Below are 226,039 nucleotides of genomic sequence, written 5' to 3' on the forward strand. Positions count from 1 at the left end.
CGCCCACGCCCCAAAACCGCAGCATCTCGCCTTCTATGGCTTCATGTATCTTGGCCGGGCCACTGGGTTCGCCCAGATTGACGCAGAACTGGTGCACCCCCTCTCGGTACTTGCGCTCCACCTGCACCTGCCGCGACCACAGCATCAGCCAGCGGTCTGCCCAATCGTACTGGCGCAGATTGAAATTGCCGTTATTGAGCGTCGCCAGCATCTGTATGCGTATGAACTCGTCAGTACAGGATGTCGTCTGGCTCTCCTGCTCGGAATAGAGCCGGAAGGAATGGCTGTCCACCCCGCTGAGTTCCGCCAGCCTGTACAGTTGGTTGGCTGCCGCCCACAGGGTCGCGGGTGGGCTCTGGAAGCGGAAGTAGTGCCACTTCACCTGTATGCCCACATAGTGCAGCGCACGCGCCAGCATCAGGCCGCTGGCCTGCAGGAAGCCGGCCTCCTCTTCGGGGCTGGGCTCTTCCAGCCGCACAAAGGGGTGGTAGGCTGCCAGCATCGCCCGGGCAAACCCCACAACCTCATTCCAGAGCTTTTCCTCTACGGCCTTGCCAGCGCGGGGATTCTGGATGTACTGCTGCTTTACCTGGTCAAAGGTGGGCTGGATTTTCTCGTCTATCACGAACAACGATTGCAGGGTGTGGAGCGATATGCCCTCGCGCCCCTCGATCCGCCCTATCATTTCCCGCACAGCCAGCAACTGGCCAGCGATATCCTGCTGGCGGATATCCTTCATCCAGTTCGTTGCGGTACGCGGATCCCCCAAGGGATCCGACTCCCGCTTGACCATACCGCTAAGGGATTCAAATAAGCGACGCATCAGCCAGGTACCGGCGTATTTTCCAGCAGCCAGGCCTCAGCCTGCCGCCCGTTTTCAAACACCTGTACTTCGCTCTCTACAAACAGACGCGCAAGCCAGGTGGCCCAAGTAGTCCATTGATCGGTAGTGACGATGGCAATACACCCAAAGTCTGTCGCATGCTCGCGGGTAAAGCGTATTTCCTCCCACACCACATCCAGGGTGTAGCCCAGCATTTCCGTCAGGTCGAGCAGCAGGTTGGGTTTGCCGTGAAACCGCAGCTCATACAGCACGTTTTCTTCAAATTCGCGATAATCCGCCAGGGTGAATTCCCCGGCTACCGTAGCCAGCACGCAGTGAGCTTTGTGTTCAATGGCGATCATCCCGGTTTCCTTGATAGGCGTCCGTACAGTTAGGCCGCACTGCCGTGGTGGCAATGCATGCCACAATGGTAACCCCATTATGACTTTGTTATAGCCATCGGGTTCAGCTAACTTCCAGTACCACGAAGGCCACTACCGACCCACGCTCGTCGCTGAGCGACAAATGGGCGCGACCTATGCCCCGCTGTTGCAGCAGGCCAGCAATTGCCTCATCGAAACCCAGTCCAGGCCGCCCTGCCGCATCATGGGTAATCCAGATGCCTGCCAGGGTAACCGGCGGCCGTATACCCGTGCCCAAAGCCTTGGCAAAGGCCTCCTTGGCCGCCCAGCGCTTGGCCAGGAAGCGTGCCTTGTCCGTCGCCAGTGCCAGTTCCTGCTGTTCCGGCAACGACAATAGACGATCGGCAAAGCGCTGCCTATGCCTGTCGTAGGCCACCCCTATGCGGGCTATGTCGATAAGGTCGGTGCCTATGCCATAAATCATCAGAGTTTGTGCAGGTCGCGCAGTATCTTGCGGGTATGTAGTGGTGCCTCACCCAGCAGCTCCGCCAGCAGTACCCGCATCAAATGCTTGGCCTGCTGCGCAGCCTGGGGCTCGTTGTAATCGCCACTGGCCATGGCCGCAAGGCTGCGGCCAGACAGCGGCACACCCATGCCCGAGGGCAAATTGAAGGCCGGCACGATGCCCCGCCCTGTCATGAAACGATACTCCGCCTCCTTGCTGATGGATTGGCCCGCAGCGTCCTTGTCCAGCGCAAAGCCGTAGCCCATTTCGGTCAGCAAGGTCATCTCAAAGCGGCGTAGTATGGGCTCGACCTCCTGCGGACATTGCGCTAATGCACGCACTGCCCTGCCATAGGCATCAAACAAGCCAGGGTGGGCATCTTCACGCGGCAGCAGCTTGAGCAGCAATTCATTGAGGTAGAAACCGCAGATCAGCGGTAAGCCCGCCAGTTGCGGCACCCCGCCTTGCCATTCCGCAGCATGCAGGGTTTTCAGGTCGCCCGTGCCAAACCACGATGCCTCCAGCGGCTGGAATGCCAGCAGGCTACCGCGCAAGCCCGAGGTAGGCCGGCGTGCACCGCGCGCCACCAGCGCCACCCGACCCTGCTGCCTGCTCAACACCTCGATGATCAGGCTGGTTTCCTTGTAGGGATAGCTGTGCAGCAGCCAGCAAGGGGCTGCCTCCACACGCTGCTTGCTGCGGGCAAAACTCATCGTGCCGCCATCCGAACAGGTTTACTCGTAACCGAACTGGCGCACCAGGCGGGTATCGTCGGCCCACCCACTCTTCACTTTGACAAAGACTTCCAGATAGACCTTGCAGTCGAACATCTTTTCCATGTCCGTCCGGGCCTGGGTGGAGATTTCCTTGAGCTTCTCGCCCCCGGCGCCAATCACGATGGCCTTCTGTGCATCGCGATCCACCAGGATAGCCGCATGGATGCGGCATAGATTGCCCTCTTCCTGATACTGCTCAATCTCCACCGTGGTGGAGTACGGCAGTTCATCACCTACCAGGCGGAAGATCTTCTCGCGTATCAGTTCAGAGGCCAGGAAGCGCTGACTCCTATCCGTCACCTGGTCTTCTTCATACATGGGCGCGCCTTCAGGCAAAAGCGGCTTGATGGCATCAATCAGGACGTCCACCTTCATGATCTTCTTGGCCGAGATCGGCACAATCGCATGGAAGGCGAACTGGCTGGACATGCGTTGGATAAACGGCAGTAACTGCCCCTTGTCCTTCAGCAGATCGGCTTTGTTGAGCACCAGGATGACGGGGCGATGCTTGGGTAGCAACTTCATCACCTCGATATCACGTGCATCGAACTTGCTGGCCTCGATCACGAACAACACCACATCCACGTCGGACAGGGTAGTGGTGACACCACGATTCATGGCGTCGTTCAGGGCGCTTTTGTACTTGGTCTGGAAACCTGGGGTGTCCACGAACACGAACTGGGCATCGGCATCAGTACGTATGCCGGTGATACGGTGGCGGGTAGTCTGCGCCTTGCGCGAGACGATGCTGATCTTCTGGCCTATCAGCCGGTTCAGCAGGGTGGACTTGCCCACGTTGGGACGGCCAACAATGGCGATAAAGCCGGTATGAAACGGTGTTGCTTCGGTCATGACTTGTGCGCTTTCCTGACATTAGGCAGGGTGGATAGCGCGCGGGTTGCGGCCTCCTGCTCGGCGGCCCGACGGCTGGCGCCTTCGCCGTTGCTGGCGAGATCGAGATCGGCAATACGGCACTCCACAACGAAATGCTGATCATGCGCCTCGCCGCGCTGGCTGACTATACGATATTGCGGCAAGGCCATACGGCGGGCTTGCAACCACTCCTGCAACTTGGTCTTGCTATCCTTGCCATGCGTTTCCGGATCAATGGCAGCGATCTTAGGGCCGATCAAAGCAGTAATCGTCTCTCGTGCAGCTTCGAAGCCTGCATCCAGGCAGACGGCAGCAAAGATGGCTTCCAGCGTGTCGGCCAAGATCGACGGACGCTGATAGCCCCCGCTACGTGCCTCGCCATCACCCAGGCGCAGGTATTCGGACAGCAGCAGATCCTGCGCCAACTCCGCCAAGGTTTCCTTCTTGACCATGCTGGCACGCAGCCGGGATAACTCCCCCTCGCTACGCTCAGGAAATGCATCGAACAGCAACCTAGCCACGACGGCATTGAGTATGCTATCGCCCAGAAACTCCAGCCGTTCGTTGTGCGGCACCCCATAGCTACGATGGGTCAGGGCTTGCTGCAGCAGACGGGCATCGGCAAACCGATGCGACAGTGCCAGCTCAAGCCGGGTGAAATCAGCACTCACTCGCCGCCACCGCTACCGCCATGGCGCTCCTCGACACTGAAATCGAACAGCAGGCTCGCATTGCCCACCAGGGGTACGACACGCTGGTAAGTCACCGAAATCACGGTGCCGGCCTGATCCTGAACGATATCCAGATCCGCCGCTTGCACAGACTTGATATCTTCGATCGTTGCCCGCTTGTCAAACGACTCACGTATCTCGCCGATCGGCGCCCCCGACATATCCTTGGCCAATGCCTTCAAGGCGGTCTTGATACCCATGTACTCCGAATAGACAGGGATCAATTTCAAGCCGAGAACCAAGCAGGCCCCCAGAATAATGCCCCATGCCAGCAGATTGATCAGGCTCAAGCCCTTTTGTTTACGCATGCTTTCATTCTCCGATATACGCGAATCGCGCTTGTCTGGCGCCATTCTAGAGCCTGCCATGAACTATTTCACCATTGCCGTGGCATAAAGTTCGCACCCGACAAGATGCAAATCGCTTGCCATGTCGATCATGGCAAGCGATGTCTTTATCCAGCGGGCGCTACACACCATCACGCCCTATGGCAAACAGTGCGCGTCTGCTCACGATACTATTGGATACGGGTGCCAATCCGACTGAACTGGCCGAAATTCATCCAGACCATAAAGGCACGACCCGCCAGATGATCATCCGGCACAAAGCCCCAGTAACGACCGTCATTACTATTGTCGCGATTGTCGCCCAGCATCATGTACTGTCCCTGGGGTACCGTGCAGCTGAATCCCGTCTCGTCATGCTGACATTGCTGCTCGCGCATGGGGAAATCATGCACCGACATGGGTATCAGGCTAGGTGTACCCGGCACATTCAGAGTCTCATACTTGTGTTGGTTCAACTTCTCGGCCATGCGTACGGCCTGTACCGAATCCTGGCCGGCATCCTTGTACTCGTAGTTCCCCACCGGCACGCTATCCACACGCACACCATTGATGGTCAGCTGCTTGTTGCGGTACTCCACCTTGTCGCCAGGCACACCGATGACACGCTTGATGTAGTTGATCTTGGTATCCTCAGGGAAACGGAACACCACAACATCGCCACGCTCCGGCTTGCCCACCGGGATCACCGGCACATTCAGGAAGGGTACGCGTACGCCATAAGCTGACTTGTTGATCAGGATGAAATCCCCCACGATCAAGCCTGGACGCATGGAGCTGGAGGGGATCTGCATCGGTTCGATCACAAAGGTCTTGCCTATGCCGATGGCCGCCAGCACCAGCGCATTGGAGAAGCCGAAAGCTGCCCAATCTGGCAAGGCCTTTTCATTGCCCTTGGCCTTATAGCCCATCAGCTTGGCAATCAGCGCCATCACAGCCGCCACCAGCATCACGACAAAGAACAGGTCGCTGGGGTTGGCGAACATGGACAGCACGCCCCAGCCGCCGACCAGTATGAAGAAATATCCCCACAGCGCACTTTCAGCCATCTGCTCGGCATCAAACACCGGCTGGGCAGATCTGCGCGAATACCAGATCAGGGCGGGGCCAGCAAGCAAGGCAACAAAGGCAAGCAAGGTCCAGTTCATGCGGGCTTTCTTGGCGTGTTAGGGGTTGTATGGGCATGACAATAGCGCTTGCAAGCACTTGTCACACCCAGATTGAGACAGAGCACCGATCAGGCAGTACGAACTGCCTGATACGGCATCGTGTTACTTGTCACTGACCTGCAGAATCGCCAGGAAGGCCTCTTGCGGGATTTCCACATTACCCACCTGCTTCATCCGCTTCTTACCGGCCTTCTGCTTCTCCAGCAGTTTCTTCTTGCGGCTGATATCACCGCCATAGCACTTGGCCAACACATCCTTGCGCATGGCCTTGACGGTTTCACGGGCAATGATATGGGCGCCGATGGCCGCCTGAATGGCAATGTCGAACATCTGCCGCGGTATCAATTCGCGCATCTTGCTGACCAGTTCGCGGCCACGGTAAACGCTGGTGGCGCGATGCACAATCAGACTTAACGCATCGACCTTCTCACCGTTGACCAGCACATCGAGCTTGACCAGATCGTCGGAGCGGAATTCCTTGAAGTCATAGTCCAGCGAGGCATAACCACGCGACACCGACTTGAGCTTGTCAAAGAAATCCATCACCACCTCGGCCATGGGCAGTTCATAGGTCAGCATCACCTGACGGCCAAGATACTGCATATTGCGCTGGGCACCGCGCTTCTGATTACACAGCGTCATCACCGCGCCCACATAGTCTTGCGGCACCAGAATGGTCGAGGTAATGATGGGCTCGCGTATCTCTTCGATCTTGCCCAGTTCAGGCAAGCGCGACGGATTCTCAATCTCTATCAGTTCGCCATCCTTGAGCAGCACCTGATACACCACGGTCGGAGCCGTGGTAATCAGATCCATGTCGAACTCGCGCTCCAGCCGCTCCTGCACGATCTCCAAGTGCAGCAAGCCCAGGAAGCCACAACGGAAGCCAAAGCCCAAGGCCTGCGACACTTCTGGCTCAAAATGCAGCGAAGCGTCGTTCAGCTTCAGCTTTTCCAGGCTGTCACGCAGCGAATCGTAATCATGCGACTCCACCGGATAGAGGCCGGCGAACACCTGCGACTTCACTTCCTTGAAGCCAGGCAAGGCCTCGGTCGCTGCCGGCTTGACCAGGGTGATGGTATCGCCAACCTTGGCAGACGCCAGCTCCTTGATACCCGCGATGATAAAACCGACTTCACCCGCCTTGAGCGAATCGCGCTGCACCGACTTGGGCGTAAACACACCAACCTGTTCGCACAGATGCTGTGCCTTGGTCGACATGAACAGCAGCTTGTCCTTGGGTTTGATCTCCCCGTCGACCACCCGCACCAGCATCACAACGCCGACGTAGTTGTCGAACCAGGAGTCGATAATCAATGCCTTGACCGGTCCCTCCGGGTTGCCCTTGGGGGCAGGCACCTTGGCGACCACGGCCTCGAGTATGTCTTCGATACCAATGCCATTCTTGGCGCTGGCGCGAACCGCATCCGTCGCTTCGATACCGACGATATCCTCGATCTCATCGATGACCCGCTCGGGCTCGGCCGCAGGCAGGTCGATCTTGTTCAGCACGGCCACCACCTCGACACCCTGCTCAATGGCGGTGTAGCAGTTGGCTACCGTCTGTGCTTCCACGCCCTGGGAGGCATCAACCACCAGCAAGGCCCCTTCACAGGCGGCCAGCGAGCGGCTGACTTCATAGCTGAAGTCAACGTGGCCCGGGGTATCGATCAGGTTCAGGTTGTAGACCTGTCCATCACGCGCCTTGTAGTGCAAGGCAGCGGTCTGGGCCTTGATGGTGATGCCGCGTTCCTTCTCGATATCCATGGAATCGAGCACCTGCTCACTCATCTCCCGCAGCTCCAGGCCGCCGCAGAATTGGATAAAGCGGTCAGCCAGGGTGGATTTACCGTGGTCGATGTGGGCGATGATGGAGAAATTGCGAATATGGTTCATAAACTTCTGGGAGACACGACCGGAAAACTGCATGAAAAATGGGCACGTTGCGACGTGCCCACGTTGATTTTTCGCGATTTTACCGGATTCAGCGTAGCTTGGGTGGATAGTGACACACACCACCGTTGCCGTCAGGCAGTCCGCAGGCGCCCCAGGTAGGCATCCAGCTTGTAGCGATCGAGGTGATAGAAGCAAATCACCTCGTCACCATTGCCCGCCAGCACCGGCACCATATCGTTGTACTTGGCCTCAGCGGCGTCATCGTCGTCAATATCGAACCAGATCACATCCAACTGTAGATCCGGCGCCAGCAGACGCAATTCCTCGCGCATCTGCTGGCACAGGCTGCAATATTCCCGGCCATACAGCGTCAGCAGTGCCCGCTCAATCATCGCCCTTGTCGCCCTTTTCCGGCATCTTCAAGGTCACAAACAGCGAAGCCTCACCACGGCGCAAGCGCAGCGGTATGCTGCCGCCGGGTTTCACCGCTGTCAGGGCATTGTCCAGTTGGCTCAGCGAGGCCAGCTCATCGCCGCCTATGCCTACGATAAAGTCACCAGGCTGTATGCCAGCACGACCGGCCGAACCACGCACCTCAACCACCTGCATGGCGAACTTCACACCCAACTGCTTGAGCGTGCGGGCATCCACCTCGCGTATGGTCAAGCCAGACTTGCTGACGCCTGCCTCGGTCTTGGGCTCGGATTTACGCTCGCGCTGGGCCGAACGGCCATCAGCCGGCGTTTCCAGCTCTGCCACGGCGATCGTGACGGTCTTGCCAGCCTTGTCACGCCAGATCTCCATCGGCACGCTGCTACCCGGCTTGGTCCCGCCCACGATACGCGGCAAGTCAGATGATTCATCCACCGCCACACCGTTGAACTTGAGGATAACGTCACCCGCCTTCAGTCCAGCCTTGGCTGCAGGGGAGTCCGACTCCACATTAGTGACCAGGGCGCCCTGCTTGGCCTTGAGGCCGAAGCTCTCGGCCAGCTCATCGCTCATGCCCTGTATGCCGACACCTATGCGCCCACGGGTAACCTTGCCCTGACGCTTGAGTTGCTCGGATATCTGCACAGCCGTATCGATAGGGATGGCAAAAGACAGCCCCATATAACCGCCAGAGCGGCTAAATATCTGGGAATTGATCCCCACCACCTCGCCGCGCACATTGAACAGCGGGCCACCCGAGTTGCCTGGGTTCACCGCCGCATCGGTCTGGATGAAAGGCACGAAATTCTCATCCGGCAGATTGCGCCCCTTGGCGCTGACTATGCCGGCGGTCACGCTGTTATCAAGACCGAAGGGCGAACCGATGGCAATGACCCATTCACCAACACGCAGCTTTTCGCTGGAACCCAAATCCACCGTCGGCAGACCCGTGGCTTCAATCTTGAGCAAGGCCACATCGGTACGGGCATCCGAACCCACCACCTTGGCCTTGAATTCTCGCCGGTCTATCAGTTTGACGGTAATTTCATCCGCATCAGCCACCACATGGGCATTGGTCAGCACATAGCCATCGGCTTCAATGATAAAACCAGAGCCAAACGACTGGGCGCGCTCTTCCCGTGGCCGTGGAGATTGCTGCGGCACCGGGAAGCCAAAGCGCCTGAAGAACTCCAGGGTTTCGTTATCCATACCCTGAGCCGGGTTGCGATTGGCCCGCACAATCTGGGTGGTGCTGATATTCACCACGGCACGGCCCTCACGCTCAACCAAGGCGCTGAAATCAGGCAATCCTGCCACCAGGGGCGCAGCCGTTGCTGCCACGGTAGGCGCAACGGCAACAGGCTTGGCAGCGGGTTGAGCAGTGGCTGCTTCAGTGCAGGCAGTAAGACCGCAAGTGAACAACAAGGCGGTCAACAGGCTGTGTTTCATACCGATCTATCCTTTTTCTCGTTGACTGACTAGAAGGTGTGGACAAGGTGATTGCTGCTCAGCAGAATTTCAAGTGACCCGCTGAAACAGGCAAATCTATGACGAGAGCTAGGAGCCCGGCCTTGCCGGCCAAGTTCCCGATTGCTGTCGGCTTGCGACAAGCCCCCTGAAAACCGCGACGAACTGCATCATGGCTCAGCGGACGGAAAAGGCCTGGGTAAAAAGCTGCACCGTGCGCAATGGCACTTCACCCAGTGCGGTGACACGCCAGCCGTCGGCTTGGCGCGAATAGAAATTCACGGTCTTGTTACTGCGCGACAAAGGCAAGGCAACAGGATTGCTGCTGGCGGGCTCGACAAAGACCGATACTGTCGCCATGCCATCGCTATAGAGGAAGTGCTGTACAGGGTCGGCCTTGCCCGGGAGCTTGCTGAGAGCCTCCTTGACCAGACGGAAGCCACTGGGCAAATTCGCCATCACGAACTGCGAAGCGCCCCCCAGCGGGGCGGGTAAGGCCTTGGGCAAAGGCTGGGGCTCCAGCGGCAGAGCCTTGCTGGCCAGCACCGATTTCAGTGCCCGCTTGTCTATGGGCCCACCAATATCCAGCTGTGTAAAAACAAAATGTTCCAGCAAATCGCCACGCTCAGGCGCAAACATGGTGCTCTTGAGCAGCAAGCCCGTATTGGTTTCCAGGCATAGCTGATGCGGATTGCGCAGCTTGTCCTTAGGTTCCAGCAGGACGGACTGGCACTCATACCCCGCCACCCGCTCCACACCCAGGCGCTTAAAGCTGTAATTATTCAGCACATCCAATATCTGATCCGGTATGACGCCGGGAAAGAACTTGTTCGCCGCACGCCTATCGAGCATGAAGGGACGGACATTGGGGAGATAACAGGTAATCTGGTCGTTATTGCGGACAAACTCACGCGGGATACCGTCCAGCGACTCACGCCGTTCCTGCTCACCGCCTGCATCGTAGGCATGTACCAGACGGAAGGTCTCCATCACATCGGTATGGTGATAGAGATAAACGCCGCTGTAATTGAGTATTCGCGCCGATACCGCCATTCTTTTGAGCAAGCCGGCGGATTCGGAAGAGGTAAGCAATTCTGCAGCTTGTACCGACGAGGCGAGCAGCAACAGGCTGCACAAGCCCATACGCAGTTTCATGGCAGGCTTAGCGTCACGCAAGATATTAGGGGTATCCGTTGGGATTACGCGGCGCGCCCGGCGCGCCGCTTGTATGGCGTATCAATGCGGGTCAATGATGACCCGCTGCCCGTTCCGCCTCAGCACCCGTCAAGATAACAGGCTTGTGGCTGAAACCGGGGTTGCCCGACATGGCCTGGTGAGCAAACAGATAGGGATTAACCTCCTCCACTACCTGCGGCGCGACCTTGATCGGCTGATTGGCCGCCAGCAACTCATTACCCGCTGGCGTACCCGGCACGGTCAAGCCGCGTGCGCTGCTGACATACCACGCGGTTGCACTGACCAGTACCACCGACGCCGCCATCGACAGCGCAACCCATCGCTTGTGTGGAACAACCATGCGCCGCCGCATGGCATTGGGTGCCAATATTGCAGGCTCCTGCTCCAGCCGCGTCGAAAAATTCGCCATGAAGTCGCCGGACAATACCGAGCGCTGATTCATCGCATCACCAATCAGGTGATAATCCCGCCAAACGTCGGCGCCCTCTTCCTGCGAGATAGAGGCCATCAGCGCATCAAGCTCGTGGTCATCCCACTCGCCATCTACCATGGCCGAAAGTTTTTCCTGCATTTTCTGCACCCGTCTACCCTGTAGGTTGTTACCAACGCCGATCTTTGCCGACTGATTCAATCATGGGCCGCAGCTTGGTTGCAATCGCTTCGCGAGCCCGGAAGATGCGCGAACGCACCGTGCCGATAGGGCAATTCATTACAGCTGCAATATCTTCGTAGGACAAGCCCTCCATTTCGCGCAAGGTAATCGCGGTGCGCAACTCCTCAGGCAGGGCTTCTACCGCTTGGTTCACCGTCGCCACGATCTGACGGTTCATCATTTCGGTTTCGGGTGTATTCATATCCGGCAACTGCGATGCCGTATCCAGGGTATCGCCGTCCTCATCCTCATACTCGGTAGAGAGCACAGGGCGACGCCCCAACGATGCCAAATAATTCTTGGCCGTATTGATGGCGATGCGGTACAGCCAGGTATAAAAGGCACTTTCACCACGGAACGCGGGCAAAGCACGGTAAGCCTTGATGAAGGCTTCCTGGGTAACATCTTCAATCTCGGCCTGATCGCGTATCATGCGGCTGAGCAGCCGGCCGATCTTGCGATGGTACTTGTTGACAAGCAGCTCGAAGGCTTTCTTGTCACCGCGCTGAACGCGCAGTACCAGTTCATGGTCGATATCCCGCTCACTCGACATGGTGCGTGTTTTCTCCTGGCTGACGGCGGCCGCCTGCGGCTTCACCGTCTCAACTGGGAGAACATGCGAGCTTTCCCGTGCTTTTTCAAGCTTGGGCGTGACCTTGCGTTCAGTGTTGGACGTAATGCCCAGACTGTCCAGCAAGTTTGCGGGCTGTAGTGTAATGGTATCCATCTTGAGTGGGCCTTTCCGCTCTCCTCCCTCGCGGGCACCTAGCAGTGACACTAGGCATCGCAGAAAAGTTCCGACAATTTTCGCCAAGATGGCAAAGACCGCGCAAATGCCATGGTTTTGTCGCCGCCAGCAGGGCGCAACGCTTTGGTATAGTGGCGGTTAACTCCTCTGAAGCCTGACCATGCAAGAATACGATGTACTGATACTGGGCAGTGGCCTGGCCGGCATGACGCTGGCCCTGCAATTGGCTGATACCCACAAGATCGCCATGGTAACCAAACGTAGCCTGACCGATGGCGCCAGCCAATGGGCTCAAGGTGGTATCGCTGCCGTACTCGACCAGACCGACAGCATAGACGAGCATGTGGACGACACGCTGGTCGCAGGCGCAGGCCTGTGCGACGAGGCCGCCACCCGTTTCATCCTGGAACATGCCCGCAGTGCCATAGAGTGGCTGATCGAACTGGGCGTTCCCTTTACACCAGACGCCGCCCACGAAACCGGCTTTCACCTTACCCGTGAAGGCGGGCACTCGCATCGCCGCATCATCCATGCCGCAGATGCCACGGGCGCCGCCGTGATTGCCACCCTGGCCGACAAGGTCAGGCAACACCCCAACATCACCCTGCTGGAGCAGCATATCGGCCTGGACCTGATTACCGGCAAGAAGCTGGGGCGGGAAGAGGCGGGCTGCCTGGGTGCGTATGTATTCGACAAGCAAGCCGACCGCGTCATTACCTTGCTGGCCAAGCACACCGTGCTGGCCACTGGCGGCGCCGGCAAGGTCTACCTCTATACCACCAACCCGGATACGGCCACTGGCGACGGTATTGCCATGGGCTGGCGGGCAGGCTGCCGGGTGGCCAATATGGAATTCATCCAGTTCCACCCCACCTGCCTGTACCACCCACACGCCATGAGCTTCCTGATTTCCGAGGCGGTACGCGGCGAAGGTGGCTTGCTCAAGTTGCCCGATGGCAGCCGATTCATGCCTGCCCACGATGAACGCCACGAACTGGCCCCACGTGACATTACCGCCCGGGCCATCGACTTCGAAATGAAGAAATATGGCCTGGATTGCGTCTATCTGGATATCAGCCACCAGCCGCCGGAGTTCGTGAAGGAACACTTCCCCACCATCTACCAGCGCTGTCTGGAGTTGGGCATAGACATCACCAGGCAGCCCATACCCGTGGTGCCGGCAGCCCACTATACCTGTGGCGGCCTGGTAACCGATCTGGCGGGGCGCACTGATGTAGCCCACCTTTATGCCATCGGTGAAACCGCCTGCACCGGCCTGCACGGCGCCAATCGCCTGGCCAGCAACTCCCTGCTGGAGGCACTGGTACTGGGGCGTGAGGCTGCAGAGCATATCGCCGCAGCAGAGCCCGCCCCGCAACTGGCCGTCCCGGCCTGGGATGAAAGCCAGGTCAGCGATGCCGACGAGGAAGTGGTGATCGCCCACAACTGGGATGAATTGCGGCGCTTTATGTGGGACTACGTGGGCATAGTACGGACCGACAAACGACTGGAACGTGCCGCCCACCGCATCGCCCTGCTCAAGCGCGAGATCGACGAGTTCTACCGCCACTTCAGGGTCAGCAACGACCTGATAGAACTGCGCAATCTGGTCGACACCGCCGACCTGATAGTCCGTTCCGCGCAAGTACGGCACGAGAGCCGCGGCCTGCACTACAGCAGGGACTATCCCGCAACCTTGCCGCAGGCCACTCCCACCATCCTGCCGGGACGCTGACCGGGCGTGCCGGCTTGCCTATTCAATGGCTTCCGGCACTGCAGCGCAAATGCGCCCAATAAAACCAGCGTAGCCGCTCTAAGCACCCCACCGCAGCCACGCCCGCAAACGGCGTAGTGCGTGGGCATCACTGCTATCCGGCCACAGCAAGACCCGCAGCGTTCGGCCGTCCGCCTGCCTAAAGGGCAAGACCAGCAAGAAGGCGTGGGCGTGGGCCCCCGGCAGCAATGTGGCCTCCACCTCGGCCCCATTGCAGCGCAAGCTCCAGCTGCCATCGGCCAGCAAACGCATGCCCACCAGTTGCTGCTGCCGCCCACGGCGATACCACGCAACGCCAGACAACAACACCATCAACGTTGCCAGCAACTGCCACGGCCATGCCATGGCGGCCAGCCAGGGCATGGGCAAGGCCAGCAGATGCAGCAGCAGCACCGCCCGTGGCGCCAGGCGCGATGGCTGCAGTACCAGTTGTAGCGGTGGATTGGTTTTCATGCGGTCCATGCGACAAGGGAGCAGCCTATGCCACTCCCTCGACTTGCTTGCGGTTGGCGCAGACTTACTGGACTTCCACGCTACCGGACACGCCTACCACAACCTCGCTGTCGCCACCCTCCATGGGCGGCGGCGCCACATCAGCGACGGCCATGGTACGCATGGCGCCAGCCTTGTACATGGGCTGCGGGTAGGAGCTGCTGGTATTCAGGTTGAGGTTGACCAGCTTGTAGCTCTTGCCACCCACACTCTTCTTCACCACTTCGGCACGGCTGCGGAATGCCTGGATGGCCTCATCCATCAATTCAGTCTCTACCCGCTCACGCGTCGCTGGCGCCACCGTAAACTGGATACCACCCAGTTGCATATTGGCCTGCAGCTTGCCAACCAATTCACCGATGGCCTTGAAGTCGGTCGACTCCAGCCTGATCTCGGCACGGCCACGCCAGCCATCCAGCCTGTTCTTGCTGCTGTAGATAGGATAGACACTGTTGCCATTGGCGGCGGCCTTGACGCTGGCGTAAGCCTTGGCTGTCTTGAGCGCCTCGGCAGCCGAACGATTGAGCTTGTCGGACAGCGCGCCCGCGTTGGCGTCGTTGTACTCCACATACAGGCTCGCACTGGCCAGATCATTGGTCACGGCACGGCGTGCCTCAGCCTGCAGGCTGACCAGGTTGTACTGTGGCACCATCTCAGCGGCAAACACACTGCCGGTCAACAGGGCCAGGGTAACGATACGGGCTAACTTGTTCATGCTTTTCCTCTCTCGGGTAGGGCTGTCTGGTCATCCACAACCAGACATCACGGCCAGTCTCGCATTGCTGGCCTGAATTCCGCCTGAATCAATGCAGGCCGTGGTCAGCCGTGGGGCTGTTGTGGATATCCTCATCCACGCTGTCCATCAACACGGTATGTATCTCCACCTCGAACCAGTCCCAGAACACCTTCAGGTTGCGGCTCTTGGGCCACAGCTTGCTGTCCTGCGCCCAGGACGCCAGTTCCATCTCGAACACCTTGTCCGCCATGTCATCGATATAGGCGATACCGTCTTCCTGCTCATTGACCTCCGGTATCATCAATACCGTGCAATCACTGCGTATATCGTCGAGGCTGAGCGTAACTTCGTTTTCTGGCAAGGCGTTGAGCCAGTCCAGAAAGGGCTTCTTGGGCTTGATGACAGCGATCGATCGATCAACAAAGTACATGTGGGGTTTCTCCAGGAAAGACACTAAGCGGCCGGCATGATTCGTTCCGTCTGCGCGAAATTCGCCATGTCCAGCCCCAAGCAGCATAGCATGGCTGGAAACCCCACCTCAGCATCGCTTAGAATCAATCGATAGACTCACGACAAGGGCATGGCATGTTTGATCAACGCACCTCGGGTAGACGACTGGTACGCTGGAAAGCCGCCGTCATCCCCCTCAACCAGCCCGACCGCATCATACAAAGCCATGCCACCGAAGTGGCACAGAAAGGGATATCCCTGTTCTGTACCGAGCAGTTGTTTCCTCATATCACCTACCGAGTCATCCTGCAGATACCGGATGCGATGCATATCAGCGTGTCCTACGTCGAAGTGGAAGGCAAACCCATCTACTCTTCGTTGGTGGGCTCCATGGGCGAATTCCGTACCGGCCTCAAGCTGACCGATGTCAGCAACGAGTACCGCACCAAGCTGGACCAGTTGCTGCGCGGCATGGGCTAGCATCCGGGGTCGCGGTCAGGCCGCCACCCATTCCGCCATCCGTACCAGACACGCCTCCCCGGCAGTCAGCAGGCGTGCATACGCGGCGGTATCCGCCCCGCCCTGCTTGGCAGCCTGCTCCAAGGCCTGCGAAGCCGCCACCCCTTCGCTGGACGCCAGCGCACCAAAGCTACCCTTGAGGGTATGCGCCAGTTTGGCCACAGCCGTCAGGTCACCCGCCTCCCAGGCAACTTGCAAGGCCATCCTGCGGGACGGCCACTCTGCGCTGAACAAGCTCGTCAACTCACGCACCAGGCCTGCATTGCCGCCACAGGTCTCCAGCGCCGCCTGGGGGTCGAAAACGGTATCAACCATCAAGGGGACCGGCACCGCCTCCTCCGCTGCTAACCGTGCCGGCTCAAGGCCTTCTGGCCTGATCTGCGCCAGCACCTGGCGCAGCTTGCCCACCGATATCGGCTTGGTCAGAAAGTCATCCATGCCGGCAGCCAGGCAACGCTCCCTATCCTCAGGCATCGCGTTGGCCGTCATCGCCACAATGGGTAGATGTCCATCCTCCTCCAGCGCCCGGATGGCGCGCGTGGCTGCCAGACCGTCCATCTCGGGCATCTGCATATCCATCAGGATCAGGTCGAAGGGCTGGCTCATGAAATGGTCCAAGACCTCGCCACCATGATGGGCTACCGTCACCTGGTGACCATCCTGCTCCAGCAAGGCACAGGCCAGTTGCTGGTTCATGGGATTGTCCTCGGCCAACAGGATGCGCAAGGGCGCCGCAGCAGGCAACGCCGTTGCAACGACCTCCGGCTCAGGCGCATCGCACAGTCGCAAGGGCAGGCAGAAACTGAATTCGCTACCCTGCCCAGGCACGCTTTGCACCTGCAACTCCCCACCCATGGCCCGTATCAGCCTGCGCGATATGGTCAGCCCCAACCCGCTACCACCATACCGCCGAGTAATGCTGTCATCCGCCTGCGAAAAGGCCTCAAAGATGCTGTCCAGTTTATCGGCCGGAATACCAATGCCAGTATCGCTTACCGATATCCGCACTACGGCCGAATCTGCCTCTATCTCGAGCGCCTCCAGATGCAGGTTTACCCTGCCCCGCTCAGTAAACTTGATGGCATTGCCCAGCAGGTTCACCAACACCTGGCGCAAACGTCCTTCATCGGCATCTACCCAGCGCGGCACGGTCACCCCCATGCTCATCGCCAGGCTCAAGCCCTTCTGTTCGGCGGTAAAACGCAAAAGCTCACTGGTGCGCGCGGCCAGGGCGCGCAAATCGAACACCCTGGCCTCAAGGCTGAGCTTGCCCGCCTCAATACGCGAGAAATCCAGTATGTCACCCACCAGCGCAACCAGGCCCTCGGACGAGAATCGCACTATCTCCAGGCGCTGCCGCTGGGTTTCGGTCACCTCCCCTGCCAGCAGCATGCCTGTCATGCCGACGATGGCATTGAGTGGCGTGCGTATTTCATGACTCATATTGGCCAGGAACTGGCTCTTGGCCCGGTTGGCCGCCTCAGCCTCCTCCTTGGCTTCCAGCATGCGACGTTCGATCAGCTTGCGAAAGGACAGGTCATACCAGACCGCCAGCAGCAATTGCCGCTCGCCAACCGTCACTGGTGACACGGTAATCTCCACCAGCAACTCACTGCCGTCCGAGCGCAGGAACTGCCACTCGTAGCGATGCCAGCCCAGTTTGAGCGCCCGCTCGGCATAGTCGACCGCCAACTGGCGCGAATCGCCGCCATCAGGTTGCCGGGGGGGGTAGAAACGGGCTGGATCGGTATCGATGAACTGCTTGCGGCTGGCCAGCCGCAGGGCCTGGGATGCCGCCCGGTTGCAGTCCACCACCCGACCACTCTTGGGATCGTACAGCGCCATGGGATTGGCAGACTGTTCAAACAAGACCCGAAACTTCTGCTCTGACTGCACCCGTTCTGATACATCCTGGGCCGTCAGCAACATAGCCATGCCGCCATCCACCGGGTCCAGCACGCGATGCAGGCTATAGCCATACCAACGTGGCTTGGGCCGGGCGCTGAACTGCCGCTCGCCCTGGTCCACACCGTACGCGACCGCAGCCTGCCAGATGCGCTCGGCCTCCCCCCGGCTGGGCAACAGGCTGTAGAAGCCGCCCTCATCGGTCAGCGCCAATTGCGAGAACGCGCGCAGGGCCGCAGGGTTTTGCATCAACACCTGCCCCCGCATGTCAAACATCACCACAGCCAGCGAAAAATGGAGCACCGCTTCCACACCGCGCAAAGCCGCCGGATCAATGACATTCGGCCCGCTGCGCTGTGCCTGGAAACACAGACCCTCACCGCCCTCCGGCAGGGTGACGGCCACCGCGGTCAGAGCAACCTGGGTGGGCTGGCCGCGCGGATAGAGCGTCCAGTTGGCCTGCCCCGTGCCCTTGCTGGCAACGGCCTGCTGCAGGGCACGCAGGCGGGTCTCCGCCGCCGCCGACAGGTCGGACAGGTCGCGCGACAGCAGTTCGGCCTGGCTATCCGCCAACCATAAGCTTTCCGCAGCCGCATTGGCCCAGCGTATGCGCTGCCGTGCCAGGTCATAGACCCAGACCGGCACCTGCAGCCACTCATATTGCTTCAAGCTGTCCCAGGCTAGCGGCTGCATGCAGCATCCTCAGCTTTTCGGCTTGCTGCGGGTCTTGCTCGCAACCGGTGCGCTGGCCGCCGCTTTGGCCTTGGGGGCAGGCGTGGCCTGGGCGGTAGATTTGGGTTTAGCCGCAACGGCCGCCTTGGCGGGTTTTGCGGCAGGCTTGGCCTTGCCGGTAGATTTGCCAGCAGGCTTGTCCGCCACCGTAGCGGCGGGCACGGCACCCTCCAAGGCCTTGGCCGCCGGTTTACGCGGGCGTTTAGCAGGCGCAGGCGTCGCTTCCGGCAAGGTTTGGCCGGGCTTGGGCAGGAACAAGGCGGCTACCTGGGCAGGTCGCTTGGGCATCAGTGCGGGTGCCTGAACCGACGCCGTCTTGGCCTTGCTACCCTTTGCAGGCACGGGTGCCGCTGGCGATGCCGATTTAACCGCTGTCGAAGCAGGCTTGGCCTGGGTGGCAGTTTTTCTGGCCGGCTTGCCTGGGGTCGCGACAGCAGGTGTCTTTGCAACCTCCGCACCCGCTTTGCGCGTCGCCGGCTTCGCTGCCGGCTTGACCTCCACAGCCGGCGATGCGGCTGGCTTGCGAGCACGCTTGGCAGGCCTGGCCTCTTCAGTTTTTACCTCGGCCACCGGTGTGGCCGGGACCGGCCCCGCCTTACGACGAGGATGGCGTTTGCCAGCATCAGCCTGCTCAAGCTGCTGTTCCGGACGTTGCTCGATCAGCACGAAGTCTATCTTGCTGGTCTCCAGGTCTACCCGCGCCACCTTGATGGTGATCCTGTCCGTCAAGCCATAGGTCTTGCCGCTACGCTCTCCTCGCAGGGTATGGCTGGCTTCGTTGTACTGGAAGTAATCCGTACCCAGCTCGGAGATATGCAGCAGGCCCTCGACAAACAGGCCATCCAGGGTCACAAACAGGCCAAAGCTGGTGACAGCCGACACCACACCCTCAAATACCTCACCAATGCGATCCAGCATGTAGTAGCACTTGAGCCAGCTCTGTACATCGCGGGTCGCCTCATCAGCACGCCGCTCGGTCTGCGAGCAATGCGCCCCTATCTCCTCCCATTTACCCGGCTTATAAGCCGTTCCACACAGCACGGCCTTGATGGAACGATGCACCAGCAGATCGGGGTAGCGCCGTATCGGCGAGGTAAAGTGGGTATAGGCCTCATAAGCCAGGCCAAAATGCCCCGCCCGCTCCGGGCTGTAGACCGCCTGCTGCATGGAGCGCAACAGCATGGTCTGCAGCAGGCCCGCATCCGGCCGCTCCTTGACCTGCGCCATCAGGCCGGCATAGTCCTTGGCATGCGGTTCATCCCCCCCGCCCAGGCTTAGGCCGCGCTCGTTGAGGAAGCCCCGCAGATTCTCTAGCTTGCGCTCGGTCGGCCCCTCATGGATGCGATACAAGGCGGTATGGTCATGGCTGCCCAGGAAGTCAGCCGCGCAGACATTGGCCGCTAGCATGCATTCCTCGATCAGGCGATGCGCATCGTTACGGGTCACCGGCACGATACGGTCTATCTTGCCCGCCTCGTTGAATACCATCTGGGTCTCGAGCGTATCGAAATCAATGGCACCACGCTTGCCCCTGGCCTTGAGCAGGACATGGAACAGGTCATACAAGGTCTGCAGATCAGCCACCAGCCCCTTGCGCTTCTTGGCCGCCGGGCCTTTGGGATCCTGCAATATCTCCCATACCTCGTTGTAGGTATAGCGCGCCTTGGACAGCATCACAGCCGGGTAGAAGCGGTACTGCCTGACCTCCCCCTTGGCATCAACCTGCATATCGCAAACCATGCAACAGCGCTCTACCGCAGGGTTAAGCGAGCAGATACCGTTGGACAGCGCTTCCGGCAGCATGGGTATGACACGGCGGGGGAAGTACACCGAATTTCCGCGCTCGTAACCCGTCTGGTCCAGTGCATCCTTGGGTCGCACATAGTGGCTGACATCCGCGATCGCCACCACCAGCCGCCAACCTTTGCCACTGCGCTCGGCATACACGGCATCATCGAAGTCGCGCGCCGTCTCGCCATCAATGGTTACCAGCGGCATGTCGCGCAGATCCTCGCGTTTCAGCCCTTCCGGTGTCTTCCAGTCCTTCTTCCTGACTTCCTGCGGCGTCTTGCCAGCCTGCGCCTCGGCCTCAGCCGAGAAAACATGCGGCAGGTCGTGCTTGCGCAGGGCGATTTCGATCTCCATGCCAGGGTCAGCATAGTTGCCCAGTACTTCGACTATACGGCCGATGGCCTGACCATACTTGCTGGGTTGCGTCAGCAGTTCCACCGACACCACCTGGCCTGGCTCCGCGTCCAGCCCGCCCTCGGGGCTCACCAGTATCTCCTGGGCAATACGCTTTTCTTCCGGACGGATGAAGCGCACGCCACGCTCGGCAAACAAGCGTCCCACCAAGCGGGTATTGACGTGTTCCAGCACCTCGACAATCTTGCCCTCCCGCCGGCCACGGCGATCCACGCCAATTTCGCGCACCATTACCCGATCGCGATGTAATACCTTATGCATCTCCTTGGGTCCGATGAACAGGTCAGGGCTGCCGTCGTCGGGCACCACAAAACCAAAGCCATCGGCATGGCCATGCACCCGGCCCTTGATCAGATCCAGCTTGTCGGCGATGCAGATGGCCCCCTTGCGGTTGATCATCACCTCGCCCTCGCGCACCATCGCATTGATGCGCCGGCTGAAGAAATCTGCCTCATAGGGCTGGATGGAAAACAGCGCCACCAGCTCCTCGGGGAACATAGGTGCCCCTTTTTCAGTCAGAATCTGCAGCAAGTAGGCGCGACTGGGCAGAGGGTGCTCATAGCGCTCAACCTCTTGTTTGTAATAAGGATCCGCCTGCCTCAGCTTGAGTACGGCACGGGGGAGTTTGGCGATTTTTTCAGTTTTCTTTGTTTTCATCGTTGACACAGGAAATTGTCTCTCTATAATGCGCATCTCTCTGGACGCGCTGCTGCAAACGCAGCGATGTTCAAAGCCCAGGTGGCGGAATTGGTAGACGCACTAGGTTCAGGTCCTAGCGGTGGCAACACCGTGGAAGTTCGAGTCTTCTCTTGGGCACCAACACTCAATAAAGCCGATGCGCAAGCGTCGGCTTTATTGTTTTCCGCATTTGCCTTGACTTCAAGGTTGATTTTCTGGGCAGACTGCCCAGCAGCAACATGCCCCCCCGCTATCCCAGCAACAGCATGACCAGGGCGCGACATCGGCCCAGTCACTTTTTGCACAGACGGGGTTGACAGATTTTCTCTTGCGGCTACAATGCCGACCTCTCGACGCATTACTGCAAACGCAACGATGCTCGAAGCCCAGGTGGCGGAATTGGTAGACGCACTAGGTTCAGGTCCTAGCGGTGGCAACACCGTGGAAGTTCGAGTCTTCTCTTGGGCACCAATACTCAACAAAGCCGACGCGCAAGCGTCGGCTTTGTTGTTTTCAGCCCTGGCCTCGCACGCCATACCACCACACCATGGGCCCGCCACTACTGGGCGGCCCCCATTCATCGATAGCGACATGCCTACAGCCTTGGGCAAGCGTTCAGCTCCTGGCAGCCGCGATCACGGCCAGGTAGTTGCGCACGGTAGGCGCCAGCCCGTCGTACAAGGCCTCACCAATCAGCGCATGGCCAATGGAAACCTCGTCCACCTGCGGTACAGCGCGCAGGAAAGGCCCCAGATTGACCTGATTGAGGTCGTGCCCCGCATTCACCCCCAGACCGGCCGCCTGCGCCCTGCCAGCAGCCTTGGCGCAGTCTTCCAGCGCCTGCTGCCAGTCTCCCAGCGCAAAGGCCTCGGCAAACGGGCCTGTGTAGATTTCTATGCGATCCGCACCCAGCTCCGCCACCCGCTCGATATCATCAGAATCGGCATCCATGAACAGGCTGACCCGGCAGCCCATGGCCTTGAGCTCCCGCACCAAGGGCTTGAGGCGTGCGCCATCGCGCTTCAGGTCAAAACCATGGTCCGAGGTGATCTGCCCGTCACCATCCGGCACCAACGTAGCCTGCGCCGGACTGGTCTCTGCGCACAGGCGCAACAGCCCCGGGTATTCACCACGGGCATCAGCGAAGGGATTCCCCTCTATATTGAACTCCGCCTGCGTACCTGCCAGCAATCCCCCCAGGGCGCGGACATCCTCCGGCCGGATATGCCGCAAGTCCGGTCGCGGATGCACGGTAATGCCGCCACACCCCGCCGCCAGACAGGCCTCTGCCGCCTGCATCACGCTAGGCATGTCGCCGCCGCGCGAATTACGCAGTACGGCAATCTTGTTGATGTTCACGGATAAAACAGTCATGCGTCCTACTCGATAATCAGTCGTGGAAAGCGGCCCGGTCCAATCCTGGCGGCCGGGCCACCGGCCATCAGGGTATCAGCACGGGTGCAGAAATGAAAACGCCCGGTAGAACCGGGCGTCTGTCACTTAGTGCGTGAATGGGTGCCGTTGCACGATGGTCTCTTCGCGGTCTGGACCGGTAGAGATGATATCGATGGGCGCCCCCGTCACTTCCTCAATGCGCTTGAGGTAGTTACGGGCATTCAACGGCAAGTCCTCATAGCGCTTCACACCAAAGGTGGATTCGCTCCAGCCAGGCAGCTCTTCATAGATAGGCGAGCAGCCCGACAGCTCTTCGGCGCCGACCGGCAGAATGTCTACCACCTCGCCATTGATGCGATAGCCGGTACACAGCTTGATCACGTCTATGCCGTCCATGACGTCCATCTTGGTCACACACAGGCCCGAGACGCCATTGATCTGGATGGAACGTTTGAGCGCGGCCGCATCAAACCAGCCGCAACGGCGCGGGCGGCCGGTCACCGAACCGAACTCATTGCCTCGCTTGGCCAGGCCCTCGCCCACTTCATCAAACAGCTCGGTGGGGAAAGGACCGGAACCGACGCGGGTGGTATAGGCCTTCACGATACCCAGCACATACTGCAGCATCTGTGGCGCCACACCCGCGCCTGGTGCAGCTGCACCAGCCACGCAGTTGCTGGAGGTCACATAGGGATAGGTGCCGTGGTCGATATCCAGCAGGGTGCCCTGCGCACCCTCGAACAACAGCGGCTTGCCGGCCTTGTTCAGGTCGTGCAGGGTGCGCGACACATCGCCCACCATGGGCTTGATGCGCTCGGCCAGGCGCAAGGTGTCTTCCAGGGTTTTCTGGAAGTCGACCTGCTCCACCTTGAAATATTCCTTCAGCAGGAAGTTGTAATAGGCCAGGTTCTCACCCAGCTTGGCAGCAAGGCGGTCCGGGAAGAACAAGTCCTGGATACGGATGGCACGGCGCGCCACCTTATCCTCATAGGCCGGGCCGATACCACGGCCGGTCGTGCCTATCTTCTTGTCGCCCTTAGCTGCTTCGCGAGCCTGATCCAGCGCAATATGGTAAGGCAGGATCAAGGGGCAGGCTTCCGAGATGGTCAGGCGGCTTTCCACATCCACGCCCGCAGCCTTCAGCTCGTCGATTTCCTTGAGCAGAGCCTCGGGCGAGATCACCACGCCATTGCCGATAAAGCAGGCCTTGCCAGCATGCATGATGCCCGAGGGAATCAGGCGCAGCACCGTCTTCTTGCCACCGATAACCAGCGTATGGCCCGCATTATGGCCACCCTGGAAACGCACCACGCCCTCGGCATGGTCCATCAGCCAATCGACGATCTTACCCTTGCCTTCGTCACCCCACTGGGTGCCTATCACCACGACGTTACGGCTCATGGAATTTCCTTCATTACAGATTGCTTGGTCGCCGCGTTTCCGCGACGGGATAGAAACAGAATAGACTGTGCCGCGCTTATTTCAGAGTGGCTGAACCTGCCACTGACCATTGAGCTCGATCAGTTCGCGGTCAGCATGCAATTCTTCGACATCCACGATCTCACCCAGCCGCACCACCACGGTCTCGCCGGCAGCGCGCAGGGCTCGAATGGCGTCCGCCAACCGTGCATCGAACGCATCGGGCGCCAGGATGGCACTACGTGCCGGTGTCGCAGGCAGACGCCAGGCCAACTCCTTCAGGTCCAGGCTGAACCCGGTTGCCGGACGACGGCGGCCAAACTGCTCGCCGACATGGTCATAGCGGCCGCCACGGGCAATGGCATTGGGCCACCCCTCGGCGTAGGCCGCAAACACCAGCCCGGTGTGGTAGTAACCCGAGCGCAGCTCCGCCAGGTCAAAATTTGGAACAATGCCGCGCGCCGCCAGCGCGGTTGTCAGGCCACGCAAGGCAGCCAGCGCCTCGATCACCCCAGGCAGGCGCGGCAGGCTTTGCTCGGCCCGATCCAGCACCGTGGCATCACCATACAAGCCCGGCAGCGCCACCAAACCGGCACTCAGGCTGGCATCGAGCCCGGCCACCAAGCCCATCAAGGTCGGCACGTCCTTTTGCTGGATAGCGTGGAACACTGCTTCGCGGGCCTCGCCCACTAGGCCTGCAGCATCAGCCAAGGCCAGGAACAAGCCGATATGGCCGATATCCAGGTGCACATGGTCTATGCCGGCCAGCTTGAGGCACTCCCCCATCAGCTCGACGATTTCCACGTCGGCAGCAACGCCGGCATAGCCGTAAATCTCGGCCCCCAGCTGTAAGGGCTCACGTGCAGCCATGATCCCATCTGGCTGGGTGTGTACGACCGGCCCGGCATAGCACAGCCGGGCTACCCCCTGGCGGTTCAGCAGATGGGCATCAATGCGGGCCACCTGGGGGGTCATATCGGCACGCAGGCCCAGCTGCCTTCCACTGAGCTGATCGGTCAGCTTGAAGGTCTTCAGGTCCAGCGCAGCATCCTGGCGGGTCAGCAGCGAATCGACGTATTCGATCAGCGGCGCCTGCACCAGTTCGTAGCCAAAGCTGGCAATCAAGTCCAGCGAGCGGCGTCGCAATGTCTCCACCCGGCGCGCCTCAGGCGGCAACAGGTCGGCAATGTTCTCGGGCAGTATCCAGTTATGCATAAGGTCAGGCCGGGGCACCAGGCACCGCAGCAGTAATGATCCAGTCAACAACCAGCTCCGCCCGGATATCGCACCAAGCTCAAGGCTGGCCGATGGGGCGGCGAAATACCGCACTCAAGCAAGGCTCAAGAACGGCAAGAGGCCCTCGGCGGGATGCTGTCGATGCGGCCCTAGCGGGCTGGGCACCATGGCATCCTGGCACGAGGGCCAAGCAAAACAAGGCATTATCCCACAGGCGCGCTGCCAACAGCGCGCCCGTCTGTTACTTTGCGCGTGGATCCTTCATGTACTTGAAGAAAGCCGAGCTGGGATCCAGCACCATCACATCAGACTTCGACTTGAAGGTCTGCTTATAGGCATCCAGGCTCTTGTAGAACGCATAGAACTCGGGATTCTGGCCATAAGCGGCGCCATAGATGGCAGCCGCACGACCATCTCCCTCACCCTTCAGTTGCTGCGCCTTGTTGTACGCATCGGCCAGGATGATTTCACGCTGACGGTCGGCATCGGCACGTATCTTCTCCGCCTCGGCCGAGCCTTCCGAACGTAGCTGGTTGGCCACGGTCTTACGCTCCGAGATCATGCGGTCATACACCGCATTGCTGATATCGTTGGGAAAGTCCACACGCTTGAGCCGCACGTCCACGATCTTCACGCCTATCTTGCCGGCATCGGCGTTGGCAACCACGCCCACCGATTCCATCACCTCTTCGCGCTTGCCCGAAATGACGTCCTGCACCGTGCGCTTACCAAACTCGGCCCGCAACACGTCATTGATGGTCTTGCGCAAACGGGCCGAGGCGGTACGCTCATTGCCACCCACCGTCTTGTAGTACTGCTCGACATTGACCACCTGCCACTTGACGTAGCTGTCCACCAGCACGTTCTTCTTCTCGATGGTGTTGAAGCGCTCAGGCGTCTCGGCATCCATGGTCAGGACGCGCCGATCAAAATACCGTACCGACTGCAGCAACGGCACCTTGAAGCGTATGCCAGGCTCATTGACGGTACGCACCACCTCGCCCAACTGGAACACCATGGCAGATTGGCGCTGATCCACGGTAAACACGCTCATGCTGAGCACCAGCAGTGCCAGCAACACCACGACTATGGCGGGAATTAAACGATTCATATCAACGACCCTCCCGCTCACCGCGGCCCTGGCTATCCTGCCTAGGAGCGCGCACTACGCCAGTCTCCACCGGAACCGTGGCCTGTTCTGTCGCCGCACCGGCAGGACCACTCATTTGCATCAGCTTGTCCAGCGGCAGGTAAAGCAGATTGCCGTTGCCGGACTTCTGATCCACCAGCACCTTGCTGCTGCTGCTCAAGATCTGCTGCATGGTATCGAGGTACATGCGATCACGGGTAACCTGGGGCGCCTTGGCATACTCGGCAGCCACCTGCGTGAAGCGAGAGGCATTACCTTCCGACTCCGCAATCACCCGAGCTTTGTAACCTTCGGCTTCCTGCAGCAAACGCGCGGCAAAACCTCGGGCCTTGGGTATCACGTCATTGGCGTAGGCCAGGCCCTCGTTGGTCTGCTTGACCTTGTCCTGCCCAGCCTTCACGGCATCGGCAAACGCTGCCTGCACCTCTTCCGGCGGCTGTACATCATTGATGTTGACGCGGCTCACCCGGATACCGGTGCCATAGTCATCCAGCAGGTTCTGTATCATCCGCGTGGCATCGGCAGCCACCTGGCCACGGCCTTCGTTCAACACGAAATCGACCTTGTTGCGGCCGACGATCTCACGGATGGAGGTTTCAGCGGCCTGCTTGACCAGGTCGTAACCGTCGCCATCACGCGAGGCATTGTTGAACACGAAATCACGCGAGTTCTTGACGTCGTACTGCACTTCCAACTGCATGTCGACGATGTTCTGGTCCTCAGTCAGCATCAGTGCCTCATCCGCCACCCGATTCTTGGTGCTGCCGGAAAAACCGACCTCCACCGAGCGGACTTCAGACAGCTTGACGATCTCATGCTGTTCTACCGGCCAGGGCATACGCCAGTGCAGACCGGGATCCGTGGTTTGCACATAGCGACCAAACCGCAGCACCACCGCTTCTTCCCGGGCATCCACCACGTAAAAGCCGCTGGCTATCCACAGCACGCCAACGATGCCGATGGCGACACCAATACCGCCAGCAACAGCTCGGCCGTCCGACGGAGTCGGCTCGGATGGGCGGCCAGGCGTACCACCGAAGAACTGCTTCAGCTTATTGGTGAACTGCCGGATGATCTCATCCAGATCAGGCGGGCCATCCTTGCCTCGGCGGCCCCATTGCGGGTCTTGCGACATATCGTCTCTATTCCGTGGTTGTAATGACTTGTACACACACTTGTTACACAGCAACCCTCAGGCGGCACCTTGCTACGGCTCGATCTCGCTCGCCGCCCGTCGAGCCCAGGCTGTGGCTTCCGGTCAACCCAGGACTCAAGCCTGAAGGCTTTCGTCCGACACCGCAGCGACGACCGGCATGGCTTCGACCAGCGCCTGCCGCAACAAATCCAGACCTACACCACTTTTTGCACTCATACGGACGGCGCGAATCCTACCATACTCATCCCGCTCGACCGCCGGCTCGCCGCCTTTGAGGTCTATCTTGTTCCAGACCACAATCTGGGGAATCTCGTCAGCATCGATTTCCTTGAGCACATAGTTCACCGCCTCGATCTGGGCTTCGCGGGTATCGCTGGCGCTATCAACCACATGCAGCAACAGATCGGCCCGCACCGTTTCCTCCAGCGTGGCCCGAAATGCCTCCACCAAGCCATGAGGCAGATCGCGGATAAAACCCACAGTATCGGACACCACCACGGAGTGCTCCGGGTCGAGGAACAGCTTGCGGCTGGTAGTATCCAGCGTGGCGAACAACTGATCGGCCGCATACGCCTTGGCGTGGGTCAAGGCATTGAACAGCGTGGACTTGCCGGCATTGGTATAACCCACCAGCGAGACGGAGAACTGCTTGCTGCGCTCGCGCGCACGCCGCTGGGTATCACGCTGCCGCTGCAGATCCTTGAGCTTGTCGCGCAGCCGCTTCATCCGTTCGGTCAGCATGCGCTTGTCCATTTCCAGCTGGGTCTCACCGGGGCCGCCACGGGCGCCTATACCACCGCGCTGGCGTTCCAGGTGAGTCCAGCCCCGCACCAGCCGGGTGGACATATACTGCAACTGAGCCAGCTCAACCTGCAGCTTGCCCTCATTGGAGCGTGCACGCTGGCCAAAGATGTCGAGTATCAGCCTTACCCGGTCCGACACCCGGCATTCCAGCGCACGCTCCAGGTTGCGTTCCTGCGCCCCACCCAAGGCATGGTTGAACAGTACCGTCTGTGCCTCCGTGGCCAGCACGGCGGCGGCGATCTCTTCCACCTTGCCACTACCGGCAAACAGCTTGGGGTCGGGTCTTTGGCGCTTGCCCTGAATGATGGCCATAGCCTTGTAGCCATTGCCCTCAGCCAGCAACTTGAATTCTTCGATATTTTCCAGATAGTCCGGCTCACCGAAATCGAGACAGACTAGAACGGCCTTGTCGCCGCCCTGATGGCGTTCAAACACGCTTCATTTCCCTAACTGGGTGCCTTGTCAGGCCACCCTAACGGGGCGCTGGAGCTTGATCGGCGCACGATCATATCTGCTGGTATGTGGCTGCACCCAACGATATCTTCCCGCATCATCATGCAGATCGACATCGGGTGGCGCAAACCGCTCCCTGGCAGATAGCCGTGGCTCACAACCTAAGCTCTAGCAGGTATTCCTACAACAAAGGGGGCGCACATGGCGCCCCTTGCTCGACGCACCGCCCCTATCAGGCGTCTGCAGCCGGGGCACCTTCCGGCTTGTCATAGGGGATGCTGACCGGACGGGCAGGCACAACAGTGGAGATGGCATGCTTATAGACCATCTGGGTCACGGTGTTGCGCAGCAAAACCACGTACTGGTCAAACGACTCGATCTGGCCTTGCAGCTTGATACCGTTAACCAGGTATATGGATACAGGTACATGTTCCTTGCGCAGGATGTTCAGAAACGGGTCTTGTAGCATTTGCCCTTTTGCGCTCATTTTGTAGTTCTCCACTCTGTAATTTAAAAAACGACGAATATCCGTCCAGTAGTTCCTGCGCTTACGAAGATAGAATACCAGTAGTCACTTGTAGCAGCTTTTCTGTCAAGCACAAAGAATCAACCTGCTTTTTTCGCGGGCTTCCTGGCAGTGGTCTTGACCGGCTTCTTCTCACCTCGCATGGCGCCCTTGCGATCCGGCTTGAACTCGCCCGGCTTGGCATCGTAAGGGTTATCGCCCTTCTTGAACTGTACACGCAGGGGCGTGCCCTGCAATTTGAACATCTTCAGGAAGGAATGTTCCAGGTAACGCCAATAACTGTCCGGCACCCCCTCAAGGGCGGTACCGTGTATCACCACCACCGGCGGGTTCATGCCGCCCTGGTGGGCATATTTCATCTTGGGACGCACCAGACCCACGCGTGGCGGCTGCTGCTTCTCTACCGCGAGTTGCAATGCGCGCGTCAAACGCGGCGTCGGCAACTTGGCCATGGCCGCCTTGTATGCGGCGTTGATGCTGGCAAACAGATCACCCACGCCCTGCCCTTCCAGGGCAGAGATAAAGTGGAAGCGGGCGAAATCCAGAAAACCCAGCTTACGGGCGATATCCCGCTTGACCTGGTCACGCCGGTATTCGTCCAGGCCTTCCCATTTGTTCACGGCCACGACCATGGCCCGGCCTGCCTCCAGGGCAAAGCCGGCGATATGAGCATCCTGCTCGGCCACATCCTGGCGGGCATCCAGTACCAGCACAACCACGTTGGCGTCTTCGATCGCCTGCATGGTCTTCACCACCGAGAATTTCTCGATGGCCTCGTTCACCTTGCCGCGCTTGCGCACACCGGCGGTGTCGATAATCGTGTAGGCCTGTTCGTTACGCTCGAAGTCGATATGTATCGAGTCACGCGTGGTGCCTGGCTGGTCAAAGGCAATCACGCGCTCTTCACCCAGAATCGCGTTCACCAGTGTGGATTTACCAACATTGGGGCGACCGATGATGGCGAACTTGGGGTGATCCTGAACCTGCTCCTCAGGCTCCACCTCAAAACCGGTCAGCACATCGTCGACCAAACCACGCACGCCTTCACCGTGGCTAGCCGAGATAGGCCAAGGCTCACCCAGGGCCAGTTCGAAGAACTCGGCCGTCACCACACTGGCCGACATACCTTCGGCCTTGTTCACGGCAAGACGTACCGGCCGATCCAGCTGGCGCAGGCGGTTGGCAATCAGCTTGTCTTGCGGGGTGAGGCCCACGCGGGCATCGACGATAAAGATGACCGCGTCGGCCTCATCGATGGCCTGCAGGGTCTGCCTGGCCATCTCGTGCAATATGCCGTCATCGGCAACCGGCTCAAAGCCACCGGTATCCACACACAGATAAGGCTTGCCACCGATCTTGCCATGACCGTAATGGCGGTCGCGGGTCAGGCCGGGCATATCGGCGACCAGCGCGTCACGGCTCTTGGTCAGCCGATTGAACAGCGTGGATTTACCGACATTGGGACGGCCGACGAGGGCGATGGTGGGTTTCATTGTTTTCCTTGCTTACTTCACGGCCAGTGCGTGCAGGCCACCGCTCTCGGTCTGCACAATCAACTTGCCGCTGATTACCCGCGGTGCAACCAGCACGCGGCTCTTGTCCGTACTCATGCGGGCGACAAAGCTACCATCCGCCTGCGACAGCAGATGGACATAACCCTCGAAATCGCCCACTGCCACCTTGCCGTCTATCACGGCTGGGCCGCTGATACGACGGCCATACAGTGCTGCCTGCTTCCACAGGCTGCGACCACCCGAGCGCTCGAACGCCTGGATGTTGCCGACTTCATCGCTCACATAAACCTTGTCAGCATCCATGGCCAGGCCCACATAGCTGGAGATATCGCGGGACCACAGCATGGAGCCGTTGCTCACGGCAAAACACGCCACCTTGCCCTGGAAAGCCACGGCACAGACCATGCCCTTGTCCACCACCGGTGCCGAGGTCACATCACTGATGCGCTCCAGCTCGGTAGCGCCCTTGGGCTGAGCCACCTGCGACTCCCACAGCACGCGGCCATCGACCAGCGAAAGCGACGCCAGACGACCCGATGCCAAGCCAATATAGACCGCACCGTCCGCAATCGTGGCGGGCGCGTAGTTGCGCAGGACCAGCGAGGGCTGGCTACGCACGAACTGCCAGCGCTGCTTGCCATCCTTGGCTTCCAGGCCTGTTACCCGGCCATCCACGGTACGCACCACCACCACGCCTTCGGCGATTACCGGCGGCGACACCATTTCGCTGCTGACCTTGGTCTGCCAGCGCAACTGGCCCGTCGCGGCCTCCCAGCCATAAACCTCGCCCTTCAGCGTGCCCGCCACGACCAAGCCCGAAGCCGCACCGACCCCGCCTGCCAGCGGCTGGGCACTGCGAACTTCAAAGCGCTTGGCACCATCAGGCATGGCAAACCCGGCAATACCGCTCACCCCGGCCATATACACAGCATCACCCGTCGCATCGGGCGCAAACCGGTACAGCTTGCCGTCAGAGTACGAAGTACGCCAAGCCGAATTCAGCTCTGCGCTGGCCTTGATATCGCTCAACGGCGTGGGTTGCGGACTGTTATCCGTACCGGCACAGGCGGCGAGCAGGGTAACTGCGCCCAGCACAGCAAACTTGCCTGTCAGGCCTTGTGGCATGCGGTGCATGTTCATCAGGCCCCCAGTGCCGACAGCTTGGTTTCAACCAGCTCGCGATTGGGTGCTTCCTTTTCCAGCTTGGTCAAGGCGAACTGGTAGGCCGATTTGGCTCCTGCCGCGTCTCCCTTGAGCGCCAGCGCATCGCCGCGCACTTCGGCAAACAGGCCGGCAAAACTATCTGCCTTGGCGGTGTCCACCATCTTGGCAGCCGCATCAAACTGTTTTTGGTCCATCAGCACAGCAGCCAGACGCAGGCGTGCCAGATCGATCACAGCGTCTTCCTTGGCATTGGCGGCCACCCACTCCAGCGCACTCTTGGCATCATCCAGCTTATTGGCCTCGAATGCCGCCTTGGCAGCCTGCAGCATGGCACGTGCCGTCAGGGCATGGCCGCTATGGGTCTTCACCATGGCATCGGCAGCTGCGCGCAGCTTGACCGGATCCTTGGCCAATTCTGCCGCTTCCACCGCCATATAAGCCTGCGCCACCGCAGTGCCCTGCGATTTCTGCCAGGCACGGTAGCCCATATTGCCAAAGTAGCCCACCAGGGCAGCCACCACCGCGATGATTACCGCGACGCCCCACTTCGCCCACCAGGCCTTCAGTTCGGCGATCTGTTCCTGTTCCTGCAAATCAAAAGCAGCCATCTGCGAGTTTCCGTTAGCGAGTTACTTGTTATGCCGTGCCGCTTGCAGGGCACGGATACGTTTGAAAATATCGACCATGAACCAGCTCATCAGCACCAGGCCAATCAGCAGGCAAGCCCAGGCCAGCTCTTTCTGAGCCAGCACCGGGTGTATCTGAGCACCTTCGCCCTGCAAGCCGACGACGCCAAACGCAGCCAGCACCGAGCCGAACACATTCAGGACGAACAGCTTGAACGAGACCTTGAGCTTGGGCGCAGGTTCCATCATCAACCCTTGAGTGCAGCAAGCACATCGGCCTGCGCCACCGTACGCTGCTCACCGCCGTCGCGCAGGGGCTTGATCACCACCGTCGCGTCAGCCGCCTCATTGTCGCCGATGATCAGGGCAAAACGCGCGCCCGAACCATCCGCCTTCTTCATCTGCGACTTGAAGCTACCGCCGCCGGCATGCACCGTCACTGCCAGCCCGGCATTGCGCAGTTGCTCTGCCAGGCGCGGCGCAACCCGCCCCGCTGCCTCGCCCGCATTGACAAGGTATACATCGGGGCCGTCCTGGGCGGTCACACCGTACTCCTGCATCAGCAGGAATACTCGCTCCATACCCATGCCAAAACCACAGGCCGGCGTCGGCTTGCCGCCTAGCGTCTCCACCAGGCTGTCGTAGCGGCCACCGCCCGCGATGGTACCCTGTGCGCCCAGTTTGGTGGTTACCCACTCGAACACCGTGCGGTTGTAGTAATCCAGCCCACGCACCAGGCGCGTGTTGAGGGTATAAGCCACGCCTGCCTCATCCAGCAGTCGGCACAGTCCCTGATAATGCTGGCGGCTATCGTCGCCCAGCACATCGAACAGCTTGGGCGCAGCGTTGATCATGTCCTGCATGCGCGGGTTCTTGCTATCCAGTATGCGCAGCGGGTTGGCGTGCAGACGACGCTTGGCATCCTCATCCAGCAGGTCGGCATGCGCCTCAAAATAGGCGATCAAGGACTGCCGGTAGGCTGCCCGCTCAGCGACATCGCCTATGGTATTGATCTGCAATTCCACATCGGCAATACCCAGCTCACGCCAGAGGCGGGCCAGCATCACCATCTGCTCGGCATCGACATCGGGGCCGTCATAGCCAAAGGCCTCGGCACCCACCTGGTGGAACTGCCGCTGGCGCCCCTTCTGCACATTCTCATGGCGGAACATGGGGCCCATATACCACAGGCGCTGCGGACCGTTGTAGGTCAGGCTGTGCTCGACGACGGCACGTACGCAACCCGCCGTCCCCTCGGGGCGCAGTGCCAGCTTGTCGCCGTTCAGCGCATCCGTCCAGGCATACATCTCTTTCTCGACGATATCGGTATGCTCACCTACGCCGCGCACAAACAAGCCGGTAGGCTCGACTATGGGCAAGCGGATATTGCGGTAGCCGTACTGCGCCAGCACGCGCCGGGCGGTATCTTCCAGCTTCTGCCACAGCGCCGTGTTGTCGGGCAGGATGTCGTAGAAGCCCTTGATGCTTTGAAACTTGTCAGCCATCGGATTACAGCACTTTCACGGGAATGATCTTGGGTGCAGCCGCCGTCGCCTGGCTGCGGCGCAACTTGCCGCCTTCGGCATAGTGTTCGCGGACATAGCCATCGACGATGGCCTGGAAGGCCTCGGCAATACCGTCGCCCTTGAGGGTCACGGTCTTGACGCCATCAACGAATACCGGCGCCACCGGCACCTCGCCCGTACCAGGCAGGCTGATGCCGATATTGGCCAGCTTGGATTCGCCCGGGCCATTGACCACGCAGCCCATCACCGCCACATTGAGGGTTTCCACCCCCGGGAATTCGGCACGCCATACCGGCATTTGCTCGCGCAGGTAGCGCTGTATGTTCTGCGCCAGCTCCTGGAAGAAGGTCGAGGTGGTCCGGCCACAGCCGGGGCAAGCCGTCACCAGCGGGGTGAACGAGCGTATCCCCATGGTCTGCAGTATCTCCTGCGCCACGACGACTTCCTTGGTCCGCGATTCACCCGGTTCCGGCGTCAGCGAAACCCGTATGGTGTCGCCTATGCCTTCCTGCAACAGCACCGACAGCGCCGCCGTGGAAGCGACAATGCCCTTGGAGCCCATGCCGGCCTCGGTCAGGCCCAGGTGCAGCGGATAATCGCAGCGAGCGCCCAGGTCACGGTAGACCTTGATCAGATCCTGTACCGCACTGACCTTGCAGGAGATGATGATGCGATCCGCCGGCAGCCCCAGCGCCTCAGCCTGCGCAGCACTTTCCAGCGCCGACTGTATCAAGGCTTCGCGCATCAGGGCATCGGCGCTGAGCGGCTGCGCCAGCTTGGCGTTCTCGTCCATCATGCGCGCCATCTTGGCCTGGTCCAGGCTGCCCCAGTTCACGCCTATGCGCACCGGTTTGCCATACTCGATGGCGGCTTCAATCATGGCGCCAAACTGCTCATCCCGCTTGCTGCCCTTGCCGACATTGCCAGGATTGATGCGGTACTTGGCCAGAGCCCGCGCGCAATCGGGATACTGGGCCAGCAATTTATGGCCATTGAAATGGAAATCCCCCACCAAGGGGACATTGCAGCCCATATCATCCAGCCGGCGACGTATCTCGCCTACCTGGGCTGCCGCCTCGGGCGAGTTGACGGTAATGCGCACCACCTCCGAACCTGCCTGCCATAGCTCGAATACCTGCTGAGCGGTACCCGCCGCATCGGCAGTATCGGTATTGGTCATGGATTGGACGACGACAGGCACATCGCCACCGACCGGCACATGGCCGACCATGACACGGCGGGTGGCGCGACGGGGAAGCAGACTCATGGCTTGGCTTTAGTTGAGTTCCAGATTGGCAACATCGACCCGGATATAAGGCGTCAGGTCGGTAGGCTTGCCTTTGTAGAAGAGCTGGGTCTGATGACCATTACCGATACGGATACGGTAAGGCGGCTTGCCGGCAACGCTGCGCGATTGTCCGGCAGGCACCAGTTCATTGACCAGGCGTTTGCCGGTGGCATCGGTAATCTGCACCCAGCTCTCCTGCCGTGCAACCACGCGCACATCACCCGTTGACGGCTCGGGCACAGCAGCAGGCACGGCTACAGGTGCAGGCTGCGGCACTGGCGCGGTCGCAGGCAACGCAGGCGAGAGCGGCGCAGGAGTCGCCCCCACCGCCAGGGCGGGGTTCGCACCCGGCACAGCCGGTGGATTACCCGGCAGGTTGGCCGGCGGCGGCACAACCTGCACTTCACCGGCAGGCTGCGTAGCAGGCACGGTCGCATCAACAGGTACGCTGGCCTGGGGCACAACGACAACAGGCTCCAGTGGCGGCATGTCGACACTGGGGGTATTGACGGTCAGCTGGGGTTCAAAGCGGGTGCTCTTGTCATAGAGCCAGTAAGCCCCCGCAATCAGACCCACGATTCCCAGGCCCGCCACAATGGCCAAGCCAAACGACAGGCCGGCACGCCCGCCATCTGGCCGCAGCACTGGCAGCACCTCGTCGCGCAGGCGTGGCAGTGCCGCCTGGCTGGGCTCCTTGGGCAGGTGGTTGTCCAGGTAATGCACCAGCGGCTGGGGGTCTATCTCCAGCAAACGCGCATAGTTGCGGACAAAACCGCGCACAAAGGTATTGCCGGGGAGTGCCTGATAGTTGTCAGACTCCAGCGCCTCAATCTGGCGCCGGGACAGCTTGAGCTTGGCCGACACATCATTGACCGACAAGCCTGCCTGTTCGCGGTGCAACGCCAATATGGCGCCAGGCGAGGAAGGTGGGCTGGCGGGGGACTGCAGCAAATCAGACTGGGTAGTATCTTGGCTCATCTCGGGCATCATGCCGGGTGGCTCGCTTCAGGGGTTGCAGTGCATGACAAGGGCGTGATCCTGGGGCGGGTGGCGCTCAATCGTAGCGGCCTGCCGCCAGGCTGCGGGCTTCCTCGCTATCGGGGAAGCGGGTCTTCAGTTCCTTGGCAAAGCCGTTTTCGGCCTCGCCACCGGGGTTGAGCTTGTGCTCGATGCGCACGTTCAGCCACAGTGCTTCGGCCACCGGCGTACCTACGCGCGCCTGCCTGGCCAGCAGCGTGCGTGCAGCATCGATATCACCACTGCGATAGGCCACCTGTGCCAGTCCCAACAGCGTCTGGGCATTGTCCGGTTGAGCCCGGTCAGACTGGCGCAAGAAGTCTTCGGCATACTTCAAGTCGCCTGCCTTCAGTGCGCACAAGCCGGCCATCTGCATGGATTTCTGCGGGTTGGCATACAAGGGGCTGCGGATGGCATTGCCAAAATAGCGCAGCGAATCTGCGTACTTTTCGCGCTTGTTACAGAGGAACCAACCGTAATTGTGATTGATGTCGGGGTTGCCCGAGGCCAGGCTCAGGGCACGCTGGAAGCTTTTGTCAGCAGTATCGAATTCACGCAGGTCGGAGTAAACCAGCCCTTCCACATTGTGCGCCAGCGCGTAATCAGCTTTCGCCCTCAGTGCGCTCTTCACTTCTTCCAGCGCCACACCATATTGACCGCGGGCATAGTAGGCAGCAGCCAGTTCGGTTCGCAACCTGGCCACCTCGTCGCGATTTACCTGCTCGTCAGCCTGCACTGCGGGGATGATCCACGCGAACAGCAAAGCAGCAATCACGGCTTTTTTCATGCCTTACTCCCTGGTCAATTGAATGATGTTGGTGGTCTTGCCCTCTGCGGCCAGCCGCAGAGTACGCTTGGTCTTGTCTTTTACCTGGCCTGCCAACTGGCCGCAGGCGGCATCGATATCATCGCCGCGCGTCTTGCGCACCGTCACGATGTAACCCGCCTGTATCAGATGATCTCTAAAGCGGCGTATCGCATCCGGCTTGGAGCGATCGTAACCGGAATTCGGGAAGGGATTGAACGGTATCAGGTTGAACTTGCATGGCACATCCTTGACCAGTGCCACCAGTTGCCTGGCATGCTCCATGGTGTCATTCACACCATCGAGCATGACGTATTCGAACGTGATGAAGTCCCGCGGCGCCTTTTCCAGATAACGTTGGCAGGCAGCCATCAGTTCCTTCAGCGGATACTTCTTGTTGATGGGCACGATTTCATCGCGCAAGGCATCGTTGGGCGCATGCAGCGACACTGCCAGTGCCACTGGGCAAGCCTCACGCAGCCTATCCATCTGCGGCACCAGTCCGGAGGTGGACAGGGTTACGCGGCGACGACTGAGACCATAGGCATGGTCATCCAGCATCAAGCGCATGGCAGCGACAACATTGTCGAAATTGGCCAGCGGCTCGCCCATGCCCATCATCACCACATTGGAGACGATGCGATCCCCCTTGGGGTCGCGTCCCAGCGCCTTGTTGGCCCACCAAAGCTGGCCAATAATCTCGGCCGTGCTGAGATTACGGTTGAAGCCCTGCCGGCCGGTGGAGCAGAAAGTACACTCCAGCGCGCAGCCAACCTGGCTGGAAACACACAGGGTTCCACGGTCATCCTCGGGGATGAATACCGCCTCGACACCGTTACCGGTACCGACGTCCAGCAGCCACTTGCGTGTGCCATCCTCGCTGGCCTGTTCCAGCATCAGGCTGGGAGGGGTGATCACCGCCTCCGCAGCCAGTTTTTCCCGCGTGACCTTGGCGATGTCCGTCATTGCCGCGAAATCAGACACACCAAAATGGTGTATCCAGCGCATCAACTGCTTGGCGCGAAACGGCTTCTCGCCACGCTCCTCAAGGAAGGTGGCAAAACGCTGGGCATCAAAATCGAGCAGGTTGACGGTCATGGCCAGATCAGGTCTTAGCGACCGTAGACTTCGGAAGCAGCGAAGAAGTAGGCGATTTCAATCGCGGCATTCTCAGCGCTGTCCGAGCCGTGCACGGCGTTGGCATCGATGGAATCAGCGAAGTCAGCGCGGATGGTGCCCTTCTCTGCCTTCTTCGGGTCGGTAGCGCCCATCAGGTCGCGGTTCTTGGCGATAGCGCCTTCGCCTTCCAGTGCCTGGATGATCACCGGGCCGGAAACCATGAAGTCAACCAGATCCTTGAAGAAAGGACGTTCCTTGTGCACGGCGTAGAAGCCTTCGGCCTCAGCGCGCGACAGGTGCTTCATCTTGGCAGCGATAACCTTCAGGCCGGCGCCTTCGAAACGGGTGTAGATCTGACCGATCACGTTCTTGGCAACGGCATCGGGCTTGATGATGGACAGGGTGCGTTCAACAGCCATGTTTTCTAACTCCAGAAAATCACAAAAAGACAAAGTGGGAAGGAAAAAGTTTAAGTCGCAAGCTGGGTTCGCACAGCGGGCACGCAGCTTGTCGACGTTAAAAATGACCGAATATTCTAACAGCTTTGCCGCAAAGACGGGTTTACAGTTGCTGACTAACCGCAAAACCCCGGTCCCGCCAGCCAAAATCACGGCTGCCACAGCGATTCCAGCGGCATACCGCGCTGGAATTTGGTACAAATCAAGGCATACCAAGATTGCACAGGGAGTGCCGCATTGCGGCGGATACACAAGTGAGCGCAATACGCCCCAGCCCCAACCGGCAGCCCAGCCCACCGTCGCAGGACGAAATCGACGAGCAGGCCGAGATCCGGCAACGCCTAATGCAGCGCCTGGCCATCGCCATCTGCCTCATCATCGGCGTCGCCATTGCCATCACCCTGCTGAATCGCCTGGAAACACCCCCCAATATCGAGTTGGATGGCCCGAGCATCAATCCGCTACAGGCAGAACCCGGCGTGCAGCCAGCCGCGGCCGAACCCACACCCGCGCCAGCACCAGCACCAGCCGAGGTTGCACCAGCACCCGCCAGCGAACCCCCGACCCCACCCGCGCCGGCAGAGGCCACACCAGAGGTGCCGCCGGCCAACGCCCCTCAGACCCCTTCTCCCAATGCCCCCAACGCCACCGCACCGGTCAGCGGCAGCACGCCCGCAGGCAGCCTGGCCAGCAAACCACAGACACCCCCGCCCGACGCTCAGCCCGATGCCGACATGGTAGCCAGCAATCCCACGCGCAAACCCGCCACGCAGCCACAGGCCATGCCTGCAACCATCGCGACCGCACCTGCCACCATCCCGACGTCGCCCGCCGCCGCCAGCAAGCCGGCCGCAAGCCACAACAAGCCCAGCGCGCCCACGCCTACGCCTGTATCTGTCGCCCCCACCGCCAAGCCCGCACCCGTTGTACTGGCGCCAGCACCACGCACCCCCGCCCCACCTACGCCGGAGCAGACCATCGTTGCCCTGGCGGCCGGCGTCATGCCCACTGGCAGCCGTGGCTTCACCGTACAGGCAGGGGTATTCCAGAGCGGCGAGAATGCCGACAAGCTGCTGTCTCGACTTAGCGCAGCAGGCATACCCGCCAGACTGGAGACACGCATACAGGTAGGCCCATTCAAGAACAAGGATGAGGCCGAACTGATGATGCGCCGGCTGCGTGAACTGGGCGTGACGCCCATACTGCAGACCCCCACACCCTGAGCACCAGCCTGTCGCCCAACAAAAAACCGCTGCACCAGGCAGCGGTTTTTCATTTGTCGCCAAGCAGATCAGGCCAATCCAGCGGCCGCCAATCGGGCCAGGCACCTTCACCTTCACTCTGGCAATCGGCAGCCACCGCAATACCCGCCACCGCCACCAGCTTGCCACCCTGCCACAACATGGGCCAACGCCGCCGCAACCAGGGCGGCACACCTGCCTCCTGCAAAAGCAACTTGACCGGCCGATTGGGGCCACCACGACGTGGGCGTACCATCTCCCCCCCCTGCCTGGGCCGCACCTCCAAGCCCACGCAGCAGGCCTCACTCAGCCCCCGCAGCGCCCGCGACCAATGCAGCTCACCACACCAATCCGGCAACTGCACCAGGCCCTCAGCCGGCACAGCACGGGGAGTCAACACCTCCACCCAACGCGCGACACATATCTCCGCGCGATAGCGATGCACTTCCAGACCCGCCAGGCGCAGGCAGGGATTGGCATCCTCCTTGGCCGTCAGCATTTGCTCCAGCACCAACAGCAATTGCCGCTCGTCCGGGCGCAAACCGTGGCGCGCCAGAAACCAGCGCAGCAGATTACGCTGCCGCGGCCCACTCAAGGCCAGCAACCGCCCCACCGGCAAACGCTGGACCACACCGCCAGCATCCTCTTCGGCCAGTGCATCCAACAGACTGGCCGCTTCGGCAAAATGCCGCGCCGCCCGCGCCATGGCAGCCGGAGCGCTCGGAAAACGTCCAAGCAATACCGGCATCACCTCCCGCCGCAGATAATTACGGTCGTAATCGCTGACCGCGTTGCTCTCGTCTTCCACCCAGGCCAAGCCCACGGTGCGCGCATAGGCCAGCAGCACGCTACGCGGCTCGTCCAGCAGAGGCCGCCAGATACGCCCAGCCTCACCCAGGGGCCGCATGACCGGCATACCTGCCGCCCCATGCACACCCGCCCCCCGCGCAAGACGGTACAGCACTGTCTCCGCCTGATCATCACGGTGGTGCGCCAACAGCACCATATCCACACCAAGGCCCGCATAGGCCGCATAACGGGCCGCACGTGCACGCGCCTCCAGGCTGTCGCCGACAGCCTGTTTCAGATCAACACGGATGTGGGAAAAATCGACCGCCAGCGCAGCACAGCGCTGATCACAATGCTGCATCCAATCGTCGGCATTGGGGCTGATGCCATGGTGCACATGGAGCGCCTGCAGGGTCAGCGGCGCCGGCAGGCGTGCATCATCACGCAGCCGCGCCAGCAAGTGCAGCAGCACCGCCGAATCCAGTCCGCCCGAATAACCCAGCGCCAAGCGCATGCCCTCAGGCCGCTTCGCCGCCGGTAGCGCCAGATAACGCTGCTGCAGACGCTCGTAGAGCGCCTCCGCCTCAGCCTGCGGCGACTTCCTTGAATTTGCCATAGCTCATCAGCCGCTCGAAACGGTTCTCCAGCAACTTGTCTACCGGCTTGTCCTGCAGCGACTTCAAGGCATCCTGCAGCGCCTTGCGCAAGGTCAGCATCATGGCCTGCGGGTCGCGATGCGCACCACCCAGGGGCTCGGCCACCACCTTATCGATCAGGCCCAATGTCTTGAGCCGGTTAGCGGTAATACCCAGCGTCTCGGCCGCCTCGCTGGCTTTCTCGGCACTCTTCCACAGGATGGACGCACAGCCCTCTGGCGAGATCACCGAGTAAGTGGCGTACTGCAGCATCTGCACCACATCACCCACAGCAATGGCCAGCGCACCGCCCGAGCCCCCCTCGCCGATCACCGTGACGATCACCGGCACGCGCAGCTTGCTCATCTCGAACAGATTGCGGCCTATGGCCTCGGACTGCCCGCGCTCCTCAGCGCCTATGCCCGGATAAGCACCCGGGGTGTCGACAAAGGTAATCACCGGCAGGCCAAACTTCTCAGCCAAGCGCATCAGGCGCAGGGCCTTGCGATACCCCTCGGGCCGGGGCATGCCGAAGTTGCGCAGTATCTTTTCCTTGGTGTCGCGGCCCTTCTGCTGGCCGATCACCATCACCGACTGGCCATTCAGCCGTGCCAGGCCGCCCACAATGGCAGCATCGTCCGCATAGGCACGATCACCATGCAGCTCTTCGAAATCGGTAAAGATTTCGCGGAGGTAATCCAGCGTATAGGGACGCTGCGGATGGCGGGAAACCTGAGATATCTGCCAGGGCGAAAGCTTGGCGTAGATATTCTTGGTGAGCTCTTGGCTCTTCTTCTGCAGATGGTCAATCTCAACCGAGATATCCACCGCAGAATCATCCTGCACAAAGCGCAGCTCTTCGATCTTGCTTTCGAGTTCGGCGATAGGCTGTTCGAAATCGAGGAAAGTGGTTTTCATGCCTGGGGTCTGTTCACGTCGCGCTGGGCGAGCATGCTCCGCTAGGGCCGACTAAGTTCGGCGAAATCGCGCCATTATGGCGAAACGCGGCAACCCCGCAAGATTGACATGCAACTGATTCGAGCAACCATCCGGCAAACACCACTACCCGCAACGGTTGCTAACGTCCGCGAAAACACCGTAAAACCAGGCCTACTCGTTGGTAAACACGATCTCAGCGCGTACGCCACTCTTCTGCACAGCCAATCTGGAGGCCACATTGAGCACGATGGGCGACTGCGTATTGGCTTTTATTTCACCCACCTCACCGTCACGGCTCAGCGTCAGGAGCAACACCAACTCATCGGCCGGCGCCGATTTGCCTGCGTGTTGTATCAGCGCCCGCTCTTCATCCGTCAGCGTCAACTGGTAGTGAAACCCCAGCAGGCTGGCATCCATCACGCTGAACACCACCTCAGCATCATCCAGGCACTGCAGCCACATCACCTTGGGCTCTGGCACGTCCTCATGCAGCAACTTGAAGCGTTTACACCCCTCAAAGCCAGGCAGGCCCTGTGGAAAGGTGATCAAGGTGTCCTCATCAATTTCGATGGCACCGAAGCGCGGGGTAATTATTTGCATTCGTCGGCTCCCAAGCCTTCAGATTGCTAGGAATCTAGCCGAAATAACACTTAGCCGCCATGTTCTGAAAAATTTGTTCATAATCCCGCTAAAGTTTCTCAAAGACCTGCCGATAAGCGCATTAACCACAGACAGGACTTGGCCAAAGTAGCCAACGAGAGGAATACCATGAAGATCGACAACTCGGGCAAGCCGCTAGGCTCCGTGCTATCGCGCTCAGAAGCGCGTACCAGCACCAAGGCCGAGAGCGGAGAAAGTGCCGGCGCCGAGCCTGGCCGCGATAGCGTTGAGATCAACGCCTTCAGCGCACGCCTGGCCTCGCTGGAGTCCAACCTTGCCACCCAGCCCGTCATCGACGAGAGCAAGGTGGCCGAGATACGCCAAGCCATTGCCGAAGGCCGGTTCACCGTGCACGCCGATGCCATTGCCGACAAGCTGATGGCCAGTGTCAAGGAACTGCTGGGCAAGAACTGACGCAGGCAGCACAACACGGCATACTAGCTAGCGCCAGCTAACGGGCAACCGGTGGCTGGCGCTAATGCTTTTAACGGCCACGGAAACCGCCCATGTCCACATCGCCCCTGTTGAGTGCCATGCAAGCCGAGTTGAGCGAGCTGCAGCGGTTTGTCGCCCTGCTTGAACGCGAACAGCACGCACTCATACACAACACCCTGGCCGACCTCGAAGATATCGCCAAGCAAAAGGCTGGTCACGCCCAGGCACTGGAAGGCCAGGCCAAGGAACGCAAGCGCCTGTTCCAGGTCAACGGAGTCGAGCTCTCCCCCGATCCGCCTCACCCGCTGGTGCGTGCGGCCTACCTGCCAGCCGAACACCTGCCCCATCTGGCCGAATGCTGGTTGCAGCTGATACAAGCCGCCCGCCACGCCAGCGCGCTCAACCAGACCAATGGCAAGCTGATTGATACCCGCCAGCAGCAGAACCAGCAGTTGATGGCCCTGCTGCAAAGCAGCCAGGATTCCACCCTGTCTTACGATGCTTATGGTCAACCCCGGCTGTCCCGGCCTGGCGGCTCGCTGGGCAAGGCCTGATGCCATATCGGGAAATATAATCCCATTCAGATTCATGCACTTGAGATAATATCCGGGCTCGCCAGCATGGCGTCAGCGCTTCATCGCAGCCCCAGGGACGACCCTGGCGGCCTCTAGCCAACCGGGGACGGCCCCAATCCATAGGGAGCCGCCATCATGGCCTGGATTCTTCTTATCATCGCCGGCCTGCTGGAAATTGGTTGGGCCATAGGGCTCAAATACACCGAAGGCTTTACCCGGCTGTGGCCCAGTGTCGCCACCCTGGGCGCCATGACGGCCAGCATCGCCCTGCTGGGGCTTGCCGTCCGCACACTTCCCCTGGGTACCGCCTACGCAGTCTGGACCGGTATCGGTGCCGTCGGCACCGTTCTGCTGGGCATCGTGCTGTTTGGCGAAGCAGCCAGCGCCGCCCGGCTGGCCTGTGTTGCCATGATCGTGGCCGGCATTGTCGGACTCAAGCTCTTCAGCCCCGCCTGAGCGGCACCCGAACCAGCATAGGGTGGGTCGATCACCCGCACATCCAGCGTTTTATATTCTTGTCTCCGCAGCGGCTATGCTGAAAAGCGCTCACGGTAAAACGAGACCTTACATGCCAGACCTCCGCCTACCATTACTCGCCCTGCTGTCGCTCCCGCTATACGCGGCAGACCCGCTGCTGGTAGTGCGTGGCGAGGGCAACTACCCGCCCTATGAGATGGTGGTGAATGGCAAGCTCACTGGGGCACATATCGAGCTGATCGAAGCCGCCGCACACACAGCCGGTTATCAACTCACCATACAGAGCGTTGCCTGGGCGCGGGCACTGGAAATGACCAAGCGCGGGCTAGCTTCCGCCGTCAGTTTTGCCTCCAAAACACCCGAGCGGGAGAGCTGGCTGCTGTTCGACGAAGGCAATGTACTTTCCACCCTGCGCTATGGCTTCTTCAGCCTGAAGCAGCCGAACAGCCCGACCTGGAACGGTTCGTTCACATCATTGCATTCATACAAGATCGGTGTAGCCAGGGCTTATGCCTATCCCGCCGAGTTCAGCAACCAGCCTGGCCTGCAAAAATACGAGCAGGATGGCGGCTACGAGGCGCTGCTGCGGACTTTGCACAACAAGCGTGTCGACCTGATCGTGGGCGGTGTACTGGAAATCAATACCAGCGCCAGGCAGCTAGGCTACGCCGACTCCATCCAGCTGTTGAGCCCCACCTTTGGCGCAACCGCCTCCTATTTGGCATTCGGCCGCCAGGGCAGCAACCCCCGGCATGCCGAGCGTATGGCCGCGGCCTTCAGCAAGCTCAAGCTCGATGGCAACTACCAGCGCATCCTGGCCAAATACGGCTTGTGAGGGTCTGTTATGGGTTCAAGTCCAGGGTGGGGAGATGATGGATTGAGCAGACGCCAAAACCTGCAGGTGCGCCCTGATTGACCCCACTCTCGCCGCAGCTCGCCATGATTTTCAATGCGCTTCTGCTTTCTGCGGTTGAAGCACACAACAGCTAACAACAAAACGGCCGGGTTTCCCCGGCCGTTTCAGCTACTACCCAGTTTGCGAAAGCCTTACTTGGCGGTCTTGAACTGGTTGAAGGCCTTGGTCAGCGCCATGGTGGTGGGCTGATCCAGCGAGGCCGCCGCCTGCAGAGTCTTCAGCGAAGCGTCGGGCAGATAGATCTTGGCATCGCCGGTCAGCTTCTTGTTCACCAGCGCAGTGGCCTTGGTGTTGGGGTTAGCGTAGTTCACGGTATTCGAGATACCTGCCACCACCTTGGGATCCAGCATATTGTTGATCCACTTGTAGGCGTTTTCCACGTTCTTGCTGTCCTTGGGGATAGCCATCACGTCCACCCACAGCACGGTGCCCTTGGCCGGCACCACGTATTCGATAGGCTGCGGCTTCTTGGCCTCGATGGCGCGATCCTTGGCAATGTAGACATCACCGTTGAAGCCCATGGCTACGCAAACGTCGCCATTGGCCAGCAGGTCGATAGGCGAGTCATTGAACACGCGCACATCCTTGCGCACCGCCTTCAGGGTAGTCAGCGCCGTCGCCAGGTTAGCCTTGGAGAAATCATTGGCATTCTTGCCATTGAAGATATTGACCATGCCAAACAGGTACTTGGGCTGGCTCACGAACGAGATACCGCAGCCCTTGAGCTTGCTGGTGTACTTGGGATCGAACACCAGCTGCCACATATCGGCCGGCATAGGTTCGGCACCCAGGGCCTTTTTCACCTTCTCGGCATTGATGCCGAAGGCGATGGTACCCCACATATAAGGCACCACAAACTTGTTGCCGGGGTCAACCGACTCCACCTTCTTCAGGAACTCGGGGTTCAGGTTGCCCAGGTTAGGCAGCTTGCTCTTGTCCAGCGGCAGGTAGACACCAGCCTGTATCTGCTTGGCTGCGAAGTCAGCAGAAGGGTAGACCACGTCATAGCCCGACTTGCCGGTCAGCAGCTTGGCCTGCAGGGTCTCGTTGCTGTCGTACATGTCGTACTTCACCTTCACGCCGGCCGCCTTCTCGAAGTTGGCAACCGTGTCTTCGGCGATATAGTCGTTCCAGTTGTACACGTTCACCGTGCCGGCAGCCTGGGCGGCAATGGCGGTAGCGGCAAAGGCAGCGCCGATCAGGGTCGGCTTGAGGCGGAATTGGGCCATGAGTTTCAGTACTCCAGGGGAGGAATGGTTCAAAACGATCACGAACAGGATCACGCAACGGCGGCACACCCGCCACCCCCGCAAAGCTTGCCACAGCGGGGTTTAACGGCGCGTATTAGACCATGCACAACCGATGCTAAGCGAATAATTTTCGGTGTTTCCACCCCATGCTGCGGCCCCCGCCACAAGCCGGCCAAACCGACCACCGCCCGGCACCCGGGCAGCGCAAACCGGCGATGACTTGGTAAGATGTCGGCCTTGTTTTCAGGAAGCCCCCATGCGCACGTATCTCAACCTGCTCCAGCACGTACTCGACCACGGCACCGTCAAGACCGACCGCACCGGTACCGGCACCCTGTCCGTCTTTGGCCACCAGATGCGTTTCGACCTCAGCCAGGGCTTCCCCTTAGTCACCACCAAGAAGGTCCACCTCAAGTCCATCATTCACGAACTGCTGTGGTTCCTGAAGGGCGATGCCAATATCGCCTACCTCAAGGAGAACGGCGTCTCGATCTGGGATGAGTGGGCCGATGAGAACGGCAACCTGGGTCCGGTGTATGGCGTGCAATGGCGCAGCTGGCCCACAGCAGATGGCGGCCATATCGACCAGATCAGCCAGTTGATACAACAGATCAAGACCACACCTGATTCCCGCCGGCTGATCGTCTCGGCCTGGAATGTGGGCGAAATCCATAACATGGCATTACCACCCTGCCATGCCTTCTTCCAGTTCTATGTCGCCGACGGCAAGCTCAGCTGCCAGCTGTATCAGCGCTCGGCCGACCTGTTCCTGGGCGTACCGTTCAATATCGCCTCCTATGCCTTGCTGGTACTCATGGTGGCGCAGGTCTGCGGGCTGGAACCGGGCGACTTTATCTGGACCGGCGGCGACTGCCATATCTACGCCAACCATATGGAACAGGTAAAGCTGCAACTGAGCCGCGAACCGCTGCCCTTGCCGCGCATGAAGCTCAACCCCGAGGTCACCGACCTGTTCGCCTTCAAGTATGAGGATTTCACCCTGGAAGGTTACGAATCCCATGCTGCCATCAAGGCGCCGGTGGCCGTCTAAGCCCCCGGCGAAGCACCACGACTAGACTGCGGCAACCTGCTGGTTGCCGCTTGGCTTTACTACCACCCGACCAGACGGCCACCCCATGCTCTCGCTTATCGCCGCCCTCGCACAAAACCGCACCGTAGGCATCAACAACACCCTGCCCTGGCATTTGCCCGACGACCTCAAGTACTTCAAGGCCACCACAAGCGGCCACCCCATCATCATGGGCCGCAAGACATACGACTCTATCGGCCGGCCACTGCCCAATCGCCACAATATCGTGGTGACGCGCGATCCGATCTGGCGGGCCGATGGGGTGACGGTGGTACACAGCATGGAGGACGCCATGAAAGCGGCAGGCGACGCGAACGAGGTGTTCCTGATCGGTGGCGCCACCCTGTATGCGCTGGCCCTGCCCTATGCTGACCGGCTGTACCTGACGGAAATTGAAGCCGAGATCAAGGGTGATGCCTTCTTCCCGGAGTGGCCGCGCAACAAGTTCACAGAAATCTCTCGCGAGTCCAAACAAGGGCCGGATTTTGCCTATAGTTTCGTGGTCTACCAGCGCAACGCAACCTGAGCGCCAGCGCCCCGCCAGGGGTACGCCCGCCACGGTCTGCTTGCCTTTACCGGCGCAAGGCTAGTTTCAGGCACACCTGCCGTCGCGGTGTGACTGTAAACACCCCCAGCGCCGGCCATAGCGGAACCGATGACCAGCGACACGCCCTCTCTGCTTGCCGATATGGCCCGCTACTCGCCCCAGCCCATGCTTGCGGTGGAGGCTGACAGCGGCAATATCGTGGAACTCAATCAACTGGCCCGCGACACCCTGGGTCTGGGTAGCGATGCGCCTGCCCTGCGTGACCTGTTCGACAACCCCAGCCTGGCCCGCCAGTTCCTGCTGATTGCCCGCAACAACGGCTTTATCCGTCAGTTCGAGGCCCGCATGCGGCTGTCGGGCGGGCAGCGTGTCTGGATGCTACTGGCCGCCAGACTGATGGAGCTGGCTGGCCGTAACGTCCTGATCGTCAGCCTCACCGATATCCACGAACGCCGGTTGGTTGAAGAAGCCCTGCGCGAAAGCGAAACCCGCCATCGGCGAGTGCTGGAGACCGCCAACGAAGGCTATGCCCTGTTCGACGCCCGCACCGGTGAGCTGCTGGACGTCAACCCAGCCCTGTGCGAGCTGCTGCTCTACCCACGAGACGAGTTGCTGCGCATGCAGCCCGAGGATGTAGTGACCGAAGACAGCATGGTCACCCTGCAGTCTCAGCGCGAGCGCTGGAGCGGCTCGCCCAACCGCAAGATAGAGCTGGGCATGCGCCGTGCCAGCGGCGAACGGATTACGGTAGAAGTCAGCCTCGCCGCCATCTCGGACCAGGATGGCCGGGTAACGTCAGTCTTTGCCATGATCAGTGACATCACCGCCCGCAAGCTCAGCGAAGAGAGGGTGCTCTACCTGGCCTTTTACGACACCCTCACCGCCCTGCCCAACCGTTTCCTGTTTACTGAGCATGTGGAACAAGCCCTGCGCCAGCGCGCCCGCAACAAGCGGCAACTGGCACTGATGTTTATCGACCTGGATGATTTCAAGCAGGTCAACGACACCCTGGGCCATGATGCCGGTGACGAAATGCTCAAGATCGTGGCCAAACGACTGCTCAGCTGCGTGCGCAATACCGATACCGTCTCACGCCAGGGCGGCGACGAATTCATGGTACTGCTGGCCAATCTGGTAGATGCCCACGACGCCGTCACCGTGGCAGAGAAAATGCTGGCCACCCTGGCCGAGCCCATCGAACTGGAAGGCGGCAATCGCCTGATCCGGGCCAGCATAGGCATAGCCCTCTGCCCGGAACATGGCGAAACCCTGGCCAAACTGAGGCGCCACGCCGACATTGCCATGTACCAGGCCAAATTCGGTGGCAAGCACCGCTATGCCATCTACGACGCAGAATCCGCGTCGGCAAACTAGCCGAGGAGCGAACCTCGGCCCACAAGCCAAGGCATGGCCCGCAGCACTACCCAATATGGGCAGGCGATTTCCGCGCCCGTTCATAGCTCACCTGCACCAGGCCGGTATCAAAGGTCTGCACCGAGGTCAGCGTCAACCGCCGGCTCGATTCCGTGCTGGGGAACAAAGGAATGCCTCCACCCAGTATCAACGGGTGGATGGAGACAATGAACTCATCAATCAGGTCCCGTTCCAGGCAGGTTTTGATCAAGGCCGCACCGCCCACCAGCCATAGCTTGCCGCCCGCCTCCAGCTTGAGCCTGGTCACGTAGTCTCCCACCGGCTCGCTCACCGCCTCCACGCCCTCGCCCATCCACGACAAAGGCCTGCTGGAAAACACCCAGGCACGCTTGCCTGGGTAGGGATAGTCGCCGACGCTCAGCGCCTGGTCATAGGTACGCCTGCCCAGCAGAATGCCATCCACCGAATCATAGAAAGCCTGGTAGCCATAGTCCTGATCGGTAAACAGCCAATCCACCCCGCCATCCGGGCGGGCAATATAGCCATCCAGGCTGGAGGCAATGAACAACACGAGCTTGCGCATGGCAGCCTCCTGTTTTGTCGAAATCTGCATTGATTCTAGTTGTGGCCGCCGCCGCGAGTACGGACAATACGGCCCGCGCCGAAGAACAACGACAGGGTGCTGCCAGCAATCGTAGTCCACGGCCAATGCAGTCGTGAATACCAGATTGCTCGAGCGCACCCGCATAGCAACAGGGAGTTACGCAGCCATGCTGCTCGCGCTAAAGATAGAGGTAGACAGCCTTGCCGCCGCCCGGGACATCACCCCCCGGCTGGTAACGCTATTGCAGGGCCTGGACGCCAACGCCAGTTTCTTCTTCAACCTGGGGCCAGACCGCAGCGGTCAGGCAGACGGCCCACTGTTCCAGGTAGGCGAAACCCGCAAGCAGATACGCCGCAACCGCGCTTTGGGCGGCCCTCGCGGCGCCGGCAGGCTCTATGGCCGCTGGCTACCCGCGCCGCAACTGCACAAGGCCGTGGCCAGCGCCATACAGGTCATACAACAGGCCGGCTATGAAACCGGCCTGCGCGGCTGGGACAGGGTCAACTGGATCAAGCGCATCACCACGGCCGACGAAGCCTGGGTACGCAATGAACTGACCGCCGCCTTGCACGCCTACGAGCACCTGCTGGGCCAGCCAGCCCAAGCCATCGCCCTGCCAGGCTGGCGCACTGGCCGCCATGCCTTGCGTTTGGAGCAGCAGTTGGGCCTGCATTACGGCAGCGACTGCCGTGGTAGCAGCCCTTTTTTGCCGGTAGTGGATGGCGAACCGATCAGGGTGCCCCAGCTCCCCACCACTCTACCCACCCTGGCCGAGCTGACAGGCGCCAACGAAATGGACGACCTGGCGACGGTAGACCAGTTGCTGGCGCTGACGGCGAGCCCGACACCGGCAGGTCACGTGTTCACCCTCAATGCCGATGCCGATGGCGGCAAACGTTTGCCGCTCTTGCAACGGCTGCTTGCCGCCTGGCGCGAGCAAGGCCAGCAATTTGCCTCGCTGGCACAGCTGCACGCCACGCTGGACATCAACAAACTGCCCTGGCACAGCCTGGAACAAAGCAGTTGGCCTGGCTATAGCGGCATGCTGGCCGTGCAGGGGCCGGCTTTCCCACGCGGATAGCGCTTGCGCCAACGAGGTGTGGGGGCACAGGAGAGCCTGCCGGCTCGGCTTGCCCTGGCGCCAGCTAGGCCCGTCACCAGCGATGCATGCCTTGTGTCCACCCATACCCCATAAGGGTAGCTGGCATCGCACTTGCTTAGTCTCCGATACGCCTCAACGCCGGAGCAGCCAGCATGACTACCGCCCTCGCCTACCACGAGCCCCTCGCCCAACTTCTCACCCACGCTCCCCAGCAGCCGCAGCGCCGCCTGCCCGGCCCCCTGCCGCTGGGCTTCCCCGAGGTGTTCCGGAGGCGACTCCTGCAACTGGCCAGCGACCCCAGCATCTCCGACGCCGTATTCCAGCGCCTCTACTTCGACCTTATCCTCTGCCCCCAACTGCATGCCAGCCTGCGCCGCATGCACCCCCAGGGCGTAGGTGCCAGCGATCAGCCGGCCAGCGCAACCATCTTCCTGGAACCTGACTTCTCCTGGCAGCGTCACATAGACGACCGCCTGAGCCAACGCTGGCGCGAATGCCTGCTGCGCCATAGCGACGGCAGCGGGCTGGACGAATCACTGGCCCTACTGTCGAGCTTCCGGGTACTGGCCGAGCACCTGTACTGATAAGGCATGCCACCCCGGCAGCGCATACACACTCCCACACCCACGACAGTTTGTGTTAATCTGCGCGCCCGTCTCGCAACGAGGGCGCCCAGGCCATAGGCCAACAGCCGCTCGCGTCGCCCAGACACCCGGTTTCCGGGCCTGTAGCTCAGTTGGTTAGAGCAGAGGACTCATAATCCTTTGGTCCACGGTTCAAGTCCGTGCGGGCCCACCAGCAATAAACAAAGGCCTGTGTCGCAAGACACAGGCCTTTGTCATGCCTACTGCACCTCATCCGCAAACGCTGCATCAAACTGTCGCGGCAGCGCGCTCCTCCCTGATCGCAAGCCTGCCATCCGGCCCATGGCATTCAAAATGCAGCAAGTCATGCCAGACGCCATTCAGCAACATGCTGCGACGCGCCCGCCCGAACTCGGTAAAACCGTTGCGTTCCAGTACCTTGACGGAACCCAGATTATCCGGCCGCACAATCGCCTCTATGCGGTACAGCCCCAGCTGATGGAAGGCCTCCTCCAGCACCAGCGCAACCGCCTGCGAGGCATAGCCCCGGCCGCCGTGACCCTGCCCTATCCGGTAGCCTAGCGAGGCCTTGTTGTAATAGGGACGTGCCACGCCGGTAAGGTTAACCCGGCCAACCAGAGTATCCCCCACACGGATTAGATACTGATAGGCGCGATCCTGGCTGCGCTCCTGCGCCGCAGTCTCTATGGCGCGGCGAACCTGCTCAAGGTCATAGTAAGCTGGGTCGCGTGCGTTGATCTGTCCTTCAAAATAGGCGCGGTTGGCCAGTTCGAAGTCCAGCAGTGATTCAGCATCGGCCAATGTGGGTGGGGATAGGAGCAAGGTTGATGACATGGCGTATCCATCTCGACGGGGCAAAGCTGCGCTGCAAAATACCACCGCAGCCCAGCTACAGCCAGAGGGGCATCTGCATTGATATGCACGCCAGCTACATCTGTGCGGAGACGCTACCCGACCCGATACATGACAGAGACACGCGCCCCCAGTGCTACCAGCACATGAATGCCGGCACAGGCACTCAGCAGCCAAGCCAGCGGCAATCCCGCCACCAGGGTGCCCGAAAGCCATAGCGTCGCCGGCATCAGCAGCTTGAACAAAGAGCCTGTCAGGCCGGATATGCGACCGATGTATTGGCTATCTGTGCTTTCCTGGCGGTATCCCCAAACGCAGACATTGCCGATGACACCCACCAAGCTATTGACCACCAGGGCCATGGCCAGTATCGCCAGCGACTGCCCCCAGGCCAGTGCCAGCATGCAGCAGGCCTCCAGTGCGAAGGCAACCGCCAGCAAGCGGCCCAGCCCCAGGCGCTCGCGCAAGCGGCTGCTGATCAGGCCGCCTGCCACGCCCCCCACACCCGCCAGCCCATACAACAGGCCAAGCTCCGCCGGCCCAAGCTGCAACTCATCCCTGGCCCGGAACAGGAACAGCACATCCACCACACCGGTGCTGCAGTTGGCCACTACAACCAGCCAGGAAAGTTGCCAAAGTGGACGGTTGCCTCGCAACACCCGCCAGCCCGCCCACCATTCCTGCCAGAACCCGGCCGCATCGACGCGCCGCGCCGGAAGCACCATGTCACGTAGCAGCCACGCCGCCGCCAGCAAACCCAGCATGGGCAGCCAAAGCCCCAGGGCCAGGCTGATTGCCAGCAAGCCGCCAGCCAAAGCCGGCCCCAGCACGGCAAACACCTGTCCCAACACAGTCAACTGCCCGGTCGCCGGTAGCAGCAGCGATTCGGGCAACATCTCCTTGAGCATGCCCATGCGGCAGATGGCATACAGGTAGTTAAGCGTCATCAAGGCGAATGCCGCCGGGTAGAAAAACGGCAAGGCTACGCTGCCCAGCTCCAGCATCCAGGCCTGCGCACCCATCAGTATCACCATGCCCACCATGGCAATGCGCGCCCACCGCCCTCTATCAATGCGGTCCACCCAGACGCCGATGAACATCGCCAGCAATAGATTGGGGAGCAATTCCACCGCTCGCATGGCCGTCATCGCACTGGCCGAATGGGTAAGTTCGTACAGGATCAGCGGCATGGCCAGCTGATAAACCTGAATAGCGAAAGAGAAGCACAGTGTTGAGGCGTAGAGCCGACGAAACCCGGCGTGCTGCCAGAGCGGAGAAGCCATCACGATCAACCGGTGGAACGCAGAAGCCGGCAGTGTGAAATAAAAGCGGCAAGTAAAAAACGGGTAGACTCACCGAAAAATTTCCGCTTTTCTGCCATGCGTCTGCTCGATCAGTTTCACCGTCTCGCCGGCTTGGCGGAGTCAGGCCCCCATCATAGTCTCACTGAGGTTGCCACCTTGCTCTGTTGCAGCGAGCGTAATGCACGCCTGTTGCTACATCGCATGCAACAACAAGGGTGGCTGCAATGGGTGCCTGGTCGGGGCAGAGGGCATCGATCCCGCCTCACCCTACTGCAACAGCCGGATGCGCTCAAGCTATCGAGGCTGCACCAGTTGCTGGCGGAAGGTCGGCTGGAAGCTGCCTTCGATGGCTTACCGCAGGAAGGTCAGGCACGCTTGAAGCAAGCCCTGCCGGGCTTTCTTGGCCCCAACCAGGCCGGCGGGCTGCGTATTCCCTTTTATCGCCCACTCCATGCCCTGGACCCCATCCAGGTGCATAGACGTACCGAATCCCATATCGTCGCTCAGCTCTGCGCTGGCCTGACGGCGTACGAGCGCGAGCGTGAGGCGATCACACCTGCCCTTGCGCACCATTGGGAGTGTTTCGACAACGGCAGTATCTGGCACTTCTGGCTAAGACCCGACCTGCGCTTCCATGACGGTCGCCCCCTGCAGGCACATGATGCCGCCTGCAGCCTGATCCGGCTACGGGACACAGTAGGCCCGCATCAGCGGCTATTCAACCATCTTCAGGACATCACAGCAGAAGGTCTGCTGCTGTCGTTGCGGCTCAGCAAACCGGATCACCTCCTGCTGCATAGGTTGGCCCATACCGCCGCCGTCATCGTGCCGGCCCAGGATTGGCTCAGGGCTGATTTTTCGCAACTACCGGTCGGTGCCGGGCCATTCCGCCTGGTACGTAACAACAGCCATCGTGCCAGCCTGCAGGCTTTCGATAGCTACTATGGTGAACGCCCCCTGCTGAGCAACATCGATATATGGGTGGTGCCCGATGGCAGCCCCATACCAGATATGGACATCAACCTGGGACATGGGCTCCCCCTGCCGGCAGACTGGAGCCATCTGGGCCAGCTTGAGCAGGGATGTGATTTCGTCGTCCTTAACCCTGCACGGCCGGCCTTCGCCACCGCCAGCGGGCGGCTGGCCCTGGGTGCCTGGCTCCGCACCGCCTTGCCGACACTGGCCGGCAAGCAGGCCGCCAGCGCCTATCTACCGAACTGGCAGCACCTACCCGAGGTTGCACCCGCATTGCCCGACCTGCCGCGGCAGCTCTCGCTGGTAACCTATCAGCTCGACAGCCACATCAGCTTGTCCCAGCAAATCGCCGAGCTACTGCGACAGGCAGGCCACAAGGTCGAGCTAAGCATCCTCAGCTACCCCGAGTTTGCCACCTTTGCCTGGTGTGGCTGGGCAGACATCGCCGTTGCTGGCGAGGTCATGTCGGACGACTTAGCGTTCAGCCTGTATGGTGGACTGGCCGGAGAGTCGACGTTTCATCACTGGCTCGCCACTGCGGACCGGGCCTGGCTGGCAGGGGCAAGCGCCGCTATTGCCGCCGAGCCGGACGCCAGCCTCCGGGCGGCGCAGATAGAAACCTGCTATGCCCACATAGTGGCCGAGGGATGGCTGCTACCGCTGTTTCATACCATGCAAGCCCTCAGTCACTCGCCGCAATGCAATGGCGTCAAACTGGCTCGCTGTGGCTGGATGGATTTCCGCAAGCTATGGCTGCGCTCAAACCCATAGCGTTTTTCGGAGCCTGTTAAGTGCCCAAGGCCGAGTCCAAGCCGTTAATGGGCTGTGAGGCTCGAGCATGCTCCAGTAAGAAACTCAGCGCAGACGTCAGCGTAGCCTGATGGGCTTCCAACGATTCAAGACCATAACAAGCTATCAACTGCCCTGTATCTTCCTATCGGTTATAATACCGCGCTTGCATATCACCTTCCGTGAAAGTCCCCCATGCCCAACCTACCCGCTTGTCCGCTCTGCGCCCTGGAGAATACCTACCTGGATGGTGACAATTATGTCTGTGCCGATTGCGGTCACGAATGGGCCCAGCAGACAGCAGCCCAGGCAGACGATGGGGACGGCGCAGTCATCAAGGACGCCAATGGCAATGTGCTGCAGGATGGCGATGCTGTGGTGCTGATCAAGGACCTCAAGGTCAAGGGTTCCTCCATCACGCTCAAGCAGGGTAGCAAGGTCAAGAGCATCCGCCTGGTCAGCGGTGGCGATCACGAGGTGGATTGCCGCATGGATGCAGGCAACTTCATGCTCAAGGCCTGCTTCCTCAAGAAGGCCTGAGCCTGACCACCCTACGGCAAAGCCCGGCCCCACACTGCGGGCCCGGCTTTATCCTGAGCGATGCCCTGTACACGGGCATCGCGCTATAGCGAACTCAAACCGGCCAGGCGATGTCCTTGCCTGTCAGCGTCTTGGCCAGGCTGCTGGCATTGCGCGCCGCAAGGCCATAGATGGAGAGCTGCGGGTTGGCGCCGATGGACGTCGGGAACACCGAGCCATCCATCACATAGAGGTTGTCCAGGTTGAAGAAGCGCCCATAGCCGTCCACCACACCTTGCTCCGCCTTGCTGGCCATGGCGGCCCCACCCATGACATGTGCCGATACCACCTTGGCTCGCAGTACTTCCAGCGGCAGCGACTGAATGGCCGCCTTGGCCTCTGCCCAGCTGGAGTACCCGCCGCCCGGCACATCTTCGTGTATGGGCATGACGCGGGTTGCGCCAGCGGCAAATTGCAGTTCGGCCATAGTCAGGTACGAGTGCCGCATGCCACGCCAGACGTAGTCGCTGATGGGGTAGTCCAGCAACGGTGTGCCATCGGCCTTCAGGCTCACGCTACCGCCACGGCTATCTTCGTGGAAGCCATCGCGCATCAATGCCAGCACCACCTGCAGCCGGTCGAAATGCTGCATTAGCTGACGATGCTTTTCACCAAAGCCACTCATGGTGATGGCGGTCAGCACCGGGTGCAGCGGCGGAACCTCCAGCTTGTAGCCCATGGGGCCATCGGGCGGGAAAGCATCGATAAAGTGATCGGAGTAAATGCTTTGCGGCGCGCCCTGCCAGCCTTCTACCTTGAAGGGCATCAAGGCACCCGAGACATTGACCGGATGCAGAAAGGTACGCTTGCCGATAAGGCCATGCGGGTCAGACAAATAGGAACGCAGCATCAGCGCCGGCGTATTGATGGCGCCACCGGCCAGCAGCACCGTCTTGGCCTTGATGGTGACCTTGATGCCAACCGGTTCCAGGCCGCTATGGTTCATCGCCATGCCTTCCACGCCTACCGCCTTGCCTCCCTCCTGCAGTACTCGCTCGGCCCGCAGATGGGTCAGCAGCGTGGCGCCACGGTCCAGCGCTGTCGGCACGGTGGTAATCAGCATGCTCTGCTTGGCATTGGCTGGACAGCCCATTCCGCAATAGCCCAGGTTGAGGCAAGCCTTCACATTGCGGCGTATCTTGGACCAATGGATGCCGGCGCGGTCGGCTCCGCTCATCAGCACCTGGTTGTTGACGTTGGGTTCCACGTTCCAGTCGATCACGCTCAGCCGCTTTTCGGCTTTGCCAAACCAGCCGGCCATGTTCTCCACCGTCATGTCGTCTAGGCCATAATGATCACGCCAGAACGCCAGGGTGGTGGGCGGCGTGCGGAAGCTCGACGTCCAGTTCACCGTGGTAGAGCCACCCACAGTACGCCCTTGCAAGATGGTGATACCCTTGTCCTTGGTCTGCCTCCCGGCAGATTCCTGGTACAGCGTGGGGTAGGCTTCGGCTTCCTTCAGGTTGAAATGCTTGGAGGCATAGCGCAGCTCTCCTTCTTCCAGCATCACCACCTTAAGCCCGGCCAGGCTCAATATCTCGGCCGCCACCCCGCCGCCCGCCCCGGTGCCGACGATCACCACGTCGGCCTCCAGCGTCTGGTCGCGCATAAAGGTGGCCGCGTCGCGCACATCCCATTTACCGGATGCCAGTCCCTCGGCAATAACGTCTTTAGGCATTCCAGTAACCTTCCATGAATTTCGGGGGGCCGTCGTAACCTATGCCCACCCAGGCCTGCGGGTTGCCATACCACGCAGCAAATACGATCTGATGCAAGGCTTGGTAGCCACTGCGCAGCAGTAAGAACGAAGAAAAGCGCCAACGGTTGAGGAAATGGGCGATGTCCTCGTCGCTGGCCGTCTCCCACGATGCCCCTACACCCACCACCCAGCGGCGGGTCACCCGGCTGTTCAGCAAAGCCAGCAGCTCCTTGACCTCGGCCTGTACGCCCATCGGCAAGCCCGCGATGGCGGTATCGCAGCCCAGCACAGCTTGGTAGAGCGCGGTTTCGTATTCGGCCTCATCGCGCGGCAACGCCCCCTTGAGCATGACCCGTGCAATCGCGGCCAGCGCCGTACGGCTTTCTGCATCCAGCACCTTGAACCTGGCCTTCGCCGGTACGGCATAGAGGCTGTCCGGCGTGATCGGCCCGTAAGCCAGCCGGGCAAGGCCCAGCAGGGCTGCACCGGCGACACCGGTTTTCAGCAATTGGCGGCGGCTAAGCATGTTTCCCTCTTTTTGTTCTACCCATGGCCAGGCAGCGCCCGGCCCAGGCACGACTCCATCAACGCAGCATGAACTTCAGCAAGCGTTCCACTCTGGGCCCATAGGGCGGGCGCAAGAGCCAGGCACCGTTGAAACGGCTCTGCGCAAATATCGGCTTCATCTTGGAGAAGGTCTCGAATCCTTCGTGGCCGTGGTAGTGACCCATGCCAGAGGGGCCGACACCGCCAAACGGTAAATCGTCCTGGCCCACGTGCATCACGGTTTCATTGACACCCACCCCGCCCGAGATGGTGTTGCTGATCACCTGGCTGATACGCTGGTTGTCGTAATCGAAGTAATACAGCGCCAGCGGCCGGGGATGCGTGTTGACATAGTCTATGGCCTCGTCCAGCGTCTTGTAGGTCAGCACCGGCAGGATGGGGCCGAAGATCTCGTCCTGCAGCAGCGTCATCTGCTCGGTGGTATCGAAAACCAGGGTAGGCGCCACCTTGCCGGTAGCCGGGTCCACCTCGGCCAGCGGCACCACCCGTGCGCCTTTCTCGGCGGCATCTTTCAGGTAGCCCTGCAGGCGGTTCAGGTGGCGGCCGTTCACCACGGCGGTGTAGTCGGGATTGCGGCCGGCATCGGGATACCATTTGCTCACCACATCCCGTGCCGCAGCCAGGAATTCCTCCTGCTTGCCCTCGGGCAGCAGTACATAGTCCGGCGCCACGCAGGTCTGGCCGGCATTCAGGCATTTGCCATACATCACGCGCTCGGCAGCAGTCTGGATGGGGAACGACTCATGCACGATGGTCGGCGATTTACCGCCCAGTTCCAGCGTGACTGGCGTCAGGTTGTCGGCAGCGGCACGCATCACATGCTTGCCCACGCTGGTCGATCCGGTAAACAGCATATGGTCCCAGGCATAGCCCGAGAACACCTGCGCCACCTCGGCACCGCCATTGATGACAGCCACCTCGTTCTCGTCGAAGTACTGGCCTATCAAACGGCGGAAGGTCTCGCCCAGGCGAGGTGTGAATTCCGAAATCTTGACCACGGCGCGGTTGCCGGCAGCCAGGGCTGCGGTCAGTGGGCCTACGGCCAGGAACAAGGGGTAGTTCCACGGTACGATGATGCCCACAACGCCCAAGGGCTGGGGCACGACCCGATTGCTGGCCGGCTTGAACCAAATCGACACACCACGGCGTCGGGGCTTCATCCAGCGCCCTAGCTTGGCCAAGGCATGGTCCACGCCCCCCAGGCTGGGGAATATCTCCAGCAGACGGGTCTCATGGGCCGAGCGGTGGCCGAAATCAGCCGAGATGGCAGCGGCGATTTCGTCGCCGTGCGCCTGCAGCACATGGCGCAACCGGTTCAGTCGATCCCGCCGCAGCGCTTCTGGCGGATAAGGCATGGCGGCATAGGCCTCGCGCTGGGCTTGGTAGACCTGGCGCAGGTGGGCCAACTCGGCCTGGGTTTCATGGGGTTCGAATTGAGCTTGCATATTGTTGTCTCCTCATCGGAGGCCCGGAGTAATACGGAGCCCCCACTTCAGCGCTTTGCCCGGCAATACCGGACGCTAATTCTCTGCATCAAGTCCACGCTGTATCGCTGATACCCCCAGCCCTCGTCGCATCTAGCGCGCCGATGGGTGGCAGCTCTACCGTCAATGCCGGCCAGCAGACCAAGCGCCTTTGCTACGCTCGGCAGCAATTTTAGAGCAAACGCTTGATCAGCCGTTCCCCCTTCATCAGCAGGCGGGCGAAAAGCCGACAATAGGCACTGCAGCCCGCGCCAGTGCTCACCAGTGCCGTATCGCTACTGCAACAGCCACGACCCGCAGCCGGGCAGATTACGCAATTTTGCGTATTCAAGCCGCGCAGCCCCCTCCCTATAGTTCGTCCCATACCGCAGGCGCCATGGGTGCCGCGCACTCAACTCAATCAAGAGGACGAAATCATGCTGAGCGATCTCTGGCGCGTCATGGTGGCTTTATGCGATTACCGCGCCTGGTGGCGCAAACTCACCGGTCGCCCCCTGGTCGACGTGGTGTTCATCACCAATCTACGGGACGAAGCCGAGCGTGAACGGTTCTTCGGCCATCGTGTGCCCGTACTGGGCCACGCCAACGGCCCTCGCATCTACCAGAACGGCGTGGCGGGGCGCGTGCGCGGCATCTACAGCACTGCAGCCGAGATGCTGACCAAGGAAGGCCGCCGGTTAGCACGGGCACAATGTATCTCCGCCTGCGAGTGGGCAGAACACAATGGCGCCAAGGTAGTTTTGCTGGCGGCATCCACCAAACGTCTGTTTGGCCGGGATGGCGCGATACTGAAAGAGCGCTTCCCCAATCTGCTGTTTACCATCGGCGACAACGGCACAGCACAGATGCTGTGGGTGGATGTGGAGCGGGCCTTACGCAATGCCAAACTGGACCAGCGCAATGCCCGTATTCTGCTGATAGACCCTTACGGCCCCCAAGGCGCCTGCATGGCCCGACGGCTGCTGCAAGCCGGTTACCGCGTGGTGGCCTGGTGCAGCAACGACACCACGCTGGCCGATATTCATGCCGAGACCGGCATGGAAATCACCTCACGTATAGAAGATGCCGGGCAGGTAGACGCCGTGGTCAGCTGCACCCACAGTGTCTCGGCCAGACTGGGTGTCTATGGTATTACCCGCCTGCGCCACAGCCACCGCAAGTTGCTGGTCATCGATGCGGCGGAGCCCGCCAGCCTGGATATCGATGCCTATGCCATCTGCCTTGAAGAAGTGGTACGACAGGATGCCGGCAAGGCCTACTCCAGCCAATTGCACTATGTCCTGGGCGGCTGGTCCCGGCGCCTGCTGATGTTGAGCCGTGGCGTGGTGTTCGGCGGCTACGCCGAAGCCCTGGCCCTGTACCAAGCCATCCATCAACTGGGGCAACACGAGCTGGCACAGATGGATTGGTTCGAGGTGGATTGCCCCCGCATCATCCAGATAGGCACCGTGCTCACCTATGCCGGCTTCGCGCCGCCAACACCAGCTTGCTTCGGCAAGCGGGTGGACGATTTCGACCTGGCCTACGCCAACCGGCCCATGACCGCCTTCACACCCATGAGCGGCAACACCCTGCCCATGATGGCATCAGTAAGGAATTAGCACGCCAAATACACTACCCCGACCACGTACCGACCGTATGCTCAGCTGGTATCCCGACTGCTCACACAGGGCCTGCACGATATGCAGGCCCAAGCCGTGCCCCTGGCGTTCGGCCGCCAAGGTACCGGTCTGCTCAAACGGTGCTAGCAATTGCTTCTGCAAGCTGGTATCAAAACCCGGCCCTGTATCGAGCACCTGTATCTCCAGCCCCAGGGGGCGGCGGCGTACCCCAAGCAAGATCTCACCCCGCTCGGTGTAGCGCACGGCATTGCCGACCAGATTATCCAGTATGCGTGTCAGCACCAGGCCAGAACCGGCAATGGTGGCGCTGCTGGGGAAGTAGCGCAGGTACAGTCCCTTGCGCTCGGCCGCATGCTGGTGGCGGGTGTGCGCCTGCACCAGCAGGTCTTCCAGGTTCAATCCTTGCTGCCGGCTGGCGAAACCCGCCTTGGCTTCTGCCATCAGCGACTGCAGCAGCGATTCGGTGTAGTCGAGCGCCTTGTCGATATGCTGGGTAGCCGCCTCATTACCCGCCTGCGCGCGCAATGCTGCCAAGGCAAAGCGGATCGATGACAGCGGTTGCGAGAGATCATGCCCCGCCGCCGCCAGTTGCAGCTGCTGTTGCTGGGCAGCCTGTAGCGCCAGGTGCTTGTCGGCCTCGGCACGGGCCAGTTGCTCCGCCTCCTCCAGCCTGTGCCGCAGCGCAGCCTCATGCCTTTGGCTCAGGCTATGCAACTGCTGCCCCAGCGCCAGGGCAAACAGTACTGCCTCCAGCAGATAGCCCAATTTGGGGTAAACGAAGACGTTTACCCCCGGCCAACTCCATACCCCAGATACACCAAAGCTGAACAGGACGTTCATGAACACGGCCAAGCTGATGGCGCCAGCCAGGAAATGCCCCGCTGCCGGTAGTTGCCTGCGCCATACCTGCACGCCCACCCATACCGGCAAGGGCATGAACAGCAACGAGACCAGCAGCAGGGGCCACGCCAGGTCTGCCCCCAGGAAGGCGCCCAACCCCAAGAGCAGCAGCACCGCATAGGCCTGATAGCCACGGTACAGCGTGGGGAAGCTCAGGTTGAGCTTGAACAGGCTGGTGGTGAACAGGATATGCGTGAGATGTACCGCCACCACCAGCACGGCAGGTGCGTACTGATTCCATTGCCCAGCCCCAGGCCAGAGCAACGCAAAGTTGTAACCCTCGATCTGTAGCAGGAACAGCACCACAAACAGCAGCATCAGGGCGTAGTAGCGATACGCCTCCCGCCGCAAGGCACGGTACTGCAGCAATGCAAACCCCAGCAATGCCAGCAGCACGCCCACCAGCACACCATTGAAAAGATTGCCCAAGCCCAGAGTCTGGGCGAACTCGGCTGGCTCCTGCAATGCCAGTTGCAAGGGAGTATCGCCATGGATGCGATAATGCAGATACAGCGTTGCCGCTTCACCGGCCGCCAGGCTGACCGGCACCGCCAGCATGCGCGAGGGCACGCTGCGATCGGTAAAGCGACTATCAGGCCGCAAGCTGACCAGTTGCTCAGTCTGCGCTCGGCTGATCTGGTATGCCTCCAGCCGCTGGATGTCGGGCACACCCAGGTTCAGCAACCACCGGCTCGGCTGGCTGCTGTTATTGTGCAGTTCCAGCCGAAGCCAGCGTCCACCTGGGCTGAGATCGGGCTTGCGCTCGATCAGCGGACGAAACCGTGCTCCAGGCGACATGGCTTCCGCCAGCGTCGCCGCCGGTACCTCGCCCACGTAGAATACCGTATGCCGCCGCAATTGCTCGGCAGTGGGCAGTGGGTGCAAGGGCAAGGGCAAGGGTGTGGCACCCAGCGCCACCGGGCAGGTCATCAACAACAGCAGGCAGCAATAGAGGAGTCGGGGCATGAAGCATCACGCTAACGGGAACAAGACCAACCCAGGCCGGCAAGGAGACTGAGCAATGCGGCTTATTCTAGCGGACGACCATGTCATTTTCCGCGATGGCCTCAAGCTCCTGCTGTCACAGACTACCGATTTTCAGGTGGTGGCCGAAGCCGGCGAGGCCAGCGTACTCAACGAGCTGGTAAGGCAGCACCAGCCCGACCTTCTGGTGATGGACTATCACATGCCCGGCAATGATGCTGGTGCAGTCCTGGCCTATCTGAAACAGCGCTACCCCGCGCTCAGGATAGTCATGCTGACAGCCGCCCAATCAGGCACCTTGTACAAGCAACTGGTGGACGCCGGTGCCGATGGCGTACTGCTGAAGGAAGGCTCCGCAGAGGAGCTGCTCACCGCCCTGCGCCGCATCGCCCGGGGTGAGCAGGTGCTGGCTGCCTTGGTGCGCGAGAAAATGCAGGCCGCCGATGTCCAGCTGACGGCACGCGAGTTCCAGGTACTGGAGATGCTCTGCAGCGGCCACTCCAGCACCCGTATCGCCGAACGCTTCTCGCTTTCGTCCCGCACGGTCGACAAGCACCGCGAAAACATCATGCGCAAGCTGGAGGTCAACAGCACCACCCAGTTGCTTAACAAAGTGACGGAACTGAAATTGCTCTGACCCCCAGGTCAGTAAAGATGGCGCTCCTGCTCCATAGGCGCGAAAATACCGCGCTACCACTTGGCTTCACACATTCATGCTGATCGATTTCTTCTACCAACTGCGCGACGCCAAGCTACCCGTCTCGGTCAAGGAATTCCTGACCTTGCTCGAGGCGCTGGACGCCCGCGTGGTCAACGGCAGTCTGGATGACTTCTACTTTGTCTCCCGCGCCATCCTGATCAAGGACGAGAAGTATTTCGACCGCTATGACCAGGTATTCGGCCGCTACTTCCAGGGGGTGGAAACCCTGCTGGAAAAGCTGGAAACCGATATACCGGAAGACTGGCTCACCAAATTGCTGGAGAAACAGCTGAGCGAGGAGGAAAAGAACCAGCTCAAAGGCATGGGTTGGGACATGTTGATGGAAACACTGAAGCAGCGCCTGGCCGAGCAGAAAGAGCGCCATCAAGGCGGCAACAAGTGGATAGGCACGGGCGGCACCAGCCCCTTCGGCGCCTATGGCTACAACCCGGAAGGCATACGCATAGGCCAGGATGGCTCACGCCATCGGCGCGCAGTCAAGGTATGGGATGAGCGGGAATTCAAGGATTTTGACGACAGTCAGGAGTTGGGCACCCGCAATTTCAAGGTGGCCCTGCGTCGCCTGCGCCAGTTCGCCCGCGATGCCGAGGCCAATATATTGGACATAGACGCCACCGTACGCGCCACCTCCGACAACGCCGGTTGGCTCAAGCTGCAGTTCCGCCACGAGCGGCACAATGCCGTCAAGGTACTGCTGTTTCTGGATGTAGGCGGCTCCATGGACGACCACATCCAGGTATGCGAAACGCTCTTCTCGGCCGCCCGCGCCGAATTCAAGCACCTGGAGCAGGTTTACTTCCACAATTTCATCTATGAATCCGTCTGGCGTGACAACAAGCGCCGCCACAGCGAGCACCAAGCCACCTTCGATCTGCTGCACACCTATCCCGCCGACTACAAACTGATCTTCGTGGGCGATGCCACCATGAGCCCCTACGAGATCGAGTATCCAGGCGGCTCGGTGGAGCATATGAACGAAGAACCCGGCCGCGTCTGGCTGCAGCGCCTGCTGGATCGCTATCCTGCTGCCGTCTGGCTCAACCCGGTAGACGAGCGCTACTGGGAGTTCACCGAGAGCGTACGCATGACTCAAAAGCTGATGGGAGGGCGCATGTACCCGCTCACCCCCGCAGGGCTGGAGACAGCCATGCGCAAACTGCAGTCCGGCAGTTAAGTACCTGAGCAAAAGCCTTTCGTCGCAGCACTGCTGTCGGCCTCCCGCCGCCACTGCCCGGGCGGCATACCAAAGCGCTGGCTGAATCGGCGGGTAAATGCAGGCTGGTCTCCATAACCCAGGCGCTGGCCAATCTCCGCCAGCGGCAGTCCCTGCCGGGCAAGCAGGCCAATCGCCGCATCCAGCTTCAGCCGGTTATGGTACTGGTGCGGCGTATCGCCAAACGCTTCGCAGAACAGGTCGTGAAAACGCCGCACGCCCCAGCCAAAATGGGCCGCCAGTTCAGCCGTGGCAATCGGATGCTCCAATCGCCGACGCAGATAAGCATCGATCTGCGCTACCGGAAAGCCACAGCCCTCTCCGACATCCCCGCCCAGGCTCTGCGATACGGCACCAGCCAAGCCAACCGCCAATTGCCAGTCGTACTGACGCTTCCGTAGTGCGGGACCGTGCGGCAGCTTGTCCAGCCAGCGCCGCAAGGCCGGTGTGATGGCAAAGGCGCGGGGCCGCCTGAATAGCGCAGCAGGTACCGCCACCGAGGCCACGGGCATATCCACCACCAACTGGCAGTTATCGCCCTGTCCGGCAAACTCATGCCGGCAATCCGCTGGCACGATCACCCCATGCAGCACGCTGGCCTGAAACTGCCGTCCGTGCATTTCCAGCGCAGCGCTGCCACGCAGGCCCAGCAGCAACTGGCAGTAATCATGCCTATGCCCATCTGCCTCCTGGGCATAAACACGCCGCTCCACCAGCGGGTCGATTGCATTGGTTAGCAGCGGTTGCAAGTCCTTCATCCCCATGGTTGCACAGCAGCACGCCAGACCTGAGCGTACCAGCCTATCGCAGCAGTGTAAGTGGGTTCCCCAACCCTGGGTAGACCAAGGGTCGGGCGGTGAGCCGGCCCAGCGAATGTGCAGCCGGCCGACGGGTCAGGGTGACGACAGCAAGTGACTCAGGGCGCGCTCCAGTCCAGCATCGGTCGATGTACGCATGCTATCAGGGTGGAATGGGACTGCAATGTCGACCGGCACACCTTTACCTTCCAGCCACTCCCCATTGGGCATCAGGTAAAACTCATTGGACAGCGAAAAAAAGATGTCACTGGTCAGCCGCTTGCTGAGCGTGTTCGAAAAAGCACCGCCGCTGGCCTCGCCGATCAACGTGGTGTTAGGCCTATTGCGCAGGGTCATCGCCAGCACTTCGGCAGCACTGAAGGTACTGTTGCTAGTCAACACCACCACCGGCCCACCATACTGCTTCAGCCCACCCGGCTCGAGATACACCCGCTGCAGGTGCGTCCGCCCATCTCCCAGTCGCGCCTGTTTGGAATAGGCATGCCACCGCTCAAGGGCAAAGCGGCTAGCGATAACCAATGCGTTATCGTCATGGCCTCCCTGATTGAAACGCAGGTCAAGCACCACGCCGCGAGCCTGCAGGCTATCGGCAACAAACTCATCCATAGCAGCCTTCAGCACCTGCAAATCATCACCCAGTTCTTCGGTACCTCCGAAGCCGTAGGTGCTGCGTACCTGCAAATACGCAATATTGTTGGGGGCGGTAAACCACATCAGCTGATTATTGCCGCGCAACTTGATCTTCTCTGGCTGCACGGCATAGGCAAGGCTGGTGGCCATCATGTCGGCGGTGCCCTCTTCCACATAGGCAAGGGCGGCAGCCTGCTGTGCCTCATCCAGGGGGAGGGATAATCCCTGTTCGCGCAGATACTCATCCAGCAGCACTTCGGTAAACTGCGGCTTACGGGTGTGGGTAATGCTGCGCGCCCCCATGAAAAGACTGACATGCCCATCCTGCAGCGGCTCGATCAATTCTCCCAGCAACTCGAACAGTTGCTCGTCTGTGGTCTGCGCATGAACCTGCGCCCGCAAACGTAGGTACTGACCCACCCAGTCAACCCGGCTCAGCTTGAAATCGTGGTAGTACTCATTGAATGTATGCCAAGCCAGATCGAAGTCGCGTACCGGATCGCGCGTGTAACCCGGCTGCCCTGCCACCGGCCAGCGCAACTTGCCGCAGCTTTCCGGCAGCGCCGGTAAGCGCTGCCCAAGCAGGCCCGGGCTCTGTTGCTGATCAGTCTCAACGCGCTCCAGCGCCATGCCATCAGCCGACAAGCGATGCTGTTGCTGCAGATCGGCCAGCGTCGCTCCGTCTCGGGTTTGATTGATCAGGCAACCCTGGCTGGTCACGTCATACAGCGTCACCCGGTAACCATGGGCCTCGCGGGCAATCTGCTGAATATAGCCATAGCCTGGGTATTGCCATGTACCTTCGAGGCTGCGGGCAGGCTGGGGACGTTCGGTCGGCGAAGTGGCATTGTCATTGCAGGCAGACATACCCACCAGCAGAGCCAGGACGACAAGATTTCGGTGCAACATCGGTTCGCTCCATCAGTGCAGGACAGGGTGCAAATGATGGCGCTAGCTGAAGGTGCAGGTTTTGCGATGCTGTAAGCAGTTGTGAACGCGCTGTCACATCTGTAGGCGGTATCAGGGTTAGTATCCGCCCGAACATGAGATTCAGGAGTTCGACGGGATGGCCCGTATTCTTTATGTCGAAGACGACATCAAGCTGTCAGCCTTGATTCGCGACTACCTGTCGCTGCATGGCTTCGAGGTGTATTGCCTGCACCGTGGCGATCAAGTATTGCCCTGGCTAGCCCGGCAGCAGGCGGACTTGCTGCTGCTGGATCTCATGCTGCCAGGTCTGGATGGATTAGAGGTCTGCCGCCAATTGCGGGCACAGCAAACGCTGCCCATCCTGATGCTGACGGCGCGTGGCAACGACATCGACCATGTCCTCGGCCTGGAACTGGGTGCTGACGACTACATCATCAAGCCGGTCGAACCCAGAGTACTGGTGGCCCGGATCAAGGCAGTGCTGCGCCGTCAGGCTGGCGCTGGCAGCGAAGTGCTTCGCCTGGGACAGCTGAATCTGGATCGAGTCGCGCGCCGTGCCACGCTGGGTCAACTGGAGTTGGAACTGACCAGCAGCGAGTTTGAATTGCTGTATTTGCTGACCAGCAAGGCCGGTACTGTCCTGAGCCGTGATGACATCATCAACCACCTGCGCGGCATAGATTTCGACGGCCATGATCGATCGGCCGATGTACTGGTGTCGCGCCTGCGCAGAAAACTCGGTGACGATCCGCGTGAACCACGCTGCATCAAGACGGTGTGGAATCGTGGTTATCTCTTGCTGCCGCCGGAGGAACAGCGCTGATGTGGAAATTGTTCTTTCGCCAGCTATTGCTCATCCTGTTGCTGGTACCCGCAGCGTTGGCCGGCATGCATTGGATAGCCCTGAAGATGGTTTCAGAACGGGAGCAGAACTACGCCCAGGCCATCTACCTGGGGCCGATGCGCATGATGGAGGCCAACCTACTGGCGGGCGCTCACGATAAAGCAACCCTGCTCAGCAACCTGCGGCAGATGCAGACCCTCCTGGGCGAGGTCCAGCTGAGCCTGCATCCCTTGGCCGAGTTTGGTGTGGAGCAGCAGCACATATTGCGGCAAGGCCGCGTGATCTATCTGAGCGAATCCGGACGGGACAGGGTCTTTTACCGTCTGCAGGGGCGGGAGCAGGTATTGGTCATCCATATACCGCCAGAGCCGCAACTGGCCGACGCCATCCTTGCGGTCTACCTGGTAGTGGTGCTGGTCATGGCGCTGGCCTTATACCTGGTCCAGATCCGCCCCTTCTGGCGAGACCTGCAGCACTTGCGATCCGTGGCGGCCAAGCTGGGAACCGGAGACTTGCAGGCGCGTGCGGAGACACTGTCAGCCGCATCCGGCATGGGGCCGCTGGCAGTGCGGATCAATGAGATGGCCGATCGCATCGAGCAGTTGGTGGCGGCCCAACAGGATTTGCTGAACGCAGTAGCGCATGAATTACGAACCCCATTGGCCCGCGCCCATTTTGCGCTAAGCATGCTGACCATCGACACCGAGGAGCGACAACAGCGCCTGTACCGTGGCCTGCGCGATGATCTGGACGAGATGGGGCATTTGACCAGCGAACTGCTGGGCTATGGCCGGCTGGATGCCCGTAGTGGACCACTGGCACTGGAAAGCGTGACAGCGGACAGGCTGGTGGTACGGGCCAGCCAGTCGCGATTGCTGCGACATAAGGTAGTGCTTGAGCTGGAGCCCCTGCCGCTCAAGGTCGAGCCGGCCTTGATGGTGCACGCCTTGGGCAATCTACTGGACAATGCCGACCGCCATGCGCGCAGCCAGTTGCGCATCTCCACCCACAGCGCAGCAGGCGAAATCTGGATTGCTGTTGAGGATGATGGTGAAGGGATCGCCCAGGCGGACAGGCTGCGGATTTTCGAGCCTTTTGTAAGGATTGATGCCAGCCGTAACCGGGATACCGGGGGAGCAGGACTGGGTCTGGCCCTGGTCAAGCGCATCGCAGAGCGGCATGGCGGACGCGTATGGGTAGAAGCTGCTGCACCAGGCCCAGGCGCACGGTTCGTGTTGGCTTTACCGTCGGCAGGCCATTGATCCAGCCTACGGATTCGCAGCCTTGCTGGCGACGTGCGCGGCGAAAAGACTTTTCTTTGAACCTGTTCACGATCTTCTCGCCGAGGTGAAAAATTCGTGAACAGGCTTCTGGTGCTGCAAGCAAGCTGAGATTTTTGGTAGCGCCCCACGGTGTACATTTCTCTTGCAATTGTTAAATGATAACCATTATCATTCAATGCATGAACTCAAGCACCCTGACCCTAGGCAAGACCGCCAGCCAGACGCCCAGGCTACGCCTTGAACTGCGTAGCCTGATGCAAGGGCGGCAAGAGATAGAGATCAGCCATCAAGGCGAGGTCTATCGCCTTCGGCTGACCCGCAACGGCAAACTGATACTGACCAAGTAGCTATCGAAGTATAAGGCCGCATGCACCTTCCCAGGAGCAACCGCGTCAAGCCGGACCGAATACGCTTCACCCTCTCCATGACGATGTAGCCAGCCCGCCAGCTCACGCCGGCCAGCCAGCCAATTTCCCGCTCCCGCCGCTTGATGGCGGCGGGGCGATTTTTTGGATGCTGAACCTGATGACTGGCAAGACCCTCACACGCTTGACACCCCTTGCAGCCTTGCTGGCAGCCCTGCCGCTGACACCCGCGCTGGCCGATAACGCTGCAGATATTACCGCCGCCGATACCTTGCCGGCCGTTTCCGTCACCGCCACACGGCTCGCCAAGGACGCCGATAGCGTCGCCCCCAACACCGCCGTCCTGTCCACCCAGGGTGATGGCGCCGGTACTGCCCGTAACCTGCAAACCCTGCTCGGCGACGAACCTGGTGTCGATGTCAGCCGCGATCCTGTCCGACGGGGGCTGGGTTCTATCGCTATACGCGGCCTGGACGGTAACCGCATATTGCTACAGATCGATGGTATCTCCCTGCCCTCACTGTATGCAGGCGGCGGTGCTGCCATCTCTGGCCGCGACATGGTGGAGATCGACACCCTGAGTGCCGTCGAAGTCGTGAAAGGCCCCTACTCCGGCCTGTATGGCGCCGATGCCATTGCTGGCGTGGTGGCCTATCGCAGCCTGGCGGTGGAAGACCTGCTACAGGCAGGCGATACCGTAGGCGGCCAACTGCGTGCCGGATACTATGGCGCGGACAGCAGCAACAAGTTGGGGGCCTCGGCGGGCTTGCGCAGCGGGCAATTCAGCGCGCTGTTCAGCTATACCCGCCGGGCGGGTGAGAACACCGAAAGCATGGGTACGGATGGCAGCGCCTCCGACAGGCGCACTGTCGCCAACCCGCTGGATTGGGACAGCCAGGCCTTGCTGGCCAAGCTGGCGTGGTCACCCGCAGCCGGTCAAAGCCTGAGCCTGACCCACGATATCTTCCGGCGTGACCAGACTGGCGACTTTCTCAGCAATCGTAGCGCAGCCTTGCTGTCCCAGACCGCCAGCGATAAATCGCGCCGCGACCGCACCAGCCTTGCCTATGACTACAGCCGTAGCGGCAGCGGCCTGGTGGGCGCCCACTTCCAGCTCTACACCCAATCGGGCGAGAGCCGCGAAAACGGCCTGGAGCAGTTGCCAGGCAATATCAGGCGCTCCAACCAGTCCGGCTTCGAGCAGGAAGGCTGGGGCCTGAATGCCCAGCTCACCCACAGACTGGATCAAGGCAGCCTGCTGCACAGCGTGGTATGGGGCGCCGAGTACAACACCACCGAGACCAGCCGGCCACGCTACCGCCTGCAAACCAACGCCAACGGCTCCAGCACCACGGTAGTGGGGGGCGAGCAGTTCCCGCAGAAGACCTTCCCCGACAACAACAGCAAGCGCCTGGGCCTGTTTGCGCAGGACGAGATCACCTTTGCCAGCGGCATGACCCTGACCCCCTCGCTACGCTACGACCATTACACCCTCACCCCCAAGCCCGATGCCCTGTTCGCCGCCGCCAATCCACGCGGCCTGAACGTGGCCGAATACAAGGACAGCGCCATTTCGCCCCGCCTGGCGCTCAGCCTGCCGCTGGCAACGGGCTGGACCGGCTTTGCCCAGTTGGGCACCGGCTTTCGTACCCCCAACTTCGACGATGCCATGCTGGTATTCAGCAATGCCGCCCATGGCTACGAGGTCCTCCCCAACCCCGCCCTGAAGTCCGAGAAAAGCCGTAGCCTGGAACTGGGCAGCCGCTACCGCTCCAGCCAGCTGGAGTTGGCCGCAACCTACTTTCAGAGCCGTTACAGCGACTTCATCGAGAACGTGCTGGTATCGCCACGCGACACCAACGGCAATGGCATCAACCTGGAGTACCAGGCACGCAATATCACCCGGATGCGCATCCAGGGGGTGGAATTGAAAGCCTTGTGGCGCATGACAGATGCCTGGCATGTGCGCGGTGCACTGGCCTACGCCCGTGGCGACAAAACCAGCGAGGCCAAGCCTTACGACGGGGTGGAACCCTTGAACGGCCAATTGGCACTCCACTACCAAGGTAGCCGCTGGCAAACCGCACTGACACTGCGCGGTGCAGAAAGCAAGGACAGGCTCAGCAGCAACACCCTGTTCGCCGCACCCGGCTATGGTGTGCTGGACCTGAGCGCCAGTATGGAACTGGGGCCGGATGCCACCCTCAGCGCTGGCTTGTACAACCTGGCCGACAAAAAGTACTGGCTCTGGAGTGATGTCAGAGGCCTGGTCGTCAGTGGCCGAGGCAGTGTGGCAGCGGTACTGGACCGCTACACCCAGCCCGGCCGCAACGGCGCCATCAGCTTCGAATATCGTTTCTAAGAGCCTGTTCACGATTTTCTACCGTGTACCACGGCCAGGCCCGCCTCAGCGGCCACGCAGCGGGGCGCACCGTCCGGGAAGCCGGTGCGCCCCAAAGCGTCTTTCCATTGTCAGCAATACCGGAGAGTCACCATGAATGCATCCACCCTGTGGCAGAACTATCTGCACCTGAAAGCCGGTGAACCCAAGCTGCGCGCCCGAGATGCAGCCGCCCGGCTAGGCGTAACCGAGGCCGAACTGGTCGCAGCCGATCCACTGTCCATCACCCTGTTCCCCAAGTGGGCCGATATCCTGGGCGAGCTGGAAAGCCTGGGCGTGGTCATGACGCTGACCCGCAACGAGGCGGCGGTACACGAGAAAACCGGCATCTATGCCAATGTCAGTATCCAAGGCGAGATCGGCCTAGCGCTCAATCCGGAGATCGACCTGCGTTTCTTCCTGCAAAGCTGGCGTTACGGTTTTGCCCTGCGTGGTGAGCGACCCTCGCTACAGTTTTTTGATCGGCATGGCGATGCCGTGCATAAGGTGTTCCTGACAACAGAATCCAACCAGGCCGCCTATGACGAGCTGGTATCCCGCTATGCCAGTTGCCACGCCACGGTTGAGCCCGATCGCCGGCATGAGCCCGCAGCGGAACAACCTGACACAGCCGTGGATACCACGGCCTTCCGCCAGGGTTGGCTCAATCTGGCCGACACCCACGAATTCTTCCCGCTGATGCGGCGTTTCAACCTGACCCGCCCCCAAGCATTGCGCCTGGCACCGGTCGGCTATGTACGGGCGGTGTCGCTGGAATCCGTCTCATTATTGCTGCATGCCGCTGCGGAGCAAGACCTACCCATCATGGTCTTTGCCGGCAACCAGGGCTGCCTGCAGATACACACCGGGCCAGTGAAGAAGGTAGTCGCCATGGGCCCCTGGCTCAATGTGCTGGATCCAGGCTTCAATCTGCATCTGCGCATGGACCTGTTCGACACGGCCTTCGTGGTGCGCAAGCCTACCCGTGACGGCGAAGTCACCTCGCTGGAATGCTATGACAGCGATGGTCAATTGATCGTGCAGTACTTTGGCGAACGCAAGCCAGGGCGGCCCGAATTGCCCGGCTGGGCCAAGCTGGTGCACGGCCTGCCAGACAGGGAGGCGCGCCATGTTCACTAAGCGGACACTGACACGCGGCCTGCTACTAAGCAGCCTGCTGCTGGGCTGCACCGCCCAGGCGGCAGAGCGGCTGGTCATACTGACCAGTGATATCGCGGAGATCGTCGTGGCCCTGGGCCATGCGCCCGATGTGGTGGGCCGCGACCGTTCCTCCCGCCAAACGGCACTGGCCCACGCCACCGACATCGGCCTGTCACGCGGGGTGGCCGTGGAGTCGGTAGCCCGGCTCAAGCCCAGCCTGGTGCTGGGTAGCCCCATGGCCATGCCCGATGGCATCTGGCAGCAACTGAGTGGCCTGGGTATCAAGGCAGTCAAGCTCGGCACGCGCGAAGATGGTAGCGACTACGCCAACACCATACGGCGGGTAGGTGGCCTGATCGGTGCCGACGCCGCCGCCAGCAAGCTCGCCAGCGATTGGCAGCATGCCATGCGCCCAGCCCCCTCCATCGGCCGTCGCGTGTTGATCACCTATGAGGGCAAGACGGTTGCCGGCAGCGATACGCCGGCAGATGCGCTGATACGGGCAGCCGGTGGCATCAACGCTGCGGCTGGCGTCAGTGGCTACAAGCCGCTGGATCCGGAAGCCATCGCCAAGCTGGCACCAGAGTTGATCCTGGTGGCAGACCATAACCGGGCGGTCTATGGCGGGCTGGAGAGCTTCAAGCGGCGGCCCGATATCGCGGCGACACCTGCGGGCCAGCACGGCCGCGTCTATGAAGTGCCGGTACAGGATTTCTTTGTCGTCAACCTCAGCAGTCCTGCCGCTGTGCAGAAACTGCGCACCCTGCTCTAGGCCTCCCCATGCTTGATGCACTGGAACTCAAACCCTTCGTGCCCTCCAGGGATTTCGACCTCAGTTGCCGGTTCTATCGCGATCTTGGTTTTGAGGAACGGTTGGTTGGCGATGAACTCGCCGAGTTCAGCCTGGGTGCGCAGGCCTTTCTGCTGCAGGACTTCTATCGCAAGGACTGGGCACAGAACTGCGTGCGGCATCTGCTGGTGAGCGATGCCCGTGCATGGTGGCGCCATATCAAGCAACTGGAGCTGTTTGACCGCTACCCCGGTACACGTGGGACACCGCCAGAGGACAAGCCCTGGCACATTTGCCAGTTCTCCCTGGTCGATCCTTGTGGTGTCCTGTGGCACATCGCCCACCCAACGCGCTGACTATGCCCACCACCCGCGCCTATTGGTTACGCCGACCCGGCCGTCCGGCCCGATTACCTGCCACGGGCAAGTGGCACTACCTGGCCTGGCCCGTGCTGGCCACATGCCTGCTGTTCTTCGCCGTCGGCTATGCCGGCGACGGCTGGGCCTGGCCCGATATCAGCGATCCGCTGGTCAGCGGTCTGCGCTTGCCACGCATCGCCGCAGCCCTGATCGTGGGTGCCGCCATGGCAGCCAGCGGCGCCGCGCTGCAGGCGCTATTCCGTAACCCCCTGGCCGACCCCGGCCTCATCGGCACCGCCAGCGGGGCGGCCCTGGCCGCCGTTGCCGTCATGGCGCTGCACCTGACCATCCCACTGCCCATTGCCGCCTTTGGCGGCGCCCTGCTGGCCACCTGGCTGCTGCTGGTACTGGTCAAGCTGGTCGGCGGCGGCAATATCAGCCTGCTGCTGATGGGCCTGATGCTGGGTAGCTTTGCTGCTGCTGCCACCAGCCTGCTGCTGTTCCTGTCCGATGACCTGGCCCTGCGTAGTGCGCTGAGTTGGCTGTCCGGCCAGTTGGGCACTACCGTGGGCGCACCGCTGTTTTGGGCCAGCCCTGTGGCCCTGGCTGGCATCGTCCTGCTGCTGGCTTTGGGGCGTGATCTCGATTGCCTGTTGCTGGGCGATGAAGAAGCCACCAGCCTGGGTGTCAACGTGGAGCGGGTACGTCTGCTTACCGCCATCGGCGCCGCCATGGCTGCCGGAGCCGCAGTCTCCATCGCTGGCATCATCGGCTTCATCGGCATGATGATCCCCAATGCCTGCGCTCTCTGGCTGGGCGGAGGAAGGCGCCAGCTGATTTTGGTCTCAGCCCTCAGTGGCGCCGGCTTCCTGCTGCTGATGGATACCCTGGCGCGAGGTATCGCCTACCCCATCAATCTGCCGGTTGGCCTGCTCATCGGCTTTATCGGACCTGTGTGTTTCGTCTGGCTGCTCCGTCGCCGAACCGGGAGTCACGCATGAACGCCCCCCTGCCTGTCCAGTTCCGCCCCGCCGCCTTTGCCGATGGCCTGCTGCAGTTCAGCCAGGTGGGCTATCGCCAGGGCAATCAAAGCTTGCTACAGGATATAACCGGGCATATCCCGGCCGGTAGCTTCACCGCCCTGCTCGGCCCCAACGGTGCCGGCAAAAGCACCCTGCTGCGGCTGCTGGCCGGCCTGCTGCCTCCTACCCGGGGCGATGTACGGCTGGCCGGCCTGCCCTTGCACAAGATGGACACGCCGAGCCGCGCGCGCCAGCTAGGCTGGCTGGGGCAGTTCCCTACCCATGACCTGCCGCTGACCATAGAACAATATGTGCTGCTTGGCCGCCGCCCTGCCCTGGGCAGCTTTGGCAGTCCTAGCCCGGACGACCTGGGGCGGGTGGGTGCAGCCCTAGCAGCATATGACATCAGCCATCTGGCGCAACGACGCTGGGACGGCCTGTCTGGTGGCGAACGGCAACGTGCCGGCCTGGCCCGGCTACAGGCACAGGACGCGCCGATATGGCTGCTGGACGAACCGACCAACCACCTGGATCTCAAACATCAGGCGCAGCTATTCCGCCGCCTGCGGAACGAAGCTACCCACGGCCGCACCGTGATCGCCGTGCTGCATGATATTGCCCAGGCAGCCCGCTGGGCAGATCAGGTACTGCTGCTGGGCGGCGGCCGCCTGCTGGCGCAAGGGCAGCCAAGCGAAGCACTCTGCCCCAGCAATCTTCGCCTGGCCTACGACTGCCCCTTGCAGCTGTGGCAGAGCGCCAACGGCCATTGGCATGCCTCGGTAGAGGGCTGAACCCCGCCGAGCGGAGGAGCGCCACGCCAGGCTCGCCACTACGTCGGCCCCATCCGACCACTTATCCCAACGGTATGTGCAAGTAAGATCAAAGCGCATATAGTTGCAGCTTTATCCTGTACAGCCGCACCGTCGGAGATTCAAACTTGGCCCACTCGCCGATAGACTCGGTCCCCCCTACCGCAGCACCCGCACCAAACAAGCCCAGCCTGATGGGCAACCTGCTGATGAACATCATCATTCCAACCGTCATCATGACGCAGTTGAATGACGAGAATCGCCTAGGTCCTGTCTGGAGCATGCTGGTCGCCCTGATGTTTCCACTCGGTTACGGCATCCGTGAATACCTGACCAGCCGCAAGACCAACTTCATTTCCATCCTGGGCCTGATCTCCATCATGCTCACCGGTGGCATGGCATTGCTCAAGCTGCCGCCCGAATACATCGCCATCAAGGAAGCCGCCATCCCCACCCTGCTGGGCTTGTTGACGGTCATTTCCATCAAGACGCCTTATCCGCTGGTACGTACCTTCCTCTACAACGAGCAGGTTCTGCAGGTAGACAAGATTGCGGCAGCCCTCAAGCAATACGGCAATGAGCGCCGCTTTGACCAGGTACTGACCAACAGTTCCTGGCTGATCGCCTCGTCCTTCCTGCTATCAGGCGTGCTCAACTACGTACTGGCCAAATGGATAGTCGTCAGCCAGCCCGGCACCCCAGCCTTCACGGCAGAACTGGGCCGCATGACCCTGTTGAGCTACCCCGTCATCGTGTTGCCCAGCACCCTGGTGCTGGCGGCCACACTGTATTACCTGATCAGCAATATCGAGAAGCTGACCCATATGGCCATGGCCGATATCATGCAGGCCACTTGAAACCGGGTGTCGCAACCCCATCTACGGCAAATTGAACCCAGAGGACGCACCATGTTCTATGCCATTACCGGCCGGGATGTCGCTGACTCGCTGGCGCAGCGGCTTGCCAACCGGCCTGCCCATCTGGCACGCCTGAACCAGTTGCAGGCGGAAGGCCGCTTGCTGCTGGCCGGGCCTTTCCCTGCCATCGACTCTCCCGACCCTGGCCCAGCCGGCTTCAGTGGCAGCCTGATCGTAGCGGAGTTCGCCGATCTTGCCGCCGCCCAAGCCTGGGCAGATGCCGATCCCTACCTGGTGGCCGGTGTTTATGAAAACGTGGATGTACGACCTTTCAAAAGGGTGCTACCTGCATGAACATTCCAGACCAAATCCGTGAGAAACTCGCGGTTTTGAATCCGCAGCTGCTGGATTTGCGTGATGACAGCGCAAAACATGCAGGTCATGCTGGCGCAGCATCGGGTGGCGGGCACTATCGCCTGCAGATTGTGTCCGAGCGCTTTGTCGGCCTGACATCGGTGGCACGCCACCGTTTGGTTTACGAAACACTGGGTGAGATGATGCGGCGCGAGATCCATGCGCTCGCCATCGAAGCCCGGACCCCGGGCGAAGCCGCGAGCTGAACCTTACCCGGTTATGCAGGTGCATCTGCACCCGCGAACCTTGAATCTGCAACTTACCCCCTCAAAGAGCCAAGAAGGACGTATTCGATGCAAACCAAGATTTTCGCCCCCGCACTGATCGCCGCGCTGCTGGCCGGTGCCACCATCGCTGCTGACAAGCCGGTGGCCGTGGTCAATGGCGTCGCCATCCCGCAGAGCCAGATGGACTACATCCTCAAGGAAGTCGCTACTCGCGGCATGAAGGACAGCCCTGAGCTGCGCGCCAAGATCCGTGAAGATCTGATCACCAAGGAAGTGATTGCCCAGGAAGCCAACAAGCAAGGCCTGGCCAAGAACCCTGACGTGCTCTTCGAAATCGGCATGGCATCGCAAAACGTTCTGCTGAAGGCCTACGTCCAGAACTACCAGAAGACCAACGCCATCTCGGAAGCCACCCTGAAGGCCAAGTATGACGAAGAAAAGGCCAAGATGGCCAGCCAGAAGGAATACAACGTTCGTCACATCCTGGTGAAGACCGAGAAGGAAGCCAACGACGTTATCGCCGCGCTGAAGAAGGGCAAGAAGTTTGAAGACCTGGCCAAGGAAAAGTCGCAGGACCCAGGCAGCAAGGACAAGGGCGGCCTGTATGAGCGCGTGCAACCTGGTGCCATGGTGAAGGAATTTGACGAAGCCATGCAGAAGCTGGCCAAGGGTCAGATCACCCAAACCCCGGTCAAGACCCAGTTTGGCTACCATGTCATGAAGCTGGACGACGTCCGTGCAGCCCAAGGCCCGTCCTTCGACGAAGTGAAGGGCGCCATCCAGCAGCAACTGCAAGGCCAGGCACTGGACAAGCTGATCGCTGATCTGCGCGCCAAGGCCAAGGTCGAGTAATCCTCGCCCAGCCGGTTCCACCAAAGGGCCTCCTGGGGCCCTTTGTCGTTTTTATCAGGAGGAAAACATGGACATGAAGAAGATCGAAGCCGTCATCAAGCCATTCAAGCTCGATGAAGTGCGAGAAGCCCTGGCCGAAGTCGGCGTGACCGGCCTGACCGTCACCGAGGTCAAAGGCTTTGGCCGCCAAAAAGGCCATACCGAACTGTATCGGGGTGCCGAATACGTGGTCGATTTCCTGCCCAAGGTAAAGATCGAAGTGGTCATCACCAGCGACAAGGTCGAATCCGCCATTGATGCCATCGTCAAAGCTGCCCGTACCGGCAAGATAGGTGACGGCAAGATCTTCGTCAGCCCCGTGGAGCAGGTTGTGCGCATACGCACCGGCGAAACCGGTGCCGACGCAGTGTAGTGAATGGATAACAGGCCCGCACAAGCGGGCCTGAACCTACCCTGCTACGCCCATGCCTTGTGCAACCAGGATAGGCGAATAGGCAAGCGATGAACTACCCAGGCTCAATGCCGGCCATCATCCCAAGAGCAAAGCCGGGTTGTAGTCGCATAAGCCCACGATCCCACCTGGCCATTGGCGGTCAGTCTGACCCTGAATGTTGCAGTGCCTCGTCCGGAGCGGAATTCAAACTGCGTTCCCGACGGTACAAATTGCCCTGTGCTGAATGGATCCAATTCAATCTCAGCTGTGGCCGGTGATGGCGATGCGCCAGAAGCATCGCTCCAGACTATCCAGCCGTTATGCAGCTTGGAGTGGCATTCACGATCTTGTACGGAGACGTTCGGAAAAGGTTGCTTAGGCACCATGGTGCAGGTTTCACCATTAGGCCGGCGTTCCACATGGGAAAAAGGAACCTGTGCATGACAGAATTGGCTTCTATCCGGGGTATAAAGCGTCACCCAAGCACTCATGGTTTTTTCTTGGTAGCCGAACAGGGTGCCATTACTAGGGAAGCTACCGTACATGCATGATACCGTGCCCGCGTACCAGAAAACATCCAGCGTACTCGGTGCGCACTTCTTGACATAGTCGTCACCGGGCGCAGCCAGTGCGCTGCAGCCTAGCAAAGCCATGGCCACCGTGCCCAAAAGCTTATTCATTGAATCTCTCCTTCATATTTCCGTTTGGCTATTTGTTGTAATAGCGGCTAAAAAAACAGCGTAGCAGTTCTGGCCAGGCGTGCGTGCGCAGGCGCGCGCAGCTGACAGTACGTGGGTACGGCAAGCTCGCACAACAACGCCAGAAAGGTTTTGTTAGCCGCTCTAAGTACCATCAGCCCATCACAAGGTCGGCTATGGCGCCACGGATTCTATTACCAACAATAACAAGGAGAAAGCATTGCATGCCGGCATATCGGACCGTTGCAGTTTCCCAACGTATATAATACAACCGCACTTAAATCCCATTAACCCACCAGCCATACCGCACGAATAAAATCCTTTTCGGGTATTTAAATGAACATGGAATAAAACCCAACCAGGGTATTATTCATACCAACGAGGATTGATTGTGATTACTGATGAATTGCCAGGTGGGTATTTCAAGCAGATTGAAATTGCAAGGCCGGCCCGGCACTAGCCGCCACCAAACACCTTGGCCAATCGGTAAGCCAGCCGCGTCGCCTCTTCCATCAGCCTGTGTATATGCGGCGGAAACTGCGGCAGCGAGAAATACAACGCCGCTACGCCTATTCCCAACGTTAGCGGAAAACCCACTGCAAACACATTGAACTGGGGGGCGGCACGCGACATGACGCCAATGGAGAGATTGGTGATCAATAGCGCCGCCATTACCGGTAACGACAACAACAGGCCCAGCGTGAAAATCTGGCCACCGGCATCAACCAGCAGCTTTAGCCCAGCCAACTTCATGGGCTGGTCCGAGATAGGCAGCAACACAAAGCTACGGGCTATGGTCTCTATCACCAGCAAGTGGCCATTCATGGCCAGGAACACCAGGATGGTCAGCAGGCTGGCGAACTGCGCCACCACCACGGTATTGGTGCCGTGCTGTGGATCATAGAAACTGGCAAAGCCCAAACCCATCTGCAAGCCCGCAAGGTGGCCGGCCATCTCGATGGACGAAAACACCAGCCGCATGGTGAAGCCTATGGCCAGCCCGATCAGCAGTTGCTGGGCTATCACCAGTATCCCCAAGGCCGATACCGGCTCGATAGCTGGCATGGGCGGCAAGGAGGGGGCAATCAGAATGGCCAGCAGCATGGACAAACCCACCCGTACCCGCACCGGTATGCTGCGGCTGGAGTAGAACGGGTCCATGGCAAAAATGGCCAAGATGCGGAAGAACGGCCACAGCAACATCCCCAGCCATGCCTGTATCTGGGCATCGGTCAGGGTGATCATAGCGGCCGCCAGCTACCTTGGCGCGACCCGCAGCCAGATTGCATATCAGGCCGCTGTGGCGGCTTAGGCGTGGAAGGGAACACGGCGAGACTAACCGATCATGGTGGGTATGGCCTGATACAGCCGTATGGTGTAGTCCATCAGGATGGACAGCATCCAAGGCCCAGCCAGCACCGCCACCATAAAGGTGATCAGCAGCTTGGGAATGAACGATAGCGTGGCTTCGTTGATCTGGGTGGCAGCCTGGAACACGCTGATGATCAGGCCTACCACCAACCCGGCCAGCAGCATGGGGCCGCCTATCAGTATCATGACCTCGAAGGCACGCTGGATGATAGTAATGACCATTTCCGGTGACATGACGATGCCTCCTCGGCTTGTTTGATCTCAGTATGAGCTGGTGAGTGCCGGAACCCGCGGCAAGCTAGGTATAGAAGCTTTGCACCAGGGAGCCTATCAGCAGCGTCCAGCCATCCACCAGCACAAACAGGATGATCTTAAACGGCAGTGAAATGGTCACCGGGCTCACCATCATCATACCCATGGCCATCAACACGCTGGCCACCACCATGTCGATGATCAGGAAGGGGATGAATACCAGGAAGGCGATCTGGAAGGCCGTCTTCAACTCGCTGGTCACAAAAGCCGGCACCAGCACCTTCAGGCTGATGTCCTCCGGCCCCTGGGGCTTGGCACTTTGAGACAGCTCGATAAACAGCGCCAGATCCTTCTGCCTGGTCTGCTTGATCATGAACTGCTTGAGCGGCACGCTAGCGCGCTCCACCGCCGTATTGAAATCTATCTGCTGCTGCGAGAATGGCTGGTAGGCCTCCACCCAGATCTTGTCGAGCACCGGCGACATCACGAACACCGTGAGAAACAGCGACAAGCCGATGATCACCTGGTTGGGGGGCGCCTGCATGGTGCCCAGTGCCTGCCGCAGCATGGACAGCACGATGACGATGCGGGTAAACGCCGTCATCATCAACAGGATGGCCGGCAGGAAGGTCAGGCTGGTCAGGAACAGCAGGGTCTGCAGGGTCAGCGTATAGCTCTGCCCCGCCCCGCTAGGCTGGCTGGTCAGCAAGGGCAGGCCTGGGTCGGCCGCTACTGCGGGTAGCGCCAGGGCAATCAGGCCAAGCAGGTAAATGCGTGGCCTCATTGCGTTCCCTCTCCCGCCCGGCGGGCCTTGATCACACTGGCCAACTTCTCGGCAAAGGGCACTGGAGCCGTCACCTGTGGCAGATCATCGGGCCTGGGCAGGGTATGCAGGGTTGATACCTTGTTCGGGGTGACACCAAGCACCAGCCAGGTATCGCGCAGCTCCACCACCACCACCCGCTCCTTGGCACCGACCATGACACCGCCGACCACGCGCAATTGGGCCTGCCCGCCGAAATGGCCAGGCGTCATACGCCGCATCAGCCAGGCGGAGCCAAAGATGGCCGCAATCACCAACAGCAGCGAAAAGAACACCTGTACCAGGCTGAGCAGGGACGGACCTGCCGGGCTACTCAATACCGGCATGGCAGCAGCAGCCTTGGTAGGCTCCGCACCCAGCACACAAACAGAAACCGCCGCAGAGAGTGCGGCGGCCGATAGAGCGATCAGGCGCATGGGCAAGGGTTTACTTGTGCAGGCGGCGGATACGTTCCGCCGGCGTAATGATATCGGTCAGGCGGATACCGAACTTGTCGTTCACCACCACCACTTCGCCCTGGGCGATCAGCGTGCCATTCACCAGCACATCCATGGGCTCGCCTGCCAATCCGTCCAGTTCTACAACCGACCCCTGTGCCAGTTGCAGCAGGCTGCGGATGGCAATCTTGGTACGCCCCAGTTCCACCGTCATGGCCACCGGGATGTCCATGATCATCTCGATGCCGGAGGGACCGGTAGGTTTGTCCGGTTGCTGGTCAAAACTCTTGAAAATATCTGCCGGCGACGCGGTCGGCATGGCTACCGCGGGCGTTGAGACGGCTGCCTCCATGGCAGCGGCTTCGGCGGTCTGCTGTTCTGCCAGTGCGGCAGCCCAGTCATCCAGACCCTGTTCGTCCATTTCGTTACTCATTGTTCAACTCCTCAGGCTGCTCCTCATCGAGCATCAGGTTCTCCGCCGAGGTGAGTATCTTCTCCACCTTGAGGGCATACTGCCCGTGCAGCGTACCATAGTGCCCTTCCAGCAGCGGCACCCCGTCCACCTCGGCAATGATGGTTTCAGGTATATCAATACCGATCACATCGCCCGCCTTGAGGTCCAGGATATCTCCCAGCGTAATCTTGGCGCTGCCCAGGTTGCAGATAAGTTGCACTTCCGAATTCTGCACTTCGCGCGATAGTAGCTTGACCCAACGGTTATCCGACTCCATGCGGTCTGCCTGCATGGAGCTGTACAGCATGTCGCGCAAGGGCTCGATCATCGAATACGGGAAGCAGACATGGAAGTCACCGCCGCCCGAACCGAGTTCGATTTTGAAGGTAAAGGCCACCACCACTTCGGTAGGGGTGGCGATATTGGCGAACTGGGTATTCATTTCCGAGCGCACATAGGTGAACTCAGTTTTGAATACGGGTTCCCAGGACTTGCGGTACTCGTCCATCACCACCTCCAGCAAACGCTGGATGATGCGCTGCTCGGTGGGGGTGAAATCGCGTCCCTCCACCCGCACATGGTAGCGGCCGTCCGAACCGAACATATTGTCCACCACCAGAAACACCAGGTCCGGATCAAAGATGAACAGGCCGGTGCCGCGCAGCGGCTTCATATGGATCAGGTTAAGGTTGGTCGGCACCACCAGATTGCGGATGAATTCGCTGTACTTCTGCACGCGCACCGGCCCGACCGAGATTTCGGCCGAGCGACGCATGAAGTTGAACAGGCCAATGCGCAGGTTACGGGCAAAGCGCTCGTTGATCACTTCCAGGGTCGGCATCCGACCACGAACGATACGTTCCTGACGGCCAATGTCGTAGGCGCGTATGGCCGAGGAATCCAGTCCCTCGTCCGCGTCTTCGTCTTCACCCGTCACCCCACGTAAGAGGGCGTCTACCTCTTCCTGGGAAAGTATGTCGTCGGCCATGATACGGACCCCATTACCGCTTGCGTTGCCTTACTGGATGATAAAGGTCTTGAATTCAACGCTCATCACGCCGTCCTCGTCGTCCTTTGCCCCCAGCACCTTGTTGACGGTCTGCTTGATCTCGTCCATCAACTTCACCTTGGATTCCAAGGTCGTAATATCTTCCTGCTTCTTCGAGCTCAGCAGCAGATTGACCTGGCTGCTGATACGCGGCATATAGCTTTTCACCACATCCGCCTGCTTCTCGTCCAGCACCTGAGCGTGTATCTCGGTCTGCAGCACTACGCCGTTCGCCAGGTTCACCGTAAAGGTATCCAGCTTGGTAAAGACCGGCGGCGCATCGCTCTCTGCCTTCTTCTTTTCCTTCTTCTTGTTGGTCTTGCCCTCAGTCTCGCCTGCATCGGCCGATTGCTCGGTAGCGGCTACCGGTTCGCCAAAACTCTGGTTGGCCGAGATCGTCAGGAACAACCAGGTCGCAAATGCCCCACCCACCACGATCACCAATATCAACAAGGCAATCACGACATAAAGAATGACGTTTTTCTTACCCTTGGGCGCGCTGTCCCCAGCGTCTGCCTGCGGCGCAGGTTTCTTGGCTTCTGCCATAAGAATTATCCTTTAGGAGTGCGTATTGTTCTAAACAAAGCGGGTGCATACATCTTGCTCACCTAGTCTGTTTATAAAGCAAACCCGCCACAGGAACAAGCATTGGCGCGGGTTACACGCAATCGCGGACAATTCCCCTACACGCTCCCTCACTACGCAAGCCAGCGCTCCTACCGGCCCACACTGGTCAGACAAACAGGTTCACGTTGCCAGGCAGACCTGGCGGCAGCTTCACCCGCCAGGTATTCGCGGGTGCCTGTGCCTCTTCGGTCTGGGCGGAGAAACTACGGCTACCGTGGCGGCCATTCCTGTCATCTTGCCCTTGTCCACCCTGCCCAGCCTGTGATTCCACATGGGCCTGATTCAACTGGATGCCACTCTCGGCCAACATTTCGCTCAGCCTGGGCATGGAGGCCTGCAAGGCCTCGCGCACCGGCGCCTGGGCTGCGAAGAAAGTCAGGGTGGCCTGGTCCTGATTCAGCGTCAGTTTGACCTCCATCGGGCCCAGGTGGGGAGGGTTCAGATGCATCTCCACCTCCTGCTGCTGATTGCTCACCATCATGACGACCTTGTTACCCACGGCGCGATCCCAGCCCTCGCTACCCACGGGCTGGTGGATGGCATAGGCGGAACCACGCGTCGATTCTGTCGTATGGCTACGTGGCAACTCCATCCGAATCGCCGCCGTGCCAGATTGCTGGCGCAGGGTCGCCGCATCCGTCGATGCCAGCTTCTGATCCAGCACCGCCTGAAAACCGCTCGCTACCTGATCCAGTAAAATTGTCTCAGCATCAGCCTGCGGCAAGTCCTGCCGCAGGCCGGCAAGTTTGTCCGTAGCCTCGCCCAGCAGTTGCTGGGAAAAGCGCTTGTCCGCTTTATCATTGGCAGTTTCACGGCCATCGAGCAAGGCTTGGGCAAGGCCTGCATGCTGCAATAGCGGATCACCCTTTACCTCGGCCTCAGCCTGCAGGGCAGCCAGGCCACGATCCACGTAAACCTGCAGTTGCGCCACCATGCCGGCAGCCGCAGCTTGCTCGGCGCTCCCCTCGGCCACCTTGTCGTGCTCAGGCGCATCCGACTGCCCCTTACCCGCCTCACGGGTCTCCGGCCGCTCGCTCGAAGGAGTCGTCTGCTCGGGGGCATCTGCCGTCTTGCTCGGCTCGGCCGCCTTTTCAGGCTGCTTGGCGGGTTCCACGGGCTTGGCCACGGCCACCGGCTTGACCGCCTCCAAAGGCTTGGCCTGGTGCTGTACAGGCTTGCTTACCTGGGCGTCGCGCGCCAGTTGCTCGTTCTGGCGGCTCTGCATCTGCCGGTTGAGCGATTGCTCAAACAAGTTGTTGCCCACCGATTCCTCGGCCCGCAACTTACCCGGCACCGTCACGGAAGCGGCAAGCTGGGCAATGATATTGTTGGTCTGGCTAGCGGTAGGCATGGTGCAGTCCTTGTCCTGAGTCTCTCCCCCTGACGGGGTCAGTAAGCCCTCAGCAAAAACAATGCCACCTACCCGAATTCAATGCCCCGATGCATCGCGCCGACGCTGTAGTATCGAAGCCCACTCATCGGTCAGTTTCTGATCCTGCTTGGCTTCACGCTGCGTCTCGCGACTCTGGTGCCTGTCCTGCAGGGTCTCATACGCCTTGACCTCACGCTCACAGGCCTGCCAGGCCTGTTTGCGGGCCTCCAGTTGCGCCTCGCAACGCGCTTCTTCAGCCAGTTGTTGCTCAACCGCAGTATCCAGTTTGGCCAGGAACAACTGAAAATCGTTCCATTGATGGATACGGATACCTCGCGATGCCGTATCTGTCAGACGCGTTCGGTACTCTTCACGATACTGCTCAATCTGTGCCCGCCGTGCACGCGCCTGCTCCAGCCGCTGCAGTGCCGCGCTGATGGCGCGCGCCGCATCTTCGCGCTTGTCGATGGCGAATTCCAACAGGAATGCAAACTGAAAAGCCTTGGCCACGACGGCAACCCGGAGTTAGCACCACCAATCCAACCCAAGGCAGCGGTTTGTTGGTGGTACATAAGTTTATTCGCCAAACAGGGCTGCCAATCGCATCCTGGCCCCGGCATAGCCCTCACGCTCGAAAATGCCCTGCTGCAGGAAGGCCTCCATGGCCGGCATCCTGGCTATCGCCTCGTCCAGCAAGGGATCAGATCCTCGCACATAGGCGCCTACATTGATCAGGTCGCGGCTCCGCTGATAGCGCGAATACAGCTGCTTGAAGCGCCTGACCAGATTGTATTCCTCTGGCTCAATGATGTCGGTCATCACACGGCTGATGGATTGCTCCATATCGATCGCCGGATAATGACCTGCATCGGCCAGGTGCCGACTCAGCACGATATGGCCATCCAGGATGGCACGGGCACTGTCGGCGATCGGATCCTGCTGATCGTCGCCCTCGCTCAGCACAGTATAGAAGGCGGTGATTGACCCTCCGCCCTCCTGTCCATTGCCCGCCCGCTCAACCAACGCAGGCAATTTGGCAAAGACCGAAGGAGGATAGCCCTTGGTGGCCGGCGGCTCACCGACAGCCAGGGCAATCTCACGCTGCGCCATGGCATAGCGGGTCAACGAATCCATGATCAGCAGCACATTGGCGCCCTGATCACGGAAATACTCGGCAATCGCCGTTGCGTAGGCTGCACCATGCAGGCGCAGCAAAGGGGGGGTATCGGCGGGTGCAGCCACCACTACCGAGCGGCGCAGGCCTTCCTCACCGAGGATATTTTCGATGAAGTCCTTTACCTCGCGGCCACGCTCACCAATCAGGCCGACCACCACCACGTCAGCCGTGGTGTAGCGGGCCATCATGCCCAGCAGCACACTCTTGCCCACACCCGAACCGGCAAACAGGCCCAGGCGCTGACCACGGCCCACCGTCAGCATGGCATTGATGGCACGCACCCCGACATCCAGCACATCATGCACCGGCACACGATCCAGGGGATTGAAGGGACGGGAGAACAGCGGCACATGGGCTTCAACCTGCAAATGCCCCAGCTTGTCCAAGGGCCTGCCCAGGCCATCCAGCACCCGGCCCAGCAGATGCGGACCAACAGCCGCCTGGCGCCCCCGGTCTTCCAGCCTGCGCCGTGGTGCATGTGTCAGGTTGAAGTAGGGCACCCGATTGGCCAGATCTTCATAAGCCACTACCCAGGCCCCCGGTTCCAGGCCATAGACTTCTGCCACAGGCATCAGGAACAGCTTGTCGCCGTTAAACCCCACCACTTCGGCCTCTATGCTGTGGCCAGCCGGCAGAATGATATGGCAGCTTGCACCCACCGGCAGCTTGATGCCCACAGCCTCCAACACCAGCCCGGCCACCCGGGTCAATCGCCCCTTGGGTAGCCAGGGCTTGGTCGTCGCCACGGTATCGCAGCATTGCTCGGCATAGCGCTGCCAGCGCGCCAGCACGGGTGGCGATGGTGCGGCAGGCGCAACATCATCCTCAGTGCTCATCATCAGCTACCCAGGGGTCGCTACGCCCCAGGCCCTCAACAATGCGCCGCCACCGGCCAGGTAGCGACAAGTCCAGCTCAACACTGGCATTGCTGATACGGCAACCACCCCGCGCCATCTCGGCAACCGGCTCCAACCGCCATTGCAGGGTAGCCAGCTCTCCTGCCAGCAAGGTCTGTAGCAAAGCCAGATCATCCGGGTGCAATTCCAGCTTCAGCGGTCCTTGCAGCTCCGGCAGGCTGTTGATGGCCTCGCGTATGACTGCCAACAGCGACTCGGGCGATTGACTCAGCTGCTGCCGCACCATCTGGCGTGCAGCTGCAAGGGCTATATCCAGTATGGGCTGGGCCAGTGCATCCTCGTAGTCCACCACGGCTGTTGCCAATTGCGACACCAGCAGCTTGAACTGCAACACTTCCGCCTCGGCCTCCTGCCGCCCCACCTGCAAGCCTGCTGCATACCCCGCAGCATGGCCAGCTTCGCGCCCGGCCACCTCTCCCTCGGCAAACCCGGCCTGCCTGCCCTGAGCGTGGCCATCGGCATAGGCTTCCTGATGTGCCGCCAGCTTGAGCTGATCGAGCTCCACTTCAGCAATCATGGGAACCATGCTGATTTCAGCCTCAGCCACCACCACGCTTTCCTCCACAGCCTGCTCAGCCACGGGTTCCTGCTCGGCCGGTACTGCCTCAGGCACATACACATGCGGCCTTTGTACCGACGTGCCGCTGAGCTGGGTCATATGCCAGGGTTCCAGCGGGGGTACATCCTCGCGCCTTATGATCTTCTTCTCACCCCAGGCCTTCATTGCATCACCTCAGCGCCCATACTTTGTTAAGAGCTGCTAACAAAACCCCTATGGCCTTGTTGCGCAAGCTTACCGTACCCGCGTACGGGCTGCCGCGCGGGCCCGGCCAGAACCGCTACGCCGGGTTTTGTTAGCCGCTCTAAAGCCGCTCGCGCGGTATTACTCGACAAACCCTTCGCCACCGCCCTTGGCAATCGCAATCTGGCCTTCATCAGCCAGGCGGCGCACCACTTTGAGTATTTCGCGCTGCTCGGCCTCTACCTCGGACACCTTGACCGCGCCCTTGGCCTCGAAATCGTCGCGCAGCATTTCGGCCGCACGCTGCGACATGTTCTTGAATATCTTGGTACGCAGTATCTCGCTGGTACCCTTCATGGCGGTAATCAGGGAATCGGACGATATTTCGCGCAACAGCAGCTGTATGCCGCGATCGTCGATATCAATCAGATTCTCAAAGGTGAACATCTTGTCCTGGATACGCTGCGCCAGTTCCGGATCGTATTCCCGTATGGCATTGATGGCCGAGGCTTCGACCACGCCCCCCATGAAGTTGAGGATCTCGGCCGCCATGCCTTCGCCGCCCATGGCCGACTTCTTGACGCGATCAGCACCAGACAGCAGTTGGGTCAGCACATCATTGAGTTCACGCAGGGCGGTAGGCTGCACCCCTTCAAGGGTAGCGATACGCAGCAGCACATCGTTGCGCAGGCGCTCAACAAACTGGTTCAGCACCTCGGACACCTGATCCGGCTCCAGATGCACCAGGATGGTGGCAATGATCTGTGGGTGCTCGTTCTTGATCAATTCGGCCACAGCGACTGAATCCATCCACTTCAGCGACTCGATACCGGTATTGTCCCCCCCCTGCAGGATGCGATCGAGCAGGTTGGCCGCCTTGTCCGACCCCAGCGCCTTGGTCAGCACCGAGCGGATGTATTCGTCAGCCGCACCGAAGTTGGCGCGATTCATGGTGGAGCCCAGGAAGTCGCCCACCACCTCTTCCACCTGTTCGCGGGTGACGTTATCCATGCTGGCCATGGCCAAGCCTATCTTCTGTACCTCTTTGGGACCCAGGTACTTGAAGACTTCTACGGCAGCCTCCTCGCCCAGGCTCATCAACAGGATGGCACTGCGGCGGATGGCTTCATCATTAGCGGCCATGCTGGCTCCAGAAAACGGTGCGATAGGCACCCTGATTCACATCGACGCCTGCAAGTCCTGGCGGCCGGCGATATCCACCAGCCCAGCAGAACCAACAGACCAAGGCTTAACCGGTTTTTTGATCAGCAGGATCGGCAGTGAGCCATTCGCGGATGATGGTAGCCACCATGCGCGGGTCTTCCTTGGCCATTTCCTTGGCACGCTGCAGCAGCTCGCTGAAAGCCGCCAACTGCGCACCCGCCTCGGCTTCGGCCACCACCTCGGCCTCCACCTCAGACTGCGCCAATTCCTCTGCCGTCAGGGCCACACCACCTTCCTCGCCCCCCATGGCGCCCTTGTCCTGGCGTGGGCGTATCACATCGCGCAGGATGGGGCGCACCACGCCAAACAGGAGGTAAGCCACCACCAGGGCAATCAGGATGACCTTGAGGATATCGGCAGTATTGGCAATCAGGTATTCGGTCAGTTTCTCGAAGAAGGACTTGCCCGCCACATCCAGTATGCGGTCTGCAAAGGCAGCATTGACCACCTTCACCGAATCGCCACGGTCCCGGTTGTAGCCTATGGCTTCCTGCACCAAGTTGGTCACCTGGTTGATCTCGGCCTGAGTCAGCGGTTGCGACTTCACGCCGCCATCCTTCTGCTGCACCCGCTTGAAGTTCACCACCACAGCGGCATTGACACGCTTGAGCACGCCCACCTGCTGGCGTACATGGGCAACGGTCTTGTCCACCTCGTAGTTGCGCGTCATCTCCTTGTGCGAGGTGGAAGACGGCGCGTTGTTGACCGTCACGCCCGGCGGATTGGGCAAGGTGATGGGCGCACTGGCTGCACCGGGCGGCTGGTTGGACAAGGCACCCGGCACGCCGGAAGGCTGGCTGGCATTGGCCCCCGCACCTTCACTGGACTGCTCGCTGCGTATGGCCGAGGCATTGGGCGGTGAATTGGGCTTGAACGTCTCCGACGCCTGCTCCACTTCGGAGAAGTCCATCTGAACCGTCACTTCGGCCTTGACGTTATCCTTGCCGACGATGGGTTCCAGTATTTTCTGGATACGCTCGGACAGCAGCGACTCCTGCTGCGCTACCAAAGCCATCTGCCGCTGGTTGAGCGAACCATTGCCACCATTGAGCAGGTCGGGCATGTTCGACAGCAGGCTGCCATCCTGGTCCACCACCGTGACATTCTTGATAGGCAGATCAGGTACGCTGCTGGACACCAGATGGATGATGCCGGCAATCTGCGCCCCATCCAGGGCACGGCCCGGATGCAGGGTCAGCAGTACCGAAGCGGTGGGTTTCTGCTGCTCACGCAGGAAGACGGTCTGCTTGGGCATGGCCAGATGGATGCGGGCTGAAGCCACGGCTGAGAGCGATTCAATCGACCGTGCCAGCTCACCTTCAACCGCACGCTGGTAATTGACCTGCTCGCCGAACTGACTGATGCCGAATTTCTGGTTATCCAGCAACTCAAAACCCACGGTGCCGCCCTTGGGCAAACCCTGTGACGCCAGTTGCAGCCGCGCCGCATGCACCATTTCAGCCGGCACCGAGATCACGCCGCCGGGTTCAAGCTTGTAGGGGATATTCTGCTGTTGCAGTATCTGGACGATCTGGCCGCCATCCTTATCGGAAATATTGGCGAACAGTATCTTGTAGCCGGGGTCGCGCGCCCACAGCACACCAATGACCAGCGCCGCCACCACGGCTGCGATGACGGCTATCGTGAGTATCTTGCGCGTATTGGGGAGTTGATTGAACTGCTGGATGAGGTTGGGACGCTCACCCTGCTGTACATCTCGATTGTCGACGGCTACGACCGCGTCATCCATATATCAGGCGATATCACACCTGCATGTTCATAACTTCCTGGTATGCGGACACCAGCTTGTTACGAACCTGCACCATAGTCTGGAAAGACAGGCTCGCCTTCTGCAGCGAGACCATCACGTCTTGCAGGTTGGCGTTGGGGTCGCCCATTTCGAACGCCTGCTGCTTGGCCTGCGAATCGAGTTGCATCTGATTGACCTGGTCCAGCGACGACTTCAGCACAGACGCGAAATCACCACCTTCCGGCAAGGCCTCTGCAGCGGACGAAGACTGCCCGGCCGCCTTGGCGGACATGGCCTTTAACTCGCCCAGCAGGTTGTCTATCCCTTGCACGCTCATGATGCACCTCGAAACTGCGTGAAATTGTATGTGTCTCGCTTGAACAATAGCAAGCAATCCGCAGGCCAACAGGCCTTTTATTACTCTTCCTGCCAACCTTCTTCGCGATACTGCTGCAATTTGTAGCGCAGCGTACGTTCGCTCATGCCCAGCTTTTCTGCCGCCAGCTTGCGCACACCCCCGGCCTGCTTGAGTGTATCGACTATGTGCTGCCGTTCCAGCGAACGCATATCGGTCACAACAGGCGCAGCAGGCGGCAAATCCGGCTGCGGCATATTTGCCACCGGCGCGGCAATTTTTGCCGCCACCGGCAATACTTGCCGGCGCAATTGCGGCAAAAACAGGTGTTCAGGTTCTATATCGTCACCGGGCGCCAAAATTAAAGCCCGCTGCATGACATTCTCCAACTCCCGGATATTGCCATCCCAGCTATGTGCTGTCAGGGCAGCCGCAGCGGCGGCACTGATTGCCGGCACCCGCCGCTTACCCGAGGCTGCATGTCTGGATAGCATGGCCCGTGCCAGGGGCACGATATCGTCCGGGCGCTCGCGCAGTGCCGGCAGTGCCAGCGGAAAGACATTGAGCCGGTAGTACAAGTCCTCCCGAAACCGGGCAGCAGCCACTTCGGCCGGCATATCGCGGTTGGAAGTCGAGAGCACGCGGATATCAATGGCGATCGGTTTCTTGCCCCCTACCCGCTCCACCTCCCGCTCCTGCAGAACGCGCAACAGCTTGGCCTGCAGCTCCAACGGCATTTCCGAGATTTCATCGAGCAACAAGGTACCGCCATCCGCCTGTTCGAACTTGCCGATGTGCTGATTGGCCGCGCCGGTAAACGCTCCTTTTTCGTGGCCAAACAGGGTGGACTCCAGCAACTGCTCGGGTATGGCAGCACAATTGATCGCCACAAACGGGCCGCCGGCACGGGCCGAGTGACGATGTATATAGCGCGCCAGCACTTCCTTACCGGTACCGCTCTCCCCGGTAATCATCACCGCCGCCTCCGACATGGCTACCCGCTGGGCCATATCCAGCAAGTGCAACATGCCCGGGTCTTCGGCAATCACCGCATCGTCGTCCACCGCCGGCAGCATGTACTTGGCCACCGTCGCCAGCAGGTCATCCGGCTCGAATGGCTTGGGCAGGTAGTGGGCCGCACCAGCATGGAGTGCCGCCACCGCCTTCTCGATCACACCATAGGCCGTCATCAGCACCACCGGTATATGGGGGTAGGCCAGCTTTACCTGCTTGAGCAGCGTCTCGCCATCCATGGGCTGCATCTGGACATCCGACAACACCATGCCGACCTTGCGTTCAGCCAGCACCAGCAATCCGGCTTCGCCATCCTCTGCACTCAGCACTTGATAACCCGCCAGCTCCAGCGTATCGGTCAGCGCCTCGCGCAGGTCGTTGTCATCCTCGACGATCAGTATGGGCAGTGCGGGCATGGCTCTGTTTCTGCTTGTAAAGGGTTATGCGGCCGAGCTTACACGGCACCCGGCGCTTTGGGGAGCGGTGTACGCAGGCACGCCTGCAGGCGGCCAGGCAATTCGCCCAGGGGCACTACTTCGTCCACACCACCCAGGGCGATGGCTTCCTTGGGCATGCCGAACACCACACAGCTGGCCTCGTCCTGGGCGAAATTGTAGGCACCGGCCCGTTTCATCTCCAGCATGCCCTGGGCTCCGTCACGCCCCATCCCCGTCAGTATCACGCCCAAGGCAAAGCGCCCAGCATGGTTGGCGGCAGAGCGGAACAGCACATCGACCGATGGCCGATGCCGGTTGACCGGATGTGCCTTGGACAACTCACAGACATAGTGCCCGCCGGATAAACCCAGCATCAGGTGAGAATGCCCAGGCGCAATATAGACATGACCGGGCAAGACGACTTCGCCTTGCTCGGCCTCCTTGACGTGCAGGGCACACAGGCTGTCCAGTCGCGCCGCAAACGGAGCAGTAAACATCTCGGGCATATGCTGGGCCACCAGCACGGCAGGCATGTTTTCGGGCAAAGGCTGCAGAAAATGCTTGAGTGCCTCGGTGCCGCCGGTAGAGGCGCCGACGATCACTACGCGCTCAGCAGGGCCGCGTAACGGCTTATCGAACAAGGGCAGCACCACATCGGCACTGTGGCTAGGTGGTATTTCCAGGCCGGCTTGGGCCTGCTCTGTGGAGCGCTTGCCGTGATCGTGTGCGCTCATAAGGCTTGTCGCGTCAGGTAGCAGGCCTCAACCGTATTGCCGTTGCCGAAGAAGCGCAGCGAGGCGCACAGCGCATTCACCAGTGCAATGCCACGACCACTGGGCCGCAAGGTGTCCGGCGCCTCCTGCCAACTCCAATCAAAACCAGCCCCGCTATCCGCCACGCGTATTCTCAACATGGTGCGGCCGCCCAGATCGTAGCCGGCCAGCTCTATCTCTACCCTGCCTTCGCGCAAAGCGACCAGACGGCGCGCGCGCTCGGCCAGGTAGACCTCCATGCCGTCAGTACCCTCCTTGATGGCGGACGACAATTCCAGCAGGCCATGATCCACCGCGTTGACAAACAACTCGGTGAGTATCAGGAAGATATCTGCATGGGCCTGAGTCAGCGGCTTGACCTGACTGATAAAACCCATGATCAAGGGCACGGTATGCAGCGTCTTGAGTTCCTCGGCACCGAGCGACAGCACATAACGCCAGCGAGCCTCGCCGGCAATCTGCGGCAATTCTCCCACCTCCACATGTTCGGGCAGCGGCAGAACAGCATCCGGATCCAGGTCGACAATGGCCAACGACACATCGTCATGGCAACTGGCGCCACCCAGGAAGTCAGACAGCATGTCGACCGTCCGGGTCAGCGCCTCAGCCGCAGGGCGGCCTCCACAGGCCAGCCCCAAACGGGTCACACCAAAGGCCTCACCGACTTCATTGCGCGCCTCCAGCAGGCCATCAGAGCAAAGCACCAGATTGGCCCGTCGATTGAACTGGTAGCGTTCGGTTTCCAGCTCCAGCGCATCAATGGGCAGGATACCCAGCGGTAGATGACGCGAAGGCCAGCGCTTCAGCACCCCTCCCCTATCGTCATACAGCTGCAGCTCAGGGATGCCGCCATTCCATACTTCGATGGTGCGCTTGACGAAATCGACCGCCACGAACGCCACTGCCACGAATCGGCCCACCGGCAAAACCTGTCGCACCTTGCGGTGCATCTCCATCAGGATATCGGTCAGTGCAAAGCCCCGCTCAGTCATGGCATAGAAGGGCTGGGTCAGCGGCAGCACGTTCAGCGCCGCCGTCAGCCCATGCCCTATGCCGTCAGCCAGCATCAGATGCAATACCTGACCAGGCGTACGTGCGGCCGCCACCAAGTCGCCCGACAGGCTCTCGGCTGGCGCAATCCAGCTATGCAATTGCGGATCGGACAAGCGTTCGCGATTGACCAGCTGCTCCATCAAATGCCGGGCAACTCGTTTTTCTTCTTCCGCACGGTCGAAATAGCCTGCCAGCTTCTCAGCTTGCTCACGTACCTTGCGATTCAGCTCTACGGTCCGCTCTATGGCCTTGATTTTGGCTTCCAGAATACGGAAATTGACGGGCTTGAGCAGGTAATCGTCGGCGCCGATCTCCATTGCATCGGCCAGCTTGGTCACTTCTTCCACCGCCGTAATGAGCACGATGGGCACCCAGCGTGCCGACATGCGCTGCTTGATCTGGCGCCCGGCCTCGGGGCCATCCAACCGTGGCATCAGCATGTCCATCAACACCATGTCGGGTTGCTCGGCCATGCATTGCTCAACCGCCTCGATGCCATCGTTGGCCAGGATCAATTGATGACCCAGCGACTCAACAAAGCGACCGATCAGCAGCCGGACAACTTCAGCGTCATCTGCCAGCAGGACTTTCATGGCTAGGCGGGCTCAACCTTTAGCGGATAGTGAAAATCTTGCCGAAGCAAGCGATCTCCAGTACCTGGCGCACGGTATCCCGGCAATTGACCAGGGCCAGCGTCTTACCCGCCGCTGCTGCCTTCTCCTTCAGCAGCAGCAGCATGCCCAGGGCAGAACTATCGAGGTAGTCAACCTGCTGGAAATCCACCAGCACCTCACTCACCCCGGCAGCGCCCAGCACTTCATCGCAGGCTTGTCGAAAATCGCGGTGGGCGCTGAAGTCAAATTGACCCGAGAGCAGCAAGCGGCCGGTTTGGCCGTCAATTTCAACGATGGCAGTCATGATGATTTCGTTTTTCCTAATTAATCAGGACGAATTGAATAATAGATGGACTATGTCGTTATCACGATAGGGAGCTAATGCGCGACTGGCAACAGAATCGTGAATCGTGCACCCTCGCCCGGCGCTGAAACCACATCGATCTCCCCGCCCAGCGCGGTCACCAGATTGCGCACGATCGCCAGACCCAGACCGGTGCCTTCCTTGCGTGTGGTGAAGAAAGGCTCGAACAAGCGTTCGCGCACTGCCTCGGCCATGCCACACCCCTGATCCGCCACCTCCAGGCGCCACGCTACGCCCTGCTGCTGCAAGGCCAGCGCAATTTCCTGGCCCGGCCCGGTTGCCTGCAGGGCGTTCTCCAGCAGGTTGATCAAGGCCCCGGTCAGCTCCTTGCGGTTGGCCCTGACCCAAGCCGGCCCTGCTGGCAGGCTTAGCTGCCATACACGATCCTGCCCGGCATCCTGGGGTTGCACAGTCTGTATCGCCTCTTCCGCCACGGCCACCAGATCCACTTGCTCAAACTCGGCCTGCTGTCCACGTACAAACAGCAGCATGTTTTGTATCAGTGTTTCGAGGTAGCGTAGCCGAGCCAGCGATTTCTCGCCAAACTTGATCCGATCCGCCTCTCCCAGCTGGGGCCGAGCCAGGTTGGCTGTATACAACAAGGCCGTCGCCAAGGGCGTACGCAACTGATGCGCCAGCCCCGCCGCCATCTCACCCATGGAAGCCAGGCGCTTATGCTGTTCCAGTTGCCGGCGCAGGCGCCAGCTTTCGCTGACATCATGCACCAGCAGGATGCGCTCGCCGCCTGGCAACTGGCTGGTCACGATGCTGAGGCGCTTCTCGACGCCATCGGGCAGCAACAACTGCCACTCATTGACTACCGATGTCGCCACCAGCTCGGGCTCGATGGCCTCATGCCAGTCCAGCCCGATCAAGGCCGCGCCAAAGATGGCCGAGGCAGCGGGATTGGCCGTCAGCACTTGGTTATCCCCATCCAGCTCCACCACCCCACCAGGCAAGGCCGCCAGCAGCGTCTCCAGCCGGCTCGACAAGGCGGCTTTCTCCTCGAACTGCTGGCGCAAGGCGCCGTTGGCCACCGCCAACTCCTGGGTCAGCGAACCCACCTGCTGCTCCAGCTCCTGATAGGACTCGACCAACTGACGGGATGCCTCATTAAACAGGCTGAAAGCCTGCTCAAGTTCAGCACGGTCTATCTTGTCGCCGCCCGCCGTGGCATCGACCGGTTTTGCTTCCAATGTGAGTGTCCTTGTTGAGCGTATTGTTTTGGATTATAAAAATTTCGACAAAGTCGTGCTGAAAACCGCACTCAGCTTGCAATCTGGGCCATGGAGGGCGATAAATAAAACGAAGCTGCCCCTCAGGATTGCGCCAGCACAAGGAAGTGCATGCGCAATTCAGGGTAAGGTAGAATATTCGAAGTGACTGATGTTTGCCGGTATCCCATGCCACCGCGCATGCTTGCAACGTCACAGCCTCCCCAACATTACCGCGGAGCCGCAACCGTGTCCGACTTGCTCAAGAAAATCGACGCGCGCACCAAACTCGCCGGCACCAACAAGCTAGAAATTCTGCTGTTCACGCTGGGTATGGATACACGTTCGGGCCGGCGTGAAAACTTCGGCATCAATGTATTCAAGGTGCGCGAAGTGATGCGCACTCCCGAAATCACCCAGGCACCCGAGATGCCTCCTGCGGTGGAGGGCATGGTCAGCCTGCGCGGCAACCTGATACCCGTCATCGATCTTGCCAGCTACGTGGGCGTCAAGACCGACAGCAAACCCGACATCATGATCGTGTCTGAATACAACGGTCACACTCAGGGCTTCCTGGTCGAGGCCGTGGACACCATCCTGCGGCTGGACTGGTCGCAGATGCGGGTACCGCCTGAAATGCTCAACAACAATCTGCGCGGCCTGGTTACCGCCGTTACCGAACTCGACAGCGGCAAGCTGGTGATGATGCTGGACGTGGAGAAAGTCCTCGCCGAAACCAATCAACTGGACGACTCCGCCGAATTCAAGACCATCCGGCCGGTCAGTGATCTGGTTGGCAAGACGGTGTTCTATGCCGATGATTCGGCCATTGCCCGCAAGCAGATACAACGAACCCTGGATGCGCTTGAACTCAACTATGTTGAAGCCATCAACGGCAAACGGGCCTGGGACGAGTTGCAACGCATTGCGGCTCAGGCAGAAGTGCTGGGCAAGCCGGTCAGGGATTTCGTACATATGATACTGACGGATGTGGAAATGCCCGAGATGGATGGCTACATGCTGACCAAGACGGTCAAGGGAGACCCCCGCTTTGCTGGCATCCCCATCCTGATGCATTCTTCCCTGTCGGGGATGTCGAACCAGAAGCTGGGGCAGTCGGTTGGCGTCGATGCCTATGTCGCCAAGTTCGAGCCGCACAAGTTGACGGAAGCGATCACCACCATGTTGCGTAACGCCGCCCAGCACTGAGCCACAGATAGATCTGCGTACAAGGGAAAGCCATGTCCAACGCAAACTCCACCCTGCTCGACAGCGTCGATGCCCGCACCAAGCTGGCGGGCTCGAACAAGATGGAAATCCTGTTGTTCTCGCTGGGTACCCGCGAGACCTTCGGGATCAACGTCTTCAAGGTCAGGGAAGTCTCGCAGACCCCCAAGATCACCAAGACACCCAATATGCCGGTAGGCGTGGAAGGTGTGATTTCACTACGTGGCAATATCATCCCGGTCATTTCCCTGGCCAAATTCGTCTGCCCCAATGATCCGGATGCGCAAAACGAAGAAACCATGATCGTTACCGAGTTCTCCAAGCACACCCAGGGCTTTCTGGTGCGATCGGTGGACCGCATCATCCGGGTGGACTGGAACAAGGTGCGTGCGCCGGAAACCATGCTGGCCGGCAACCAGGCGCTGATTACCGCGATTACCGAACTCGACGATGGCAAGCTGGTATCGATACTGGACGTCGAACAGATACTGGCCAGTGTCATCGGTGAAACCTTCGTGCCAGATATTCCCTCGGTCAGCGTGGACCAGGAAAAATTCATGTTCTTTGTGGACGACTCGGTGGTTGCCCGCAAGGAGATCGTCAGCGTGCTCGACAAGATCAGCGTCAAGTACCAGCAAGCAAACAATGGCGCCGAGGCCTGGGACAAGTTGCAGAACATTGCCACCCGTTACCAGCACGACAGCCAACCCCTGAGCCACCATCTCAAGCTGATTCTGGTCGATGCCGAAATGCCGGAGATGGACGGCTATGTGCTGACCAAGCACATCAAATCCGATACCCGTTTCCAGGGTATTCCGGTCGTCATGCACTCCTCGCTGTCATCCAATGCCAACCGGGCCATGGGCAGCAGCGTGGGCGTTGACGCCTACGTCGCCAAATTCGATCCTTTCGTATTGGCGGAAACCATTTCTCCTTTCCTGCAAAGCTGAACTACACCGTAACGCGGTTAACCGCACGCCCGTACGCGGGGTCTCTCGGAGCAAGACATGACGGACAAGAACATTCGATTTCTGGTGGTTGACGACTTTTCCACGATGCGCCGCATCGTTCGTAACCTGCTCAAGGAGCTGGGCTTCAGCAACGTCGAAGAGGCCGAGGATGGCCAGGTCGCGCTGCACAAGCTCAAGTCCACCACTTTCGATTTCGTCGTTTCCGACTGGAACATGCCGAACATGACGGGTATCGAACTGTTGAAGGCTGTACGTGCCGATCCAACGCTCAAGCACCTGCCCTTTTTGATGATCACTGCCGAGGCGAAGAAGGAGAACATCGTCGAGGCGGCACAGGCAGGCGCCAGTGGCTATATCGTCAAGCCGTTCACGGCAGCTACGCTTGATGAAAAGCTCGGCAAGATCTTCCAGACCCTCAACAAATAAAACGGGAGTCCAACGTGAGCGATAAAGCCATCAACAGCGGTGACTCCGACGAACTGCAAGCCTTGTTCGATAGCATCGTCAATGCCAATCAACCCGATGAGGCCCCTGCCCCTGCCCCTGCTCCGGCAGCCGCCGCGCCTGCGCCCGAACCCGTTGCTGAAACACCATCGCCGAGCGCTGCCCCCATTGCCGCCATGAACATGGACGACCCAGCCCGCTCGATGTTTGCCAGCATCGGCCAGCTGACCCGCAAAGTACACGACGCACTGCGCGAGATGGGCTATGACAAATCGCTGGAAAAGGCCGCTGCCGCCATCCCCGATGCGCGTGACCGCCTGTCCTATGTGGCCACCCTGACCGAACAAGCCGCCAACCGCACTCTGAATGCGGTCGATGTAGCCCAGCCGCTGCAGGACAAGATCGAGGCTGACTCCGAAGCCCTGGCCAGCGAATGGGACAAGCTCTACGCCAATCAATTGTCGGTCGAAGAGTTCAAGCAGCTGGCCGCGCGCACCCGCGAGCATCTGAAGACATCTGCCGCCAATGCCCGCGCCACCAACTCGCAGTTGCTCGAGATCATGATGGCGCAGGATTTCCAGGATTTGACTGGCCAGGTCATCAAGAAGATCGTGGAAATGGCCAAGGAGATGGAAGGCAGCCTGTTCGAGTTCCTGGTGCAGTTCTCGCCAGCCGGCACGGGCAAGCCCCTGCCCATAGGCGAAGTCGATGCCAGCCTGGAAAACGGCCCGGTCTACAATGCAGATGGCCGTACCGATGTCGTTACCAACCAGGAACAGGTGGATGACCTGCTTGCCAGCCTGGGCTTCTGATCTGGTCTAGCCAAAAGGATGATGCCATGAGTGATTTTTCGGGCATGGAAGACCTGCTGCAGGATTTCCTCACGGAAGCCTCCGAGCTGCTTTCCGACGTGGACAACAAGCTGGTCGAGCTGGAGAAGCGGCCCGATGACAAGAACCTCCTGAACGTCATCTTCCGGGGCTTTCATACCATCAAGGGCGGTGCGGGCTTCCTGAATGTCGACGCTCTGGTCAACTTGTGCCATCGCACCGAGAACCTGTTCGACAAGCTCCGTAACGGCGAGCTCAAGCTGACGCCCGAGCTGATGGACGCCATTCTTGCCGCCACCGGTGTGGTGCGCGATATGTTCGGCTCGCTGTCACAATCACGGCCACCAGCACCAGCAGATGCCGCCTTGCTGACCCAGCTGGACGACGCGCTGGAAGGGCGACTGCCCAGTGCAGCCGCACCCGCCCCGGCCCTGGCGGTTGCACCGGCAGCGGGAGCGGCACCAGTTGCAGCCTCTGCCAGTCATGGCAACCAGCCCGATTGGGTGATGCTGCATGCAGCCATCACCGGCGCCCCCATGCCCGCTGCCAAGCCGGCCAGTGCGCCGGTTCCCGCCGCACCAGCAGCAGCACCGGCACCTGTTGTATCTGCCGCACCGCTGCCCGCCGCGCCAGTATCCGTCCCCGCCGTCACCACGCCTGCCGCCCCCGCCATGGGGCTCAAGCCTGCGGCACCCGCGCCGGCGTCCAAGCCACAACCCGCTGCCCAGCAACTGGCTGCGCAGGAAACCACCATCCGGATCGATACGAACCGGCTGGATCAGGTACTGAACCTGTCGGGCGAAATCGGCCTGACCAAGAACCGCCTGACCACCCTGCGTACCGACATACTTAACGGCAAGACCGACTCCACTACCCTGAAGGCGCTGGATGAAGCCATAGGCCAACTGGATCTGCTGGTCAGCGACCTGCAGAACGCGGTCATGAAAACCCGCATGCAGCCCATAGGCCGGCTGTTCCAGAAATACCCCCGCCTGGCCCGCGACCTGGCCCGGCAACTGGGCAAGGATGTGGAGCTGGTCATCAGTGGCGAGGAAACCGAACTCGACAAGACCATGCTCGAGGATCTCAACGATCCCCTGGTTCACTTGGTACGCAATGCCGTAGACCACGGCGTCGAGACCATAGAAGAGCGCATTGCCGCCGGCAAGCCGCCCAAGAGCATCGTGCAGTTGTCGGCCACCCAGGTGGGCGACCATATCCTGATCGAGATAGTCGATGACGGTAAGGGCATGCGTGCCGACTTCCTCCGCCGCAAGGCCGTGGAAAAAGGCCTGATCGACCTTGAAACCGCCAATAGCCTGGATGACAAGCAGGCGCTGCAACTGGTCTTCATGCCTGGCTTCTCCACCAAGGATCAGATCTCCAGCGTATCGGGCCGTGGTGTGGGCATGGATGTGGTCAAGACCAATATCCAGAAGCTCAATGGCCGCATCGACATCCACTCCGTGGTAGGGGAAGGCACCCGCTTTGCCATCTCCCTGCCGCTTACCCTGGCCATACTGCCTGTACTGGTGGTCAAGGTCTGCGACCAGCCCTTTGGCGTGCCTCTGGCCATGGTGCGGGAAATCATCCCCATCCGTTCCGAGCAGGTACAGGAAGTCTCCGGCCGCGCCACCATCGTGGTGCGCGATGAGATCCTCTCGGTGCGCTCCCTGGCGCGGCTGCTTGGCTGGCAGGAAACCCAGACGCCGCAGTTCGGTGTATTGATGCAATCTGGCGAGAATAGCTTCATCCTGGCCATAGACAGCTTCATCGGTCGCGATGACGTGGTAATTAAACCGCTGCAGAACATACGCCCACGTGGCGTTGCCGGTGCTACCTTGTCCGGCGATGGTTCAGTCGTACTGGTACTTGATATGGAAGACCTGCTTGAAGACAACCAGTCTGATCAGTCTGCCATCAAGACGTCGCAATTCCTGGAAATGCTGTCGAACAAGGCCTGAAGCCAAATTGCCAAGGGGGTCGGCGGTCTGCATAATGAAGGCCGCCGTATAGAATCCATCCGACTGCTTCCGCCTACCGCGAGTCACTATGCAGAACAACGCCTTTATCGGCCGTCAGCCCATACTTAACCGCCAGCAGCAGATCATAGGTTATGAGTTGCTGTTTCGACTGGATCAGTCCTCCCTGACGGCGGACTTCTCCAGCGATATGCAGGCCGGCACCAATATCCTGGTCAACACCCTGTCCAATATGGGCGCGGATTGGCTGGTAGGTAGCAAGCTGGCCTTCGTCAACGTCGCCACATCCATGCTGGAGAGCAACTTTCTCGAGCTGCTGCATCCGCAGCGTGTGGTGCTGGAGATCGTCGAGTCGGTCAATGCCACCCCCGAGTTGCTGGCACGCGCCAAGGAACTACGCGCCCAGGGCTTCGGTATTGCGCTGGACGATTTTACCTACACCCCGCAGACGGCTCCCTTTCTCGAGTTTGCCAACTATGTGAAGCTCGATATCCAGCAACTGGGCCTGGAGAACGTGAAGAGCCTGTCCAAGGAGCTGCGCAAGTTCCCTGTGCTGCAGGTGGCAGAAAAGGTCGAGACCAAGGATGAGTTCAAGTTCTGCCTGGATGTGGGCATGGACTGCTTCCAGGGCTACTACTTCGCCCACCCCGAGACGCTCTCGGCCAAGGTGATCAACCCGGCCTACGCCAATATCCTCACCCTGCTCAACATGCTGCGCAACAACGCCGAGATCACCGAGATCGAGAATGCGTTGAAGCGAGATGTGGCCCTGTCGTTCAAACTGCTGCGTTATATCAATTCGGCAGGATTTGGCCTCTCCTGCGAAATTCATTCCTTCCGCCACGCCGTCACCATACTGGGCTACCAAAAGCTGTACCGCTGGCTCACCCTGTTGCTGGTTACCGCCAGCTCCGACGCCGGCACCCCGCCTGCACTGATGAAAACCGCCGTCACCCGTGGCAGGCTGGTCGAATTGCTGGGCAGCCACATGCTCGACGGAACCGATCGCGATAATCTGTTCATCGTTGGCGTGTTCTCGCTGCTGGATGTGATGCTGGACATGCCCATGGAGAAGATCCTGGAAACCCTGCTGCTCCCAGATGCCGTCTCTGACGCACTGCTCAGCCGCACCGGTATCTATGGTCCCTTCCTGGAGCTGGCCGAAGCCTGCGAAGACCCCGAGATGGCCGATGTGCCGCGTTTGTGCGAGCACTTGCAGCTGACCCCGGAAATGCTCAACAAGGCCCATGTATCAGCCTTGGCTTGGGTAGAAGAGTTGGGTGTCTAAACACCCGTCAGGCAGCAAAAGCAAAGCCGCAGCAAAAAGCCACCATACAGGTGGCTTTTTGCTTTTCTGGCTAGCGCAGTACAGGCCGGGCCTGCTACTGCACGGTCAGTGCTTGCCGGTACTACCGAAGCCCCCCTCACCCCGATCGCTGGCGGGGAACTCGTCCACGATATTGAAACCGACCTGCACGACCGGCACCACGACCAGTTGGGCAATACGCTCCATGGGCTGGATCACAAAAGGCTCGTTGCCACGGTTCCAGACCGAAACAAAGATCTGTCCCTGGTAGTCTGAATCAATCAGCCCCACCAGGTTACCCAACACGATGCCGTGCTTATGCCCCAGACCAGAACGCGGCAATATCATGGCGGCGAGGTGATGATCGGCTAGGTGGATAGCCATTCCGGTGGGTACCAGCTTGGTGGCACCCGGCTGCAAATCCAATGGTGCTTCCAGGCAGGCACGCAGGTCCAGCCCGGCTGAGCCGCCGGTGGCATAAGCCGGTGGGTGCTCTTTCAGGCGGTCATCCAGCAAACGTACGTCGATCTGTTTTTTCATGGCTTATGGTACTCATGATAAAGCTTGGCGGTGTATTGCACGATGGCACGGGCAATCTCTTGCTTGGGGGCACGCGGCAGCTTGTGCTGGCCGTGGTCGTCAAGCAGAAAGACTTCATTGTCGTCAGCCCCAATGGCTGACTGCACCTGGTTGGCCACCAGCAAAGGCAGTTTCTTGCGCCGGCGTTTCTGTTCGCCGTACTCCAGCAGGTTTTCACTCTCAGCGGCGAAGCCCACACAGAACGGTGGATCAGCCAAACCAGCCACGTTGGCCAGGATATCGGGATTGGGCGCCAGTTCCAGGGTCAGGATATGGGCATCCTTCTTGATCTTCTGCTCGGATGGATTCAGTACATAGTAGTCGGCCACCGCCGCCACACTGATAAAGATATCAGTCTTGCTGACAGCCGCATTGACGGCAGCCAGCATATCCTTGCTGCTCTCCACATCCAAGCGCCGTGCACCCACCGGGGTCTTCAACGATGTTGGGCCGGCAACCAGCGTCACTTCGGCACCGGCCTCCAATGCCGCGCGGGCAATGGCAAAACCCATCTTGCCTGAGCTGGAATTGGTAATGCCTCTCACCGCATCGATGCGCTCAAAGGTAGGCCCGGCGGTAATCAGTACCTTCTTGCCCTTCAGGTATTTGGGCTGGAAAGCGGCCTCAACCAGTTCAAACAGGGCTTCTGGCTCCAGCATGCGGCCAAAACCCGTTTCGCCGCAGGCCTGGTCACCCTCATCCGGCCCCAGCACCAGCACGCCATCTTGCCTTAGCTGCTGCACATTGCGCTGGTTGGGTGGGTTCTCCCACATCTGCCGGTTCATGGCAGGCGCCACTAACAGGGGGCAATCCCGGGCAGTGCACAGCGTAGACAGCAAATCATCGGCTGCGCCATGGGCCAGCTTGAACATAAAGTCGGCGGATGCAGGCGCCACCAGTATCAGATCCGCCTCTCGGCCCAGATCGATATGGGCCATATGGTTATCGACCCGGCTATCCCACAGATCGGTAAACACCGGCCGGCCCGACAAGGCCTGGAAGGTGGCTGGCGCCACAAACCGGGTGGCCGCTTCGGTCATCACCACCTGGACATCATGCCCAGCCTTGACAAACAGCCGTGTAAGCTCCGCAGCCTTGTAGGCAGCCACACCACCGGTCACACCCAGCAAAACACGCTTGGGGCGATTCATGCTTGCTGCTCTCGCATCAGAATTCCTTTACAAATAAGCCTGCTCAGCCCGAAAGTGTAAAGCATCCCTCTCGCCCACCCAAACCCATGCCGATAACCGACTGGCCCACCGACGAACGCCCCCGCGAAAAACTGCTGCAACATGGCGCCAGCAGCCTGTCCGATGCCGAGCTGCTGGCCATCTTCCTTCGGGTAGGCATACCAGGCAAGAATGCGGTGGACCTGGCACGCGAGCTGCTGCAGCACTTTGGTTCGCTCACCGAGCTGTTTGACGCCAGCCTGACCGAACTCTGCCGCATCCCCGGCATGGGCGCTGCCAAGTACAGCCAGTTGCAAGCCATACTGGAAATGAGCCGCCGCGCCCTGGGAGAGCAGCTGAGCCGCCCCCAGGCCCTCAGCCAACCTGCTGCGGTGCGCGATTACCTGCGCCTGTGGCTGGGCGGAGAAGACCGCGAATGCTTCGGCGCACTTTTTATGGATACCCAGCATGGCCTGATCAGCGCCGAGGTGTTGTTTCGCGGCACGCTGGACCAGGCCAGCGTCCACCCGCGCGAGATCGCACGGCGGGCACTGCAGTTGAATGCCGGGGCATTGATCATTGCCCACAACCATCCCTCAGGCGTCAGCCAACCCAGCGAGGCCGATCTGCACCTGACACGCACCGTTAAGCAAGCCTTGTCACTGCTTGATATACGGCTGCTCGATCATTTCGTGGTAACCCGCCACGGCAGCCATTCACTGGCAGAGCACGGCCAGATGTAAGAGCCTGTTCAAAGTATTTTCACCGCAAAAAGACTTTGAACAGGCTCTGGCGCCTGCCCGCCAGGATAGCCTTGCATATCATCAAGTTATCCTTCGCCTTGCCGATATCTGGGCATAAAGCCGTTGACAGGCGGCCAGGAGAAAACCAGATGAAAATCGAGCAATCGCAGGTCCAGCTTGCTGGCCAGCGCGAGGCTGCGCGTCGGCAAACCATAGAGACGCGCATCAACACCAGCTTCCGCCCTGCCCCACCGCCCCCGCAGGAAAGCGTTGCCCTCTCCACCCAGGGTGTCACCACCCAGGCGGCCGACACGGGCTACGACCTACGCTTGGCACTGGAGAGCAACCCACTCTGGCCGCTGGTGCGCCAGTTGGTCAAACACCTCACGGGCCGCGACCTGGAAACCGAGAATGTTGTGCCTGCGCAACGCAACATCGGCGCAACGACCAGTGGCGAGGCCAGCGCCATACCCGCCGGCCCGGCGCAGGCCGAGTGGCGTATCGACTACCACTACCGCGAAGTGCTGGAAGAAAGCGAATACACGCGCTTTACGGCTGGCGGCCGCATAACTACGGCAGACGGCCAGGAGATTGCCTTCAGTGCCGCACTGGACCTCAGCCGCTACTACCGCGAAGAGCGCGAGTTCAGCCTTACCGCTGCATCGCCCGGCATGAAGAAAGACCCGCTGGTCATCAACTATGCCGCCGCCACGGCCAGTCTGGGCAACGACAAAGTCACCTTTGACCTGGATGCCGACGGCCAGCTCGATACCATGTCCTTTCTGGGCCAGGGTAGCGGTTTTCTGGCACTGGATGCCAACCAGGATGGCACCATCAACGATGGTAGCGAGCTGTTTGGTGCGCTGAGTGGCAATGGTTTCGCTGATCTGGCCCGGCACGATCAGGATGGCAATGGCTGGATAGACGAAAATGATGGCGTCTGGGCGCAACTCAAGCTATGGACACGGGATACCGACGGTGTAACCCACCTGTCCGACCTCAAGAGCCTGGGTATCGGCGCGCTCTATCTGGACAACGCACAAACCGATTTTTCCCTGACAGATCAACAGAATATAGAACATGGACAGATACGGCGCTCTGGCATCTATCTGTCCGAGACCGGCAAGGTCGGGACCATGCAGCAACTGGACCTGGTGGTATGAGTTAGGGATTACCCGCAAAGCCTTGGTACAAGCCAAATTCGCGGTTTTACGACAGGGCTTATCCCACGTTGACAAGCGCAAAAGTTGGAGCGCAATATTCCGCACGCATTTTGGCTCGTTGTCGGATTGCGCATACTGTGCAGTTCCTAATTTCGGAATACCGCGTTTGTCAAAAGGGGAACATTCATGACCTTGGCTCGTTACAGCCTGATCGCCACCGCCGTACTGGCACTCGCCGCTTGCGGCAAACAAGAAGAAGCGCCGGCACCTGATGCAGCTGGTGCACCCGCCGCTGCCGCACCCGCCGGCGACGAAGTGATCAAGATCGGTCACGCAGCACCGCTGACCGGTAACATCGCCCACCTGGGCAAGGACAATGAAAACGGCGTCCGCCTCGCCATCGAAGAACTGAACGCCGAAGGCGTTGAGATCGGCGGCAAGAAGGTCAAGTTCGAGATGATCTCGGAAGATGACCAGGCTGACCCCAAGACCGCCACCACCGTGGCCCAGCGCTTTGTGGATGCCAAGGTTGCCGGCGTGATCGGTCACCTGAACTCGGGTACCACCATCCCGTCCTCCAAGCTGTATTCCGATGCCGGCATTCCGCAGATCTCGCCATCTGCCACCAACCCGCAATACACGCTGCAAGGCTTCAAGACTGCCTACCGCGTGATCGCCAACGACGTCGCCCAAGGCGGCGCGCTGGGTGAGTTTGCTGCCACCAACCTGAAGGCCAAGAAGGTCGCCATCATCGACGACCGTACCGCCTACGGCCAAGGCCTGGCAGACGAATTCGAGAAGGCCGCCAAGGCCAAGGGCGTGGAAGTGGTGGGTCGTGAGTTCACCACCAACCAGGCCACCGATTTCATGGCCATTCTGACCACCATCAAGGGCAAGAAGCCGGACGTGATCTTCTACGGCGGCATGGACGCTCAGGCCGGCCCGCTGACCCAGCAGCTGAAGAAGCTGGGCATTGCCGCCAAGGTGATCGGTGGCGACGGCTTCCAGACCGGCGAATACATCAAGCTGGCCGGCGACAACGCCGAAGGCCAGTTTGCTTCGCAGCCTGGCATGCCCAAGGACAAGATGCCTGGCTTCGCCGACTTCGATAAGAAGTACAAGGCCAAGTTCAACACCGACATCCAGATCTACGCACCGTTCACCTACGATGCAACGCGCTTGATGGTAGAAGCCATGAAGCGTGCTGGCTCGGCCGATCCGGCCAAGTACCTGCCCGAACTGGCCAAGACCGATTACCAAGGCGTAACCGGCCCCATCAAGTTCGACGAGAAGGGCGATATCGTCGGCGGCCAGGTGACCGTGTATCAGGTCAAGGCTGGCAAGTGGGAAGCAGTGGCTACCGTGGGCAGCCCAGCTGCCGCACCGGCAGCCGCAGCAGCGCCTGCTGAACAACCTAAGCAGTAAGGTTGTTACAACAAAGGCGGCGTCGAAAGACGCCGCCTTTTTCACTTCCGGTTTTCCCCAACTACAACTGTAGTCATACCCCAGTCACAATCAGGCCCGCCTCAATATAATAATTCTGAGGCACACGGGGTTTCGTTTGCCTACCCGGCACGATTCGCTTTCCCTCACGCAACAAGACGAGGAGTCAACGCGTGGACATTTTCATCCAGCAACTTATCAACGGCCTGGTAGTCGGCAGCATCTATGCGCTGATCGCTCTGGGCTACACCATGGTCTACGGCATCCTGCAGCTCATCAACTTCGCCCATGGCGAAATCGTGATGATGGGCGCCATGATCACCATCTCGGCTGTCAGCATCCTCTCGGGTAGCGGCGTCAACCTGCCAGGGCCACTGCTGGTCGTGGCCGGCTTACTGGTCTCCATACCCATCACCATGCTGCTGGGCTTCACCATCGAGCGGGTAGCCTACCGACCGTTGCGTAAAGCACCACGCCTGGCCCCACTGATCACCGCCATCGGTATCTCCATCGTGCTGCAGCAGGTTGCCGTGCTGATCTGGAAGAACAATCCCCGTTCCTTCCCTGATCTGCTGCCCCATGCCTCGCACGACTTCATGGGCGCCGTGATTACCGATCTGCAGATACTCATCGTTGTACTGGCCCTGGTTGTCATGGGTGGCCTGCTCATCATGGTCGAGAAGACCAAGCTGGGTCGTGCCATGCGCGCAGTATCCATGAATCAGTCGGTCGCCAGCTTGATGGGCGTCAATATCAACTACGTTATCTCCATGACTTTCGTCATCGGCTCGGCACTCGGTGCCGTGGCCGGCGTGATGGTTGGCGCCAACTACGGTCTGGCCTACCCCACCATGGGCTTCATGATAGGCCTGAAGGCCTTCACCGCAGCCGTGCTGGGTGGTATCGGCAACCTGGCTGGCGCGGTCGCTGGCGGCCTCCTGCTGGGCATTATCGAGAGCGTCGGCGCCGGTTACCTGGGCCCGATTACCGGTGGTGTGCTGGGTAGCCACTATCAGGACATCTTTGCCTTCATGGTGCTGATCCTGGTGCTGGTATTCCGCCCCAGCGGCCTGCTGGGCGAACGTGTCGCCGAACGCGCCTGATCGGGAGAGAGAGAACATGCTAGCCAACATCAAACAATCCAAGCCAGCGGCCTACGCCGGCATGGCGATCTTCGCCGTGGTACTGGCGGTGCTGCCGTTTGTCATGGGCGCCACCCTGGGCAATACCTGGGTGCGTAACCTCGACCTCGCCATGCTCTACATCATGCTGGCGCTGGGTCTTAACATCGTGGTGGGCTATGCCGGCCTGCTGGACCTGGGCTACATCGCCTTTTACGCTGTTGGGGCCTATGTCTATGCCCTGCTGAACTCGCCACACCTGGTACCCATGCTGTCAGGCACGGGCTTCGAGTGGCTGTTGCACATGCCTTTGCTGGTGGTGTTACCGCTGGCGGCGCTGTTGGCGGGCATATTCGGTGTGCTGCTGGGCTCACCCACGCTGAAACTGCGTGGTGACTACCTGGCTATCGTGACCCTGGGTTTTGGCGAGATCGTCCGCCTGTTCATGAACAACCTGGATCGCCCCATCAACATCACCAACGGCCCGCAAGGTGTGAACCTGATCGAACCCGTGTCGCTGTTCGGCCACAAGTTCTCCCAGGCCATCACCGTGTTCGGTATCGAGTTCCGTAGCGTCCACCTCTACTACTACCTGTTCCTGGCACTGGCGCTGTTGATCATCGTGGTTTCCATCCGCCTGCAAAGCTCGCGTATCGGCCGTGCCTGGGTAGCCATACGGGAAGACGAGATTGCGGCACAGGCCATGGGTATCAACACCCGCAACGTCAAGCTGCTGGCCTTCGCCATGGGTGCCAGCTTTGGTGGTGTCTCTGGCGCCATGTTTGCCAGCTTCCAGGGTTTTGTGTCCCCCGAGAGCTTTATCCTGATGGAGTCCATCGTGGTACTGGCCATGGTGGTGCTGGGCGGCATGGGTCATATCCCCGGCGTCATTCTGGGTGCGGTACTGCTGTTCCTCACCCCCGAGGTACTGCGTGACGTGGTCAACCCCCTGCAGGACAAGCTGATAGGCGAGCGCCTGGTCAACCCCGAGAACCTCCGCATGTTGCTGTTCGGCATTGCCCTGATCTTCGTCATGCTGGTACGTCCGGAGGGTCTGTGGCCTTCCAAGCAACGCAAGGCTGAGTTCCATGAGGACGATGACCTCAAGGCCAAGGATGCAGAGAAGGAGGCCGCTCATGGCTAATCAAGCAAATGGCGAAGTCCTGCTGGAGATTTCTGGCATACACAAGCGCTTTGGTGGCCTGCATGCTCTCAGCGATGTGGCGCTGTCCATCAACAAGGGCGAGATCTACGGTCTGATCGGCCCCAATGGCGCCGGCAAGACCACGCTGTTCAACGTGTTGACCGGTCTGTACCAGCCCGACGAAGGCAAGTTCACCTTCAAGGGCATAGACCTGTTCCGCAAGAAGCCCAATGTGGTGGTGGAAAGCGGCATCGCCCGGACCTTCCAGAACATCCGTCTGTTCCACAACATGACGGCCCTGGAGAACGTCATGGTCGGGCGCCATGTCCGTACCCGTGCCAACGTACTGGGGGCGGTCTTCCGCGACCCCAAGACCCGTGCCGAAGAGGCTGGCATCCACGAACGGGCGCAGTCGCTGCTCGACTACGTGGGGATACGCAAGCACGGCGGCGAGTTTGCCAAGAATCTGTCCTATGGCGACCAGCGCCGGCTGGAAATCGCCCGCGCACTGGCAACCGACCCGCAGTTGCTGGCGCTGGACGAGCCCGCTGCCGGCATGAACCCCAAGGAAACCGACGACCTGAAGAAGCTCATGGAGAAGATACGCAACGATGGCGTCACCATCCTGCTGATCGAACATGACGTGAAGCTGATGATGGGCTTGTGCGACCGTATTGCCGTACTGGACTACGGCAAGAAGATTGCCGAAGGCGTACCTGAAGAGGTCAAGAACAACCCGCGCGTGATCGAGGCCTACCTCGGTGCGTCGCCGGACTGAGCGGGTAAGGACATAGCATGAGCGAACAGAAAACACTGCTGGAAGTAAAAGGCCTGCAGGTTGCCTATGGCGGCATCCAGGCCGTCAAAGGCATAGACCTGGAGATCAAGCAGGGCGAGCTGGTGGCCTTGATCGGCGCCAACGGCGCAGGCAAGACCACCACCCTCAAGACCCTGGTGGGCATGGTCAAGCCGGCTGCCGGCACCATCATCTACAACGGCGAGGACAGCACCCGTATTCCGGTGCATCACTATGTCTCTCGTGGCCTGGCCATGGTGCCGGAAGGCCGTGGCATCTTCCCCCGCCTGACGGTGGAGGAAAACCTGTGGATGGGCGCCTACTACCGCAACGACAAGGCCGAGATCCTGATGGATCTGGAGCGGGTCTACGGCCTGTTTCCACGCCTGAAGGAGCGCTACAAGCAGTTGGCCGGTACGCTGTCCGGCGGGGAACAGCAAATGGTGGCCATGGGCCGTGCCATACTCAGCCGCCCCAAGCTGCTGCTGCTGGACGAGCCCTCCATGGGTCTCGCCCCCATCATCGTGCAGAAGATCTTCGAGATCATCCGGCAGATTGCCAGCGAAGGCGTGACCATGCTGCTGGTGGAACAGAACGCCAAGTTGGCGCTCAAGACCGCCAATCGTGGCTATGTGATGGAAAGTGGCCGTATCACTTACGCCGACAGCGCCGATGCCCTACTGGCCAATGAAAAGGTACAGCACGCCTATCTGGGCGAATAAGCTCGTTGTACCGAGTCATGCAGCACGTTCGGCCCGCCCCTAGGCGGGCCGTTTTCATCGTGCCATGATGGAGGGCCACCTTGGCCCGGTCAGGGTCGCCAGTACCTCTCGACACGGAGTATCCCAAGCATGCCCCAGCAATTTGGCGTCATCATCGTCGGCGACGAGATTCTCTCCGGCCGGCGCGAAGACAAGCATTTGCGCTTTGCCGCCCAGGAACTGAACAGCCGCGGATTGCAGCTCGCCTGGGCCCGCTACATCGGCGACGATCCAGCCGCACAGACCGTCCTATATAGGGAGACGCTGGCTGGCGACTGCATCGTTTTCAGCTTTGGTGGTATCGGCGCCACGCCCGATGACCACAGCAGGCAGGCTGCCGCAGCAGCAGCGGGCTTGCCCCTGGTACAGCACCCGGAAGCGACCGCGCTGATTACCGAGCGCTTTGGCGAAGCGGCCTACCCCAACCGTATCCGCATGGCGCAGCTACCCGACGGCTGCCAGCTGATCCCCAACCCCATCAATCAGATCGCCGGTTTCAGCCTGGCCCGGCACTACTTCGTACCGGGTTTTCCCGAGATGGCCCACCCCATGGTGCGCTGGGTGCTGGATCAGCACTATCGCCACCTGGGTATTGTAGAAGAGATCGCCAGCCTGATCGTGCCCGACGCCAAGGAGGGTGACCTGATCGATCTGATGGAGAACCTGCTGGCGCGCCATCCGGATATCAAGCTTTCCTGCCTGCCCAGCTACGGTAACGCCCGCCACAGCGGCCTGCATATCGAGTTTACCCTAAGCGCCCCACCAGGCCTGGCTGGCCCGGCCGCCGAGTGGCTGTCACAAGCCTTGCAGACGATGGGCTACCAACCCGGCCCCGTAAGCCTGAAGCAGCCACAAGCGACCGCCTAGCAGTTACAGCTAAGTGGCCAAACGCCGGGCAATGGCAGCCGCCAGGGCATCGGCCGCCGGGGGATGGAAGCGCAGGAACAACTCTGGCTCTATCAGCTCCAGCTCCATCAGGCGGCACCCTTCTGCTGTCACCACAAAATCCACCCTGGCGTAGGCCGGCAGGCTTGGGCAGGCAGCAACGGCGGCCTCGGCAAAGGCCACCTCGGCCCTGCTCGGCGCATAGGGCTGAACCGTGCCACCATGGTCGTCCTGCACCCGAAAATCCCCTGCCTTGGGCAATTTGCGTATGGCGTGGGTGTAACGGCCATCCATCACCATCAGCGACACCTCGCCCAGGGCAAGAATCTCAGGCTGGAATGGCTGCACCAGCATGTCCTCGCCAGCCACACAGGCCGCAAACACAGCTTGCAGCGCCTGCAGTTCCGAGCCCTCGGCACGGTAGGTTAATCGGGCACTGCCAGACACGGCCGGCTTGAACACCACGGCATCCCAGCCCTGCTCTGCCGCCAGTTGCACCAAGCTGGCCGAATCCCCCCGTGCTACAAAACGGGTAGGCACTATCGCCACGCCCGCCTGCGCCAGATCAGCCAGGTAGCGCTTGTCGATATTCCAGCGCAGCAGCGGCAAAGGGTTGAGCAGCATGGTCTGGCCGTCGGCGCCCGCCAGCCAGGCCGAGAAGGCGTCGTAACGATGGAAATAGTCCCAGGTAGAACGCAGCACCGCACAACGTGTCTGGCGCCAGTCCACTTGGCCATCAGCCCAGTCGGCGCGCTGGCTCTGCAGGCCCAAAGCAGCCAACGCCGTTGCCAGCAAGCGCTCTTCGTGGTGTATCTGGCTGACATACCAGTCATCAGGCTGTGCCGCCAGATAGGGGCCAGCCGTCACCAGCGTCACATCCATCAGCTCGCCGCCCCTTGCATGGCAGCCACCGTATCGCGTATCAGGTGTCCCGCTATGCTGAAGCGCGGCGGTATGCCCGGCAGGCCATCCAGAGGGAACCACGCAGCATGCTCGATCTCCCCGGCCTGCGGCACGATTTCGCCCCCTACCCAGCGCGCAGTGAAGGCCAGCATGAAACTATGCGGAAAAGGCCAGCTCTGGCTGCCGTAGTAGCGTAGATCGCTGACCTGCAGCCCCACCTCCTCCTCCACCTCGCGCACCACGCACTCCTCCAGGGTTTCGCCTGGCTCCACAAAGCCCGCGAGCGCGCTATAAATGCCCGGCGTAAACCCAGGCGAGCGCGCCAGCAGCAGTTCACCCTCCCGCCACACCAAGGCCATCATGGCTGGGCTCAGGCGGGGGTAGGCCAGTTGGCCGCAACTGGGGCAGACGCGCGCGCGCTCGCCAGGCTTGTGCTCGGTTGGCGTGGCGCAGGCGCCACAGTAGCGGTGGGTCCTATCCCATTCCACTATCTGTGCCGCCCGCACCGCCAGGTTGAGCAACGGCGCCGGCATCTGCATCATGGCGGCGCGCAAGGCCATGGGCTGCCAACCGTCAGGCACGTCCGCCAGGGTGATGGCCCAGCAATCCAGGCCATCCAGCCTGCCCAGATAGTGCCGGCTACTCGCCGTCGGTTCGAAATCCAGTACAGGCACCGGTGCCAATGCCGCCCCTTCCACTGCGGGCAGCAATAATTTGCCCGCCACAAAGAACAGGCGCCAGGCCAGCGGGCTTGGGGTATCCAGCAGTTGCACAGCAGGAGAAAACATCATAACTAGAGTCTGGAAGCGGGGAAGTGACGCAGTATAGCTGCCAGGATATCGGCTATCGCTTATAGTTTCCTCATAAAAAAGCCAAGTCAACGCGGAGAACAAGCCGATGCGCAAGCCCCTGAACTGGACCTTCAAGCTCCCCCACCTACCCGCTGCCAAGCCTGGGGGCTGGTCGCTGCGCAACCGCTCTCTCAAGGTCAAGCTGCTGGCCATTTTCTTTGTCGCAAACTTCATCACCGGTGTGCTCTATACCAGCTACGCCTACTACCTCAAATCGCAGACCGTACTGGCCGGCATCGATGGCAAGCTGGTCGCCGCAGCCAGCGCAGCGCCCGATCTGGTGGGCGACAGCTATATCTCACGCGGTAGCTCGGCGGGCGGGATATCCGATACCGAATACACCCGGGTAGGCGAGAAGCTGCGACAACTGGCCGACAAAGTAGGCCTGAGCTACCTGTATTTTGTTGGCAGCAGCGACGGCAAGCTGGTTTACCTGGCCGACGGATTCAGCGCCGAGGACAAGAAGAAGGACACCTACCACAAGCACTTTGCCAACTTCACCAGCGCCCCCCAGGCCGCCAAGGCCGCTCTGAGCCAGGGCAAGGAAAGCTATGCCGACTACGACGCCAATGGCCCCCTGCGCGCCGTTCTGGTGCCCTTCAAGACAGAGAACGGCAAGGTCTACCTGATCGGCGCCGATGTCAGGGTAGACCATGTCGGCAAGGAACTGGCAACCACCTTCCTCTACTCGATTGCCATTGGTGCAGTGGGCTTCATTCTGGGCATGCTGGTGTCTTACCTGCTGGTGGGCATCATCGTCCGGCGGGTGCAGGCCATCAGCCAGACCATCGATACCATCGCCCGCGACAAGAACCTCACCCTGCACGTCGATGCCAGCCATGGCGATGAGCTGGGCCATATCGCCCGCAATCTCAACGAACTGATGGCCAGCTTTCGGCAGGCACTGGGCGAAGCCAAGTCAGCCTCAGGCGGCAATGCACGCATCTCCACCGAGTTTGTCGAACAGACGGCCGCCATCTCCAGCGACACCATACAAGCCGCCGAGGGCCTGGACGTGGTCACCCATCGGGCCGACGAGATCGCAAGCGTCACCGCCCAGTCGGCCGAGCGCGCCAACAGCCTGCGGGCCGAGATAGGCAAGGTGGAAGCCAAGCTGGGCGACGCTCGCCAGCAAATCGATACCATGACTGGCCAGATTGAAGCCGGCGCCCAGGCCAATCGCGAGTTCACCGGTGCCTTCAAGACACTGTCAGGCAATGTCCGCGAGATCACCGGCATACTTCGCACCATTGCCGATATTTCCGAACAGACCAATCTGCTGGCGCTGAACGCAGCCATCGAAGCCGCCCGTGCCGGTGAAATGGGCCGTGGCTTTGCCGTTGTGGCGGATGAGGTACGCAAACTCGCAGGGCAAACCAAGGAGACCCTGGGCAAGACCAACGAGATGGTCAGCCGCATCCTGTCCACTATCGAAGCCACCAGCAAGCAGGTTGACGATCAGGCACGCCAGATTGATGGCCTGGTGGCCGCCTCCGGCACGGTAGATGCCGCTATCGCCAGCACCGCCGAGCTGATGTCCCAGACCAGCGGCGTGGTCGGTGAAAGCGCCCAGGACGCCGATGCCGCCCGGCAATCAGTCGATGCTATACGGGAGGCACTGCTGGCGCTGAACGCCACCATGCAGGCCAATCGCGACAAGGCCGAGGGCATGGGCGAGGCAGCTCGCCAGTTGGGTGAGACCTCACAGCAACTCGATGGCACGCTGGCGGTGTTCCGTACCGAGTAAGTTTCGCCGCCCCCTCGCTTGGCAGCGCTTCTTGCCAGGCAGCAAAACGGCGACTTGGTGTCGCCGTTTTGTTTTCGGTGCACGCAGCCCAAAGCTTCAGGTCAGTATCTGCACGATCTCAAGGCCAATTTCATAGGTCAACCCAGCTTCGATCTCATGGCAGCGACGTACCTTCACCCTGGCTGTCATCGGCGGTACCGCCTTGCCACCGTTGCGCGGCGGCATCACCGTCACCTCTAGCTCCTCGTCGTGGCGGGGCACGAAGTTGCTATGTATCGTGAGGCCGCCAACAGAAAGGTCAGTACAGGTGCCGTAATAGCTCGGCCCGATATCCAGAGTGCGGATACGCGCGGGACAGGCTACCGGAACGCGGCGGGCTGTACGTTTATCGCGGCTCATGGCCGGCCTTTGAGTTGAATTCGCATGCTTTGCAGGGATGAATGGCTCTCTCCATAAGCATAATCTGAAAAAGTCGCATCCAGAAACATTACGATGCAGACAAACGCCTGTCATGCGCTTGAATCGCTGAAAAACTGCAGTTCAAAGCGGGATCCAAGTGCCTTTTCAAAGAACAGCCATGCTTTCGCCTAGGACGTTACAGCGGTTGCAGTCGTGACGGTGGCACTGGGCGTACCAGTAGCCGAGACTCCGCACCACCTCTCCACTGGCCCACACCATGCTACTTGCACTGATCAGCCCCCTGGCGCTGGCTGCCCACCCGCTGCCACCCTATACCGCCGCACTGGCCCCCTTGCCAGACCGACCATTCCGCGGGGTGGCCCTGATCAGCCGGGCGGGCGCCACCCTATGGCAATACCAGCAACTCGCCGCTGCAGATCTGCCGCCGCGCTTTGTCATCGGCTCGCTGACCAAGCAGATCACCGCAGCCATCGTCCTGCGAGAGGTGGATGCCGGCCGCGCCCAGCTGGATGCACCGGTAGGCAAGTACCTTCCGCAGCTCGACCCTGCCTGGCGTAGCCAAGTCACCTTGCGCCAGCTGCTTGACCACACAGCGGGCCTGACGGGTGACGCTGGCCCACCCAGCACCCCGCCCGGCAGCCAGTTTGCCTATTCCAATCGAGGTTACGATCTGCTGGGCCAGGTAGCGGCCAGCAGCAGCGGGCAAAGCTATGCACAACTGGCCAAGGAAGTATTCCAGCTGTGCGGCATGCACAGCGCCGCCATGCAGGACCAGCAGCCCAGGCAGCCAGGCCTGCATGAACAAGAGGATGGTGCACTACTGCCAGGCAAGGGCGCGGTCGCCATCGCCTCCGGCGGCATCGTTGCCAGTGCCGATGACCTGGTACGGTGGCAAGCCTGCCTGCACGGGGGCAAGCTACTGTCGTCGGCCAGCTACCGCGCCATGGTCACCCCCAGTAGCGAGCGGCCACATCGCTGGGGCACGCTGGCTTATGGCCTGGGTTTGCAGATCAGCCAGGCCGATGGCTTGCTCGAATACAGCCATAGCGGCTACACCACCGGCTATATCGCTACCCTCACCTACTATCCGGCCAGCCAGACCAGCATGGTGGTATTGGAGAGCACCAGCTGGCGCAGCAGCGATATCGTCAGGGCCTTCGCCCCCCACGATAGCCTGAGGGCCCTGTTAAGACAGCACCTTCAGGCCCCATCGGCAATCAGCCAACCTGGCTAACCTGCGCAACCGCATCGGCCAGCTCATCGATGCGGCTCTCATCCAGGCCCGCCAGATTGATGCGGCCACCGGCCACCAGGTAGATGGCAAATTCATCGCGCAGCCGGGCGATCGCCGCGTCGCTTAGTGGCAACATGGAGAACATGCCCTTGTGCTGGCGCAGATAGTCTGCCGCCAGGCCGCGCTGCGCCAATGCCGTAGCCAGCTTGTCGCGGCTAGCCAGCATGCGCAGGCGCATGGCTTCGAGCTCGGCCTGCCAGTTGGCCCGCAAGTCATCAGACGCCATGATCATGGCCACGATCTCGGCACCATGGTCCGGCGGCATGGTGTAGCTGCGGCGCGCCAGTTCGAACAACTTGCCGCGCACCAGGGCCGGCTGCGCCGATTTCACCATGGCAGCGCCAGTACGCTCGCGATACAGGCCAAAATGCTTGGAGCACGAATACACCAGCAGCATTTCGGGACAGGCCGCAGCCAATACCCGCAAACCGGCGGCATCCTGTTCCAGCCCATCGCCAAAACCCTGATAGGCCATATCGACAAACGGCAGGAATCCCTGTGCCTGCGCCATGGTGGCAATCGCCTGCCAATCGGCCAGGGTCAGGTCCAGGCCACTGGGGTTGTGGCAGCAGCCATGCAGCAGCAGCACATCATCCTGGCCCAAGCCCGCCACCGCCTCAAGAAAGGCCTCGCGCCGCAGGGTGCCTGTCGCCACGTCCAGATAGGGATAGCGCTCAACCGCCAGGCCGGCAGCCTGCATGATGGGGGCGTGGTTCACATAGCTCGGGTCGCTGATCCAGACCTTGGCATGACGCCGGCTGGCGGCAATCAGGTCTGCCACCAAGCGCAAGGCACCGCTGGCGCCAGGCGTCTGTATGGTCACCCAGGCGCTGGCGTCTGCCTCCTGCCCCAGCACCAGCTGCTCCACGCACCGGTTGAAGCGCAGATTGCCCGCCAGGCCGACATAGCTCTTGCTGGGCTGATGGGCCGCAAGCTGCTGCTCCGCCTCGCGCACCGCCGCCATCACCGGCGTATTGCCGGCGGCATCGCGATACACCCCCACGCCCAGATCCAGCTTGTGGGTGCGGCCATCTGCGCGGAAAGCCTCCGCTACCGACAATATCGAATCAACAGCCGCAGGGCTCAGATTCTGGAACATGGGTGACTCCAAGTAAAAATAGGTAAGAAACACGCAAGCGCGCCGCGAGCAAGCACCAGCACGTTGCACCTGCAGAGAGTATGAGCCAGCAGTTGCGCCAACCCTATCGGGACAAACGGTGAGTCAGCACCACGCCAGCCACGATCAAGCCCATGCCCAGCAGGGACGCCAGCGTGGGCACTTCGCCAAACAAGGGCAGCGCCAGCACCGACGCGACTACCGGCGTCAACGCGCCCGCAGCGGCAGCCCGGCCAGCACCCAAGCGCGCAATGGCAAAGGCGTAGCAAAGCGTGGACAGCAAGCCCACACCCAAGCCCTGCACCGCAACGTGGAAACCCAGCGACGCCACCGGCAGGGCCAGCAGCCCGACGGGAGGATGCAGCAGCAGCCAGACGGCCAGCAAAGCCAGCGAGCCACAGGAGATAACGGCAGCGCCCTCCCAGGGGCTCAGGCCAGACTGCTTGAGCGACACCGTGAAGTTGGCCCACATCAGGCTACCCAGCAGGAACAAGCCATAGCCCTGCCAGATATCGCCACTGCCATGATTGAGCAAGAGCATCAGCACCACGCCAGCCGCGATCAAGCCCAGTGCCCGCAGCTTGACGCTGGCCCAGGCCTGGCCGTAAAGCAATACGGAGATGGCCGCCACGAAGAGCGGCAAGGTGCCCGGTATCAGGGTCGCCCCATCGCTGACCGGTGCGTGCCGCATACCCAGGCCGGCCACCAGAAAGTAAGGCAAGCCACTGCCCGCCAGTATGCCCAGCAGATGGCGCAGGGGCACGGCCGCAATACGCCGCCACTGCCGCAGCAGCACAGGCAAAAACACCAGGCCCGCCGGGCCAAAACGCACCAGCGCCAGCTCGTCCGGCGCCAAGTTGGCACGCGCACCGGCACGTAGCGACAAGAAGAACCCCGCCCAGATCAATACCGTCACCACCAGCGCAGCCACCCCCAGCATCACGCCACGGCGCTGCGCATCAAGGGTGTCGACCAGGCCACCGGCAGGCAGCGTCAGGCGGGCATCGACAGGGGTAGTCATGGCAGAACTCCAGCGGGGCGGGGAATGCGCAAATTATCCGCCGCAAGCCAGGGTGTTTATGGGCATAGTTCGCATGGCAGCTCACCGATATTGGCAATATCCACCAATCAACCCCACAATATGAGTGGAAACCACCAAGACTACTCAGACCATGGATCGCATAGATAGGCAGATGCTGCAGTTGTTGCAACAGGAAGGCCGGCTCAGCACGGTAGAACTGGCAGAGCGCGTCGCCCTCTCGCCCTCGCCTTGCGCACGCCGGCTCAAGCGGCTGGAAGACAGCGGCATCATTAGCAGCTACCGCGCCGTACTCAACCGCAAGCTACTGCAGCTGGCCACCACGGTATTCGTCAACGTACGGCTGATGCACCACCGCGAGGATGCCGTCAGGCTGTTTGAAGAAGCCGTCACCACCATGGACGAGGTGATCGCCTGCCACGTGGTGTCGGGCGCTTTCGATTACTTGCTGGAAGTTGTGGTGCGCGATCTGCCCGATTACGAAAAACTGGTGCGCAAGCTGCAGGCACTCAGCATGGTGCAGGACATCACCAGCAACTTCGCCATACGCACCGTCAAGAGCGGCACGCCGCTACCCCTGCCTGGGCAGCTTTAAGTTCTGGTACGCTTAGCGGGGTGGCACAGTGACATTACGTGGATATGGTGCAGATTCCGCTTGAACTGATCACGCGTGCTTGCCGCACAGTTTGCGCCGGAGATTTTTCATGCGCAGGTTGCTGATCGGGTGAGCAATGATGGATCATTGGCAGCCTATTCTACCGATGCCAATGGCAACCTAGATGGCATCTAACACTCACGTCAGACGTTAGGCACTTCATGCTCAGCGATGCAAAAGCACTCCACGCAGACCTTGTTGCTCCCTTACTCGGGTCTCCGGTGGGCGCATCCGAGGAAGACGTTGGCGCGCTAGAAAGCCGCATTGGCCTCAAACTTCCAGACACCTATCGTCAATACCTTGTTTGGATGGGCCGTGACGTCAATGGAATATTCCGTGGCTCGAACTGGTTTATCTCAGATATTGAGTCAAACCGAGAAGTGCTCAAGGACTTGCTGGAAGAAATTGGCTCCCAGTACGAACTCGCGCCGTCGCATCTAGTCTTCTTCACGCATCAGGGGTACATGGCAGCGTGGTTCGATGCCAGCGGCAACGAGGTAGATCCGAAATGTTGGTTCATCCACGACGGGATGCAAGAGCCTGGTATGTCAGGCAACTTCACTGAAGTTCTGCTTGCTGATTTAAAGGGGTTGGCATCATGCCTTCCGCGGTAGGAGTTCTCTAGACACCGCTCCTCGGCCGAAGGCTTGGGGCTGTCGTGGTACTTTGCCCAGACCTATGCGTCGTGGCAGCGCGACACGAATGAAAACATGAATGGGCTGATTGGGGAATTTTTCCCGACGGTGACGAACTTCGGCGAAATTTTGGATGATGAGATTGCCTGGGTGTGAGAACTGATAAACTGCCACCCACGCAAGTGCCTAAATTGGAAAGCGCCACGAGAGACCATGGCGATAACCCGCTGAGCTTATTAACCACTTGACAGTCGCATTGGCACTTTGAAACCGCCAACACTTAATGTGAAATTAGCCCTAAAATTATTATCAAGAATCCGCAGCCCCGTCGACGATCAAACTAAGATAACGCAGCATGCGTTTAGCATCATCCTTGGCCTCTTCCGATGCCCTAGCTCCAAGCCTAAATCCATCTCTTATCGAACTATTATAATGATCTTCATTTTCTTTATGGGCCGTACCGATTTTAGCAATACTGTTTGCCACTTCGACATAGCGCAAAAAAATTTGATCAAACCTCATAGTCTGGCCTTGAACATCAAACCTTGGATATCGATGAATACTCAATCCATTAAAAACACCCGAAAATCTCTCCCCAAGATCAATTTTTCTTGACGCCGTTACTGCCGCCTCTTTATTTCTCTGCCAATAGCAAAGCAAGACGAACAAAGGAAACGCATGAAACTTCTCACTCCCTTGTAAAATCAAAAACAACTTCCGGCAAATACTCTCCAGATCACGAGGGGTCAAATCATACAAACTTGATATTTCGCCCAACATTTCAGACAACTCGCCAATCATATCCCCTTTGTGCGCCAGGCAAATCAACACCTTATCGAGCAGCGCTTTGTTTTGCTCAAATATACCCCGCACGAATTCTTGATTCGACGTTACCGGAAGCTGATACTCCAGTGAAAAAAATCTATTTAAATACTCCCTCCCATCAAAGCTACTTCCATAGACCGCTCTTGCAGAGTGTGATAACGCATCAAGATTCGTGCCAAAAACGAAAAACACCCCCTTAACAGCAAAGGTATGTTTTACATGCTCCAGCAACTCAATTGCGTAAATTGGCCTGCACCGATCCAACTCATCTATAACTATATATAGCGGCAATCCAAAATCTGAATCATTGCATCTTATACGCTCAACTATTTTCTCTAATGCTTTTTTAGTTTCGCGAATTGAGTTTTTTACTGATATATACTCAGCCTCCTGTACCTCAACATAGCTCTTCTCAGAGAGAATCAATTCTTCCGAGGCTTTCTCGAACCCACCTTTAAATCCCTCAATAACTTCACTACCACCTGGCACACATGCCTTCAACAAGGAATTTGCCACACCCCCAACAATATATTTTGAGTAATGAAAGAACATATCCCTAATTGCCACCTTAGTTTCTTCAATCAACTCTTTATCGACCACACTCATTTTCGACAGCTGCTCGACAAGTTCAAAGCAAAATGCCGCAATAGGATTTCCCGCAAAATCAGTCTCCCACGCATCAAAAGTTATCACTGGGTGCGACTTCCTTAGGTGGACTACCAAACCAGCTAAGAAGAAACTCTTACCTTTCCCCCAAGGAGCGTTTACCGCAATTGTTTGCGTCACATCAAGCGCTGCTCGCGTCCCCTCTTCTGCCTCAAGAGCATTGTCAACTAAAGTTTTCCACTGCCTCGACAACTCAAGTCCAAATTTCTTTACACCGTAATGGTCACCGATCCAGCTCTCTACGCCCAACTCCGTCATTGTCGTGCCTTTGCTCAATTGATTGAGCTATCACCATAGGCGACGTTAGAGAGCTCCGGGAAGAAATCATCAATTAATGACAACAATTTGCAAGCCTTCACCGGAGAACAGATCATCGGGTTTCTGCGCGAGGCGGAAGCCGGTGTACAGGTTAAGGAATTGTGTCGGCTGCATGGCTTCTCCGAAGCTAGCTTTTATCTGTTTCGCAGCAAGTTCGGCGGGATGAACGTGTCCGACGCCAAGCGGCTCAAAGAGCTCGAAGCCGAGAATGTCCGCCTCGAACGCATGCTGGCCAACTCAATGCTTGGGAACGAGGTCATCAAGGAAGCGCTGAAAAAAAGTGGTGCCCGCACCAAGCTGGTGTGGTTCCTAGCTGGGCGTGGGCTGAGCGAACGCTAGGCGTTGCGGGTCGTTCGGATGAGCGTGAGTGCCTTCCGCTATCGTGCCAGGCCCGACTGCAATATCTCGTTGCGCGAACGGATCGTCGAGCTAGCTGAGCGCCATCGGCGCTACGGTTCCGGCATGATATACCTGAAAATCCGGCAAGCGGGATGGGCCGTGAACCATAAGCGTGTAGAGCAGCTTTACCGCCAAGCCGGTCTTCAGGTCAGACGGCGAAAGCGCAAGAAGGTACAAGCACAGGCAACACACCCAAAAGTAAAAACCCCTCTCCATCTAGAGAGGGGTTTCCATCGCCCCTACCTTGAAGCAGGCAAGGCGCAAACCAGCATCACCGCAGCGGCGGTTTTATTGCTCGTTCAGGCGGTAGGGCGTCAACGTCATCACCACATTGCCGCCTACCCCCGCCCAATCGGTATAGGTACGGTTCTTTTCCAGGGTGTAGAACGCGTCCATATAGTCGTCGTCATTGGCGAACCAGTGGCTGGGCATGGCTTGCACAATGGCGTTAGCCACCGTCGCAATGATGGCGAACTCCGGCTTGAACACACCCAGTATCTTCTCCACGCCCGAGGTCAGCGCCAGTACCAGGTCTTTGTAGTTGGTATTGTCGTCATGCTCGTAGAACAGCACATTGGCTGCGGCATAACGGAAATCCGCCCACTGGATCAAGATCTGGTTGGGGTTGTAGGTGGTGCCCGAGTAATCCAGGTAGGGCATGTCTACCGCCACAATCTGGGCCTTGGCCTGGTCTGGCTGAACGCCCGACACCAGCGCGTACACCTCGGCCGCACCCGAGATCCAGGGTTCCTGGTCGTCCTTGACCGAGATACGGTCGAGCTTGGCGGTATCGACATAGCCACCGGCCTGCGCCCGTGCTTGCTGGGCCAGCTTGCCCGGCGCGGTCTGCATGCCATGCTGGCGCAAGGCCTGGTTGATCAGCTTGAGGCCGGCACGCATGTCTTCGCGGGCATCGATGTCGGCAACCAGCACCGGCACATTCGGTGCCGAACGGGCATCGAAACGATGGACATTGCCCTGGCGATCGTAGGCCTCGATCACCTTCCACTGCTTGTCGTCACCTGCGGGTTCAAAGGCCACCAGGGTATTGGCCAGGCTGACCTCGGTGCTGGCCGTGGGCTGGTACAGCCGCACTTGCAGCAGGCCATCGCTATAGCCCTGCAGACCCTTGTGGCGCAGCGCCTCCTGATCCAGCCGCTTCAGCCCTTGGCTGTTGACCACTTGCTTGCCGGCAAAGCGCTGCACCCGCTCATACTGGGCCAGCACATTGCGCAGCGACGCAGCCTTGGCCTGTCCGGGTTTGGCTTCGACCTTCATCCGCTGCGCCAGGCTGGCGGCAAAATCGGGGTCGTTCAGCAATTGCGATACTTCATGCGCAGCCTGGCGCTTCACCAGGTCTACCGGTGTAGCGACTGCATTCAGGTCTTCCGCCTGTACACCCAATGCCAGTAGGCAGGCAGCGCCTACCAGGCAACGTCGGGCCAGATGTTTCACACTCATGATTTCTCCTTAAGTTTTTATGGGTACTACATCGGTACGCCTTATCTCTACCAAGCGACCGATAGGTAAAACCTTAGTTGAGAGATCATGACAAATCAATATTTTGATGAAAATAATTCTCGACAGAAAATCCGGAAGGCGCGCCATGCCCGCCGACTGGTGATCACCAAGCATCCAGCCAAGTGCCCGATATATATAGGTAAATAGCGCGCATCATCCTGCCACAGCAGCCGGCCAGGCCCAACTGGTAGAAGTAATGGGCTTTGTCGATAAAACCACGCCACCCATATACATTTGTGTAAATGTATATGGGCATGCTAGTTTTAGCCCCGTGAACTCTGGCCCAGGCCGGCAGCGAACAGAGCAGCTTCCACCAGCGCCTCCGGGCGCTGTTTTTTTCTGTGCCCGCCCCCACCGGCCTGCATACCCGCCCATCCCACACCAGCTCTTGGTGAAATAGTTGGCCGCAAGCTCTAGAATCCGCCCATTCCCCTACTACGGCGCAAGCCAATGCCTCGCCCTGACCACCCTCTGGATGTAGAAGTACTGCAACAGTTCCGGCTGATCTTCCAATCCGTGCGCAAGCATTTTCAGTCAGTAGAGAAGCAATGCGGCATCTCGGGCTCGCAGCTCTGGGCTCTGGCACGCATCGCCCAACAGCCAGGCCAGCGGGTTACCGAACTGGCCCGCGCCATGGCCATACATCAATCCACCGCCAGTAATCTGATAGAAGACCTGGTGCGCCAAGGCCTGATCAGGCGCGAGCGCAGCCAGCAGGATCAACGTGCCGTCTTGCTGCACCCTACCGAGCAGGGCTTGGCCATCTATCAACGCGCCCCGCAACCGCTGCGCGGACTCCTGCCCGATGCCCTGGAAAAGCTTGACCCCGCCGTATTGCACGCGCTGCACGCCCAACTGGAGACCCTCATCCGCGCCATGGGCCAGGATGTCGACCCCAAGGCCAAGCACACACCGCTATCGGATATCCACTAGCGCGCTGGCGGGCTGAAAATAGCACTACCGGAGGGCATGCCGCCCTGCCCAGCCGCCAGCACGCCACACATCCTGCCCCAACCGCACCTTGCATTCGCACTGGCGCCCGCTTGTTGGCATCATGCGCAGCAATTGCAATCCACGAGACTCGCGCATGAAGTACCTGCTCCTCCCCCTCGCAGCGGCCATCCTCACCGGCTGTGCCAATTTATCGACCAGCCAGCCCGGCAGCAGCCTGGATGGTTCGGGCTATCCTGTCGAAGTCTGTGCCCCGCGCTATGCCGGGGTCGCCGCCAGTTGCCAGCTGTCGGGTGCTGGCAGCAAGCAGGTCTGGCGTGCCAACCTCATCAGTGATGGCAAGCTCTATATCGGTGGCGCCCTGCGCGTAGGCAGCGACGGCCGGGTGGAAGCCGCCGGCTGCCAGGTTGCCGACGACGACGCCGTCGTGGTCGACTGCCCCGGCGCCTTGCTGTCTGCCGGCCTGATCAATCTGCACGAGCATATCGACTACAGCTATCAGCAACCGCCGCAACCGCCCAAGCTCACCTGGCAGCATCGGCATGAGTGGCGCAAGCTGCTGCCGGCCGAGCGTGGCTTTGAAGGCGACGCCCCCAAAGATGCCCAGGCCCGTACCGAGGTATCCGAGCGCGCCATGCTGAGGCATGCCCTCAGCGGCACCACCGCCCTGGCAGGCGCCAAGGACTATCGCGTGTTCCTGCGTAATCTCAAGCTGGTGGACGGCCAATTGGCCACGCCAGCAGGCAAGCCCATCACCGACAACACCTTCCCGCTCAACGACGCTCGCAGCATGCAATGGCCGCTGGCCCCCTGCACCCGCGAGCAACTTACCCAGATCAAGTTCGACCCAGCCAATCCCTATGTGCCCCATGTAGGAGAAGGCACCAATGACGGGGCCCGGCATGAGATCGATTGCGTACTGGACGCCATACGCGACAAAGCCAGCCCCAGCGCCTTCATCCACGCCGTGGCTGTTGCCGGGCCACAACTGCAGCGCCTGGCCGAGCAGAAAGTCGCCGTTGTCGCCTCGCCCCGCTCCAACTTTCAGCTCTATGGCCGTACGGCCCCCCTGGCCGAGTTCAAGCAGGCCGGCGTCAATATCGCCCTGGGCACCGATTGGTCGCCATCCGGCTCGCTGACCGAACTGGACGAGGCCCGCTGCCTGGCCCGCTACAACCGCGACAGCCTGCAAAGCCTGTTCAGCGGCGCCGACATCCACCGCATGATGACCGAGAACGCCGCAGCCGCCGTCGGCCTGCAGGGCCAACTCGGCAAACTGGCCGTGGGCGAGCAAGCCGATTTCGTCCTGTTCGATACCGAAGCCCGCCCCTCGCTCAGTGCCATCCTGGATCACAGCGCCTTGCGCCAGACCCTGGCGGTCTTCATCGGCGGCCGGGCAGCCAGCCTGCCTAGCAGTTGGTTCGGCAAGCTACCGCAACTGGAGCACTGCATGGCCGACCCCCGCGACCTGTGCGGCCAGCAGCGCACCATCTGCGGCGCCCACCCGCAGCGCAACCTGGCCCAGCTAATGCAGCAAGCCACCTACACCATAGACGACGCCAAAATCTGCCAACCGCAGCCCACCAATGACTGCGTGCTGCGGTAAGTGCCTGCCATGAACTAAAATCGGTAATGGGGTATGTGCAACTGCACCGGCGCCAGGGCGACCTGATAGCGCCTGGCAGCTAGGCAGCCATTGCGCTCCCCAGCGCCTGTTGCAGCAGCTGAAACACCACCTTGATACGCATCGTCTCGCGCAAATCGGGGTGGATCAGCAGCCAGAGAGACGTTGCGCACTCGGGTAAGGGCTCCCCCACTCGCTGCAATGCGGTAGCGGCATCACCGAGTACGCAGGGCAGTACCGCCAAGCCCAGGCCGTGGATACAGGCCTCCCGCACCAGGCCAAAGCTGCTGGTGCGGTATCCCACCTGCTCCAGTGGCTGGCGCGCCGCCAGCCAGCGCAGGGTGCGGTGGCCGCTGTAGGTGTCGTCCAGCGCAATCCACGCATGGTCTTCTAACGCCAGCGCTGCGGTGGCCGCCAGATAGGGCCGCGCCCCATAGACACAAAAGTCCAGCGGTGCAATACGCTTGCCTATCAGGTAATCAGGCGGTTGTGAGGTGGGACGGATGGCGATATCGGCATCGCGCTTAGATAGATTGGCCGAGCGATTATCGACTTCTACCGTCAGGGTGATCTGCGGATATTGCCGGCGGCACTGCGCAATGATGGGTTGCAGCAGCGCGAGGGCAATGCTGTCTGTGGTGGAGATACGCACCTGCCCGCTGGGGCGCAGATCGCGGCCTGCCACCCGTAACAAGGCCTGGGTAGCCGTGCTGTCCATCTCGGCCCCCGCCCGTATCAGTTCCTCTCCCGCCGCGGTAGCGTGGTAGCGACCACCGCTGCGCTCGAACAGCCGCACGCCCAGGCGGCCCTCCAGCTGATTCAGCCGCCGGAACACCGTTGCATGGTTCACCCCCATACGCCTGGCGGCACCAGCCAGCGAGCCGCTTTCGCCTATCCAGGCAACCAGGCGCAGATCGTTCAGGTCTTCCACTTCTTGCATTTTTGCAAACCCTGCTTGTTGTTATTGTCAATTCTATTGCAAATATCGACATCATAGAATGCAGCCATCCCAACCTGAGCTGGAGACCAACATGAAACAGAATCTGATCAGCACCACCCTTGCCGTACTGTTTGCTGTGGGTACGGTCCACGCCGCAGAGCCCATCTGGGATGGCAACAAGGTGCAGATGGTGAGCGAGAAGCTGGGTGACGGCACCTATGCCTTCTATGCCGACAATGCCCGCGAGCTGAACGCCAAGGGAGGTGCAGCCGCCACTAGCGGTGGCCTGATCGTGGGCAGCAAGGGGGCGCTGCTGGTCGAGACCATGCTCAACCAGCGCCTGAACACACAGGTGCAAGCACTCAGCCAGAAGCTGGGCAAGAAACCGCTGCTCTATGCCGTCAACACCAGCGCACACGGTGACCATGCCTACGGCAATATGTATCTGCCTGCCGCTACCGTCGTCGTCCAACATGCCCATACCCGACGCTATATGGATCATCACCTGGCAGACGACAAGGCCTTCATGATCAAGCACTTCGGCACGGGCCGCGGCATCGAGGAGATCAAAGCACGTACCGGCGATGTGCTGGTACCCGCCGGCGGCACCGTCAGCCTGGATCTGGGCGGCAAGACCGTAGACGTGATGGATTTCGGCTTTGCCCAAACCGGCGGTGACCTGTGGGTGTGGGAACCCCAGGCCAAGGTTTTGTGGGCCGGCAACGCGATCATCGCCAGCAAGCCTGCCCTACCCTGGCTGCTGGACGGCAAGCTGGAAGCCACACTGGCCACGCTGCGCCGCGTCTATGATTTCCTGCCGGCCGATGCGCGTATTGTCCCCGGCCATGGCGTACCCTTGGTCAAGGAAGACCTGAAGTGGCATATCGACTACCTGGCCACCGTGCATGCCCAGGTCAAGGCCGCCGTAGCGCAGGGCCTTAGCCTGGAACAGACGGTCAAGCAGGTCGCCATGCCGGAGTTCGCTGGCTACGCCCTGTTTGGCTGGGTACACCCCGGCCTGAACGTACCCGCCGCTTACAAGGACTTGAGCGCCAGGTAAACACAGCCCAGCAAAAAGGCGGTGCCGGATTCTGGCATCCACACCGCCCTTACGCATTGCGCCCCCTTCACGGTGAGGCCAGCCTGCAATGGGGTAACCCCCAAGCATGGCCATGCAGCCAAGAACCGCTAACGCCTATGCACCACCACGGTATGCAGCCTGCCCACCGACGGCGCCTTGGCGCAGGTATCGGCCGCAGCGCAGCCGCCCTGGCGGCGGTAGCTGCAGCGCAAGCAGGGGTCTACCCGCCAAGCCAGCCAGCCTACTCCCAAGGCAACACCCAGCAGTAGCAGGCCGGCCATGATCATGCTATTGCCCCGGCTCGGTCACAAAGCCCAGCTTGTGCACACCGGCCCGCTGCGCCGCTGCCATGACCTGGGCAACATGTTCGTATTCCACCTTGCGGTCGGCCCGGATATGGACCTCGGGCTGGGGCTGCTGCCTGGCCAGCGTGGCCAGCCTGGCTTCGAATTCCGCCTTGGCGACCACGGCTTCGTTCCAATGAATGGCGCCATCCTGGGTAACGGCGATGGTCACCGTCTCGGGCTTGATCTCATTGGGGGTATTGTCGGCCCTGGGCAGGTCCAGCTTCACCGAATGGGTGATCACCGGCACGGTGATGATGAAGATGATCAGCAGCACCAGCATGACGTCCACCAGCGGTGTCATGTTGATCTCGCTCATCACGCCGCCGCCGCTGGGGCCATCGAAATTGCCGCTGCCGAAGGCCATGATCATCGACCCCCTGCGTGGCTGGGCTTGACGCTGGTCAGCACGGGCTTGCCGCCCGGCTCGGTGCGCACTGCGGGTGCGCCGGTGACAAAGTAGGCATGCAGGTCGTGGGCAAAGCGGTTGATACGGCCCAGCAAGGCATTGTTGCCACGGGTCAGCGCGTTGTAGCCCAATACAGCCGGGATGGCGACCACCAGGCCGAAGGCCGTCATGATCAGCGACTCGCCCACCGGGCCGGCCACCTTGTCTATGCTCACCTGGCCCGAGAACCCGATGCTGACCAAGGCATGAAAGATACCCCAGACGGTGCCCAGCAGGCCCACGAAGGGGGCGGTGGAGCCGACCGAGGCCAGGATGGAGAGGCCAGACTGCATGCGCTCTACCGATTCATCAATGGCGCGCTTGAGGCAGCTGGTCACCCAGTCGCTCAGGGTCAGCTGGCCGTGCAGATCCCCTTGGCTGTCGCGGTGATGCGCCACGGCATCACGGCCTTCTTCCGCCAGGTTACGGAAAGGGTTGTCCTCCCGCGTGCCATCCAGCAGGTGCAGGCCTTCGGAGAACGACTGGGCGTGCCAGAACTCGGCCGTTGCGGCGTGGGCCATGCGGCGCTGCCGCATCTGGCGCAAGGCGCGGGTCACGATCACGTACCACGACACGATGGACATCAGCAGCAGGGCTATGGCTACGCTGCGGGTCACGAAATCGCCCTGCGCCCACATATTGGCAAGGCTGAAATGGTTGGGGTTCATACCAAGAAGTCTCCGGTGTAACAGATCAGGTGGCAGGTACGGCGCGTACCGTCCACTGTGTTGGGCAAATCAGGCGTCCAGCGAAAAATTGATGGGCAGGTCATAGCGATAGGGGATGGCGGCATCCCCCTGCTTGGCTGGCACAAAGCGCCAGCGCTTGACGGCCGCCAGGGCAGCGTCATCCAAGCGGTCGTGACCGCTGGAGCGCTTGAGCTTGATGTCGCCCACCGAGCCATCGGCCAGCACATACACCGAAAGCACTACCCGCCCCGCTTCGCCCAGCTTGCGCGACATGGCCGGGTAGCCCGGTGCCTGGTTATTGAGGTAGCTGGCATTGCTCAGCGGCGGCACGATGGGGGCTGGTGCGGGCTCGGGTGCTGCTGCAGGCTCAGCCTTGGCCACCTCGACCGGCGGTGTCGGCTCGACCGGGGGAGCTGTAATGGCATTGGGCGCTGGTGGCGCCTGCTTGATCGGTGGCAGCGGCGTAGGCGTGGGCTTGGGCCGGACGACAGGCTGGGGTTTGGGCGGCTGCGGGGTGGGCTCGCTGGGCGGCGCCACGACGGGCATGGGCTGGGGCAGCACGACAGCCGTGATCACTTCGGGCGGCTTGATAGGCATGGGCCTACCCATGCCCATGGCCAGCCCGCCCAAGGCAAGCGCGTGGGCACCGCAGACCAGCAGCAAGGGGGTAAAACCAGGGTTCAAGGCGCGAAGGCTGGGCATGAAACAACAATCAAAAACAAAATGAGTTTGCGAAGTATTCTCATTTTATTGAGAATTGTTTTCAATAGCAAAAGAAATTGCTGCCGTGCAACAGATTTGCATCAGCCCTTGGCCTCAACAAAACAGCAGCTTAGCGCCACCCTCTCCAGATCGGTACCCATCATGCATGCCATCCAGGCCCTTGCCCTGCCCATGCGCCGTACAATCAGCGCCATGAGCCATTTGCCTGCCTACCACCCACCCCGCTGGCTGCTCGGCCCGCATAGCGAGACCATCTATCCCGCACTGGCCCTCAAGCGCCCTGCGCCGCCCTACCGCCGGGAAATCTGGCCCACACCCGATGGCGACGAGATCGCGATCGATTGGCTTACTGCCCCCAGCAAGGCCCATGCGCCGTTGCTGGTGCACTTTCATGGCCTGGAGGGCAGCGGCAACAGCCACTATGCCGTGGCACTCATGCAGGCGGCAGCGCACCGTGGCTGGCGGGCAGCGGTGGCGCATTTCCGGGGCTGCGGTGGCCATCGCAACCGCAAGCCTCGGGCTTACCATGCGGGCGACAGCAGCGAGATAGACTGGATACTGCGGTGTTTTCGCCAACAGCATGATGGCCCCATGCTGGCAGCAGGCGTATCGCTGGGTGGCAACGCCCTGGCTAAATGGCTGGGCGAGCAAGGCGCGGCCGCCCATGCCGCCCTGGACGGCGCGGCCGTCATCTCGGCCCCCTTGGACTTGGTCGCCGCCGGCCAGGTGCTGGACAAGGGCCTGAACCGCGCCATCTATACCCGCGAGTTCCTGCGTACCCTGCGGCCCAAGACCCTGGCGCACCTGGCGGCGTTCGAGCAAGAGCTGGCATTTTTAGGCGTGACCCCGCGCGAGATTGCCGCTGCCCGCACCTTCAAGGAATTCGACAACCGGGTGACCGCCCCCCTGCATGGCTTTCGCGACGTGCATGATTACTGGTCGCGGGCCAGCAGCAAACCCTGGCTGCAGCACATCACCGTACCCACGCTTGTCATCAATGCCAGGAATGATCCTTTCCTGCCGGCGGCGGCGCTGCCGGGCCAGCACGAAGTCAGCAGCTCGGTTACGCTGCTGCAAACCGAGCGCGGTGGCCATGTGGGCTTCACCGAAGGGCCCTTCCCTGGCCGTATAGACTGGCTGCCACGCTGCCTGCTGGCCTATTTCGAACCGCTGCTGCCTGCCTGAGCGCCCGCGCAACCTTGCCGGCCAGACACTACAATCGTCATTCAACCTTGAGCCCAACCCTGCCATGCCACAGATTGCCCCCCAGATATTCAAGGCCTACGACATACGCGGCATCGTCGGCAAGACGCTGACCACCGACGCTGCCCTGCTGATAGGCCGCGCCATAGGCAGCGAAGCCATGGCGCGGGGGCAGGCGCGGCTGGTATTGGGGCGTGACGGCCGGCACGCCAGCCCCAGCCTGGCCGAAGCCGTGCTGGCCGGCCTACAGGCCAGCGGCGTCGCGGTAATCGACCTGGGCGTGGTGCCCACGCCCCTGGTTTGGTTTGCCGCCCATCACCTGGAGACGCTATCCGGTGTCATGATCACCGGCAGCCATAATCCGCCGGAGTACAACGGGGTCAAGATCATGCTGGCAGGCGAAACCCTGGCCGGCGATGCCATCCAGGCCCTCCGCGCCCGTATTGAGGCGGGGGATTTTGCCACCGGCGAGGGCAGCTATAGCCAATACGATATCCGCGAAGACTATCTGCACCGCATCAGCAGCGATCTGCAGCTGCAACGCCGCGTCAGCGTGGTGGTGGATGCTGGCAACGGCGCGGGGGGCAGCATCGCGCCTGTTCTATACCGCCGGCTGGGGTGCCGTGTGCGGGAGCTGTTCTGCGAGCTGGACGGCGACTTCCCCAATCACCACCCCGATCCCGCCCGACCCGAGAACCTGGCCGACCTGGCCCACGCACTGGCGGTGACCGATGCCGAGCTGGGCCTGGCTTTCGATGGCGATGCAGACCGCCTGGGCGTGGTCACCAAGGACGGCACCATCATCTACCCCGACCGCCTGCTGATGGCCTTCGCCGCCGATGCACTCAGCCGCCAACCGGGCGGCAGGGTGGTCTACGATGTCAAATCCAGCCGGCTGGTGGCCCCCTGGGTCAAGCAGCACAAGGGTCGTGCCGTCATGGCGCGCACCGGCCACAGCTATATGAAGGCCAAGATGAAGGAGAGCGGCGCCCTGGTCGGCGGCGAACTCAGCGGCCATCTGTTCTTTGCCGAGCGCTGGTACGGCTTCGACGACGGCATCTACGCCGGTGCCCGGCTGCTGGAGATACTCTCCCAGGTCGACGACCCCAGCGCCCTGCTGAACGCCCTGCCACAAGGCCAGAGCACGCCAGAGATACAGATTCCCATGGCCGAGGGCGCCGCCCACGCGCTGATAGACAAGCTCAAGGCCAGCGCCCGCTTCCCCGATGCCGAAGTGATCACACTGGATGGGCTGCGGGTAGAGTATGAAGATGGCTTTGGCCTGCTGCGTGCGTCCAATACCACACCCGTACTGGTGCTGCGCTTTGAAGGCGACGACAGCAAGGCCCTCAAGCGTATACAAGCCACCTTCCGCAAGCTGCTGCACAAGGAACTTGGCACCACCGAACTGCCGTTCTGAGTTCTCCTATGCTGGGCCGGCGCAAACCCGGGCCGGCGTTGATCCAGGCGGTCTTATCGCCGCGCCACCCCACCGAGAGCGCCATGTCGCGTACCCGCAAAGCCCTGCTGTTTTCAGTGCTGTTCCTGATCGTACCAATCGTGATGGCCTACTACGCTCTGCCCAGCGCTTTTGTGGCGCCGCTGCTCAGCCTCAACCGTTCGCTCTCCAGCCTGCAGGAACACACCACCACGGTTGCCGGGCACCAGGTCCATTATCTCGATGGCGGTAGCGGCGAAACCGTCATCCTGCTGCATGGCATCTTTGCCGAGAAGGATCACTGGGTGGACTTTGCCCGCGAGCTGACGCCTGGCTACCGCGTCATCGCCCCTGATATCCCCGGCTTTGGCGAAAGCTCACGCCTTGCCGATCAAAGCTATCAATACGCTCCCCAGGTAGAACGGCTGCATGCCTTGGTCCAGCAACTGGGCCTGCGCCAGTTCCACCTGGCCGGTAACTCCATGGGCGGTACCATCGCGGCGCTATACGCCGCAAAATATCCCGGCGAGGTGCTCAGTGTTGCCTTTATCGGTGCGCCGCACGGCATACGCTCGCCCAAGCTCAGCGAGATGGAACAGCGTGTCGCCCAAGGCGAAGCCCCGCTGATTGCCCGCAACGAGGCCGAGTTCGCCGGCATGATGAAGATGCTGTTTGTGGAACCACCGTTCCTGCCCCGTCCCATCCTGCTCGACGCCGAAGCCAGCGCCATCCGCAATGCGCCATCCAACCTGCGCCTGTGGGAAGACCAGCGACGCGACGGCTATCAGCTGCAAGCCGCCCTGCCCCAGTTGAAAGCACCTACCTTGGCACTATGGGGGGAGCAAGACCGGGTATTCGATATCTCCGGCCTGCCCGTGCTGGGCTCGCTGCTGCCCGCAGCAGAACAGGTTACCCTGCCCGCAACAGGCCACCTGCCCATGATGGAGCGGCCGGCCGAGACAGCCACACGCTACAAGGCGTTTCTGGACAGCTAGCCATGGAGGGCGCGCGTGCGACAGGCGCCAGCTGTGTAAATGGCTGCTTCCGCCACTTTGGCCGACTACTTGTAATCATGTGCCGCCCCCAGTCGCTGTACCGGGCACAACAGGCAAAATTCCATATGGGGCTGCTTGCTAGCATCTATAACGGCGCCTAAGAGGTGCCTAAAAAACTCGGCCTCCACGCAAGGGCCGAGAAAAAATCTCGGCGCAGCACAGCTTGATATGCAAGGCGGGAGTTTCCTCTCGATTAACGCAGCGTTATTACGAAAGGCTACTGAAAGCACCCTCCTGCAGATCAGCGCACTACCGCCCCCATCACCTCCACCCCATGCACCCCAGTCACCCGCCCTTCTGGCACATAGATGGTCTGCACCAACCAGCGCTCCCGGCCGTTGGGCAGCTTGCCCAGGCGGTAGATGATCTGCTCGTGCTGGTCGGGGTAGCTCAGTTTCAGCTCATTGGCTATCGCGGTCCATCGCATGCCATCGCTGCCTGTGCCATCGGCATTGAGTTGCTGGCTGACGGCACGTACGGTAAAGCCCGGTACGATCAGGTGGTCCGGCAGGCCGGCCCAGGTTTTGCCCGCCAGCTCTGCAGCCGTCAGCTCCTGCAGGGCATTGCCGTCGATATAGGCCGCTGGCTGCGCCAGCCTGCCCAGCGGCGTAATGCTTTGCAGCACATTGTTGCGCAGTACGCGATGCTCACCCACTGCTCTGTAGCTGGCCAAATGCAGGCCTGGCAGGCCACGTAGCCGCTTGACCTGCAACTGGCTGTATTCGCGCCGCTGGGTGACGATGACGCCGGTTTCCACTTCCAGCTCGTCGTTGCTGTAACCAGTGCGAGTGGGCAGCGCGATGCCCAGTGCGCCATCACTAACCGCCCAAGGCGCCCCTATCCAGTAGTTGCTCTGGTTGCTCAGGCTACCCTCGGCCAGGCCGGCCAGCCCCAGGCTGATTTCAGCCCCTTCCTGCAAGGCGGTGTAGCTCCCCGGCAGCAGCCGTATCACGCTGTCGTCAACCGCTGGGTTGAGTGCCCGCAGGTAGTAACGGTCGTCCATCAGGCGCTGCATGGCGCCGTCAAAGCCTTCGGCCGGCGTGGCTTTAAGGGCGTTCAGGTGGGCTTGGTAGGCAGTGCTGTTGCGCAGCAGTGCACGGGTATCGGCAAAGCCAGCCGGCAGGCTGGCATCAGCGTCGCCTGCCCGGCGCACAACCGCCGCCATCTCCACCAAGGCCTGCGGGTCCAGCTGCGGTAGCAGGGCTTCTAGCTCGTCGCTGCTGGCCAAGGGCGCGCCCTTGTAAAGCTCGGCCAGGCGGTAGCTGGCAGTATTCAGCTCACTCAGCTCCAACCCAGGCAACTCGGCCGTATCCAGTACGAAGTCGTTCCCGGCCAAGAAGATCAACCCACCCAGGTCGCCCAGCACGGCATAGAGCCCAACCCGACGCCGGTCGCCCACCCCCACCGCCTCCAGCGACACCGGCTCGCTACCGTCGCCGGTTTCCAGCTCGATGCGGTAATTGCCGGCGCTATCGGTACTGGCCAGCACTTCACGCGTGCCTACCTTGGCTATCACGCTGGCTGGCGCAGCCGCCCCCAGGTAAACACTGCCACGCAGCAGCAGGCGGGCACGTATGCTCAGCTCTACCCGGCCGGTCGCCGTATTGCCATGGCCATCGCCTATCACATAGCTAAGCGTCTCATCGCCATAAAAACCCGGTGCCGGGGTGTACAGCAAGCGGCCACTGACGATGGCCACCGTGCCGTTGACTGCACCGCTGGCAGAGATCAGGCGCAGCGTCTCGTTCTCCGGCTCCCTGTCATTGGCCATCACATCCAGGCTGATGGGCACATTCCAGCTACCCGAGTACACATCGGTCACTGCCACAGGTGCGAAGTTACCGCTGCTGGAGCCGCCGCCGCAGGCCAGCAGGGCTTGCAGCAATATCAGGCTCAGCAATGTTCGAAACGGCGGCAGCGACATGAAGGATTCCTTGCTGGACATCAGCGGCGGTGTAACCAGACGAGCTTGGGCTTGCCACTATCGCGGTTGATCAGGGCACTGTAGGCGACTGTCACGCGGCCAAAGCGGGCGGCCACATCCGACTGGACGTACTGACTCTGGATATCCAGCAATCCCTGCTGCTGGAACAGCGTCTGTACCTGGCCCTGCAGCGTCTGGGTGTAGTCGTTCAGTTCAGTGGTGGTCTTGAATGGCTGGGTCTTGCACTTGGTCGCCAAGGCCGTGGCCGCCGTCATATCCATTGTCGTCACTGCCGCAATCACTTCTGCGGGGGCGAAGTTGATATTGATCGGGGTGCCTGGCGGCAAAGCCGTCACAAAAGGCGACAGTGTCTTGATCGTCTCTTCCGAGAAACCCCGCACCAGACGCAGCTCATTGATATCAAACAGCACCCGGTTGGCGGCGCGCCGCGCCGGCTCCAAGGCCAGGTACTCCATGTCCTCGGCGCCGCCGGGGTAGGTAGTCTGCTGGTCGGCATCTATCCAGTCGATCACCGCATTGGCCAGATCGGGCGACAGTTGCTTGGCTGTCAGCAGGCGCTGAAAGGCCGCTACATCGTCGGGACTGACCGTCAGGTTGGGGCCGCGCAGAAGATTGTTCAGATTGAAGCGCCCTTGCAGATCAGTCAGCCGCCCACCGGCCTGCCCCTGCTCCACCGGCAAGGTCGGGATAGGGATGGTCCAAGGCTCCAGCGCATGGTCTACCTGGTTCTGCTGGTTATCATCGCGCAGCGTCATCCGCCCCAGATTGACCGCCGACCGCGCCACATCGCGCGCCTGTGCCAGATCGTGCTGGTTCTCCACCTGACGCATCCACAAGCTATGGCGGAACGCCATAAAGCCGGCCAGCGTGGCCACCAGGGCGGCCACGGCCACGGCGGTAACAATGGCTATGCCGCGCTGCGGCAGAAGGCGGCTACTCATGGCAGGGCAAACATCCGCGTTATGGTTTCACCCGTTTCCATGGTCAACTCGATTTCCACCCCACGTGGTGGCGGCGGCGTGCCCGGCCCTTGCGGCCAGCTCAGCTGCCATTGCCCATTCGCATCCAGGTATCGTGTTTTGAAGGTCTGGACCTTGTCGAGCATGGCGAGGGCCGTGGGGCCGTTACGTGGCGCCAGGTCCAGCGAGTTCCAGAGCAGTAGTTCCAGCTTACCTTCGCGCAGGCGGTAGCCCATGCGGGTCAGTTGCCCACCGTCGTAACGGACAAACTCCAGCTGCGCGCCGTTGAAATCAATGGCCCCGGCACTGCCGCGCAAAGGCGGCTGGGCAACACCGCCCTCGTCACGCCAGGATCGGTCGGCAACCTGGGAGAAGTCTTCCTCAAAACGCGCCAATGCCACGGTCCATTCGCGCCATTTGCGATTGTCGGCATCCATCACCTGCTTGGTGGTGGCCATGCGCGCCACACCCTGGTAGGCGATCACCATCAGCACGCTGAACACAGCCAGTGCCACCAGTATCTCGACCAGCGTAAAACCATGGTGGCGGCTGCCCCTGCCCGCGGGATTCAGCATTGGGTTACTGCGACACATAGCTCACCAGCACTGCGTCGGCATGATTGGCGTCATTCGGCGGATAGACCCGCACCTCCACCCGACGGAAAGCCTTGTTGGGGGTTTCAGAAACCGTCTCGCGCCAGACAAACTCCAGCCCCGCCTGGGTCGCCACCCCTTCGTTGGTACCGGTATCCGGCAAGGTATTCATGGCTGTGTAGTTGGCAATACGATTCTGCGCCACCCAGCCGCCTGCCAGATGGCGCCGCAAGGCCATGGAGCCATCCGTCACAGCCAGTGTGGCACGGGCTGCGGCGGCCAGCGCAATGCCCAGCACGGCCAGCGCAATCAGCACCTCAATCAGGGTAAAACCGAGCGCACGCCTCATGATGCACCCGTCGTCGTGCCTGCTTGTAGGCCAGGCACTTCCAGCGTCATACGGCCCAGGGCATCGGCATTGAGCTTGCGCACGACTTCCCCGGCACGCAGTTCCACGGTAAACGGCGCGTTGACGCCTGACGGCGTAAAGATGACACGGCCATCGGGGGGGAGCGGCAGCAGGTTGACCCGCATATCCGCCACCCGCACGGCCTCGGGCAATTGGCGGACTCGCAGTATCTGGTTGTCCTCCAGCAGTTGCCACGCCCCGTCGGCATCCTGTTTCCAGAAGCCATAGCCCTGCTCGGCACGCCCAAAGGCCAGCGGCGCGCCCGCCGCAATCGCCTCGTCGCGTGCAGACTCCAGCAGCAAGGCCAGCCGCTCGGCCTCGTGCTGCAAGGCATCGGTATCGCTGCGGCTGAAGTTGACCGCCGCCAGCGTGACGATGATACCGACGATCACCATCACCACCAGGATCTCGATCAAGGTGAAGCCGGTGACACGCCTGGGCCTTTGCTGCATGGTGGATTTCAAGATGGCGGCTTAGAGCATCCAGGAGCCGATATCGGCGTCGTGGTTCTCGCCGCCGGCCTTGCCGTCCGCGCCATAGCTGAGGATATCGACTTCACCCTTCATGCCGGGGTTGAGGTAGACGTAGTCGTTACCCCAGGGGTCTTGCGGCAGCTTGGGCAGATAGGCCTTCCAGTTACCCGGAATCTGGCCGGCGGTGGGCTTCTCCACCAAGGCCTTGATACCTTGCTCGGTGCTGGGGTAGCGGGTGTTGTCCAGCTTGTAGAGGTTCAATGCCTGAAGTATGGCCTGCACATCCTGCTTGGCTGCCACCACGCGGGCCTCGTCCGGCCGGCTCATGATCTTGGGTACGACCAGCGCCCCCAGGATGGCGAGGATGGTAATCACAACCAGGATTTCTATCAGGGTGAAGCCTTGCTGCTTGCGTTGCATCTGCTATTGCTCCTTGTATTGGTGTCGCCCCGTCGGGAAGCGGGTTTCGTTTTTTTCCATCTTGGCGATGATGGCCGCAGCCACATCGATATCAAGGCTGTTGGCAAAGGCCAATGCATATAACAACACATCAGCCAGTTCTTCGGCCACTTCTGCCTTGTCCAGTTCCACCTCGGCCGGCGGCGTCCACTGAAAATGCTCCATCAATTCGGCCGCTTCGATGGCGATGCTCATGGCCAGATTCTTGCCGCTGTGGAAAGGCTGCCAGTCACGCGCCGCCGCAAATGCGGCGACGCGCTGCTTCAGTTCTGCCAGTGTCGTATCGTGGTCGGTCGCCATTATTTCACCAGTTGATTCATCTCGAACACTGGCAGCAGTATGGCCAGCACGATCAGTAGCACTGCACCACCCATCAGCAGCACCATCACCGGCCCCAACAGGCTGGTGAACGTCGCCACCTTTTGCTCCAGCTCGCCGGTTTGCTGCTTGGCGGCTTTGTCCAGCATCACTTCCAGCCTGCCACTGGCCTCGCCGCTGGCGATCAGGTGCACCAGCACCGGTGGAAACAACTTTTGCCGCTCCAGCGATTTGGACAGCACGGCGCCCTCGCGCACATCACGTGCCGCGCTGCTCACCGCCTCGCGCAATACCAGGTTTTCCACCACGCCGGCAGCCGCTTCCATGGCCTTCAGCAGCGGTACGCCGCTGCCCACCAGGATAGATAAGGTACTGGCAAGCCGTGCGGTATTGCCCGCCCGGTTAAGGCGGCCAAACAGCGGCAATCGCAACAGAAAGCCATCGACCTTGAGCCTGAAGGCAGGCTTTTTGAGCATCTGGGCAAAGCCAAAGCCGCCAGCCCCCAACAGGGCAAACACCACCAGTCCGTATTCCCGTATGCCCCCCGAGATCAGCAGCAACGCCCGCGTCAACAGGGGTAGCTCCTGCTTGGAGGACTGGAATACCGACACCATCTGCGGCACCACCCACCACAACATGCCTACGATCACCAGTATCGATACCGACAGCACCACGGCCGGATAGACAAATGCCAGCACCACCTTGGAGGTCAGTGCCTGCCTGGCCTCGATGTAATCGGCCAGGCGCGACATGACGCCGGCCGCCTTGCCCGATTCCTCGCCCGCCCGCACGATGGTGCGGTACAGCTCAGGGAACACCTTGGGATGGCGGCCCAGCGCCACGCTCATGGCAGCACCGGCCAGCACCTCGCTGCGCACGCCTGCCAGCACATCGCGTGCACGCGGGTTCTCGGCCTGTTCTATCAGCACCGTCAGGGCCCGCTCTATGGTCAAACCGGCATCCAGCAAGGTGGCAAACTGGCGGGTAATCAACGCCAGCTCACCAGTAGACACCCCGCCGCGCTGGCGGCCACCGGGTTTGCTGGCCTCGGCAGCGCCTGCCAGCTCACCCATTTCGGTCACCCACAGGCCCTGGTCGCGCAAGTTGGCACGGGCCTGTTTGGCATTGTCGGCTTCTATGACACCTTCGCTGCTACGCCCATTGGCATCCAGCGCCTGATAACGAAAACCCGCCATCAGTTTTGCTCCTGTTGTGTGGCTGGAACGGCTTCAGCAGGTAAGGGGGGTAGCCAGCCGGCTCTCCCAGCAATACTCAATGCCAGCAAGCCCAGTATCAATGCAGTCGGCAAATAGGCCAGCAAGCCCAGCAAAACATGCTTCATGCCTACCCCGGTCGCCTTGTTCAAAGCATGCGTCAGAACCGCTATCTGGTAGAACGCCAGCAACCCCGTCAGCGGCAAAGCCACGCTGGGTGGCACCGCGCTTAACAGGGGTTCCAGCAATTGGCTGCTGGTGGCCAGCACCACCAAGGGGAACAAGGTGCCCTGACCACTCCAGCGTTTACCCAGCTTGAGCCACCAGGCAAAGAACAAGGTCAGCGCCAAAGCCTGTAACCAGGTCATGGCGATAAAGAAAACCATCAGCACCGGCACACTGGCCTTGAGGTCGGGAGCGCCCAGCGCAGGCAACGCCCCCAGTACGGTCAGCAGCAGCACTGGCTGCCACCAAGTGTAGGCATAGTGCGGCACAGGCTTCACACGGAAGCAGGCAAGGTCGATGGCGTCTTTGAATAAGGGCAGCATCTGTCATTTCTAAACAACAAGGCCGCCTCTCGGCGGCCTTTGCGTAAGCTGGCGGGCTGCTAGCTCTTCACGCAATCAAGACGATCTTCCACCTGTTGCACCACCAGTTGGAAATCCTGCCGCAGCGGGGCCTCACGCCTGGCGGCCAGATAGTAGCGCTTGCAGGGTTCAATGGTAAACGGCACATCCTTCTCTACCGGCTGGGTAAAGCCCGCCACAGGCGCCGCCAGCAGCCGCAGGGTACGCTGGCCGGGCTCGGCACGGACGGTGTCACGATCCACTGTGTAGTTGCCATCGATGGCAACTATCCGCACCGGGTAGAGTTTCATATCGGCACGCCCCATCTCGCGCCGGCCATCCAGCAGGCTGGTATCCGTCACCTTCATGCTGGCGCAGCCAGAAAGACCGATCAGGGCAAACAAGGCCAAGGTGTTCACAATGCGGTTCATCTTCCCACTCCTTCGCTGATAGACAGCAGTTATTGGCAACAGAAAGATTATGCGCGCCTGCAAGCCACCTGCATGGCCCATGTTTACAGACTTTTACGCCTGAATCAGTCGAACACAACCGTCTTGTGGCCGTAGACCAGCACACGGTGGTCCAGATGCCAACGCACCGCACGGCTCAGCACGATGCGCTCCAGGTCGCGGCCTTTCTGCACCAGGTCTTCGACCGTCTCGCGGTGCGAGATACGGGTCACATCCTGTTCGATGATGGGGCCATCATCGAGCACCTCGGTCACATAGTGACTGGTGGCGCCAATCAGCTTGACGCCACGGGCATGGGCGCGGTGATAAGGCTTGGCGCCCTCGAATGCCGGCAGGAAACTGTGGTGGATATTGATCACCTTGTGGCGATAAGCCGTGCTGAACGACTCCGACAGCACCTGCATATAGCGGGCCAGCACAATCAGATCCACGCCGTGCTCAACCAACAAGGCACGCTGTGCCGCCTCGGCCTCAGCCTTGTTGTCCTTGCCGACGGCCACCACATGGAAAGGAATGCCGTAGAACTCGGCAATGCGCCGGCAGTCCTCATGGTTGGAGATGATCAACGGTATCTCGCAGGCCAGCTCGCCGGTATGCCAGCGATGCAGCAGATCGACTAGGCAGTGGTCATACTTGGAGACAAAAATGGCCATGCGCGGTTTGTGGGCGGAACGCTTGAGCTTCCAGGCCATGCCAAAGCGTTCGGCTATCGGCGCGAACGCCGCCTCGAACGCACCCATGTCCAGCGCAAAGCCGTCCAGATCCCACTCGATACGCATCAGGAACAGATCGGCATCGTCATCCTGGTGCTGATCCGCGTGCAGGATGTTGGCGTTATAGGTGTAAAGGAAGTTGGCAATGGCAGCGACCAAACCCTTGCGGTCAGGACAGGAGATCAGCAGTGTGGCGGTATTCTTCATGATGGCTAGGCTCGATGGAGGAGGCAGTAAGGCCTTGGATGCAGACATCGCAACACCCAGGCCACCCTGCCCCAGGGCACTGGCATGGCAGGCGGGCCGGTGATTCTGGCAATGCTGCGGGCAGTATGCAATCCCGCAGCCGTGTCGCGCGCTGTTCACACGCACAAATCAAACGCTTGTTTAAATCATTTGTTAGGTGCTAAGTTGTGGTCAATGGCCCGCTGCGGCAGTACCGCCAAAGTCGGGATATGTCACGGCACCCCGCACATTTGCCCGCCCTGAACCACCTGGGCGGCAAGCGCCCGGCATCATGGTGCGGTGACGATATCCCTCGCTGGTGCTATGCTTCAGGCCCTCTTACGTTGACGTCATCTGGACGTCGCGTGTACACGAATTCCTAATCCGATCTCCAGCGGAGGCAGTGTGAAAATCCTGGTCGCAGTGAAGCGCGTTGTTGATTACAACGTCAAAGTCCGTTGCAAGACCGATGGCAGCGATGTCGATGTTGCCAACGTCAAGATGTCCATGAACCCCTTCGACGAAATCGCCGTCGAAGAAGCCGTGCGCCTGAAGGAAGCCGGCAAGGCCAGCGAGATCGTCGTGGCCTCGCTGGGCGTCAAGCAGTGTGAAGAAACCCTGCGCACCGCCCTGGCAATGGGTGCTGATCGCGCCATCCATGTCGAGACCGATACCGAGCTGCAGCCCCTGGCCGTCGCCAAGCTGCTCAAGGCTCTGGCCGACAAGGAACAACCGCAGCTGGTGATACTGGGCAAGCAGGCCATCGACGACGATGCCAACCAGACTGGCCAGATGCTGGCTGCACTGATGAATGCGCCACAAGGCACCTTCGCCTCCAAGGTGGAGCTGGCAGGCGACAAGGTCAATGTCACCCGCGAAATCGACGGCGGTCTCGAAACCGTATCGCTGTCGCTGCCCGCCATCGTGACCACCGACCTGCGCCTGAACGAGCCGCGCTACGTCAAGCTGCCCAACATCATGGCCGCCAAGAAGAAGCCGCTGGACAAGACCACGCCAGCAGAACTCGGCGTGGACGCTGCGCCCCGCCTCAAGACCCTCAAGGTTGCCGAGCCGCCCGTGCGCAAGGCCGGCATCAAGGTGGCTTCGGTTGCCGAGCTGGTAGCCAAGCTGAAGAACGAAGCGAAGGTGATCTAAATGTCTATCCTCGTCATTGCCGAACACGACAACGGCTCGCTCAAGGCCGCTACCCTCAATACCGTTACCGCTGCACAGAAGATCGGTGGCGACATCCACGTGCTGGTTGCAGGCCATAACGCCGCCGCCGCCGCCCAGGCTGCTGCCCAGATCGCTGGCGTAGCCAAGGTGCTGCTGGCCGATGCCACCCACCTGGGCCACCAGCTGGCCGAGAACGTCACCCCCGTGGTAGTGGAACTGGCCCGTGGCTACAGCCATGTGCTGGCACCCGCCACCACCCACGGCAAGAACCTGCTGCCGCGCGTGGCCGCCCTGCTGGATGTGGCGCAGATTTCCGATGTGATCGCCGTCGAATCGGCCGACACCTTCGTGCGTCCCATCTATGCCGGCAACGTGATCGCCACCGTGCAGTCCAGCGATGCCATCAAGCTGATGACCGTCCGCACCACCGCATTCGATGCCGCCGCCACTGGTGGCAGCGCAGCAGTGGAGAACATCAGCGCTGGCAGCGACGCAGGCAAATCCAGCTTCGTTAGTCAAGAGTTGACCAAGTCCAGCCGCCCCGAACTGGGCGCCGCCAAGATCATCGTCTCCGGCGGCCGTGCCCTGGCCTCCAGCGAGCAGTTCCATAGCGTGCTGGAGCCCCTGGCCGACAAGCTGGGTGCCGCCATCGGCGCCAGCCGTGCCGCTGTCGATGCGGGCTACGCCCCCAACGACTACCAGGTCGGCCAAACCGGCAAGATCGTCGCGCCGCAGCTCTACCTGGCAGTGGGTATCTCTGGTGCCATCCAGCATCTGGCCGGCATGAAGGACTCCAAGGTCATCGTCGCCATCAACAAGGATGAGGAAGCCCCCATCTTCCAGGTGGCAGACTACGGCCTGGTGGCCGATCTGTTCACGGCAGTGCCGGAACTGATCGCAGAACTCAACAAGTAAGCATCGTATGAACTAAAACGGTCACCACGGTGGCCGTTTTTTCAGCCCCACGAATCAAGCAAGCGCTCGAATTGGAGATAACCATGAGCTATCGTGCACCCGTTACCGACATCCGCTTTGTGCTGAACGAACTGGCTGGCCTCAATGAGGTCGGCGCCCTGCCCGGCTATGAGGACGTCAATCCCGAACTGGCCGATGCCATCCTGGAAGAAGCCGCCAAGCTGGCCGAGAACGTGATCGCGCCGCTGAACAAGGTCGGCGACCAGCACGGCAACAAGCTCAGCGACGGCATCGTCACCACCGCGCCTGGCTTCAAGTCTGCCTACCAGCAATTCTCTGAAAACGGGTGGGTCAGCCTGCGCACGCCCACCGAGTTCGGCGGCCAGGGCATGCCTGCCCTGATCGCCATGGCCACCGAGGAAATGTGGTGTGCCGCCAATGTCGCCTTCAGCCTCTGCCCGCTGCTGACCCTGGGCGCCTTTGAAGCGCTGGAACACCACGCCTCGGACGAGCTCAAGGCGACCTACCTGCCCAAGATGGCATCGGGCGAATGGACCGGCACCATGAACCTGACCGAACCGCAAGCCGGCTCGGACTTGGCCCAGGTCCGTGCCAAGGCCGTGCCGGTCGGTGATGGCACCTACAAGATCAGCGGCCAGAAGATCTTCATCACCTGGGGCGAGCACGATATGGTGGAGAACATCGTCCACCTGGTACTAGCCCGCCTGCCCGACGCCCCCGCAGGCGTGAAGGGCATCTCGCTGTTCGTGGTGCCCAAGTATCTGGTCAATGCCGATGGCTCGCTGGGTGAGCGCAACGATGTCAGCTGCGTCTCGCTGGAGCACAAGCTGGGCATCCATGCCTCGCCTACCTGCGTGATGAGCTACGGCGACAAGGGCGGCGCCATAGGCTACCTGGTGGGCGAAGCCCACCGTGGCCTGGGCTATATGTTCACCATGATGAACCAGGCACGCCTGGGTGTGGGCATCGAGGGTATGGCCATAGCCGAGCGGGCCTATCAGCAGGCGGTAGCCTACGCCAAGGATCGCGTGCAGAGTCGCGAGCTGGGGTCGGACAACCCTGCGCCGGCCGCCATCATCAAGCATGCCGATATCCGCCGCATGCTGATGACCATGAAGAGCCAGATCGAAGCCCAGCGCGCCCTGACCTACTACGCCGGCGCCGCACTCGACCGCGCCGCACGCCACCCCGATGCCGCCGAGAAGCAGAAATGGCAGGCCGTGGTGAACTTCCTCATCCCCATCGTCAAGGGTTGGAACACCGAGCAGGTCAACGAAATCACCTCGCTGGGCGTACAAATCCACGGTGGCATGGGCTTTATCGAGGAAACCGGCGCTGCCCAGCATTTGCGCGATGCCCGTATCACCGCCATCTATGAAGGTACGACCGGCATCCAGGCCATGGACCTGGTGGGCCGCAAGACAGCCAGCGAGCAAGGCCGCACCGCCCGCGCCCTGCTGGCCGAAGTAGAGGCCGTGGCAGCACAGCTGAAGACCCAGGGCCTGGCCGAGATAGGCGATGCGCTGGATGCCGCCCTGGTCCACGCCCGTGCCAGCACCGATTTCGTGGTGGGCCAGTTTGAAGCACAGCCCAAGGCCGTTGCCGCCGGCTCGGTGCCCTTCCTCAAGCTCATGGGTATCGTACTGGGCGGCTGGCAACTGGGCCGCGCCGCACTGGTGGCCAAGCAGAAGCTGGCTGACGGCGATGCGGACAGCGCGTTCCTTGAAGCCAAGCTGATCACCGCCCGCTTCTTTGCCGCGCACCTGCTACCCCAGGTGAGCGGTCTTTCGGCGGCCATATTGCACGGCGCCGATACCGTGCTGGCACTGCCGGAAGAGGCGTTTTGAGGGGCTATGCAAGGCTGCTAGCACCAGCATCACGGTAGGTAAAGCGTAAGCACCCGGGGAAACCCGGGTGCTTGCCATTACGGCATCACTAACTCCCGCCTCTGCTGCTGCAGCACGGCGCCCCCGCCACCTGCAATGGCTGTTTCAGGCCAGCTCAGCCGGCATGCGGTAGTGGCCGGAGTCGAACCGGTCTATGCCGCAGCTGAGCGCACTGATCCAGTCCAGAAATGCCAGCAGCACCGATTTACCCACCATGTAGCGACCATGCTGGGGCACCATCATCAGGATCTCACCGCGCTCCACCATGGGCCTGACCATGTCCGCCCAGAGCCGGCAGACCTTGTTCGCCACCATATAGCGACGATGGAAGCCTTCCATGCTGGGTATGAGCCGGGTGAATTCCGCTACTGTGCTGACAGGCTCTGCCACCAACTCGTGCGCCACCATGGACGCCCCCATATCGCCCGAGAACAGGATGCGCGAGCGGGGATCGTAGAAGTGGAAATTACCCTCGGCATGCAGAAAATGGGCGGGTACGGCGGCAACCCGGCTCGCCCCCAGCTTGAACCAGCCCCCCTCGTCCGGTACTCCCAGAATGCGCCCAGCCGCATTCCCGGCGGTACAGAAATGCGGCACGAAGCGCGACCAGAGCTTGGATACCACCAGGGTGCACTGGGTGCTGATCAGCCATTTGTTCAGTGAGGCCACAATGTCCGGATCGGCGTGCGAGGCCAGAATGTACTTGAGCTCACGCGCCGGAAAATAGCTCGCCATGGCCATGATGAGGGCGTTGTAGGTCATATTGCCGGCCGGGTCGATCAAGGCGCCTTCACGCCCCGACACCAGCAGAAACTGATTGGCCTGGACGGCGTGGTCATCATCATCGTCCACCAGATCGGCAAACATCAGGCAGCGGTGGCTACCATCGTCGTACAGTGAAATCGCCATGCCTGGCCCTTTAAAGACAAAGCGCGCAGGCTATCCATCCTGGCCCATCCCCATTTTGATACAGCGCAAGATAACGCGCGATCTGCCGCCGCCCTACGCCATAGCTATCACCTATGCCAGTCTGCCCAGCCAACAGCTCACAGATCAAGCGTTTGACCGGTGGATCGACGTTGGCCCAAGGGCAAGGCAAGGCTACAATCGCCGCTTCCCCAAGTGAAGGAAGAGACAAGATGGGTTTTCTTGCCGACAAGAAGATACTGATCACCGGCCTGCTGTCCAACCGTTCCATCGCCTACGGCATCGCCAAGGCCTGCAAGCGCGAAGGCGCCACCCTGGCATTTACCTATGTGAATGACAAGCTCAAGGATCGCGTGGTCGAAATGGCCAGCGAGCTGGGCAGCGATATCGTACTGCGCTGCGACGTCAGCTCGGATGAGGAAATCGCCGCCATGGCCGCCGACCTGGGCAAGGTCTGGGACAAGGTAGATGGCGTGGTGCATTCCATCGGTTTCGCGCCGCGCGAAGCCCTGTCTGGTGACTATCTGGATTCCGTCAGCCGCGAGGCCTTCCAGATCGCCCACGATATCAGCAGCTACAGCTTCGCCGCCCTGGCCAAGGCCCTGCGTCCGCAACTGGCCGACAATGCCGCCCTGCTGACCCTGAGCTACCTGGGGGCCGAACGGGCCGTGGTGAACTACAACGTCATGGGTCTGGCCAAAGCCAGCCTGGAAGCCAACGTACGCTATATGGCGTCGGCACTCGGCGCCCAGGGCATACGCGTCAACGGCATTTCGGCCGGCCCCATCAAAACCCTGGCCGCTGCCGGTATCGCCGGCTTCTCCAAGATACTGCACCACGTGGAAGAATCCGCACCACTGAAGCGCAATGTCACCATAGAGGAAGTCGGCAACGTTGCTGCCTTCCTGTTGTCTGACCTGTCCTCGGCCGTAACCGGCGAGATCATGCACGTGGACGCCGGCTACAGCACGGTAGCCGCAGGCATGGGCGAGTAAGATCGATCGCCGTAGCATCGCAACAACGCCCGGCTGGTCCGGGCGTTGTTGTTGGTACAGATGCAATGGCTTAGACGATCTGGCAAGCGGGGTTGAGATATCACCCTGCACCATGGCGCCCCCCCTCTCTTGCCTCGGTAATATATATTGCATGCAGGTGGTCAAACAGCCATTCAACCGTCACCACAGTCAAAACACAGCGTTCGGCAAGGCGCCTAACGCGTACAACCAGTACGGCAGTCCTGCCCGTATCTGCAGGTAACAATCGGGAGCACACAGCATGCTGGCCCCTATCCGATTCGCCCTGCCCCTGCTGCTCTGTGCCACCCTGGCGCAGGCTGAAGTCGTGGAGTTCCGGGTGGCCTACGAGGACAAGGACACCCCCGATCACACCGGTGCCTCAGAACTAGTCCCGAACGATCCGGGCATCTCGGTAGAGCTGGTCAAGCTGATCGAAAAGCGGATCCCCAATCTCCGCATCAGCTTTACCCGCAAACCCTGGCTGCGTTGCCTGGCAGAATTGGAAAGCGGTGCCGCCGACGGTATCTTTGCCAGCAGCTTCAAGCAGGAGAGGCTGAAGATCGGCGTTTATCCCATGAAGGATGGTAAGGATGACCGCAGCTACCGGCTCGATACCAAGTCCTACAGCCTCTACAAGCTCAAGGATGCGGCGGTTTCCTGGGACGGTAGCCGCTTCAGCCAGCTCAAACAGGACATCGCCGCCATGCGTGGCTACGCCATCGTCGACGACCTGAGGAAGATGGGGGTCGCCGTCAGCGAGGTAGATAAATCGGAGAATGCCTTCAGGATGCTGCTGGCCGGCCGTATCGACGGCTTTGCCCAACTAACCGAGGTCGGCGACTATACGCTGAAGAAAGACCCCAGCTTCCAGCGCATCGTCAAGGTCACACCACCTATCGTGGTCAAGGATTACTACCTGCAGATCAGCCATCGCTTCCAGGCTCGATACCCTGAGCTGACGCTGAGCATCTGGAAAACGCTGGCAGAGCTACGGCAGACCGAGATGGAGCGCCTGACGCTCAAATACATGAAGGGCTACACCAGCGACTGAACGGGAGCCTAGCCGATGGATCAACGTCGGGATGAGTGGATGCGGTAGGACACGCTTATGGCTAGCCCTGACCTCAGCCCTCGCTCAACAGCCAGCTTCGTGCCACCAGGCCTTCGTCCAGTCCTGCCACATGCAGGCCATCCATGCCAACGCCACCTGCACAGACCAAGGCCACATGCAGGCCCAGATCAGGTCTATGCCAGCTGGCGGCATTACCGCCCACCGGCCTTGGCGCGGCCAGCAAGCGCCGCATCAGGGCGTAATCCAACCCCAGCCCATGGCACTTGAGCCAGGCCTCCTTCAGCGTCCAGTACTCGGTAAACTGCGCCAGCGCAGCTGCTGGCGCCAAGCCTGCCAGAGCCGCCTGCTCAACGGGGTGGCAGACCATGGCCGCCATGCCCGCGATATCCCGTCCCGGCTTGGCCAGCTCCAAATCGACCCCTACGGGCCTATCTGCCACTGCGCACAACAACCAGTCAGCACTGTGCGACAGGCTGATGGAAATACCCGCATGACCGACCACGCTGGGTGCCTCTCCTGCTTGGCTATCTATCTGCCAATCAGCGGGCTGCCCACCATACGCTTGGCTCAGTAACCTGCGCGCCAGGTAATGCCCCGCCAGAAACTGCGCCCGCCGCCTGGGCGCGCTGATCGCATCAAGCCGCGCCTGCTCCGATCCGCTCAAAGCAAAAGAGCCTGCCGCCTGCAGTTCGACTAATAGCCGATCACAGGGGGCAAGCTCCAGATGTAGCATGGGTCGAACTATTAGTTGGCTATCTTGGCGTAATTGCCCTTAAGCGCTACACCAATCACGAAACTGCCAGCATGGCACTCTATCGTCGTGTCGTTCTTGGTTTCGTTCTTCTTGTAGTAGCTGACCAGATCGACTACCGCATTGGCACCACGCTGCTTGGCCGAATTCTGAAAAGCCACCAGCGCCGACAAGGCAGCCCACTTGCAGCCAAATTCATCGCTCTTGCCGACACCATTGGTTTTCTGATTGGAGGAGTCTGTATCCAGCTTCTGCAAAACCTTGGGGGTCTTCTGACCATTCAGGAAGAACTTGACCGAACCATCCAGCTTGCCCTGAGCCTCAGGCATGGCAATCACATCAGCCAGCGGTATATGCAATACTGTGTCGCGCGCTTGCGCGGCAGGTGCCAGAGCAAAAGCCAACAGGCTACAGGCGATCAACTTCTTCATGGATTGTTTTCCCCTCGGTTCGGTCAGATAAGTATCTACAGGATCAGTTAGCTGCCACCGGTTGTGCCGGGGTAACCATCTGGGCCATGAGTATATGCTTTTGCAGATTGATCACCCAACGTTCATATGTACGATGTATGGTCATCTCCCCATTACGCATGCCATAGTCCAAGTTAAGGCTGCTGACATATTTGAACTGATAACCCTTCTCATCGTAGCTGGTGTCTAGCGTCAACTCGATCTTGCCGCCCTTGCTGTACTTGAGCGTCAGCTTCTCGGGCGTCTCTGCAATGACCTGCCAACCCAGCGAGGAAGCACCTGCAACGATAGCCGAACGCACCATGGCCTTTGATTGTGGCTGGCCATCAGCACGAGTCAAAACGACAGCAGTCGGCTCTTTGAAGACAACAGGAGCGGCTACAGCAAAGTGAGAGGAGAGTGCCAGCGTCAGGCTAACTGCAATCAAGGAGTGCTTCATCATCAATTCCTAGTTTCAATAAACAAGAACAGGGCTGATTCTTTCTGAGTCAGGCCCAACAAACTCAACCGCAATAACGATCAGAAACGCTTGAACACCAAAGACGTATTAATCCCGCCAAACGCAAAGTTATTGCTCATCACGATATCGGTTTCTATCTTCCGGCCATCGCCCGTGATGTAGTCCAACGCACCGCAGCGCGGGTCTACCGTTTCCAGATTCAGGGTGGGGGCAAACCAGCCGCTGTGCATCATCTGTATGCTCATCCAGGCTTCCAGCGCGCCGCAGGCGCCCAGGGTGTGGCCCATATAGCTCTTGAGCGAGCTGATGGGCATGCGCTCACCAAACACGCTGTGGGTAGCCTGGGTCTCGGCCACATCCCCCTGATCGGTAGCGGTGCCGTGGGCGTTGACATAGGCGATGTCGGATGGCGACAGCCGGGCGTCGTCCAGGGCCAGTTGCATGGCCACTGCCATGGTCTCGGCATTGGGGTGGGTCACATGGCGGCCATCGCTATTGGTGCCGTAGCCGATGATCTCGGCGTATATCTTGGCGCCACGTGCCTTGGCATGCTCCAGCTCCTCCAGCACGAAGGTACAGGCGCCTTCGCCCAGCACCAGGCCATCCCGGTTGGCATCAAAGGGGCGTGGTGTCAGGTTGGGGCTGTCATTATGCTTGACGCTGGTGGCGAACAAGGTGTCGAACACCGCAGCTTCGGTGGCATCCAGCTCCTCGGCGCCACCGGCCAGCATGGCGACCTGCTTGCCCGACTGTATCATCTCGTAGGCGTAGCCTATGCCCTGGCTGCCCGAGGTACAGGCGCTGGAGGTGGTGACGATGCGGCCGGTGATGCCGAAGAACACACCGATATTCACGGCGGCGGTATGCGCCATCATGCGGATATAGGTGGTGGCGCTGACGCCATCGACGGTCTTCTCGACGATCATGCGGCCAAAGTCGCCCATATTGGCAGGCGTGCCCGAAGACGAGCCGTAGGAGATGCCCATGCGGCCGCTCTTGACCAGCGGATCGCCCAGCAGGCCGGCATCGATCAATGCCTTTTCACTGGCACGCGTGGCCATCTGCGCTACCCGGCCCATGCTGCGGGTGTTCTTGCGGTTGTAGGTCTCGGGGGGCAGTACAAAATCCGGCACCGGTACACCCACCTGGGTATGCAGGCCGTCGTACTCCGCCCATTCATGCATCACCTGTACCGCATTCCGGCCTGCCTGCAGCCGCGCCAGTACGGTGGGCCAGTCATGCCCAAGCGGGCTGATCGCGCCTATGCCAGTCACCACTACGCGTTTCATCCCATCAACCCCCCATTAACTGAAATCACTTGCCGCGTAATGTACGCAGCATCCTCACTCATCAAGAAACTCACGGTCGCCGCCACTTCCTCCGGCTTACCCATGCGCTTGGCCGGTATCATCTTCAAGGCCTCGTCCAGCACTTCGGCCTCGACCATCTCGGTATCGATCAGGCCAGGCGCTACGCAGTTGACCGTGATGGCGCGGCTGGCCAGCTCCACCGCCAGCGCCTTGGTGGCGCCGATGATGCCGGCCTTGGCCGCACTGTAGTTCACCTGCCCGCGATTCCCCATCAGGCCCGACACCGACGACAGCGTCACGATACGGCCAGGCTTGCGCCGGCGTACCAGCGGCATAGTCAGCGGGTGCAGCACATTGTAAAAGCTGTCCAGGTTGGTATGGATCACGGCATCCCAATCCTCGGCCGGCATGGCCGGGAAGGCATTGTCGCGGGCGATGCCGGCATTGCAGACCACGCCGTAGTAGCAGCCGTGCGCTTCCACATCGGCCAGCAGCACCTCGGCCGCGCGGGCACGGTCGGCCACATCAAACTGCAGCACCCGTGCAGTGCGCCCCAGCGCGACGATCTCGGCCGCCACAGCATCTGCCTCTTCCACCCGGCTGCGGCAATGCAGCGCCAGATCATAGCCATCGCGGGCCAGTCGCAAGGCGATCGCCTTGCCTATGCCACGGCTGGAACCCGTGACCAATATGGTCTTGTCCATCATTCCTGCTACCTCATTCATGCTATCGCTCAGCTACCATCCGCCTGGCCCGCCAGGAATGCCTCGGCATTCTTGGGCTCGAATACGGTAAGTGCCGCGCTGGCAACCAACTGATCGCCTATCTCTATCCGGCAGTCGAACTGCCCCAATCCATTGTCGGCCTGGAAGGCCCGCCTGGCGCTTACCCGCAGGGTCTGCCCTGGCAAGAAATGCGATACCTGGCAGTCGTAGCGGCGGCTGCCCAGCAGAAACCCCACCTTGGGCTCGCCACCAGCCAGCCTGGCCTGCCAACCGGCCCAGGCCGCCACAGCTTGTGCCATGAACTCGATGCCCACCCAGCCGGCTACGCCATAGCCATCAAAGAACAGGCCGTCGGCCCGGATGTCCACCTCGGCCACCAGGGATTCCGCATCACCCGTCAGCGCACGATCGAGCAGGCTCATGGGGCCGGCATGCGGCACGATGGCCGAAATCGGGTAGTCGATCTGCGTCATGCGCCGCTCCGTGCCAGCACCACGCTGGCATTGCTGCCACCAAAGGCAAAGGAATTGCTCAGGGCGTAGTCCAGCGGCCTGCCCAGGGCCTGGCCCGGCCGCACCAGCGCCAGCGTCGGCAGCGCGGCATCTGCCACGCCATCCCACCAATGCGGCGGCAGCAGGCCGTCAGGATTGTCATGCAAGGTCAGCCAGCACAGGGCGGCTTCCAGTGCACCTGCCGCCCCCAGGGTGTGGCCGGTCAAAGGCTTGGTCGAGCTGGTAGGCGTATGCGCGCCAAACAACTCACGCACGGCCAGGCTTTCCATGGCGTCGTTCTGCGGCGTAGCCGTGCCGTGCAGGTTGACATAGCCGATATCGGCCGGCTGCAGGCCGGCACGTTGCAGGGCAGCGCGCATGGCGGCCATGGCGCCACGGCCACTGGGCTCCGGCGCTGAAATATGGTGGGCATCGGACGATTCGCCCCAACCCGCCAGCCGCACAGGCCCCTCGGCGCGGCTCATCAGGAACAAGGCCGCCGCCTCGCCGATATTGATACCGCAGCGATTGGCACTCATGGGATTGCAGCGCGGTGCGCTGACCGACTCCAGGGCCGAGAAGCCGGCCACAGTGAAGGAACACAGCATGTCCACGCCACCGACGATCACCGCGTCGCAAGAACCCATCTGCAGCAGCCTGGCAGCACTGGCCAGGGCCTTGGCGCTGGATGAGCAGGCCGTAGAGATCACCAGCGAGGGCCCGCCCAGGCCCAGCAACTGGCATAGCATCATGGCCGACGAACCCATCTCCTGCTGTCCGATATGAAAGGCAGGCGGCAACTGGCCATGCTGCCGGTGGTGATCGATGGCCAACTCGGCTTCACCTATGCCCGAGGTGCTGGTGCCCAGCACGACCGCTACCCGCTCCGGGCCATACTGGGCTATGGCTGCATCTACCTGCGGCCGTATCTGTGCCAGTGCCGTCAGCAGCAGGGCGTTGTTGCGGCTACGGTGGACGCTGGGCAACCCGGCCACGTCTGCCACGGGGGTTTGTACGGCGCCCAGATGCAGGGCGCGGCCGGGCATCAGGCTGGCGTTTTCAGCCACGCCACCGGGCGTGGTCGCAAACAGGGCTGCCCTGACGGCAGCTGGGCCATCGCCCAGGGCGCACACGACGCCCAGTTCATTGAGATAGACCGGGCTCGTCATGGCGCGGGTTCCGTGCTTTGTAAACGTGATTCAATCTGCAGCCGGTAGCCTTCGCGCTGGTTCTCCAGCACGGCATCCCCCGCCCAGCGCGGGTTCGCGCTATAGCGCACGCTCAGGGCAGTCACACCATCCTGCTGTAATTGCCGCAGGCCTTGATCATCCAGCAGCACCCAACCTGCCGGCAGCGCCTGGCGTATCGATTCGGCCGGCCAGTAAGCCAGCTGCACATCCCGCAGTACACGGCCACCGTCGACCTCGGCCGGCAGCTTGGGATGGCGGTTCTGCTGCAGATCCTGCCCGTCCCAGCTCAGGGTCAGCACACGCTGGCCCAGCGCGATACCGGCCAGCTGTACTGTGCTTGGGTCTATTTCCAGCAGGGCCTCCAGCACGCGTGGTGTTTCCTCGCGCTTGCCGGGCAAACGGTTTTCCACCCGTTCCAGCGTCAAACGCTGTGCCAGGCTGACGCTGCTGCCAAACGCCGCTGGCGCCAGGCGCAGGGCCGGCATGGCCGAGCGCGGCTCTGGCGTGCTGGCGCAAGCCGCCAGCAGCAAGGCGGCTGTGGCTATCAGACGGCGCACAGCTGCTCCAGCGTCTTCAGGCGGCGTGGTTCAGCCACGTAGGGGTTCTGCTTGTCCCAGGCATAGCCGGCCAGGATGGCGGCAATCATGCGACGTATTTCGGGCGATTGGTCCTGGTGAAAGATCACATCCTGGAAGCCGCCGGCATACCAGCTCTCCACAAAGGCGCGGAAGGCATCCACCCCGCCCTTCAGGGGATCGGCATAGTCCGCCTGCCAGTCCACCTTCTCGCCGGCAAATTCACGGGCAATGGCGGCCGTAGCCAGGCTGGCCGATTTGACGGCAATGGTGACGCCGCTGGAAAACACCGGATCGAGGAACTCGCCCGCATTGCCCAACAGCGCGTAGCCGGGGCCCCACAGCGATTTGACGTTGGCGGCATAGCCGGTCAGCTTGCGCGCCGGGGTATCCCAGACCGCGTCCTTGAGCAGACTCGCCAAGGTAGGCGTTTCGGCAATGATGGCCTGCAGGCGCTCTGTCTCGGTGCCGCTATAACGCTCGAGGAATTCGGTGCGTGCCACCACGCCCTGCGAGCAACGGCCGTTGGAGAAGGGGATGGTCCAGAACCAGACATCGACATGCTCAGGATGCACCGAGATCAGTATCTTGTTGCGGTCGAAACTGCCGCTGGGGATATTGTCCTGCACATGGGTGAAGTAGGCACCACGCAAGGGGAAAGCCGAGGGGGTTTCCAGATCCAGCAGGCGCGGCAGGATGCGGCCAAAACCGCTGGCATCCAGCAGGAATCGGGCGCTGACCTGGTAGGTCTCGCCTTCCGGCGACAAAACCGTCACCTGCGGACGTTCGCCGTCCACATTCACCGTCACTACCTGATGCCGATAGCGCACCTCGGCACCGGCCTTTTCGGCCGCCTTGGCCAGCACGTGGTCGAAGTCGGCCCGCTGCACCTGGTAGGTGGTACCCCAGCCCTTGGAGAACTTGTCACGGAAATCAAACTGGGTCTGCTTCTCGCCACGCTGGAAAGCCGCACCGTTCTTGTACTGAAACCCAGCCTCGACCACATCCTGCAGAAAGCCGGCGGCTTCGATGTATTCCATCGATTGCGGCAGCAGGCTCTCGCCAATGGAGAAACGGGGAAACTGTTCCTTCTCGATCACCAGCACCTGCCGCCCTTGCTGCCGCAACAGCCCGGCCGCCACCGAACCCGATGGGCCGGCACCAATGATCAGGATTTCTGTTTGTTCATGACGCATGGTCTTATTCCTTGTTGCTGGCGCAGTGGCCGCAGCGAATTAATGGATGATCTGCCCGGCGCGGAGGATGCCCACCACGCCGACCAGGATCCAGAAGGTATTGAGCACGGTATAAGCCCGGTCACGCCGCAGGCTGGAACACCAGGCCAGCATCACGGCATCGATGGTGTTGAATATCCAGACGAACATGAAGGGACTGGCCGCCCCCATCCAGCTCACCAGGCTGAAGCTGAAAATGCGCATCAGCACCCCTACCATCTCGATCTTCTCGATATGGCGCAGGATGAACTGGTTGAGGGTCGCCACCGGGGCAAGGGCCAGGCTGTTTGTCGTCATGTTTATTGCACTCAGGGTTGATGGTTTGCCGTGGCAAGCTGCGATACCGGGGTGGCTTCTACCTGCTCGCGGGCAAATGCTTCGCCGGGGCGGAAACAGGGTGTCAAAAGCCAGATCAGCAATTCACCCAGCAACATGGTCAGGCCAAAGGCCTGCAGGGCCGGCGTGGCAGAAAATGCCAGCAGGCCAAAAGACAGCAGGGTACTGACACCGGCCAGCGCTACCGCCAGCCAGGCGGTGCCGTCACCGGGGTGTTCCAGCAGGAAGATGCCGTAGTCCACCCCCATGCCCAGCAGCAAGACCAGCGCCAGCACATTGAACAGCTGCAAGGGCACGCCCAGCAGCCCCAGCAAGGCCAGCACCAGCAGGCTGCCCAACAAGGTGGGCAGCAAGGCACGCCAGGCAGCCAGACGGAAGCGCCAGGCCAACGCCACGAACACCGCCACATAGCCCGCCAGCAGCAGCCAACTCATGCCCAGGCGATAGCGTGCCAGCAGGCTGGATATCTCCGCCGTCTTGTCCACCCAGCGCACGCCAGGCAAATCGGTGGCCGCCTTGTTCAGCGCCGGCAACATGGCCGGGCTCAGGCCGCGCAGCATCAATACGCTGTAGTGCTTACCGTCCAGTTCGCCCAGCCACTGCGCCGCAATAATCGATGCGGCGGGGCTGGCCAGCCAGGTTGCCGGATCCAGCGCTTGGGGCGCCTGCACCGGCCGGGCCGGCTGCTCGCCCGTCTGTTCTGCAATGGCCGCCAGCGCATGCCGTTCGGCCTGTGCCGTCAGCAAGGCGGCACGCTGCTGTGTAGCCAGCGAGGGCAGCCAGTCAGAGACCGCGCGGTAACCCGGCAAGACGCCGTCCCTTACCAGGTCGTCCAGCCTTGCCTTCAATCCTTCCTCTCGCTGCAGCAACTGCTCCGGGCTATCGCCCGCCACCAGGTAGAACTGGCCAGGGCTGGGCATGCCCAGCAACCGCCCTACTTCCAGTTGTTCGGCCATCAAGCCGGCCGGCGAGCCCTGCAGCTGCCGTAGATCATCGCGGCTCTGCAGGCGCGACAGGCCCACACCCAGCACCACCATGAGAACCAATGCCAGCAGCCAGCCCTTGCGGTTGGGCTGCCAACGCGGCCAACGCGTCAGGCTGTTGGCAAGATAGCGGGCAAAGGCCGTTTGCGGCAGGGCACCCCGGTCAAACAGCGGGAACCAGCACACCACGGTCAAAAAGGCCGCCAGCAAGCCCGCAACCGAGAACACGGCCATCTGCCGCAAGCCAGGGAACGGCGCCAAACCCAGCGCCATATAGGCCACCACACTGGTCAGTAGCGCCAGTGCCATACCCGGCAGCAGGCCACGCAGTACCTGCCAGCGCTCACTGGCCGGCCGGCCCTGGCGAGCCGCGAAATAGTGGAAGCCATAATCCTCGGCCACCCCGACCAGGCTGGCGCCAAACACCAGAGTCAACAGATGCACCTGGCCAAACAGCATGGCCGTCACACTCAGCGCCACGCCGCAACCTATCAGCAGCGACAGGCCCACCAGGACAATAGGCCGCAGTGAACGGAAGGTCAGCCAGACCAGCAACAGCACCGCCAGCAAGGAACCCCAGCCTATGGTGCTCATCTCCCGGTTGGCCTGGGCCGCGGCAGCTTCGGCATGCAGCGGCACGCCTGCGGCCAGCAGTCTGATCTCGCCCATACCTTGGGCGGCCAGCTCGACACGGCTGGCCTGCAGCAGTTCGGCCAGCGGCGCCTCACCCGTCACGGCAAATGCGGCGCCCTGGAATTGGTAATTGAGCAGCGCCCACTGCTGCCCCTTGCCCTGCAACCACAACAGGCCATCGCGCGGGCGAGCGGGTGATTCAGCCGCCCGTTCGGCCCACCAGTCCTGCCACAGGCCAAGCGGGTCGGCCAGCCGGTCGCCAAACTGCGGCCCGGCAGCGGGTTGGTACAAACGCATCAGGGCAGTGCTGGCCCATTGCTCGCTTGGTGCCGAGGCCAAGGCCCGCAACTGTTCCTGGGTCAGCAAGCGGTCACGCCAGGGCTGGTAGAACGCCACCGCCGCATCCAGCTTGCCGGCATCCACCGCAGCGGGCTGCAACAACGCTGGCTGGGTGGCCAAGCGGGCCTGCACCAGCTGGGCTGCGCGGCGGGTCTGCGACCAGTCGGACGCGCCCACCAGCAGCACGATCTGGCGCTGCGACTGCTCCGCCAGCTTGCGGGTAGCCGCGCTCACAGCGGGCGCCTGCTCGTTCTCGGGCAGTAGCGCCAGCACATCGGTGTTCAGGCGGGCAGCCCGCCAGAACTGAACCTGGTGCAGCACGGTGCCCAGCACAACGACCGCCCACACGGCAGCCAGCCACAGAGAGAGACGCTTAGCGGCCAAGGCGCTTTGCCTCCTCGGCCATGGGGGCACTGGCCTCAACCAGCTTGTCGAAACGGATCAGGCTGCTGTCGCCATTGGCCTCTTCCAGCCGCACCAGTTTCACATGCCGTTCGCCCTCCAGTATCACCCGCTTGAATACCCGAGCCAGGCCCGGCTCGCGGGGAGTCAGGGCCAATACCCAGGCATCCTTGCCACGCAGGCCACCATCGGTCAGGAAGCGCTTCTGCAGCACGGCCACATCGCCGGCCAGCAAGGCAAACAGCAGCTCATTCATGGCTTGCAGTGCCGGCTCGCGGCTGGATTCCAGCTGATAGCTGGCCTGTCCCGACTCCGCCGACAGTTTGTCCGGGCTCACCACCAGGCTGGACTCAAATGGCTTGCGGGTTTGCCACAGCACGCCATGGCCACGCCACAGCAGGAACTCGCCACTGGACAGCAGGGGCTTCTTGAAGCCCGCCACACTCTTCTGCTGCTCGAACTGGCCGCGCAGGACCTGAGGGCTGCTCAGCCGCGCTTTCACCGCCTCGGCGATATCTGCGGCCCAGGCAGAACCGGGCAGTGCCAGGCACAACAGCAAGGCGTATCGGAACCACTGCTTCATGGCGTGGGCACTCCCAGTCTTTCCCACAACACCGGTGGGCAGAGGTATTGCATTTCCTGGCTCTCGGTGCAGACCGCCACCTGTATGGTGTAGGCCTTGTTCAGGCGCTGGCCGGTGTCGGCGTCGCTGATCAGGTACTCGATCTTGAGCCGGTTTTCCCATTCCACGATCTCGGCACGGATACGCAGGCGCTGATTGAACACCGCCGACTTCACATACTTGAGGCGCATGTCGACGATGGGCCAGACAAAGCCCGAGGCATACATCTGCGGATAGTCGTAATCGAACCGTGACAGCAAGGCACAGCGGGCGATTTCCAGGTACTTCACATAGTTGCCGTGCCAGACGATGTTCATCGGGTCCAGGTCATGGAAGGTTGGTGACAGCTCGATCTCGTGGGCAAGGTCAATCGACATAGACCCTCCAGGCCTCGCGCCGTATGGCGCCCAGCAACGATTGCAGCTCGCCATCCAGGGCACGGTCTTCCACCACCAGGGCGATGCGGTCTTCCAGGTCGGCCTGCATGCTGGCCAGCGCAGCCGGCAGCACCAGCTCGGCATCCAGCCGGCGGCGCAGGGCAACACCCTGGCGCGCAGCGATCAGCATGGCCGCCACGACCTGCTCGGTCAGTTCCAGCACGCGCAGGCAATCGCGCGCGGCGATGGTGCCCATGCTGACCTTGTCCTGGTTATGGCACTCGGTAGAGCGACTGAACACCGAGGCCGGCATGGTTTGCTTGAGCGCCTCGGCAGTCCAGGCCGACACGCTGATCTGCAGCGCCTTGAGGCCATGATTGATGGCCGCACGGGGGCCAGTGGCACCCGACAGATTGCTGGGTAGGCCATGGTTGAAGCGGGTATCCACCAGCAACGCCAGTTGCCTATCCAGCAGGTCGGCCACATTGGCCACCGCATTCTTGAGGCCATCCATGGCGAAGGCGATGTGGCCGCCGTAGAAATGACCACCATGCAGCACGCGTTCGTTCTCGCCATCAATGATGGGATTATCGTTGGCGCTGTTCAGTTCGTTCTCTATCAGGGTGCGGAAGTAAGGCAAGGCATCTTCCAGCACACCGATCACATGTGGAGCGCAACGCAGCGAGTAGCGATCCTGCAGACGCTGCTCATTGCGGCTGGGCTGGTCGCTGGCCAGATCCTCGCGGATACGGCCTGCCACGCGCTGCTGCCCGATATGGGGCTTGACTGCAAACAGCGCCTGGTCGAAATGGTGGGCATTGCCGGCGCTGGCCAGTACGTTCATGGCGGTCAAGCGGGTTGCCAGCTGGCACAGGTAGTCGGCACGCCGCCAAGCCAGGCAGGCCAGCGCCGTCATCACGGCCGTGCCGTTCATGATGGCCAGGCCCTCCTTGGGGCGCAGGCGCAGCGGCTGTATGCCCAGCTCAGCCAGCACATCGGCAGCATGCCGGAGCTGGCCCTGGTACATCACCTCGCGCTCGCCGCACAGCACGGCAGCCAGATAAGACAAGGGTGTCAGGTCGCCGCTGGCGCCGACCGAACCTTCTGCCGGAATCAACGGCAGGATGTCATGCTTCATCAGGGTTGCAATCTGCTCCAGCAGACCCACGCTGACGCCCGACATGCCTTGCGACAGCGAAGCCAGCCGAGTTGCCAGTACCGCACGGGTTTCTTCCGGCGTCAGGAAACGGCCGGCGCCGCAACCATGGTAGGTGTACAGATGGTGTGGCAGTTCAGCGACCAGCTCGGGCGGGATGCTGACGGTGCAGGAATCACCGTAGCCGGTGGTCACACCGTAGATGACGCCATCTTCCGCCAGCAGGCGGTCAAGGAAGTCGGCGCCACGGGCGATACGGGCGCGGAAAGCCGGGTCAGCCGACAATTCGGCCGGCTGGCGCTGCTCGGCCACTGCCACCACGTCTTCTATGGTCAGTCGGCTACCGTCAAAACGGATGGGATCAGTGCTGCGGTCAAGGTTTTGCATGTGTTTGATCCCAGAAGGGAAAGAAATTGAACCAATCAAAAGGCGAGCGGCGCACCAGGGCCGTCAGCGCGGTGGCGTAGCGGCCGGCATAGTCAGCCATGGCGGCTTCGCGCCGGCCGCGCGGCAATTGCACCTGCTCGGCAAGCTGCTCGAAATGCAGGGTGTAGCCTTTGCCCTCGTGTATGCAGCCCAGCAGATAGAGGGGGCATTTGAGCAGGCTGGCCAGCACGTATGGCCCCACCGGAAAGGGCGCCTGATGCCCTAGGAACTCGGTGGTCACTGTCTGGCTGGCAAAGACCGGAATACGGTCGCCGGCAATGGCCACGTACTCGCCGGCTGCCACCTTCTCGGCCAGCAACACCGCAGTGGCGGGGCTGATCTCGGTGACCTCCAGCAAGGTCAGCTCATTATTCGGATTCAGCCGCTTGAGCAGCTTGTTGAAGCGTACCGCGTGGCGGGTATGCACCAGCACATTGAGCTTGAGCCCGCGCTTGCGCTCGGCCAGCACGCGGCACAGCTCCAGGCAGCCCATATGGGCAGTGACAATCACCCCACCCTGCCCCGACAGGGCAGCCTGGTACAACACCTCGCTGCCCACACTGCGCACCTGGGCAAACTGGTATCGCCCCGATACCGCCAGCAGCTTGTCCAGCATGGTTTCAGCGAACAGCATCACATGCCGGACGCTGTCCTGCCATACCGGTGGCCTGCCCAGCGCACCCGTCGCCTGCTGCAGCCGCGCCAGGTATTGCATGGAAGACGCACGCAGCGCCGGCTTGGTGGCCCAGTGCAGCAACACAACCGGGTACAGGCAAAGCCGGAACGGCCAGCGACCTAGCAAGCGGTGTACCCAGTAAAGCAGCCAGATACCCAGGACAAAGGTGTTCTCGCCCATCTCGGCCCAATGCTGGCGCGATGCGGTACTCATGCGGCCACCTTGCGCCATAACAGCATAGGGGCACGCAGCAACATGCCAAGGAACAGGCGGGCGTGCATGCGCGAGATCAGGGCATTGTCCAGCCAGACCTTGAAGTGCGACACGCCATCGCTGGGGTAGCACACCCTTGTGGGCTGATTGACTATGCCCATGCCACGCCAATACAGCCTCACCAGGATCTCAGTGTCAAAATCCATGCGGCGGCCTATGTTCACCGCGTCCATCAAGGCCACGGTAGGAGCCAGCGGATAGATCCGGAAGCCGCACATGGAATCTCGTATCTGCAGCGACAGGGTATTGATCCACACCCAGATATGGGTGGCATAGCGGCCATAAAGCCTGGCCTTGGGCACGCTCTCGTCGTAAATGGGACAGCCACAGATCAGGTGCGCCGGTTGCGCCGCCGACAGCCTCAGGAAGGCCGGGATATCACCCGTGTCGTGCTGGCCATCGGCATCGATCTGCAGGGCATGGCTATAGCCCAGGCTGGCGGCCTGACGCAGGCCGGCAATCATGGCACCGCCCTTGCCCTGGTTCTGCGGCAGGCGCAGCAGCTGCACACCGGCGGCATCGGCCGCCGCCAGGGCATCAAGCACCGCAGCGCAGCCAGGTTCGCTGCCATCGTCCACCAGCAGGCACGGCAGGCCGTGCTGGCGCACGGCGGCTACCACCGCACCGATGGCCTCGCCATGGTTGTAGACCGGGATCACGGCACAGGTCTTCATGCTGGCGCTCCGAACACGATGCGCCCGCTGGCGTGCGCGCCGGCGGCAGAGGTGAGCTTGAAGCCCAGGCTGCCCCGCTCGGCCTGCCAACTCAAATCCATGCTCACCAGGCTGCCTGGCGCTATCACCTGCTGGAATTTCACCGCCTCCAACCGCAGGAAACCGGCAGGAATGGCAAACAGCTCGCGTCCAAACAGCACCGCCCAGTCCAGCTGGGTGACACCTGGCAGGATAGGCGTCTGCGGAAAGTGCCCGACGAAATAAGGTGAGCGGGCGTCGATCTCCAGCACCAGGCTGGCCTCGCCCGTAGTGCGCGACAGCAGGCGTGCCGCCGGGCGCCTTGGGTCAAACCAGGCCTGCAAGGCGGCTTCCGTCGCCTTGCCCTGGGCATTGCTGGGCAAGGTCCATGCATAGCGCCAGCGGCGCGGCAGCACGCTGGCTTCCACCAGCTCTGCCAGCGCAGCACGCAAGCGGGCATTCAGGGCACGCTTGCCCTGCTCGTCGATCAAGGCCCAACCTGCAGCACTGGGAACAGCCAGCACACCCAAGGTCAAGCGTAAACCGCTCAGCGGCAATACCCGCACCTCGGCCACCAGCCCGGTCGCCAGCAAGGCGCTCTCCATGGCCGTCAGCGAGACCCGCTTTTCTTCAATCTTGACGATGCGATCAGCGCGGCCCAGCAGCTCAAAACCATCGCCCAGCAGGCTGACCCTGTCCTCGGTGCGCTGCCAATCCGTGCCTGCGAGATGGGGCGACTGCACCAGCAGCTTCTCGCCATCCAGCTGCAGCTTCACCCCCGGCAAGGCACGCCAGGCCAGGTCACCGTCGTTCATGCGCTGGCGCCAGGCAATGCCGCCCGTCTCGGAGCTGCCATAGACTTCGATAGGCGCCCTGCCCAGCAACCGCCTGCAATCGGGCAAGGCCTCGGCAGGCAGGGGGCCGCCCGACGAGAACACTGCCCGCAGGCTGGTCTTGCCGGCCGCCCACGGCAGATTGTCCGGCAAACGCTTGAGATGGGCGGGGCTGGCCACCAGTACACAGTCGCCGTTGACCGCCAGGGCGGCCACAATATCCTCCGGGAACACCAGACGGTCGGCGGCGAACACGCGGCCAGCCGCCAGCGGCCACAACACACGGAACAGCAGGCCGTAAATGTGCTGATGCGACACCGTCGCCAGCACCATGGCCTCGCCCATATCGGTATCAAAACAGGCTGCCAGCGACTGGACTTCATCGAACAACTGCGACAGTTGCTTGGCAATGGCGACCGGTTCACCGGTCGACCCTGAGGTAAACACCACCAGACCCGGCGCCTGCCTCTCCAGCGCAGGCCAATCGGGCACTACCGTATCCGGCAAGGGCTGCAGGCTGTCCTCGCCGGCAATATCGCCGGCAAAGCCATCCACCTCGCCCCGCAAGCGCGCCAGGGTGGCGGGCAGCACATCGGCCGGCAGATAGACGCACACACCGGCATGCCAGGCACCCAGCAAGGCAGCGGCAAAGGTAAAGCTGTCGTGACAGTACAGTGCAAAGCGGCGACCCGGCTGCGCGGCAAAAGCCGCGCGCCAGTTGGCCGCCTGTTGCGCCAGGCAGGCAAAGTCCAGCTGCTGTCCCTGGCGTACAGCCACGGTCATGGCGGCGGGGCGGCCCACGGCCAGCAATTGTTCAAGGGCCAGGAAATCAGCCATGTATTACTCCAGCACGCACGCGGCGGCGAACCAGCCATTCAGCGGCGAACAACATGCCCATTAGGCAGTAGGCGATCAGGCCGTTATACAAGGCCCAGACCGCATCACTGGCCCACAGCGCCGTCACCAGGGCAATGCTGCCGTTAAGCACAAAGAAACCACACCACACCTGGGTCACCTTGCGGGTGTAGACCACGCCCTCGGGCGGTAGATCGGGCTCCTGCAGGCGCGCCAACCGTTCGATCACGCTGGGCGGGTAGATCAGGCTGGTGCAGAACACCACCAGCAGCACGGCATTGACCAGCACCGGGTAGAGCTTGAGCGGCAGCGCGTGGTTACCGACCACCGTCACCAGCGCCAGCAGCAGGGCGCCGGCCGCCGCTGCCAGCCAGGTCGGCTGACGGGTGGCAATCGCCCGCAACAGTGCCAGGCCAGCCAGCAGCAAGGCCAGCCAGCGCGGCTCGAATCGCCCCAGACCCAGATAGACCAGCACCGGGTAGCTGAGCGTCAGCAGGCCGACCGCTACCGCACGCACACGCGTGGACGCGCTCACATCAGGCCGTGGCGTCGTGCATCAGGCCATACAGAGCGTCCACCACATCCTGCAGCGTACGCACCGACTTGAAGGCATCCGGTTGCAGGCGGCGGCCTGCGATGGGCTTGAGCTTGACGATCAGATCCACGGCATCGATGCTGTCGATGTCCAGATCATCGTACAGGCGCGATTCGGGCTTGATACGCTCAGGCGCGATATCAAAGGTTTCTTGGAGAATCGCGCTGAGGCGATCGAACATTTCCTGCTTGGTCATGGTTTACCCCTGGCACCAGCAAGCCATGACATAGGCCGCTGATGCATTTCATGATTACGGTAGTACCGCATGTCCACCCGGTGCGTCCCATGGCGCATGGTGGTCATGCCGATGGCGAATTACTTGGTGCGCTGTGCAGCAACAAACTGCGCCAGTGCACTGACGCTGGCAAAGTGCTGGCGGGTTTCTTCCGAATCGGCCGACATGCTGACGCCGTAGCGCTTTTGCAGGGCAAGGCCCAGCTCCAGCGCGTCGATGGAATCCAGCCCCAGGCCATCCACAAACAGGGCTGCGGAAGCGTCGATATCGTCAGGGGTGACATCTTCCAGATTCAGCGATTCGATGATGATCGCCTTGATTTCTTGTTCAAGCGCCTGCATGGGCGGGTTTCTCCGTAGAAAAATAATCGTGCAAGTAATCGGTCAGGTGGCGTGCCGCCAGGGCCGGTTCATTACCGGCGCCTGCCAGAAAGGGCGCCACCTCGATATCGTCGCGAACGACGATAGTGAAATGCATGCGCCGCACCGGTACCTTCCACCAGGGCAAGCCCTTGGTCAGGCTCAACGGCTCGCACCGTATGGTGACCGGCGTAATGGTGCAGGGGCCACGGGTCGCGATATTGGCGGCGCCACGCTGCAGCTTCATCGGCCCGTCGACGGGTGTACGCGTGCCCTCGGGGAAGATGATCAGGTTGTTGCCGGCATGCACCGAGGTGACGCAGTCTTCCACCAGGCCGGCACCGCTATCGTTGCAGATGTAGCCGGTGGCGCGCACGGGACCACGGGTAAACGGGTTACGTGCCAGAGCGGCCTTCACCACGCAGTCGGCATTTGGCACCAGCGAGATCAGGAACACCACGTCGATCAGGGTCGGGTGATTGGCCAGGATCAGCAGGCCGGGCCGACGCAGTCGCTCCGCGCCGACGATGTCGTAGCGCAAGATGCCCAGCACCCGCATCAGCTCGATAAACAGCCGGAAGGTATGGTGGATGGAAAGCCGGGCCAGGCGGGTCTGCCTGGCGCGTTCGCGCACGATCAGCTGCAGCAGCGGAAAATACACCAGGCGCAGCAGCAAGCCGCCAAGGCCGAAGCTCGAAAAAGCAATGGCGGTGGCGATAACGCGCCAGCCACGATCCAGCAGTTCAAGCATGGCGCGCCCAGTGCCAGCTACGGCCGGCCACGTCATGCTGCCAGGCCGGAGCCTGCCCCAGCAGAAAGCGCAGGGCGGCCAGGTCATCCGGCAGAGTCGCCGGTTCAGACGCACCTGCCAGCAAGCCAGGCTGCAAGGATATGCCACCACTTTCGCAGCGGCTCAAGCGGCAGGCCCAAGCACGGGGGAAATCCAGGTATTCGGCAAAATCCGAATACGGCGTTGGCAGGGGCTCATCGTAATACACCACCAGCACAGCCGGCGCGCCATCGGCCAGCAGGCCCAGCGCCTCCATGAAGGCCGCCTCTACCGTCTCGGCACCAGCTGCCACTGCGGTACAAGCACCCGTATCTGCGCGGGCAATGGAGAACAAGGCACCTATGGCATTGTGCACCGACATGCTGAACGCCGTGGGCGACAGCCCCTCACCGGCGGCCAGTTGCCGCAGCAATTCCACCGAACGGGTTACGTCCCCAAAGCGCGAGGCAAAAACATGGGGACATGCCTCGGCATCGCCCTGGGCCCAATAGGCGGCCTGCAAGGCCACCTTGCCCAGACGCTCGACCCGCCGCCGCATCATGGCCGGCATCTCCGCCAACGCAGGCACACCCTCGCCAACCAAGGGTTGCGGCGCAGCCAGCCAATCCAGCCAAGCATCATTGCCGACCAGACCCGGCGCCCAAGCGGCCCAAGCATCTATAGAAAATCTTACTGTCATTAATCGCGCAATCTAATTGAACTTTTTGGCGCGAAGGAAGGCCTGAGTCCAGCACACGACCCTCACTCCCTGCCCACCCATAGGCCCAAAGGGAGCGACTACCCTCGAACGAAAGGGCGGCATTCTAACAGGTAAATTAACAAAAACAATTGCTTATGTGCTTTTTACCCATACCGGATACTACGTACAACAGGCTGATGTGCACTTGCAACATGGCTGCACAATCAATCAAAAAATTTGTTCATTGATTGTCATGTACAAAACAAAAGAGGCCATTTGTAACCAAGTGCACAAGCAAGCGCAGGCTCGCCTACACCAAAAGCCCCCTCCACCTCTCCAAGGTTGTGGCTTACATCTCTGCAGGCCAAACTGGGCATCAAGCATGTGGCGAATCCGCCAGATCAACAGGCTTTGATCCAGCACAAAGTACTTTACTGTCAATCAGTTACCCTTTACGCAGCCTGCACCCACGGGTGCACAAACCGCCACGGTCAGCTATATAAAAATTGCCTTGTGGACATCCCCAAGCAAACCACACTGGCCAGGACGGCCATCAGGTTTCCAGAAGCGCATGGATATTCAAGGCAGCCGCCATCCCACCCAAGGTGCCAACAGGCAGAATCTGGTGGCGGCGGAAAAACGATAACGTCGGAGGTGCCCCAGCCCAAGCCGCGGAGGGTGCAATGCTGAAGAAGCCGCAAGCCCTGCTGGCCCGTGCCTTTGCCACGGCAGCCAATGCCATCATGATTGCTGATCGCCACGGCCATATGGTGTGGGTCAATCAGGCCTTTTGCCGTCTGAGCGGCTACGCCGAGTCCGAGCTGATGGGCAAGTCGCCCGATCTGCTGCGTTCCGGCCAGCACGATACGGCTTTCTACCGCGAGCTATGGAGCACCATCCTGTCCGGGCGCCCCTGGCAAGGCGAGTTGATAGAGCGGCGCAAGGATGGCGCTTTCTACACCGTCAACCAGATCATTACGCCGCTACAGGATAGCCACGGCAACATTACCCACTTTATCGCCATCCAGCACGATATCAGCGCTCAACGCTGCGAACAGGAACGTATAGCCAGGCTGGCCTATCACGACAGCCTGACTGGCCTGCCCAATCGGCAGTGTTTTCTGGAGCTGCTGGACAAGGCCATTGCTGCGGCAGCCTTGCAGGGCAATATGCTTGCCGTCATGTTTCTGGACCTGGACAAGTTCAAACAGGTCAATGACACGCTGGGTCACGCGATAGGCGACCAGCTGCTGATCTCGGTCGCGGAGCGCCTTCATGGTGCGGTACGCAAGTCCGACGTGGTCGCCCGCTTAGGCGGCGATGAGTTCACCGTGCTGATCAGCGAACTGCAGCACACCGACCATGCCAATGCCGTGGCGCAGCAGCTGGTAGATACCATAGGCCAGCCCTTTGCATTCGGGCCACACAAGGTACAAACCCATGCCAGCATCGGCATCAGCCTCTACCCGCGCGACGGCGTGGAAACCCAGGCATTGCTCGACCAGGCCGACGCCGCCATGTACCACGCCAAGCGGCAAGGTGGCAGCGCGTATGCCTATTGGTCAGCCGGCATGTTGGTTGCACCACCAGCAAATCCCAGTACAGGTGCAGCCTAAGAACCTGTTCACGATTTATTCACCCCGGGCGCCAGACCGGAAAAGGGTCAGGTACAAGGCGGACGAAGCAGGCAATAGCAGCTTAATACCGAGGAGTCCAACGCAGCACATGACTCTCTCCGGTCCGGTCCTTCGGGCTCCGGGCAGGTTCTTAGTCACCCTGCGCCAACCAACGAGCCTGCAGCAATATCAGCGTGCTCTTGGCATCACGCCGCTGCCGCTCGTAGCCATCGCGCTCACGGCGTAGCTTGCGGCGCTCATCCTCGGTGGCCGCCTTGCCTATCAGCTCGCTCAGGCGATTGATCTCGCGGCCATAGCGCACCATATCGTTTTCCAGATTGTCGATATCGCGGCGCAGCTCATACCGCGCATAGCCCCGGTTGTACTCGCGCAAAAAACCTTCCTGCAGCTCGGGTGCACAGACATTGCCGTAGCTATAACCTGCCCTGCCTACGCGGTAGCCATTCTCAGGCGCGCAATAGACCAGCAGCCCCCGCTCGCGGCCGCGCGAGTATTCTGCCGGGTCGGGCAGGATATTGGTTTTCTGGCATGCCTCGGCATAGTCACCCAGGCGGCTGCCCCGACCATCCCGGCCATCCCGCTCACCCACGCCATACCAGTCACCCGTCCGGCATTCCGCCTCGCTCATGGCAGCACAAGCGCCCAACAGCAACAAACTGGCCAACAACAGCAGTTTCTTCATTTTTGTTCTCCCAGGATGGATGACTGCAGTCTAGGCCCCGCTGCTTGAATCCGCCCTGAACGGCAGGCAGCAAAAAGCCCGGCATCGCCGGGCTTCTGGGGTGGCAGTACGCTCAACCGCGCTTGTGCGAAGCAATGCGCATGCGTAAGGCATTGAGCTTGATGAAGCCTTCGGCATCCTTTTGGTTATAGGCGCCACCATCATCATCGAAAGTCGCGATAGTCTGGTCAAACAAGGTGTCCTTGGAGTCACGTGCCACCACCGACACCCCACCCTTGTAGAGCTTCACCCGCACCCAGCCATTGACATATTGCTGAGTATTGTCGATCAGCGCCTGCAGGGCGCGGCGCTCCGGGCTCCACCAGTAGCCGTTGTAGATCAGCTCGGCATAGCGGGGCATCAGGTTGTCCTTGAGATGCGCCACTTCCCTATCCAGGGTGATCGACTCGATACCACGGTGCGCCTTCAGCAGGATGGTGCCGCCGGGCGTCTCGTAGCAGCCGCGCGACTTCATGCCCACATAGCGGTTCTCCACCAGGTCCAGCCGGCCTATGCCGTGCTTGCCGCCCAGCTCATTGAGCTTGGCCAGCAACTCATGGGGCTTCTGGCGCAGGCCATTGATGGCTACAAGGTCACCCTGTTCAAATTCCATGTCCAGGTATTCAGGGGCGTCTGGCGCTGCTTCGGGCGCCACCGTCCAGCGCCACATGCTTTCCTCTGCCTCGGCCTTGGGGTCTTCCAGGTGTCGTCCCTCGAACGAGATATGCAGCAGGTTGGCATCCATGGAGTACGGTGCGCCGCCCGCCTTGTGCTTCATCTCGATAGGTATGCCGGCCTTTTCGGCGTAGGCCAACAGTTTTTCGCGGCTCAGCAGATCCCACTCCCGCCAGGGTGCGATCACCTTCACGCCCGGCTTGAGCGCGTAGTAACCCAGCTCAAAACGCACTTGGTCATTGCCCTTGCCCGTGGCACCGTGGCTCACTGCATCTGCCCCGGTCTGATTGGCAATCTCGATCTGGCGTTTGGCAATCAGTGGCCGTGCAATGGAGGTACCCAGCAGGTACTCGCCCTCATACACCGTATTGGCGCGGAACATGGGGAAGACAAAATCGCGTACGAACTCTTCGCGCAAATCGTCGATATAGATGTTCTCTGGCTTGATACCCAGCTTGATAGCCTTGGCACGGGCCGGCTCCAGCTCTTCACCCTGGCCGATATCCGCAGTAAAGGTGACGATCTCCGATTGATAGGTATCCTGCAGCCACTTGAGGATGACCGAGGTATCAAGGCCACCGGAGTAGGCGAGTACAACTTTGTTGGCGTCAGACATAAGACTTTCCTGCTAATGGGTTCAATTCTGGGGTGAGACGATCTTGGCGTAGGTATCGCCGTCCATATCTATCGTCTCAAAGCAAAGCTGGCACTGGCGCTCGGCCAGCGTACGCGGGAAATGGGCGGCGACTACAGGCTGCAGTGCCGCCAGCGCTCGTCGCTTGAACGCCACGGTACGCCGGTTGATCAGGTAGAGCTTGAGGTGGACAAACGCATGGCTGGCGTTGCCATCCCCCACATACCAGTCGGTCAACCTGATGGCGCGGCTTTTGATATCGATCTCGGCCACATCGCCGGTCTCTACCAGCGCCGCATGGAGCTCTGCAAACAGTTGCCGAAAATCCGGCTGTTCTGCCAGGTTGTCGGTGTATTCAATAACGATATGGGGCATGCTCAACCTGGGTGATGGCAGACGGCCTCGATATTGTGGCCGTCCGGGTCCAATACAAAAGCACCGTAATAGTGCGGATGATAGTGTGGGCGCAAGCCCGGTTCGCCATTGTCGCGACCACCTGCCAACACGGCGGCGGCATGGAATGCCTCTACGGCCGCGCGGCTATCCGCCCTGAAAGCGATATGGATGGGCGGTTGGTTGGGCGTACCCACGCTCAGCCAGAAATCCGGCTTGCCGCTGGCTTTCTCCCCAAAGCCCGCCACGTCGGTGTGCCCCGTCACTTCGGCGGAGAATTCCGCCAGGCAGCCATAGCCCAGGGTGCCCAGCGCAGCTTCGTAAAACGCTTTGCTGCGACCGTAGTCACTGACGGTCACACCGGTGTGGTCTATCATCCTTCGCGCCTCGATCAGTTATCTATCTTGCCCAGCAACAGGTATTCAATCAGTGCCTTCTGGGTGTGCATGCGGTTCTCCGCCTCATCCCAAACGATGGATTGTGGGCCGTCCAACACGTCCGGATCCACTTCCTCGCCTCGATGCGCCGGCAGGCAATGCATGAAGACCGCATCCTTGTCGGCCAGTTTCATCAACTCGCCAGTCACCTTGTAGCTGAGGAAATCAACCCTGCGCTGCAGGCTCTCCCGCTCGAAGCCCATGGAGACGCAAACGTCGGTAGAGACGAGATCTGCTCCCTCAGTTGCCTCGCGCGGGTCGTGGGTCTGTTCAAAGTGGTCACGGTAATCGATGCCATCCAGCACCGACATCTCATAGCCCTTGGGGCAGGCCAGCCGCAGCTTGAAGTTGAAGATACGCGCGGCCTGCAGCCAGGTGCGGGAAATATTGTTGGAGTCGCCTATCCAGGCCACCGTCTTGCCCTCGATGGAACCACGATGCTCGATATAGGTGAAGATATCGGCCAAGGTCTGGCAAGGGTGGTATTCATTGGTCAGGCCATTGATGACCGGTGCCTTGGAATAGCTAGCGAAGGTATCGACGATGGTCTGCTCATAGGTGCGCAGCATCACCACGTCACACATGCGGCCGATCACGCGTGCCACATCCTCGATCGGCTCGCCCCGCCCCAGCTGGGTATCCTTGCTGGCCAGGAACATGGCATGGCCACCAAGCTGGTTCATGCCCGCCTCGAACGACACCCGTGTGCGGGTGGAACTCTTCTCGAAGATCATGGCCAGGGTCTTGCCTTGCAGGGGCTGATAGAGCTCCCCTCGGCGCAGGCGATCCTTCAGTACACGGCTGCGGACGAACAGGTGCTCGTATTCGTCACGGCTGAAGTCGGTAAACTGGAGGAAGTGCTTGCCTAGCATGCTGGCCTCTTTGTGCGTTGCGGAAAAGCTTTGAGCTTCTCCGAGCAAGGCCGCCCGGTCAAGAAGGATTTTCCACTATGCGACATCGATTTATGGAATATCGACATCGCTGGCGACCAGATCGGCGTCAATCGGCCGGGAAAATCCGGTCGCGGCCGCAAGCCTTGGCGCGGTAGAGGGCGGCATCCGCCGCCGCCAGCAAGCTATCGGGGCTACGGCCATGGCGTGGATACTCGGCAACGCCGGCCGAGAAACTCAATTGATCCAACCTGCGCCCATCCATCTCCACCACCAGGGCATGGAAACGGTGCAGCAGGGTGCGCACCCGCCCCAAAGCCAGCTCCAAGTCGATATCAGAGAGCACAAGGCAGAATTCCTCACCACCAAAGCGGCAAGCAAAGTCCGACCCACGGATATTGCCTATCAGCATGCAGGCCAGCTCTATCAGTACCTGATCGCCCATGGGATGGCCAAAGCGGTCGTTCACCGCCTTGAAGTGATCGAGATCAATCAGCACCACACAGACCGAATAGTGCCGACGCTCCGCCAGCTTGATCTCATTGCTCAGCTCTTCCTGCAGGTAGCGCCGGTTATAGAGATTGGTCAAAGGATCGCGTATAGCCTGCTCGCGCAGTTTGGCCTGCAACCGCTCGATCTCGTCCACCTTATTGGCCAGCTCGCGGTTCAGCATCTCCAGCTCGGTACGGGCGCGCTCGGCCTCGGCCTGCTTGAGCAGGGCAAAGTCGCGCTCACGCTCGGCTTCGGCCAGTTCGCTCTGTATACGGGTAATCTGGGTGCGCGCACGGGCAGCGCTGCCCAGCGATCGCTGATACAGCTGCTGGTACTGATCCAGATAATCGTAAGCCTGCTGCCACTGTCCCAGGCTGGCATGGGCGCGTGCCAACTCACGGTTGATCTGCACTGGGTAATACGGGTCCTGCTGTTTGCTCAGATAGGCTTCGGCCTTCTGGAATGCCCCGAGCGAGGCACTCACATGGCCCAAGCCACGTTCCACTAGGCCGCGCACCCACAGGCAATGGGTAATCACCCTGGATTCGCCCGATGCCTCGGCGGCCAGCAAGGCCCGATCCACCATGGCGCCGGCTTCGTCCCAGCGGCCGTGGGCAGCATAGGTGTGGGCGGCGATAGCCTGGAAAAAAGCGGCATCCGCCTTGCCTATGCGCACCTCGTCATCGCTGAGGTTCAGATAGGGCTGTATGGTTTCGTAGGCCGCCTCATGGGCACCGATGGCCAATTGGCACATGGCCAGGTTGCCTGCCACCAAAGGCGCCAGGGCCGCCAGGCGTGACTGCCCCACCATCTCGTCAGCCTCCACCAGAAAGCGGATGGCATCTTCGTAATTGCCCGCACCATGCTGGGCATCACCGAGGTTGGAGAGTATCAAGGCCAGATGGTCTGGCGAGCCCAGCTGCCTGGCCGCAGTCAAGGCCTTGTAGCAATGGCGCATGCCATCGTCGAGCTGGCCCGCCTCTATGCTGGTAATACCCAGGCAGTTATAGATGACGAAGGCGTCTACCGGCTCGGCTCCATCCAGATCAGACACAAAGCCGATCAACTCGGCATAGGCATCATCAGAGCGACCATCGCGCGACAATAAGGCCGATACGCCAAAACTGGCCCGCATCAGGCCGCGCACATCCTTCTTACGCTCGAAGAAATGCTTGGCCGACTCAAACTCCCGCCGTGCCAGTTCCACGTCACCGTGGCGCATTTCGTAGCATGCCAGCGCCACACGGGCATAGACTTCCCCCGCGTCATCCCCCGTCTGACAGGCAAGCGCCAGCGCACGCTCGGCCAGCGAGCGCGCCTCCAGCGGGTCGCCATATTGCAGCCGCCAGGCGCCGGCATTCAGCGCAGCGATTTCCTGCGCTACCGACACCTGGGCTACTGGGGGATCATGGGCCTCAGCGGTCATGGGTTCTATGCAGTGAATATGACTCAGGATGCGCGATTCAGGCCTTGCCGTCCAGCGTTCTCAGGCCTGCCTCGTCTTCCGCTGTCAGCACCCGGATACACGGCAGCCAGCCGTCGAACACCACGCCGTGCAGTTCGGTCTGCTTCTGGCTGCGGAGCAGGTTGACCAGATAGCTGATGATCTCCGGCGTAATGACCTGGCCGGGCACCAGCACCGGGATACCCGGCGGATAGGGAACAACCTGGTCAGAGCTGACGCGGCCCGCCAAAGCCTGGTTGACCTGGTCAGCCTCATCCAGCAAGGGCGCCAGCTCACCACCGCAATAGAAGGCATCGCGCGGCAGGTATTTGAGCCGGGTGAAATGCGGAATCGCCGGCGTACGGTAAAGCCGCCGTGGTGCGCGGGTTTCGCGGCTGATACGCATCAGCGCATCGTACAGGCGCGCCACCTTGCTCTTGGTGGTGCCTATGGTCAGCAATAACGTGATGGTATTGAAGGTCGATTTCTCGATCTGGATGTTGTATCGCTCAAACAACAGTTTCTGTAGGTCGTCCACCGTGTAGCCCGATGCCGAGATATCCACGGTCACCTTGGTCGGGTCCAGCCTCACGCCGTCCTGCTTCACTTCCTCAGGCAACAGGTCATCCAGCTCCAGCACCCGGAACACCCCGGTGGAGTTGATCAGCTCCTTCAACTCCGCCGCCAGCGCCAGGGTACGGCTCAGCAGCTTGTAGCCTTCCATGCTCATCTGCCGGCGGGCCACATCCAGGCTGGCAATCATGCTGTACTGAGGGCTGGTCGAGGTATGCATGTTGTAGTTCTCGCGGAACACATGCTCATTGAACTCGACCACCTCGTTCACATGGATCATCGACGCCTGCGAGAAAGCGCTCATCACCTTATGGGTGGACTGGGTGGCAAAATCCGCCCCTGCCTCCAGCGCAGTGGGTCGGAACTCTGGATGGAAACGGGCGTGGCCATACCAGGCTTCGTCGATGATCACCTTGATGCCGTGCTCATGCGCCTTGGCAATGATGGGTGGCAGGTCATAGCGCAAGCCATCATAGGTGCACGAGGTCAGTATCATGGCCCTCGCATCGGTGTTGTCTTCTATGGCCTTGAAGATCAGCTGCTTGGGTACCGGGCCGAACAGGCCGTACTCCAGGTTGGTGCTCGAATCCAGGTAAACGGGCAAGGCGCCCGATATCACCACGCCATGGTGTACCGACTTATGGCAGTTGCGATCCAGCAGCAGCTTGTCGCCCGGTGCCAGCAAGGTCTGCAATATCACCTTGTTGGCAGTGGAGGTGCCGTTGGTGGCAAAGAAGGTGCGGTGGGCGCCAAAAGCCTTGGCGGCAATCTGCTGGGCCTCATCAATGATGCCCGTCGGGTGCAGCAGGGAATCGAGCATGGGCACCGAGCACGACAAATCGCCCCGGAAGATATGCTCGCCCATGAAGTCATAGAAATCCTCGGCCCAGGGGCTGCCGCGCAGGCTGTCGCCCGAGCTGTGGCCCGGCGTGTGCCAGGCATCCTTGGCCATGAATACATACTGCTTGAGCTTGTCGTAAAACGGCGTGTGGGCCCGCTCCAGCAACTGGGTGCTCAGTATGCGGTACCAGCCGAAATAGTCCGGATCATCACGGTAGAAGTAACCATCCACCGCCTCGCACAGCAAGGTGTTCACCACCTCGGCCTCATCTTGCTGGGCAATCAGGATGTAGACGTCCAGCTCCGGCCGGTGCGCATGGATGGCATGCACCAGGTCCAGCGCCGACATCTGCAGTTTCTTCTTGCGCGCGCCGCCCTGCTCACCGACGCGATGCAGCTGGTCATCAACGATCACAGCCTGGATATCGCCGTCCTCACGTATGGCCGCCAGGGCTTCCTGCGCGGTTTCCACCCCGATAAACGTGGCACCCAAGGGGTTGTCCAATTGCCTTGCGGCAGCATTCAATCCCTTGACCAGTGCTTTCAGCACCAGCTTCTCGTCGTTTACCAGTAAAATGCGGCTAATCGGTTTTGACACGGTTATCTCTTCCTATAATTCTTGAATTGCGGGGCGGGATCTCCGCCCAAGCCCGCAAGAATAATCCAAGCCCAAGCTACAAGCGATGATTTGCAACCCATACGAAGTCATCATCCAAGGCCTCACCCGCAATGGCCGCGAGTTCCGCCCCTCTGATTGGGCTGAACGGCTGTCAGGTATTCTCTCGACTTTTGGTACCGACCAGAAGCTGTCGTACGCCCCCTATGTGCGTCCGATGGTCATGGAAAACGTACGCTGCGTCGCCATCGACAAGCAGCTCGAGAAGATAGACCCGCGGGTGTACAGCTTTCTGATGAGTTTTGCCAAAGACAACGACCTGCGCGTTGTCGACTGCCGCCAATTGCTGGAAGAACACTACCCCAGTCAGTTCCTGGGTTAGTTTCAGTGCCCCTGGCAACAGGGGCACCATTCTACGCCGCAATTGGAGCAATTACTCCAACCTCCTGACTTCATAGCCTGAAGGCCACAGGCCGGGATTTGCTCGGCCTGCTATTGTGCTGCCGCAACGCGGCGGTTGTGCCTGATCGACGAATACAGCGCCAAAACAATGAAGGCCGCACCGATCAAACCGGTGATGACTTCCGAGATATGGTGCACCGTACCGACGAACATGATGGTCGCCAAGGCGCCGATGGCATAGAACGCGCCATGCTCCAGGTAACGGAACTGATCGAGCGTGCCCTTGGCCACGAAATAGAGGGTCAGCGAACGCACGAACATGGCGCCCACACCCAGGCCGATGGCAATGATGAAGATGTTGTTGGACAGCGCAAACGCACCGATCACGCCATCAAAACTGAAGCTGGCGTCCAGCACCTCAAGGTAGAGGAAGGCCGACAGGCCGGTGCGCGCCACCGTGCCGTTATGGTTTGCTTCTTCGTCCGACTCCAGCAAGGCAGAGAAGCCGTCCACGATGATGTAGGTGATCAGGCCAGCCATGGCAGCCAGCACGAACTCCATCTGTTTAGCCTGGGGCAGGTAGGTCGATATCACATAGATGACGATCATGCAGATGGCTATGGTCACGGCCTCCATCTTGCCCAACTTGCTCAGAGGCTCCTCGATCAGACGCACCCAATGCACGTCCTTTTCCTTGTCCAGGAAGAACTGCAGGAACACCATCATCAGGAAGGCACCACCAAAACCGGCCACCACCACATGGGCAGAAGTCAGGGTAGCCGCATAGCCGTCCGGGTCGCCAACCGCCAGTTGCAGTGCCGCCCAAGGCGACAGCTTGGCAATGACCGCCACAATCAGCACAGGGAACACCACCCGCATGCCAAACACGGCTATCAGCATGCCCCAGGTGATGAAACGATGGCGCCATTTTTCATCCATGTCCTTGAGCACCGTGGCATTGACCACGGCATTGTCAAACGACAAGGAGACTTCCAGCACGGACAGTATGGCCGCGATAAACATGGCCTTGGGGCCACCCACATAGAAAGCCGCCGCCAAGCCCAGGCCGGTGACGATGAAAGAGGATCGGAAATATTGAAGGTTGCCCACGGGCCTGCCTCAGTTGGTTTTTGTTGAAATGGGATGGCCCCGGTCACGCCGGGGTTATTGCAGGCTTCCAGAAACCTGGCTGGCTAAACCAGACAAGATGCCAGCGAACAATCTCAACGCCGCAGCGAGGCGACAGCGTGGTTGCTGGGAGCGCCCTATAGCCCGAGATTGTCCCACAGTGCATCGACCTTCGTCTTGACCTCGGCGTCCTGGCTGATGGGCACGCCCCACTCCCGGCTGGTTTCGCCGGGCAGCTTGTTGGTGGCATCCAGCCCCATCTTCGACCCCAGGCCCGATACCGGTGAGGCAAAGTCCAGGTAATCAATGGGCGTACTGTCCACCAGGGTAGTGTCGCGCGTCGGGTCCATCCGGGTGGTAATGGCCCAGATAACTTCCTTCCAGTCGCGGGTATTGACGTCGTCGTCCACCACCACAATGAACTTGGTGTACATGAACTGCCGCAAGAAGCTCCACACGCCGAACATCAGGCGCTTGGCATGGCCCGGATAGGCCTTCTTGATGCTGACGATGGCCATGCGGTAAGAGCACCCCTCTGGCGGCAGATAGAAATCCACGATCTCGGGAAACTGCTTCTGCAGTATGGGCACGAACACTTCGTTCAGTGCCACACCGAGTACGGCAGGCTCATCCGGCGGCTTGCCGGTATAAGTGCTGTGATAGATCGGGTCCGGTCGCATGGTGATGCGATCCACGGTAAACACCGGGAACCAGTCCTGCTCGTTGTAGTAACCGGTGTGATCGCCATAGGGGCCTTCCAGCGCATGCAGATAGCCCCCTATCTCCTTCATGGCTATGCCTGTCTCGCTAACCCCCTGCCAGCCTTTTTCAGCCGGTGCGATATGGCCCTCCAGCACGATCTCAGCACTGGCTGGCACCTGCAAGGTATTGCCCAGACATTGCACCAGCTCGGTCTTGCTACCCCGCAGCAGGCCAGCGAACTGATACTCGCTCAGGCTATCCGGCACCGGTGTTACCGCACCCAGGATGGTGGCGGGATCGCAGCCCAGCACCACCGAAAGGGGAAAAGCCTGCCCCGGATGCCGTATGGCATGCTCGCGAAAATCCAGTGCCCCGCCCCGATGCGCCAGCCAGCGCATGATGAGCTGACGCCGGCCTATCAGCTGCTGTCGATAGATGCCCAGATTCTGCCGTGGCTTGTGCGGCCCACGACTGACCACCAGGCCCCAGGTAATCAAGGGCGCCACATCACCCGGCCAGCAGTGTTGTATGGGTATGCGGGCCAGATCCAGCTGTTCTCCCTCCCACACCACCTCCTGGCAGGGGGCACGGCGTACCACCTTGGGTGCCATATTCAGCACCTGCTTCAGGATGGGCCATTTTTCCCACGCATCCTTCAAGCCCTTGGGTGGCTCCGGCTCTTTCAGGTAGGCCAACAGCTTGCCTATCTCACGCAGTGCTTCCACCTCCTGCGCCCCCATGCCCAGGGCCACACGGCGCGGGGTGCCGAACAGATTGCCCAGCACCGGCATGCTATGGCCCACCACGTTCTCGAACAACAGTGCAGGGCCACCGGCCCGCAGCACGCGATCGCATATCTCGGTCATCTCCAGCTTGGTGGAGATCGGCGTCTTGATGCGCTTGAGCTCACCCATGGCTTCCAGTTGGGCAATAAAGTCGCGTAGATCTTGGTATTTCATGGAGTATCCGCAGCCAGGCGCCACCGCAAAGGGCAGCAAAGGTGCAAGTATAAATCGAGGCAGCCGCTATACCGGCGTCGCCGCAACAATTCGGCCCATACAGGCGGCTTTGATTGAAGCTACATAAGCTTCTCTTTATGCTGCCCAGGCGCCGGACCCATCCAGGGCTGCGCACATTGAGGCCAGCAGCCTCACAACCATAAACGCCGCCAACAAAACTGCGCAGCGGTTCTGGCCAGGCCGGCAAATGCCGGCCGTGCATGCAGCAAGGCAGGTTTGCACAGCCACGCCCGAGGGTTTTGCCAGCGGCACGACAACAAATCCTGAGGAAACCACGCCATGCATGTCCTTGCTCGCAAGCAACGCCCCTGCCTCACCCTCCTGGCCGCCCTGGTCATGACCCTCCCCCCCGCTTACGCTGGCGACATTGCCGCCAGCCAGGCCCAGCAGTCGTCGCCCAGTACCAGCCAGGAACTCAAGGTGCTGCTCGATGCCGATCTGGACAAGGTTTTCCGCGCCATGCCAGATTTGGCTACGGCGCAAGGCATACCCGGCTACAACCACCTGCTGCCCGATCTTTCGGCAACCGCCCTGGAGACACAGCAGCAGTATGAGCGCAGTACCCTGATCCGCCTGCAGGCACTGGATGCCAGCCAGTTGCATGGGCAGGAAAAACTCTCCTATGAGTTACTGCGTAACAAGATGGAGCAAGCCGTCGCAGCACAGCGCTTCGCCTATCGCCACGCCCTGGTACTGAGCAGCCTGGGCGGCATACAGAACATGATGCCGCGGCAGGCCCAGCTCACCGCATTCCGTTCCGCCAATGACTATCAGGATTACCTGGCGCGGCTACGCGGCATTCCCAAGCTGGTGGAACAGACCATGGCAAGGCTGGAACTGGGTCGTGACAGCGGCTGGATGCGCACTACCCCCGTGGTGGACCGCATTGTCGCGGCCATCGATGCCCACATGGTGAGCCAGCCTGATGACAGCGTGGTTTTCGGCCCCTTCAAGCGCTACCCAGCCACCGTATCGGAAGCCCAAAGGCAGGCGCTGGCCGATGAAGCCAGACAACTGATCCTGAGCCACTACCAGCCCGCCTTGCAAAAGCTCAAGACCTATCTGCAGACCGAATACCGGCCCAAGGCGCCGGCCGAGGCCGGTCTGGCCGCACTGCCCGGCGGCCTGGACTATTACAACCACCTTATCCGCAGCGAGATTGCCGAGGGTATGAGCGCGGCGGAAATCCACACCCTGGGCCAGCAACAAGTGGCACGCCTGCGGCAGGAGATCGCCGCGGTGGCCAAGCAAACGGGCTTCAAAGGCAGCACCGACCAGTTCGTACGCAAGCTGGGCCGTGATCCACGTTATTTCTTCAAGTCATCCGATGCCGTGCTGGCAGCCTATCGCGCCATGTCGCAACGGGTCGATCCGCAACTGGGCAAGCTGTTCCATGCCCTGCCCCGCACCCCCTATGCCATCCGCAGCATGACCGCCGCCGAAGCCAGCAGCAGTACGGCTGCCAACTACGCTGCAGGCTCCTTGGTGCTGGGCACCAGCGGCCTGTTCACCATCAACGCCCTGGGTTACCAGACCGAGCCGACCTGGCGGGTCGAATCCCTGTTCCTGCACGAAGCCGTGCCCGGCCACCATATGCAGATTGCCCGTGCCGCCGAAATCGAAGGCCTGCACCCGTGGCGCCGCATGGGTGGCTGGAATGTCGCCTACGGCGAGGGCTGGGCGCTATATGCCGAAAAACTGGGCTATGCCATGGGGCTGTACAAGGATCCCTACCAACACTACGGCCACCTGCAGGCCGAACTGTTCCGCGCTGCCCGGCTGGTGGTGGATACCGGCATCCATGCCTATAAATGGCCGCGCACCAAGGCAGTGGACTATATGGTGCGCCAGGGTGGCCTGACCCAGGATTTTGCCGAGAGCGAAGTGGATCGCTACTTCTCCAATCCCTCACAGGCGCTGGGTTACATGATAGGCCAGCGTAAGCTGATGGAACTGCGTCAGCGTGCAGAACAGGCCCTGGGTGACAAGTTCGATATCCGCGATTTTCACGCTGTGGTACTGGACGGCGGACGGATGCCCTTGCAACTGCTGGAGCGCAAGGTCGACAGCTGGATAGCCCAGGGCGGCGGCAAGGCCTGATCGCTAGGGCACAGTAGGCGCTGCCGCTGACGCCTGCCCGGCCTGTGGGCAGGTGTCATTGCAGGCTGCCCATTCCAGCAGGGCATCCAGCGCCGCTTGCGCCTCATCCGCCCTGGGGTGGTTGATCATGCCAACCACCAGCCAGGCCTGCCCTGCCGTGTCGGTCACATAGCCCGCCACGGCCTTGACGCCATCCAGGGTACCCGTCTTGATACGTGCCCTGCCCGCCAGCGGGGTGCCCGCCAGACGCCGCCGCATGGTGCCATCCAGCGCCACGATAGGCAGGCTGGCCAGGTATTCGGCAGCAAACGCGCTGCGCTGCCCCACCGCCAGCACCGATGCCAGTTGTCGTGCGCTGATGCGGGCCGTGCGTGACAGACCCGCGCCGTTGTCCACCACCAAGCCCGGCATGCTCAGCCCCTGCCTGGCGAGCCAGGCAAGGAGTGCCGCCTCCGCCGCCTGCTGGCTATCCATGCCAGGCGGCCAGTTCAAGGCGCGGGCCTGCTCTGCCCCCATGGTCAGATACACCGAGCGCGCCATGGTGTTGTTGGAGAGCTTGTTGATATCGCGCAACTGCTCGGCCAGCGGTGGCGACACCTGCTCGGCCCACAGCCGCGCATCCTGTGGCGTCGTTGCCTCGCGGGTCGTGCCGGTTATCTCCCCCCCCAGCTCCTGCCACAGGCTACGTAACAGGCGGCTGGTGAAGTCCACTGTGCCAAACAGGCTCAAGTAACGGCCGGCCCGGCAATGGCGTGGAAAGCTGCCCTGCAAGGTCACCTTGACCCGGCCATCGGCCAGCCTCTCGATATCCGGTCTGGCCCAGCCACGAGCCCAGCGGGTGCAGTCGCCATCCACCAGCTTCATGCGGCTATCGGCCACCAGGCCCGCCAGCGGTGGCTCTATGCGCACCAACATGCTGTCCGCACCCGACTCCATGTCAAAGCGCTGCGCCCTGAAATTGGCCAGTAGGGCATCCGGCCCCACGTTATAGGCGCGTTCCGGCTGCTCATCGAACTGGCTCGCAGCAAGGTCTGGCGGCAACACAAAATAACTGCGATCCAGCACCAGGTCGCCTTCTATCCGCCGGACGCCACGTGCCCGCAGCTCACGCAGCAATAGCCAAAGGCGCTCGAATGTCAGCTTGGGGTCGCCGCCGCCACGCAGGTAAAGATCCCCCTTGAGCGTATCGCCCTCCAGGCCACCCTTGCTGTAAAGGCCGGTATGCCAGCTATGGCTTGGCCCCAAGGTCTCCAGTGCCGCCAGGGTACTCAGCAGCTTGATGGTAGAAGCAGGATTGAAGGGCGTATCGGGCTGATGCAGCAGGCGCGCACCCTCGCCTGCCAAGGGCATGACCACCGCCGCCATGGCGTTTTCCGGCACTTTGGCCTGCTTCAGTTGGCTGGCCACCATCTCAGGCAAGGCCGCACTTGCCGGTAATGCATTACAAAGCAAAACAGCGGCCCATGCCGCCAGGCTTGTTCTTATCGCCATGCTTATTCCACGTGTACCTGCCAAAGCGGCCCCCAGTCACCCGCAGCCTGGTAGACCAAGGGGCGCGCCTGCAAAAACCAGCGGCCCCTGGCCGCCGGCACAAATTCGAACTGACCTTGCAGGGTACGCTGCGGCTCGGTGATCTGCTGCGCCAGGCCCGCATCGCCAAGCTGTATATCATCGATATACCAGCCTACCCGGCTGTCGTCGGGAGTGTAGAAATCCCCCTGGTCAAACTGGTATCGAAAGCGCAATTGCACACGCCGCAAACCATAGGCCGACAAATCTACCAGACGTTCACGGTACTGCGCCTCGGCATGGGCAGGGACGCCATCACTGCCTTGTCGATAGACAGTCTCCCAGTCATCCCGGTCGTCCACCAGCACCTCCACCAGGGCCACCTCGTCGCGCCCGGCCACCCCCAGCCGGCTCATGAAGCGCAGTCTGGGCGCCGGCCCCAGCATCACGGCTTGCGACAGCGTGAGGGTCTCGTTACCCGCACCCTGGTGGGCCAGTCTGTAGGCCTGCCTGCCACTGGCAACCACCTTGCCATCCAGCACCGGGTAATCATTGCGCCCGCTATAGGAGAACAGACCGTAACCCTGCTCCGCCCCGGCCTCCACGCCCGCCGTGAGTACCTGTAAGGCTCGCCATTGCGCGCCGGTGGCACCAGGCTGGGGCAATACCCTGAAGCCGCCACCGGCCAGGGGAATCCGCCGGGCGCCTTCAACACGGGCTTCGGACAGCGTGGCATGGGCTGCCTCGGGGTCGAACAACTTCACTTGGTAAGCGTATTCCTGCCAAGCACCGGCCAGCTTCACCCTGTCTATCCTCACCCGGTACTGGCCGTCACGATCGGTCCATGCCGCATCGTGGGCCAGCGCATGCGCCCGCCAGACCAGTGTGGGCTCGCCCACCTCGACCTCCAGCGGCTCGGTCGCCACGGCCACCTCCTCATCGCCCCGCCACATGCGGATGCGCGCCTCGGAAAAGTCTGCACCCGGCAAAGCAAACGACCAGCGTGGAAAAACCACGCCATAGGGCACCCACCCCGGCGGCGGCCAGGCCACGAAACCGTCACGCACTGCGGGCCGGTTGCTGCCATAGAGGCCATCGTAAGCGGTGAAGCCACTGGCGGCATCGGCTTGCCCAGCCACCGGCACGTCGCCCAGGCCGATGAAACGTGTTTGTGGGTAGAGCAGCCAACGGCGATGATTGACCCCCTGGTTCTGCAGGCCGGCGTCACGCATAAAGGCCGTCACTGCCCCCGCGCCGTTCTCGCCACGGGCCAGCAGAGACAACCTGGCACCTTCCTCTGCATCATCAGAATGGCAACGCCAACCGGGGTCTATCGCATGGGCTATACGGCCATTGGCGGCCATCACCAAGGCCGCGGCCTGAGTCTTGTGGCTCGCCGCCGGGTCTTCCTCAACATCAGCCGGAACACCCGCCATGGCGCGAAACCAGTTGATACGGGCCAAGGCTGCCTGCCTATGCTGGGGCAGGGTCTCGCCTGCATCACAGCGGTCTATGCTGCCCTGCCAGAAACCCGAGTGTGGCGTGGCACGATAACGGACCCGATGAAACAGCCGGACCGCCTCGCGCTGTTGCGTATCCACTACCCAGCCGGCTCGCATGCCAGCGGGCACCACCGCCGCAGGCTCATCGGGTTCGGGCTGGGGTGCCGCCACCAGCGGCAAGGAAAGCAGCAGACTCAGCAGGTGCATGGTTCAGTACCCATTCCGACAGATAGCCAAGGCCTGGTTTCAGCGCTTGTTCACGATTTTTTCTCCAGGGTAAAAATCGTGAACAGGCTCTCAGACCTGCTCCCTAACAGGATAGCGACTCAAGGGGACTTCCAGAAAATACGATTTCTCAGCAAGACGAGGCATGGTCGAAAAATTTCGACCCAGCACAGGCTTGATATATAAGGAGAATTCAATATCGAGCACGGCTCGCATTGCCACGAAAGCGCGGTTTCTGGCGGCTAGCTCAAAGCTCTAGCGGGTCCACATCCAGTGACCACCTCACCTTGGCGGACCGTTCTGCGCGCAAAGCCTGCATCCAGCCCGCCAGGAACGCCCCCAGGCGTGCGCGTGAACCCGATTGCACCAACACCTGTGCACGCTCGCGATTGGCCAGCCGCATCATGCTGGCAGCAACGGGATCCCACACGGTAACGGCCTCATCAAGCGGCGCCAGGGCAACTGCCCCCTGCAGGAACTGCATGGCTTCCGCCAGGGTATCCGCCTCCGCCCTCAGCACGGCCTGGTAAAGATAGGGGGGAAAACCGGCCAGCTTGCGTTCAGCCAACTCGGTAGCGGCGAAGTCCGCATAGTTATCCGCCAGCAAGGCCTGGTATAGCGGATGCTCTGGAAAGTCCGTCTGTATCAGCACCTCACCCGGTTTATCAGCCCGCCCTGCCCGCCCTGCCACCTGGGCCAGTTGGGCATACAGCCGTTCGCTGGCGCGGAAGTCAGCCGAGTACAAGCCGCCATCCGCCCCAATCACCGCCACCAGCGTCAGCGCTGGAAAGTCATGCCCCTTGGCCAGCATCTGGGTACCGATCAGGATATCGACCTCACCCGCATGTATGGTCTTGAGTGCCGCCTCGAAACTGCCTTTGCGCCGCATGCTGTCGCGGTCTATGCGCAACACCCGGGCCTGCGGGAAGCGCTGGGCCAGCAGCTCCTCCAGTCGCTGGGTACCCTGGCCCAGCGGCTTCATATCGCTATTGCCGCAACCCGGGCAAGCCGGTGGAAAGCGCTCTTCCCAGCCGCAATGGTGGCAGCGCAGCCGCCGTTCTCGCATATGTACGGTCAAGCGGGCCGAGCAACGGGTACACGCTGCCAGCCAGCCACATTCACTGCAGTGCATGACAGGCGCATAGCCGCGTCGATTGAGGAAAATCAGGCTTTGCTCGCCCCGCGCCAGGCGGTTCTCTATCGCCCCCAGGGTATGGGCGTGCAAGCCATCAGCCAGATGCTGACGCCGGGTTGGCACCAGCTGCCAGCTAGGCGGCTGCGCCCCGGCAACGGCACGCTGAGGCAAGGCCAGGCGTTTGTAGCGCCCCGCCTCGGCGTTGTACCAGCTCTCCAGCGCTGGCGTAGCCGAGCCCAGCACGATGGCAACCTGCGCTTGGCGGGCCCGGTACACGGCCACATCGCGGGCCGAGTAGCGCAGGCCTTCCTGCTGCTTGAAGCTGGCATCATGCTCCTCGTCCACCACCACCAGCCCCAGCCTGGGCAGGGGGGTAAACACCGCCAGCCGGGTACCCAGCACGATGGCAGCCTCACCCCGTGCCGCACGCACCCAGCCCGTCGCACGCTCGCCATCGGCTACACCGCTATGCAGGCTGATTATCTCCACGCCAGGAAAACGTTGCCGGAAGCGCCCTTCCAGCTGGGGCGTCAGATTGATTTCCGGCACCAGCACCAGTGCCTGCAGTCCTCGCTGCAGCACCTCGGCAATGGCATGCAGATAGACCTCGGTCTTGCCGCTACCGGTAATGCCGCAGAGCAAATGGCAGGCAAACCCCGCCGATTGTGTGATGGCCGCAACAGCAGCAGCCTGCCCTGGGTTGAGCGCCGGGCCGGCCACCGGTTGCGGTAGCGCAAGCGATAGCGCCACCTGCCTGAGCTGGCCTTGCTCCAACCACGCCTGCACCAGGCGCCATGCCGAGCCCGATTCCGCACGCAATTGTGCCTCGCTGCAGGGCTCCGCCAGCATGGCCGCCAAGCGCCGCTGCAGGCTGGCCCGCTTGGGCAGGCTGTCCAGCAAGGCCTCGGCGTCCACTGCCTGGTAGGCACAGGCTGGCGCCACCCGGTACGGTGCTATCTCACGAAACCTGCCCGGCAGGGCCGTATGCACCACCTGTCCCAGCGGGTGCTGGTAGTAATCGGCGCAGAACTGCAACAGGTCCAGGATATCGGCCGGCAAGGTGGGCAGATCGTCCAGCAAGGCCTCCACCGGTTTGATGGCAACGCCTGCATCAGCGGGGCTATCGGCCACCTCGATGACCATCCCGACCAGGGCACGCCGACCAAACGACACGACTGCGCGCTTGCCCACTGCCGAGGCATCGGCATCCGCCAGTTCGTAATCGAACAGCCGGGCAAGCGGGACATCCAGGGCAAGGCGGAGATAGGGCATAGGCCTGTCAAGAAAACTATTTTCGATACGCCGCAACGCCGCTAAATCCGTGTTGCGACAGGGATTTTCGGCCTGTCCACAAATCCTGTGGATAACTTTGTGGGCAAGTTTGGGGAAACGCGCTAAACCCCGGATACATCAAGCGCTTTATTATGTTGCACAAAAAATAGGCAACATTTAATTAACTTAAAAATCAATGCTTTACGCAATTTGCACCGATTTGCGGCGCGAACATGCAGTGCTTGACAAGCGCGTTTCAGCCAAGCTGCAACTCTGTGCATAACTTAGCCACCATTCAGGTGGCAGCACTTCAACATTGCAACGCAAGTTGCTGTTTTATATGGATGATGTCGAGGTTGACAAAAGCCTGCTGCAGTGCAGCAGGCTGGCACGGATTTGGTGCATTTACTCAGTTTGAATGATACGGGCGAGACAGGCGATGAACGGCATCGACCAAGGCTGTCACATGTTCCGGCGGCGTGAATTGCGAGATACCGTGGCCGAGGTTGAACACATGGCCTGCCCCCTCGCCATAGCTCGCCATCAGCCTGGCCACTTCCGCCTCTATGGCAGCAGGCTTGGCAAACAAGGCATTCGGATCCAGGTTGCCTTGCAAAGCAACCTTGTCGCCCACCCGGCGGCGGGCGTCCGCCAGGTCTACCGTCCAGTCCAGCCCTATGGCATCACAACCGGTGCTGGCAATGTCCTCCAGCCACAGGCCACCGCCCTTGGTAAACACGATCACCGGCACACGGCGGCCATCATGCTCACGTATCAAGCCAGCCACGATCTGCTTCATATAGGCCAGCGAGAACTCCTGATACTTGCCATAAGCCAGCGCGCCCCCCCAGCTATCGAACAGCTGGACTGCCTGGGCACCCGCCTGTATCTGGGCATTCAGGTAGGCCGTCACGGCCTGGGCATTCACTGCCAGGATATGGTGCAGCAGTTCCGGGCGGTCATACATCAGGGTCTTGATGCGGCTGAAGGTGTCCGAACCGCCCCCCTCCACCATATAGCAGGCCAGAGTGAACGGGCTGCCGGAAAAACCTATCAGCGGCACACGACCATTCAGGGCGCGGCGGATCGAGCTCACGGCATCGAACACATACTGCAATTCGGCCATATCCGGCACCGACAGCGCCCGAATAGCCGCCTCATCCCGCAATGGCCGCTCAAACTTGGGGCCTTCACCCTCGGCAAAATACAGGCCCAGCCCCATGGCATCCGGCACGGTCAGGATGTCTGAAAACAATATGGCGGCATCGAGCGGATAGCGCTCCAGTGGCTGCAGGGTGACCTCTGTAGCCAGTTCGGTGTTCTTGCACAAATCCAGAAAACTGCCGGCACGCTGCCGCGTGGCACGGTACTCCGGCAGGTAGCGGCCGGCCTGTCGCATCAGCCATAGCGGTGTGTGCTCGGTAGGTTGGCGCATCAGCGCGCGCAGGAAGGTATCGTTCTGGAGTACGGACATGATGTTCTCTCAACTGCCGGGTAGCGCCGGAGCGTACCCGCTTGCTCGGGATGCCGGTAAGCCGGCATCGGGAATGGTATTCAGCCCAGCCAGCCCTTATCGCGGGCAGCCTCCAGCTTGGGCAGCACGTACTGCCACAATGCTGGTGCGGCATCATTGATGGGCAGGTTCTTGCGTATCACCTGCTCGAACCGCACGCTGTTCTCCTGCCAGCTGGCGCCTTCATTGGCCAAGTTCTGCAGCATGGGCAACAAGCGGTCACAGGCATAGGCAAAGCGCCCATCTGCCGTTGCCCGCTCTTCGTACTCCCGCCACAGCGCGTGGAATTCGCGGGCCTGCTCGGGGGGGAGCATGCCGAACAAGCGTTCGGCCGCCGCCACTTCCTTGTCGGCCTTGCCTGCTGCGGCTGCCTCGTCGTACAGAAAGGTATCGTCTGCATCAATTTCGACGATATCGTGCAACAACAGCATCTTCACCACTCGCTCCACCGCCACAGGCGGCTCGGCATGCTCGGCCAGCAGCATGGCCATCAGGGCCACATGCCAGCTGTGCTCGGCCGTGTTCTCATAGCGATCCAGCCCCACCGGCCGGGTACGGCGCAATATGGCCTTGAGCTTGTCCAGTTCCAGCAAAAAACCCAGCTGTGCGATCAATTTATCCATGTTGCCCGGCCGCCAGGTTCAGTTCATCCCGAAAACCCTGAGCCGCCGCAACGGCCGCATCCAGATCGCAGCCCTGTGCATACTGTATGCCCCGGCTAGCGCTGACCACAGCGCCAGTGCCATCCGCCAGAAAGGCCGGCGCCAGCGTAGCGGCAGTTGCGCCTTGTGCACCCAGGCCTGGCAACAGCAAGGTGGCTTTGGGCATCAGTGCACGAAAGCGTGCCAGCTCGGCCGGATGAGTAGCGCCCACGACCGCCCCCACGCTGGCCAGCGCCTCGGCTTCTTCCTCGCCCAGGCGCGCCACCTCGCGGGCAACATACTCGGCCACGCTGCGGCCGTCGGCCATCAAGCCCTGCAAGTCTCCGCTATCGGGGTTGGACGTACGCACCAGCACGAAGACCGCCCCGCCATGCTGGCGCGCCGACGCCACGAATGGCCGCAAGGTGGCAAAACCCAGATAGGGGTTGATGGTAATGGCGTTACCGGCATGCCTGCCCTCCAGCCATGCCTGGGCATAAGCTTCGGCAGTCGAGCCGATATCGCCACGCTTGGCATCCAGCAGCACCGGCACATCCAGGCGCCGGGCCAGCATCATGACTTCGTCCATCAACTGCAGGCCCGGCAGGCCAGCAGCCTCATAGAAAGCCGCCTGGGGTTTGACGCAGGCAATGAACGGCGCCACCGCCTCCAGCACGGCCAGGGTGTGGCTACGCATGGCCTCGACACTGTCGTAGGCAGTAAGGCGCGGATCCAGCCCCAGGCAAAGCCGGGTCTTCAGCGCATTGCCGCGCTCCACTAATCGATACTGAAACAATTGTGCTTCCTCGTGCTATCCCAGCTCGTCAGCCAGGCGGGCGACCAGCGCATGATGCGACCAGTGTTTGCCGCGCCACGCTTGGCGCGCCGCCCACCTGATCGCAATCGATACGGGTGACTTACTTCTGCCAGCTGTCCTTCAGCCCCACGGTGCGGTTGAACACCGGGCGGCCGCCGGCCACATGCTCGTAGCGGTCGGTGACGAAGTAGCCCAGGCGCTCGAACTGGTAGCGGGTTTCCGGTGCGGCATCGCGCACAGCCGCCTCGATATAACCGGTAACCGTGCGTAGCGAAGTCGGGTTGACGAACTGGCGGAAGTCTTCGTACTGGCCGTCAGCCCCCCGTACCGCATCAGGGCGCTCCACCGTGAACAGTCGGTCATACAGTCGCACATCAGCTTCGATGGCATGCTCGGCAGACACCCAGTGGATCACACCCTTGACCTTGCGGCCGACCGGATTCTGGCCCAGCGTTGCCGGGTCGATGGAGCACTTCAACTCCACCACATTGCCTGCTGCATCCTTGATCACTTCGTCGCACTTGATCACATAGCTGTAGCGCAAGCGCACTTCGCTACCCAGGGTGAGACGCTGCCAGCCCGCTGGCGGCACTTCGGCAAAGTCATCGCGCTCGATATAGAGCTGCGGTGCAATCGGCACTTCACGCTCGCCAAATTCAGGATGGTGAGGATGGAAAGGCGCCGTGCGGCTGCTGGTCACGCCAGCCTCGAAATTGGTCAGCGTCACCTTGATCGGGTCCAGCACGGCCATCACGCGGGGTGCCTCCGCTTCCAGCATCTCGCGTACCGCGCCTTCCAGCACGCTGTAATCAATGATGTTCTCGCTCTTGGACACACCACAACGCTGGGCGAACAGGCGCAGGCCGGCCGGGCTGTAGCCACGGCGGCGCATGCCCGAAATGGTCGGCATGCGCGGGTCGTCCCAGCCTGTCACCAGGCCATCCACCACCAACTGGTTGAGCTTGCGCTTGGAGGTGATGGCATACAGCAGCTCCAGCCGCGAGAACTCGATCTGCTGTGGGTGGCAATCGATACTGATGTTGTCCAGCACCCAGTCGTACAGCGGGCGATGATCCTCGAACTCTAGCGAGCACAGGCTATGCGTGACGCCTTCAATGGCATCCGAAATACAATGGGTGTAGTCATACATCGGGTAGATGCACCACTTGTCGCCCGTACGGATATGGTGGGCACGACGTATGCGATAGAACACCGGATCGCGCAGATTGATGTTGGGCGAACCCATATCTATCTTCAGGCGCAGGGTCTTGCTGCCGTCCTCGAATTCGCCCGCCTTCATGCGGCGGAACAGATCCAGGTTTTCCGCCACCGAACGATCACGGTAGGGGCTGTTGCGGCCAGGCTTCTGGAAATCGCCGCGATATTCGCGCATTTCCTCGGCATTGAGCTCACAGACAAAGGCCTTGCCGGCCAGTATCAGCTCCTCGGCGTAGGCATACAGGCGGTCGAAATAATCCGACGCCCAGCGCACCTCGCCATCCCAGCTGAAACCTAGCCAGCGCACGTCTTCCTTGAAGGCCAGCGCGTACTCTTCCGACTCCTTCTCCGGATTGGTGTCATCAAAGCGCAGGTTGCATTCGCTGGCGTAGCCCTTGGCTTGGTAGTCTTCCTTGATGCCAAAATTGATACAGATGGCCTTGCAGTGCCCGATATGGGCATAGCCATTGGGCTCGGGCGGAAAGCGGGTAACCGTGCGCTGATGCTTGCCCGAGGCAAGGTCGGCATCGATGATGTTACGGATGAAATTGCTGGCGGCGGGCGCGTTGTTTTCGGTAGTCATTGAATTCCGCAAGGCGTTGATTTTGTGCAATGCGGCGATTTTACCCGATTCGGCGCCCGCACCCCATGTCTCGCTGGATTCATCCTGCTGCCCCGCCATCCAGCCAGCCCCATCAGGCCGGTCAGGTTCTGAACATGAAGTACACCGCCCCCAGCAGGCACAGGCCCGCCCAGAGGAAATCCCACTTGAAGGGCTGGTTCATATAGAACACGGCAAAGGGGATGAACACCGTCAGGGTGATCACCTCCTGCATGATCTTGAGCTGAGCCAGGTTGTAGACGGTAAAGCCGATACGGTTGGCCGGCACCTGCAGCAGATACTCGAACAGGGCGATGCCCCAGCTCAGCAAGGCCGCGATATACCATGGCTTGGCCGACATGTCCTTGAGGTGGGCATACCAAGCAAACGTCATGAACACATTGGAGCACACCAGCAGGACGATGGCCTGCATGCCCGGCGGAATAGCAGTAAACATATGCGTGCGACCGGCGTTGGCCGGCGACTCTGATAAAATGGGAAGTTTGAACAGCCGCGAACCTGCCGTCCAGTCGATGCCCGCCTACCGCCTCCCCTCACTGTTGCTCAGTTTGGCCCTGATATCCGGGGCATACGCCGGCGAGGCCGAAGACATAGCCACCAGCCTCAATCGCGGCCAGGCCGACGCTGCCCTGCAAGCCGCCGACAAGGCGCTGGCAAAAACACCACGAGATGCCCGGCTACGCTTGCTGCGCGGCAACGCCCTGGCACAGCTAGGCCGCAGCGCCGAAGCCATACAGGTTTTTACCGCGCTGACCAGCGATTACCCCAACCTGCCCGAACCCTATAACAATCTGGCAGCGTTGTATGCCCAGCAAGGCCAGCTCGACAAGGCAAGGGCCGCCTTGCAGATGGCCTTGCAGACCAACCCAGCCTACGCCACTGCGCATGCCAACCTGGCTGATGTCTATGCCCGCCTGGCGGCCCAGGCCTACGACAAGGCCTTGCAGCGCGACATCGTGGAACGGCAGAACGGCAGCGCCGCCCCGGTGATCAAGTCCGATGCCCCCAGGCTGGCCCTGGTGCAGGATCTGCTCAGCCGACCTGCGCCTGGCGGCACGCCGGTACCTGTCGTCGCAGCAGCACGGCCACCAGTGGTGGTCGCTGCAGCCAAGCCTGTAGCCCCACCCGTCACCGTGCCGCCGGTCGCAACAGCCAGCAAGCCTGTCGCACCGACTACACCAGCCGTGGTTGCACCCGTCCCCGCCAAGCCCGCCGAAGTCAAACCCACGCCGGCCAAACCCCTTGAACCCAAGCCCGCCGAGCCCAAGGTGGACGACAGCGCCAACGAGGAACAAGTGGTCAAGGCCGTGCGCGGCTGGGCCGACGCCTGGTCAGACAAGCGTGTGCCTGCCTACCTGGCCAGCTATTCGCGCAGCTTCAAGCCTGGCGGCATGAGTCGCAGCGAGTGGGAAAAACAACGGCGTGAGCGTATCGACGCTGCCCGCAAGATTGAAGTCAAACTGGCCAATATTCGGGTCAAGTTCAGCGATGGTGGCCAGACTGCCACCGTCAGGCTGGTGCAGCGCTACAAGTCCGACAAGCTCGACACCTCGACAGGCAAGACCCTGATACTGGAGCGCAATGGTAGCCGTTGGCTCATACGCGAAGAGCGGGTAGGATAAACACCATGCGTCGCTCCTGGTTCAAGCTGACCGCCTGCCTCGCGGCAGGCCTCTACCTCGCCCCGGCTGCCAACTCCATGCAGTGGCAGCGCCCCACCGTCTCTCCGCTGGCCAGCCTGCTGGCGCAGAACCCGTTGGCGGCGGCCCGTGGCAATCCCGAGGAGGTCGTGGTAGCCGCACTGACTGCGATACGGCAGAACCGGCTGGACGAAGCCGGCCGCCTGGTCGACGGGCTGCTGGAGGCCAAACCCAACTATCGCCTGGCCCACCTGCTCAAGGGCGACCTGCTGATGGCCCGGTCGCAACCCCTGGCTGGTATAGGCAGTGCACCGGTAGTGGACGACAAGCTGGATGATCTGCGCGCCGAGGCCAGCGCCCGGCTTTTGCGCTACCAAGCGCCGCCCCCCGCCCAACAAGCCATTCCTGCCAATCTGCTGCAATTTGCGCCAGACCAACAATATGCCATCCTGGTCGACGCCGGCCGCGCCCGCATTTATCTCTATCGCAATGACAATGGTACGCCGCGCTATGTCCGGGATTTCTACGCCACCATAGGCAAGCTGGGTTTCGACAAGGCCCGCGAAGGCGACCAGCGCACGCCGCTGGGCGTCTATTTCGTCACCGGCCATATGCCGCGCGAGCAGTTGGACCAACGCTACGGCAAGCGCGCCGAACTCTATGGTGTCGGCGCCTGGCCGTTGAGCTACCCGAATGACTGGGACCGCCGCCAGGGCCGCACCGGCAGTGGCATCTGGCTGCACGGCGTGCCCTACGATACCTATAGCCGCGCACCCAAGGCCTCCAACGGCTGCGTTGCCATGTCCAATAGCGATATCAGCGCGCTCAGTCCCTACCTCCTACCGGGCACCCCAGTCATCATTGCGGGCGAAGTGGAATGGCTGACGCCCTCGGCCTGGCAAGCCCGGCGCGACGGCGCCCTGGCCCAGGTGGAGGCTTGGCGCCGCGACTGGGAGAGCCTGAATACCCCGCGCTACCTGAGCCATTACGCCAGTGACTTCAAGAGCGGCAATGCCGACCTCAATACCTGGCGCGCTCAAAAGCAGGCCGTCAATGCCGGCAAGCAATGGGCCAAGGTCAAGCTGACCGACCTGAGCCTGTTCGGCTATCCCAGCGCACAAGGCGATCTGCTGCAGGCCAGCTTCATGCAGGACTACCAAAGCAGCAACCTGAACAACCAGATGCGCAAGCGCCTCTATATGCGCCAGGAAGCCGGTCGCTGGCGTATCAGCCTGGAAGGCTCAGCAGGCTAAGCACCCGCCGTCGTTGGCCGTGCATAAAAAAACCGTCCATGGCTGGACGGTTTTTTTGCTGCCACGACAGTGCCGATCAGATCACCAGACCGCCATCAACCGACAAGACGGCGCCGTTGATGTAACTGGCGTCATCACTGGCCAGGAAAAGGTAGACCGAGGCGATCTCCTCAGGCTGGGCCAGACGGCGCATGGGCACCTTGTCTTCCATGGCCTGTATCACCTTCTCCGGCATATCCTTGAGGATGGGGGTGGCAACAAAACCGGGGCAGACGGCATTGGAGCGTATGCCCTTCTTGCCCAGCTCCTTGGCCCAAGTCTTGGTAAAGCCTATCACGCCAAACTTGGCGGCAGCATAATTGGTCTGGCCGAAGTTGCCGTACAAGCCCACTACCGATGAGGCATTCAGGATCACACCCGATGCCTGCTCCACCATGGTGTCAACCACCGCACGGGTGCAGTTGTAGACACCCTTGAGGTTGATGTCGATAACCCGGTCAAACTGTTCTTCGGTCATCTTGGTCAGCTGGGCATCGGCCACGATGCCGGCATTGTTCACCAAGACATCAATACGACCCCACTTGGCCTTGACCCCTGCCACCATCTCGGCAATCTGTGCCTTGTTGGTGACATTGACCACGTAGCCCACAGCCTCGCCACCAGCTGCGAGGATTTCACTCACCACCGCATCGATACCGGCGGCGTTCAGATCACAGACCACCACGCGAGCGCCTTCCTTGCCGAAGCGCAAGGCAGTGGCGTGGCCTATGCCACTGGCAGCGCCAGTGACGATGGTAACTTTGCCTGACAAACGCATAACTTTCTCCCTAAAAGGCTGGCCGCGTGCAGGGCCGGAAACAGAGCAAAAAAACTGAAAAGACATGGGGAAACGCAGCACCCCTCAGGGGCACTGCGCTTCTGTCTGCTCCATACTTCTTCTTTGTCTTATCCGGTTGAGCGGCCCTTGCGGCGGCTCTGAGAGACGGTGACCTACCTACATCACCGGCTTGATCGCCCAAAACTGGTTCATGGGCGCACTGAAGATGAGCGCGCATGATAGTACGGGTGATCTAGAGCGGCAACTCTAAACGGGTAGTTTCCATCAGAGTCGCCTCCTTGTTTACAAAATGCAACAGTTTTGGCTTAACGGTATGCCATTGGCTTGGCACTGCCATAAAAACTCAGCATAGCGGCTCTGTCCAGGTGTGCAAACAAGGCCTGAACAGTTTGGCCGGTAGCGCTTACTCCAGGCCCTGGCTGGAGAGGTAATCCTCATAGCCGCCGGTGTAATGCACGTAGCTGCCGTCGCCCCTCAGTTCCAGCACCTGGGTGGCCAGTGACGAAACAAACTGGCGATCGTGCGAAACAAATACCAGGGTGCCCTTGAACAGCTCCAGCGCCAAGTTCAGCGACTCGATCGATTCCATGTCCATATGGTTGGTCGGCTCATCCATGACCAGCACATTGGGTTGCTCCAGTATCAGCTTGCCATAGAGCATACGCCCCTTCTCACCACCGGAAAGTACCCGCACAGCCTTTTTCACGTCGTCACCGCTGAACAGCAAGCGTCCGAGGATGCCACGTATCACCTGGTCATCGTCACCAGGGCGTCCCCACTGTTTCATCCAGTCGAACAGGGTGTCATCACTGTCGAAATCTTCTTCGTGATCCTGTGCGAAATACCCCACCTGCGCCTTCTCGGCCCACTTGATTGAACCCGAGTCCGGCTTGAGTACGCCGACCAGCATCTTCATCAGGGTCGATTTACCCACACCGTTGCCGCCTATCACCGCCAGTTTCTGGCCGGCCTCGAATATCAGGTTCAGCCCCTGTATCAGCGGCTTGTCGAACGACTTGGACAGGTGCTGGGTCTCGAATGCCTGCCTATGCAGCTTGAGCTTGTCGTCAAAATCAAAGCGCACGTAGGGGTTCTGGCGCGAAGAAGGCTTCACATCGACCATGCCTTCCTTGATCTTGTCGGCCAGCTTGAGCCGGCTGGTCGCCTGGCGTGCCTTGGATTTGTTGGCAGAGAAACGGGCAGCAAACACCTGCAGCTCGGCAATCCGCTCCTTGGCCTTGGCATTGGCGCCCAATGCACGCTCGCGCGCCTGGGTGCTGGCCAGCATGTAGTCGTCGTAGTTGCCGGGGTAAATCTGGATGGTGCTGTAGTCCAGGTCGGCCATGTGGGTACAGACCTGGTTCAGGAAGTGGCGATCATGCGAAATAATGATCATGGTGGAGTTGCGCTCGTTCAGCGTGTGCTCCAGCCAGCGAATGGTATTGATATCCAGGTTGTTGGTGGGTTCATCCAGCAGCAGCACATCCGGATCACTGAACAGGGCCTGCGCCAGCAACACCCGCAGCTTCCAGCCAGGCGCCACTTCGCTCATCAGGCCGAAATGCTGGTCGGTCGGGATGCCCGCCCCCAGCAGCAACGCGCCTGCGCGGGCTTCTGCATCATAGCCACCCATCTCGCCAAACTTCACTTCCAGATCAGCCGCACGCATGTAGTCGTCTTCGGTGGCCTCCGGATTGGCATAGATGCCATCCTTTTCGTGCATGGTCTGCCACAGCTCGACATGCCCTTGCAGCACCACATCAATCACGCGCTGGTCTTCATAGCCAAATTGGTCCTGCCGCAACTTGCCCAAGCGCACGCCGGGGTCCAGACTGACATTGCCGGCCGTGGGTTCGAGATCCCCGCCCAGTATCTTCATGAAAGTGGATTTGCCCGAACCATTGGCACCAATCAAGCCGTAGCGATTGCCGCCACCGAACTTGACCGACACTTTTTCGAACAGCGGCTTGGCGCCGAACTGCATCGTGATATTGGCGGTGTTGATCACCTGGTACGCTCCTGGTGGGTGTTTTCTTGCACACCCGTCACAAAAATAAAAATCCGCGCATGGCGCGGTACGGCAAAATTGAGTAATTTTATCACATCAGCACAATCTGACCGTCCGGTGCAATGTCGCTGATCCACCGATAACAAAATACGAGATATGTTCGATTTCAAAGGCTTGATCGACGCACTGATGCGCCGTGCCCGTGAGGAGGAGGATTCTGGTCCTTCTGCCACGCGCCTCCTGATCGATCTGCCACGCGACGAAACCCTGGTCGTCCTGACTGAGATCATCAAGGCACTGGCGGCGCTCAACCGCAATGCCAAAGTGGGATTGAAGGAGCGCTACCAGGCCGTGCAAGCCTTTGATGACAAGGCCCGTCCCCTGGCGCAGGTGCTGGTACGGGTATTCCGGGGCGAAGAAAAGATAGACAGCATCAGCCCCCGCCAGGCCCTGCCCAGCCTGCTGGCCTGCTGGAAGGAGCTGGCCTCGGCCTACAAGCTGTGCCTCAAACAGCATGCCCAATCCCCCAACAAACGCTTCGCCCAGGATGCCGAGCTGATCACCCTGCGCTCGGTCAGCTACTATGCGCTGCAGGCCAAATGGGCCTACATGCGTTACTTTGATGCCGAACCAAGGCTATGGCGCAGCCTCAACCGCTTGTACCAGATTGCCGAAGCCGCCGGCTTTGCCAACAAATCCATGCAGGCCTACCCCGATGCTGAGGCCACCAGCGTCAGCCAGATCTATCGCCACGCCATGCTGCTCAAGCTGGCAGAGCCCGAACGGCGGCGGATAGAGGAAATTTGGCAGTTGGACCGCTGGCTGCAGCATTGGCAGGAGAAAGTCACGCTGGAAAAAATCATCCGGCCGCGCGACCAGACCTATGCCATCAACCTGGATGAAACCCGCCCGCCCATGAAGTTGCGGCGCAATATGGTGGGGGAGCGCTACCGCTATCTTGATACTGAACCGCTGGCGGACTATCTGGCCGAACTGGCACTCAATGCCGGCAAGGGCATCTTCCCGGTGGCCATCCCGGTACCTGCCAAGGCCGACCAACCCGCCGTCGCCAGTCTGCTCAGCGACCTGGCCCTGATCTATTCCCGCGCAGGCCAGACCCGCTCCCGTCGCAGCGAGCGGCGGCACAAGGAACACAGCACCAGTGCTGCACTAGGTCTGAACCGCATCTACCAGCTGTTGCGCGCCAATGGCGGCGCCCGCGACTGGGAGGAATGGATGCTGGCGGACGAAAGCGCCAACGGCATGGGGGCGCACTACAAGGCCAAGTTCGACGACAAGCTGGCGGTGTGCGAAGTCCTGGCATTGAAAGACGAGGATGGTGTGTGGCTGGCGGTGGTACGCCGCCTGAACAAATCGCGCGAGGGCCTGGTCAAGGTCGGTGCCGAGCGGTTGGGCATGCAGCCCACACCGGTGATGCTGGAGGACAACGGCCAGAGCCTGCCAGCGCTCTACTGCGCCGAGTCGCCACACGGCCGGATACTGCTGATGGGGCGCGACAAGCACCATAAAGGTGGGCTCTACACGCTCTCATCCGGTAGCAAGCGCTACCAGATCACGCTGGGTGCGGCCATTGAAACCCTGCCCGACTACATCATCAGCAGTTTCAGCGTCACCGCCAAGGGCTGACTCAGCCCGCACCGCCCACAGCCTTCACGCCTGATCGGGCCAGACCACCAGGCGGTTGCGGCCGCCATGCTTGGCACCATAGAGCGCCTTGTCCGCCCGGCTGATCAAGATGTCCAGGCTCAGGCCGGGCTCCCATGCGGCCAAGCCAAAGCTGGCCGTCATGCCGATAGGGCCAGCCGGCGTCACGATGCTGATCGCCGCGATGGCCAAACGTAGCCGCTCGGCCACTGCAATGGCCGCCGCCAACGGCGTGTCCGGCAGCAAAGCCACAAACTCCTCGCCACCGAATCGGGCCAGGATATCGACCTCCCGCAATACGCCAGTGGCCGTACGCGCCAACAGACGGATTGCTTCGTCGCCGGCCTCATGGCCATGCTGGTCGTTAATGCGCTTGAAGTGATCGATATCGAAGATCATCAGCGCCAAAGGGGCAGGCTGCCGCTCCAGTCGCACCAGCTCTATGGCGCTACGCTCATGCAGGGCACGGCGGTTCAGCAAGCCGCTGAGGCTGTCGGTATGTACCAACTCCTCCAGCCTTGCCACCAGTCGCTGCCGCTCTTCCAGTGAGGTAAACAGATGGCGATTGGCCACATCCAGTGCCTCTGTGCGCTTCGCTACCTGCTCTTCCAGCGATTCATTCAGCGCCTGCAGCTTGCCCTGCTCCGCCTTGAGCGCGTCCACCAGATGCCTGAACGAGCCCGCCAGTTGTGCTGTCTCGACAAAGGTGGATGAGGTCGGGATCTGCGCATTCATCTCGCCCCCACGCAAACGGTCTGCCACATGGCTGAGCTGATGCAAGGGCTGGGCGATGCGCCTGGCCAGCCACAGGCCAAACAAGGCAAACAGTACCGCCATGGCCGCCCCGATGGCCCGCACCATATCCTGCATCTGCCTGACTGGTGCATAGGCTTCCTGCGCCGCCTGGCGAGATACGATGGACCACCCCAGACCAGCGTACTCGTCATAGCCACGGGTCTTCACCAGGGTGGTCACATAGTCCTGGCCATCCGGCCAGCGCAGCAACTGTCCGCTACCGGTCGCGGCCGCATCCAGATTGACCGGCAACAACACCCCCGCCCTGCCCTGCGGCGCCAGCAGCGTCTGGCCCTCCCTGTTCAACACAAAGGTCTCTACGCCGCTGGCGCGCCTGCTGGCCGTGAATACATGCTGCTCAATATCGCGTGCCCACTCCCAGGACAAATGCACACCCAGCACGCCGCGCAGGTGGCCAGTGGTGCCAAACACCGGTGCCGCCACATCAACAAAGCGCAGGGGCTCGCCGGAGGCAGGTGGCGGCAATATCTTGGCCAGCAGCTTGGCCTCATGCACGTCCCCCACGAACGGCCCTTGCTTACCGCTGATAAACCATGGCCGGGCAGCAACATTCGCGCCCTCCAGTATGCCGTCGGCCGAATAGACCACCTTGCCATCCACATCGGCAAAGCCTATCCAGGCGATCTTGATATCGTTGCGCCGCAGCTTCTCCAACAGGAAACGATTGTCCGCCACCGCCGTGTCCGAATCACGCATCTGTTGCAGACTGGCCAGCAGCTCCACCGTGCGCAATCGATCAGCCAGGCCGGCATCCAGCCGTGCCCGCATCTGGTCGGCCAGCTCGGTCAGGCTGGTGCCGATATCCTGCCGCAGGGCATCAGCCGTCAAGCGGCCCAGCAAGGCCGAGAGCAATACCGCCATCAGTACCGAGACTGCGGCAAAAGCCAGCGTCAACGTAGCCTGCAGCGATAAACGCGGCATCTTGACACCCCTATCCATACCGAAAGCGACGCGCCACCATCACGCTAGGCTGGCAGCGGTGCTTGCAGCAGCACCTTGCCCATCAGGAATTCATCCACCACCCTATCATCCCAGCACAGTGCGGCGCGCTTGCATCCCTCAACGGTAAAACCAGCGGCCAGATACAACTGCCGTGCAGCTTCATTATGTGCCATCACAGTCAACTCCAGGCGCCAGAATCCTGCCTTACGCGCCCAGTCTTCGGCAGCAGCAAACAGGGCGCGCGCCACCCCTTGGCGCCGAAATGCCGCGCCCACACCAGCCACGATATGGCCGCATCCCCGATTCTTGCGCGCCATGCCCCCTGTAACGGTGATGAACCCCGCCAGTTGCCCGTCCTGCCAGGCCAGCAGGAACAGTTGGTTGTCCTGCTCGGCAAACCGGCTGAAGGTGCTGGCGATCTCGGCAGCCGTACGGCTCTGGTACTCCTGCGGCGTAGGCAACATGGTGTCGGCCGTGGCAATCAGTCCGGCGAAAAAGGCCAGGTAGGCTTCCGCATCCTCAACCCGAGCGGGGTGTAGCGCCAACATTGTATATATCCGTTGTGTGATGGCGGCATCGTACCTGCGATGACACATCGCTGAAAGACACGGACTGACATCTGTGCTTGAATCAGACTGTCGACCCGCCATGAAGACCACACCATGTTTGCAGCCCTTTCCATTCGTACCCGGCTTGCCTTGCTCTGCACCTTCCTGCTGGTCTTGCTGGCGGGTGTCAGCGGTTTGGGCATGTGGGGCATACATAGCGGCAATCAGGAGCTGGCCGGTATCTACGAGCAACGCACGGTGCCGGTGGTCGACCTGGCCGACAGACTGGAGCGCTTGCACCAGGGGCGTGCCTACCTGTTGCTGGCGCTGGATGCGCCGTTCCCCGATGTCGCCAAGCAGCATTTTGATGCCATCGACAAGCTGGAAGCGCCCCTGAAGGCTGCGATGGCAGCACCATCCACCCGCAGCGGCACCGAGGCTGCCGCCTACGCTGGCTTTGTCGATGCCTACCAGACCTACGACAAGAGCCGCAAGGGGCTGCATGCCGTGGTGATGCAGGGCGACATGATGGCCGCGGGCCAGTTCTACCGTGAGAACGTACGCACGCCGTTCGAAGCCACCACCAAGTCGCTGGGCGAATTGATTGCCATGCAGCGGGAAGCCTCCAAGGCCTCCTATGAGGCGGCAAAAGCCACCGGCAACAAGCTGCGGGGCGTGCTCATTGCAGCCGTGATCGGCGGCATCATCATTGCCATCCTGTTTTCCATCGCCATAGTCCGCTCGGTGCTGGGGCCGCTGGACGCGGCCATCCGCCTGGCGGGACGCATTGCTGCAGGCGAACTGGGCAAGACGGTGCAGTTGCAGGACAAAGGCGAAATGGGCCGACTGGGCAAGGCGCTGGAAACCATGCGGGTGCAGTTGCGCGACATGATGTCGGCCATAGGAGAATCCAGCCGGCAACTCGACGGTGCAGCCCATTCCCTGCGTAGTGCCTATGCCGAGATTGCCGACGGCTCGTCCCGCCAAAGCGAGGCCACGGCCTCCATCGCCGCCGCCGTGGAGCAGATGACCGTCAGCTTTGACCACGTATCGCAGCGTAGCGGCGAGGTACGCAGCCAGGCCGAACGCGGCTGGCAACTGGCCGAGGCAGGCTCCAGCCAGGCCGATGCCGCCAGTGCCGAAATAGGCCGGGCCGCCGAGGCGGTGAACGAAACCCAGGCCACCATAGACCGGCTGGAGAGCCACGCCCAGAGCATAGGCGGCATCGCCGCCACCATCCGCGAGATTGCCGACCAGACCAATCTGCTGGCGCTCAATGCCGCCATCGAAGCCGCTCGCGCCGGCGAACAGGGCCGGGGCTTTGCCGTCGTGGCCGACGAGGTGCGCAAGCTGGCCGAGAAGACTTCCTCCGCCACCACCGACATCATGGCTGCGCTGGACTCAGTCCAGCGCGAGACCGGCCAGGCTGCCAGCACCATGCGCCAAAGCAGTCGCCAGGTGGCCAATGGTGCCGATACCGTGCGCGCCCTGCTGCCTGCCCTGGCTGAACTCAAGGCCGGCTCCGGCACCACCAGTCGCGAGCTGGACGAGCTGTCAGGCGTCTACCGCGAGCAGACCAGCGCCAGCCAGTCCATCGCCCAGCATCTGGAACAGATCGCGCAGATGACCGAGACCAATAGTGCCAGCATAGCTCGCAGCAGTACGACGGTAGGCGAGTTGGAACGGCTGGCGGGGGAGCTGGAGCAGGCGGTGAAGCGCTTCAGCCTCTAGCTTGGGGGGCAGGACACACGACAGCCACAATGCACGCCACGGCCTTGTCCCTGACCGCTCAGGTTTCGTCTGTCTCGAGCAAGGCCATCAGCTCTCCTGCCGGTGGCAGCCAGAAGGTAAAAGCGGCTCCCTGCCCTGGTCGGCTCTCGGACTGTATGCCGCCGTGATGACGATGGATTACCCGCTGGGCAATGGCCAGCCCGGTACCGCCACCGGCAAAGCCCCCCTCGCCCTGAAAGGTCTGAAACGGGGCGAACAGCTTTTCTGCAGTTGGCGCATCAAAGCCCACACCATTGTCCAGTACCACGAACTCGCGCCGGCCGCCCTGGTGCCGCTCAAACAATTCCACCCTGGCATCGGGCATATGCTCGGTAAACCGCCAGGCATTGCGTAGCAGGCAATCGAGCAAGATGCGCATCAAGCCGGGGTCGGCATGTACCACCAGGTGCGGCGCAATCACTACTGACATGCCAGGCCGGGGTTGCTGGTTCTGCAGATCGGCCACGATCTCCAGCGCCAGCTGGGTCAGATGCACCTTGCCGACATTCAGCGGCCGTAACGAAATCTTCGACAGGCTGACCAGATCATCCAGCAAACGTCCCATGCGCTCCGCCGCATTCAAGGTTCGTTCCAGGTAATCCCGTCCGGGTGTATCCAGCCGGTCGGCATAATCCTCCCGCAAGATGGAACCAAAGCCGTGCACTGCCCGCAAGGGCGCATTCAGATCGTGCGATACGGCATAGGTAAACGCTTCCAGCTCCCGCATGGTGCGTTTCACATGTTCGGTGCGGGCCGTGACCCTGGCCTCCAGCTCGGCATTGAGCCGCCTGACTTCGGCCTCGCGCCGCAGCCGCTCCAGCTCGGCTGCGGTGCGGCCAGCGAATAGCGCCATCAGCTTGCGCGCCAGCTCCGCATCGGTCACTGGCAGGCTATCCATCACCACCATCAGGCCCAGGGGGTTGCCGTCTGCCCCCATCAGCGGCATGGCCAGGTAGCTATTTACATTGAGTTCGCGCAAGACCGGTGCATGGGGAAAGCGTGCCTGTGCATCATTCAATTGCAGCCAGCCCGCCGTGCTGTAGACCTGCTGGCAGGGCGTATTGAGCAGGGCGAAATCACGCGGCGGCGCGGCGCGCCCATCCTGGCTGAACGCCAGGGTGCGCATATGGGTAGGCTGATGGACGGGGTAGACTTCCGAGATCAAGGCATAGCCCATGCCGAGTGCCCGGCACAGTGCATCGGCCAGCGCGCCAAGAAAGGCCCGCCCAACCTGGCTATCCGTATCGGCTTGCACCTGCTCGACCAGAGCATCAAAGCGCTGGCTGTGGCTGATATCCTGGTTGATGCCGGCCATGCGCAGCGGCACCCCAGCTGCATCCCGCTCTATCCAGGCGGTGCCGCGCACGTAGTTCCAGCCGGCTGCAGACTTGACCCGAAACACCGTGTCGTAGGGCCGCTCCCCACGTAGCGCAGCGATCACATCATCCCGCACGCGCAGGAGATCGTCTGGGTGCAGCAAGGCCAGCCAACTGGTGCCGTCCAGTGCCACCCGGTGCGACAGCCCATAGACTTCATACATGGCGTCGTTCCACAGCAGCCGGTTGGCCGCCACCTCCCAGACAAACACCCCCAGCTTGGCGGACTTGGCGGCATCCAGCAAGGCAATGGCTATGCTGCCGGGATCGTCGAGTTCCTCGGCGGAGCGTATGTCCAGGCGGCTGAAATCGGGAATGACCATGGTGTGATGGCAGCGGTAGATGATCCAGTCTAGCCCAGCCCGTCAGCGGCTGCCGGGCACAACAAGTGGGGTGCGGTGCGTCAACCGGGCTGGCGCAGCCGGCTTTCCAGCCACATGCTGGCCACATGGCGGCCTGCCGGTGCCAGCATCACCGCAGCCACCCCGATATTGCCCCGTTCCAGGCAGACATACTCGGTCCAGTGCGGCCCGATATCGGCTATCCCTTCGGCGTGCATGCCGGGGTTCCACACCACGGCGCTGCGCATGCCTTCGCCCCCCACCACAATCTCGCGCTGCCCATCCAGCAACTGCAAGGTGCCGGCGGCCGTCTCGAACACGGCGTCGATAGGCTGATCCAGCAGCACCGTGCCATGGTGAGGCGTCGTGACATGCCCCACCTCGCGCCGTAGCCGACCACTCAGGCCCTCCACCGTGCACTGCCGGCTGTCCGTCACCGCAAAATAACTGTGCAAGGCATAGCTGAACGAGAACGGTTGCGTATCCAGGTTCTCCACGCTCAAGTCAAACTGAAGCCGCTCATCCAGGCTGATAGCCAGCTCCAGCCGAAAGGCATGCGGCCACAGCGCACGTCCCTCAGGGCTGTCCTGCAAGGACAGCACCACCCGGTCTGCCTGCTGCGCCTGAACCACCCAGTCCTGATTCCTGGCAAACCCATGTGCAGGCAAGCCATCGGGGTGCTTGCCGAACCAGGGGAAGCACACCGGCACGCCACCGCGTACCGGTTTGCCCGCCTCGATACTGGCCAACGGCGATAGCCACAACAGCGGCTGGCCACCGATTTCCGCCTCCATTACCTGCGCCCCTTGCCGGCTGACACGCGCACGGCCATGGGCTGATATCAGTTCGATGCAATCGTCCATCCGTGCTCCACAAGTTAGCGTCACTGCATGGTCATTCGGTACTACTGACCCAACCCGACTAGCAGCGCTGGCCACTGGTCAGCCACTCCTCGCCCAGCGAGGCCAGCACACCCAGATACAGTATGCCACCCCGTGGCGACAGGCCCAGTGCCAGCGGCGAGTTGAGTTCACCAGGCCACACCGCAGCCCGCCCCAACAACAAGCAACCGCTCAACCATGCCCAGGCAGCAGCTGGCCACCAGCTTCAGATACAGGCGCTCATGGCGCAATGCTGAAGCGATGGCAGCCGTCGGCATCGCGCCGCCGCACCAGCTTGCCGCCATGCCAGAGGTAATTGAGGTGGGCGATGCATTCCGCCAGGGCAAACATGGTCTGGTACAGATCGAACATGCGGCCGAACAAGGCCGGCAGCAGCTCATAGGCTGTCATGGGGCCATCCATGGCCGCCAGCATGGCAGCCAGGCGCTCGTCGTGGTGGGCCTTGAGCGCTGCCACCCTGGGCTGTATGCCCACAAACGGACGACCGTGCGACGGCAACACCAGGGTGTCCTCGGGCAAATGCAGGAAGCGATCCAGCGAAGCCAGGAACTGCCTGAGCGGATCACCATCAGGCTCACCGCCCCACACGCCCACATTGGTCGATATCTTGGGCAACAGCATATCGCCAGCAATCAGCACGCCCTTATCTGCGCAGTACAGCGCCATGTGCTCGGGCGAATGACCGTAGCCCGGTATGGCCAGCCAATCCGACCCACCCAACCGGAGTACATCGCCAGCCAGGATACGGTTGAACGTCACCGGCAGGCTCTTTACGCCCCAGTGGTAGGTATTGCCCCGCTCGGCATACTGGGCCTGCTTGGCCTCGGGCAGCCCGTGCAGGGCAAAATGCCGGTTCAGCGCCGCCACATCATGCCCTGGCAAGTCATGCCACACCGCCTTCGCCAGGGCGATCTCACCTAGGCTGGCATGGAAGGCGGCATCGAAGCGTGTCGCCAGCCAGTCCGCCAGGCCGATGTGATCGGGGTGATAATGAGTGGCCACCACCCGGGTCAAGGGCCTGCCGCCCATGCTGCCGCCGAAATGCTGCTCCCACAGCGCCCGCGTATCAGCGCTGTCGTAGCCCGCATCGACGGCACACCAACCGGCCTGCTCTTCCAGCAGCCACAGGTTGATGTGGTTGAGCGCAAACGGCAATGGCATCTTCAGCCAATGCACGCCTGCCGCCACCTGCAAGGTCTGGCCCGGCATCGGCAGGGTATCGTGTAGGGGGTAGCGAAGACGGTGGGGCATGTGCAGGCAGACGATCGAGGGCGAAGCGCAATTATGACAGCCGCGCTACCCTCTGCTATCTTCGCCAGGCAGATATAAATACAGGCCATCATGTCAGACGACCGCATCTACACCATTACCGAACTGGCCCGTGAGTTTGACCTCACCCCCCGCGCCATTCGACATTACGAGCACGAGGGCCTTCTGGCGCCTGGGCGGCAGGGCCGCAACCGGGTGTTTACCCGGGCGGATCGCACGCGCCTCAAACTTATCCTCCGCGGCAAGCGACTGGGCTTTTCGCTACAGGAGACCTTTGAGCTGTTCTCGCTCTACGATGCAGCACGAGATGAGCGGCCGCAGCTGGTCAAACTGCTGGAATTCCTGCGTCCCAAGCGCGAGGCCCTGGTGCAGCAGCGTGCTGATATCGATGCCATCCTGCTGGAAATGGACAAGCTGGAACACGAAGCTGAGGCCTTGCTGCGCGAATAGCCGGTCTTTGCAGGCTTTAGATTGACGTTAACGTCAACGTAAAATACAGTATCGAGCAAATGCTCGGCATGGCGCCCGGCTGTCTTTCGCAGCCATGCCCGGCGGTAAAATCCGCTATCAATACCGTGGCGCACCGCGCTGCCCTGGAGACGACACCATGCACATCCCCGCCCTCAATTTCGGCCTAGGCGAAGACATCGACATGCTGCGCGAAGCCGTGCAGAGCTTTGTCGCCGCCGAGCTGGCACCGCACGCCGCCAAAATAGATGAAGAGAACCTGTTCCCCGCAGACATGTGGCGCAAGTTTGGCGATATGGGACTGCTGGGTCTCACCGTCGAGGAAGAATACGGCGGCAGCAGTATGGGCTATCTGGCGCATATCGTCGCCATGGAGGAAATCTCCCGCGGCTCGGCTTCGGTTGGCCTGTCCTACGGCGCGCACTCGAATCTGTGCGTCAACCAGATCCACAAGAACGGCAATGCGGCCCAGAAGCAGAAGTACCTACCCAAGCTGGTCTCCGGCGAATACGTCGGTGCGCTTGCCATGTCCGAACCCAATGCTGGCTCCGATGTAGTGAGCATGAAGCTGCGTGCCGACAAGCAGGGCGACCGCTACGTGCTCAATGGTTCCAAGATGTGGATCACCAACGGCGGCGATGCCGACGTGCTGGTGGTCTATGCCAAGACCGACGTGAATGCCGGCCCCAAGGGCATGACGGCCTTCCTGATCGAAAAGGGCATGAAGGGGTTCAGCCACGGCAGCAAGCTGGACAAGCTGGGCATGCGTGGCTCCAATACCTACCCACTGTTTTTTGACGATGTGGAAGTCCCTGAGGAAAACGTGCTGGGTACGGTCGGCAAGGGCGTCAATGTATTGATGAGCGGCCTGGATTACGAGCGCGCCGTGCTGTCCGGCGGCCCGCTGGGCATCATGGCGGCCGCCATGGATGCCGTGGTGCCCTATGTGCACGAGCGCAAGCAGTTTGGCCAGGCTATCGGCGAGTTCGAGCTGATGCAGGGCAAGCTGGCCGACATGTACGCAACCTGGAGCGCCTGCCGCGCCTATGTCTATACCGTGGGCCGCGCTCTGGATCGTGGCGAGACCACCCGCAAGGATGCCGCCGGCGCGATACTGTATGCTGCCGAAAAGGCAACCTGGATGGCCGGCGAAGCGATCCAGACCCTGGGTGGCAACGGCTATATCAATGAGTACCCGGTCGCCCGTTTGTGGCGCGACGCCAAGCTGTACGAGATCGGCGCCGGCACCAGCGAGATCCGCCGCATGCTGATAGGCCGCGAACTGTTCAACGAAACCCGCTGATATCCACTCTCACGAGCCGGCCCTCAGGCCGGCTTTTGTGCTCAAGGAGCTCTACCATGTCCGAATCCATCGTCATTGTCTCCGCTGCCCGCACCCCCATGGCCGGGCTGATGGGTGACTTCGCCAGCCTCACCGCCAGCCAGCTGGGCGCCGTCGCCATCAAGGCCGCCGTCGAGCGCGCCGGGCTTGCCGCAAACGACGTCGAAGAAATCATCATGGGCAACGTGCTGCCCGCCGGCCAGGGCCAGGCGCCCGCACGCCAAGCTACGCTGGGTGCCGGCCTGCCGCTGTCGGTCAATGCCACCACCATCAACAAGATGTGTGGCAGCGGCATGAAGGCCATCATGCTGGCCCACGACATGCTGCGTGCCGGCAATAACAGCGTGATGGTGGCAGGCGGCATGGAAAGCATGAGCAATGCCCCCTATCTGCTGGCCAAGGCACGCGGCGGCTACCGCCTGGGCCATGGCGAACTGAAGGACCATATGTTCCTCGATGGCCTGGAAGACGCCTACGACAAGGGTCGCCTGATGGGCACGTTTGCCGAGGAGTGCGCCAGCAAGTACAGCTTCAGCCGCGAGGCACAGGATGCCTTTGCCCTGACATCGCTGAGCCGTGCTAACGCCGCCATCGGCGCCGGGCATTTCCGCGATGAGATCAGCCCGGTGACCGTGGCTGGCCGCAAGGGCGATGTGTTGATCGATACCGACGAGCAGCCTGGCAAGGCCATGCCGGAGAAGATCCCCGGCCTCAAGCCCGCCTTCAAGAAGGACGGCACCGTCACTGCGGCCAACTCCAGCTCCATCTCGGACGGCGCCGCCGCTCTGGTGCTGATGCGCGAGTCGGATGCCAAGGCCCGGGGCCTGAAGCCGCTGGCCCGCATAGTCGGCCATGCCAGCCATGCGCAGGAACCGGGCTGGTTCACCACGGCACCGGTCGGCGCCATCAAGAAGTTGTTCGAAAAGACCGGCTGGAGCGCCGACTCGGTCGACCTGTACGAAATCAACGAAGCCTTTGCCGTGGTCACCATGGCCGCCATGGCCGAGCTGAACCTGCCGCATGACAAGGTCAATATCCATGGTGGCGCCTGCGCACTGGGCCATCCCATCGGTGCATCGGGTGCCCGCATTGTCACCACGCTGCTGTACGCACTCAAGCAGCAGGGCAAGACCCGTGGCATTGCCAGCCTGTGCATAGGTGGCGGCGAAGCCACTGCCCTTGCCGTTGAGCTGTACTGAGTTAGCAGACCCGGCGGCAAGGGCTAAAGTGGAATGACCATCTACGGGAGTCTACTCATGCGCCCTGCCCTGCCCATAGGCTTTACCCTGCTTGTCACCCTGGCAGCTTTGCCTGCCAGGGCGGAGCTGCGCACCGTCCTGTGCGAGTGCGACTCTCCGCCGCTGGTCGAGTTTGCACCGGGCAGCTACAAGCCCACTGGCGGCCTGATCAAGGATATGAGTGAGCTGATCGCCCGTCAGATGGGTGTCAAAGCCAGCTATGTGGTGCTGTCGCGTAAACGTATCGACCTGGCTTTGACCCGTGGTGAAGTGGACTTGCTGTGCTTCGCCAACCCCGCCTGGACCTCGCTGGCAGACAAGCTGCACTGGACCGAAGAGATCGTGCCGCAGGTGGAAAGGGTGATGATGGACAAGACGCGCGCCGCCCGGACCAACAACGTCAACGACCTCAAGGGCATGCGTATCGGGTTGATACATGGCTTTCACTACCCTGCCATCGATCCCTTGATACTGACCGGCGATATCAAACCGGTGTACGAGAAGGATCATGAATCCAACTTCAAGCTGCTAGAGCGCGATGCCGTGGATGGCCTGATCAGTGCCGATCTGCAGATTGCCCACTATCTACGAAACCCCCCAGCCAGTGGCCGGCCTTTCGGCATGTCCAACTATGTGGTCAGCAGCACGCCCACCCATTGCGCCGTGCCCAAGGCCAGCCCCATCAAGGTGGAACGGGTCATGCAGGCTGTACAGCAGCTCAAGGCCCAAGGCGCGTTTGACAAGCTACTCAACCAATACCGGGTAGCACAACCTGCCCGCTAGGCAAGAACCCATGACGCTTTACTTCGAAGACCTCAAGCCAGGACGTGTATTCAAGGCAGGCCCCCTACAGGTGGAACCTGCCGAGGTGCACGACTTTGCCAGCAAGTACGATCCCCAGCCCTTCCACCTGGACGAAGCGGCCGGCGCCGCCAGTGTTTTCGGCAGCCTGGTGGCCAGCGGTTGGCAGACAGCGGCCTACAGCATGCGCATGCTGGCAGCCAGCGAGCTCAACAGCATTGCCAATGGTCTGGTAGGCCTTCAGATAGACAAACTGATGTGGCACCAACCGGTCAAACCGGGCGATACCCTGACAGCCGAATTCGATGTCATGGGCCGCAAGCATTCGCGTTCTCGCCCCGCCTTCGGCGTGGTGCAACTGGCCTGGCGCACCTTCAACCAGCACGGCGAGCTGGTGATGAGCCTGGAAAACGCCATCTGGGTCGCGGTACGCGATCCGGAGGGGAAGTGACATGGCACTGACGCTGTATGGCAGCAGCTACTCACGCAGCTTGCGCGTGTTGTGGATGTTGAAGGAACTGGACCTGCCGTTCGAGCATATCCCGCTGGAGTGGCAGGAATGCGGCAAGAATGCCGACTACCTGGCCATCAACCCGACCGGCACCATACCGACGCTGGTGGACGATGGTTTCGTACTGGCCGAATCGCTGGCCATCAACCTCCACCTAGCACGCCGGTATGGCCGCCTGTGGCCTGCTGCCGAACAGGATCAGGCACTGTGCTGGCAGTGGTCGCTCTGGGCTGTCGCCAGCATGGAGGCTAGCTATATCCAGTGGGCCGACCACACCCTGTGGCTGGCACCAGAAGCGCGCGACCCGGCCCAGGCCGCAGCGGCCACCGAAGCCCTGCAACGCCCGTTGGCCAGACTGGAGCAGGCGCTGAAGGGCCAACCCTGGCTGCTGGGGCACGATTTCAGCGTGGCCGATCTCAACGTCGCGGGCTGCATCAACGGCCTGCGCCGGTTCGACCTGACAGCCTACCCGACCATGGCGGACTGGCTGAACCGCTGCCTGGACCGCCCGGCCTATCGCGCCGCCACCCAACTCCCCTGAAACGCCGGTACAGGCGTCCCCCTCACAGGAAGCAGCAGGAAGAGACACAATGATATTGAACGAAGAACAACAGATGATACGCGACGCAGTGCGCGACTTTGCCCGTGAAAAGCTGTGGCCCACGGCCGGCTTGCGTGACGAGACACTGGCCTTCCCCTATGACGAGCTGGCCGTGGCGGCCGACCTGGGCCTCTTGGGCCTGACCGTGCCGACCGAGTGGAATGGTGCCGGCCTCGACTACCTGTCCTCGGCCCTGGTCATAGAAGAACTGGCCGCTGGCGATGGCGCCTTTTCCACCATCGTATCGGTACACAATTCGGTTGGCTGTGGCCCCATCATGGCCTTTGGCAGCGATACCCAGAAAGAGCAGTACCTCAGAAAGCTGGCATCCGGCTCCTGGCTGGCCAGTTTCTGCCTGACCGAGCCACAGGTCGGTTCCGAGGCGGCAGCGATCAAGACCCGCGCAGTCAAGGACGGCGACCACTACGTGCTCAACGGCGCCAAGCAGTTCATTACCAATGGCAAGAACAGCCAGCTGGCCATTGTGATTGCAGTCACCGACCCGGCAGCCGGCAAGAAGGGCCTGAGCGCCTTTGTCATCCCCACCGACACGTCCGGCTATACCATCTCGCGGGTGGAGAAAAAGCTGGGGCAAGCTGCCTCTGATACCTGTGCCATCGTGCTGGACAACTGCCGTGTGCCCACCGCCAACCTGCTGGGCCGCGAAGGCGAAGGCTACAAGGTAGCCCTGGCCAGTCTGGAGTCCGGCCGTATCGGTATCGCCGCCCAGGCCCTGGGTATGGCACGCTCGGCCTATGAGTGCGCCCTGCGCTACAGCAAGGAGCGCATCACCTTTGGCCAGCCTATTTTCGAGCACCAGGCCGTCAATTTCCGCCTGGCCGATATGGCTACCCAACTGGAAGCCGCCCGCCAACTGATCTGGCATGCCGCCAGCCTCAAGGATGCCGGCATGCCCTGCCTCAAGGAAGCCAGCATGGCCAAGCTGTTTGCCAGCGAAATGGCCGAGCGGGTCTGTTCCGATGCGATCCAGATCCATGGCGGCTATGGTTACTTGAACGATTTCCCGGTAGAGCGCATCTATCGAGATGTACGCGTGTGTCAGATATACGAAGGCACCAGCGACATTCAACGACTCGTCATCGGTCGCGCTATCGGCAACGAAGTGTAGGCTGCCGCCGCAATACGCCCCGACGACCCAAGGAAATAGAGATACAGACATGCAGGAACAAATACAGCGCATACGCCCCGACCAGGGCGAGGTACTCCGTGGCCTGCGCCTGTCGGGCCTGAACGAGGCGCCCGATGCCTTTGGCCGCCGCTACGCAGAGATCGCCGCCCGCCCCCTGCAGTATTGGGATGACCATGTACGCCGATATGCCACCAGCGCGGAATCAGCCACCTTCGTGCTGTACCGCACCGGCAAGCCGGTAGGCATGGCCGGTGCCTATCTCGAAGGTGGTCGCCGCGATCATGCCTATATCTGCAATATGTGGGTGGAACCCACCTTTCGCCGCGGCGGCGCTGGCGCTCGCCTGGTCAATACCGCCAATCGATGGCTGGCCGAGCAAGGGGTGGAGCGCATCAACGCCTGGGTAGTTGAAACCAACGACACGGCGCTGCGCTTTTACGAAACCCTGGGATTCATGCGGACCGAACAGAAGCGACAGATGCCCAGCAACCCCGATATCCAGGAAATCCTGCTGGTATTCGATACCGCCTTGCTATGAGCACCATGTTCGCCGCTACCCCCAGGCCGCCCTACTATGCCGTCATCTTCACGTCGCAACGCAGCGCCGTGACGGCCGGTTACGACGACACCGCAGAGCGGATGGTGGCGCTGGCGCAACTGCAGCCGGGCTTTCTGGGAGTGGAGTCGGTGCGCGGTACTGATGGTCTGGGTATCACGGTCTCCTACTGGGAGAGCGAAGCCGCCATCGCCAACTGGAAGCAGCATGGCGAACATAGCCTGGCCCGTGAGCAGGGACGCAAGTCGTGGTATGCCGCATTCGAGACCCGCGTTGCCCGGGTCGAGCGCGCCTACGGTCAGCAACGCCCCGGCCTGCGCTTCGTGCCGGCGGGCGAGGCGGACAAGCCTTACATCCTGGAACAGACCCGCCTCAATCTGCCCCAGCGTGCGCTGGGCAATTGGGGCGTCGAGCAGCTGGAGCAGGATTGGCCCTTGCTGCAGAACCACCTGCTGTACTTGGATAAAGACCGCATAGGCATACTGCGCTGGCGCCTGCGCGACGAGAGCCTGCACATTTCGGATTTCCAGATCGAAGCAAGCCATCGCAATCGCGGACTGGGTAGCCAGGCCATGCTGCAGTTCGCCCAGCTGGCTCGCGCCCAGGGCCATGCCCGTGTCTCGCTGCGGGTCTTACACGACAACCCTGCCCGGCGCTTGTATGAGCGGCTGGGTTATGCCGAAATCGAACGCAGCGATCACTGGGCCGTACTGGCCAAGTTCGTCTGAACCGTCCACAGGAGCCGCCATGCAGACCTTTCACCTCGACGCCATCAGCCAGGACAGGCAAACCCTGGGCGAGGCCTACCACGAGTTTCTGCGCAGCCGTGACATGAGTGCCGGTGTCTATCACCTGCAGCCAGGCGCACACGACAGCCAGGGCGCCCATCAGGAAGAATCGCTGTATTACGTGATCAATGGGTCCGCCAGCATGCAGGTGGGCAGCGACAGCCTGGAAGTGGTCGCCGGCAGCATCATCCATGTCCCGGCCCGCGTCGCCCCGCGTTTCAGCACGGTACATAGCGCCCTCGACGTACTGGTGGTGTTTTCGCCAGCCGAATCGGCCCCCACCGTCGCCATACGAGGCGCGGTGTAAAGCCCCTATCGATCTCTCCTTACCCGCAACCGCCTGCCGTCGGCAGGCACGACCATGCCAAGACCCGCGCCCCGGCGCTGACCGAGACCAGATGAATACCTTACCCAACACCATCAACCCCAAGGCAGAACAGTTCCAGACCAACCAGGCCGCCATGCAGGTACTGGTGGACGACCTGCGCCTGCAGGCCGCCCGTGTCGAGCAAGGTGGCGGCGAGACCGCCCGCAACCGCCATACCGCCCGGGGCAAGCTGCTGCCGCGTGATCGCGTGGCGCAATTGCTCGATGTCGGTTCGCCTTTCCTGGAAATCGGCCAGCTGGCAGCCTACGGCCAGTACGACGACCAGGTGCCGTCTGCCGGGCTGATCGCCGGCATAGGCCGGGTCAGCGGGGTGGAGTGCATGATCATCGCCAACGATGCCACGGTAAAGGGCGGCACCTACTACCCGATCACGGTGAAGAAGCACCTGCGCGCGCAGGAAATCGCCATGGAAAACCGCCTGCCCTGCATCGCGCTGGTGGACTCCGGTGGCGCCAACCTGCCTAATCAGGACGAAGTCTTTCCCGATCGTGATCACTTCGGTCGCATCTTCTACAACCAGGCCAATCTCAGCGCCCAGGGTGTACCCCAGATTGCCGCCGTGATGGGCAGCTGTACGGCAGGCGGTGCCTATGTGCCCGCCATGAGCGACTACAGCGTGATGGTCAAGAACCAGGCCACCATCTTCCTGGCCGGCCCACCGCTGGTCCGCGCCGCAACCGGCGAGGTGGTAACGGCCGAGGAGCTGGGTGGTGCCGATGTACATGCAAAGATCAGCGGCGTGGCCGACTACTATGCCCACAACGACGCCCATGCGCTGGATCAGGTGCGTCGCATCGTTGCCAACCTCAACTGGGTCAAGCCCATGACGGTCGCCACCAAGCCTGTCCTGGCGCCGCTCTACCCGGCAGAAGAACTCTACGGTATTGTCGGCGCCGACCTGAAAAAGCCCTTCGATATCCGCCAGGTGATCGCCCGCATTGTGGACGGCTCGACCTTTGACGAGTTCAAGGAAACCTACGGCACCACGCTGGTCACCGGCTTTGCTCACATCTATGGCTATCCGGTCGGCATCATCGCCAACAACGGTGTGTTGTTCAGCGAGTCTGCCCAGAAGGGCGCACACTTTATCGAGCTGTGCAGCCAGCGCGGCATTCCGCTGGTATTCCTGCAGAACATCACCGGCTTCATGGTGGGCAAGAAATACGAGGCCGAGGGGATCGCCAAGCACGGCGCCAAGATGGTGACCGCTGTGGCAACCAGCAAGGTGCCCAAGTTCACCATGGTGATCGGCGGCAGCTACGGCGCCGGCAACTACGGCATGTGTGGCCGGGCCTACAACCCCAACTTCATGTGGATGTGGCCCAATGCCCGCATCGCAGTGATGGGGGGCGAGCAGGCCGCCGGCGTACTGGCCCAGGTGCGCGAAGAAGCACTGGCCAAGCAGGGCAAGACGCTGTCCGATGATGACAAGGAAGCCATACGCAAGCCGCTGCGCGACCAATTCGAAGCGCAAAGCCACCCCTACTACGCTACCAGCCGGCTGTGGGACGATGGCATTATCGACCCCAAGGACAGCCGCCGCGTACTGGGCCTGGCCATCTCCGCCAGCTTGAACAAACCCATAGCCGACACCAAGTTCGGCGTGTTCCGGATGTAAGGTCTACCGCCCATGTCCCGCCCCCCTACACCTGCCGCCCGCCTGCTGCAGCCGCTGCTGTGGCTGGCCTGCACGGTGGCGGCCTGGGCCGAATCCGGCCCGGCTGTCCTATTGCAGCCCATGGGCCGCATTGCACCGCAGCAGGTGGAATCCGTGCGCCAGGCCATCAGCCAGGTGTATGGTTTTGAGGTGGCCGTCGGTACAACACAGGGCCTGCCCCATGCAGCCTACTACCCGGCACGCCAGCGCTACCGGGCAGATCGGCTGCTCGACCATCTGGCACAGCAACGGGCGGGAGATGGCCCCATCATACTGGCGCTGACCGATGCCGATATTTCCACCACCCTGCATGGCAAACCAGATTGGGGGGTGTTTGGCCTGGGCTCGCTGGACCGCAAGGTGGCGGTCGCCTCAACCTACCGGCTCAGGCGGGGCGCCAGTGCGGCGCAGCAGCAACTGCGGCTGAGCAAGGTAGCAGTGCACGAGATTGCCCATAACCTGGGCCTGCCGCATTGCAGCAGTGCCTTGTGCGTATTGACCGACATGGAAGGCAGCATGAGCAAGCTGGACGCCGCACCGCTGGCTTTCTGCAGCACCAGCCGCGTCTGGCTACGGCTCAAGGGCATCACCGTGGCGGCCGCGTCAAATTGAACATGGATACGGTATACCCAACCAGGCAGCGTACCGTTGCCGTCTCAGGGAGAGTGCATGTTTTACCTTAGCCCCGGCAGCAAGATAGACACGGCTCAGTTGCAAGCGGCGATGAATTTCGTCGCCCAGGGCTTTGCCCGGACCTACGCGGCCGACATGCTGATCACCTTTGACCGCAATCTCGCCTTCCTTGAAGACCCTACCTTCAAATCGGCCTTCGAGCGGGAATCCGCCAACAACGACCGTGACCAATCCCTGGCCTGGCGCATTCATACCGCCACCTGGGCGGCCAGCCAGGCACTGCATGTGCAGGGCGATTTCGTGGAATGCGGGGTGTTCGAGGGATTCACCTCGGCCTGTATCTGCCATTTCCTGCAGTTCCAGCAACAGCCTAGGCAGTTCTGGCTGTACGACACCTTTGCCGGCCTGCCCGAGCAGTATTCGACTGCAGAGGAACGCCAGCTCTGGAACGGCATGTATCAGGATCCACAGTACGCCGGTCTGTTGCAGCAGGTCAGGCAGCGCTTCGCCAGCTATCCCAATGTGCGGATCGAGCCTGGGATATTGCCCGATCAACTGCAGCAGGCCAGCCCCGAACGGATCGCCTTCCTGCACCTGGATCTCAACTCGGCACCGGCCGAGATCGCTGTACTGGAGCAGTTGTACGAGCGTATCAGCCCTCGTGGCGTCATCCTGCTGGACGACTATGGTTGGCTAAGTAGCAGACACCAGATGGAGGCAGAACGGGCCTTCTTCGGCCAGTGCCAGGTACCGATACTGGAGTTGCCCACCGGCCAGGGTCTGGTCATCAAGCCATGAGTACAGCGGCACCACAAACCATTCGGATATGGGTCGATGCCGATGCCTGCCCCAGTGTCATCAAGGAAATCCTGTTCCGCGCCGCCGAGCGCTGGCAGGTGCCCACCACGCTGGTGGCCAACCAGTTGATACGCATACCGCCCTCGGCCTGGATACGCAGTGTGCAGGTGCCCGCCGGCTTTGATGTGGCGGATAGAGAGATCGTTTTGCAGGTCCAAACCGGTGACTTGGTCATCACCGCGGATATTCCGCTGGCGGCGGCCGTCATAGAAAAAGGCGGCCATGCCATCAACCCGCGCGGCGAGATCTACACGCCCGAGAACATGGCCGAAAGACTGCGGATGCGGGACTTCATGGAGGCGCTGCGCAATAGCGGCGTAGAGACTGGCGGACCAGCCGCCTTCAGCCAATCGGACCGGCAGGCTTTTGCCAATCAGTTGGACCGGTTCTTGCAGAAACATCAAGCCTAGGAGACAAGATCATGAGCACATCCCTGACCAAGCACATTGCCAGCAATGGTGTGGCTACCCTGACCCTCAACCGGCCCGAGCGCCACAATGCCTTCGACGACGTTCTGATTGTGGAGCTGACCGAGGCACTGCAGGCGCTAGCGGACAATCCGGCTGCACGTGTCGTGGTCTTGACCGCCACCGGCAAGAGTTTCTCGGCGGGTGCCGATCTGGGCTGGATGAAGCGCATGGCCAGCTACGGTGAAGCCGAGAACCTGGCCGATGCCCGCAAACTGGCCCAACTGATGCATGTGCTGGACACACTACCCAAACCGACCGTGGCCGCCGTACAAGGCCCTGCCTATGGCGGTGGCGTAGGTCTGATTGCCTGCTGCGACATGGTGTTTGCCGCACCCGAGGCCATGCTGGCCCTGACCGAGGTCAAACTCGGCCTGATCCCAGCCGTCATCTCCCCCTATGTGGTACGCAAGATAGGCAGCAGCCATGCAAGGCGCTACTTCCTGTCGGCCGAGCGTTTCACGCCTGACACCGCCTTGCGCATTGGCCTGGTACATGAAATCGCCCCGCAGGACGAAGTCGGCCCACTGGCACACAGCTGGGCGGCGCAGTTGCTCAACAACGGCCCGGCCTCCATGCAGGCCGCCAAGCAACTGGTAGCCGAAGTGGCTGGCCGCCCTGTCTGCAGCGAGCTGAACGAGCATTGTGCTCAGCGCATCGCCCGGCAGCGGGTCAGCCCGGAAGGCCAGGAGGGGCTCACCGCCTTCCTGGAAAAGCGCCCACCCAACTGGGTCACCCAATAACGACATGACTGGCGTACCGGCGCCTGGCGCCGGTACCGCCTCCCTCCCTTGCAGCACTGTGCTTCACAACGAGCCAAACCGATGTTCAAGAAAATCCTGATCGCCAACCGGGGCGAAATTGCCTGCCGAGTCATCAAGACAGCCCGCCAGATGGGTATCAAAACTGTCGCGGTCTATTCCGATGCCGACGCCGATGCCCGCCATGTGAAGCTGGCCGATGAAGCATTCCGCCTGGGCCCGCCGGCACCACGCGAGTCCTATCTCAAGGCTGACCTGATCCTGGAAATCGCCCAGCGCACCGGGGCCGAGGCCGTCCACCCCGGTTATGGCTTCCTCAGCGAGAACGAGACGTTTGCCGAGGCCTGTGCTGCCGCCGGCGTAGTCTTTATCGGCCCACCCGCCAGCGCCATCGCCGCCATGGGCTCCAAGTCTGCCGCCAAGACGCTGATGGAGAAGGCCGACGTACCCCTGGTGCCCGGCTACCACGGTGACAATCAGGACGCCGCCTTCCTGCAGGCCGAAGCGGATCGCATGGGCTACCCAGTACTGATCAAGGCCTCGGCCGGTGGGGGCGGCAAGGGCATGAAGATCGTCGAGAAGAGCGAGGATTTCGCCGGCCAGCTCGCCTCGGCCAAACGCGAAGCCGCCGCCAGTTTTGGCGATGACATGGTGCTGGTGGAGAAGTACCTGACCAAACCGCGCCATATCGAGATACAGGTGTTTGGCGACACCCATGGCGAGGCTGTCTACCTCTTCGAGCGTGACTGCTCGGTACAGCGTCGTCACCAGAAGGTACTGGAAGAGGCGCCGGCACCCGGCCTCAGCCCCGCCTTGCGGGCACAGATCGGCGAGGCGGCCGTACGGGCGGCCAAGGCGGTGGGCTATGTCGGCGCCGGCACGGTCGAATTCATCTTCGATACGCTTTCCGATGCCTTCTACTTCATGGAGATGAACACCCGGCTGCAGGTCGAACATCCGGTGACCGAGATGATCACCGGTCTCGATCTGGTGGAGTGGCAATTGCGCGTGGCCAGCGGTGAGCCGCTGCCGCGCCGGCAGGATGAACTACGCATAGAGGGCCACGCCTTCGAGGCTCGC

Annotated in this window: 224 protein-coding genes, 3 tRNA genes and 2 pseudogenes (2 of these 229 only partly in view); 87 read left to right on the forward strand and 142 right to left on the reverse strand. The window is 61.0% G+C overall.

Annotated features, from left to right (window positions below; genetic code table 11):
• The 14 genes from QWZ03_RS05190 to rpoE all read right to left on the reverse strand — a co-directional run.
• Positions 1-823, reverse strand: the 5' end (the start) of a protein-coding gene (locus QWZ03_RS05190) for a cyclic-di-GMP receptor FimW-related protein (protein ID WP_290331767.1). Its footprint begins 899 nt before the window's first position; 823 of the gene's 1,722 nt are visible here — the first part of the coding sequence; it begins with the start codon at positions 821-823; its stop codon lies off the left edge, out of view.
• Positions 823-1,185, reverse strand: a complete 363-nt coding sequence (locus QWZ03_RS05195; RefSeq protein ID WP_284197525.1) for a SpoIIAA family protein — start codon at positions 1,183-1,185, stop codon at positions 823-825. The genes QWZ03_RS05190 and QWZ03_RS05195 overlap by 1 nt, the downstream gene beginning before the upstream one ends.
• A gap of 103 nt (positions 1,186-1,288) precedes the next feature.
• Entirely contained in the window at positions 1,289-1,669 is a 381-nt protein-coding gene (gene acpS, locus QWZ03_RS05200; protein WP_290331768.1) for a holo-ACP synthase, read from the reverse strand.
• On the reverse strand, positions 1,669-2,403 hold the full coding sequence (gene recO / locus QWZ03_RS05205) for a DNA repair protein RecO (protein WP_290331769.1): 735 nt from the start codon (positions 2,401-2,403) through the stop codon (positions 1,669-1,671). Before recO ends, acpS begins: the two co-directional genes overlap by 1 nt.
• Before the next feature lie 21 nt (positions 2,404-2,424).
• Entirely contained in the window at positions 2,425-3,318 is an 894-nt protein-coding gene (gene era, locus QWZ03_RS05210; RefSeq protein ID WP_290331770.1) for a GTPase Era, read from the reverse strand.
• The gene (gene rnc / locus QWZ03_RS05215) at positions 3,315-4,010 is read right to left on the reverse strand and encodes a ribonuclease III (RefSeq protein ID WP_308447517.1); all 696 of its coding nucleotides are present in this window, start codon (positions 4,008-4,010) and stop codon (positions 3,315-3,317) included. The genes era and rnc overlap by 4 nt, the downstream gene beginning before the upstream one ends.
• Positions 4,007-4,378, reverse strand: coding sequence for a DUF4845 domain-containing protein (locus tag QWZ03_RS05220; RefSeq protein ID WP_290331771.1), 372 nt, complete (start codon positions 4,376-4,378; stop codon positions 4,007-4,009). The genes rnc and QWZ03_RS05220 overlap by 4 nt, the downstream gene beginning before the upstream one ends.
• Before the next feature lie 209 nt (positions 4,379-4,587).
• On the reverse strand, positions 4,588-5,562 hold the full coding sequence (gene lepB / locus QWZ03_RS05225) for a signal peptidase I (RefSeq protein ID WP_290331772.1): 975 nt from the start codon (positions 5,560-5,562) through the stop codon (positions 4,588-4,590).
• A 123-nt stretch (positions 5,563-5,685) separates the two neighbouring features.
• Positions 5,686-7,479: a translation elongation factor 4 gene (lepA, locus tag QWZ03_RS05230; RefSeq protein ID WP_290331773.1), complete on the reverse strand. Its 1,794-nt coding sequence runs from the start codon at positions 7,477-7,479 to the stop codon at positions 5,686-5,688.
• 131 nt (positions 7,480-7,610) lie between these two features.
• Positions 7,611-7,871, reverse strand: a complete 261-nt coding sequence (locus QWZ03_RS05235) for a glutaredoxin family protein (RefSeq protein WP_284197532.1) — start codon at positions 7,869-7,871, stop codon at positions 7,611-7,613.
• The gene (locus QWZ03_RS05240; protein WP_290331775.1) at positions 7,864-9,360 is read right to left on the reverse strand and encodes a DegQ family serine endoprotease; all 1,497 of its coding nucleotides are present in this window, start codon (positions 9,358-9,360) and stop codon (positions 7,864-7,866) included. Before QWZ03_RS05240 ends, QWZ03_RS05235 begins: the two co-directional genes overlap by 8 nt.
• Positions 9,361-9,555: 195 nt before the next feature.
• Positions 9,556-10,533: a MucB/RseB C-terminal domain-containing protein gene (locus QWZ03_RS05245; protein WP_284197534.1), complete on the reverse strand. Its 978-nt coding sequence runs from the start codon at positions 10,531-10,533 to the stop codon at positions 9,556-9,558.
• A gap of 91 nt (positions 10,534-10,624) precedes the next feature.
• Positions 10,625-11,206, reverse strand: coding sequence for a sigma-E factor negative regulatory protein (locus QWZ03_RS05250; protein WP_290331776.1), 582 nt, complete (start codon positions 11,204-11,206; stop codon positions 10,625-10,627).
• Complete coding sequence (rpoE, locus tag QWZ03_RS05255) at positions 11,175-11,780, reverse strand: RNA polymerase sigma factor RpoE (protein ID WP_284197649.1); 606 nt, start codon at positions 11,778-11,780, stop codon at positions 11,175-11,177. Before rpoE ends, QWZ03_RS05250 begins: the two co-directional genes overlap by 32 nt.
• A gap of 355 nt (positions 11,781-12,135) precedes the next feature.
• Between rpoE and nadB the strand changes: the two genes are divergently transcribed.
• Complete coding sequence (gene nadB / locus QWZ03_RS05260) at positions 12,136-13,710, forward strand: L-aspartate oxidase (RefSeq protein WP_290331777.1); 1,575 nt, start codon at positions 12,136-12,138, stop codon at positions 13,708-13,710.
• A gap of 78 nt (positions 13,711-13,788) precedes the next feature.
• Here the strand turns inward: nadB and QWZ03_RS05265 are convergent, their stop codons facing one another.
• The 3 genes from QWZ03_RS05265 to QWZ03_RS05275 all read right to left on the reverse strand — a co-directional run bounded on the left by QWZ03_RS05265 (position 13,789) and on the right by QWZ03_RS05275 (position 15,407).
• Positions 13,789-14,202: a protein YgfX gene (locus QWZ03_RS05265; RefSeq protein WP_290331778.1), complete on the reverse strand. Its 414-nt coding sequence runs from the start codon at positions 14,200-14,202 to the stop codon at positions 13,789-13,791.
• A gap of 64 nt (positions 14,203-14,266) precedes the next feature.
• Positions 14,267-14,956, reverse strand: coding sequence for an SIMPL domain-containing protein (locus QWZ03_RS05270; protein ID WP_290331779.1), 690 nt, complete (start codon positions 14,954-14,956; stop codon positions 14,267-14,269).
• Positions 14,957-15,044: 88 nt separating this feature from the next.
• Positions 15,045-15,407, reverse strand: coding sequence for a hypothetical protein (locus tag QWZ03_RS05275; RefSeq protein ID WP_284197539.1), 363 nt, complete (start codon positions 15,405-15,407; stop codon positions 15,045-15,047).
• A 155-nt stretch (positions 15,408-15,562) separates the two neighbouring features.
• On the opposite strand from QWZ03_RS05275, the gene QWZ03_RS05280 reads away from it, so the two are divergent.
• The gene (locus QWZ03_RS05280; protein ID WP_284197540.1) at positions 15,563-15,907 is read left to right on the forward strand and encodes a hypothetical protein; all 345 of its coding nucleotides are present in this window, start codon (positions 15,563-15,565) and stop codon (positions 15,905-15,907) included.
• A 15-nt stretch (positions 15,908-15,922) separates the two neighbouring features.
• Here the strand turns inward: QWZ03_RS05280 and QWZ03_RS05285 are convergent, their stop codons facing one another.
• Positions 15,923-18,544 (reverse strand): ATP-binding protein, encoded by a 2,622-nt coding sequence (locus QWZ03_RS05285; protein ID WP_290331780.1) that lies wholly within the window; start codon positions 18,542-18,544, stop codon positions 15,923-15,925.
• 9 nt (positions 18,545-18,553) lie between these two features.
• Positions 18,554-21,445, reverse strand: coding sequence for a ribonuclease R (gene rnr, locus QWZ03_RS05290; protein ID WP_290331781.1), 2,892 nt, complete (start codon positions 21,443-21,445; stop codon positions 18,554-18,556).
• Between the two features lie 75 nt (positions 21,446-21,520).
• Here rnr and QWZ03_RS05295 point away from each other — a divergent pair.
• Together QWZ03_RS05295 and QWZ03_RS05300 are read left to right on the forward strand one after the other, a co-directional pair.
• Positions 21,521-21,607, forward strand: a tRNA-Leu gene (locus tag QWZ03_RS05295).
• Positions 21,608-21,850: 243 nt separating this feature from the next.
• Positions 21,851-21,937, forward strand: a tRNA-Leu gene (locus QWZ03_RS05300).
• A 144-nt stretch (positions 21,938-22,081) separates the two neighbouring features.
• Here QWZ03_RS05300 and QWZ03_RS05305 read toward each other — a convergent pair.
• From QWZ03_RS05305 to ndk, 17 genes are all read right to left on the reverse strand, one after another.
• Complete coding sequence (locus QWZ03_RS05305; protein ID WP_290331782.1) at positions 22,082-22,840, reverse strand: pyridoxine 5'-phosphate synthase; 759 nt, start codon at positions 22,838-22,840, stop codon at positions 22,082-22,084.
• Positions 22,841-22,966: 126 nt separating this feature from the next.
• Positions 22,967-24,262, reverse strand: a complete 1,296-nt coding sequence (locus tag QWZ03_RS05310; protein ID WP_284197544.1) for an adenylosuccinate synthase — start codon at positions 24,260-24,262, stop codon at positions 22,967-22,969.
• 81 nt (positions 24,263-24,343) lie between these two features.
• Positions 24,344-25,495, reverse strand: a complete 1,152-nt coding sequence (locus tag QWZ03_RS05315) for an ATP phosphoribosyltransferase regulatory subunit (protein WP_290331783.1) — start codon at positions 25,493-25,495, stop codon at positions 24,344-24,346.
• A gap of 262 nt (positions 25,496-25,757) precedes the next feature.
• Positions 25,758-26,627, reverse strand: a complete 870-nt coding sequence (gene hflC / locus QWZ03_RS05320; RefSeq protein ID WP_284197546.1) for a protease modulator HflC — start codon at positions 26,625-26,627, stop codon at positions 25,758-25,760.
• Position 26,628: 1 nt separating this feature from the next.
• Positions 26,629-27,837: an FtsH protease activity modulator HflK gene (gene hflK, locus QWZ03_RS05325; protein ID WP_335708979.1), complete on the reverse strand. Its 1,209-nt coding sequence runs from the start codon at positions 27,835-27,837 to the stop codon at positions 26,629-26,631.
• Between the two features lie 99 nt (positions 27,838-27,936).
• Positions 27,937-29,061, reverse strand: a complete 1,125-nt coding sequence (gene hflX, locus QWZ03_RS05330; RefSeq protein WP_290331785.1) for a GTPase HflX — start codon at positions 29,059-29,061, stop codon at positions 27,937-27,939.
• A gap of 250 nt (positions 29,062-29,311) precedes the next feature.
• A complete protein-coding gene (gene hfq / locus QWZ03_RS05335; protein ID WP_284197549.1) occupies positions 29,312-29,566 on the reverse strand; it encodes an RNA chaperone Hfq in 255 nt (84 codons plus the stop codon).
• A gap of 119 nt (positions 29,567-29,685) precedes the next feature.
• Positions 29,686-31,098 carry a ribosome biogenesis GTPase Der gene (gene der / locus QWZ03_RS05340; protein ID WP_308447518.1) on the reverse strand — a complete coding sequence of 471 codons (1,413 nt, stop codon included), beginning with the start codon at positions 31,096-31,098 and terminating at the stop codon, positions 29,686-29,688.
• Positions 31,099-31,110: 12 nt separating this feature from the next.
• Positions 31,111-32,259: an outer membrane protein assembly factor BamB gene (bamB, locus tag QWZ03_RS05345; RefSeq protein WP_290331786.1), complete on the reverse strand. Its 1,149-nt coding sequence runs from the start codon at positions 32,257-32,259 to the stop codon at positions 31,111-31,113.
• On the reverse strand, positions 32,259-32,891 hold the full coding sequence (locus QWZ03_RS05350; protein ID WP_290331787.1) for a YfgM family protein: 633 nt from the start codon (positions 32,889-32,891) through the stop codon (positions 32,259-32,261). Before QWZ03_RS05350 ends, bamB begins: the two co-directional genes overlap by 1 nt.
• A 21-nt stretch (positions 32,892-32,912) precedes the next feature.
• Positions 32,913-33,158 carry a hypothetical protein gene (locus QWZ03_RS05355; RefSeq protein WP_284197552.1) on the reverse strand — a complete coding sequence of 82 codons (246 nt, stop codon included), beginning with the start codon at positions 33,156-33,158 and terminating at the stop codon, positions 32,913-32,915.
• Entirely contained in the window at positions 33,158-34,414 is a 1,257-nt protein-coding gene (gene hisS / locus QWZ03_RS05360; protein WP_290331788.1) for a histidine--tRNA ligase, read from the reverse strand. Before hisS ends, QWZ03_RS05355 begins: the two co-directional genes overlap by 1 nt.
• A 4-nt stretch (positions 34,415-34,418) precedes the next feature.
• Entirely contained in the window at positions 34,419-35,702 is a 1,284-nt protein-coding gene (gene ispG, locus QWZ03_RS05365; protein ID WP_290331789.1) for a flavodoxin-dependent (E)-4-hydroxy-3-methylbut-2-enyl-diphosphate synthase, read from the reverse strand.
• A gap of 9 nt (positions 35,703-35,711) precedes the next feature.
• A complete protein-coding gene (locus tag QWZ03_RS05370) occupies positions 35,712-36,701 on the reverse strand; it encodes a RodZ domain-containing protein (protein WP_290331790.1) in 990 nt (329 codons plus the stop codon).
• A gap of 76 nt (positions 36,702-36,777) precedes the next feature.
• Entirely contained in the window at positions 36,778-37,527 is a 750-nt protein-coding gene (gene pilW / locus QWZ03_RS05375; protein ID WP_290331791.1) for a type IV pilus biogenesis/stability protein PilW, read from the reverse strand.
• 3 nt (positions 37,528-37,530) lie between these two features.
• On the reverse strand, positions 37,531-38,643 hold the full coding sequence (gene rlmN / locus QWZ03_RS05380; protein ID WP_308447062.1) for a dual-specificity RNA methyltransferase RlmN: 1,113 nt from the start codon (positions 38,641-38,643) through the stop codon (positions 37,531-37,533).
• 14 nt (positions 38,644-38,657) lie between these two features.
• Complete coding sequence (gene ndk / locus QWZ03_RS05385) at positions 38,658-39,083, reverse strand: nucleoside-diphosphate kinase (RefSeq protein ID WP_284197557.1); 426 nt, start codon at positions 39,081-39,083, stop codon at positions 38,658-38,660.
• Between the two features lie 293 nt (positions 39,084-39,376).
• Here ndk and QWZ03_RS05390 point away from each other — a divergent pair, with 293 nt between their 5' ends.
• Positions 39,377-40,345 (forward strand): SPOR domain-containing protein, encoded by a 969-nt coding sequence (locus tag QWZ03_RS05390; RefSeq protein WP_290331792.1) that lies wholly within the window; start codon positions 39,377-39,379, stop codon positions 40,343-40,345.
• 49 nt (positions 40,346-40,394) lie between these two features.
• On the opposite strand, the gene tilS is transcribed toward QWZ03_RS05390, so the two are convergent.
• From tilS to fliW, 3 genes are all read right to left on the reverse strand, one after another.
• Positions 40,395-41,768, reverse strand: coding sequence for a tRNA lysidine(34) synthetase TilS (gene tilS / locus QWZ03_RS05395; RefSeq protein ID WP_290331793.1), 1,374 nt, complete (start codon positions 41,766-41,768; stop codon positions 40,395-40,397).
• Positions 41,737-42,705 (reverse strand): acetyl-CoA carboxylase carboxyltransferase subunit alpha, encoded by a 969-nt coding sequence (locus QWZ03_RS05400; protein WP_290331794.1) that lies wholly within the window; start codon positions 42,703-42,705, stop codon positions 41,737-41,739. Before QWZ03_RS05400 ends, tilS begins: the two co-directional genes overlap by 32 nt.
• A gap of 192 nt (positions 42,706-42,897) precedes the next feature.
• Positions 42,898-43,326, reverse strand: a complete 429-nt coding sequence (gene fliW / locus QWZ03_RS05405; RefSeq protein ID WP_290331795.1) for a flagellar assembly protein FliW — start codon at positions 43,324-43,326, stop codon at positions 42,898-42,900.
• Between the two features lie 168 nt (positions 43,327-43,494).
• Between fliW and flgM the strand changes: the two genes are divergently transcribed.
• From flgM to QWZ03_RS05425, 4 genes are all read left to right on the forward strand, one after another.
• Complete coding sequence (flgM, locus tag QWZ03_RS05410) at positions 43,495-43,800, forward strand: flagellar biosynthesis anti-sigma factor FlgM (protein ID WP_290331796.1); 306 nt, start codon at positions 43,495-43,497, stop codon at positions 43,798-43,800.
• A gap of 92 nt (positions 43,801-43,892) precedes the next feature.
• Positions 43,893-44,375, forward strand: a complete 483-nt coding sequence (locus QWZ03_RS05415; protein ID WP_290331797.1) for a flagella synthesis protein FlgN — start codon at positions 43,893-43,895, stop codon at positions 44,373-44,375.
• Positions 44,376-44,531: 156 nt separating this feature from the next.
• A complete protein-coding gene (sugE, locus tag QWZ03_RS05420) occupies positions 44,532-44,852 on the forward strand; it encodes a quaternary ammonium compound efflux SMR transporter SugE (RefSeq protein ID WP_290331798.1) in 321 nt (106 codons plus the stop codon).
• Positions 44,853-44,964: 112 nt separating this feature from the next.
• Positions 44,965-45,708 (forward strand): substrate-binding periplasmic protein, encoded by a 744-nt coding sequence (locus tag QWZ03_RS05425; protein ID WP_290331799.1) that lies wholly within the window; start codon positions 44,965-44,967, stop codon positions 45,706-45,708.
• A gap of 212 nt (positions 45,709-45,920) precedes the next feature.
• Here QWZ03_RS05425 and QWZ03_RS05430 read toward each other — a convergent pair whose 3' ends face one another.
• Positions 45,921-47,018, reverse strand: coding sequence for an extracellular solute-binding protein (locus QWZ03_RS05430; RefSeq protein ID WP_290331800.1), 1,098 nt, complete (start codon positions 47,016-47,018; stop codon positions 45,921-45,923).
• A gap of 277 nt (positions 47,019-47,295) precedes the next feature.
• On the opposite strand from QWZ03_RS05430, the gene QWZ03_RS05435 reads away from it, so the two are divergent.
• The 3 genes from QWZ03_RS05435 (at position 47,296) to QWZ03_RS05445 (ending at position 50,050) form a co-directional block, all read left to right on the forward strand.
• Positions 47,296-48,090, forward strand: coding sequence for a thymidylate synthase (locus QWZ03_RS05435; RefSeq protein WP_290331801.1), 795 nt, complete (start codon positions 47,296-47,298; stop codon positions 48,088-48,090).
• Between the two features lie 85 nt (positions 48,091-48,175).
• A complete protein-coding gene (locus QWZ03_RS05440) occupies positions 48,176-48,655 on the forward strand; it encodes a dihydrofolate reductase (protein WP_290331802.1) in 480 nt (159 codons plus the stop codon).
• Positions 48,656-48,784: 129 nt separating this feature from the next.
• Positions 48,785-50,050 carry a diguanylate cyclase domain-containing protein gene (locus QWZ03_RS05445; RefSeq protein ID WP_290331803.1) on the forward strand — a complete coding sequence of 422 codons (1,266 nt, stop codon included), beginning with the start codon at positions 48,785-48,787 and terminating at the stop codon, positions 50,048-50,050.
• Positions 50,051-50,096: 46 nt separating this feature from the next.
• Here QWZ03_RS05445 and QWZ03_RS05450 read toward each other — a convergent pair whose 3' ends face one another.
• Positions 50,097-50,633, reverse strand: a complete 537-nt coding sequence (locus tag QWZ03_RS05450; RefSeq protein ID WP_290331804.1) for a dihydrofolate reductase family protein — start codon at positions 50,631-50,633, stop codon at positions 50,097-50,099.
• Between the two features lie 187 nt (positions 50,634-50,820).
• Between QWZ03_RS05450 and QWZ03_RS05455 the strand changes: the two genes are divergently transcribed.
• The 3 genes from QWZ03_RS05455 to QWZ03_RS05465 all read left to right on the forward strand — a co-directional run bounded on the left by QWZ03_RS05455 (position 50,821) and on the right by QWZ03_RS05465 (position 52,554).
• Positions 50,821-51,735 (forward strand): polysaccharide deacetylase family protein, encoded by a 915-nt coding sequence (locus tag QWZ03_RS05455; protein ID WP_290331805.1) that lies wholly within the window; start codon positions 50,821-50,823, stop codon positions 51,733-51,735.
• A 173-nt stretch (positions 51,736-51,908) separates the two neighbouring features.
• Positions 51,909-52,340, forward strand: a complete 432-nt coding sequence (locus tag QWZ03_RS05460; protein ID WP_284197572.1) for a hypothetical protein — start codon at positions 51,909-51,911, stop codon at positions 52,338-52,340.
• Positions 52,341-52,477: 137 nt separating this feature from the next.
• Positions 52,478-52,554, forward strand: a tRNA-Ile gene (locus QWZ03_RS05465).
• A 74-nt stretch (positions 52,555-52,628) separates the two neighbouring features.
• Here QWZ03_RS05465 and QWZ03_RS05470 read toward each other — a convergent pair.
• Positions 52,629-53,195 (reverse strand): GNAT family N-acetyltransferase, encoded by a 567-nt coding sequence (locus QWZ03_RS05470; protein ID WP_290331806.1) that lies wholly within the window; start codon positions 53,193-53,195, stop codon positions 52,629-52,631.
• A gap of 113 nt (positions 53,196-53,308) precedes the next feature.
• The gene (locus tag QWZ03_RS05475; RefSeq protein ID WP_290331807.1) at positions 53,309-54,496 is read right to left on the reverse strand and encodes an MFS transporter; all 1,188 of its coding nucleotides are present in this window, start codon (positions 54,494-54,496) and stop codon (positions 53,309-53,311) included.
• 96 nt (positions 54,497-54,592) lie between these two features.
• On the opposite strand from QWZ03_RS05475, the gene QWZ03_RS05480 reads away from it, so the two are divergent.
• Both QWZ03_RS05480 and QWZ03_RS05485 read left to right on the forward strand, forming a co-directional pair.
• Entirely contained in the window at positions 54,593-56,263 is a 1,671-nt protein-coding gene (locus QWZ03_RS05480) for an SgrR family transcriptional regulator (RefSeq protein ID WP_290331808.1), read from the forward strand.
• Between the two features lie 213 nt (positions 56,264-56,476).
• Complete coding sequence (locus QWZ03_RS05485; protein WP_290331809.1) at positions 56,477-56,821, forward strand: zinc ribbon domain-containing protein YjdM; 345 nt, start codon at positions 56,477-56,479, stop codon at positions 56,819-56,821.
• Between the two features lie 94 nt (positions 56,822-56,915).
• Here the strand turns inward: QWZ03_RS05485 and QWZ03_RS05490 are convergent, their stop codons facing one another.
• The 3 genes from QWZ03_RS05490 to QWZ03_RS05500 are packed head-to-tail and all read right to left on the reverse strand — an operon-like array spanning position 56,916 to position 60,571.
• Complete coding sequence (locus QWZ03_RS05490; protein WP_290331810.1) at positions 56,916-58,538, reverse strand: GMC family oxidoreductase; 1,623 nt, start codon at positions 58,536-58,538, stop codon at positions 56,916-56,918.
• Positions 58,531-59,085: a hypothetical protein gene (locus QWZ03_RS05495; protein ID WP_284197577.1), complete on the reverse strand. Its 555-nt coding sequence runs from the start codon at positions 59,083-59,085 to the stop codon at positions 58,531-58,533. The genes QWZ03_RS05490 and QWZ03_RS05495 overlap by 8 nt, the downstream gene beginning before the upstream one ends.
• A 58-nt stretch (positions 59,086-59,143) precedes the next feature.
• Positions 59,144-60,571, reverse strand: coding sequence for a coniferyl aldehyde dehydrogenase (locus QWZ03_RS05500; RefSeq protein ID WP_290331811.1), 1,428 nt, complete (start codon positions 60,569-60,571; stop codon positions 59,144-59,146).
• Positions 60,572-60,990: 419 nt separating this feature from the next.
• Between QWZ03_RS05500 and QWZ03_RS05505 the strand changes: the two genes are divergently transcribed.
• A complete protein-coding gene (locus QWZ03_RS05505; protein WP_290331812.1) occupies positions 60,991-62,211 on the forward strand; it encodes a hypothetical protein in 1,221 nt (406 codons plus the stop codon).
• On the opposite strand, the gene QWZ03_RS05510 is transcribed toward QWZ03_RS05505, so the two are convergent.
• A complete protein-coding gene (locus tag QWZ03_RS05510) occupies positions 62,197-64,098 on the reverse strand; it encodes a sensor histidine kinase (protein WP_290331813.1) in 1,902 nt (633 codons plus the stop codon). The genes QWZ03_RS05505 and QWZ03_RS05510 overlap by 15 nt on opposite strands.
• Before the next feature lie 55 nt (positions 64,099-64,153).
• On the opposite strand from QWZ03_RS05510, the gene QWZ03_RS05515 reads away from it, so the two are divergent.
• Both QWZ03_RS05515 and QWZ03_RS05520 read left to right on the forward strand, forming a co-directional pair.
• Complete coding sequence (locus QWZ03_RS05515; RefSeq protein ID WP_290331814.1) at positions 64,154-64,753, forward strand: response regulator; 600 nt, start codon at positions 64,154-64,156, stop codon at positions 64,751-64,753.
• A gap of 76 nt (positions 64,754-64,829) precedes the next feature.
• Positions 64,830-66,011, forward strand: a complete 1,182-nt coding sequence (locus tag QWZ03_RS05520; protein WP_290331815.1) for a vWA domain-containing protein — start codon at positions 64,830-64,832, stop codon at positions 66,009-66,011.
• Here the strand turns inward: QWZ03_RS05520 and QWZ03_RS05525 are convergent.
• On the reverse strand, positions 66,008-66,799 hold the full coding sequence (locus QWZ03_RS05525; protein WP_290331816.1) for an AraC family transcriptional regulator: 792 nt from the start codon (positions 66,797-66,799) through the stop codon (positions 66,008-66,010). The genes QWZ03_RS05520 and QWZ03_RS05525 overlap by 4 nt on opposite strands.
• Before the next feature lie 144 nt (positions 66,800-66,943).
• Positions 66,944-68,407 (reverse strand): S41 family peptidase, encoded by a 1,464-nt coding sequence (locus QWZ03_RS05530; RefSeq protein ID WP_290331817.1) that lies wholly within the window; start codon positions 68,405-68,407, stop codon positions 66,944-66,946.
• A gap of 157 nt (positions 68,408-68,564) precedes the next feature.
• On the opposite strand from QWZ03_RS05530, the gene QWZ03_RS05535 reads away from it, so the two are divergent.
• The 14 genes from QWZ03_RS05535 to QWZ03_RS05600 all read left to right on the forward strand — a co-directional run bounded on the left by QWZ03_RS05535 (position 68,565) and on the right by QWZ03_RS05600 (position 80,203).
• Positions 68,565-69,251, forward strand: coding sequence for a response regulator (locus QWZ03_RS05535; protein WP_290331818.1), 687 nt, complete (start codon positions 68,565-68,567; stop codon positions 69,249-69,251).
• Positions 69,251-70,534 (forward strand): ATP-binding protein, encoded by a 1,284-nt coding sequence (locus tag QWZ03_RS05540; RefSeq protein WP_290331819.1) that lies wholly within the window; start codon positions 69,251-69,253, stop codon positions 70,532-70,534. The genes QWZ03_RS05535 and QWZ03_RS05540 overlap by 1 nt, the downstream gene beginning before the upstream one ends.
• Positions 70,535-70,734: 200 nt before the next feature.
• Entirely contained in the window at positions 70,735-70,902 is a 168-nt protein-coding gene (hemP, locus tag QWZ03_RS05545) for a hemin uptake protein HemP (protein ID WP_284197587.1), read from the forward strand.
• Positions 70,903-71,068: 166 nt separating this feature from the next.
• Entirely contained in the window at positions 71,069-73,282 is a 2,214-nt protein-coding gene (locus QWZ03_RS05550; RefSeq protein WP_290331820.1) for a TonB-dependent hemoglobin/transferrin/lactoferrin family receptor, read from the forward strand.
• A 132-nt stretch (positions 73,283-73,414) separates the two neighbouring features.
• Positions 73,415-74,440, forward strand: a complete 1,026-nt coding sequence (locus QWZ03_RS05555) for a hemin-degrading factor (RefSeq protein WP_290331821.1) — start codon at positions 73,415-73,417, stop codon at positions 74,438-74,440.
• On the forward strand, positions 74,430-75,233 hold the full coding sequence (locus QWZ03_RS05560) for a heme/hemin ABC transporter substrate-binding protein (protein WP_290331822.1): 804 nt from the start codon (positions 74,430-74,432) through the stop codon (positions 75,231-75,233). The genes QWZ03_RS05555 and QWZ03_RS05560 overlap by 11 nt, the downstream gene beginning before the upstream one ends.
• An 8-nt stretch (positions 75,234-75,241) precedes the next feature.
• A complete protein-coding gene (locus QWZ03_RS05565) occupies positions 75,242-75,607 on the forward strand; it encodes a VOC family protein (RefSeq protein WP_290331823.1) in 366 nt (121 codons plus the stop codon).
• Between the two features lie 2 nt (positions 75,608-75,609).
• Positions 75,610-76,611: a FecCD family ABC transporter permease gene (locus QWZ03_RS05570; protein ID WP_290331824.1), complete on the forward strand. Its 1,002-nt coding sequence runs from the start codon at positions 75,610-75,612 to the stop codon at positions 76,609-76,611.
• Positions 76,608-77,423 carry an ABC transporter ATP-binding protein gene (locus QWZ03_RS05575; RefSeq protein ID WP_290331825.1) on the forward strand — a complete coding sequence of 272 codons (816 nt, stop codon included), beginning with the start codon at positions 76,608-76,610 and terminating at the stop codon, positions 77,421-77,423. Before QWZ03_RS05570 ends, QWZ03_RS05575 begins: the two co-directional genes overlap by 4 nt.
• Before the next feature lie 146 nt (positions 77,424-77,569).
• Positions 77,570-78,298, forward strand: a complete 729-nt coding sequence (locus QWZ03_RS05580) for a VC0807 family protein (protein ID WP_290331826.1) — start codon at positions 77,570-77,572, stop codon at positions 78,296-78,298.
• Positions 78,299-78,349: 51 nt separating this feature from the next.
• Positions 78,350-78,652: a YciI family protein gene (locus QWZ03_RS05585; protein WP_284197595.1), complete on the forward strand. Its 303-nt coding sequence runs from the start codon at positions 78,350-78,352 to the stop codon at positions 78,650-78,652.
• On the forward strand, positions 78,649-78,918 hold the full coding sequence (locus tag QWZ03_RS05590; protein ID WP_284197596.1) for a BolA family protein: 270 nt from the start codon (positions 78,649-78,651) through the stop codon (positions 78,916-78,918). Before QWZ03_RS05585 ends, QWZ03_RS05590 begins: the two co-directional genes overlap by 4 nt.
• 87 nt (positions 78,919-79,005) lie before the next feature.
• Entirely contained in the window at positions 79,006-79,791 is a 786-nt protein-coding gene (locus tag QWZ03_RS05595) for a peptidylprolyl isomerase (protein WP_290331827.1), read from the forward strand.
• 73 nt (positions 79,792-79,864) lie between these two features.
• Positions 79,865-80,203, forward strand: a complete 339-nt coding sequence (locus tag QWZ03_RS05600; protein WP_284197598.1) for a P-II family nitrogen regulator — start codon at positions 79,865-79,867, stop codon at positions 80,201-80,203.
• 104 nt (positions 80,204-80,307) lie between these two features.
• Here QWZ03_RS05600 and QWZ03_RS05605 read toward each other — a convergent pair whose 3' ends face one another.
• The 20 genes from QWZ03_RS05605 to QWZ03_RS05700 form a co-directional block, all read right to left on the reverse strand.
• The gene (locus QWZ03_RS05605) at positions 80,308-80,904 is read right to left on the reverse strand and encodes a hypothetical protein (RefSeq protein WP_290331828.1); all 597 of its coding nucleotides are present in this window, start codon (positions 80,902-80,904) and stop codon (positions 80,308-80,310) included.
• A gap of 474 nt (positions 80,905-81,378) precedes the next feature.
• The gene (gene fliR, locus QWZ03_RS05610) at positions 81,379-82,167 is read right to left on the reverse strand and encodes a flagellar biosynthetic protein FliR (protein ID WP_290331829.1); all 789 of its coding nucleotides are present in this window, start codon (positions 82,165-82,167) and stop codon (positions 81,379-81,381) included.
• A 90-nt stretch (positions 82,168-82,257) separates the two neighbouring features.
• Positions 82,258-82,527, reverse strand: coding sequence for a flagellar biosynthesis protein FliQ (gene fliQ, locus QWZ03_RS05615; RefSeq protein WP_284197601.1), 270 nt, complete (start codon positions 82,525-82,527; stop codon positions 82,258-82,260).
• 64 nt (positions 82,528-82,591) lie between these two features.
• Positions 82,592-83,329 (reverse strand): flagellar type III secretion system pore protein FliP, encoded by a 738-nt coding sequence (gene fliP, locus QWZ03_RS05620; protein WP_284197602.1) that lies wholly within the window; start codon positions 83,327-83,329, stop codon positions 82,592-82,594.
• Positions 83,326-83,784: a flagellar biosynthetic protein FliO gene (gene fliO / locus QWZ03_RS05625; RefSeq protein ID WP_290331830.1), complete on the reverse strand. Its 459-nt coding sequence runs from the start codon at positions 83,782-83,784 to the stop codon at positions 83,326-83,328. Before fliO ends, fliP begins: the two co-directional genes overlap by 4 nt.
• A gap of 10 nt (positions 83,785-83,794) precedes the next feature.
• Positions 83,795-84,238 (reverse strand): flagellar motor switch protein FliN, encoded by a 444-nt coding sequence (fliN, locus tag QWZ03_RS05630; protein WP_290331831.1) that lies wholly within the window; start codon positions 84,236-84,238, stop codon positions 83,795-83,797.
• Positions 84,231-85,247, reverse strand: coding sequence for a flagellar motor switch protein FliM (fliM, locus tag QWZ03_RS05635; protein ID WP_284197605.1), 1,017 nt, complete (start codon positions 85,245-85,247; stop codon positions 84,231-84,233). Before fliM ends, fliN begins: the two co-directional genes overlap by 8 nt.
• A 30-nt stretch (positions 85,248-85,277) precedes the next feature.
• Positions 85,278-85,853 (reverse strand): flagellar basal body-associated FliL family protein, encoded by a 576-nt coding sequence (locus QWZ03_RS05640; RefSeq protein WP_290331832.1) that lies wholly within the window; start codon positions 85,851-85,853, stop codon positions 85,278-85,280.
• Positions 85,854-86,040: 187 nt separating this feature from the next.
• Entirely contained in the window at positions 86,041-87,285 is a 1,245-nt protein-coding gene (locus QWZ03_RS05645) for a flagellar hook-length control protein FliK (protein WP_290331833.1), read from the reverse strand.
• A gap of 78 nt (positions 87,286-87,363) precedes the next feature.
• Positions 87,364-87,816 carry a flagellar export protein FliJ gene (fliJ, locus tag QWZ03_RS05650; RefSeq protein ID WP_290331834.1) on the reverse strand — a complete coding sequence of 151 codons (453 nt, stop codon included), beginning with the start codon at positions 87,814-87,816 and terminating at the stop codon, positions 87,364-87,366.
• Positions 87,817-87,882: 66 nt separating this feature from the next.
• Complete coding sequence (gene fliI, locus QWZ03_RS05655) at positions 87,883-89,322, reverse strand: flagellar protein export ATPase FliI (protein WP_290331836.1); 1,440 nt, start codon at positions 89,320-89,322, stop codon at positions 87,883-87,885.
• On the reverse strand, positions 89,309-90,124 hold the full coding sequence (locus tag QWZ03_RS05660; RefSeq protein WP_290331837.1) for a flagellar assembly protein FliH: 816 nt from the start codon (positions 90,122-90,124) through the stop codon (positions 89,309-89,311). The genes fliI and QWZ03_RS05660 overlap by 14 nt, the downstream gene beginning before the upstream one ends.
• Before the next feature lie 159 nt (positions 90,125-90,283).
• Positions 90,284-91,285: a flagellar motor switch protein FliG gene (gene fliG, locus QWZ03_RS05665; protein WP_284197611.1), complete on the reverse strand. Its 1,002-nt coding sequence runs from the start codon at positions 91,283-91,285 to the stop codon at positions 90,284-90,286.
• Positions 91,286-91,391: 106 nt separating this feature from the next.
• A complete protein-coding gene (gene fliF, locus QWZ03_RS05670) occupies positions 91,392-93,116 on the reverse strand; it encodes a flagellar basal-body MS-ring/collar protein FliF (RefSeq protein WP_290331838.1) in 1,725 nt (574 codons plus the stop codon).
• A gap of 13 nt (positions 93,117-93,129) precedes the next feature.
• Positions 93,130-93,453 (reverse strand): flagellar hook-basal body complex protein FliE, encoded by a 324-nt coding sequence (gene fliE / locus QWZ03_RS05675; RefSeq protein ID WP_284197613.1) that lies wholly within the window; start codon positions 93,451-93,453, stop codon positions 93,130-93,132.
• 80 nt (positions 93,454-93,533) lie between these two features.
• Complete coding sequence (locus tag QWZ03_RS05680; protein ID WP_290331839.1) at positions 93,534-94,901, reverse strand: sigma-54-dependent transcriptional regulator; 1,368 nt, start codon at positions 94,899-94,901, stop codon at positions 93,534-93,536.
• Positions 94,902-94,939: 38 nt separating this feature from the next.
• Positions 94,940-95,656 carry a chemotaxis protein CheB gene (locus QWZ03_RS05685; RefSeq protein WP_308447519.1) on the reverse strand — a complete coding sequence of 239 codons (717 nt, stop codon included), beginning with the start codon at positions 95,654-95,656 and terminating at the stop codon, positions 94,940-94,942.
• Positions 95,653-97,341: an ATP-binding SpoIIE family protein phosphatase gene (locus QWZ03_RS05690; RefSeq protein ID WP_290331840.1), complete on the reverse strand. Its 1,689-nt coding sequence runs from the start codon at positions 97,339-97,341 to the stop codon at positions 95,653-95,655. The genes QWZ03_RS05685 and QWZ03_RS05690 overlap by 4 nt, the downstream gene beginning before the upstream one ends.
• 19 nt (positions 97,342-97,360) lie before the next feature.
• Positions 97,361-97,666: an STAS domain-containing protein gene (locus QWZ03_RS05695; RefSeq protein WP_290331841.1), complete on the reverse strand. Its 306-nt coding sequence runs from the start codon at positions 97,664-97,666 to the stop codon at positions 97,361-97,363.
• Positions 97,667-97,740: 74 nt separating this feature from the next.
• Complete coding sequence (locus QWZ03_RS05700; RefSeq protein ID WP_290331842.1) at positions 97,741-98,922, reverse strand: sensor histidine kinase; 1,182 nt, start codon at positions 98,920-98,922, stop codon at positions 97,741-97,743.
• 267 nt (positions 98,923-99,189) lie between these two features.
• Here QWZ03_RS05700 and QWZ03_RS05705 point away from each other — a divergent pair, with 267 nt between their 5' ends.
• From QWZ03_RS05705 to QWZ03_RS05730, 6 genes are all read left to right on the forward strand, one after another.
• A complete protein-coding gene (locus QWZ03_RS05705; RefSeq protein ID WP_290331843.1) occupies positions 99,190-100,149 on the forward strand; it encodes a chemotaxis protein in 960 nt (319 codons plus the stop codon).
• A 32-nt stretch (positions 100,150-100,181) separates the two neighbouring features.
• Positions 100,182-101,117 (forward strand): chemotaxis protein, encoded by a 936-nt coding sequence (locus tag QWZ03_RS05710; RefSeq protein WP_284197619.1) that lies wholly within the window; start codon positions 100,182-100,184, stop codon positions 101,115-101,117.
• 57 nt (positions 101,118-101,174) lie between these two features.
• Positions 101,175-101,564: a chemotaxis response regulator CheY gene (cheY, locus tag QWZ03_RS05715; protein WP_284197620.1), complete on the forward strand. Its 390-nt coding sequence runs from the start codon at positions 101,175-101,177 to the stop codon at positions 101,562-101,564.
• A gap of 14 nt (positions 101,565-101,578) precedes the next feature.
• Complete coding sequence (gene cheZ / locus QWZ03_RS05720; protein WP_290331844.1) at positions 101,579-102,394, forward strand: protein phosphatase CheZ; 816 nt, start codon at positions 101,579-101,581, stop codon at positions 102,392-102,394.
• Between the two features lie 26 nt (positions 102,395-102,420).
• Positions 102,421-104,376, forward strand: a complete 1,956-nt coding sequence (locus QWZ03_RS05725; RefSeq protein ID WP_290331845.1) for a chemotaxis protein CheA — start codon at positions 102,421-102,423, stop codon at positions 104,374-104,376.
• Positions 104,377-104,464: 88 nt separating this feature from the next.
• The gene (locus QWZ03_RS05730; RefSeq protein WP_284197623.1) at positions 104,465-105,682 is read left to right on the forward strand and encodes an EAL and HDOD domain-containing protein; all 1,218 of its coding nucleotides are present in this window, start codon (positions 104,465-104,467) and stop codon (positions 105,680-105,682) included.
• 105 nt (positions 105,683-105,787) lie between these two features.
• Here the strand turns inward: QWZ03_RS05730 and dut are convergent, their stop codons facing one another.
• Positions 105,788-106,240, reverse strand: a complete 453-nt coding sequence (gene dut, locus QWZ03_RS05735; RefSeq protein WP_290331846.1) for a dUTP diphosphatase — start codon at positions 106,238-106,240, stop codon at positions 105,788-105,790.
• Positions 106,237-107,430 (reverse strand): bifunctional phosphopantothenoylcysteine decarboxylase/phosphopantothenate--cysteine ligase CoaBC, encoded by a 1,194-nt coding sequence (gene coaBC, locus QWZ03_RS05740; protein WP_290331847.1) that lies wholly within the window; start codon positions 107,428-107,430, stop codon positions 106,237-106,239. The genes dut and coaBC overlap by 4 nt, the downstream gene beginning before the upstream one ends.
• Positions 107,431-107,516: 86 nt before the next feature.
• On the opposite strand from coaBC, the gene radC reads away from it, so the two are divergent.
• The 8 genes from radC (at position 107,517) to QWZ03_RS05780 (ending at position 115,486) form a co-directional block, all read left to right on the forward strand.
• A complete protein-coding gene (gene radC, locus QWZ03_RS05745; RefSeq protein WP_290331848.1) occupies positions 107,517-108,191 on the forward strand; it encodes a RadC family protein in 675 nt (224 codons plus the stop codon).
• 149 nt (positions 108,192-108,340) lie between these two features.
• Positions 108,341-109,354: an SPM autocatalytic domain-containing protein gene (locus tag QWZ03_RS05750; RefSeq protein WP_290331849.1), complete on the forward strand. Its 1,014-nt coding sequence runs from the start codon at positions 108,341-108,343 to the stop codon at positions 109,352-109,354.
• A gap of 186 nt (positions 109,355-109,540) precedes the next feature.
• Entirely contained in the window at positions 109,541-110,779 is a 1,239-nt protein-coding gene (locus QWZ03_RS05755; RefSeq protein ID WP_290331850.1) for a branched-chain amino acid ABC transporter substrate-binding protein, read from the forward strand.
• A gap of 191 nt (positions 110,780-110,970) precedes the next feature.
• Positions 110,971-111,900: a branched-chain amino acid ABC transporter permease gene (locus tag QWZ03_RS05760; RefSeq protein ID WP_284197629.1), complete on the forward strand. Its 930-nt coding sequence runs from the start codon at positions 110,971-110,973 to the stop codon at positions 111,898-111,900.
• A gap of 16 nt (positions 111,901-111,916) precedes the next feature.
• Positions 111,917-113,062, forward strand: a complete 1,146-nt coding sequence (locus tag QWZ03_RS05765) for an ABC transporter permease subunit (RefSeq protein ID WP_308447520.1) — start codon at positions 111,917-111,919, stop codon at positions 113,060-113,062.
• The gene (locus QWZ03_RS05770) at positions 113,055-113,840 is read left to right on the forward strand and encodes an ABC transporter ATP-binding protein (RefSeq protein WP_284197630.1); all 786 of its coding nucleotides are present in this window, start codon (positions 113,055-113,057) and stop codon (positions 113,838-113,840) included. Before QWZ03_RS05765 ends, QWZ03_RS05770 begins: the two co-directional genes overlap by 8 nt.
• A gap of 17 nt (positions 113,841-113,857) precedes the next feature.
• Positions 113,858-114,580, forward strand: a complete 723-nt coding sequence (locus tag QWZ03_RS05775) for an ABC transporter ATP-binding protein (RefSeq protein ID WP_284197631.1) — start codon at positions 113,858-113,860, stop codon at positions 114,578-114,580.
• Positions 114,581-114,709: 129 nt separating this feature from the next.
• Positions 114,710-115,486, forward strand: a complete 777-nt coding sequence (locus QWZ03_RS05780) for a competence/damage-inducible protein A (protein WP_290331851.1) — start codon at positions 114,710-114,712, stop codon at positions 115,484-115,486.
• Between the two features lie 9 nt (positions 115,487-115,495).
• On the opposite strand, the gene QWZ03_RS05785 is transcribed toward QWZ03_RS05780, so the two are convergent.
• Together QWZ03_RS05785 and nudC are read right to left on the reverse strand one after the other, a co-directional pair.
• Positions 115,496-116,386 (reverse strand): ATP-grasp domain-containing protein, encoded by an 891-nt coding sequence (locus tag QWZ03_RS05785; RefSeq protein WP_290331852.1) that lies wholly within the window; start codon positions 116,384-116,386, stop codon positions 115,496-115,498.
• Positions 116,386-117,198, reverse strand: a complete 813-nt coding sequence (gene nudC, locus QWZ03_RS05790) for an NAD(+) diphosphatase (protein WP_290331853.1) — start codon at positions 117,196-117,198, stop codon at positions 116,386-116,388. Before nudC ends, QWZ03_RS05785 begins: the two co-directional genes overlap by 1 nt.
• Positions 117,199-117,304: 106 nt before the next feature.
• Between nudC and QWZ03_RS05795 the strand changes: the two genes are divergently transcribed.
• Positions 117,305-119,005: a methyl-accepting chemotaxis protein gene (locus QWZ03_RS05795; protein WP_290331854.1), complete on the forward strand. Its 1,701-nt coding sequence runs from the start codon at positions 117,305-117,307 to the stop codon at positions 119,003-119,005.
• A 96-nt stretch (positions 119,006-119,101) separates the two neighbouring features.
• On the opposite strand, the gene QWZ03_RS05800 is transcribed toward QWZ03_RS05795, so the two are convergent.
• The gene (locus tag QWZ03_RS05800) at positions 119,102-119,404 is read right to left on the reverse strand and encodes a PilZ domain-containing protein (protein WP_290331855.1); all 303 of its coding nucleotides are present in this window, start codon (positions 119,402-119,404) and stop codon (positions 119,102-119,104) included.
• A 277-nt stretch (positions 119,405-119,681) separates the two neighbouring features.
• Between QWZ03_RS05800 and QWZ03_RS05805 the strand changes: the two genes are divergently transcribed.
• The gene (locus QWZ03_RS05805; RefSeq protein WP_290331856.1) at positions 119,682-120,659 is read left to right on the forward strand and encodes a serine hydrolase domain-containing protein; all 978 of its coding nucleotides are present in this window, start codon (positions 119,682-119,684) and stop codon (positions 120,657-120,659) included.
• Here QWZ03_RS05805 and QWZ03_RS05810 read toward each other — a convergent pair.
• Positions 120,643-121,818, reverse strand: coding sequence for an amino acid aminotransferase (locus QWZ03_RS05810; RefSeq protein ID WP_290331857.1), 1,176 nt, complete (start codon positions 121,816-121,818; stop codon positions 120,643-120,645). The two genes, QWZ03_RS05805 and QWZ03_RS05810, sit on opposite strands and share 17 nt — an antisense overlap.
• Before the next feature lie 103 nt (positions 121,819-121,921).
• Positions 121,922-122,857 carry a DMT family transporter gene (locus QWZ03_RS05815; RefSeq protein ID WP_290331858.1) on the reverse strand — a complete coding sequence of 312 codons (936 nt, stop codon included), beginning with the start codon at positions 122,855-122,857 and terminating at the stop codon, positions 121,922-121,924.
• Between the two features lie 151 nt (positions 122,858-123,008).
• Between QWZ03_RS05815 and QWZ03_RS05820 the strand changes: the two genes are divergently transcribed.
• Both QWZ03_RS05820 and QWZ03_RS05825 read left to right on the forward strand, forming a co-directional pair.
• Positions 123,009-123,470 (forward strand): Lrp/AsnC family transcriptional regulator, encoded by a 462-nt coding sequence (locus QWZ03_RS05820; RefSeq protein WP_290331859.1) that lies wholly within the window; start codon positions 123,009-123,011, stop codon positions 123,468-123,470.
• Between the two features lie 221 nt (positions 123,471-123,691).
• Positions 123,692-124,144 carry an SMI1/KNR4 family protein gene (locus tag QWZ03_RS05825; RefSeq protein WP_290331860.1) on the forward strand — a complete coding sequence of 151 codons (453 nt, stop codon included), beginning with the start codon at positions 123,692-123,694 and terminating at the stop codon, positions 124,142-124,144.
• Positions 124,145-124,474: 330 nt separating this feature from the next.
• Here QWZ03_RS05825 and QWZ03_RS05830 read toward each other — a convergent pair whose 3' ends face one another.
• The gene (locus QWZ03_RS05830; protein ID WP_290331861.1) at positions 124,475-125,914 is read right to left on the reverse strand and encodes a KAP family P-loop NTPase fold protein; all 1,440 of its coding nucleotides are present in this window, start codon (positions 125,912-125,914) and stop codon (positions 124,475-124,477) included.
• 87 nt (positions 125,915-126,001) lie between these two features.
• On the opposite strand from QWZ03_RS05830, the pseudogene QWZ03_RS05835 reads away from it, so the two are divergent.
• Positions 126,002-126,577 (forward strand): annotated as a pseudogene (locus QWZ03_RS05835) (transposase); the annotation flags it as partial.
• Positions 126,578-126,661: 84 nt separating this feature from the next.
• Here the strand turns inward: QWZ03_RS05835 and QWZ03_RS05840 are convergent.
• A complete protein-coding gene (locus tag QWZ03_RS05840; RefSeq protein ID WP_290331862.1) occupies positions 126,662-127,834 on the reverse strand; it encodes a DUF3103 family protein in 1,173 nt (390 codons plus the stop codon).
• 510 nt (positions 127,835-128,344) lie between these two features.
• Between QWZ03_RS05840 and QWZ03_RS05845 the strand changes: the two genes are divergently transcribed.
• Positions 128,345-128,827, forward strand: a complete 483-nt coding sequence (locus QWZ03_RS05845; RefSeq protein WP_284198146.1) for a MarR family winged helix-turn-helix transcriptional regulator — start codon at positions 128,345-128,347, stop codon at positions 128,825-128,827.
• 154 nt (positions 128,828-128,981) lie between these two features.
• Complete coding sequence (locus tag QWZ03_RS05850) at positions 128,982-130,451, forward strand: amidohydrolase family protein (RefSeq protein ID WP_290331863.1); 1,470 nt, start codon at positions 128,982-128,984, stop codon at positions 130,449-130,451.
• A 79-nt stretch (positions 130,452-130,530) separates the two neighbouring features.
• Here QWZ03_RS05850 and QWZ03_RS05855 read toward each other — a convergent pair whose 3' ends face one another.
• Positions 130,531-131,409: a LysR family transcriptional regulator gene (locus QWZ03_RS05855; RefSeq protein WP_290331864.1), complete on the reverse strand. Its 879-nt coding sequence runs from the start codon at positions 131,407-131,409 to the stop codon at positions 130,531-130,533.
• Between the two features lie 91 nt (positions 131,410-131,500).
• Between QWZ03_RS05855 and QWZ03_RS05860 the strand changes: the two genes are divergently transcribed.
• On the forward strand, positions 131,501-132,469 hold the full coding sequence (locus QWZ03_RS05860; RefSeq protein ID WP_290331865.1) for an MBL fold metallo-hydrolase: 969 nt from the start codon (positions 131,501-131,503) through the stop codon (positions 132,467-132,469).
• Positions 132,470-132,597: 128 nt separating this feature from the next.
• Here QWZ03_RS05860 and QWZ03_RS05865 read toward each other — a convergent pair whose 3' ends face one another.
• The 4 genes from QWZ03_RS05865 to QWZ03_RS05880 form a co-directional block, all read right to left on the reverse strand.
• Positions 132,598-132,771: a hypothetical protein gene (locus QWZ03_RS05865; RefSeq protein WP_290331866.1), complete on the reverse strand. Its 174-nt coding sequence runs from the start codon at positions 132,769-132,771 to the stop codon at positions 132,598-132,600.
• Between the two features lie 7 nt (positions 132,772-132,778).
• Positions 132,779-133,207 carry an ExbD/TolR family protein gene (locus QWZ03_RS05870; RefSeq protein WP_308447521.1) on the reverse strand — a complete coding sequence of 143 codons (429 nt, stop codon included), beginning with the start codon at positions 133,205-133,207 and terminating at the stop codon, positions 132,779-132,781.
• Positions 133,204-133,950: a MotA/TolQ/ExbB proton channel family protein gene (locus tag QWZ03_RS05875; protein WP_290331868.1), complete on the reverse strand. Its 747-nt coding sequence runs from the start codon at positions 133,948-133,950 to the stop codon at positions 133,204-133,206. The genes QWZ03_RS05870 and QWZ03_RS05875 overlap by 4 nt, the downstream gene beginning before the upstream one ends.
• Before the next feature lie 69 nt (positions 133,951-134,019).
• Positions 134,020-134,673 carry an energy transducer TonB gene (locus QWZ03_RS05880; RefSeq protein WP_284198138.1) on the reverse strand — a complete coding sequence of 218 codons (654 nt, stop codon included), beginning with the start codon at positions 134,671-134,673 and terminating at the stop codon, positions 134,020-134,022.
• 213 nt (positions 134,674-134,886) lie between these two features.
• Here QWZ03_RS05880 and QWZ03_RS05885 point away from each other — a divergent pair, with 213 nt between their 5' ends.
• The 3 genes from QWZ03_RS05885 (at position 134,887) to QWZ03_RS05895 (ending at position 138,330) form a co-directional block, all read left to right on the forward strand.
• Positions 134,887-135,879 (forward strand): YheT family hydrolase, encoded by a 993-nt coding sequence (locus QWZ03_RS05885; RefSeq protein WP_308447085.1) that lies wholly within the window; start codon positions 134,887-134,889, stop codon positions 135,877-135,879.
• A gap of 64 nt (positions 135,880-135,943) precedes the next feature.
• Positions 135,944-137,317 carry a phosphomannomutase/phosphoglucomutase gene (locus QWZ03_RS05890; protein ID WP_290331871.1) on the forward strand — a complete coding sequence of 458 codons (1,374 nt, stop codon included), beginning with the start codon at positions 135,944-135,946 and terminating at the stop codon, positions 137,315-137,317.
• Positions 137,318-137,400: 83 nt separating this feature from the next.
• Positions 137,401-138,330 (forward strand): alpha/beta fold hydrolase, encoded by a 930-nt coding sequence (locus tag QWZ03_RS05895; protein ID WP_290331872.1) that lies wholly within the window; start codon positions 137,401-137,403, stop codon positions 138,328-138,330.
• 301 nt (positions 138,331-138,631) lie between these two features.
• On the opposite strand, the gene QWZ03_RS05900 is transcribed toward QWZ03_RS05895, so the two are convergent.
• The 11 genes from QWZ03_RS05900 to purU all read right to left on the reverse strand — a co-directional run bounded on the left by QWZ03_RS05900 (position 138,632) and on the right by purU (position 146,716).
• Positions 138,632-140,314: an Ig-like domain-containing protein gene (locus QWZ03_RS05900; RefSeq protein ID WP_290331873.1), complete on the reverse strand. Its 1,683-nt coding sequence runs from the start codon at positions 140,312-140,314 to the stop codon at positions 138,632-138,634.
• Positions 140,315-140,334: 20 nt separating this feature from the next.
• Entirely contained in the window at positions 140,335-141,276 is a 942-nt protein-coding gene (gspK, locus tag QWZ03_RS05905) for a type II secretion system minor pseudopilin GspK (RefSeq protein WP_290331874.1), read from the reverse strand.
• Entirely contained in the window at positions 141,273-141,869 is a 597-nt protein-coding gene (gene gspJ, locus QWZ03_RS05910; RefSeq protein WP_290331875.1) for a type II secretion system minor pseudopilin GspJ, read from the reverse strand. The genes gspK and gspJ overlap by 4 nt, the downstream gene beginning before the upstream one ends.
• A 4-nt stretch (positions 141,870-141,873) precedes the next feature.
• On the reverse strand, positions 141,874-142,236 hold the full coding sequence (gspI, locus tag QWZ03_RS05915; RefSeq protein WP_290331876.1) for a type II secretion system minor pseudopilin GspI: 363 nt from the start codon (positions 142,234-142,236) through the stop codon (positions 141,874-141,876).
• Positions 142,233-142,748, reverse strand: a complete 516-nt coding sequence (locus QWZ03_RS05920) for a GspH/FimT family pseudopilin (RefSeq protein ID WP_290331877.1) — start codon at positions 142,746-142,748, stop codon at positions 142,233-142,235. Before QWZ03_RS05920 ends, gspI begins: the two co-directional genes overlap by 4 nt.
• Before the next feature lie 21 nt (positions 142,749-142,769).
• Positions 142,770-143,189 (reverse strand): type II secretion system major pseudopilin GspG, encoded by a 420-nt coding sequence (gspG, locus tag QWZ03_RS05925; RefSeq protein ID WP_284198128.1) that lies wholly within the window; start codon positions 143,187-143,189, stop codon positions 142,770-142,772.
• 3 nt (positions 143,190-143,192) lie between these two features.
• Positions 143,193-143,528, reverse strand: a complete 336-nt coding sequence (locus QWZ03_RS05930; RefSeq protein ID WP_290331878.1) for a nucleotide pyrophosphohydrolase — start codon at positions 143,526-143,528, stop codon at positions 143,193-143,195.
• The gene (gspF, locus tag QWZ03_RS05935; RefSeq protein WP_290331880.1) at positions 143,528-144,742 is read right to left on the reverse strand and encodes a type II secretion system inner membrane protein GspF; all 1,215 of its coding nucleotides are present in this window, start codon (positions 144,740-144,742) and stop codon (positions 143,528-143,530) included. Before gspF ends, QWZ03_RS05930 begins: the two co-directional genes overlap by 1 nt.
• Positions 144,742-145,308, reverse strand: coding sequence for a hypothetical protein (locus QWZ03_RS05940; protein WP_290331881.1), 567 nt, complete (start codon positions 145,306-145,308; stop codon positions 144,742-144,744). The genes gspF and QWZ03_RS05940 overlap by 1 nt, the downstream gene beginning before the upstream one ends.
• A gap of 59 nt (positions 145,309-145,367) precedes the next feature.
• Positions 145,368-145,757 carry a cupredoxin domain-containing protein gene (locus tag QWZ03_RS05945; protein ID WP_284198124.1) on the reverse strand — a complete coding sequence of 130 codons (390 nt, stop codon included), beginning with the start codon at positions 145,755-145,757 and terminating at the stop codon, positions 145,368-145,370.
• Positions 145,758-145,861: 104 nt separating this feature from the next.
• The gene (purU, locus tag QWZ03_RS05950) at positions 145,862-146,716 is read right to left on the reverse strand and encodes a formyltetrahydrofolate deformylase (RefSeq protein ID WP_284198123.1); all 855 of its coding nucleotides are present in this window, start codon (positions 146,714-146,716) and stop codon (positions 145,862-145,864) included.
• A 423-nt stretch (positions 146,717-147,139) separates the two neighbouring features.
• Here purU and QWZ03_RS05955 point away from each other — a divergent pair, with 423 nt between their 5' ends.
• From QWZ03_RS05955 to QWZ03_RS05965, 3 genes are all read left to right on the forward strand, one after another.
• Entirely contained in the window at positions 147,140-147,889 is a 750-nt protein-coding gene (locus tag QWZ03_RS05955; protein ID WP_284198122.1) for an electron transfer flavoprotein subunit beta/FixA family protein, read from the forward strand.
• Entirely contained in the window at positions 147,890-148,825 is a 936-nt protein-coding gene (locus tag QWZ03_RS05960) for an electron transfer flavoprotein subunit alpha/FixB family protein (protein ID WP_290331882.1), read from the forward strand.
• A gap of 83 nt (positions 148,826-148,908) precedes the next feature.
• Positions 148,909-150,693, forward strand: a complete 1,785-nt coding sequence (locus tag QWZ03_RS05965; protein ID WP_290331883.1) for an acyl-CoA dehydrogenase C-terminal domain-containing protein — start codon at positions 148,909-148,911, stop codon at positions 150,691-150,693.
• Positions 150,694-150,837: 144 nt separating this feature from the next.
• On the opposite strand, the gene QWZ03_RS05970 is transcribed toward QWZ03_RS05965, so the two are convergent.
• Complete coding sequence (locus QWZ03_RS05970) at positions 150,838-151,641, reverse strand: oxygen-binding di-iron domain-containing protein (RefSeq protein ID WP_290331884.1); 804 nt, start codon at positions 151,639-151,641, stop codon at positions 150,838-150,840.
• A gap of 230 nt (positions 151,642-151,871) precedes the next feature.
• On the opposite strand from QWZ03_RS05970, the gene fabI reads away from it, so the two are divergent.
• Together fabI and QWZ03_RS05980 are read left to right on the forward strand one after the other, a co-directional pair.
• Entirely contained in the window at positions 151,872-152,654 is a 783-nt protein-coding gene (gene fabI / locus QWZ03_RS05975; RefSeq protein WP_284198118.1) for an enoyl-ACP reductase FabI, read from the forward strand.
• A 280-nt stretch (positions 152,655-152,934) separates the two neighbouring features.
• Positions 152,935-153,726: a substrate-binding periplasmic protein gene (locus QWZ03_RS05980; RefSeq protein WP_290331886.1), complete on the forward strand. Its 792-nt coding sequence runs from the start codon at positions 152,935-152,937 to the stop codon at positions 153,724-153,726.
• 73 nt (positions 153,727-153,799) lie between these two features.
• Here the strand turns inward: QWZ03_RS05980 and QWZ03_RS05985 are convergent, their stop codons facing one another.
• The 22 genes from QWZ03_RS05985 to QWZ03_RS06090 all read right to left on the reverse strand — a co-directional run bounded on the left by QWZ03_RS05985 (position 153,800) and on the right by QWZ03_RS06090 (position 172,215).
• Positions 153,800-154,411, reverse strand: coding sequence for a 4'-phosphopantetheinyl transferase family protein (locus QWZ03_RS05985; RefSeq protein WP_290331887.1), 612 nt, complete (start codon positions 154,409-154,411; stop codon positions 153,800-153,802).
• An 80-nt stretch (positions 154,412-154,491) separates the two neighbouring features.
• Positions 154,492-154,929 (reverse strand): excinuclease ATPase subunit, encoded by a 438-nt coding sequence (locus QWZ03_RS05990; RefSeq protein WP_290331888.1) that lies wholly within the window; start codon positions 154,927-154,929, stop codon positions 154,492-154,494.
• 43 nt (positions 154,930-154,972) lie between these two features.
• Positions 154,973-155,410: a hypothetical protein gene (locus tag QWZ03_RS05995; RefSeq protein ID WP_290331889.1), complete on the reverse strand. Its 438-nt coding sequence runs from the start codon at positions 155,408-155,410 to the stop codon at positions 154,973-154,975.
• A gap of 77 nt (positions 155,411-155,487) precedes the next feature.
• Positions 155,488-156,717: a beta-ketoacyl-ACP synthase gene (locus tag QWZ03_RS06000; RefSeq protein WP_290331890.1), complete on the reverse strand. Its 1,230-nt coding sequence runs from the start codon at positions 156,715-156,717 to the stop codon at positions 155,488-155,490.
• A complete protein-coding gene (locus QWZ03_RS06005; RefSeq protein WP_308447528.1) occupies positions 156,714-157,442 on the reverse strand; it encodes a 3-ketoacyl-ACP reductase FabG2 in 729 nt (242 codons plus the stop codon). The genes QWZ03_RS06000 and QWZ03_RS06005 overlap by 4 nt, the downstream gene beginning before the upstream one ends.
• Positions 157,443-157,471: 29 nt before the next feature.
• Positions 157,472-157,936 (reverse strand): hotdog family protein, encoded by a 465-nt coding sequence (locus tag QWZ03_RS06010; RefSeq protein WP_290331891.1) that lies wholly within the window; start codon positions 157,934-157,936, stop codon positions 157,472-157,474.
• Complete coding sequence (locus QWZ03_RS06015; protein ID WP_290331892.1) at positions 157,933-159,123, reverse strand: beta-ketoacyl-ACP synthase; 1,191 nt, start codon at positions 159,121-159,123, stop codon at positions 157,933-157,935. The genes QWZ03_RS06010 and QWZ03_RS06015 overlap by 4 nt, the downstream gene beginning before the upstream one ends.
• Positions 159,120-159,701, reverse strand: a complete 582-nt coding sequence (locus tag QWZ03_RS06020) for a DUF3261 domain-containing protein (RefSeq protein ID WP_290331893.1) — start codon at positions 159,699-159,701, stop codon at positions 159,120-159,122. Before QWZ03_RS06020 ends, QWZ03_RS06015 begins: the two co-directional genes overlap by 4 nt.
• A complete protein-coding gene (locus QWZ03_RS06025) occupies positions 159,689-160,915 on the reverse strand; it encodes an NAD(P)/FAD-dependent oxidoreductase (RefSeq protein WP_290331894.1) in 1,227 nt (408 codons plus the stop codon). Before QWZ03_RS06025 ends, QWZ03_RS06020 begins: the two co-directional genes overlap by 13 nt.
• 39 nt (positions 160,916-160,954) lie before the next feature.
• On the reverse strand, positions 160,955-161,251 hold the full coding sequence (locus QWZ03_RS06030) for a CBU_0592 family membrane protein (RefSeq protein ID WP_284198108.1): 297 nt from the start codon (positions 161,249-161,251) through the stop codon (positions 160,955-160,957).
• A gap of 11 nt (positions 161,252-161,262) precedes the next feature.
• On the reverse strand, positions 161,263-163,629 hold the full coding sequence (locus tag QWZ03_RS06035) for an MMPL family transporter (protein ID WP_290331895.1): 2,367 nt from the start codon (positions 163,627-163,629) through the stop codon (positions 161,263-161,265).
• Positions 163,619-164,230, reverse strand: a complete 612-nt coding sequence (locus tag QWZ03_RS06040; RefSeq protein WP_290331896.1) for a LolA family protein — start codon at positions 164,228-164,230, stop codon at positions 163,619-163,621. Before QWZ03_RS06040 ends, QWZ03_RS06035 begins: the two co-directional genes overlap by 11 nt.
• Positions 164,227-164,646 carry an acyl-CoA thioesterase gene (locus QWZ03_RS06045; protein ID WP_290331897.1) on the reverse strand — a complete coding sequence of 140 codons (420 nt, stop codon included), beginning with the start codon at positions 164,644-164,646 and terminating at the stop codon, positions 164,227-164,229. The genes QWZ03_RS06040 and QWZ03_RS06045 overlap by 4 nt, the downstream gene beginning before the upstream one ends.
• Positions 164,636-166,189 carry an HAL/PAL/TAL family ammonia-lyase gene (locus QWZ03_RS06050; RefSeq protein ID WP_290331898.1) on the reverse strand — a complete coding sequence of 518 codons (1,554 nt, stop codon included), beginning with the start codon at positions 166,187-166,189 and terminating at the stop codon, positions 164,636-164,638. The genes QWZ03_RS06045 and QWZ03_RS06050 overlap by 11 nt, the downstream gene beginning before the upstream one ends.
• Entirely contained in the window at positions 166,176-167,117 is a 942-nt protein-coding gene (locus QWZ03_RS06055) for a lysophospholipid acyltransferase family protein (protein WP_290331899.1), read from the reverse strand. Before QWZ03_RS06055 ends, QWZ03_RS06050 begins: the two co-directional genes overlap by 14 nt.
• Positions 167,114-167,851, reverse strand: a complete 738-nt coding sequence (locus tag QWZ03_RS06060; protein ID WP_290331900.1) for a glycosyltransferase family 2 protein — start codon at positions 167,849-167,851, stop codon at positions 167,114-167,116. The genes QWZ03_RS06055 and QWZ03_RS06060 overlap by 4 nt, the downstream gene beginning before the upstream one ends.
• Positions 167,848-169,539, reverse strand: coding sequence for an ApeI family dehydratase (locus tag QWZ03_RS06065; RefSeq protein ID WP_290331901.1), 1,692 nt, complete (start codon positions 169,537-169,539; stop codon positions 167,848-167,850). Before QWZ03_RS06065 ends, QWZ03_RS06060 begins: the two co-directional genes overlap by 4 nt.
• A complete protein-coding gene (locus QWZ03_RS06070) occupies positions 169,532-170,092 on the reverse strand; it encodes a COG4648 family protein (protein ID WP_290331902.1) in 561 nt (186 codons plus the stop codon). Before QWZ03_RS06070 ends, QWZ03_RS06065 begins: the two co-directional genes overlap by 8 nt.
• A 1-nt stretch (position 170,093) precedes the next feature.
• Positions 170,094-170,348, reverse strand: a complete 255-nt coding sequence (locus QWZ03_RS06075) for an acyl carrier protein (protein ID WP_284198099.1) — start codon at positions 170,346-170,348, stop codon at positions 170,094-170,096.
• A gap of 119 nt (positions 170,349-170,467) precedes the next feature.
• A complete protein-coding gene (locus QWZ03_RS06080; protein ID WP_284198098.1) occupies positions 170,468-170,728 on the reverse strand; it encodes a phosphopantetheine-binding protein in 261 nt (86 codons plus the stop codon).
• Positions 170,715-171,497, reverse strand: coding sequence for a lysophospholipid acyltransferase family protein (locus QWZ03_RS06085; RefSeq protein WP_284198097.1), 783 nt, complete (start codon positions 171,495-171,497; stop codon positions 170,715-170,717). Before QWZ03_RS06085 ends, QWZ03_RS06080 begins: the two co-directional genes overlap by 14 nt.
• Positions 171,490-172,215: a beta-ketoacyl synthase chain length factor gene (locus QWZ03_RS06090; RefSeq protein ID WP_290331903.1), complete on the reverse strand. Its 726-nt coding sequence runs from the start codon at positions 172,213-172,215 to the stop codon at positions 171,490-171,492. Before QWZ03_RS06090 ends, QWZ03_RS06085 begins: the two co-directional genes overlap by 8 nt.
• Positions 172,216-172,898: 683 nt before the next feature.
• Between QWZ03_RS06090 and QWZ03_RS06095 the strand changes: the two genes are divergently transcribed.
• A complete protein-coding gene (locus tag QWZ03_RS06095; RefSeq protein WP_290331904.1) occupies positions 172,899-173,831 on the forward strand; it encodes a diguanylate cyclase domain-containing protein in 933 nt (310 codons plus the stop codon).
• Positions 173,832-173,982: 151 nt separating this feature from the next.
• Here QWZ03_RS06095 and QWZ03_RS06100 read toward each other — a convergent pair whose 3' ends face one another.
• From QWZ03_RS06100 to QWZ03_RS06130, 7 genes are all read right to left on the reverse strand, one after another.
• On the reverse strand, positions 173,983-174,534 hold the full coding sequence (locus QWZ03_RS06100) for a DUF2799 domain-containing protein (RefSeq protein ID WP_290331905.1): 552 nt from the start codon (positions 174,532-174,534) through the stop codon (positions 173,983-173,985).
• A gap of 112 nt (positions 174,535-174,646) precedes the next feature.
• The gene (locus QWZ03_RS06105; protein ID WP_290331906.1) at positions 174,647-175,864 is read right to left on the reverse strand and encodes an argininosuccinate synthase; all 1,218 of its coding nucleotides are present in this window, start codon (positions 175,862-175,864) and stop codon (positions 174,647-174,649) included.
• A gap of 21 nt (positions 175,865-175,885) precedes the next feature.
• Positions 175,886-176,257 carry a 5-carboxymethyl-2-hydroxymuconate Delta-isomerase gene (locus QWZ03_RS06110; protein ID WP_290331907.1) on the reverse strand — a complete coding sequence of 124 codons (372 nt, stop codon included), beginning with the start codon at positions 176,255-176,257 and terminating at the stop codon, positions 175,886-175,888.
• A gap of 2 nt (positions 176,258-176,259) precedes the next feature.
• A complete protein-coding gene (locus QWZ03_RS06115) occupies positions 176,260-176,652 on the reverse strand; it encodes a VOC family protein (RefSeq protein WP_290331908.1) in 393 nt (130 codons plus the stop codon).
• A gap of 14 nt (positions 176,653-176,666) precedes the next feature.
• Positions 176,667-177,584: an ornithine carbamoyltransferase gene (gene argF / locus QWZ03_RS06120; RefSeq protein WP_290331909.1), complete on the reverse strand. Its 918-nt coding sequence runs from the start codon at positions 177,582-177,584 to the stop codon at positions 176,667-176,669.
• 127 nt (positions 177,585-177,711) lie between these two features.
• Complete coding sequence (locus QWZ03_RS06125; RefSeq protein ID WP_290331910.1) at positions 177,712-179,520, reverse strand: diguanylate cyclase; 1,809 nt, start codon at positions 179,518-179,520, stop codon at positions 177,712-177,714.
• 37 nt (positions 179,521-179,557) lie between these two features.
• Positions 179,558-181,549, reverse strand: coding sequence for an Orn/Lys/Arg family decarboxylase (locus QWZ03_RS06130; RefSeq protein ID WP_284198088.1), 1,992 nt, complete (start codon positions 181,547-181,549; stop codon positions 179,558-179,560).
• An 85-nt stretch (positions 181,550-181,634) separates the two neighbouring features.
• Between QWZ03_RS06130 and QWZ03_RS06135 the strand changes: the two are divergent.
• Positions 181,635-181,922, forward strand: a pseudogene (locus QWZ03_RS06135) (DUF3579 domain-containing protein); the annotation flags it as partial.
• A gap of 137 nt (positions 181,923-182,059) precedes the next feature.
• On the opposite strand, the gene QWZ03_RS06140 reads toward QWZ03_RS06135, so the two are convergent.
• Both QWZ03_RS06140 and ubiD read right to left on the reverse strand, forming a co-directional pair.
• Positions 182,060-183,079 carry a DUF475 domain-containing protein gene (locus QWZ03_RS06140; protein ID WP_284198086.1) on the reverse strand — a complete coding sequence of 340 codons (1,020 nt, stop codon included), beginning with the start codon at positions 183,077-183,079 and terminating at the stop codon, positions 182,060-182,062.
• 155 nt (positions 183,080-183,234) lie between these two features.
• Entirely contained in the window at positions 183,235-184,758 is a 1,524-nt protein-coding gene (ubiD, locus tag QWZ03_RS06145; RefSeq protein WP_290331911.1) for a 4-hydroxy-3-polyprenylbenzoate decarboxylase, read from the reverse strand.
• A 339-nt stretch (positions 184,759-185,097) separates the two neighbouring features.
• On the opposite strand from ubiD, the gene QWZ03_RS06150 reads away from it, so the two are divergent.
• Complete coding sequence (locus tag QWZ03_RS06150) at positions 185,098-186,918, forward strand: DUF885 domain-containing protein (RefSeq protein WP_290331912.1); 1,821 nt, start codon at positions 185,098-185,100, stop codon at positions 186,916-186,918.
• 3 nt (positions 186,919-186,921) lie between these two features.
• On the opposite strand, the gene dacB is transcribed toward QWZ03_RS06150, so the two are convergent.
• From dacB to QWZ03_RS06190, 8 genes are all read right to left on the reverse strand, one after another.
• On the reverse strand, positions 186,922-188,409 hold the full coding sequence (gene dacB / locus QWZ03_RS06155; RefSeq protein WP_290331913.1) for a D-alanyl-D-alanine carboxypeptidase/D-alanyl-D-alanine endopeptidase: 1,488 nt from the start codon (positions 188,407-188,409) through the stop codon (positions 186,922-186,924).
• A gap of 2 nt (positions 188,410-188,411) precedes the next feature.
• Positions 188,412-190,136, reverse strand: coding sequence for a CAP domain-containing protein (locus QWZ03_RS06160; RefSeq protein ID WP_290331914.1), 1,725 nt, complete (start codon positions 190,134-190,136; stop codon positions 188,412-188,414).
• A 265-nt stretch (positions 190,137-190,401) separates the two neighbouring features.
• Positions 190,402-192,561: a primosomal protein N' gene (locus tag QWZ03_RS06165; RefSeq protein ID WP_290331915.1), complete on the reverse strand. Its 2,160-nt coding sequence runs from the start codon at positions 192,559-192,561 to the stop codon at positions 190,402-190,404.
• 409 nt (positions 192,562-192,970) lie between these two features.
• Positions 192,971-194,035: a uroporphyrinogen decarboxylase gene (hemE, locus tag QWZ03_RS06170; RefSeq protein WP_290331916.1), complete on the reverse strand. Its 1,065-nt coding sequence runs from the start codon at positions 194,033-194,035 to the stop codon at positions 192,971-192,973.
• Between the two features lie 80 nt (positions 194,036-194,115).
• Positions 194,116-194,697 (reverse strand): HD domain-containing protein, encoded by a 582-nt coding sequence (locus tag QWZ03_RS06175; protein ID WP_290331917.1) that lies wholly within the window; start codon positions 194,695-194,697, stop codon positions 194,116-194,118.
• Positions 194,690-195,511 (reverse strand): orotidine-5'-phosphate decarboxylase, encoded by an 822-nt coding sequence (gene pyrF, locus QWZ03_RS06180; RefSeq protein ID WP_290331918.1) that lies wholly within the window; start codon positions 195,509-195,511, stop codon positions 194,690-194,692. The genes QWZ03_RS06175 and pyrF overlap by 8 nt, the downstream gene beginning before the upstream one ends.
• Before the next feature lie 121 nt (positions 195,512-195,632).
• Positions 195,633-197,333 (reverse strand): glutamine--tRNA ligase/YqeY domain fusion protein, encoded by a 1,701-nt coding sequence (locus tag QWZ03_RS06185; RefSeq protein ID WP_284198077.1) that lies wholly within the window; start codon positions 197,331-197,333, stop codon positions 195,633-195,635.
• 121 nt (positions 197,334-197,454) lie between these two features.
• Positions 197,455-197,808, reverse strand: coding sequence for a DMT family protein (locus QWZ03_RS06190; protein ID WP_290331919.1), 354 nt, complete (start codon positions 197,806-197,808; stop codon positions 197,455-197,457).
• A 76-nt stretch (positions 197,809-197,884) separates the two neighbouring features.
• Here QWZ03_RS06190 and QWZ03_RS06195 point away from each other — a divergent pair, with 76 nt between their 5' ends.
• The gene (locus tag QWZ03_RS06195) at positions 197,885-198,994 is read left to right on the forward strand and encodes a L,D-transpeptidase Cds6 family protein (protein WP_290331920.1); all 1,110 of its coding nucleotides are present in this window, start codon (positions 197,885-197,887) and stop codon (positions 198,992-198,994) included.
• 5 nt (positions 198,995-198,999) lie between these two features.
• Positions 199,000-200,265 (forward strand): L,D-transpeptidase family protein, encoded by a 1,266-nt coding sequence (locus QWZ03_RS06200; protein WP_290331921.1) that lies wholly within the window; start codon positions 199,000-199,002, stop codon positions 200,263-200,265.
• Between the two features lie 76 nt (positions 200,266-200,341).
• Here the strand turns inward: QWZ03_RS06200 and QWZ03_RS06205 are convergent, their stop codons facing one another.
• Both QWZ03_RS06205 and QWZ03_RS06210 read right to left on the reverse strand, forming a co-directional pair.
• Positions 200,342-201,082, reverse strand: a complete 741-nt coding sequence (locus QWZ03_RS06205; RefSeq protein ID WP_284198068.1) for a beta-ketoacyl-ACP reductase — start codon at positions 201,080-201,082, stop codon at positions 200,342-200,344.
• Positions 201,083-201,506: 424 nt separating this feature from the next.
• The gene (locus tag QWZ03_RS06210; RefSeq protein ID WP_284198067.1) at positions 201,507-203,111 is read right to left on the reverse strand and encodes an ABC-F family ATPase; all 1,605 of its coding nucleotides are present in this window, start codon (positions 203,109-203,111) and stop codon (positions 201,507-201,509) included.
• Positions 203,112-203,267: 156 nt separating this feature from the next.
• On the opposite strand from QWZ03_RS06210, the gene QWZ03_RS06215 reads away from it, so the two are divergent.
• Positions 203,268-204,758, forward strand: coding sequence for a cyclic-di-GMP receptor FimW-related protein (locus QWZ03_RS06215; protein WP_290331922.1), 1,491 nt, complete (start codon positions 203,268-203,270; stop codon positions 204,756-204,758).
• 24 nt (positions 204,759-204,782) lie between these two features.
• On the opposite strand, the gene QWZ03_RS06220 is transcribed toward QWZ03_RS06215, so the two are convergent.
• Positions 204,783-206,513, reverse strand: a complete 1,731-nt coding sequence (locus QWZ03_RS06220) for a sensor domain-containing diguanylate cyclase (protein WP_290331923.1) — start codon at positions 206,511-206,513, stop codon at positions 204,783-204,785.
• A 44-nt stretch (positions 206,514-206,557) separates the two neighbouring features.
• Positions 206,558-207,082, reverse strand: a complete 525-nt coding sequence (locus tag QWZ03_RS06225) for a GNAT family N-acetyltransferase (RefSeq protein ID WP_290331924.1) — start codon at positions 207,080-207,082, stop codon at positions 206,558-206,560.
• A 114-nt stretch (positions 207,083-207,196) separates the two neighbouring features.
• On the opposite strand from QWZ03_RS06225, the gene QWZ03_RS06230 reads away from it, so the two are divergent.
• Entirely contained in the window at positions 207,197-208,813 is a 1,617-nt protein-coding gene (locus QWZ03_RS06230; protein ID WP_290331925.1) for a methyl-accepting chemotaxis protein, read from the forward strand.
• Positions 208,814-208,871: 58 nt separating this feature from the next.
• Here QWZ03_RS06230 and QWZ03_RS06235 read toward each other — a convergent pair whose 3' ends face one another.
• The 4 genes from QWZ03_RS06235 to QWZ03_RS06250 all read right to left on the reverse strand — a co-directional run bounded on the left by QWZ03_RS06235 (position 208,872) and on the right by QWZ03_RS06250 (position 212,722).
• Positions 208,872-210,551, reverse strand: coding sequence for a PAS domain-containing sensor histidine kinase (locus QWZ03_RS06235; protein WP_290331926.1), 1,680 nt, complete (start codon positions 210,549-210,551; stop codon positions 208,872-208,874).
• Between the two features lie 80 nt (positions 210,552-210,631).
• Positions 210,632-211,432 carry a D-hexose-6-phosphate mutarotase gene (locus QWZ03_RS06240; protein WP_290331927.1) on the reverse strand — a complete coding sequence of 267 codons (801 nt, stop codon included), beginning with the start codon at positions 211,430-211,432 and terminating at the stop codon, positions 210,632-210,634.
• 58 nt (positions 211,433-211,490) lie between these two features.
• A complete protein-coding gene (locus QWZ03_RS06245; RefSeq protein WP_290331928.1) occupies positions 211,491-211,613 on the reverse strand; it encodes a hypothetical protein in 123 nt (40 codons plus the stop codon).
• A gap of 77 nt (positions 211,614-211,690) precedes the next feature.
• Positions 211,691-212,722, reverse strand: a complete 1,032-nt coding sequence (locus tag QWZ03_RS06250; protein ID WP_290331929.1) for an MBL fold metallo-hydrolase — start codon at positions 212,720-212,722, stop codon at positions 211,691-211,693.
• A gap of 90 nt (positions 212,723-212,812) precedes the next feature.
• Here QWZ03_RS06250 and QWZ03_RS06255 point away from each other — a divergent pair, with 90 nt between their 5' ends.
• The 16 genes from QWZ03_RS06255 to QWZ03_RS06335 form a co-directional block, all read left to right on the forward strand.
• On the forward strand, positions 212,813-213,190 hold the full coding sequence (locus tag QWZ03_RS06255; protein ID WP_284198058.1) for a MerR family transcriptional regulator: 378 nt from the start codon (positions 212,813-212,815) through the stop codon (positions 213,188-213,190).
• A 157-nt stretch (positions 213,191-213,347) separates the two neighbouring features.
• A complete protein-coding gene (locus QWZ03_RS06260; RefSeq protein WP_290331930.1) occupies positions 213,348-214,511 on the forward strand; it encodes an isovaleryl-CoA dehydrogenase in 1,164 nt (387 codons plus the stop codon).
• Positions 214,512-214,567: 56 nt separating this feature from the next.
• Positions 214,568-215,749: an acetyl-CoA C-acetyltransferase gene (locus tag QWZ03_RS06265; RefSeq protein ID WP_290331931.1), complete on the forward strand. Its 1,182-nt coding sequence runs from the start codon at positions 214,568-214,570 to the stop codon at positions 215,747-215,749.
• A 57-nt stretch (positions 215,750-215,806) separates the two neighbouring features.
• Positions 215,807-216,571, forward strand: a complete 765-nt coding sequence (locus QWZ03_RS06270) for a substrate-binding periplasmic protein (protein ID WP_290331932.1) — start codon at positions 215,807-215,809, stop codon at positions 216,569-216,571.
• A gap of 10 nt (positions 216,572-216,581) precedes the next feature.
• Positions 216,582-217,040: a MaoC family dehydratase gene (locus QWZ03_RS06275; protein ID WP_284198054.1), complete on the forward strand. Its 459-nt coding sequence runs from the start codon at positions 216,582-216,584 to the stop codon at positions 217,038-217,040.
• Between the two features lies 1 nt (position 217,041).
• Entirely contained in the window at positions 217,042-217,641 is a 600-nt protein-coding gene (locus tag QWZ03_RS06280) for a glutathione S-transferase family protein (RefSeq protein ID WP_290331933.1), read from the forward strand.
• Between the two features lie 49 nt (positions 217,642-217,690).
• A complete protein-coding gene (locus tag QWZ03_RS06285) occupies positions 217,691-218,830 on the forward strand; it encodes an acyl-CoA dehydrogenase family protein (RefSeq protein WP_290331935.1) in 1,140 nt (379 codons plus the stop codon).
• Between the two features lie 49 nt (positions 218,831-218,879).
• On the forward strand, positions 218,880-219,389 hold the full coding sequence (locus QWZ03_RS06290) for a GNAT family N-acetyltransferase (RefSeq protein ID WP_290331936.1): 510 nt from the start codon (positions 218,880-218,882) through the stop codon (positions 219,387-219,389).
• A gap of 5 nt (positions 219,390-219,394) precedes the next feature.
• Positions 219,395-220,135 carry a GNAT family N-acetyltransferase gene (locus QWZ03_RS20890; RefSeq protein WP_308447522.1) on the forward strand — a complete coding sequence of 247 codons (741 nt, stop codon included), beginning with the start codon at positions 219,395-219,397 and terminating at the stop codon, positions 220,133-220,135.
• Between the two features lie 19 nt (positions 220,136-220,154).
• Positions 220,155-220,502 carry a cupin domain-containing protein gene (locus tag QWZ03_RS06305; protein ID WP_290331937.1) on the forward strand — a complete coding sequence of 116 codons (348 nt, stop codon included), beginning with the start codon at positions 220,155-220,157 and terminating at the stop codon, positions 220,500-220,502.
• Between the two features lie 91 nt (positions 220,503-220,593).
• Entirely contained in the window at positions 220,594-222,201 is a 1,608-nt protein-coding gene (locus QWZ03_RS06310; RefSeq protein WP_290331938.1) for a carboxyl transferase domain-containing protein, read from the forward strand.
• 12 nt (positions 222,202-222,213) lie between these two features.
• Complete coding sequence (locus QWZ03_RS06315) at positions 222,214-222,852, forward strand: matrixin family metalloprotease (RefSeq protein WP_290331939.1); 639 nt, start codon at positions 222,214-222,216, stop codon at positions 222,850-222,852.
• A 57-nt stretch (positions 222,853-222,909) separates the two neighbouring features.
• Entirely contained in the window at positions 222,910-223,671 is a 762-nt protein-coding gene (locus tag QWZ03_RS06320; RefSeq protein WP_290331940.1) for a TylF/MycF/NovP-related O-methyltransferase, read from the forward strand.
• Positions 223,668-224,141 (forward strand): YaiI/YqxD family protein, encoded by a 474-nt coding sequence (locus QWZ03_RS06325; RefSeq protein ID WP_308447523.1) that lies wholly within the window; start codon positions 223,668-223,670, stop codon positions 224,139-224,141. The genes QWZ03_RS06320 and QWZ03_RS06325 overlap by 4 nt, the downstream gene beginning before the upstream one ends.
• An 11-nt stretch (positions 224,142-224,152) precedes the next feature.
• Positions 224,153-224,941, forward strand: coding sequence for an enoyl-CoA hydratase/isomerase family protein (locus QWZ03_RS06330; protein WP_290331941.1), 789 nt, complete (start codon positions 224,153-224,155; stop codon positions 224,939-224,941).
• A gap of 81 nt (positions 224,942-225,022) precedes the next feature.
• A protein-coding gene (locus QWZ03_RS06335) for an acetyl/propionyl/methylcrotonyl-CoA carboxylase subunit alpha (RefSeq protein WP_290331942.1) crosses the window boundary here: on the forward strand, positions 225,023-226,039 show its 5' portion. It continues 981 nt past the right edge of the window; 1,017 of the gene's 1,998 nt are visible here — the first part of the coding sequence; it begins with the start codon at positions 225,023-225,025; its stop codon lies beyond the right edge, outside the window.

This window comes from Chitinimonas viridis (assembly GCF_030409555.1).
GTDB lineage: Bacteria > Pseudomonadota > Gammaproteobacteria > Burkholderiales > Chitinimonadaceae > Chitinimonas > Chitinimonas viridis.

Coding starts and splice junctions, on each gene's coding strand:
- QWZ03_RS05195 (WP_284197525.1), bottom strand. CDS start 1,185: ATGATCGCCATTGAACACAAAGCTCACTGCGTGCTGGCTACGGTAGCC.
- acpS (WP_290331768.1), bottom strand. CDS start 1,669: ATGATTTATGGCATAGGCACCGACCTTATCGACATAGCCCGCATAGGG.
- recO (WP_290331769.1), bottom strand. CDS start 2,403: ATGAGTTTTGCCCGCAGCAAGCAGCGTGTGGAGGCAGCCCCTTGCTGG.
- era (WP_290331770.1), bottom strand. CDS start 3,318: ATGACCGAAGCAACACCGTTTCATACCGGCTTTATCGCCATTGTTGGC.
- QWZ03_RS05220 (WP_290331771.1), bottom strand. CDS start 4,378: ATGCGTAAACAAAAGGGCTTGAGCCTGATCAATCTGCTGGCATGGGGC.
- lepB (WP_290331772.1), bottom strand. CDS start 5,562: ATGAACTGGACCTTGCTTGCCTTTGTTGCCTTGCTTGCTGGCCCCGCC.
- lepA (WP_290331773.1), bottom strand. CDS start 7,479: ATGAACCATATTCGCAATTTCTCCATCATCGCCCACATCGACCACGGT.
- QWZ03_RS05235 (WP_284197532.1), bottom strand. CDS start 7,871: ATGATTGAGCGGGCACTGCTGACGCTGTATGGCCGGGAATATTGCAGC.
- QWZ03_RS05240 (WP_290331775.1), bottom strand. CDS start 9,360: ATGAAACACAGCCTGTTGACCGCCTTGTTGTTCACTTGCGGTCTTACT.
- QWZ03_RS05245 (WP_284197534.1), bottom strand. CDS start 10,533: ATGAAACTGCGTATGGGCTTGTGCAGCCTGTTGCTGCTCGCCTCGTCG.
- rpoE (WP_284197649.1), bottom strand. CDS start 11,780: ATGTCGAGTGAGCGGGATATCGACCATGAACTGGTACTGCGCGTTCAG.
- nadB (WP_290331777.1), top strand. CDS start 12,136: ATGCAAGAATACGATGTACTGATACTGGGCAGTGGCCTGGCCGGCATG.
- QWZ03_RS05265 (WP_290331778.1), bottom strand. CDS start 14,202: ATGAAAACCAATCCACCGCTACAACTGGTACTGCAGCCATCGCGCCTG.
- QWZ03_RS05270 (WP_290331779.1), bottom strand. CDS start 14,956: ATGAACAAGTTAGCCCGTATCGTTACCCTGGCCCTGTTGACCGGCAGT.
- QWZ03_RS05275 (WP_284197539.1), bottom strand. CDS start 15,407: ATGTACTTTGTTGATCGATCGATCGCTGTCATCAAGCCCAAGAAGCCC.
- QWZ03_RS05280 (WP_284197540.1), top strand. CDS start 15,563: ATGTTTGATCAACGCACCTCGGGTAGACGACTGGTACGCTGGAAAGCC.
- QWZ03_RS05285 (WP_290331780.1), bottom strand. CDS start 18,544: ATGCAGCCGCTAGCCTGGGACAGCTTGAAGCAATATGAGTGGCTGCAG.
- rnr (WP_290331781.1), bottom strand. CDS start 21,445: ATGAAAACAAAGAAAACTGAAAAAATCGCCAAACTCCCCCGTGCCGTA.
- QWZ03_RS05305 (WP_290331782.1), bottom strand. CDS start 22,840: ATGACTGTTTTATCCGTGAACATCAACAAGATTGCCGTACTGCGTAAT.
- QWZ03_RS05310 (WP_284197544.1), bottom strand. CDS start 24,262: ATGAGCCGTAACGTCGTGGTGATAGGCACCCAGTGGGGTGACGAAGGC.
- QWZ03_RS05315 (WP_290331783.1), bottom strand. CDS start 25,495: ATGCATAACTGGATACTGCCCGAGAACATTGCCGACCTGTTGCCGCCT.
- hflC (WP_284197546.1), bottom strand. CDS start 26,627: ATGAATCGTTTAATTCCCGCCATAGTCGTGGTGTTGCTGGCACTGCTG.
- hfq (WP_284197549.1), bottom strand. CDS start 29,566: ATGAGCGCAAAAGGGCAAATGCTACAAGACCCGTTTCTGAACATCCTG.
- der (WP_308447518.1), bottom strand. CDS start 31,098: ATGAAACCCACCATCGCCCTCGTCGGCCGTCCCAATGTCGGTAAATCC.
- bamB (WP_290331786.1), bottom strand. CDS start 32,259: ATGAACATGCACCGCATGCCACAAGGCCTGACAGGCAAGTTTGCTGTG.
- QWZ03_RS05350 (WP_290331787.1), bottom strand. CDS start 32,891: ATGGCTGCTTTTGATTTGCAGGAACAGGAACAGATCGCCGAACTGAAG.
- QWZ03_RS05355 (WP_284197552.1), bottom strand. CDS start 33,158: ATGATGGAACCTGCGCCCAAGCTCAAGGTCTCGTTCAAGCTGTTCGTC.
- hisS (WP_290331788.1), bottom strand. CDS start 34,414: ATGGCTGACAAGTTTCAAAGCATCAAGGGCTTCTACGACATCCTGCCC.
- ispG (WP_290331789.1), bottom strand. CDS start 35,702: ATGAGTCTGCTTCCCCGTCGCGCCACCCGCCGTGTCATGGTCGGCCAT.
- QWZ03_RS05370 (WP_290331790.1), bottom strand. CDS start 36,701: ATGAGCCAAGATACTACCCAGTCTGATTTGCTGCAGTCCCCCGCCAGC.
- pilW (WP_290331791.1), bottom strand. CDS start 37,527: ATGAAAAAAGCCGTGATTGCTGCTTTGCTGTTCGCGTGGATCATCCCC.
- rlmN (WP_308447062.1), bottom strand. CDS start 38,643: ATGACCGTCAACCTGCTCGATTTTGATGCCCAGCGTTTTGCCACCTTC.
- ndk (WP_284197557.1), bottom strand. CDS start 39,083: ATGGCTGTTGAACGCACCCTGTCCATCATCAAGCCCGATGCCGTTGCC.
- tilS (WP_290331793.1), bottom strand. CDS start 41,768: ATGGCAAATTCAAGGAAGTCGCCGCAGGCTGAGGCGGAGGCGCTCTAC.
- QWZ03_RS05400 (WP_290331794.1), bottom strand. CDS start 42,705: ATGAAAACCACTTTCCTCGATTTCGAACAGCCTATCGCCGAACTCGAA.
- fliW (WP_290331795.1), bottom strand. CDS start 43,326: ATGCAAATAATTACCCCGCGCTTCGGTGCCATCGAAATTGATGAGGAC.
- flgM (WP_290331796.1), top strand. CDS start 43,495: ATGAAGATCGACAACTCGGGCAAGCCGCTAGGCTCCGTGCTATCGCGC.
- QWZ03_RS05415 (WP_290331797.1), top strand. CDS start 43,893: ATGTCCACATCGCCCCTGTTGAGTGCCATGCAAGCCGAGTTGAGCGAG.
- sugE (WP_290331798.1), top strand. CDS start 44,532: ATGGCCTGGATTCTTCTTATCATCGCCGGCCTGCTGGAAATTGGTTGG.
- QWZ03_RS05425 (WP_290331799.1), top strand. CDS start 44,965: ATGCCAGACCTCCGCCTACCATTACTCGCCCTGCTGTCGCTCCCGCTA.
- QWZ03_RS05430 (WP_290331800.1), bottom strand. CDS start 47,018: ATGGCCCAATTCCGCCTCAAGCCGACCCTGATCGGCGCTGCCTTTGCC.
- QWZ03_RS05435 (WP_290331801.1), top strand. CDS start 47,296: ATGCGCACGTATCTCAACCTGCTCCAGCACGTACTCGACCACGGCACC.
- QWZ03_RS05440 (WP_290331802.1), top strand. CDS start 48,176: ATGCTCTCGCTTATCGCCGCCCTCGCACAAAACCGCACCGTAGGCATC.
- QWZ03_RS05445 (WP_290331803.1), top strand. CDS start 48,785: ATGACCAGCGACACGCCCTCTCTGCTTGCCGATATGGCCCGCTACTCG.
- QWZ03_RS05450 (WP_290331804.1), bottom strand. CDS start 50,633: ATGCGCAAGCTCGTGTTGTTCATTGCCTCCAGCCTGGATGGCTATATT.
- QWZ03_RS05455 (WP_290331805.1), top strand. CDS start 50,821: ATGCTGCTCGCGCTAAAGATAGAGGTAGACAGCCTTGCCGCCGCCCGG.
- QWZ03_RS05460 (WP_284197572.1), top strand. CDS start 51,909: ATGACTACCGCCCTCGCCTACCACGAGCCCCTCGCCCAACTTCTCACC.
- QWZ03_RS05470 (WP_290331806.1), bottom strand. CDS start 53,195: ATGTCATCAACCTTGCTCCTATCCCCACCCACATTGGCCGATGCTGAA.
- QWZ03_RS05475 (WP_290331807.1), bottom strand. CDS start 54,496: ATGGCTTCTCCGCTCTGGCAGCACGCCGGGTTTCGTCGGCTCTACGCC.
- QWZ03_RS05480 (WP_290331808.1), top strand. CDS start 54,593: ATGCGTCTGCTCGATCAGTTTCACCGTCTCGCCGGCTTGGCGGAGTCA.
- QWZ03_RS05485 (WP_290331809.1), top strand. CDS start 56,477: ATGCCCAACCTACCCGCTTGTCCGCTCTGCGCCCTGGAGAATACCTAC.
- QWZ03_RS05490 (WP_290331810.1), bottom strand. CDS start 58,538: ATGCCTAAAGACGTTATTGCCGAGGGACTGGCATCCGGTAAATGGGAT.
- QWZ03_RS05495 (WP_284197577.1), bottom strand. CDS start 59,085: ATGCTTAGCCGCCGCCAATTGCTGAAAACCGGTGTCGCCGGTGCAGCC.
- QWZ03_RS05500 (WP_290331811.1), bottom strand. CDS start 60,571: ATGCAAGCTCAATTCGAACCCCATGAAACCCAGGCCGAGTTGGCCCAC.
- QWZ03_RS05510 (WP_290331813.1), bottom strand. CDS start 64,098: ATGCCCCGACTCCTCTATTGCTGCCTGCTGTTGTTGATGACCTGCCCG.
- QWZ03_RS05515 (WP_290331814.1), top strand. CDS start 64,154: ATGCGGCTTATTCTAGCGGACGACCATGTCATTTTCCGCGATGGCCTC.
- QWZ03_RS05520 (WP_290331815.1), top strand. CDS start 64,830: ATGCTGATCGATTTCTTCTACCAACTGCGCGACGCCAAGCTACCCGTC.
- QWZ03_RS05530 (WP_290331817.1), bottom strand. CDS start 68,407: ATGTTGCACCGAAATCTTGTCGTCCTGGCTCTGCTGGTGGGTATGTCT.
- QWZ03_RS05535 (WP_290331818.1), top strand. CDS start 68,565: ATGGCCCGTATTCTTTATGTCGAAGACGACATCAAGCTGTCAGCCTTG.
- QWZ03_RS05540 (WP_290331819.1), top strand. CDS start 69,251: ATGTGGAAATTGTTCTTTCGCCAGCTATTGCTCATCCTGTTGCTGGTA.
- hemP (WP_284197587.1), top strand. CDS start 70,735: ATGAACTCAAGCACCCTGACCCTAGGCAAGACCGCCAGCCAGACGCCC.
- QWZ03_RS05550 (WP_290331820.1), top strand. CDS start 71,069: ATGCTGAACCTGATGACTGGCAAGACCCTCACACGCTTGACACCCCTT.
- QWZ03_RS05555 (WP_290331821.1), top strand. CDS start 73,415: ATGAATGCATCCACCCTGTGGCAGAACTATCTGCACCTGAAAGCCGGT.
- QWZ03_RS05560 (WP_290331822.1), top strand. CDS start 74,430: ATGTTCACTAAGCGGACACTGACACGCGGCCTGCTACTAAGCAGCCTG.
- QWZ03_RS05565 (WP_290331823.1), top strand. CDS start 75,242: ATGCTTGATGCACTGGAACTCAAACCCTTCGTGCCCTCCAGGGATTTC.
- QWZ03_RS05570 (WP_290331824.1), top strand. CDS start 75,610: ATGCCCACCACCCGCGCCTATTGGTTACGCCGACCCGGCCGTCCGGCC.
- QWZ03_RS05575 (WP_290331825.1), top strand. CDS start 76,608: ATGAACGCCCCCCTGCCTGTCCAGTTCCGCCCCGCCGCCTTTGCCGAT.
- QWZ03_RS05585 (WP_284197595.1), top strand. CDS start 78,350: ATGTTCTATGCCATTACCGGCCGGGATGTCGCTGACTCGCTGGCGCAG.
- QWZ03_RS05590 (WP_284197596.1), top strand. CDS start 78,649: ATGAACATTCCAGACCAAATCCGTGAGAAACTCGCGGTTTTGAATCCG.
- QWZ03_RS05595 (WP_290331827.1), top strand. CDS start 79,006: ATGCAAACCAAGATTTTCGCCCCCGCACTGATCGCCGCGCTGCTGGCC.
- QWZ03_RS05600 (WP_284197598.1), top strand. CDS start 79,865: ATGAAGAAGATCGAAGCCGTCATCAAGCCATTCAAGCTCGATGAAGTG.
- QWZ03_RS05605 (WP_290331828.1), bottom strand. CDS start 80,904: ATGAATAAGCTTTTGGGCACGGTGGCCATGGCTTTGCTAGGCTGCAGC.
- fliR (WP_290331829.1), bottom strand. CDS start 82,167: ATGATCACCCTGACCGATGCCCAGATACAGGCATGGCTGGGGATGTTG.
- fliQ (WP_284197601.1), bottom strand. CDS start 82,527: ATGTCACCGGAAATGGTCATTACTATCATCCAGCGTGCCTTCGAGGTC.
- fliP (WP_284197602.1), bottom strand. CDS start 83,329: ATGAGGCCACGCATTTACCTGCTTGGCCTGATTGCCCTGGCGCTACCC.
- fliO (WP_290331830.1), bottom strand. CDS start 83,784: ATGCGCCTGATCGCTCTATCGGCCGCCGCACTCTCTGCGGCGGTTTCT.
- fliN (WP_290331831.1), bottom strand. CDS start 84,238: ATGAGTAACGAAATGGACGAACAGGGTCTGGATGACTGGGCTGCCGCA.
- fliM (WP_284197605.1), bottom strand. CDS start 85,247: ATGGCCGACGACATACTTTCCCAGGAAGAGGTAGACGCCCTCTTACGT.
- QWZ03_RS05640 (WP_290331832.1), bottom strand. CDS start 85,853: ATGGCAGAAGCCAAGAAACCTGCGCCGCAGGCAGACGCTGGGGACAGC.
- QWZ03_RS05645 (WP_290331833.1), bottom strand. CDS start 87,285: ATGCCTACCGCTAGCCAGACCAACAATATCATTGCCCAGCTTGCCGCT.
- fliI (WP_290331836.1), bottom strand. CDS start 89,322: ATGATGAGCACTGAGGATGATGTTGCGCCTGCCGCACCATCGCCACCC.
- QWZ03_RS05660 (WP_290331837.1), bottom strand. CDS start 90,124: ATGAAGGCCTGGGGTGAGAAGAAGATCATAAGGCGCGAGGATGTACCC.
- fliG (WP_284197611.1), bottom strand. CDS start 91,285: ATGGCCGCTAATGATGAAGCCATCCGCCGCAGTGCCATCCTGTTGATG.
- fliF (WP_290331838.1), bottom strand. CDS start 93,116: ATGGATGACGCGGTCGTAGCCGTCGACAATCGAGATGTACAGCAGGGT.
- fliE (WP_284197613.1), bottom strand. CDS start 93,453: ATGAGCGTGCAAGGGATAGACAACCTGCTGGGCGAGTTAAAGGCCATG.
- QWZ03_RS05680 (WP_290331839.1), bottom strand. CDS start 94,901: ATGCCCGCACTGCCCATACTGATCGTCGAGGATGACAACGACCTGCGC.
- QWZ03_RS05685 (WP_308447519.1), bottom strand. CDS start 95,656: ATGAGCGCACACGATCACGGCAAGCGCTCCACAGAGCAGGCCCAAGCC.
- QWZ03_RS05690 (WP_290331840.1), bottom strand. CDS start 97,341: ATGAAAGTCCTGCTGGCAGATGACGCTGAAGTTGTCCGGCTGCTGATC.
- QWZ03_RS05695 (WP_290331841.1), bottom strand. CDS start 97,666: ATGACTGCCATCGTTGAAATTGACGGCCAAACCGGCCGCTTGCTGCTC.
- QWZ03_RS05710 (WP_284197619.1), top strand. CDS start 100,182: ATGTCCAACGCAAACTCCACCCTGCTCGACAGCGTCGATGCCCGCACC.
- cheY (WP_284197620.1), top strand. CDS start 101,175: ATGACGGACAAGAACATTCGATTTCTGGTGGTTGACGACTTTTCCACG.
- QWZ03_RS05725 (WP_290331845.1), top strand. CDS start 102,421: ATGAGTGATTTTTCGGGCATGGAAGACCTGCTGCAGGATTTCCTCACG.
- QWZ03_RS05730 (WP_284197623.1), top strand. CDS start 104,465: ATGCAGAACAACGCCTTTATCGGCCGTCAGCCCATACTTAACCGCCAG.
- dut (WP_290331846.1), bottom strand. CDS start 106,240: ATGAAAAAACAGATCGACGTACGTTTGCTGGATGACCGCCTGAAAGAG.
- coaBC (WP_290331847.1), bottom strand. CDS start 107,430: ATGAATCGCCCCAAGCGTGTTTTGCTGGGTGTGACCGGTGGTGTGGCT.
- radC (WP_290331848.1), top strand. CDS start 107,517: ATGCCGATAACCGACTGGCCCACCGACGAACGCCCCCGCGAAAAACTG.
- QWZ03_RS05750 (WP_290331849.1), top strand. CDS start 108,341: ATGAAAATCGAGCAATCGCAGGTCCAGCTTGCTGGCCAGCGCGAGGCT.
- QWZ03_RS05755 (WP_290331850.1), top strand. CDS start 109,541: ATGACCTTGGCTCGTTACAGCCTGATCGCCACCGCCGTACTGGCACTC.
- QWZ03_RS05765 (WP_308447520.1), top strand. CDS start 111,917: ATGCTAGCCAACATCAAACAATCCAAGCCAGCGGCCTACGCCGGCATG.
- QWZ03_RS05770 (WP_284197630.1), top strand. CDS start 113,055: ATGGCTAATCAAGCAAATGGCGAAGTCCTGCTGGAGATTTCTGGCATA.
- QWZ03_RS05775 (WP_284197631.1), top strand. CDS start 113,858: ATGAGCGAACAGAAAACACTGCTGGAAGTAAAAGGCCTGCAGGTTGCC.
- QWZ03_RS05780 (WP_290331851.1), top strand. CDS start 114,710: ATGCCCCAGCAATTTGGCGTCATCATCGTCGGCGACGAGATTCTCTCC.
- QWZ03_RS05785 (WP_290331852.1), bottom strand. CDS start 116,386: ATGGATGTGACGCTGGTGACGGCTGGCCCCTATCTGGCGGCACAGCCT.
- nudC (WP_290331853.1), bottom strand. CDS start 117,198: ATGATGTTTTCTCCTGCTGTGCAACTGCTGGATACCCCAAGCCCGCTG.
- QWZ03_RS05795 (WP_290331854.1), top strand. CDS start 117,305: ATGCGCAAGCCCCTGAACTGGACCTTCAAGCTCCCCCACCTACCCGCT.
- QWZ03_RS05800 (WP_290331855.1), bottom strand. CDS start 119,404: ATGAGCCGCGATAAACGTACAGCCCGCCGCGTTCCGGTAGCCTGTCCC.
- QWZ03_RS05805 (WP_290331856.1), top strand. CDS start 119,682: ATGCTACTTGCACTGATCAGCCCCCTGGCGCTGGCTGCCCACCCGCTG.
- QWZ03_RS05810 (WP_290331857.1), bottom strand. CDS start 121,818: ATGTTCCAGAATCTGAGCCCTGCGGCTGTTGATTCGATATTGTCGGTA.
- QWZ03_RS05815 (WP_290331858.1), bottom strand. CDS start 122,857: ATGACTACCCCTGTCGATGCCCGCCTGACGCTGCCTGCCGGTGGCCTG.
- QWZ03_RS05820 (WP_290331859.1), top strand. CDS start 123,009: ATGGATCGCATAGATAGGCAGATGCTGCAGTTGTTGCAACAGGAAGGC.
- QWZ03_RS05825 (WP_290331860.1), top strand. CDS start 123,692: ATGCTCAGCGATGCAAAAGCACTCCACGCAGACCTTGTTGCTCCCTTA.
- QWZ03_RS05830 (WP_290331861.1), bottom strand. CDS start 125,914: ATGACGGAGTTGGGCGTAGAGAGCTGGATCGGTGACCATTACGGTGTA.
- QWZ03_RS05840 (WP_290331862.1), bottom strand. CDS start 127,834: ATGAGTGTGAAACATCTGGCCCGACGTTGCCTGGTAGGCGCTGCCTGC.
- QWZ03_RS05845 (WP_284198146.1), top strand. CDS start 128,345: ATGCCTCGCCCTGACCACCCTCTGGATGTAGAAGTACTGCAACAGTTC.
- QWZ03_RS05850 (WP_290331863.1), top strand. CDS start 128,982: ATGAAGTACCTGCTCCTCCCCCTCGCAGCGGCCATCCTCACCGGCTGT.
- QWZ03_RS05855 (WP_290331864.1), bottom strand. CDS start 131,409: ATGCAAGAAGTGGAAGACCTGAACGATCTGCGCCTGGTTGCCTGGATA.
- QWZ03_RS05860 (WP_290331865.1), top strand. CDS start 131,501: ATGAAACAGAATCTGATCAGCACCACCCTTGCCGTACTGTTTGCTGTG.
- QWZ03_RS05865 (WP_290331866.1), bottom strand. CDS start 132,771: ATGGCCGGCCTGCTACTGCTGGGTGTTGCCTTGGGAGTAGGCTGGCTG.
- QWZ03_RS05870 (WP_308447521.1), bottom strand. CDS start 133,207: ATGATCATGGCCTTCGGCAGCGGCAATTTCGATGGCCCCAGCGGCGGC.
- QWZ03_RS05875 (WP_290331868.1), bottom strand. CDS start 133,950: ATGAACCCCAACCATTTCAGCCTTGCCAATATGTGGGCGCAGGGCGAT.
- QWZ03_RS05880 (WP_284198138.1), bottom strand. CDS start 134,673: ATGCCCAGCCTTCGCGCCTTGAACCCTGGTTTTACCCCCTTGCTGCTG.
- QWZ03_RS05885 (WP_308447085.1), top strand. CDS start 134,887: ATGAGCCATTTGCCTGCCTACCACCCACCCCGCTGGCTGCTCGGCCCG.
- QWZ03_RS05890 (WP_290331871.1), top strand. CDS start 135,944: ATGCCACAGATTGCCCCCCAGATATTCAAGGCCTACGACATACGCGGC.
- QWZ03_RS05895 (WP_290331872.1), top strand. CDS start 137,401: ATGTCGCGTACCCGCAAAGCCCTGCTGTTTTCAGTGCTGTTCCTGATC.
- QWZ03_RS05900 (WP_290331873.1), bottom strand. CDS start 140,314: ATGTCGCTGCCGCCGTTTCGAACATTGCTGAGCCTGATATTGCTGCAA.
- gspK (WP_290331874.1), bottom strand. CDS start 141,276: ATGAGTAGCCGCCTTCTGCCGCAGCGCGGCATAGCCATTGTTACCGCC.
- gspJ (WP_290331875.1), bottom strand. CDS start 141,869: ATGCTGAATCCCGCGGGCAGGGGCAGCCGCCACCATGGTTTTACGCTG.
- gspI (WP_290331876.1), bottom strand. CDS start 142,236: ATGAGGCGTGCGCTCGGTTTTACCCTGATTGAGGTGCTGATTGCGCTG.
- QWZ03_RS05920 (WP_290331877.1), bottom strand. CDS start 142,748: ATGCAGCAAAGGCCCAGGCGTGTCACCGGCTTCACCTTGATCGAGATC.
- gspG (WP_284198128.1), bottom strand. CDS start 143,189: ATGCAACGCAAGCAGCAAGGCTTCACCCTGATAGAAATCCTGGTTGTG.
- QWZ03_RS05930 (WP_290331878.1), bottom strand. CDS start 143,528: ATGGCGACCGACCACGATACGACACTGGCAGAACTGAAGCAGCGCGTC.
- gspF (WP_290331880.1), bottom strand. CDS start 144,742: ATGGCGGGTTTTCGTTATCAGGCGCTGGATGCCAATGGGCGTAGCAGC.
- QWZ03_RS05940 (WP_290331881.1), bottom strand. CDS start 145,308: ATGCTGCCCTTATTCAAAGACGCCATCGACCTTGCCTGCTTCCGTGTG.
- QWZ03_RS05945 (WP_284198124.1), bottom strand. CDS start 145,757: ATGAACCGCATTGTGAACACCTTGGCCTTGTTTGCCCTGATCGGTCTT.
- purU (WP_284198123.1), bottom strand. CDS start 146,716: ATGAAGAATACCGCCACACTGCTGATCTCCTGTCCTGACCGCAAGGGT.
- QWZ03_RS05960 (WP_290331882.1), top strand. CDS start 147,890: ATGTCTATCCTCGTCATTGCCGAACACGACAACGGCTCGCTCAAGGCC.
- QWZ03_RS05965 (WP_290331883.1), top strand. CDS start 148,909: ATGAGCTATCGTGCACCCGTTACCGACATCCGCTTTGTGCTGAACGAA.
- QWZ03_RS05970 (WP_290331884.1), bottom strand. CDS start 151,641: ATGGCGATTTCACTGTACGACGATGGTAGCCACCGCTGCCTGATGTTT.
- fabI (WP_284198118.1), top strand. CDS start 151,872: ATGGGTTTTCTTGCCGACAAGAAGATACTGATCACCGGCCTGCTGTCC.
- QWZ03_RS05980 (WP_290331886.1), top strand. CDS start 152,935: ATGCTGGCCCCTATCCGATTCGCCCTGCCCCTGCTGCTCTGTGCCACC.
- QWZ03_RS05990 (WP_290331888.1), bottom strand. CDS start 154,929: ATGAAGAAGTTGATCGCCTGTAGCCTGTTGGCTTTTGCTCTGGCACCT.
- QWZ03_RS05995 (WP_290331889.1), bottom strand. CDS start 155,410: ATGATGAAGCACTCCTTGATTGCAGTTAGCCTGACGCTGGCACTCTCC.
- QWZ03_RS06000 (WP_290331890.1), bottom strand. CDS start 156,717: ATGAAACGCGTAGTGGTGACTGGCATAGGCGCGATCAGCCCGCTTGGG.
- QWZ03_RS06005 (WP_308447528.1), bottom strand. CDS start 157,442: ATGGACAAGACCATATTGGTCACGGGTTCCAGCCGTGGCATAGGCAAG.
- QWZ03_RS06010 (WP_290331891.1), bottom strand. CDS start 157,936: ATGACGCAGATCGACTACCCGATTTCGGCCATCGTGCCGCATGCCGGC.
- QWZ03_RS06015 (WP_290331892.1), bottom strand. CDS start 159,123: ATGACGAGCCCGGTCTATCTCAATGAACTGGGCGTCGTGTGCGCCCTG.
- QWZ03_RS06025 (WP_290331894.1), bottom strand. CDS start 160,915: ATGCGTCATGAACAAACAGAAATCCTGATCATTGGTGCCGGCCCATCG.
- QWZ03_RS06030 (WP_284198108.1), bottom strand. CDS start 161,251: ATGACGACAAACAGCCTGGCCCTTGCCCCGGTGGCGACCCTCAACCAG.
- QWZ03_RS06040 (WP_290331896.1), bottom strand. CDS start 164,230: ATGAAGCAGTGGTTCCGATACGCCTTGCTGTTGTGCCTGGCACTGCCC.
- QWZ03_RS06045 (WP_290331897.1), bottom strand. CDS start 164,646: ATGTCGATTGACCTTGCCCACGAGATCGAGCTGTCACCAACCTTCCAT.
- QWZ03_RS06050 (WP_290331898.1), bottom strand. CDS start 166,189: ATGCAAAACCTTGACCGCAGCACTGATCCCATCCGTTTTGACGGTAGC.
- QWZ03_RS06055 (WP_290331899.1), bottom strand. CDS start 167,117: ATGAGTACCGCATCGCGCCAGCATTGGGCCGAGATGGGCGAGAACACC.
- QWZ03_RS06060 (WP_290331900.1), bottom strand. CDS start 167,851: ATGAAGACCTGTGCCGTGATCCCGGTCTACAACCATGGCGAGGCCATC.
- QWZ03_RS06065 (WP_290331901.1), bottom strand. CDS start 169,539: ATGGCTGATTTCCTGGCCCTTGAACAATTGCTGGCCGTGGGCCGCCCC.
- QWZ03_RS06075 (WP_284198099.1), bottom strand. CDS start 170,348: ATGACCAAGCAGGAAATGTTCGATCGCCTCAGCGCGATTCTCCAAGAA.
- QWZ03_RS06080 (WP_284198098.1), bottom strand. CDS start 170,728: ATGCAGGCGCTTGAACAAGAAATCAAGGCGATCATCATCGAATCGCTG.
- QWZ03_RS06085 (WP_284198097.1), bottom strand. CDS start 171,497: ATGCTTGAACTGCTGGATCGTGGCTGGCGCGTTATCGCCACCGCCATT.
- QWZ03_RS06090 (WP_290331903.1), bottom strand. CDS start 172,215: ATGACAGTAAGATTTTCTATAGATGCTTGGGCCGCTTGGGCGCCGGGT.
- QWZ03_RS06095 (WP_290331904.1), top strand. CDS start 172,899: ATGCTGAAGAAGCCGCAAGCCCTGCTGGCCCGTGCCTTTGCCACGGCA.
- QWZ03_RS06100 (WP_290331905.1), bottom strand. CDS start 174,534: ATGAAGAAACTGCTGTTGTTGGCCAGTTTGTTGCTGTTGGGCGCTTGT.
- QWZ03_RS06105 (WP_290331906.1), bottom strand. CDS start 175,864: ATGTCTGACGCCAACAAAGTTGTACTCGCCTACTCCGGTGGCCTTGAT.
- QWZ03_RS06110 (WP_290331907.1), bottom strand. CDS start 176,257: ATGCCCCATATCGTTATTGAATACACCGACAACCTGGCAGAACAGCCG.
- QWZ03_RS06115 (WP_290331908.1), bottom strand. CDS start 176,652: ATGATAGACCACACCGGTGTGACCGTCAGTGACTACGGTCGCAGCAAA.
- argF (WP_290331909.1), bottom strand. CDS start 177,584: ATGCTAGGCAAGCACTTCCTCCAGTTTACCGACTTCAGCCGTGACGAA.
- QWZ03_RS06125 (WP_290331910.1), bottom strand. CDS start 179,520: ATGACCGCTGAGGCCCATGATCCCCCAGTAGCCCAGGTGTCGGTAGCG.
- ubiD (WP_290331911.1), bottom strand. CDS start 184,758: ATGAAATACCAAGATCTACGCGACTTTATTGCCCAACTGGAAGCCATG.
- QWZ03_RS06150 (WP_290331912.1), top strand. CDS start 185,098: ATGCATGTCCTTGCTCGCAAGCAACGCCCCTGCCTCACCCTCCTGGCC.
- dacB (WP_290331913.1), bottom strand. CDS start 188,409: ATGGCGATAAGAACAAGCCTGGCGGCATGGGCCGCTGTTTTGCTTTGT.
- QWZ03_RS06160 (WP_290331914.1), bottom strand. CDS start 190,136: ATGCACCTGCTGAGTCTGCTGCTTTCCTTGCCGCTGGTGGCGGCACCC.
- QWZ03_RS06165 (WP_290331915.1), bottom strand. CDS start 192,561: ATGCCCTATCTCCGCCTTGCCCTGGATGTCCCGCTTGCCCGGCTGTTC.
- hemE (WP_290331916.1), bottom strand. CDS start 194,035: ATGTCCGTACTCCAGAACGATACCTTCCTGCGCGCGCTGATGCGCCAA.
- QWZ03_RS06175 (WP_290331917.1), bottom strand. CDS start 194,697: ATGGATAAATTGATCGCACAGCTGGGTTTTTTGCTGGAACTGGACAAG.
- QWZ03_RS06185 (WP_284198077.1), bottom strand. CDS start 197,333: ATGACTACCGAAAACAACGCGCCCGCCGCCAGCAATTTCATCCGTAAC.
- QWZ03_RS06190 (WP_290331919.1), bottom strand. CDS start 197,808: ATGTTTACTGCTATTCCGCCGGGCATGCAGGCCATCGTCCTGCTGGTG.
- QWZ03_RS06195 (WP_290331920.1), top strand. CDS start 197,885: ATGCCCGCCTACCGCCTCCCCTCACTGTTGCTCAGTTTGGCCCTGATA.
- QWZ03_RS06200 (WP_290331921.1), top strand. CDS start 199,000: ATGCGTCGCTCCTGGTTCAAGCTGACCGCCTGCCTCGCGGCAGGCCTC.
- QWZ03_RS06205 (WP_284198068.1), bottom strand. CDS start 201,082: ATGCGTTTGTCAGGCAAAGTTACCATCGTCACTGGCGCTGCCAGTGGC.
- QWZ03_RS06215 (WP_290331922.1), top strand. CDS start 203,268: ATGTTCGATTTCAAAGGCTTGATCGACGCACTGATGCGCCGTGCCCGT.
- QWZ03_RS06220 (WP_290331923.1), bottom strand. CDS start 206,513: ATGCCGCGTTTATCGCTGCAGGCTACGTTGACGCTGGCTTTTGCCGCA.
- QWZ03_RS06225 (WP_290331924.1), bottom strand. CDS start 207,082: ATGTTGGCGCTACACCCCGCTCGGGTTGAGGATGCGGAAGCCTACCTG.
- QWZ03_RS06230 (WP_290331925.1), top strand. CDS start 207,197: ATGTTTGCAGCCCTTTCCATTCGTACCCGGCTTGCCTTGCTCTGCACC.
- QWZ03_RS06235 (WP_290331926.1), bottom strand. CDS start 210,551: ATGGTCATTCCCGATTTCAGCCGCCTGGACATACGCTCCGCCGAGGAA.
- QWZ03_RS06240 (WP_290331927.1), bottom strand. CDS start 211,432: ATGGACGATTGCATCGAACTGATATCAGCCCATGGCCGTGCGCGTGTC.
- QWZ03_RS06250 (WP_290331929.1), bottom strand. CDS start 212,722: ATGCCCCACCGTCTTCGCTACCCCCTACACGATACCCTGCCGATGCCG.
- QWZ03_RS06255 (WP_284198058.1), top strand. CDS start 212,813: ATGTCAGACGACCGCATCTACACCATTACCGAACTGGCCCGTGAGTTT.
- QWZ03_RS06260 (WP_290331930.1), top strand. CDS start 213,348: ATGCACATCCCCGCCCTCAATTTCGGCCTAGGCGAAGACATCGACATG.
- QWZ03_RS06265 (WP_290331931.1), top strand. CDS start 214,568: ATGTCCGAATCCATCGTCATTGTCTCCGCTGCCCGCACCCCCATGGCC.
- QWZ03_RS06270 (WP_290331932.1), top strand. CDS start 215,807: ATGCGCCCTGCCCTGCCCATAGGCTTTACCCTGCTTGTCACCCTGGCA.
- QWZ03_RS06275 (WP_284198054.1), top strand. CDS start 216,582: ATGACGCTTTACTTCGAAGACCTCAAGCCAGGACGTGTATTCAAGGCA.
- QWZ03_RS06280 (WP_290331933.1), top strand. CDS start 217,042: ATGGCACTGACGCTGTATGGCAGCAGCTACTCACGCAGCTTGCGCGTG.
- QWZ03_RS06285 (WP_290331935.1), top strand. CDS start 217,691: ATGATATTGAACGAAGAACAACAGATGATACGCGACGCAGTGCGCGAC.
- QWZ03_RS06290 (WP_290331936.1), top strand. CDS start 218,880: ATGCAGGAACAAATACAGCGCATACGCCCCGACCAGGGCGAGGTACTC.
- QWZ03_RS20890 (WP_308447522.1), top strand. CDS start 219,395: ATGTTCGCCGCTACCCCCAGGCCGCCCTACTATGCCGTCATCTTCACG.
- QWZ03_RS06305 (WP_290331937.1), top strand. CDS start 220,155: ATGCAGACCTTTCACCTCGACGCCATCAGCCAGGACAGGCAAACCCTG.
- QWZ03_RS06310 (WP_290331938.1), top strand. CDS start 220,594: ATGAATACCTTACCCAACACCATCAACCCCAAGGCAGAACAGTTCCAG.
- QWZ03_RS06315 (WP_290331939.1), top strand. CDS start 222,214: ATGTCCCGCCCCCCTACACCTGCCGCCCGCCTGCTGCAGCCGCTGCTG.
- QWZ03_RS06320 (WP_290331940.1), top strand. CDS start 222,910: ATGTTTTACCTTAGCCCCGGCAGCAAGATAGACACGGCTCAGTTGCAA.
- QWZ03_RS06325 (WP_308447523.1), top strand. CDS start 223,668: ATGAGTACAGCGGCACCACAAACCATTCGGATATGGGTCGATGCCGAT.
- QWZ03_RS06330 (WP_290331941.1), top strand. CDS start 224,153: ATGAGCACATCCCTGACCAAGCACATTGCCAGCAATGGTGTGGCTACC.